Here is a 216,776-nt window from a genome sequence, read left to right on the forward strand (position 1 = left end):
TATTTCTAATCAATTCCAGTTCACCGATACTAAGAAACAATTTCAGATAGTTAAGAGTTTTAGCTGCCTTAGATTCGCACGTAATCACATTTATGTTCTCATAGAGGCCTACATCTTTGATTGTACGTGATTGAATAATGGGAGATTCAATCTTGTATTGAAAAATATCATAGAGGATTGTCATAAGGCCTGCATAGCTGCCGTCGTAAGTTATGTAATTCATCAGAACAGAGTTAGTTGATAATTGAAGTACTTTGAATACTTTGAATTTGATTCTAAAAGAATGTTTTGTTTTAGTTTAAATGGGTCAATATCATTTGAATAGTGTATTTTGGAATTGCAACTGATGAAATATTTTGCTCGATTTAATGCAATCCCGAACGACTGCAAGTGTTGCCAGTTCAATTGACGATGTCTTCTGCCTTCTACAATTTTATGGACAGATTTTAACCCCACTCCTGGGATCCTTTTCAATAGTTCTTTTGGTGCCTTGTTAATGTCTATAGGAAACTGAGACATATTTCTAAGTGCCCAAGAAAGTTTTGGATCAATGTCCATATCCAGGTTTAAAGAATTTTCATTTACAATTTCGCTCACCTCAAATCCATAAAATCTAATTAGCCAATCTGCTTGATATAATCTATTTTCCCTCATCATAGGAACTTGAGTTCCTAATGATGGTAACCGATCATCATCTGTTACTGGAACGTAACCTGAATAATAGACACGTTTCATATTGTATTTCTTATAGAAAAAATTTGCAGAGTACATTATATCCCTATCACTTTCGCCAGTTGCTCCAATAATCATTTGTGTACTTTGACCGGCAGGAGCGTATGCAGGAATTCTGCGAGACTTCTCTTTCTCATGTTTGTATTCTTGAATAGCGTTGTTAACTGCCTTCATGGGTTGTATAAAATCCTTATGATTTTTCTCAGGTGCCAAGAGCTTAAGTCCTTCTTTAGTTGGAATTTCTATATTAACTGATAATCTATCTGCATATAGTCCAGCCTCGTGCATAAGTTCATCACTAGCCCCTGGTATGGATTTAAGGTGAATATATCCATTGAAATTTTCTTCTAGTCTAAGTTTCTTAGCTACACGAATTAATCTTTCCATAGTAGTGTCTGGACTCTTGAAAATTCCTGAGCTAAGAAATAATCCTTCTATATAGTTTCTTCGGTAGAAGTTAATAGTCAGATCAACGACTTCTTGAACTGAAAATGCTGCACGCTTTATATCATTTGATCTTCTAGTAACACAGTAGGCACAATCAAAAATGCATACATTAGTTAATAGAATCTTTAGAAGAGAGACACAGCGTCCATCTTGCGTATAACTGTGACAGATACCCATTCCATCTGAATTCCCCAGTCCATTATTCTTATTTTTTCGTCTGCTACCACTACTGCTACAACTCACGTCATACTTTGCAGCATCAGCTAATATTTCTAATTTCTCTTTGACTCTATCAAAATTCATTTCAACTATTTTTGTAAAATCGGCTTGTTTGTAGGGTGTTATCGGGAAAAGTTATTTTTTTATACCCGTTACCATTTCCCATGCGTTTTTCTTTAAGGCTAATCTGTTTTTCTAAACGCTGCAAGGTTTGAGGATTTTCTTCAGCGTAACGTGGGTCTTGCATGTAATGACATTTTTCCATTTTGAGAACTTCAATGGAACAGAAGTCAAATTCTTCAACAACCTTTCCATAAATTTTATAAACGCTCGGTCCTCTAAAGGTGATTTTTGAGGCTATTTGAGGAAACATGACAGTGTCAAAAAACTCTCCTTTTAAATCGAGAAATGTTCCAAATTGCATGCGTTTCCCGTTCTTAGTGTGCGTAGTTTTGATATTTACGGAATAGCCATAAATCAATATATTTTTGCCTACTAGTGTTACAATATCCTCTCTCGTTAGCTGATTTTTAAGCTGCTCTGACAACAGATTGAAATGAGAGCTAAGTGGAAATCCCAGTACTTCAAATTGCTCGAATGCAAGCTCTAAATCTGAGCTTTTCAAGCTTGGTATTTTATTTAAGTCAAATGTTTGATGAAAAAGTTTTTTTTGGAGAGTAGGCTTCATCAACTTATCCAATTTTAAATGTGCTTGCCAAAGAAGTTCGTATCGATCTAGCCCAGTAAACCTGAATGCATTGATTCTAGTCAGTATTGAGATTTGTTCAATCCCTACAAAAACTCTATTGAGAAAATTATCTAAATCTTCAAATAGGCCATTTCTTTCACGCTCAGTGACGATCTGGATCATTGTTTTTTTTTCTAATTGTTTGAGATAGCTAAAACCCAGGTAGATCGTTTTTCCTTTTATAATATTTTTGATGTCACTACTATTAATACAAGGTGGTTCTATGTGCGCGCCACACATCTTGGCTTCGTGAACATAAAGCTCTGGCTTATAAAACCCGCCGCCGTTATTTAGAGTGGCTGTCATGTACTCCAGTGGGAAATAACATTTCAAGTAGAGGCTCTGGTAACTTTCTACGGCGTAGGATGCAGAGTGACCTTTCGCGAAAGCGTAACCGGCAAAACTTTTAATTTGATTCCAGATTTCTTTTGCTTGGTCAGGATCGCGGCCGTGTTTCTCACAATTCCTGAAATAGTTGCGTTCTACTTGCTTAAACTCTTTACGAGAGCGGTATTTGCCACTCATACCACGTCTCAAGATATCAGCCTCTGCGAGAGAAAGTTTAGCATAAATATGAGCGACTTTAATAACGTCTTCTTGATACACCATGATGCCATAGGTGTCAGGCATTATCTTATTCATTATGGGATGAGCCTCTTTGCGTTTCTCTGGAAACCGGGTGCGTAGAATAAATTCCCGCATCATACCGCTCTGAGCCACACCTGGACGGATCACGGAGCTCGCAGCTACTAAACCGAGATAGTCATTTGTCGCGAGCTTACTGAGTAGCATGCGCATAGCAGGTGACTCTATGTAAAAGCAACCTATGCATTTTGCCTGCGCGATCATGTTATTAATATTAGGATCTTGCATAATTTTTTTTACATCTTTTCTCAAATCCATGACTTCAGCTCCCGGTTGATTATACTTGATTATCTCAAGTGTGTCCCTAATCTTTCCCAATCCTCGCTGGGCAAGGATATCAAACTTATGTATACCTGCATCTTCTGCAATATGCATGTCAAACTGGACGGTAGGGTAGCCTTTGGGCGGTAATGTGGTGGCACTATAATAGTGTATGGGCTTTTCTGTAATGAGAATCCCTCCAGCATGGATGCTTACATAGTTGGGCATATCATGCAATTCAGATCCATATTTGAGCACTAGGTCATGTATCTCATCGCCGGTTTTGCCTTGGGGAGGCATGGATGTGAGTTTATCTATGTCTGATTTAGGAAGTCCAAAAACTTTCCCTAATTCTCTCACGACCGCCCGAAACTGAAACGTGTTATAGGTCCCGAGCAACGCCACATTTTCAAATTCATCAAAAATAAATCGAGTGATATCTTCGCGATCGTCCCATGAAAAATCTATGTCAAAATCTGGGGGGCTGGTACGATAATCGTTGATGAAACGCTCAAAATAAAGATCTAATTCAATAGGGTCAACATCTGTTATTTCAAGCAAGTAGGCTATGATACTATTTGCCCCACTACCTCTACCTACATAGAAATATCCCTGCTGTCGGGCATATTGACAAATACGCCAGTTGATCAAAAAATAACCTACAAACTCCTTTTTGATTACTGTACTGATTTCTTTTTCTACCCGTACCCTTATTTCTTCATTTTCACAGCCGTAACGTTTTTCAATTCCCTGCTCTACAAGCTCTCTGAGTTTGTGTATATCTGCATCATAATTAAATTTTTCAGTTCTGTGATAAGTTTTTTGATTTGCATTTAAGTTTTTAGATTCAAAATTGAAGTCTATACTACAACGCCTGAGCAGGTTCTCAGTGTTGGTCAGTATATGTTCATATCCTTCAAAAATTGCTCTGATATGATGTGGCGATCTCATGATCTCTTCTGGTGAACCTTGCTGCTCTACAGGCAATTGGCTCAGTAGGATGTTGAGATCTATGCAGCGCAGTAGTCTGTGCTTGTTAAAGTCTCTTTTGTTTCTAAAAGTTACCGTTTCTAGTAATATATGCTTGTCTTTAAGATCATGATAGCTACTGAAGGGCAGTTTTCTTAAGCTTGAATGTGATATTCCTATGTATTCGCTTTCGCGAAAGCGAGATAACTTCAGTTTCTCAACTTGTTTCAATGGATATATAAAATACACACTGTCTAGATCAGGTGCATGTTCTGGTAGATCAATCTTATTTTCAAGGTGCTTAGAAAGAAACCTGTTTAGATTTAAATAACCTTCATTATTTCTAGCTATACCTACATATAATTGCTGATGTTCATTTCTGAAATCAATGCCTATAACAGGTTTTTCACGCTCGTTGTGTAAGAGTCGCACAAAATTGAGAGCGGCACTCGTACTATTAATATCAGTCAAGACAATCGTATTGAGTTCATGCTGCCTCGCGAGTTCTATGAGATCTTCTTCAGAAAAAGTGCCATAACGCAGAGAAAAATAGGTGTGGTTGTTCAGGTACATAACTACTGTTTTCTGTGAGCGAGTACTACGGGTGGTAACCCGTTGAATGGATTGATCATTCTACCTATGGTACGAGCCTCCATGCCAGAGGCCTTAATTACTGTGCGATCACCGTATTTTTCTCTGATGTTATCTAGTGCGTTGTAGAGATTTATAGCTGTTTCATTATCGTCGAAAAGATTGATTTGATAATGACCGCTTACCAAATGTGAGAATCTAATCCCTATGAGCCTTACCAGCAGTCTACGATTATAGAGCCTCTTGAAAAGTTCAAGAATTTTAGGTATCAAAATATGATCTGCACTACAAAAAGGAATTCGCAATTGCTTAGAGTACGTATTAAAGTCTGAGTATTTAATTCTAACGGTAATGCAGGCTGTTAACTTGTTTCCCCTACGTAATTGATATGCTAGATTTTCGGTCATGGCTATGAGGATAGATTTCAGCTTACCCACGTCTATAGTGTCTTTGTCAAAGGTGCGTTCAGTACTTATAGACTTACGCTCATTAAAAGCTATAACTGGCCTGGGATCGATTCCTTGAGCCCTACGCCAGATTAGGCTACCGTTTTTTCCCAGCACACTGACCATCATATTTTCCTCAAACTCTTGGATAGTCCGTATTTTTTTTATTCCCAGATGCCTAAGAGTTTGATAGGTTTTATCACCTACTTGAGGGATTTTTTTAATTGACAATGGTGCCATAAAGCTTTTTTCTTTACCAAAATCAATCATCTTTTGATTGTTGGGTTTAGCTTCTCCAGTGGCGATTTTAGAAACAATTTTTGTCGCGGATAGTCCAAATGATATAGGCAGACCTGTTTCTTTCAAGATCCGCTCACGCATTTCTGTGGCAAATTTGTAGCAGCCATAAAAACGATCCATCCCTGTAAGATCTGCATAGAATTCATCGATACTAGATTTTTCAAATAATGGAGTTTCTTCTTTAATGATCTCAGTTACCAGGTCTGAATGTTTTGAGTAGATTCCAGCATTCCCTTTTATACAGATGGCTTCAGGGCATAACTGTCTCGCCATCTTCATGGACATACCGCTATGCACTCCGTATTTTCTAGTTTCATAGCTGCAAGCCGCAACCACACCGCGATCACTCAGTCCCCCTACTAATAAAGGCTTGTCCTTGAGGCGTGAATCTATTTTGCGCTCAACAGATACATAGAATGTGTCAAGGTCCAAATGGATGATACTTCTTTTAAGCATTTGGATTTTCAATTTTTAGGAAATAGGGTGGTCAAAAAACCTCACAATCATAGAGTGTGAGGTCAGTTTTTGCAGAACAACTATTAACAGAAGCCCTCGCATTAAATCATAGACTATCTAATCGTCGATATTTCTAATTACTAAATCATAAATGGTTGGCTCTATATGGTCTACAAAGTCCTCTTTCTCGGAGTCGGTTGCAAAAAGTATTTGATTTTGCGTAATTAACTCATTGAGCGTATGATAGATCCTCTGGACAAGGTCTTCAGTATCTGCAACTTTCTCTTTCCATGACATTTTAATGTCAAAGCTCGTTAAATTTTGAATCTTGTGCTTCTTCCGTTTTACCATGATTTCTTGGACTCTTAAAGCTAATTGCTCTTTAACTTTTTCAATATTCATAGGTTCCATCGTTTAGAATAATACAAATTGATCACCTTCTACCAGTCGCTCTGCTTTGATGCTATATATATTATCTTCTTCATATTTAACTTGATCATAAAAGGTACGGCCATGTTCTTTGTAAACGCTCTGACCTATAGGTTTCAGTAAAGTAATACCTGTGGCGTCAGGTGATTTAATTTTTTTTGAAATTGGATAAGCATTGAAATATTTGGGATCAAAAGGCTTCATAATTTGGTTGAGTTTCGATTTTGGTAAATCAGTGTTCAACCATTCTTCTTCTTGAATTTTTGTTAGGGCTAACGGTGACCTGTGATGACCTATCCTTTGCATTAAGCGGTTTGCAGCTGTTGTGACTATGGCAACCGTATGATGTATTTTACCTGTAAGTGGATTTTCCCAAGTATCGTAAATTCCAGCAAGTGCAAAGGGTTGTGATTTACCTGTAGGGTACACCAGGAAAGGTTTATTGAGTTTTTCATACTTAGACCCTTCAATAAATGCATCCACTATAACCAGACAGCGTTGTGATTTAATTGCTTTTCTGAACATTGGTTTTTGATGTATTTCTTGAGGGCCTATATAATGTGGATCATTATCTAAGTTATTTGAGCCTTCAGCACGAGCATTAATTATATACGTTTGCTTATGAGCCCAGGAAGGGGTGAAGCCCAAAGTGAAATTTTGTATGTGATTAGGGTGTTCACAAGTAATTACTGGGACTTTGTTCCCAGCACTAATATTTACATTTTCAAAAGGCTGATCAATGTAAGATGCATTGAACCTTTTCTCTACAATGCGGTGATTTGATAATAAAGTTGCTCTTCCACACATAATCTTATAATTTGGAAATATTCCTATATCGGACTTAAATTTAGGATTCAAATATATGGAAATAATCCATTAATACGGAAATAATCCAATGTTAAAGTTGGATTATTTCCTAAACTCACTATATTTGTGTCATGGCAACAGAATTGACTACCGAAGCAAAGCGATTTAAACAGATTAGAGAAGAACTATCAAAAACTCAGACTGAGTTTGCAAAGCTTCTCGATGCTGGAAGTACCACTGCAGATATTGAGCGTGGTAAAAAAAAGATAACCGGTAAAATTGTCTCTGAGCTTCTGAGACAATTTAATGTCAACCCTCTTTGGTTATATGGAACTAGTTACAACAAATATTTAGAAACTGGGCGTTCCACCTCACCGCAAGTAATCACTATGGATACTAGTGATAGAGAAAATATGATCATGGTACCCATTAAAGCCAGTGCGGGATATGCCAGCAATATACAAGATACAGATTGGTATAATGAACTGCCCACGTTTTCTATCCCATTGCCTCAGTATAAAGAGGGAAGTTATAGGGCGTTTCAAGTAAAAGGGGATAGTATGTTGCCTGTATTACAGCCAGATGAGTGGGTCATGGGAAAGTCTGTTGAAAGTTTAAGACTAGCCACAGATAACCGAATTCACGTGGTTGTAACAAATGATAGTATATTAGTTAAGAAAATGCGTAAATCTGACTCGGCAAGATCTGTAAATCTTATTTCACTCAACAGAGAATACCCTGTCATAGAGCAGCCAGTCGGAGAAATTAAAGAATTATGGGAAGTGAACTCTAAGCTAAGTTTTGACTTAGATGTTCATGAGGGTGAAGAAGTATTAATGTCATTGAAGCAGGGGCTGGACAGACTACGTGAAGAAATTGCAAGTATCAAAGAAGGAGGCTCATAAAGCCTCCTTCTTTCTAAAATTACTTGATAGTTAGTCTGGATCTTCTTCTGTAGGGTTAGTGTCGTAACCTTCTTCATCTGTACCATCACTAACATCAGATTTCAACTGTTCTACTTCAACTTCTTTTTCCTCTCTACAACTCATTAAAGCAGGAGAAGCTACAAAAAGCGCGAGAGCTAGGTAAAGTATTCTATTCATGTTATATTGTTTCGAATTAGGTGATCTTATTGTTGAATTCGAAATTTAACCAAATTAAATTATTGATTATCTTAGCTAGATCTTAAATAACTAAGATCATCTGCATTTAAAATAATTTCTAAATCTAATTTAAGTCTAGTTTTTTTTGTTTCTCTCCCTGAAAGCAAGATTGAATCAACTTTCCTCTAGGCATAAATTATTTCTGGGCTTTTCTCTGTCTAGATTTCGTTAAAATGTAAGATATTTAAGATGAACTTCGTAGATTTACTTCCTTGTGATAAAATTGCTTATGTCCATTACTACACCTTTTTTAAGCTTTAGATCAATACGTTATAAAGGATTTCTTTCTTGGCTCTTTTTTTTGTTGATATACTATTCAGAGTCTTCTACTAATCTTACACTGAACTTGTTTAGTGATTTTAATGAACTCGATAACGTTTCTCCAAGGCTATTGGAATCATTGCAAACTGACACCGACGGCGATGGGGTGGTTGACTCTGTCGACATCGACGATGACGGCGACGGCATCCTTGACGTTGACGAGGACTCGTGCAGCGGCGCGTTGTCGGGAACCGGTAGCCTGAACTACGCCTTTTTTGACCAGCGTCCCTCGGGCAACAGCGTGGACAACATCCCTGCGTCCGGTTCGGCCCTGGCCACAGGCACGGTATCGAGCTTCAACGTGGCTAACCTCCAGTCATCGATCACCCCAGCCGACGGCAACACCTATTCGATCCGCTACAGCGGCGTGATCGAGATAGCCTTTGGCGGGAGCTATACCTTCTTCGTGAACAGCGACGACGGCTCGAAGCTGTTTGTCGACGGCACGGAGGTGGTGGACAACGACGGCCGCCACCCCCCACGTGAGGAGTCGGGATCGATCACTCTTATGGCGGGTACGTATTCCCTTGAGGTCCTCTATTTTGACGACACCGGTGGTCAGATCCTCGAGGTGGAGTATTCCAGTTCCTCGATATCGCGGCGCTCCCTTCCCTTCTCGGTATTGGGTACGGGAACGGATTCTACCTGCGACGGTGACGGCGACGGTCTCGTGGACCGCCTTGACCTGGATTCGGACAATGACGGGATACCGGACAACGTCGAGGCCCAGGCGACTGTGGGCTACGTAGCCCCAAGCGGTCTGGATGACGACGGCGATGGTCTTGACAATGCCTACGACGCGACGCCCAACGGGAGCAGTGACGGTTCCGGCAGCCTTGGCCTGACTCCGTTGAACACGGACGGCTCCGGCGAGGCTGACTACCGCGACCTCGACTCCGACGGCGACGGCCTCTTTGACATAGGGGAGTCCGGCCTGGGCCTTGTGGACGGCAACGCCGACGGGCGCACGGACGGCGTGGTGGGTGCCAACGGCCTTGACGCCGCCGTGGACACCTCGGACGACTACCTGGATCCCAACGGCATCGTGGACGTTCCCTCCGATGACCTAACGGACTCCGACCTTGACGCGCTCTCTGGAGGGGACGTGGACTACAGGGACTCCGTTGACAGCGCGGTGGTCCTGGAGGCGGTGGATGATTCCTTGACGGTTCCCCAGGGCGCCGACAGTACCGAGGCAATCAACGTATTGGACAACGATACCATAAACGGTTCTCCGGCGGACATCGCCCTTGTGGACCTGACTCAGCTTGGCACGGGCGATCCCGGCATCACCCTTGACGTTTCTACGGGAGCCCTGAGCGTGTCCCCCTCGGTCGCGGCCGGGAGCTATGTCCTGAGCTACAGGATCTGCCAGTCGGGTTCGGCCACGAACTGCGATGATGCCATCGTATCGGTGACCGTGGAGGAAGACACCGACGGCGATGGGGTGGTTGACTCTGTCGACATCGACGATGACGGCGACGGCATCCTTGACGTTGACGAGGACTCGTGCAGCGGCGCGTTGTCGGGAACCGGTAGCCTGAACTACGCCTTTTTTGACCAGCGTCCCTCGGGCAACAGCGTGGACAACATCCCTGCGTCCGGTTCGGCCCTGGCCACAGGCACGGTATCGAGCTTCAACGTGGCTAACCTCCAGTCATCGATCACCCCAGCCGACGGCAACACCTATTCGATCCGCTACAGCGGCGTGATCGAGATAGCCTTTGGCGGGAGCTATACCTTCTTCGTGAACAGCGACGACGGCTCGAAGCTGTTTGTCGACGGCACGGAGGTGGTGGACAACGACGGCCGCCACCCCCCACGTGAGGAGTCGGGATCGATCACTCTTATGGCGGGTACGTATTCCCTTGAGGTCCTCTATTTTGACGACACCGGTGGTCAGATCCTCGAGGTGGAGTATTCCAGTTCCTCGATATCGCGGCGCTCCCTTCCCTTCTCGGTATTGGGTACGGGAACGGATTCTACCTGCGACGGTGACGGCGACGGTCTCGTGGACCGCCTTGACCTGGATTCGGACAATGACGGGATACCGGACAACGTCGAGGCCCAGGCGACTGTGGGCTACGTAGCCCCAAGCGGTCTGGATGACGACGGCGATGGTCTTGACAATGCCTACGACGCGACGCCCAACGGGAGCAGTGACGGTTCCGGCAGCCTTGGCCTGACTCCGTTGAACACGGACGGCTCCGGCGAGGCTGACTACCGCGACCTCGACTCCGACGGCGACGGCCTCTTTGACATAGGGGAGTCCGGCCTGGGCCTTGTGGACGGCAACGCCGACGGGCGCACGGACGGCGTGGTGGGTGCCAACGGCCTTGACGCCGCCGTGGACACCTCGGACGACTACCTGGATCCCAACGGCATCGTGGACGTTCCCTCCGATGACCTAACGGACTCCGACCTTGACGCGCTCTCTGGAGGGGACGTGGACTACAGGGACTCCGTTGACAGCGCGGTGGTCCTGGAGGCGGTGGATGATTCCTTGACGGTTCCCCAGGGCGCCGACAGTACCGAGGCAATCAACGTATTGGACAACGATACCATAAACGGTTCTCCGGCGGACATCGCCCTTGTGGACCTGACTCAGCTTGGCACGGGCGATCCCGGCATCACCCTTGACGTTTCTACGGGAGCCCTGAGCGTGTCCCCCTCGGTCGCGGCCGGGAGCTATGTCCTGAGCTACAGGATCTGCCAGTCGGGTTCGGCCACGAACTGCGATGATGCCATCGTATCGGTGACCGTGGAGGAAGACACCGACGGCGATGGGGTGGTTGACTCTGTCGACATCGACGATGACGGCGACGGCATCCTTGACGTTGACGAGGACTCGTGCAGCGGCGCGTTGTCGGGAACCGGTAGCCTGAACTACGCCTTTTTTGACCAGCGTCCCTCGGGCAACAGCGTGGACAACATCCCTGCGTCCGGTTCGGCCCTGGCCACAGGCACGGTATCGAGCTTCAACGTGGCTAACCTCCAGTCATCGATCACCCCAGCCGACGGCAACACCTATTCGATCCGCTACAGCGGCGTGATCGAGATAGCCTTTGGCGGGAGCTATACCTTCTTCGTGAACAGCGACGACGGCTCGAAGCTGTTTGTCGACGGCACGGAGGTGGTGGACAACGACGGCCGCCACCCCCCACGTGAGGAGTCGGGATCGATCACTCTTATGGCGGGTACGTATTCCCTTGAGGTCCTCTATTTTGACGACACCGGTGGTCAGATCCTCGAGGTGGAGTATTCCAGTTCCTCGATATCGCGGCGCTCCCTTCCCTTCTCGGTATTGGGTACGGGAACGGATTCTACCTGCGACGGTGACGGCGACGGTCTCGTGGACCGCCTTGACCTGGATTCGGACAATGACGGGATACCGGACAACGTCGAGGCCCAGGCGACTGTGGGCTACGTAGCCCCAAGCGGTCTGGATGACGACGGCGATGGTCTTGACAATGCCTACGACGCGACGCCCAACGGGAGCAGTGACGGTTCCGGCAGCCTTGGCCTGACTCCGTTGAACACGGACGGCTCCGGCGAGGCTGACTACCGCGACCTCGACTCCGACGGCGACGGCCTCTTTGACATAGGGGAGTCCGGCCTGGGCCTTGTGGACGGCAACGCCGACGGGCGCACGGACGGCGTGGTGGGTGCCAACGGCCTTGACGCCGCCGTGGACACCTCGGACGACTACCTGGATCCCAACGGCATCGTGGACGTTCCCTCCGATGACCTAACGGACTCCGACCTTGACGCGCTCTCTGGAGGGGACGTGGACTACAGGGATGTCAATAATGATCAAGATACGGACGGTGATGGTGTAGCAGATCGACTTGACGTAGATGATGATAATGACGGTATACTTGATGCCACTGAAGAACAATGTGAATCCTCAACAGCACTTGTTAGCGCAATTAGTGACTCTAATATTCAGAGTGGTCAGGGAGGAGTTGTGCAAATCAATGATGGAATTGTAAGTGCAAATTCTGGAGTAGCTATGAATAATGTTTCGCATTACTTTGTAATAGATTTGGGCTCTACATTAAGTCCTGGATCTATCATCAGGTTTGATTGGTGGACAAATAATGGAGCTAATAGACAACATACAATTACTGAAGTTTCCTCATCTTCAGGTTCAGCTTCTGGATCAAATCCATTAATTGTAAACTATCCTAATTCAAGCGATCAAAACTTTTACGAATACAGTCTAGCCGGTTTTTCACGGTACATACTGGTTGATATGACAAGAAGATCAGCTGGTAGAGTAGAAATATTAGAAGCTACAATAACAAGCATTTGCAATTCAGACTCTGATGGTGATGGTATAGTGAACAGTCTTGACCTGGACTCAGACAACGACGGCATACCGGACAACATTGAATCACAATCTACAGTGGGGTATATTGCCCCAAGCGGTCTAGATGATGATGGAGATGGTCTTGACAATGCCTACGATGCAACTCCTAATGGAAATGCTAATGGTGATGGAAGTATTGGTATAACTCCAGAGAATACGGACGGCACGGACCTTCCTGACTATCTGGATACCGACTCCGACAACGATGGTCTTTTTGACATAGACGAGAGCGGAGACGGTCTGACGGATTCAAATGGCGATGGCCGCACGGACGGAGTAGTAGGCAACAACGGTCTTGAAGATACCGTGGATGATCCTGTGGCCGGTGATGGCTATGACGATCCAAGCGGTAAGTATGACGACACCCAGACGGACAACTTCACCGATACCGATGGAGATGTTCTTGCGGGAGGTGACGTGGACTATAGGGATGTTCTTGACTTTGATGTGGACATGCCTACACAGACCGTACTGGAGAACAATGCGTTCACTTCCGTGGCTCCCACCCTGACCAACTCACCCGGCGGCACGATTACCTATAGCCTGGGTGGTGTTGACGCAGCGGACTTCACGATCGACCCTGTAACGGGAGTAGTGAGCATGGTGGCGCGGGACTTCGAGAACCCGGTTGATGACAATACCAACAACTTCTACAACCTCACGATCATTGCGACCTCGAGCGTGGGCCCGGTTGCCACGGATGACTTCACGGTAATCGTTAACAACGAATGCGAGGATATAGACGTGGTACAGAACAAGTTGAGGGCAACGGATCCGATAGGCGTTGCCTCCAGCAGTGACAACGCGGTGCTACAGGTCGAGGTTACCGATGCCAGTGGAGCTCCGAGATCAGGCGTTCAGGTGAGCATAAGCCTCGAGAGCGGCAGCGCGAGCTTCGTGACGGCCAGCACGGGAACCACAGATGCCAGTGGATTGTTCAGTGCGACGGTATCGAGCACGGTCGTGGGCACGCCTACCTTCTCCGCGAGGTATGCCGCTACCACCGGAGCACCAGATACCGATGTGGAACTGGGCAACCCGACACCGGTGAGGTTCCTATCCAGCATCGACGACAGGGAAGCCTGTGGAGAGGTAGGAATAGCCGTGAGCATGCCACACCCATCATCGGTACTTGAGGTATTCAGTGAGGACAAGGGAGTGCTCATACCTAGCGTGGCCCTGTTGAGCTGTTCGGATACCAGTACGATCCCTAATCCAGCGACTTCACTGCTTGTCTACAACACAAACGCGAGTCCTTCTTTAGGTGTAGGTTTTGTGTTCTTCGATGGTGCAGAGTGGAGGAGTATCTGTCTGGAACGTGATCAGTTGAGGCAGTAGATTTCAAATTTCGGTCTCGCTTTCGCGGAAGCGGGACCCAACAAAACATAGAACCGGGCATGGACCCAAAACGAATCTTGAGAATGGATTACCAAAACAAAAGAAACCCAAATAGTTCCAAAACCGGCAACCAGTCGTCATTTGGACTCATGTTGTCCCTTTTGCTGCTACCGCTCTCGCTCATGGCGCAGTTCAGCGTCGACAGCTACGGCGACCAGGGCGTGAACGAGAACGTTGCCTACACCAGCCCGGCGGCAAGCATCACGGGCACACCGGTGGGCACGGTTACCTACAGCCTTTCCGGTCCTGATGCGTCCCTATTCACGATCAACTCCTCAAACGGAGTGGTGAGCATGGTGGAGCGCGACTACGAGTCGCCCCTGGATACTGATGGGAACAACCTCTACAGCGTGACGGTGGTGGGTACGGACTCTGACACCAACACGTCGGAGCGCGAGCTGGACGTGGTGGTCTTTAACGACTGCAGTGCGAGCGACACCCCACAGATGTTCAAGCTGTCCGCTCCGGACTCGCTTGGGGATACGATGGGCGACACGGCAACGCTGCGCATAAGCCTGATAGGAAGTGGCGGCGTCCCACAGGATGGAGTCGCGGTGATGTTTGTGAAGACCAGTGGGCCTGCCAGCATCACGAGTCCGAGCGGCACGACCAATGCCTCGGGTATCTACGAGAGTACGGTAACCTCGGCAAGTGCGGGCGTATCGGAGTTCACGGCCATGTACGACACTACAGGGAACGGTACGCCAGATACGACGGTGACCCTGGGATCGCCCACCGCGATACAGTTCACGACCGATGTGTCCAGCTTCAATACGGGTGGCCACGTTGGAATAGGTACGGAGACTCCAGACAGTTCAACGGTGCTTGAAGTTGCCGGTACGGATAAAGGGGTATTGATCCCCAGGGTGGCGCTTACCGGTACGGCGGATACGGCCACGATAACCAATCCCGCGGTATCACTGTTGGTATACAACACGGCAGCCGTTGGTGGCCTGGAGGTCGGTTTCGTGTTCTGGGATGGTAGCGAGTGGAAGAGCGTCTGTGCGCGATAGGAGATCAAAGACCTAGAATTGAGCAACGTAAGAACGTTGGTAAACTATAATCAATTAAACCATAAGTGGTCGCTCCTGAAAGGGAAGGATCGTAAAAGATAGAAGCAAGAGATGAGAAAAAACAGGTTGATATTAGCGATGGCATCCTTATGCATGGCAGTAGGCCTTGCAGATACCGGGCTGGATAGGGGCAGGCCCGATCTGGAGCAGTCCCGTTTTGAGGCCGTGGATGCGGTGGGAGATATGCTGGGCGATGGTGGCCAGGTGGGACTTACCCTAAGGGATACTGAAGGCCAGCTTATGCCGGGAGTATCGGTACGCCTGACGGTGGAGAGTGGGGAGGCAACCCTTGCAACGGTGAATGGAAAGACCGATGGATCGGGAAGGTTTGAGAGCTTTCTCTTCAGCAGGGTACAGACCGTGGCCGTGGTACGTGCGGAAGTGGATACGGACGGAGATGGAGTGGTGGACCGAGCGCTCGCGCAAAGATCCACGGTTGCATTTATAGACAGCCTTGCGCTCAATACGGGCGTGGGCATCAACATCGATACCCCTGACGATAGTGCGGTACTCCACGTGAACTCCAGCAACAGGGGCGTGATGATCCCAAGGGTGGCACTACAGGGCTGTTCAGATCGCGTGACGATCCTGGATCCCGCAACTTCCCTGCTGGTATTCAACACAAATGCCTCCGACTCACTCAAGGTAGGCTACGCCTACTTCAATGGTACGGACTGGGTGAACTTCTTGTTTGACTGAGTCCTGAAACTGACTACATAGATAAAAAGCGATCCAGTTGGATCGCTTTTTTTATCAAAAAGAGCCGCTTTAAAGCGGCTCTCAATTGAATTCAGGTGCTTAGTTATCATCACCTATTTCATCTATTTCTTCATCTATTTCCTCGTTGACCTCTTCATCAACTGCTTTACCTGCTCTTTCAAGGATTCCTTCGGTTTCCTCAGCAGCTTCTTCTGTTTCAATTTCAACCTCTTTGATAACGGTTTCAGTTTCTTTTTCAGTCTCACGACAAGATGTAAATCCAGCGGCTGATAAAAAGATTGCAAAAAATGTGTAAAATACTTGTTTCATGTCAATTGATTTGTGTGATCAAATCTAGATATTCTCCCATACCAGTTGCTCAAAATATTTCATAAAAAAAGCCGCTCAGAGCGGCATTTCTTAAATTTAGAATGGTAATGACTACATGTCGTCGTCCATTCCATCAGTTTCTTCTTCTACTTCATTTTCTATGTCCTCAGCACCTTCTTCAAGGTCATTTTCTATTTCTTCAGCTCCTTGTTCCATGGCATCACCCATTTCTTCCATCTCATTTTCCATATCTTCTCCTACTTCCTCCATGTCGTTTTCCATCTCGTTCATTTCAGTCTCGACTTCTTTTTCTGTAGTCTCACGACAAGATGTGAATACGGCAGTTGCAGAAAATAAAAGGGCTAGTGTTAGTACTACTTTTTTCATAATAAAGATTGTTGTTTAATTCACCAAAACTATAAAGATTTCAGCAAAATCTTACCAAGAAATTGCAAATTTAGTTTATGCTTTCGCGAAAGCGATATAGATTTAAGCAAAATATTTAAAGAATGAGCTTCTATAAGCTATATAATTTTTTGCGGGATCTCAATAATAACAATAATAAGGAATGGATGGATCAACATAGGCAACGCTATCATGAAGTCCGTGACTGGTACATCGACTGGTTGAATGAACTCGACAAGGCACTTGCAGAAATTGATCCGGATTACACACCTACAGAAGGCCGTAAAGCAATCAACAGGATTAATAACAACTTACTTTATCATCCTAACAAGCCTATTTATAAAGATCACTTTGGCGCAGGTTTGGATTTGGGTGAAAATGGTAAACAAGGAGATTTTTATATTCACTTAGGGCTGGAGGAGTCTTTCCTTGCTGGAGGTTTTTATCATCCTAAAAAGCAGATTTTGAACTCTATCAGGGATGCGATCGACTATGATGGAGAACGATACAAAGCAATAATCAATAGAGAGTCATTTAACGGGAAATTTGAAATCATCGACGATGGCGACTCGTTGAAAACAGCTCCCAAAGGCTTTTCTCAAGATCACAGACACATCGATTTACTTAGACAGAAAACTTTTGCAGTGCGACATGATGTGACACAAAAAGAGGTGACTACTGGGGATTTTCTTGAAAAATGTATTGATATCTACAAGGAAATGAAGCCTTTCAGAGATTATTTGAATAGGACTGTAACGGTCTAAGAAAATTATTTCTTTTCATAAACCCTAAGCTCAGCGCCCATTCCGTAATTGTTATGACCAGACCTGACGAGTTTACTTAAAGCGTTGTAATCAAAGTCAAAAAGCTGCCACTTTTTATTGTTGAGGAAAATTCTCCTAACCCAAGTTTTCTTGCCATCGATTTCATCAGTAAAGGGTAGAAGTGGCCGGTAGGTTGTGGAAACTTTAGTGTATCCCGTTCTGGTCTTGATCTCTCTGTACTTTTTTGCGTTTATTAGATCGCCACTGGGTTTAGCATAACCTAAAACCTGAATAGAAGCAAAGACTCCAGAACTGGGGACTACGATTTTTAAATCTGTAAGATCCAGTTCATAGATTTTCTCACTTTCCTCAGTTATTAGGAACGTTTTGCTAGGGTACAACGACTCAAATGATGGGCTGCCATCTTGCTCTACATCATAGAACTGAACCCTGAAAATACTGGAAAATTTGCGCATTTTGTTTTTGGAACGCTGACTTTTCTCTAAAAGAATAGGTATGTAGAGCTTGCTAATCATGGTAGGTTGCCCCTCATGACGTTCAATCTTTGTTGCAATCTCACTTTCCACAGTAGGTAACCAGCAATCTTCATACTCTTCGTGAACTATAGGTTTAATTTTTTCTATATCATAGTCTCCTAATAGCTCTGCACTTACCACAACTGTTTCCAACTTACTTGCTGCAGGAACCAAATTAACAACATCTAAAAGATCGGGAATTGGAATGGTGAGCGTTTCATAACCAATGCTAGAAACAAACAAAGTGTCTACCCGAGGATATAATTTTTTACTGAATCTAAATATACCATTGGCGTCTGCAAAAGTTCCCATTCCATCTCCAAAACTTACAGTTGCAAACGGAACCGGTTTCTTGCTGTAGGTGTCTTGTACCTGAATATCTTGTGACGTGCCTATAGTTACTGAAAGTAATAGGCTAAGAAGAAATAATGTTCTCATTGATTCCTTTTAGGTATTTGATGATTTGCCTGGTCGCGCCCGTATTGCTGTTTATCCAGTGACCAGAAATCATGCCTGTTTTTTCTCTGAAGCGATCATCTGAAAGTAGCTTATCAGTAATTTCAGAAAACTCATCTTTATTTTTTACTGAAAATAAACCTCCCAAATCTTCAAGTTTTGCAGCTTCTGGATATTTCTCATAGTTTTTCCCGATGATTACAGGTATTCCAAAGGTTGCGGCTTCTAAAATATTGTGTAATCCAGTAGTTCCCATACCACCGCCCACATAGGCAATGTCTGCATAGCTATAGGCTTTGGTTAGTAAACCTATGGTGTTAATTATTAGAATGTTGCTTGTGAATGAGTTGTTAGGAGACTCCTGATTAATTTCACTCCATAAGTGCACGTCTCGATTCAATGATTTTTTAAGCGTATTGATTTTTTGTTCATGTACCTCGTGAGGTGCAATAATCACCTTAAGGTTTTCCTGATCTTTTTTCTGAAGAATGTAGTTCTTAATGACCGCAATATCTTCAGGCCAACTGCTGCCTACGACCAGACACTTTGAGTCGACCGTAAAAGCTTCCAACAATTCAACTCTGTTATCTCTCTCTATGAGTTGACTGGCGCGGTCAAATCGAGTATCACCGCTTACGCTGGCATTAGAGAATCCTAGATTTTTCAAGTTGTGCAGCGAGCTCTCATTCTGCAGGAAGAAATGATCAAATGCTTTCAGCGATTTCAACATCCAGCGACCATACCATTTATGAAAAGTCATACTCTCTCTAAAGACTCCGCTCACTAAGATAGTCCTGCAATCACGTTTTTTTAGTCCGTTCAGGTAATTAGGCCAGAACTCATATTTGACCATTATCGCGATAGATGGTTCAACGATATCGAGAAATTTACGAGAATTGTCAAAAGTGTCTATGGGTAAATAACACACCACGTCAGCAAGCGTTGTATCCTTTTTATTTTCATAGCCAGAAGGCGAGAAGAATGTAAGTACAACTTGATAGTCTTGTTGATTCAGTTGCTCAAGAACAGGAACGACCTGTTCATATTCTCCTAGACTCGCAACATGTACCCAAATTTTTGGAATCGTACTCTTTATATTTTGATCTAGAATATCCCAGGTTCGCTCACGACCTTGAGCGCCTAGTTTTACTTTTTTATTGAAAAATCCAGCGACGGGTAAACATGCTTTTACCACGGTGGATAATGTATCGTATAATGTTTTCAAATGCAGTGTTTCTACTTACAGACTTATGCTCAAGGTAGCATATTCTAGTACTTTTATTCCTTATTTTTACCATAAAACAGGCTTATCGCCTCATTTATTCAATAAAAGGATGCGCAAGATACAAATGGTAGACCTACAAGGTCAGTTTGAAGAAATAAAGGATCAGGTTAATGACGGTCTGCAAAAGGTGATTGAGTCGGCTGCTTTTATTAATGGCCCAGAAGTACATGCTTTTCAGAAGGAGCTTGAGGAGTATCTTGGCGTCAAACACGTCATCCCATGCGCAAATGGGACAGATGCCCTTCAAATCGCGATGATGGGATTGGGCTTAAAACCCGGTGACGAAGTCATCACTGCCGATTTTACGTTTGCCGCAACGGTTGAAGTTATTGCGCTTCTTGGGCTCACGCCCGTTTTAGTTGATGTAAACCCATACAATTTCAACATAGATATTGATGCCGTGGAAAGAGCCATTACGCCCAAAACAAAGGCTATTGTTCCCGTTCATTTATTTGGTCAAACCGCAGCTATGGATGAAATCATGGCGCTTGCGAGAAAGCATGATCTCTACGTAATTGAAGATAACGCTCAGGGAATAGGTTCTAATTATTTACACTCTAATGGAACGAAATCTAAAACGGGTACCATCGGTAACGTTGGAACGACATCATTTTTTCCATCAAAGAATCTAGGCTGTTACGGTGATGGTGGAGCAATTTTTACAAACGATGACGATCTAGCGCATATCATAAGAGGAATCGTGAACCATGGTATGTATGAGCGCTACCATCACGATGTGGTAGGTGTAAACTCCAGGCTGGATTCCATGCAAGCTACAGTTTTGAGAGCAAAATTACCTCATCTCGATACATATAATAATGCACGTAGAGCTGCCGCAAGAAAATACACGCAGGCATTTGCTGCAGAAGAAAAGATCATCACACCACTGGTTTGTGATAACTGCGATTGCCACGTGTTTCATCAGTACACCTTGGTTCTTAAAGATGTGGATCGCGACGGGTTGGTCAAGCACTTACAAAGTAAGGATATTCCTTGCGGAGTCTATTATCCCATCCCTTTACACAAGCAAAAAGCCTATCAAGACGATCGCTACAACGAGGCTGATTTCCCTGTGACGAACCAGCTTGTCAAGGAATGCATATCACTTCCCATGCACACAGAGCTTGATGATGAGCAGATAGCTTATATCACAGACGCGGTGAAGGAATTTATTCATAGGTAACTTTGGCAATGTAGTTGCTGTTTCAAAAAAGTGAGGTGTAAAAAAGTTTTCGTTGTTCTATTTATTCTCGCTTTCGCGAAAGCGTTACAAGCACAGTCCACTCGTCCACAATGTTATTTAGTGAACGCAAAGAGCGGGCTCAAACTCAGGGCAGAAGCCAGCCTCGAGGGACGCTTGATTGAAACCTTGCCCTATGGGGCTCAAGTCATAATCATTCCTGCTGAAAAAGGGGTTAGAGGCTCCGTTCTGGATAACGGATCACGAGTCGAAGGAAGCTGGGTAAAAGTCAAAACCTTATTTCACGATTACAATGCGTCATCAGGAAATGAGGGGTTTGTGTTTGATTATTATCTCTCTAAGCATCTAGACGATTTGCCTGCTGAAAGTCTGCATAATTTTACAGACATTTACTCTTTTGAGGAGCAAACTGAGCTGGATATTCCTAGTGTTAATGCACGTGATGAATTGTACAAGCTAGGAACAAATTGCAATGTAAGGTATGAATACAATCCAGCTGCAAAAAGAGCCTTGGCAGACATCATCCAGTTCAAGACAGTTGATTACTCTGATTACAAAGAAAGGGTTTTACTAAATCCCTATAAACTGGATCAATCATTTGTTCCAAAGAGATTTCCCGTAAAAGATTCTATGGCTGCTCGTGAAGGATTTACGCAATATTACCTCCCTATAAATAAAGGTCGTGACAGTGTTTTAGTTAAAGATGATACGGGCGAGTGGGGCTCAGTCACTGAGTATCTAGGTTACATCAAAGAGTTAGACGCATATTTCGCGACGGGATTTGCCGAGGATCAAGAAATCATAAAAATTGATCAGAAAACGGGCGAGCGCTCACTTTTTGCAAATGGTAATTTCAGCATTTCTCCTGAAGGTACTTTTTTAGTAAGTGCCTACAGCGAGATATTTGACCAGCTCACTGCGTTTAGAGTAAGCTTTTTAGATGATAAGAAGAAGGGTTTTGAAATTAAATTTACCAGCTGGTTTCCAGTGGGAGCGTTGGAATGGATTAGCGAGCGAGAGTTCTTGATGCCTGTTCTTCCCATGGATAGGCGGAATGAAAATCCTGATCAATCGGAACCTATTTATCTACTCGGTCAGATTAAAATTTGAGCAACTCAAAATTTATTCAAGCCAGAGTCCATACTTTGAACTATCTTTTCAATCAAATTTTTTCTCATGAGATCGTTTCTTTTATCATTTTTTGCGCTGTTCACATTTCTAAATTCAGTAGCTCAGGAACAAATCGTTTATATCCATGCGGGTCATTTATTAGATACTGAAAAAGGAGAGTGGCTGGAAGAAGTTACGATAAGTGTACAAAATGGATTAATCGTAGATGTCGAGAAAGGCTATATCAAGGCTCCACGATTTGCAGAAGTCTACGACTTAAAGGATCAATGGGTGATGCCTGGGTTTACTGATATGCATGTGCACATGGAAACCGAGTATAATCCACACGCTTATGTTCAAAAGTACGTAGATGACCCAGCCGATGTGGCCTATGATTCCGTAAAATATGCAGAAATCACATTATTATCTGGATTTACGACTGTCCGGGATTTGGGAGGTAGTGGTATCAATATTTCCTTGCGTGATGCGATCAACAAAGGTAAAATTCCTGGCCCACGCATTTTTACCGCAGGGAAATCCATTGCCACTACAGGAGGTCACGCAGATCCCACTAATGGAAGCAATCAAAAACTCATGGGCGATCCAGGTCCCAGAGAAGGCGTTGCAAACAGCCCTGATGAAGCTCGTGCTGCCGTAAGACACCGCTACAAAAATGGAGCAGACTGTATAAAAATTACCGCAACCGGCGGTGTGTTGAGCGTTGCTAAAAATGGGAGTAATCCTCAATTTACAATAGAGGAAATTCAAGCAATCACAGAAACCGCAGCAGACTATGGTTTTCATGTGGCAGCCCACGCTCATGGTGATGAGGGAATGAGAAGAGCAGTCTTGGGAGGAGTAAAAACCATTGAGCATGGAACTTATATGAGCGAGGAAACCATGGATTTAATGAAGGAAAATAACTGTTACCTCGTTCCAACGATCACTGCTAGTAAAGAAGTAGCCGAAAAAGCCGAAGTAGATGGTTTTTATCCGGAACTCGTGGTGCCTAAGGCTAAAGCAGTAGGTCCACAGATTCAAGGTACATTTGCCAGAGCCTATAAAAGAGGTGTTCCTATCGTTTTTGGAACAGATGCTGGGGTTTTTGCTCATGGCAAGAATGCTAAGGAATTTGGCTATATGACCGAAGCTGGAATGCCAGCCATGGAAGCATTACAAAGCGCCACGATAATTCCCGCGTTAATATTGCAATTAGAAGATAAAATAGGTCAAGTCAAAAAAGGATTCTATGCAGATATCATTGCAGTATCTCAAAATCCCGAGAAAAATATAGCAACGTTAGAGGCTGTAGAGTTTGTGATGAAAGATGGTAAAGTATACAAGAAGTAATCAGGCTACTGCGGGACTGTCTGAGTATTTTTTCTTGTAAATTATTGCTGCACTCGTATAGCCACCTTCGGTACCATCTACAAAATGAATATGATTATCTCCTCGATCTTGAACGTAACAGCTCATGACTGAAGCATAAGTGGCGTGAAGCCCATATTTAATTTTACCTTCTTTCTCTAAAAGATCAAGGTAATTTGTAAGCATCTCGATTTGACTAGCGCCTCCTTCCATGACCGTATTGAGCGAACCGTCTATCATGATTGTGTCTGATAGCTGACTTACTTTGTTAAGATAAGCCCTACCTTCTGCAAAGAATTTAAAATAAAACTTACCGAAATAGGTGATCAAAAAGTGCTTGAGTAGGTAGCTCATTTTATTTTTTCCTATTCTCGCCACCATTTCTTCCCTGATCTTAGCCAGTGTTGCATTCAATTTCAGTTTTGTGGTTGAGATGGGTTGTCGCTGATTGAATGTTCCAAAAGTCAGATCGATCATGTCCAGAATATCGGCATAGATTTGTGAGTGAAGACTTTCATCCTCACAACTTACAATTAAGCAAACCACTTTATTTTTATCCTTTTTAGGCGATATTTTATCCCATCTGCATTCCATACCCTCTAAATCAATTATTGATGAAGTCACCTCATTTGATTTGGTAGGATTGTAATTATGCTTGATTAAATATTCAGCATGTTGAAGACCATTACCTAAAATTAAAGGGATAATCAGATACTTGTTGATTCTCACCTTGGCAATTTTGATTTCGTATCCAGATTTATAGATATCGCTCACTAAAACAAAACCCGTGCGTAAGGTGAGTTGTAGGTTTTTTTCAACGTGGTGACTGAAGGATACAAGAGCCTCCTTAACTTGAGATTCCCTTTCAGCAGGTATTAAAAAAATAGCACCGTCTCCTCCAAAAAAATAAGGAATCTCAAAAGCCTTTAACTCAGCTTTCAGTGTATTCATTACTGTAACTACACTGCCTGTGGCTGCAAGATTTACCTTCTGGTGATTTCCAGAATTAACGGCCTTTGTACTATCTAGCACATCTGTCACGACTACCACCCAGTTCTCAGGTACTTTTAAAAATGCACTTGAATTCCTTATCAGTTTATGAATAGGAGTATGCTGTACCTTAAGGTTGCTATAAAATGTGAGGTTAGAAGCCATTACCCTTAAAATATGGTAAAAGTATCATGGTACCATTCTATGAAATCTCAATTAACAGAAGATTAATCGGGCTTGAGATCTATGAATTTATTGATTTTAAAATGGTCGCAACTAGTTTGGGTTTTTTGCTTTCGCGAAAGCGGAACATATCAAATACTAAATGAACGCTGTTAGATTACCGATCAGAAATGGTGTGAGAGTAAATTCCGAGAATAAAAAAAGCCTTTCCGAGGAGAAAGGCTTTGAATTTTAATGTGAATCTATTTAAGCTAAAGCATTCACGTGCTTTGCGAGCTTTGACTTCAGGTTTGATGCTTTGTTATCGTGAATAACATTAGTTTTCGCAAGCTTGTCAATCATTGAAGAAACTTCTACTAAAAGCTTTTCAGCAGCAGACTTGTCTTCAGTCTCTTTCAATTTCTTAATCGCATTACGAGTAGTTTTGTGCTGGTGCTTATTTCTAAGTCTAGCAGTCTCGTTTCTACGTATTCTTTTTAAAGCACTTTTGTGATTTGCCATATCTAAAAATCTGGTTTTAAAAACCTAAAATATTGTAGCCCGTAGGGGAATCGAACCCCTCTTACCAGGATGAAAACCTGGCGTCCTAGCCGATAGACGAACGGGCCAAGATGTTTTGCCTTTCAAAGCGGTTGCAAAAATACAAGCATTTTTGAAACTGCCAACTATTTTTTTAAAAAAATCAATAAGCTTTTGCAAATAAAACTCTCTGGTTTGATTCAGAGCCAGTTAGAATGCAATTTCCTTTTTCTTTTTTTACGTTCAGTGGTATACATCTGATAGTAGCCTTTGTGAGCTCTTTAATTCTATTCTCAGTTTCAGGTGTTCCATCCCAGTGTGCTGATATGAAGCCGCCCTTATTTTTGAGTACATTCTTGAATTCGTCAAAGGAGTCAACCTCAGTGATGTGTTCATCTCTAAAATTGCGAGCTTTTTCAAACAGCGCCATCTGAATTTCTTTCAACAGGTCGGGAATCAAGTTTGAGATTTCATCCATGCTTACTACCTCCTTAGTTAAAGTGTCTCGTCTTGCTAGCTCTACGGTATTATTTGCTATATCACGAGCTCCGATGGCAATTCTTAATGGAACACCTTGCAACTCGTGTTGGGCAAATTTTGCTCCAGGTCTCAAGGTGTCACGATCGTCATACCTTACACTGACCCCACGATTTCTAAGGGATTTTTCTATTTCCTGGACTTTAACACTTACTTCCTCTAGCTGATCTAGTCCTTTGTAAATCGGGACGATGACAACCTGTATTGGTGCTAGATTAGGAGGGAGGACAAGCCCGCGATCATCACTGTGAGTCATTATTAGTGCTCCCATGAGTCGGGTTGATACTCCCCATGAAGTAGCCCATACGTATTCTTGTTTTCCTTCTTTAGTAGTATACTTTACATCAAAAGCTTCAGCGAAGTTCTGACCCAAAAAATGACTGGTGCCTGCTTGTAGGGCCTTGCCATCTTGCATAAGTGCTTCGATACAGTATGTTTCTACCGCGCCCGCAAATCGCTCGCTCTCTGACTTTACACCTTGAATAACTGGAATTGCCATAAAGTTTTCGGCAAAATCTGCATAAACTTCATTCATTTGGACGGCTTCTTGAATAGCTTCCTGTTCGGTGGCGTGTGCCGTATGTCCTTCTTGCCATAAAAACTCTGCGGTTCTCAAGAATAGACGGGTTCTCATTTCCCATCGCACCACATTTGCCCATTGATTAACTAAAATTGGAAGATCTCGATAAGATTGAATCCAACCCTTATAAGTGTTCCAAATAATGGCTTCACTGGTAGGTCTAACGACAAGTTCTTCCTCAAGTTTGGCCTCTGGGTCTACTCTTAGTTTGCCAGCATTATCTGGATCATTTTGCAATCTGTAATGGGTGACGACAGCACACTCCTTGGCAAAGCCTTCAGCATTTTTTTCTTCAGCTTCAAAAAGGCTTTTAGGAACAAATAAAGGGAAGTAGGCGTTTTGGTGACCTGTTTCTTTGAACATTCGGTCTAGTTCAGCTTGCATTTTTTCCCAAATGGCATAACCATAAGGTTTTATAACCATGCAGCCTCTCACAGCGCTGTTTTCAGCAAGATCTGCTTGTACAACAAGTTCATTGTACCATTTTGAATAGTCGTCCTTTCTACTGGTTAAGTGTTTTGCCATGGGCTTTGGCACAAATGTTGTGCTTAATTTAGAGTTCTGTTAAATGCTTTATTAGCACGGCAAAACTACTTATTTTTATACAAAGCACTTGAAAATACACGTCATGAATAACTCAAATATCCACTTAAGCAAATTCAATTTAGTATACCTAGTTATACTCTCATTATTGGTGGCATCTTGTGGATCGTATCAATCCACGAGTTACGATGATGGTATATATGGATCTGAGCCAGTAAATGATACTAACAATCAAACGAACTATGATCAAAGTGCTTCTAGAATTTCAAATAGCGCTGGATATTACGAATCCCTTTTTGCAGAGGGAGCTGAATCCTACGGAAACAACTTTGGTCAAGACAGTATTTTCACTGATGTAGAATCTTACTCAGGTACAAGTTATGTAGAGTCTGAACCTGAATATACTGACTCTTATGGTGGAGGAACCGCTGCTTGGGGCGAAAATCCATCAAGAATTAATATAAATTATTATAATAACGGTTTTGGTTGGGGACCTGGCTGGGGTTGGGCTAATGCTGGAGGTGGTTATAGTTGGGGTTGGCGTCCCGGAATCGGTTGGGGGACTCGTTTAGGAGCGCCTTATGGATTAGGCTGGGGAGGCTGGGGTGCTGCCTGGAGTCTCGGAAGTGTCGGCTGGTATAATTGGGGCTGGGGTCCTGGTTGGGCAGGATATGGATGGAATGCTGGCTTTGGCTGGAATTATGGCTGGGGTTGGAATAACGGTTGGGGCTGGAATAATTTTGGCTATCATCCCTATTATAGAAATAATCTAGCTTTCAATAATGGATATAGGGTAACTCGTTCTAATAGACTTGGTGTATCTCGTAGTTCAGCACTTTCATCTAGAAGATATTCATCATTATCAAGATCACGAGCCGCTACAAGAGCTAGTGAAGCTCGGAATACTAGAAGATCAAATTCTGTAAGGAGCAGGTCTTATAACAGCAGAAGGTCTACCATTAATAACAGAAGTTCAAATTCAAGAGTTCGTTCAAGTTATCCACGCTCATCAAGAAGATCTAGCGGTGTACGCAGTTCTTCAAGTAGATCTCGTAGTAGTGGAGTACGCTCTTCCAGCAGTAGAAGTTCAAGGAGTAGTGGAGTACGTTCAAGTTCGAGCAGGAGTAGTAGAAGTTCCGGGACAAGATCTTCAAGTAGAAGTAGTCGATCGTCTGGTCGAAGAGGTTAATCAATAAATTATATGAAAAAGATAATTTTAGGCTGCACATTTATTTGCTGCAGCCTTTTTCTTAACGCGCAATCTGTTTCAGAAGGATTGCTTTATGGGATGGATCAAATGGATGGTACAGCCCGCTATCGTAGTTTAGGTGGTGCCTTTGGGGCACTGGGAGGTGATCTTACTGCAATGGGAGTAAACCCAGCAGGTTCAACCGTATTTGCTAATAATTATGGTGCGTTTTCCTTAGCATTTGATTATAATAAAAATGACGCTCTATACGCAGGCTCTCTAGCAACTAATAATAATCTGGATTTAAGCCTGAATCAGGCGGGTTTTGTTTTTGTTTTTGAAAACCCGAGTGCACCGGTCAATAAATTTTCTATTGGGTTCAATTATGATTCTACCAGAAATTTTGATAACGAGGTTCTTGTACGAGGTAATACGCAGAACTCGGTATCCGGTTACTTTCTTGAAAATGCAAATGGTTTCCCACTTGAAGACCTCGCTTTAATAAGAGGTGATTTTGTCGACGATCGATTTATTGCTTTGGGAGAAACTGCAGGTTTTGGATTTCCCGCACAAGTTGGTTTTCTAGGATTAAATTCTGAAGTCATTGAAGCTGTAGATCCTAATGATTTGGGAAGTGTAGACTATCTCTCTAATACAGGAACCGGAACATTTGCTCAAGATTTTAGAGTTGCAGATAGTGGTTATCGTGGAAAATTCACCGTTAATGGAGGTCTAGAGTTAGACAATTGGTTAAGTCTAGGTATGAATCTTAATTTTCATTTCCTAGATAGAGAGCGTTTAACGAGAGTCTTTGAATCTAATAATAACGCTGATGCTTTAATATCTGAGGTAACATATGTGGATTCAGTCGTTAGTGAAGGAGCAGGGTTTTCTTTAAATTTAGGGGTTTTTGCAAAAATGACTCAAGGGCTTAGGTTAGGAGCTGCTTATGAGTCTCCTACTTGGTTCACCATTGAAGATAGTCAGTCTTTGCGAATCTCGACTTTTGGGGCAGGTCAGGAGGTTGTTGTCGACCCTAGAGTTTTAACATTATACCCTGCGTACAACCTAAGGACTCCTGGAAGTTGGATGGGTTCTGTCGCTTATGTTTTTGGCAAAAAGGGCTTGTTGAGTGCCGATGTTCAATCAAAAAATTACGGGAATATGATGTTTGAAGATGACGGAAACTTTCTTTTCTTGAGTAACAATAATTTTATTGACCAAAACCTTCAAAACGCTTTGACCTACAGAGTAGGTGGTGAGTACCGTATAAAAAACTGGTCTTTGAGAGGTGGTTTTGTTAAATCAGAATCTCCTTATGAGAACAAGCAGATTATGGGAGATATGACTGGCTACAGTGCCGGATTGGGCTATTCTTGGGGTAGGTTTATTCTTGATGCGGCCTGGGCGACTCAGGAGCGCGATTATGCTGAGCGCTTTTTAGATTCTGATTTTACGGAAAATGCGATGATCACTAACAGATTCACTAATGTGATATTTACTTTAGGATTTAATTTTTAGCACGTAACTTATTTGATGTATTCCGCTTTCGCGAAAGCGTTAATAACTTTTGCATCTAACCGCTCTTAATGCCAAGGGCGGTTTTCTTTTCTAGAAAATTCACTTTACTTCTTCTTGCGCCGGTTGAAATTCTTATCGCCTCTGGTTTTGGGTTTCTTATATTTTTTAGCGATTTCTCTACGGTAACTTCCTCCCTGGTTGGTTTTTTGGTTCTTAGCCTTTTTCTCATGAAAAGCCGCTCCTCGTTCTTCCTCAACCTTTTTATGTGGATTGTTGCTCTCCCGTTTAGCGGGTTTTTCCTCAGGAATGAGATCATGGTTGATCTCGACCGCATCAGGAAAATCTAGTATAGGTATTTTGAACTCCATCAAAGATTCGATGGCCGTTTTGTATTCCTCTTCTTTACTGGTAAAAAGTAAGATGGCCTTACCTTTTTTATCGGCGCGACCGGTTCTTCCTATTCTGTGAATATAGTTCTCAGGATAACTCGGTGTGTTTACGTTGATCACATGGGTTATATTTTCCAGATCTAGGCCGCGAGCCATCACATCGGTACTGATGATGATTCTGGAACGACCCTCATTAAAGGATTCAATGGAGCGCAATCGATAATTTTGTGTTTTATTGGAGTGGATCACCACGGTTTCTTTTTGCAGATCGCTGGGAAGTGCTTCAAACAGTCGATCTACATTGCGTTTACTGTCTACAAAAACCAGAACTTTTTTAAACTCCTCTTTATCTTCCACTAAATGAGCAATCAGATTTGCTTTAGTATAGAAATTTGAGACTGAATAAGAAACCTGTTCTATATTCTCAAGCCGCTCTCCAGAAACCGCAACTGATATTTGTTGAGGATCCTTAAAATACGATTTAATGAAAGCTTCAATCTGATCCGTCATCGTTGCAGAGATCATGATATTCTGCCTCTTTCTAGGAAGGTGGTCAAAAATATTATTCAGCTGAAACCGGAATCCCAGATCCAGCATAACGTCCACCTCATCAATCACAACTTTTTTACACTTCTTCATGCTCACCGATTGATGGACGATGAGGTCATAAAGTCTTCCAGGTGTAGCAACTAGAACATCCACACCTTCAGCAACTGCTTTTTTCTGCGTATTGATATTAGTGCCTCCGTAAATTCCTAGGGTTTTTACATTGAGATATTTTGCGTAAGCGTTTACATTATCAACTACCTGAACTACAAGTTCCCGAGTAGGGACCAGCACGAGAATTCTGGGATCAGTAGGTTCTGAATAGGCAAGTCCTTGCAGTAAGGGCAACATGTAACCTAGCGTTTTACCGGTACCCGTTTGTGCAATTCCCATCATATCGCGACCAGAAGAAATAGCTGGATAAGCTTTCTCTTGAATAGGAGTAAGTTGTTCAAAACCTAGCTCCTCAATGGCATCGGATAATTGAATCTTGAGCTGGAGGGAAGAGAATTCTTTCATGATTTGAATATTGCCGCAAAGATACGCGCATCAGAGTTGGGCGACTTCAAAAGAATATTGCCAAGTATTTCACTTAAATTGCCACAAAAAATTAGGTTTATGTCACTGCCACGTTTTTTAATGGGCGATAATGTCCACTATCCAGAAGATATCTTTGTCATCCATACAGAATATCCACGATTCATCATCAATTTAAAAGATGACAATATCGAGTTTCTGGAAGATCTAGAAGATGAAGATGCCGAAAATCTAGAAGAGGAAACCACAAACCTTATCGAAGAGGCCAGCCGATTCTATGACGAGCAAATGAAACTCTACGAGGAATAATGGAGGAGTTGATTCAGTGGGACTGGAGCGCTACCCTTTATCTCAATGACTGGGGAAATGACCTGATCGATTCCTTCTTCAATTTCATCACACACAAGCTCTCTGCTCTGCCGCTGTACTTCATCCTATTGTTTGCACTTTACAGGAAACTGGACCGGCGATCTTTTATAATTTCCTTGTTTGCAGTGGCGCTGCTAATCACTCTAAGCGATCAAGTAGCCAATTTTTTTAAGGATAATGTGGAGCGACTAAGGCCATTCCGCGAGCCAGATTTCATGAACCAAATCTCAAAAGTGGGTCGCAGTGCAGGTACTTACGGCTTTTACAGCGGTCATGCCAGCAACGCCGTGGCTCTGGCGGCATTTATTACTTTGATTCTCTGGCGGCATTATAAAAAACTGGTCGGCTTTACAATTATCTGGGCGCTACTTGTGGCGTACAGCCGCGTTTATCTAGGCGTTCACTATCTGGGCGATGTGTTGATGGGTGTGTTTATGGGAACTTTCTGGGGTGTTGTTGTGTATTATGTTTTCGCTTTCGCGAAAGCGAGATTCAGAAAACAACCTTCTTCTCCTTAATCGAGCATTTAGTCGATCATATAAATAAAGATTTCATCCTTGAATATCTAAGAGTTGCTGAGCAGCCTCAAAGGGAGTCAGCTTTTTGAGGATTACCTGCTTCTCGATTTCGATCATTTTTGAGATAACTGCGGCATTGCTATAAAATCGAGATTTTAAAGTGTCTTCAATGGTTTGATGCAGCCAGTATAATTCCTGCTGTTCCCTGCGTTTATCAAAACTTCCGTTGTTGTGTGAGTGTTGTTTGAAGTTTATGATTACGTTGAGAATATTGACCACACCTTTATCGTTGAGCCCACTGCACTTAAGAACTTGTGTAGTATAGCCGTGATCTTTTGCTGGCATGAGGTGTAACGCGTTTTTAAACTCTCTTACCGCATGTTTTGCGGCCGTGGCATTTTCTCCGTCGGCTTTGTTGATGGCGATCATATCTGCCATTTCCATGATACCGCGCTTGATGCCCTGAAGGTCATCGCCAGCACCGGCAAGCTTGAGCAATAGAAAAAAATCGGTCATGCTGTGAACTGCGGTCTCACTTTGACCTACACCTACAGTCTCCACAATGATAAAATCATAACCAGCTGCTTCGCATAAAATGATAGCTTCTCTGGTTTTGCGTGCAACACCGCCTAATGTCTTTCCCGCAGGGCTGGGACGTATGTAGGCTCGATCGCTGCGTACCAGTTCTTCCATGCGGGTTTTGTCTCCCAAAATACTCCCTTTAGATCTATTGCTCGACGGGTCTATCGCAAGTACTGCCAGTTTTTTTCCTTGCTCGACGATTTTTTTACCCAGCGTTTCTATGAAAGTAGATTTTCCGACTCCAGGAACTCCTGTAATCCCTAACCTGAAGGATTTTCCCGAGTGGGGTAGAGCCTGTTGAAGTATCGCTTTCGCGAAAGCGGAATCCTTCACCGCCTGACTCTCCACCATAGTTATGGCTTGACTTAGGGCACTCAACGAGCCAGCACGCAATTGCTGAAACAGTTGATCGGCATCAAGTTCTTTTTTATAACGTTTACTGAAAGGATTGATATGCGGATTTGCCGCCATTGCACATAGTTCAGTCTACGAAGTTAGTTGTTTTCTTTTTGAATGCGTTCCCAATTCAGTTCATCGCGTAGGTAAAGATTTTTAAGCGGCTGTATTGCCCAAAGAAGTTCTTGTGGCGACGCGGTTCCATAATCCTCTATGGTTTTGACTAGCTTTCCTGCCTGATAGAATCTGAGGGTAATGGTCTGCTGGTCAGTGCCTCCATCTTCATACCTGTCTTGATATTTGAGTATGGGTTGCTGCTCAAATTTTGAGAACACATAATCGACCAGTGGAAAAGAAGCCTGTGAGACGTATTTACCTTTGAGAGGCGTGTAGGCTTTCCCTTCAAAATTGATGTCACCTTTCTGAGAGATTGAAATGGAAAAGTTGGGACAAGTACCGAAACATCTAGAGGCGTCTAATTCTATACGGTCAAAATTTTCATAATTTTCAATGATTTGACGCTCATACCTTGTGGAATCGCCGCGTTTAACTAAGATAACAGAATCATCATTTTGTACGTCGAGAACTCCTTTCAGATAATATTTTTTTGTAATGGGGTTGTAAATCTCTAGTGAATCTCCACTTAAACGATAATCAGTTAAATGTCCATAGTATTTTAAACTTCTTCCACCACTACTATCGCTTACCACCTCTTGAAATCCTGTGTAGTTGTCATAACGATCATTGATGATTTGGAAACCGTTATATCTAAACGCTTGTGGCATTTGAGGGATCATTTCGGAATTGTCTTGTCTGGTATTGACATTTTTTACATCAGCGCCATGTTTTTCCAACCATTTACCTTGGAGGTCGATCGTTTGATCTGTTGAGGTCGATGCGCAACTCGCACACAAAATAACGATCGCAAGTATCTGTAAATACTTCATCTTTTCAATTTTTTGAAGTATAAAGAGTTTTACAGCTATAGCAAAATTGATTCTGTTAGTAGTACGTTAAATCCTACAATCTAAATCTGAAGAGTTATCTCTGAATAGCTTCGCCAATTTTGATTCCAAGAAAAGCCATAGGTATATAAGCGAGAACCAAATCTGCCACGGTAAACCAAAGCGGTCCAGGAATCATATAGTTCACCATAATGCCTCCCAGTAAAAAAAACGCGCCTACGATCCACGCAAATAGATTTTTACTTGTGGCTGCGATAAGGTAGGCCACCGTTGCACCTACCAATGTTCCCAAAGCGTGGGCAAGAAAAGGGAAAATAAAATGCTCGTCGCCCAGTGTTGCGCTGATTTCAGCATAAGCTTCCATATCTTGAGGGTTGACGCCATCGGGTAGGGGAATCAGCATCGGTCCTATGGTGACTAAACTCATATTTACCGCGCTACCGGCGAGCCAACCCACCACGAGCGCAGCAATGTTCCTAAAAATTTTCATGGTTCATTAATTGAACCGAAAAGGTAAGCTTTTTTCAAGAATGAAATCAGCAATCCATCTCCTTGCAGGGGTCATGCCCCCAATTCTTGAGACTGTATCTCCAGTCACTTTCTTTGATATCGCTATCGGGTTTCTGGGCTTTATGGCGGTTCACGTAGCCTACAACTTTTTGCATGTGGTCGTAATTCGTATCTGTAAGTTCGTCCTTCTTTTTGCGTTTGATCTTGATGATCTTTTTGGCGCTTTTGCGGCCTTTTGATTCGCCATCGCCGCTGTCCACACCTACTTCCTTTAACTTATCAGTCTCTAGCCAGTCTTCAATCTCGCTGGGAGTCATGTTTACCGCATCATAAAATTCATCGTAGATCTCATCTTTTGAATTGTCGATCATCTTTTTGTTTTCAAGATAGGCTATGACGCAAAACGCTGAGGTTATGGAGATGTTAAGTGGGAAATTTTTAGAAATAAGAGATTAGAAAAAAGATGAAAGAGGCCAAAGTGTTGTCATTCCGAAAGCGAGGGTAGGGGCTATCTAGAATTCCATGATTAACCAATGCCATTGATATGTAAATTAAAATATTCTCCGGTATCAATATTTACTTCCATTTGCCAGTAGCACCAACCTCCATCAGATACTTCTATAAAATAGTCCTTCCAGCTTAACTCGTGCTCAGTACCAGTTTCATTATCAACAACTATTATTGGCTTTGTTTCGCCAAGCAAGTCACAGAATGCATTAATAAAAATTACTCGTTGACCTTTATGATCAGTGTAAGGGATATATTGAAAATAAAAATAGCTTTCGATATTTGTGCGAGCTGTCTCGTTGAGACGATTAAACTTTCCATCTACTATAGCTTTTTGAATGGTTTTCCTAACTGATTTTATACCTTCTTTATTAGGCTTCCAAGTTAAATACCCTGATTCACTATTGAGATAGCTATTGAAATCTGAATCTAGCCAGATAGTTTCATGACTTGTTAGAAACGTCTCTTCAGAACCTTGAATAACTCCTTTTTCGTTTTGATTGCCACAGCTTAAAATGGTAAACAAGATCAGGAAGAGAAAAAGTCTGCGCATCCCTAAAAATAAAAATTCCAGCCCAGACATCTGCTGAACTGGAATATTTTAAAATTTTGACCTCGCTTTCGCGCGGTCGCTGAGCGGAGTCGAAGTGAAAGCGAACTATTTATCCAAAACCCATTCTCCCTTCTGTATCAGTGGAATGGCTTGTTTGTACTTAGTAGTCTTGGTCTCGCCAGTCATCACGTTTTTAATAGTGACCTTATCGTTACGGCCTATTTTAGGCTGATCGCGAGTGATGGTTTCAGTAACCGCTGGACGTTGCTGTTGCTGGCGGCTGGCTCCTGCACCAACTGCTCTGGCTTGAGCGGCCTGCTCATCGCTGTTGAGAACTTCCTCTTTTTGAGTGCTGGTTTTTTCTGCTTTGCGCTGTCTTGCCTCACTGATTGCATTAGCATCGCGAGTAGGTAAATCACCTTTAAACATAAAGCCAATGACATCTTTATTCACCTTATCGATCATTTCTTTAAAAAGCTCAAACGCCTCAAATTTGTAGATCAATAAAGGATCCTTTTGCTCGTGAACCGCAAGTTGCACACTTTGTTTCAACTCGTCCATCTTACGCAAGTGCGTTTTCCACGCATCGTCTATAATGGCAAGTGTGATGTTCTTTTCAAAATCAGTCACTAGAGTGCGACCTTCTGACTCATATGCATCTTTAAGGTCGGTAGCAACATTTAGTGTTTTGACACCATCAGTAAATGGAACGGCGATACGCTCAAACTTGCGTTCATCGTTTTCAACGACATTTTTGATTACTGGGAAAACTTCCTCAGCGGTGCGCTCCATCTTCTCTTTATAATGCTGGTAAGCAGCTTTATACAGCGTATCTGTAATTTGCTTGTCACTTTGCTTGCCAAACTCCTCCTCAGTCACTGGACTGCTCATGGAGAAGTAGCGTATGATTTCAAACTCAAAGTTTTTATAATCGGCAGCTTGTTTGTTACTTTCTGTAATGACTTCAGCAATGTCGTAGATCATGTTTGCAATATCTACTGCAAGACGGTCTCCAAATAACGCATTGTAACGACGCTTGTAAATCACTTCACGCTGCGCGTTCATCACATCATCATATTCCAGCAGTCGCTTACGCACACCAAAAGCATTTTCTTCCACTTTTTTCTGTGCACGCTCGATGGATTTTGAAATCATGCTGTGCTGGATCACTTCGCCTTCTTTCATTCCCAGGCGGTCCATGGTTTTTGCCATGCGCTCAGATCCAAACAATCGCATCAAGTTATCCTCAAGAGATACATAGAATTGCGAACTTCCTGGATCTCCCTGACGACCGGAACGACCTCTTAACTGACGGTCTACACGACGGGAATCGTGACGCTCCGTACCGATGATGGCAAGACCACCTGCAGCTTTCACTTCGTCACTTAATTTAATATCTGTACCACGACCAGCCATGTTTGTGGCAATGGTGATCTGGCTTGGATTACCAGCTTCAGCGACGATTTCTGCCTCGCGCTTGTGTTGTTTTGCGTTCAATACGTTATGCTCAATTCCAGCTCTCTGTAGTGTACGACTCAACAACTCAGAAATATCAACCGATGTCGTACCAATCAATACTGGTCTTCCCTGCTCGCGCAGCTTAGTGACTTCTTGTATTACCGCTCCGTATTTCTCACGCTTGGTTTTATAAACTTTATCCTGACGATCGTCACGAGCGATAGGTTTATTAGTAGGTATTTCTACCACGTCCAGCTTGTAGATTTCCCAGAACTCACCAGCCTCAGTCACCGCTGTACCCGTCATACCCGCAAGCTTCTTATACATACGGAAGTAATTCTGAAGGGTAATCGTTGCAAAAGTCTGCGTAGCGTCTTGAATCTTAACGTTCTCCTTAGCCTCGATCGCCTGGTGTAAACCATCGCTGTAACGACGGCCTTCCATGATACGACCCGTCTGCTCATCTACGATCATTACTTGTTCTTCCTTGACGATACCTTTTGGGGTACGTTTATCATGAGCCATCACCACATACTCAGTATCCTTCTCAAATAAGGTATAGGCTTTAAGCAGTTGGTTGAGGGTATGAATACGCTCTGACTTTATAGAGAACTCTCTAAAAAGTTCCTCTTTTTTCTCAGCTTCTTCTTCCTTAGAAAGACCCGCCGACTCGATGCGGCCTATTTCCAAACCTACTTCAGGCATCACGAAAAATTCTGGATCATCCTTCCCAGAAAGAAATTCAATTCCTTTATCAGTCAGTTCTACCTGATTGTTCTTTTCATCAATCACAAAATACAATCCCGCGTCTACCTTAGGCATTTCACGGTTGTTGTCTTGCATGTAGAAATTCTCCGTCTTTTGAAGCAAGGTCTTGATACCTTCTTCACTCAAGAACTTGATCAACGCCTTGTTCTTAGGAAGACCACGATACACTTGAAGGAGCAATCTTCCTCCTTCTTTGGTATCTCCCTCGCTTATTAACTTTTTAGCTTGTGCTAAAACTTGAGTCAGTTCCTTGCGCTGAACACCTACTATATTTTCCACTGGTTGCTTGAGCGTGTCAAACTCTTGACGGTCACCTTCTGGAACTGGTCCAGAAATGATCAGTGGGGTACGAGCATCATCAATTAAAACCGAATCGGTTTCATCAATAATCGCGTAATTGTGTTTGCGTTGAACAAGATCTTTGGTGGCGTGAGCCATATTATCACGCAAATAGTCAAAACCAAATTCATTATTGGTTCCATAAGTAATATCGGCTAGATAAGCTTTGCGACGTGCTTCACTATTTGGTTTATGATAATCGATACAGTCTATTGAGAGTCCGTGAAATTCAAACAGCGGTCCTATCCATGCGCTATCCCTTTTAGCAAGATAGTCGTTTACGGTAACTACGTGAACTCCATTTCCAGTCAATGCATTTAAGTAAACAGGCAGTGTCGCCACGAGCGTTTTACCTTCACCAGTTTGCATCTCGGCAATTTTGCCTTGGTGCAATGCCGTACCACCTATTAACTGAACATCATAGTGTATCATGTCCCAAGTGATGGGTTTACCAGCGGCATCCCATGAATTAGACCAGATGGCATCGTCACCATCCAAGCTTACATAATCTTTTTCGGCTGAGAGCTCACGATCTCGCGGAGTCGCAGTAACGCGCAGTTCTGTGTTGTGGAAGAATCTTTTTGCGGTTTCTTTTACGACTGCAAATGCCTCAGGTAGGATCTCGTCCAGTACCTTTTCTGCTTGCTCGTATGCTGTATCTTCCAGAGCGTCGATCTGGTTGTAGATTTCTTCACGCTGGTCTATGTCTTCCTCTTTGTCTGCCTGTTCTTTTAAGTCGGAGATGTTTTTGAGGGTTTCCGCTTTCGCGAAAGCGATCTTATCTTTAAACTCTACTGTCTTATTACGCAACTCGTCTATAGAAAGCTTCTCCATTTGAGGCTCCACGGCAAGAACCTGATCAACGAAAGGGCGTAACTCCTTAACGTCCTTCTGGGATTTATCCCCTACAAAAATTTTTAAAACGGAATCTAATAGTCCCATATAATATGTGGTTTGAAGCCTTCAAATATAAAGGCTGTAAATATCAATGTTTAACGCTGCGCAAAAGTACATGAATCATGCCGACTCACGGAATCTATAACAACTGACAAATGCGCATAAAAAAAGCCTCTCAAGGAGACTTTTTGTTTATGATCACGATGGATCGTTAGTACTCGTCCTCGTTCCAGAGGTAATCATCATCAGTAGGATAATCTGGCCAGATTTCTTGAATTGATTCATACAAATCACCCTCGTCCTCGATGGCTTGTAGATTTTCTACAACCTCAAGAGGAGCTCCAGTACGAATGGCATAATCAATCAGCTCATCTTTTTCTGCTGGCCACGGTGCGTCGCTTAAGTACGATGCTAACTCCAGGGTCCAATACATAGTATAACTCGTTTAGAATTTTTGCAAAAATAATCTTATGATGTTACTGTGCAAGTGAATTTAATTTTTTTGTCAAAAATAAATTTATGAGTCTCAACTTATTGTAATACAACTGACTACACGGACCTGTTAATGGGTGAATAAGCCTAATTCTCCTTACTTGGTATCCATTTGATCTCCTCTGCACCTAGATTATGTGACATTTTACGCCCGAGCATAAAGAGGTAATCAGACAATCTATTTAGATATTTTAAAACCATCTCATCTATGGAGGTATGTTCATTTAATTCTGATGCGAGTCGTTCTGCACGCCTGCAAACCGTCCGGGTAATGTGACAAAATGACACAGATTGATGACCTCCTGGAAGTATGAAGTGGGTCATTTGAGGCAAGTCAGCTTCCATTTTATCCATTTCTTGCTCGAGATAGGTAATGTCCTCTTCTTTGATGCGCGGAATATTAAGTCTCTGTTTCCCGTTTTTGAGCATTTCCTTTTCTGGAGGAGTAGCGAGAATAGCTCCTATGGTAAAAAGTCGATCTTGGATAGAGATAATAGTTGACTTTACGTGTGCATCCACAGGTTGATCTCTCAATAAGCCCATCCAGCTATTGAGTTCATCTACGGTTCCGTAGCTGTCTATGCGTAAGTTATGCTTTGGTACGCGAGTGCCACCATATAGAGCGGTGGTTCCCTTATCTCCAGTTTTTGTGTATATCTTCATGTTGCGTTTTGATCCAAAGATAGGGGATGAGCCTTTTATTTGAGGAGGATGGCATCATCTCAAAATTGTAATGCTTAAGACTAGTGATGCTTTGAATTCAGTTAATATTTATAATTTTACTTGCTGAGGGTATTGACGTTTCGATAGTTTGTGGATAATTCTTTTACGATAACCTCGCCTGCGAATTCTACGCTTATCAGTATTACGCTTGTTGAGCCCGATAAAGAACAACACCCCTACAAATAGTGCTGCCAAGGAAAACCATAACCCCATATCTACATTTTGTCAATAGTTCGATTTAATTTCTGTGTCAATATACTATTTTACTAAAAGTAATGTCGTCAGGGTAAATCAAAAAACGAGTCGTATCCCTACAACTCGTTTTTGAAAAAAGTATGGGAAAGTTTAAAACTTCAAATCTACTTCCACATCAAAATTATCGTGAATCAGATTATCGCCCAGGCTTTTAAAAAAGCTTTTTGAGCCATATTTTACATTGTATTTGCTGCGATCAATGGTAAGCGTTGTGGTTGCACCATTCTCACTCACTTCTAAAGGAAAGCTTACGGGATGCTTAATTCCCTTAACCGTAAGATCTGCTGATACTTGATAGTGCTGGCCTTGAGATTGAACATCAGTTATTTTTAAATGAGCGATGGGATGTTGCTCAACGCTAAAGAAATCATCACTTTTTAAATGCCCCTCAAGCTTTGCCTGCATATCACCAGTAAGGTCAGTTACCGCTATGGTATTCATGTCAATTTCAAATTTACCTCCCACTAATTGATCATTATCAAATTGAAGCTCGCCATTTCTTAGGTGAATAGTTCCTTCATGAGATCCACCTATCTTTCTTCCTGTCCATTTACTGATGCTGGAAGTAGGGTCAATTGATTTTGAGAAGTTACTTTTTAAAGATTCCATAATTTAATTGTTTAAACGTTAATTGTGTATACAAGTAATTGTAAATTTTTTTAGATTTTATTTAAAAGTTCAATTAGCAAATTCAGATCCTCATCTGATGTTTCTTTGAGGATATCAGCCTCAGACGCTTCCACTTTTTTATCGATTTTTGAAAGTAGATCTAATCCATCTTGGGTGATCGTAAGCTCGATCTGTCGTCTATCAGTAGGACATTGAATTCTCTTTACCAAATCCTTAGTTACCAACTTGTCAATAACCCTGGTAGTATTAGAATTGTTGTGGATCATGTCCTTACTTACATCCTGAAGGCTTGCTGCTTCTCCTTTTCTGCCTCGTAAAATACGGAGTACATTAAACTGCTGTATAGTTAATTTTTCTTGTTTCAAGGTCATTGAAACGGCTTCTGTAAACTCAGTACCTTTCTTTACTACGGTTGTGATTAATTTTCTATTAAGTGATGCTCGATCCATTAAAAACAATAACAATAATTGTGGGTACAAACTTATTTGTTTTTCGATTAATGATCTACAACAGACTGTTAAACTTAGAAACACTAATATTGTAATTCAAATCCCTTTGAAATTGAGTTATGAAAAAATTGATTTTTATTTTTGTGATATTATGCACTTCTCTGACTTACGCTCAAAATAATAATGCTTTTGGATTAAGAGCAGGTTTGGGCTATGGTTCTACAGGAGATCTATCTACTGATCTTGAAAATATTGAAGATCCAGATGGTAACGTGGGTTATCAATTTGGGTTCTTTGCAAAATTTGATTTAGGTCCCGTATACCTTAGACCAGAATTGCTTTATTCTCGACTTTTCTCAGATTATAGTGAAGGTAGATTTGATCTGGAACAGATCAACGCGCCCGTGTTAATAGGAGTAAATGTGGTAGGCCCATTGAACCTTTTTGCGGGTCCATCGTTAAATTATACCCTAGATACAGAATTTGAAGAAAATGTAAGGGCTGGGAATAGATTTGATTTTGAGGATATTGAAGATCGATTTACCGTGGGGGTGCAATTTGGTGCTAGTGTTTATTTCAATAACCTAGAAGTAGGTTTACGTTATGATAGAGCCTTGAATGAGAATGAAGCTAGATTTGTTGGGAACAATGGACTCGGTGAGAGGCGTATCGATTCTAGAACAGAACAATTTATTCTAGCACTCAGTTTACAACTTTAAGAATTACTTTCTACGAGATGTTTAGGCAGGTTGTTTCCTGCCTTTTTTATTGCATGAAATTTCCTTTTCGGACAGATTTTAAATCCAAAGCATTAACAGCATTCCCTTCTAAACCTATTACATTTTTAGAAACAAACCGTATGCTTTCATCATAATAAAGTGGTACAACTGGTGCCTGATCAATTAGTATGCTGTCCATTTTACGGTAGAGTTGTTTGCGCTGCTCAGGATCAGCGACCCGCTGGCTATTTAAATATAAACTATCAAAAGTCTTATTTTCAAAAAAGGTGTAGTTACTACCACTTGGAGTGTGATTTTCTGAATAAAAAAGAGCGAGATAATTCTCTGCATCAGGGTAGTCTGCGATCCAGCTACTTCTGAAGGATTCTAATTTTCCGGTCTTGCGCATCTGCCTTAATGTAGATGGTGGGAGTACTTCGACTTCCACAATCAATCCTATTTTCTGCAGTTCCTGCTGTATGAATTCGCAAATATCGAGATAATTCGCACCGGTGCTGATCTTAACAGTAACTTGATCGACGTTGTTCTCAGCTTTATAGGCGTCCACTAGAGACTGGGCTTCCTTTTGATCGTAAATAAAACCTGATGCATTGCCTCCGGCAGGTAATCCCAATGGAATAAATCCAGAAGTCGCCGGTCGACCTATATTATTTTTCAAATAACGGATCATCTTATGACGATCAAATCCCAAGTTGATCGCTCGTCTTATTCTTATATCTTGAAGAGGCCCTTCGTTTTTCAGGTTCAGTCCGAGATATTCCGTATTCAGGAAAGGTTGTTTTACAAGATTGACTTGTGATTTATACTTTGGTTTGAGCGTTCCATTACTCATTAGCAATTCATCCTTGTAACTAGGGTCTAGTGCGTTGATAAAATCAAGATTACCTTGAACAAATTCCAGAAACTCACTTTGTTTGTCTGGCTTAAATGTAATGGCAACGGCTTCTAGATAAGGAAGATGGTTCCCCTCAGAATCTTCCTCGTGATAATGAGGATTTTTACGGAGTACCATTTTTACATTTTCTTCCCAGCGTTTCAGGTAAAATGGCCCTGTACCGATGGGATTGCTTCTGAATGCGTGCTCTTTATCTTCGACAACCTCTTTAGGTATGACTGAACAGTATTTCATGGTCAATATTCCTAAAAAGGCTGGATTAGGTTGTTTCAGTTTAATTTGAAGCGTGTGTTCATCTATGGCTGTCATCTCTTCAACTGCTGCCATGGTCCAGGCTCCGGGCGAAGCAACTTCTGGATCGGTTAATCTGGAGAGTGAATATTTGAAGTCCTCAGCATTTACGGTCCGCATATTTGACCTTCCATAATTTCCATCAAGAATTCCATCATCACGAGGTTCTACAAATAAGAGCTCGGTATTATGAAAATGAATATTTCGCTTTAAGCGAAAAGTATAAAGCGTACCGTCTTCACTGATGTCCCAAGACCCTGCGAGATCCGGAACCACGTTGAGATCTTTATCTAATCGCACCAATCCATTATAAAGCTGGTTGCAGACCCAAATGTTGCGCTGATCCTTTGCAAAAGCGGGATCCAGAGTCGTCACATTGGCATGCTCATTATATCTGAAAACGGTAGCAGGATCTATAGCTTCTGAGTCTGACTGACAGCTTTCTAAACCCAAAAAAAGCGTACAAAGCAGTAAGAGTAAAATCGCCAGATTTCCCTTTTTATTCATAAAACAAACCTATTTGATTTCGCACCTCGTCCAGTTGAGCATGTAGCGCTAAACTATCATCCCAACTCACTTTATCACTCTGTACTTTTCCTTGATGGATACAATCTCTAACTTCTTCAATCTCATGATAGTAACCCTCGCCCTGGTGAGGTACGTTCATTTCTTGAGCTTCACCGTGATTATCTGTTAAAGTAAGACGGGAGCAATGATGAAATGGTTCATGCATCTTGAGGATTCCATCTGTACCTTGAATAATGGCCTCAACGGTTGCTTTATGCTCAAAGCTACTGTAGAGCGTTCCACTGGCGTCACCATATTTGTAAATCATGTTGACTCTGCGGTCAACTCCGTTTACTATTTCTGCTTTAGCAAATATTTGATCAGGTTTCCCTAAAAGCAAATTGCATAGATACATGGGATACAGACCTATGTCTAGTAAAGAGCCGCCTCCTAAGTTCTTTTGTGTCAATCTTCCTTCACTTTGAGGATTTACATAGAAACCGAAATCTGCTTTCACATGTTTTACTTTTCCTATCGCACCTTTATTGATTAATTCAAGCGCTTTTTTCACGCCGGGAATAAATCGGGTCCAGAGCCCCTCCATCAAGAATAGATTTTTCTCGCGAGCCAGACTGATCATTTCTTGAACTTGCTTACTGTTCATGCCCATGGGTTTTTCACAGATCACCGCTTTCCCAGCCTCTAAACATTGTATGGTAAGTGAGTGATGAAATACATGTGGTGTAGCAATATAGATCACATCCACCTCCTCATTTTTCATGCAATCCTCATAACTATCGTGGTGGTGTTTTACGTTGTACGCTTTCGCGAAAGCGGAACTTTTATCCAGCGATCTCGACCCTACTGCTCTCAACTCCACACCATCAACCATGGCAAGGTCGTGCGCAAATTTGTGTGCTATTTTACCTAATCCTATTATACCAAATCGTACCATCAATTTTTTAAAAAAATTAAAGGTACTGGAATTGAGTTGTTGTTTCAGGAAATGCATGGTCGAATGTAAGTTTTAAAGAGCTCGTGACAATTCAGTAATAGAAATCCACAACTCAGTAGATTGTAGTTTACGCGGTTAGAGTCGCGCTGCATATTTGTATCAACAAAAACAAACAAAACTTTATATCATGAAAACTTTATTTACAACTATTATCGCTCTTATCATCGCAACACTAACTTTTGCTCAAGATGGCAATACCATAACCGTTCAAGTCCTTAATGCAACGAGTGATGAGGGAACTATCGAGTACGGCATCTATGACCAAGACACCTTTATGAAAGCGGCTCCAGTATTCTCAGCCTCTGTCGAAATTAAAGACGGTAAGGCAGTCGCCGTTTTTGAGAACGTACCAGAAGGAGATTATGCAATTATGGCTTTACACGATTTAAACGGCAATGGTAGAATAGACTTTGAGACTAACGGTATGCCCAAAGAAGCTTATGGAATGAGCAACAATCCCATGAGTTACGGTCCTCCTACCTGGGCAGATGCTAAAATTACGATAGATAAAGATCAAGAAATTTCTATCAGATTGTAACTGGATAGAGGTATTTAGATTCATAACCGTCAGGGAAAACTTGGCGGTTTTTTGTGTGTTAATTATATATCAAGTGCATACCCACAAGTAGATGACCGCTTTACTTTAGTGCCATGAAGATATTACTGACAGGAGCAACAGGATTAGTGGGGTCTAAACTCGTTGAGTTACTCATAAGTGAAGGGCATGAGCTTCATTATCTTACTACAAGAGAAAGTGCCATAGAAAACGAATTAAAATACAAGGGTTTTTTATGGAATGTTCAAGAAATGACCATCGATCACAAATGCCTGAAAGGTGTCGATACGATCATTCACTTAGCTGGCGAGACTGTTTTCCAGCGCTGGACGGAGGATGCAAAAAAACGTATCATGGATAGCCGTGTGGACAGTACACAACTTTTGCTCAACCTTCTACAAGAAAACGAGCATCAAGTGGAACAGGTGATTACTGCCAGTGCCATAGGTATCTATCCTGATCAGCAAGATGGAGCAGCCATGCGCGAGAACGAGGTGCCTCCCACGGCAGATAATTATCTTGCCGATGTCTGTATAGCATGGGAGAGTATGGGAATGCAGTTTGCAGAGATGGGACTGCGACACGCCATAGTACGTATAGGTATCGTTTTGGCAAAAGACGGTGGAGCTCTGGAGCAAATGGCTAAGCCAGTTAAACTATATGCCGGAGCAGGCTTTGGCAATGGTAAAATGTGGCAAAGCTGGATTGCGATTGATGATTTGGCTGGTATTTTCAAACATATTGCTGAAGAAGAACTTGAAGGTGTTTTTAATGGAGTGGCACCGCATCCTGTACGCAATAGGCCCATGATTGAATCAATAGGTAAAAAACTGGACAAACCTGTTGTTTTACCTAATGTGCCCAAATTTGTGATGAAGCTTATGCTTGGTGAGATGGCAGCAATAGTATTGAGTAGCCAGCATGTGAGTAGTACAAAAATTGAAGAAACTGGATTTGTTTTTGAACTTCCCAATTTGGAACAGGCTCTTGAGAGGTATCTCTAATTTAAAGAGGAGATAACCTTTTAATTAGATCTCAAAATTATCTATATTTAAATATTGACTTACCATAGATGATTATTGCATACCCTAAATCAGATAAAACCTCCTTCAGCCCTCAGCAACTTGAAGTTCGTATAAATGGCCAAAGAAAAGGCGCCTTACAAAGAGGTAGAAATCAAATTTCCAGAAAATAAAACCATTACACTAAAATCGGGTATGCTGTGCAAGTTAGAAATTAAAGGCATGGCTGGAAATCGTTATGAGGTAGAGGGAAACTGGTATTTCAGAAATAGTAGCTTTTTAACCTCAGCGCTAGTTGTGATTTATATAATCACCATGAATTTAATCCTGATGAGGTTTGACTCTCAGGGTATCTGGAAATATGTGATAACAATTATTATCAGCCTGTTGTTTTTTGTGAGTATTTTCAATTTTTTTTCAAAGCTGTGCAAATTCGAGTTGGTTGAAATGAATTGAGCCACCATAATGGCTAGACTTCTATTATTTTTTCCCATCTAATATATATCTGACTCCACACCCTTCACGAGCTATGCTGCTTTGCCTTCTAGAGTTTTTCTATTGATTGTTCTGTTTCCGTCTTTTGAAGAGCTTTTTCTTTAAATGCAGACGATTTTATTTAAATATAGCGTAATTCAATTAGTTAGTGGAGAGCCTCTATATTTCTTGCCTCATGGTTGTCATCGCCTCAGCACCATGAATAATGTAGGAAATTTCATAAATTATAAATCCGCTATTATATTTGCTTACAGTATTCTCAAAAAATAAGCGAGAATAACACAAATACATCACCATTTGTATTAATTGACTGAAAATATGGGAGCGAGATTTGTCAAAAATTCTAACGTCCAAATCCTAACTGTAAAATCCCTGCCGGTGAGGGAAGTCCTCAAAAATATTGCTGAACAACTAGGCGGGACTGTTCAAGAAGACTGTGAGATTTTTTCTTATACCATTCCAAATGAGTATGGCTCAGGAAACATCATGGGAGCAAATTTTCCTCAGGGTCTCGGCTGGATACAGTATATGTGTAAGTTCAAAAGAGATACCACTATAAACTTTACCGTAGATGAGATTCACCCTCTCAAAATGATCTACAACTTAGGTGACTCTGTACTGCATACCTTTGCTGATAGTGAAGAAAAACACGACATGCAACGGTATGAAAATCTAATTGTAGCGAGCAGTAATTTCAATGGTCATGTCCTCAAATTCCAGGCAAATCAACAAATCAAGCTCAACAGCGTTGAGATAAGTCGCAGTCTTTTCAATAAGTACTGGTCTTGTAATTTAAGTGACCTAGATTCTAAATTATTGAAGGCAATTCTAGATATTGAAGCAAGTGAAGAGCACTTGATGAAAGGACCCTATAGCTTGAGAGTCGCGCAAGTTTTTAGAACTATTGAAAGTTTTGACTACGGCAGTTTTATAAAAAAAATGTTCCTAGCGTCTAAAAGTTTTGAGATCGTCGCACAACAATTACTTGACTTTTCAACGGAGAGCTCGGGCCTCTCTAGCGAAGAAACAGAGTCTCTTGAGACGCTGAGGGAGATTGAGCATTTATTGGAAAACAATCTAAGCAGTTATGTGACAGTAAAAGCACTGGCTCAAAAACTCAACATCACAGAAAACAAACTGCAAAAAATTTTTAAGGACAATACGGGCTCTACAGGAAACGAGTACATCAAAAACAAGCGCATGGGAGCGATAACAGATCTTGTTGAAAATAGTGACCTTTCCATTTCAGAAATTGCTAAACTGGTGGGCATAGACAGTACGAGTTATCTAAGCAAAATTTTTAAGGAGCAATACGGTATAAGTCCCAAAGAATACCGAGATCAGATGAAAAAGGCCAGAGCTTAACTTTCAGGTGATGATGGATTGAATCTCGCTTTCGCGAAAGCGAACTACAAAAAAATCATCCCGTCATAGAGTCTTAATTCTACCCATTCAAAAGATCATTCTTTTTAAAGTCGATCCCTTTTCTAATCAGGAATGCGTGGTAAGAACTAGGTATATCATGAGTACATTTAGGTAAAATCAAAGTGATCAAAATACGATCTATGTGAGAGATAAGTCCCATGAAAATGGCCAGCTGGAAAGGGAAACCGGCATAATTAAAGCCTATTGATGATGTAATAGCTATTAGCAAGGAAATTCCCCACAACTTAGATAAGAAGGCATGAGTACAGGTTTCTCTTTTAAACTTGATAAAACTGATGAGGTAACATACAATTTCCATCGCGAGGATTGCATAAATAGGAATAGCATTTTCTGCTATCAATTTAGGGTATAAAAACCATGTCGCAAACCCTATCGATAGCCAAAAAACCATATCTACTTGACTATCCATTCTCCTTAATCGAGCTGAGCTGATATTTTGTTTACGAGCAATTATACCGTCCAAAATATCTGAGACCAGCCCCATATACATCAGGCTGAGAATGATTTGAGTGTGATACTCCACTTTGTAATAGGCTAGGGCTAAAATCACAGGAGCGCATAACAGTCTGAATAAGATAAGTAGTTGAGGTACTCGTAGCATGATTTTTAATTTAGAAATTAGTTCCATAGGATATGGTCAGGCTCAAGGCTTGATTTCCTATAGTGCTTATAAACGGCTTGAAAAGATTGTACGGCGTGTAGAGATAGTTGATTTCTACTCCTATAAAATTGTATTAGAGAAGACGGGTTTTAAAACCTATACCTGCTTTAAAAAATGGAGTCGCCGTACCGTAGTAATGATCATTTGAATCATCACAATTATCTGCGCTTTCTTTTTTACGGTCTGTTTCAAGAACACTCAACCCAGTTCCCGCCCGCAGTTCAAAAAGACTGTTTGGACTCAAGATATAAACGCGATTGAGAGTAGCGCCAAAGTTTAAACTTAATGAATTGATTCTACCGCTTATTACTCCTTCTTCTCCGTCAATTAAAACTGTCTTGCGAGATTGTGGGATGAAAAACATCAACTGTGGATCTAGTCTGAATTTATCCGTAAGTTCTATCCCACCGATCAGGCCGAAGCTAGGACTAGGGTCGATAGTCTCTGCAAACTTTCCTAAGGGTATGTACAGCCCAGTTTCTAATCTTAGGTTGGGACCTAGTTTTGTGATTTCTGGAATGGTATGCTGACCAGAAACTAAATACCCGAGAAATAGCGTGAATAAAGTTGTGATTCTCATCGGGTAAGTTTTAAGTCATAGGTAGAACCTATACGATTATAACCTAGGGTAGAAGAATAGTCTCTCCACCCACTAAAAAGAATTATGAGAAATCCACCACCGACAATTTCTGCGTCTTCCACAAAAAGCTGATTGTCTATGGTCAAACCTATTCTAACTTTACTGTGCTCCAGGCTACCTAGAATATATGGAAGTTCAAAAACATGAACTTCATGTTTCTTGAAATGAAAAGTACCGTTCTTTTTAAGCTTTCCTGCGATGGATTTAGTGAAGAGAATACTATCGTTCTCTATCAGTGAACAGTTTATTGATTTCTCATCTATATCAAAAATTTTGAAGCTATATCGTGCCGTGCTATCAATCTGAACATTCTTAAAGTTGAATGCAGAATGGAGTCTTTGGTAGGGTTTCTCGTTTTTTGAAAATATGACGATGCTGTCCTTATAATACCTACGATTAGGTATGATCTCATATATTCCCTCGAGTTTTTTCAGGTCATTCTGTTCCAGTTTTTGATGGTATTTTTTATTACGCTTGCGCGAGTAGCTTGCACAGCTATTCAATAAAAAAAGAAGGCTTGCGAGTATTAAAAGTTGTTTCATGTTATTCTGATTTGACACCTCAAAGAAATCACGAAAAACACAAATTAAATACTTGAATTACGCTGAAAATTAAATAGTTTTTGCGAAATTCACAAAATGAATAATATCTTATTTGCTAAAATTGCTCAGCGACTACCACAAAATCAATCGTTGAATGAGACCATTGCAAATACTCTAAATGTCAGTTATGATGCTGCCCACCGTCGAACTAGCGGTAAAAGCAAACTTTCACTGGAGGAGGCGGTAAGGTTGGCGGAGGCTTTTAATCTTTCTCTGGATGAACTCAAGAATTGTGGTCAGGAGCTTGTTGCCGTTCAGAAGACAGCGATGATCACCACGGCAAAGGATTTGGAGCATTATTTCCAGCAGTCAGCTGAATCTGTGAAGAAACTCGCACAACAGAAAGATTGCAGGTTGTATTACTCGGCTAAGGATATTCCCATTTTCTATTTGCTGGATGGGCGGGAGCTGACCCGATTTAAAATTTATGTATGGCTGAAATTGCTGGCAAACGATTGGGACGCGGTCCATTTTGAGAATTTCAATCTGCCCCTCGACACTTTCAAGGCCGCTGTAAAACTGGGAGAAGTGTATCGAGATATTCCTAAAACGGAAATCTGGGGCACGACTACCTTTAACAGTACCCTCAAACAAATCCATTTTTATTTTGAGGCAGGCCAGCTGAATTCTGAAACAGCGTTGGCCATTTGTGGCGAACTTTCAGAATTACTCGATCAACTTAAATCAAACGCTCGAGCAGACAATAAAGACTTTTCTATTTACCACAACGAACTTCTATTAATGAACAATACGGTCTTTATAGAAAGTGCAAATCGTAACGCGTTCTACGTCCCATTCACTTTCCTATCCTACTTCCTAGCCACCGATGAGTTGACTTGCCGTCAAGCACAAATATCTATTAACAAGCAGCTTTCCAAATCTGTGTCATTGAATACTGCTGGTGACAGGGTGAGAAATCAGTTTTTTGACAAAATAAAAAAGCGCATCCTGGCACTGGAGAGTTTGATCAGAGCTCAAGATACGCTTGATTTTGAGTGAGAAGTTGATAAACTAATTCTTGCTTATAAAATTAAGAACGGTTTATTCTTTAGCTTGAACTATTTCTTCTTCTTCTTTTAGCTTTACATTTTTCCGATTATCGTTAGACTTTCGGTCGATAAGTTTATTATAAGGATCTACACCGGCTTCAACTGGTTCTTCATCAACTATAATCCTAAAATTATTTTCTATATCTGATATTTTAAACTTGCGCAAACTGAGCACCTTATTTTCTCCCGTCTCCTCATCTTCTTTTCCAAAAACCCCCACTTCGATATAATCAGCTAGAGGTAATGAGACTAACGTATCTTTTTTCTGCACCAGCAACAGGCTATCCCCAGCTTCTCCGGCGTAGCGTTTTTTGCCCTTACTATCCGTTCGGTACTTACGTACAATAGCTTCAAGAGAGACGGAATACTTTCCATCGTCGATTTTTTGATAGGTTGCATTCTCAACGCTATTATCGTAAAGCGTGATCGTTTCAAACATATCTTTTATTAGATATTGAAGCGAGTCTGGAGTTGCCGCTCTCAGATCCTCAACAAATTCTATTGAAGTTGGATAAGGTGCCCCTTTGAACTGATATTTCTCCGCAAACCGTTTCGCAACGCCATTAAAAACATTCTCACCTATGTAATCACTCATTGCATATAAAACAACAGAGCCTTTTCTGTAATGTATGTAAGGCTGATTCTCATTGTACATGAGTGGATTCTCTTTGATACGTTCATTACTGCGACCAGAAAGATATTGATCAAGAGCATCTTTTAAAAAGACACGCATCTGGTTTTTTCCATATACTTTTTCAAGAACCTTGAGAGAACTGTACTCAGACATGCTTTCAGAAAGCAACGTAGCCCCCTTTGCATTTGCTCCTATAACTTGATGCGCCCACCACTGGTGTGCCAATTCGTGTGCGGTGATGGCGAGTGAATAGTCTACAGCTTCATCATCCTCATCGTCGACATCAGCTATGAATCCAACTCCCTCGCTAAAGGGGATCGTATTTGCAAATGCCTGGGCGAAACTTCCAAAATCCTTAGGGAACTCAATAATGCGAGCCTGCCTGTGCTGGTAGGGGGTATAATTAGTTCCATAATAATCCAGTCCCTCCCTTAAACCTATCATCATGCGATCCAGATTATAGGTGTGGTCGGGATGGTGGTAGATCTCTAGGTTAACCCCATTATGCACTTCTTTCTTCACATCGTAGCGGCCACTCATGAAAGAGTAAAAATTGAGCATCTTACTGTCCATTTTATAGTGGAAATATTTACGGCCGTCTTCTTCCCATTCTCTGATAAGGTATCCCGGCGCGATAGCGATCTGGTCCAGGCTGGTACTCATGGTAGCCTCAAAGTCTATCCAGTCACTGGAGCCGCCTATGTAATTATCATCCCGTACACCCACTGCCAGTGGGCTCGGCATTCGATCCTTTTGGGGTAGGTCATACTTGTCTCGTAGTTTAGGGTCTCTAATTTCAAAAGCATCACTGTAACCTATAGATGGGAAAATAGAATTGTTTAAGAATGTCCCATTTTGATTTACTGGAGAGTTGTTATCCAGAAATTTATTAGGCTTGTTGTGCATGTCAAATTCAAAAATGAGGGTGTCGCCGGGCATCATAGCTTGCTCAAAAGCATACATGCGATAATCGTAGTCCTCATTTTCATAAACCACCTCACTATCTCGATCCATCGTAATCTCGATAGGGTAATTGTTAAGGTTTACATGCAACGTATCTATCGCAACATCAGTCAGGTTGACCATCGTGTAGGTCGCGCCAGCTTTAAAATTACGCTCATCTGTGAAAAGATCCATATAGGTTTTTACAGCGACTATGCGCGGTTGAGGCGCATCGGCAAATCGTCCCAGCTCACGTTCTGCATTTACACGTAGTTCCTCGCGTTCCTTGCCGGTAAGGCGCTCATTATCTACATTGTTGATCTTCCAGATGAATCCACCTAGAGAAAGGAACAGTACCAGACAAGTGCCAGCTGTAATGAGTGGGGTTGGTGTTGTTCTCGCTTTCGCGAAAGCGAAACGTTCCATAACACCTTTCCCCATTCCTCGACGATAAAAAGCCAGTGCGATACAAAGCAACACGATACCGAAGAGGATCCAATAAACCCTATAGGTGTAATAAGCTGTGAGCGCAGCACCGTATCCATCAAAGTCTGAGGCACTGGGCTCGATAATGGAGTTAAAATCATAGATCGCTTGGGTCACGCCTATAGCACCAGTCAGTAAAGGGACGGCGATACCTATGATTAGTAGCACGGCCAGTCCTAGCCATTTATTCTTGATTAGAGTATGAATTAACAGTGCCATAAAGATCCACGGTACGTATTTCCAAGTGTTGACAAGGTATCCCTGAAAGAGGTAAAGATCAATCTGGTAATCGTAAAAAGAGCTGATGGTCTGGAATCCGATCCCACAACAGATAAGCAGTGTTTGCATCACAGCAACCATGATAATTAACGCGAACAATTTTGAGATGAGAAACACCCAGTTTTTGGTAGGCGTAACGTCTACAATTTGATGGATGTGAGCGGCTCGAGCTCGATCCATCAGAAAGCCGGAATATAAAAAAATGAGTAGGTAGGTAAACAAGAGTATGTAAACGGAACCCTGCGCACTCATCATAACCCAGGTTTTAGGTAAGATAGCAGTACCGAAAATTAATCCCGAGTTAAACATGATTACCAGCGTCAACACCATAGACAAAAAGCCAATGATGATGAATGGCCATCCCAGAATTATATAGCGTACATCACTTTTAGTTAGGGTCCATAGAGCACTGAGCTGTCCTCGTAAGGAAAAATCTGTTTTAACCTTAGGTAGCACCACGCTCTGTATCCCACTGAAGTTCTCTTTGAATAGGCTTTTTGATTTTTTCTTCTTGAATAGGCTTATTGCGTTTTGAGCGAAATTGAAACGCCATATGACTAACGCAAGAATAAGGATTGAGATCGTGCCCCAAACCACGCGATTCCATAATACCATACCGCTGAACGGCAGCATGCGCTCATTTTGTTCTGCTGGTGTCCAGTACTCAATACTCTCTGAAATTGCGATGTTACCTAAGGGGTCTGCTAGAGATAGCCAGAAAGGATCATCTACCTGATCTGCATAAGAGGTCGTCACCAGTTGAATAATGATCAAAGTAAGCACCGTCATAAAGCCGATATTCATGTTGCGTGTAAATACGGTTATCGCAAACACGATCGCACTGTAAAAAATCAGATTGGGAACCGTGATTAGTACAAAGGGCTGTAAGTAATTCCACAACTTGAATGGACCAAAAAGTTCCGGGTTGTGGCCTGGTAGGTACCCACCTATGAGTAAACCCAAAATGAGCGCTAGAATCATTAAAATGTTTACGCTGAGTCCAGCGGTAAATTTGGCTAGCAGGTACTCAGTTTTTTTAATTGGGTATGAGTAAAGGACATTGTGCATGTTGTTTTTAAAATCCCTATGAATAGTTGATCCAGTAAAAGTTGGTATCATGAGATAGCAAAACAACGCAAGCTGTGCTATACGTCCAGAAATGGTATAGGCGCTATTGAGGTAAGAATTACTAGTGACGGTTACGTTATTGCTGTCAAAAACGCCTGCGGCTACTGCCATAACCAATCCCCCAAGTAAAAAGAAAATACTTAAAAAAACGTAGAAAATGGGTTTCTTGAGCCAAGTCTTGAACTCATGAGAAAATATAGTTGTGAACATGTATTAGGCGATTTGTAGGTTTTCTACTGGCTCATTTCGGTTAAGCGTGGTAAAGTAAACGTCCTCAAGCGTTGCAGGCGTAGGTTGAAAGCCTGAGCCGGGAATCTCATCTCCATAAACGCGCACGATGAGGTTGTTATCCTCATTATAGCTGGAGGAAATCACATCGTATTGGGACTGAATGTCCTCGGCTTGCTCGCGACTAACGGTTATAGACCATACCTTGTTCTCTAGGATCTTGACCATTTGTTTTGGGGTACTCTGCGATAGAATCTTACCACCATTTAAGATCGCCATGTCTGTACAAAGTTCCTTTACATCGTCTACGATGTGGGTGGAGAAAATCACGATATGGTTAGTCCCTATTTCCCTGAGAACGTTGAGAAAACGGTGGCGTTCTGCGGGATCAAGACCAGCGGTAGGTTCATCCACGATGATCAGTTTAGGGTTGTTCAAGAGTAATTGAGCAATGCCAAATCGTTGTTTCATCCCTCCAGAATAACCGGCTACGTGTTTGTTGCGCACCTCGCTCAAATTTGTCACTTCAAGTGCCTTGTCCACGATGGCATTACGGTCAGATTTTTTGCTGATCCCTTTGAGGCTGGCAAAATAATGCAAGAGGTCGTGTGCACTCATTTTAGGATATACCCCAAACTCTTGCGGTAAATATCCCAAGGTCTTACGGAATTCAATCTTATCATTAAGCACATCGATATCGTTGAAATGAATGCTCCCTGAATCTGGAGCTTGTAAGGTGGCAATGGTTCTCATAAGTGAGGATTTTCCGGCACCGTTAGGTCCTAGCAGTCCAAACATTCCTGCTTTTATATCAATGGTAACATCGTCCAAGGCTTTTACACCGTTAGGGTAGGTCTTGGACACGTTGTTGAGGCTTAAGATCATGATTGTATTGTATTTTGAGTGTTAGTGATTAATAAGACTGAAATGTTACAGATTCTTATAGATTTGTGAAATAGGTTAATTTACCATCGTGCTCGTTGTCCTTTTTTATTTTCTTACTTGCATTCTTTTGTCTTACGGACATGGGCTTTTGTGGAAGCGATTACTCCAAGTGCAGCGCATTGAATTTACCTTGATTTGTTTCTTGGGTTTGTTTGGGATTCAAGTGGTTTCCACGGTCTGGAGTTTTTTCTATGACTTGTCCCTGGTGTGGAGTATTTTTCTAATTCTCACAGCGCTTTCTGGTTATACTATCAGACTTGTAAATGGCTCGAGTGAAACATTTTTCTTAAGTCAATACTTAGCTTTCTCAAAAACCATCTTTTCTACCATTCCAATAGTGATATTCGCTTTGGTAGGTTTGAGTATTGCCTATGTGAGTTCTGGAGCTCCTTATTTTATAGATAATGACAGTTACTATATTCAGACGATAAAGTGGCTGGATGAGTACGGTCTGGTGAAAGGCTTATCTAATTTACATCCCTTTCTATCTCAGCAAAGCGGGTTTCACATTCTGCAATCTGCGCTTAATTTTGATTACTTCTATAGCAGGTTTAACGATCTGTCGGGAGTTTACTTACTGTTGGGATTTCTTTGGAGTTTGAGCGGTTCTAGAGATTGGAATCCGTCTGAAGTATATCGCAAAAGTTTTGCGGTGCTTTTCGGTTTGGGATATTTGTTTGCCTCTGCGCCTAGTCCAGATCTGCCAGTTTTTGTGCTGACTTACATCGTGATTTATTATTTCTTGAGATTGTACGATAAGTATGATCGTCACCTATGGTCCTTGCTGACGTGTCTCATTCTCCAAGTGATTTTATTCAAGGTAATCGCTGCGTTGTTGATTTTATTACCTGTGATACTCATCGCAAGATCTAAATTTTGGAAAAGCAAATCGGTTGTAGTAGCGATTTCCTTAGGATTACTTTTTGCGATTTTTTACATCGCAAAATCCTATGTAGTTTCCGGTCTACCTCTGTATCCGCTTACTGCGTGGTCACCACTAGAACCTGATTGGCAATGGCCGCAAGAATTGGCAGACTTGTACACAAAACTTACCGAGAGCCAGAGCTATGGTGTCTATTATAAAAACTTATCAGATCTAAGCTTCTGGGGTAAATTTCAATTATGGGTCAATCATGCAGGAATGGAAGGTTGGTTCAACAAACTGACGCTTTTCTGCTTGATTTTACAGGTTCTCGCTCTATTTCTGCCACGCATTCCTGGAAAAATAAAATGGATACTTAGCATTTGTCTATTGCAAAGTGCGATTCTATTTTTAACGGCGCCACAATTCCGGTTTTTTGCTGGAATTTTAATTCCGAGTACGTTGCTCGGTATTATTCATTGTGTAAAGCCCCATAGATGGGTAGTAGTTTCAACAGTTTCTACAGCGATTATCGCTGGATTTGTATTTGCGGTTTTAGGTACTCTGAGAAACCCATTTACGGATAATGCATTGATGAGAAATGATACAGTAGAAACTAGCCACTTTGTTTCTCCCTTACCAAATGCTCGTAAAGAAGTGGATGGAGTGTTACGCTTTCGCGATCCCGATAGCTATCGGGACGGACTAAAACACCACCATGCAGAAAATGAAGATTTTATCTTTGCCACCTACGACCTCCCGTTACCAGCCGCTCAAACAGAACTCCTAGACTGGATCGAAAATGAATATAATATCAAGGTCGTTCAAAGATCAGAGGATTTGAAAGATGGTTTTAAGGTTATTTATATAAATAGGTAACTAAATGTTGCTGTCGATTGGGTTTTCCTCATCTTCAAATCCCATTCGGGCTTTGAGAGCCTCAGCCCTCGAGAATTGGCTGGTGAGTCCTGAGGTTCTCAAAGGGCGGGTCTAAATAATCTATCACAGATCATCGACATACTCAAAACCCTGCTCGCCTTTGCGTAGTTGCACTTTGTCAAAAAATTGATGGATGTTCTTTTTATCGGCTTTGACTTTCACAAAATAATTGTCTTTATAAACGCTGTATTCTTGAGCGCGACCCTTGTAAATGGTGAGTTTGTAGAATGGAATGGGCAATGCATAGGTTTCCAAAAGAGAACGGAATCGCACGATGATTCCCTTTTCTCTAATCTCAATGTTGCAGGTGTTCGCATTTATGTCCAGAACCATCAAATTGTGGATATGAATGCTGGAGGCGGTAATGTACAGTTTAGGCGATCCAGAACCCTTGAGTTTCCAGCGCTCCCGTAAAGTCAACTGATTGCCTACGAGCTCTTTGATCTCACGATCAATTTTACGGTCGTTATAGGAAACATTGTAAAGCATACCCTAAAATTAATGTTTAAGTAGGTTTGTTGCTCATTTACTTTCATAAGGTGGGGTTAATATATTCAAATGCAGAATTGTGAACAAAGAGATTCTATGTTTCAACTTCCCAGCTCCAAAACGTAGAATTTAAGTTGCCAGTTTTCCTAATCTACTATTCTGAATTCGTATTCTGAATTCTTAATTGGTAACTATCTTTGCCGATTAAATTTTTAGTCATGGAATTGTTGCAGCAACTGGAGAAAGAAACGATCAAAGCCGTAAAAAAAATCTATGATGTGGAGCTTCCAAATGTGGAGATTTCGCAAACCAGAAAAGATCAAAATGGCGATTACACGATCATGGTTTTTCCCATGCTGCGTCATATCAAGGGCAATCCAGCGGCAATAGGTCAAGCGATAGGAGAGGAGATTCAAAACACAACAAATTTGCTATCTAGCATTGAAGTGATAAAAGGTTTTCTCAATGTAACGATCAGTCATCAAACGATTCTCAGTGATTTCGACACTATTCTGGATGATGCATCTTATGGTTTCAAGGCTGTAGACGCTGATCAGGCTGGAGTAATGGTGGAATACAGTTCGCCGAACACTAACAAACCCCTTCACCTAGGTCATGTACGTAACAATCTCCTAGGCTATAGTGTCGCTCAAATTATTGAAGCTACTGGTCGCGAGGTCAATAAAACGCAGATCATCAACGATCGTGGAATTCATATTTGCAAATCCATGGTGGCTTGGCAGAAATTTGGCGAAGGTGCCTCTCCAGAGTCTGCGGGTAAAAAGGGCGATAAGTTGGTAGGTGACTATTACGTAAAGTTCGATCAAGAGTACAAGAAACAAATCAACGAGTTAGTTCAAAATGGAACCGAGAAAAGCGTAGCGGAAAAACAAGCTCCGATTTTTGTTGAAGCTCAAGAAACACTCAGAAAATGGGAGCAAAACGACCCAGAAACCGTTGGGCTCTGGAAAAAAATGAATGGATGGGTGTACGAAGGCTTTGATGTGACTTATAAAAACCTAGGAGTCGATTTTGACAGTCTTTATTATGAAAGCGACACGTATTTGCTTGGTAAACACATCATTGCTGATGGGCTAGACAGAGGTGTTTTTGAGAAAGATCCTGATGGCTCGGTTTGGATAGATCTTACTGATGAAGGACTTGATCGCAAGCTTGTTTTACGTAGCGATGGGACTGCAGTTTACATGACTCAAGACATTGGGACAGCAATACAACGAGTGAAGGATCACCACATTGATTCTATGGTTTATACTGTAGGGAATGAACAAGATTATCACTTTAAAGTATTGTTTCTGATTCTCAAGAAACTGGGCTACGAATGGGCAGAAAACCTATACCACCTAAGTTATGGTATGGTTGAGTTGCCTTCTGGAAAAATGAAATCCCGAGAAGGAACTGTGGTAGATGCAGATGATTTGATGGAAGAAATGACCGAGACCGCTAAAAAGATTGCGCAAGAGCAAGGTAAGTTAGATGGTCTCGATGATGATGAGAAAGAACGACTTTACAAAATGATTGGATTGGGTGCTTTGAAGTACTTTATGCTTAAAGTAGACCCCAAGAAGAACATGATGTTCAACCCAGAAGAATCGGTCGATTTTCAAGGGAATACTGGGCCGTTTATTCAATACACCCACGCGAGGATCAAATCCATTCTCAAAAAATCTGGTTTTGATGATGGGAGTCTAAACGCCAGCACAGAAATTGAAATTACTGATAAGGATACATCTGTGATCAAGCAACTTCAAGCTTTTCCAGAAGTGGTTCAAAATGCCGCCGATAAATACAGTCCGGCGCTGATTGCCAATTACGTTTACGACCTCGTGAAAGAATTCAACAGTTTCTACCAGAATGTTCCTAAGATTGTAGAAGAAGAAAACTCAGATTTGAAAAAATTCAGGTTGCTCCTTTGCTACAAAACGGCTGAAGTGGTGAAATCGGCTTGTGGCCTGCTGGGTATTGAGGTGCCGGAGCAGATGTAGAATTATTTTCTGGTAATTGATATTTTTGGATTCTGCTTTGTATGTAAAACAGCGAGTATTATTATTTTGTTTTCAAATTTTTTATGCTGATAGTAAATAGCATAGGGAAATCTTTCGGTTAATCGCAACCTGACCTTTCTGTAACGTTTTTGAAAAAGCAACGGATTTTCAGAAATCAGATCCATCTGGAGGTTGATTTCTTGTAAAAAATCCAATTTTTAGAGCTTCATTGATTTTTCCATACCAATCCAACGCTTCCTGAATATCTTCAAAAGCTTCTGGAAGTAATTTAACTTTTAGCCTCAAGCAAATTTAGTTTTCACCTCTTCCCAATCTAATAGTTGCGTCGATCCGCCATTCAATTTTGACAAACGTTCATCCAAAATAGCTTTATGTTCTACGCTTACGGAAAAAGTTTGATAAACTGCAGAGTGTTCGCTTAAGATATTTTCAATTTTGCCTAAAACTTTTTCATCCTTTATAGACTTGAGTTGATTGATTAATCGCGTTCTCCGTTCTTCTAGATTCATGTCATCAATTTACAAATTTTCTTGCTCACCCAGATGAATCATCGCAAAAACTGCGTAGTTGATCATGTCTTGATAATTGGCATCAAGGCCTTCAGAAACTAATGTTTTACCATCGTTATCTTCAATTTGCTTCACACGCAGCAGCTTTTGAAGAATTAGGTCGGTAAGCGAACTCACGCGCATTTCTCTCCAGGCCTCGCCATAATCATGATTTTTGTCGAGCATGAGTTGCTTGGTATTGGCAACTTCGAGATCATAATGATCTAGGGCAACTTCAAGATTCATGTCAGGTTGATCTACAACACCATGCTGCAATTGGATCAAAGCCATGATGCTGTAATTGATAATTCCTATGAACTCACTTTCTTGTCCTTCATCCACTCGAGTTTCTGACAGCGTTTGTAAACTACGTATACGTTGCGCCTTTATAAAGATTTGATCAGTAAGTGATGGTAGTCTCAAAATGCGCCAGGCACTTCCGTAATCTTTCATTTTTTTGAAAAATAGCTCACGACAGCGAGCGATCACAGCGTCATATTGCTCTACGGTATTGGACATGTGCGGTCTAATTTTGCGTAAATTTCGGTTTTCTTGATCAAATACACCGCATGATGAGCTCGCTTAATATTAACGGTAAACTTCTGGATCTGCAAATCCCTGTCGTGATGGGAATTATTAATTGTACCCCAGACTCCTTTTATGATGGAGGAGCAACCTTGACGGTGGACCATGCTTTGCGTCAAACAGAAAAAATGATCCATGAAGGAGCAAAAATTATTGATGTAGGCGGTTATAGCAGTAGACCCGACGGGCAGGATATTTCGGTAGAGGAAGAAAAAAGTCGCGTTCTTCCCGTTATTGAAGCCATTGCAAAACGGTTTGAAGTAGGGCTGAGTTGTGATAGCTTTCGCGAAAGCGTAATAACACAAGCCCTATCCCACGGTGCAAACATCGTGAATGACATAAGCGCTGGTAAACTGGACGAGGAGATGCTGGAAACGGTGGGAAGCGCTCAAGTACCTTATATCATGATGCACATGAGGGGAACGCCTCAGACCATGAAATCTTTGACCAATTATGAAAATCTCATCACCGATATCAATCTGTACTTCTCTAAACGTATCGCGGCCGCTCGGTCTCATGGAATCAATGATATTGTGATCGATGCTGGTTTTGGGTTTGCAAAAACGGTAGAACAAAATTATGAATTACTCAAAAAAATGAATCTGCTTAAAGCTCATGACGTTCCCATTCTCGCAGGCTTGTCCAGAAAATCCATGATATATAAGACGCTTGGGATTGAGGCAAAAGATGCGCTGAATGGAACCACCGCGCTTCATATGGTGGCACTTCAAAAGGGTGCTTCTATATTAAGAGTTCATGATGTGAAAGAAGCGGTGGAGACCATTCAGCTTTTTCAGGCTCTTCAAAAATATGCCTAAATGCCAATGTAGTGGCCAGTATTTCTTAGAAATACGGCATTGTTTTTAAGTTTATTTTTAGATTTGAATTTACCCTATGGAGCTTCCCTCGTTTAGAATTTATGATCTGATTGATATTGTACTGTTTGCGGTGCTGATCTACTATTTATATCGATTGGTAAAGGGAACTGCGGCAATCAATATCTTTATAGGGATCGTGATCATCTATTTGTTTTATGAGGTGACACTTTTCCTTGAAATGGAAATGCTTTCTAAAGCTTTGGGAACTTTTACGGGAGCTGGAGTATTTGCCCTAATCGTAGTTTTTCAACAAGAGATACGCCGATTTCTCCTCATGCTGGGATCCACTAATTTTACGTCTCGCAGAAAGCTGCTTAACCAACTCAAGTTTTTTAAAAACGAAAGTGAAACGGACGACAAAGTAGTAGACGAAATAGTCAAAGCCTGCAAAAAAATGAGCGCCACTAAAACGGGTGCTCTTATAGGAATCAAACGTGATAATTCGCTGGATTTTGTAAAAAGTACGGGAGATGCGATGGATATTAAAGTCAATGCTCCCATCATTCAGAGTATTTTTTATAAAAACAGTACACTGCACGACGGTGCTCTGATCATAGAAGGAGATAGGATTACTGCCACAAGAGTGATTTTACCGGTCTCAGAAAATCGTGAAATTCCCCAGCGTTTTGGGTTGCGCCACAGGGCAGCTGTAGGTCTTACAGAACGCAGCGGCGCCATTGCCGTGATCGTGAGTGAGGAAACCGGACAGATATCTCTGGTTCACGACGGTGCTTTTGAAGGCTACACAGACACTGAACAACTTGCTACCAAAATCAAAAAACTGCTGGAATAATGGAAAGGGAATGCAAGAATTGTGGTCAAGTCCTGTATGCTCAGCATGATTTTTGTTTTCGTTGTGGTGCAAAATGGATTGAGAAGCGCATCACTATGAAGAATGTCGCACACGACTTCAGCGATATGTATCTGGGACTCGACACTAAGTTTGTCCATACCTTTTTTGACCTTTTCCGTAAACCCGAAATGGTAATTAATGGATATATCCATGGTCGCCGTACCTATTATATGGACGCCATCCGATATACTTTGCTGGCAATTTTTGTTTCAGGTATCAATGTTTTTGTGATGAAAAATTCGGGTGCGCTGGATAGTTTGATGAATGATCTTTATTCTGGTGAGATTTATAGAGAGATTTATTCAGAAAAGCAATTGGAATTTCAAAAAAGTTTCCAAAGCAAATTTATGGACTATCAGGGATTCTTTATTCTGTTGACAATTCCGTTATTGGCTCTTGCTGCACGGATCACTTTTTGGGGAAAGAAATACTATAATTATACGGAGCAGGTGGTGTTCTATTTGTACACCTATGCCCACATGACCATTGCAACAACACCCATTACCATTTTTTTACTGTATGTCAACGTGGAATTATTTCTTTGGTGGAGCACATTGGTATTCCCTGCGCAACTCTTATTTAACGCCCTTTGCTATAAGCGATGTTTTAATCTAAGTTTAGGCGCGACAGTCCTGAAAACACTTGTGGGTCTAATGGTTTTTACAATTCTACTAGTTTTAATTGCTCTAATAACTTTACTTGTGATTGCGCTGGTAACGATTATAGCGATAAAGTATTTTAACGTAGATCCAGAGGTGGTCAAACAAAGTTTTGGTGCAGGCTAAGCCACCTCCTGCTGTGCAAATTGCACCTCGTACAGGTTGCGGTAGTAGCCATTCTCCTTTTCAAGCAACTCAGAGTGGTTGCCCATTTCCACGATCTGACCGGCATCCATCACGATGATCTTATCGGCTTTTTTGATAGTAGCTAGGCGGTGTGCGATGATGATGGAGGTTCTTCCTTTAGTAATGATTTCTGTCGCTTCTTGAATCAGTTGCTCGCTGTGCGCATCTATGGAGCTGGTCGCCTCATCGAGAATCAGAATACTTGGATTTGAAACGTAAGCTCGCAAGAAGGCAATAAGCTGGCGCTGTCCAGAGCTGAGCATCACACCACGCTCTTTTACATTATAGTCGTATCCGTTTGGCAGGCTGGAGATAAAATCATGAACTCCTATTTTTTTTGCTGCTATAATTACATCTTCTTTTGAGATGGTTTCATCTTGAAGTGTGATGTTGTTAAGAATAGTATCTGCAAAGAGGAAAACATCTTGTAGCACCACCGCTATTTGTGATCGTAGGGAGTGAAGTTGGTACGCTTTCGCGGAAGCGGAATCAATCAAAATATCTCCACCGTTAATCTCATAAAACCTAGAAAGAAGATTGATAATAGTCGATTTTCCAGCACCGGTCGCACCCACAATCGCAACAGTTTCTCCCGCATTTACTTTGAAGCTAAGGTTTTTTAAGACCAATTCATCCTCAACGTAGCCGAAGTCAACATTCTTAAACTCAATCTCACCCTTAAGATCAGCTGCGATTTTTTCTCCTTGATCTTCAATTTGGGAATCGGTATCGAGAATGGTGAACACACGATTAGCGGCAACCATACCCATTTGAAGCGTATTGAATTTATCGGCGATCTGGCGCAGTGGTCTGAAAAGCTTCTGAGACAAATCGATAAACATGACTATCGTTCCTATTTCCACCATGCTGACCTCAGCACCTATATTCATGATCACACCTATGTACACGATGAGACCTATGGTGATACTGGACGCCATTTCAGCAATGGGGAAGAAGATGGAGTTGTACCAGACCGTTTTAACCCAAGCGTTGCGGTGCTTGTCATTAATTTCTTTGAAGCGCTGGTACTCTATCTTCTCCCGATTGAAAATTTGCACGATTTTCATGCCCGTGACACGCTCTTGTACAAAGCTGTTAAGGTTAGAAACCTGATTGCGCACATCTTCAAAAGCTTTTTTCATAGCCTTCTGGAACACTCGGGTCGCATACAAAATAAACGGCATCACGATGAGAGCGATAAGCGTCAATCTCCAGCTGTTGAAAGCCATGAAGCCCAGCACCACTATCATTTTAAGCAGGTCAGAAATGATCACAAATAATCCTTGTGAAAAAATACTTGCGATTGTTTCTATGTCACTTACAGCACGCGTGACCAATTTCCCCACCGCACTCTTGTCAAAATACTTCATCTTGAAGCCTAGCATGTGGTCAAAAAGCTTCAATCGCAGATCACGGATTACTTGTTGCCCGAGCCAGTTGGCATAATAGATAAAGCTCAATTGAAGCAGCACATCTGCGATCAAAACAGCGACCATAAGCCCGATTACCGTCATGAAACCCTGAAACTCTCGCGGTATTATATGGTCATCGATCGCCACCTTAATCAAATAAGGCATTCCTATCGCGACAACTGCGGTAAGGATCGCGCTAAGTGCCACGAAATAGAAAGTCCCTCGATACGGTTTAGTAAAGGAGATTAACCTCTTAAATAGGCGGGTGTCAAATGCATTTCCCGTGGTAGATGCCATACTAGCGATTGATATCTTTGAGTATTTGCTTTAATTCTTCTGGTCGTTGCGTTCCCACAACATATTCTTTGGTCTTGCTTTTATGGGAAACCTTAAAGTGCAGTCCTTTGCTACCTCTGGTATTATAAACAGTTCCGTATCCCGTCCAAATTCTGATACCCCACCCACCTACAAAACCGTAATCGATGACTTCTGGATCTTTCAAGTCCTCCCAGAACCATTTCTTGGTCAAGAATGGAACGTAATTGATTTTGATAAAGTCTTGAGTGATTTCAGTTTTTAAAACCAGTGCAAACATAAGTACGCTTATCGCTACTGGTAAAAGGCTTAGCAGAAGTTTAATAGGAAGTTCTAAAGTTGCTCCGTCCTCCTGAACAAGCCAGATCCCAATCAGGCACAAAACCATTAGTAAGGCTGTTCCCCACGTCACCCAAGGTGAAAAACGCTGCTTTTCTTGAAATAGAACTTTCATGAATGTAAAGGTACGCGATCGGGATATACTATTTTGGTCAGGTAAAGTCCTTGACCTGGAGCGCTGGGACCTGCTTGATTACGGTCTTGAGATTTTATGATGTGGTCTAAATCCTCCACCATTTTCTTACCGTAACCTATTTCTAAAAGCGTTCCCATGACTGCTCGTACCATATTCCGCAAGAACCGATCTGCAGTGATATGGAAAATAACGTGATGATCATCTATTTGGAACCGAGCTTCTGTAACTGTGCAGTTGTACGTTTTTACCTGTGTTTTGCTTCGGGAGAAGCATTTGAAGTTTTTAGTGCCCAATAATTGGTCAGCCGCTTCTTGCATTAATCCAAAATCGGGTTTGCGGTAAAGAATGTAGCTGTTTTTATTGAAGAATGGATCAGGCCTTAGATGTATGTGGTATTCATAAGATCGGGAAATTGCATCAAAACGAGCGTGATCTTCACTTCCTACTTCATAAAGATTAAAAACACTTATGTCTTCTGGCAGCCACCGGTTCAGGCGGTACACGATGTTCTCGATTTGAGCTGGTTTTTCAAGGTCAAAGTGGGCAAACATTTGCTTAGCGTGTACGCCAGTATCCGTGCGACCTGCTCCTGTTGTCAGTACGGGCTGCTTTAGAAGCAACTTTAATCCTTCTTCCAATCTTTCTTGTACGGTAATGGCATCGGGCTGTTTTTGCCAGCCATGGTAGTTTGTGCCATCATAAGCAAATTCGATGAAATAGCGTCTAGAAGAACTCATGCCGCAAAGATAGGAATGCCTAGGTCAGAAGCTTTTGTCTCAACGCGACAGATTCACGATCGATTCTTTTTAAATCTAAACTTAAATCTAAACTCAAACTCAATTTTAATAAGCTAGAAAAGTATCACCGGAGAAAATTGTAAAATGCGAGAAATTACAAAAACTAGTTACTCCCAAGCTCACCAACTAACCCTCCAGCTTTCTATTACGCATCCCATCCAGCAGGTGGATCGTACGTGTTCCGTAGGCAGCATTAGATTCAGAGTGTGTCGCTTGAATTATGGTGACACCCTCATTTTGATTTAGATTCTTGAACAGCTCCATGATTTCGTTGCTCTGTTGCGAGTTGAGGTTTCCAGTAGGTTCATCGGCGAGGATGAGTTTGGCTCTTGCAACGAGAGCTCGAGCGACTCCCACAAGCTGCTGCTGGCCTCCGCTGAGTTGATTTGGAAAAAGATCTTTTTTACCTACGATGTTAAACCGGTCCAGGATGTCAGCAACACGGGCTTTGCGCTCACTGCTCTTGACGTTTTTATAGAGTAGGGGCGTCTCGATGTTTTCATAAACCGTGAGCTCATCGATCAGGTGATAAGCCTGAAATACAAAACCTATGTGTTCTTTATAGAGTCTGGACAACTGCTTTTCCTTGAGCTTGTGCACTGGTTCTCCTAGAAACTCATAACTTCCTTCCTGGAACCCATCCAGCATCCCGATAACGTTCAGCAAAGTAGATTTTCCCGATCCCGATGGTCCCATGATGGAAATGAACTCCCCTTCTTTCACCCTTAAATTCAGATCATTGAGTAAAAAGATGCGGTTGCCACCTTGTTTGACCCACTTGTAAATGTTTTTCAGTTCAATCATTTGATAGTTTCTTAATCGTTATGAATTTCAGTTATTTATTGTTTGTTGTCCATTTTAGTTGTCAAGTCGATATTGATTTGATTTCGAGATTAATAACTCGTTCTCGACTACCGCTCAAATTGACACTTGCTTAATTTTTATTGCGCTTTCAGACTTGGACAAGCTCAGTATAAACTTCTTTTCGTTTCCGCTTTCGCGAAAGCGAACTCATAAAAATCTTCACCGCTACGATCGTCCTTCAACTTTTGTCTTACTGCTGTTCACTGAGCGGCGTCTGAGGTCAGCGATCTTTCCATTTTTTCATTCCGTTTTTAAACTTTCCACCGGATTTCTCATTGCGGTTGAAACGGTTTTAATACTCATTACCGCGAGAGCAATTACGGTCATTGCGGCGATGCTGCCCAAGAAAATCCAAATACTGATGTCCGTACGGAATACAAAATCGTTGAGATAATCCTGAATGAAATAGTATGCGATGGGTGCGGCGATTAAGAAGGCGATTAAAATCAGAATGACAAAATCTCTACACAACAATAAATTGATCTGCGCCACGGTGGCGCCCAGAACCTTACGTACTCCTATCTCTTTGCGACGTCGCTCGGTGGTATGTACCACGAGCCCGAGTAATCCAAGACAACTGATCAAAATAGACAGTCCTGTTGCCCAGTTGAGCAATTTAGACAGGCGCTGGTCTTCACGGTAAAATCGTTCAATGCTCTCGTCTAGAAAGCCTACACTAACATCGCTATCAGGAAAAATAGAGAGATATGTGCTTTCTATCCGATCAATGATGTCGGAAATATCTGAATTTGCCGCAGTTTTAAGGTGCACTGTGCTGAAGTATCCCCAGCCGCTGCGCGATAGGTCTCCCGTAAAAGCAAGTGGCATAATTTCATTTTTGGCAGAGGCCTGATGAAAATCTTTCATCACTCCTACAACGGTAATCTTTTTGTCATCATAAGTCACTTGCTGATTGATAATTTCCTCAGGTGAGTTGAAGCCTAGAATCTTTGTAGCTTTTTCATTAAGGACAAATTCAGCGATGGTATCATTGAGCGGTACTCTACCGGCCAGTAAGTCAATATTGTACAATTCAAGATATTCTGTATCGCCGTACTGCATGCGCACCTCAGTTTTGTATTCCTGACCGTCGTGATTGATTTTCATCAAGTTCACATGGGTACTCATACTCGCTGGAGGCATGCTACCCAGACTGGTCATCTCAACACCTGATATTTTGCTCAATTCAATCTGAAGTGCGGCTTTTTTGCTAAAATCTTTCTCGCCCCACGGCATCTGTACAAATAGGCGGTTTTCTTTTTCAAAACCCATATCCTGATTTAATACAAAATGTATCTGTCGACCCACAAGAAGGGAACCGATGATGAATACCTGAGCTACACCAAATTGAAAAACCGTCAGTCCTTTACGTATAGTTGGATTGCCACTTGTAGATGAATATTCTCCTTTGAGAACTTTACTGGGTTTAAAACTTGACAAAACAAGGGACGGATAAAACCCTGCGGCAAATGTGACCACTAGAAGCAACACTAATATCCCCATCAGAACAACAGGTTTTAATAAAAGACCTAGACTAATAGCATCTACAATATAATCAGAGAATATCTGGATCAACCAATAGGATAAGCCTACGGATAACGCTATGGAGAGCAAGGTGAGTAAGAAAGTCTCGCCTAGAAACTGTCTTATGAGTTGGCCTCTTGAACTACCCAGTGTTTTACGTACCCCTATCTCGCGCGCTCTTTGGGTTGCACTGGCGGTGTTTAGATTGATAAAATTTACGACGCCCAGCAAAAGAAGGAAAAGCGCAACGAAACCTAATGAGGTAAGAACTGTTTTGTTGGCTTGGTTCCGGCTGTAATCATAAATACCATATTTAGTATTGAAATGAATGTCAGATAACGGTTGGAGCTTATACCATGACTTCATACCGAATTCTATGGACTCTTCATCCCATTGTGATTCAGCGAGGGTTGCCAATCTTTTGTTGATCGAAGCAACATCTGCATCAGGTCGCAATTGCACATAAAGTTGTGAACTGGAATTAATGCTGTCAAATCCTTGCTCGCTCATGCCTTTAAGGTCACTCTGGCTCACCGTTTCATAGGCAATGAATTCTGTAAAAACCAGATCAGAATTGTTCTCAAAATCAGCTACAATGCCAGAAACATTAGCTTGAAATTCTGTGTAGTCCAGAGTTTGCCCTATTATCTCTTCAGGTGATAAATTAGGGAAATAGTAGGCTGCCTTTTGCTGGGTGAGAACCACATTGTTCGGAGTGCTGAGCGCTGTTTCTGGATTACCGGCAAGCCATTCATAGTCAAAAATTGAGAAATAGCTACTTTCTGCAAAAATGACCCTATCGTTGATCTTGCTGGTTTTTTGAGTGCTGAGTGCGGTGATTTTTGCAGGGTTATAAAGAATAAAGTGCGCTTTTTTCTCCACTTCGGGATATTCTGCGAGCATGGTTTCACCCAGTGGAATAGGAGTTCCCGGGTTACCGAAAGCATCATCACCAAATTCTAAATCGCTTACCGCCCTATAAATGTGCTCACCATTTTTATGAAAACGATCAAATGTAAAATCGTGATACACCATCATGCCTATTACCAACGAGGCACTAAGGCCTATGGAAAGGCTTATAATATTGATTACTGAAAAGAATTTCTGCTTCCAGAGGCTTCTCCAAGCTATTTTAAGGTAGTTTTTAAGCATGATGTTGATGTTATTGCCTCAAAGATTACTTGATCTATGCCAGTTTTACAAATCAGTGAATTTCAGTATTTTGTAACAGATTTATAGAAATGAAGTGTCCGATTTTGATACAGCTATGTGCGATTTTGGGAAAGTGGGTAAGAAGTACGCTTTCGCGAAAGCGTAAATAATTCAATCACTTGAAAACTGAAACAAATGAACAAAGAGATGAGAATCAGAAATCAAAACTATCGCGCAAACACCTCTGCCATCGAGACTTTAAGGTCGGGAAATAATTTACCTGAAACGAGGTCGGGACTGTTTCGTTTCTCAAAAAGCCCAAAGCGCTCATAAATATCGTTTTCTAGCGCGTAGATTTCAATGTAGAATAATTCTGGTTGAACCAACCAATATTCCTTTACACCATTTTCCTGATATAGATTAAACTTCTCATTGTAATCCTTCTTTGAAGTTGACTCTGAGAGAATTTCGATAATGAGATCGGGTGCGCCTTTGCAACCCGCATCGTCAAGTTTGCTAGGGTCGCAAACGAGGCAGATGTCTGGTTGAACAACCGTGTCTATTTCTTGATCTTTCTGGCCTTTGTTTTTAACTAAACGTACATCAAAAGGGGAATGGTACACCTCGCAAGAATGATTTTCAAAGTGACTGTAAAACTTTGAACTAAGAACAGTTTCAGCTTTTTGATGCCATCGCTTGGGTGCCGGACTCATTTTATGAATCCAGCCTTTGATCAATTCCACCCGCTCGCTAAACTCCCACGTCAGATAATCTGCATAGGTGTAGCGTTTTTTAAGATCAAGTGAAGAAAAATCGGTTACTGGCTTCATACCCTACTAGTCTTTCCCAAAGTTAGCTATTTTTCACAACAATGGCTCAGATTCATATACGCTTTCGCGAAAGCGAGAAAAATACATAGACTATCAAATTCATATTCCTACGATTAGCTTTCGTCATAGGTCATCAAGCAAAGGGGTCATACCTCGCTGCTTTGCTCACTCTTCAAACTCTTGATTAGATTTGCCACCGCTGCATGCACCGTTTTAAAACTTATGGTTAATAATGCGATCTATAGAGCAGTAAAACCACCGGTAGCAAAAATGTGCCAGTGTAACTCTGTGCGGTACGGATAATACTGTAACCAATTATAAGTCAAGTAATAAGCAACGGGAAATGCAATAAGAAAAGCGATGCCTACCAGCTTTACAAAATCTAGGGACAGCAGCACGGTCACTCTTGCAACACTTGCACCTACAACTTTGCGTATGCAGATCTCTTTGCGGCGTTGAGCAACCATAAGCAGGGAACTTTTTGGCCATGTAGAAAATGTTAGAAAAATCGAAGTCTACGAATTGAGCTTAGATGAAAAGTTGGAAAAAAGCTATGGCCCTCAATGACTTTAATATAACTGTTATTCTCTAAACAATTCAATATATTCTAGCAATCGTCCTCAGTTCCAGTTGAATTTATACTGACCACTCACCGATTTCATTTCAGTAATGATCACTAACTCGCTATTTTCTAAATCTTTAAAATCCAGTTTGATTTGTTGCAGGCCGTCTAATTTGCTATAAGTTCTAGTCCACAATTCTTGATCATTTGAGATGATTTTAAGGGTAAGTGTACCTTTAAAAATTTCAGCAGATCCCTCAAAAGAAAAAGATTTATCCTCATTTAAAACTATCGTTCTTTGAAGGTTGCCATTGGATTTTTCAAGTCCATTTTGATCACGTTTTGCGGCAATTCTTTCTGTGAGGATTGCTGAACAATTCCATACACATATGCAGGAAGACTACAAATCAGTCCTATATAAATGATGATTAGACTTTTCATATCTTCTGTTTTTTGACGCCTGGAGTGGCGAGATATTCTTAGTATTCTGAGGTTAAATTGTCTTGCTCTTTTTGTGATGGTTACGCTTTCCCTCGGTCGCCATAGGATTGCTGACGGCGCAGCGCGAAAGCGGAATTATCAAAATCCAAAATGCTACGATAGTCTCTTATCCTTTGTCTTATTGCGAAGCGGTCTTTCATCTTTTACTCCGTTTTCAAACTCTTCACAGGATTAGCCACTGCAGCTTTGATAGCTTGAAAACTCACAGTGATCAAGGTCAAAATCAGAGCTCCGATTCCAGCTAGTAGGAACACGTCCACACTTATATCTGTACGGTAACTGAAGCGCTCGATCCAACCGTTCATAAAGTAGTAGGCGAGTGGCGCCGCTATGAGTATACTGATGCATACGAGCAGCAGGAAGTCTTTGGAAAGTAGCAACCACAGGTTTGCAACGCTAGCGCCTAATACTTTGCGTACTCCTATCTCTTTAGTACGCTGCTCTGCCACAAATGATGCGAGGCCGAATAACCCTAAACAACTTATGATGATAGCGAGAATGGTAAATAATTTTGATAATCCAGCAACTCGTTCCTCGTTTTCAAATTTTCTAGCAAAATTCTCGTCTATAAAATCGTACTGGAAGGGTACGTTGGGGAAATGTTCCTTAAATACTTTTTCAACTATAGCGAGGTTTTCCGCTACAGAATTTTCTGGGTTCAAGCGCATTTGATAGTACGCAGAATTATCATACTTGTCAAAAGGGTAGATGTGTTGTTTTACAGGTTCGTACGGAGATTGTATAATGGCATCTCTCACCACTCCTATTATTTTTAAAGGTGGTTCAGGATCATCGCTCGCGTTATCTATGAGTAGTTTTCCTATTGGATCTTGAATTTGCATGTACTTTACGGCAGTTTCATTAAGGATGACTGCATTAGAATCCGTGGCAAAATTTCTGCTGAAATCCCTACCTTCAATGATCTCCATCCCCATGGTTTCTATGTAATCCCATGAAACATGCGTCATGGCAAAATCTTCTTGAAATCCTTCTGGTTTTCCATCCCATTTATATCCAGCGGTGTTAGACCATACCTCTGTAACCGGACTCAGGGAACTGGCAAAGGCTGTAACCGCTCCACAATTCATGAATTGCGTTCTACTGAAATCATATTTTCCGTTGAAGTCATGACTGAAGATGGGTACTTGTATGAGGCCTGCTTTATCATATCCCATCGGTCGGTTCTTTGAGTATTCAATTTGACTTAATACAATCAGGGTTCCTATGATCAAGGTAATTGAAACCGTAAACTGGGTCACCACAAGTATCTTGCGAGGTAATGCCGCATAACGCCCAGATTTAAAAGTTCCTTTCAAAACTTTTACTGGAGTGAATGATGATAGGTATAGCGATGGGTAACTACCTGCCAGGAGTGCGGTAACTAAAATGAATACTAAGGAAAATATCCAGAACCAGCCATTCAAATAGGGAAAAGAAATATTCTTATTGGCCATCTCATTGAAGTAGCTCAATGAAACTATAACGATAACAATGGCTAGAAAATAAGCTAACAAAACTACTAGAAACGACTCGCTCAAAAACTGTTTGATGAGTTGGGATCGAGTGGAACCTATGGATTTGCGAATACCCACTTCCAGAGATCTTTTTTCTGATCGCGCGGTACTTAAATTCATGAAGTTAATGCATGCCAGTATTAATACAAATATTCCTATGATGCCAAATAGCCAAACATTCTCGATACGCCCGCCAGCTTTTTTACCATCTATGTACTCACCGTATAGATGCCACTCTTCCATGGGGTTGATGTGTAGGGTAGGGTTGTGATCATTATCTGGTTGTGCGTTCTTTTTTGTGTCGGCGATTGCGGCGTCTGCCTGTGACATGGTGACGCCTTCCTTGAGCAGAACAAACATTTGAAATGAGTTGTTGTCCCAGTTATCTGCATTGGTTCTAATCCATTCTCTGGAAGAAGTGTAATATTCCCAGGGCATTAAATAGTGCATAGTGGAAAAAGAACCGTGTTGAGGTGGATTTTTATAAACTGCCGTAACTTTGAGGGATTCCCCTCTGTCTATACTGACCAGCTGACCTATAGGATCTTCTTTCCCAAATAAGGCTTCGGCAGACTGCTCAGAAATCATTAAGCTCTTTGGATCACAAAGGCCTCGCTCAACCCCCTTTATAACCTCTATATCCAGCACTTCTAAGATTTCCTTGCTCATAAAGAAACCGTTGAGAGAGAAGCTCTCGCCACCGTGATTGAAGAATTGGGCACTTTCCCAGCTAGACATTACTACATGCTCAAAAATATCAGAGTGTTTCTCCTTAACCTCAAACTCAAGCGGTAGTGGAATCGCTTGACCGGTACTTATTTGTCCATTAAAAGTCTGGCTTTGCCATACTTGGGCAATTCTAGCTTTGTTAGTGTATGCATTGTTAAATGTGAACTCGTCATTAATCCAAAGACCTATCATGATCGTGACGGCCATTCCTAGTGCGAGTCCTAGAATGTTTATGGCAGAGTAAATCTTACTTTTAATCAGATTCCTCCAGGCTATTTTGAAATTGTTTTTTAGCATTTGGTTTGTTTTAGTTTCGCTTTCGCGAAAGCGTAATTATTAAGATCTACACCGATACGATGGTCTTTACTCCTTTATCTTTAAGCGAAGCGATTATTCATCTTCTATTCCGTTTTCAAGCTTTTGATGGGATTTGCAACTGCTGCTTTTATGGCCTGGAAGCTCACCGTGAGCAGGGCTATAGCAAGTGCTGAAAAAGCAGCCAAGAAAAATACGAGCGGATTGATCTCAATGCGGTAGGCAAAATCCTGCAGCCAATTTTCCATAACGAGATAGCCGACTGGGATGGCGATTACCACTGCAATCCCTATGAGTTTCAAGAAGTCTTGTGACAGCAATTTCACGATATTTGTAACGCTGGAGCCTAGTACTTTGCGTACACCTATTTCTTTGCGACGCTGCTCTGCCGTGTAGGCCGATAGTCCAAAAAGCCCCAAACACGATATGAAAATTGCCAGTACAGCAAAGATTTGTGATAGCTGACCGATCAGGTTCTCACTTCTGAAACGTGCCTCAAACTCATCGTCCACAAATCGATATTCAAGAGGGTAGCCTTCATTATGTTTATCCAAAACCTTTTCAATCTCTGTGATGACGCTGTGGGTATCAATGCCTTCAGCAGGTTTTAGGTAGAGGTAGTTAGCGCCTTCTTTCTGGTGATAAAACAGCACGGGATCACTATCTGTATACATGTCGCCATATTGATAATTTGCTACGACTCCTTTTACGGTAAGTTGCATATCGCCCCAGGTTACAATAGAGCCTATGATATCTTCCTTTTTCATGAGATCAGCAAAGGATTTTGAGATAAGGATACTGGTTGAATCTTTAGCCACGTCAGTTGAGAAACCTCGACCTTCCAGAATATCTAAACCAGTAGTTTTAAAATAATCTTTTGTGATTGTATGGAAGGAAACGAGAATATCTTCATCTTCTGGCTTGCCGTCCCATTCTAGTCCAGAAGTGTTGTTCCCTTCAGAAAGCGCTTGCGAATTGCTAAGACCCGCACTAGAAATTACACCAGCCGATTTCAAGTCTTGCTCGATCAATTCGAAATTTTCAATGATTTGATCCGTATAAGGGATTTCGACCAGATTGTCTTTATCGATTCCCAAATCCCTGTTTTTAACATGCTGTACCTGTTGATATACCAGTATCGTACTGATGATAAAAACGATGGATACTGAAAATTGAGCAACCACAAGTCCCTTGCGTATGAACGTAGCGCCTCCACTTGATTTAAAGGCACCTTTTAAAACGGATACAGGTTTGAACGAAGACAGATAAAATGCTGGGTAAAGTCCCGCTAGCAAACCACATAACAAAATTATAGAGGTCAAACTTATGATATGCAAAGGATCCATAAGTCTAAGCGAGACTCGAGCGTTGAGCATAGCGTTAAATTCCGGAATGATCAAGAGTAAAAGCCCCACGCTCAAGACTCCGGCTAGAAACGCAGTGACCAGCGACTCTGATAAAAATTGAAAAATCAACTGATTCTTACTTGAGCCAAGCGCCTTGCGCATGCCTACTTCATTTGCCCTCTTCTCGCTGCGAGCAGTTGCGATATTCATAAAATTGATACAGGCAATGATGAGTATGATCAAGGCAATTGCGGCAAACAACCTTATAAATTCTATTTGCCCACCTACAATTTCACCATTTTTAAACGTATTCCTCAGATGCCAGTCTTCTGCAGAAAATAGTATGGCTTCTGTACTTGGATCGTTGGTTTTTGTAGGTAAAACGGCTTTTACCTTTTCATTTGTTGCGGTGTAATCAGCGCTGGGCTTAAGTTTTACAAAAGCATCTGTGAAATTGCTGTCGTAGCCTTGAGTCCACTCCTTGCCATCTGTAAAATTCTCGAAGGGTATAAATGAATCGAAAGTGTAAGTAGAGGACTCAGGTATATTTTTAATGACTCCCGTCACTTGATAGCTCTCGGTTTTGTTAATGAGTAAGGTCTGGTTTAATGGATCTTGATTTTGAAAAAGTCTAACTGCAAGGTCTTGAGTCAAAACAATGCTCTTTTTGTTTTGAAACGTACGCTCCGCATTTCCAGCAATGAATTCAAGACTGAAGATGTCAAAAATATCTTCATCAGCATAGGCGCTATTGCCATTAAGAGCTGTTTCTCCTGCGGTTAGTAACAGATCTGTATTGCGCATTCTTCCGGATTTTGCCACTTCTGGAATTTCGTCCTTCAGCACTTGTGCGAGAGGTCCCGGAGTCGCTTGATTAAAAGTGCGCCACTCTCCGTCATATTTTTGATTTGTAGGTATTGAATAGACAAGGTGTTTATCTTCAATATGCTGATCGTAGCTCAGCTCACCTTCAATCCATAGAAAAATCAATCCAGCACAAGTGATTCCTATAGCGAGTCCTGCAATATTTAATAAAGAGTATCCCTTGTTTTTCCAAAGGTTTCTCAAAGCGATTTTGAAATAGTTTTTTAGCATTTTTAAGTTCGTTTGCTATTTGTTTTTGTTACGCTTTCGCGAAAGCGGAAACCTTCTACGGCATTATCATAAATTCAATAAAGCAATGTGCTATCCAGAGAATGAAAGGGACCATGGGAATATTATTTTGATTGATGGGAAGCCGCTATACCGCTGCCGTTGCTTTTGCTTTATATTCTGAAAGCACATTTTCAGTCACTTTCTGACCGTCCAGCATCCTAATGATGCGGTGGCTGTACTTGGCATCGTGTTCACTATGTGTTACCATAACTATAGTTGTTCCAGCGGCATTGAGTTCAGTAAGCAGATCCATGACCTCGTTACCGTTACTGCTGTCCAGATTACCCGTAGGTTCATCGGCAAGGATGAGCTTGGGATTATTGATTACAGCTCTAGCGACGGCCACACGCTGCTGCTGACCACCTGATAGCTGTTGCGGGAAATGATTGCGACGGTGCATGATCTGCATTTTTTCAAGTACCTCATCTACGCGTTTTTTGCGCTCTGATGTCTTCACATTTGTGTAGATCAACGGTAACTCAACGTTTTCAAAAACGGTCAGCTCATCGATTAGGTTGAAACTCTGAAAAACGAATCCAATATTGTGCTTGCGCAACTGGGAACGTTTACGCTCGTTATAACCGCTCACCTCGGTGCCGTTGAAGATAAAGCTCCCGCCGTCTGGATCATCCAGCAATCCTAGGATATTGAGTAAGGTAGATTTTCCACAACCAGATGGTCCCATAATCGCGACAAATTCTCCTTCATTTACGTGAAAGGATAGTTTATTGAGAGCTACGGTGCGTACTTCTTCTGTAGCATAATATTTTTCAAGGTCTATAATCTTTATCATTTTTCTGCTGATTAGATGATTATTAAAGGAATTTTAAATGCCTTTGTGGATTAAAACTTGGGTGATTTAAATCTTTTCGTATGCGTGGTGATCTCTCTGGCAAAGGCCTTTGATCTCCATGATTTTTGTAGTCTAAGTGGTGCATCTATTATTTTCATAGCAGTGTTTTTTAAATTGTTGATGATCAGTTTTATATTAGCTCACAGCTCACAGCTCACAGCTCATAGCTCTTCATCAATTCAGTACAAGTTCTTCTACATCACCGTAGCTATCATAGCTATTTGTGATGACACGATCGCCAGGCTGTAATCCTTCAAGAACTTCATAGTATTTAGTATTCTGGCTTCCCAGTTTTATGGGTACTTTGTATGCCCGATCACCATCTTGGCTCACTTTGAAAATCCAGTTTCCGCCTGTTTCTTGGAAAAAACCACCTTTTGATACGAGAAGCGCTTCTTTCTCTTGGCTCAAAGCCAGTCTTATTTGCAGGCTTTGTCCTCTTCTTATCTCTTCTGGTGTGGCGTTTACAAAAGTCATATCCACCTGAAAGCGTCCATTGTTCACCTGGCTGTACACCTTTTTGATCTCCAGTTCATAGGTTTTTGAATCCATGTCAAAAGTTCCACGCTGACCTGCGTAGATGCGGGAGATGTAATGCTCGTCTATATCCACACGCACTTTAAATCCATCGAGAACATCTATTTGTCCCAGACGAGCTCCCTTATTTATGGATTGCCCGATTTCTGCATCTAGCGAGGTGAGCTGACCATCTACCGGAGCACGTACTACAAGATCTGCCACTTTCCTACGCATTAGTTCAAGTGCATTTTGTGTGCGGGCGTAGGAACTCTGTGCTTGATTGTTCTCAATCTGAACGGCAAGTGAATCTTGTGCAAGGATCTGTTTAGAAAGTTCCATACGTTCTTTCTGGTAGTTGTAATTGTTCTCAGACTGAATGAATACCTGTTTAGCAATAACGCCTTTTTCATACAGTCTTTTATTAAGGTCGTACACGCGCTTAGCTTCGATAAGACTGTTTTCAACATCAGTATTTTGGTTCAGGCGGTTGATGGTATTTTGACGCGCTTGATTCTGGGAGATCTGCATTTGTGTCAAGAGATTGTACACCGACGTTTCTTGATTGACTAGGCTTAATTCTAAGTCGGTGTTTGACAATCTCATAATGGGTTCACCTTTTTTCATCATGGCGCCATCTTCGACAAATTTTTCCTCAACACGACCACCTTCAAGTGCATCTAGATAAATGGTGTTTTTAGGCAGGACTACGCCGTTCACAGGTATGTTTTCCTGAAAAACACCTAGTGTTACCTCATTTATGGACAACCTTTCTTTTTCAACGTTTAATTTTGATGCTCCCGTGGTAGAAAGTAAAACAAAAACGATCAGGGCAATAATTGCCACACCACCTGCGATCATTAGTATCTTCCGTAAGTTGAATCTTTTCTTTTCTAAGGGTATATCCATGATTATCACATTCTCGTCCAAGTGATCTTGATAAACGTGCCAAAACTATTTCCTGTTGATATTCAGTTATTTGTATTAGGGATTAACAGATTTGAGTGTACGGTTTTGATACAGTTGTGTACGTTTTTGTAAAAGGGTTTGAAGATGTTACGCTTTCGCGAAAGCGGAAAATTGACAGAGAACCTCCTGAATTATGAGAGACCGTTTATTTTTACAGGATAATTCTTCAAGAAATTCAATTGTAACTTTTGACATGCTTCTAAAATCTGCCAACATTCTTGTAGTAGATGACGATGAAGACGTGCTTACGGCACTCCGTCTATTACTAAAGTCTCGCACGGCCAAAGTTGTGACTAGTAAAAATCCTAATACGATAGATCAACTTATGCGAGAGACCTCGTTTGACATCGTAATTCTAGACATGAATTTCAACGCAATGGTGAATACTGGTAATGAAGGTGTCTACTGGTTAAATCACATCCGTAAAAAGAAAAAAGACTTAGATATTGTCCTTATCACTGCTTATGCAGATATCGATCTTGCCATCAAATCTCTTAAAATGGGCGCTTCTGATTTTATGGTCAAACCATGGAGCAACAACAAGATGATTGAAACTTTGGGTGAACTACTCGACAAGCGCGAGAACAAAAATAAGCAGCCTGAAAATGTATCAGATCAGATTGTAGGGAGCAGCGAGATCATGCAAGACGTGTTTGTTAAGCTACGCAAAGTAGCGCCTACAGATGCCAATGTTCTGATTTTGGGCGAGAACGGTACTGGTAAGGAACTGGTCGCTCAAGCGATCCATAATAATTCGCTACGTAAGGACAAACCCTTTGTAAAAGTGGATGTGGGAGCACTGACCGAATCTCTTTTTGAAAGCGAACTTTTTGGGTATAAAAAAGGTGCTTTCACAGATGCTCGTGAAGATCGGCAGGGTAGATTTGAAGCTGCTCATGGCGGAACTCTTTTTCTTGATGAAATAGGTAACATTACCTTGAGGCAACAAGCCAGGCTGCTTAGTGTTCTTCAAAATAGAGCTGTTATCCCGTTGGGATCAAATACACCTGTTGCCGTAGATATACGTTTGATTTGCGCGACAAACCTAAGTCTTATGGAACTGAGTGATGAAAGCAGGTTTAGAAAAGATCTTATTTACCGCATCAATACGCTAGACATAGTTGTGCCTCCTTTACGACAACGCGGCGATGATATTCTAGAACTGGCTCGCTATTTTACAGATCAGTACGCTTCTAAGTATACTAAGGGGGATTTGTCTTTTTCGGCCGATTTTGAGCGGAAGCTTCAAAAACATTCTTTTCCCGGTAATGTGCGAGAGCTGCAATATGCCATGGAGAAAGCCGTCATCATGGGTGAAGGAAACATCCTTACTGCAGCAGATCTTTCTTTTTCAAATATCGAGGTAGCGTCACCTGCTCAGAAGCAAGAACACGTGAGTACTAACCTTGAAGATGTTGAAAAACAAACGATCGTTCATGTAATTGATAAAAATAATGGTAACATTACTAAATCAGCCAAAGAGCTGGGGTTGACCAGAACCGCCCTTTACCGCAGACTCCAGAAATATGACCTTTAAAAGTTATGTCTTGCCACTAAGTCTGCGTATAAGTGTACTGCTAGGGACACTTATGATTCTGGCTTTTGGAATCGTTCAGGTAAAATATTATCTGATTATACTAGGCTCAACTTGCTCACTCATTGCAGTTTATTACCTCTACAGCTATGTAAAAAAACGCTTTCTAGAAGTAAGCGATTATTTTGAATCTATCAAATACCGTGACTTCTCCCGATGGTTTGTAGAGAGTAAAGGTCCTAAAGATATGCGTGAACTGCATGCTGGTTTTAATTTGATCAATAAGACAATCAAATCCATAAATAGTGAGCGTCAGGCACAACTTGTATACCTCCAGAAAATCCTTGAAATGGTGGATGTAGGTATAGTCGCTTACGATCTGGAAAAAGGCAACGTATTATGGATTAATGATAGCCTGCTCGAGACTTTGAATTTTCCGCATTTTAAGAATATTGATTTTGTAGAGGACCGCAGGCCAGAACTTTTTGAGGTATTGTTTGATCAACGCCATACAGGGGCATCTCCTGTTAATTTGCCTCTATCTCAAGATAGTCAGAAAGTGTTGATACTTGAAACCATATTTGAAGTAGAGCAAAGTAGTTTCAGGTTAGTTGTGGTACAAAATATTGAAAATACCCTTAATAAAAATGAAGACGACTCCTGGAAAAAACTATTGAGTGTGATGACCCATGAAATCATGAATAGTATCGCACCTATCACTTCGCTGGCAGAAACCCTCGAGTTAGGCTTAAGGGAGAATTTTGAAAATTCAGGAGGAGGTAAACTGCAAACAGAGGATATTCTCAGCGGCGTTTCAAGTATCAAAAAACGGAGTGAGGGTCTTATGAAATTTGCTAAGACCTACCGCAGTTTAAATAATGTAAATCAAATAAATACTTCAGTAATTTATGTTGAAGAATTTATGGATAGCGTGCAGGGGTTGATGATGACTACTATACCTGAGAAAGTTGAGATCAGTTTTAATATTTTGGATCGCAAGATGCAGCTCGACATTGATAGTTATTTGATAGAACAAGTACTAATCAATCTCATAATCAACGCTGTTGAAGCTACAGAGGGTATGGTAAGACGAGTTGTTGAAATCAAGACATTCAAGAACATGAGAGGCAGACCGGTGATTGCTGTAATCGACAATGGTCCAGGGATTTCTGATGAAATTAAGGAGAATATATTTGTGCCTTTTTTCAGCACAAAAAAACGTGGGAGTGGGGTAGGACTCAGCTTAAGCAAACAAATCATGACTCTTCATAAAGGGCGTATACGCTTATTTTCTAAAGAATCAGGTGGTACTCAAGCCGAGCTTATTTTTAATGAGTGACTTAAACTCCTACAGCTTCCAGTTCTTTAAGGATAGACAAGAACTGAGTTTTTCTATTTCTGCTTAGAGGCAAGACTTCGTTATCCAGTTCCACTGCTGTACTGCTATATTTTTGGATTTTATCCATATTCACAATATATGACTTATGGATACGCTGGAATTTATCGCTAGGAAGCGACTGCTCAAAAGCCTTCATGGTCGATAAAACAACAAGGGTTTCATGATTAGTTATCAATTTCACATAATCACCCAGCGCTTGAATATATCTTAGTTCGTTAAGGTAAACTTTTCTGCTTTTCAAGTTGCTTTTGACAAAGATGAAATCACCCGGATCTTCCTTGGGGAGTTCGTTAAATCGTTTCTTAAGTATAGCCTTTTCAGCGGCATATAAAAAACGCTCTTTCTTGATAGGAAGTTTCAGGTAATCTAAGGCATTATATTCAAAAGCCTTAAAAGCATCATCAGTATTGAATGAGGTAAAGATGATTGAAGCACCGCTGTCTAAGTAGTTAACGAGTTCAAAGCCATTCATTTTTTCCATCTCGATGGCTACAATAAGAAGATCAATTTTGGTGTCCTGAAGTTCTTCTTTAGCTTGAACAGGATTTTTGTAGTCCTGAATGAAATTAAGATTAGGATGAGCATTGATTAAGTTAACAAGCATGGATCTGCACTCATCGAGAGGTTCCACTACGTAACAATTAAGTAAAGTTGATGGCATATACATCGTTTTTTGGTTTTTAGTTTGTTATATAGGGGGTTACAAATAAACTAAAATTTTTAAAACTCTTAATGAACATGATCTCTTCTTGCGATCAATTTGTAGACTAATATACGTAATTATCGATAAACGGGTTTTTTACGTGTTAGAATTTTTGAATAATCCATTTTTTTAGGAGTTTCTACGTGTTCTGGAAGTTTTCGCTTTCGCGAAAGCGAGATTACAGTAATTTTAATTCTGTCGCAGAAGTAATTACCAGTAAAAGTTGTACTTTTGCAGCCGTTTAAATTATAATTATGAATCAATACGAAACTGTTTTCATTTTGAATCCCGTTTTATCTGATGAGCAGGTAAAGGAAACAGTAAAGAAGTTTGAGGATTTCCTTACTGGTAATGGAGCCAAAATGGTAGCCAAAGAAGATTGGGGGCTTAAAAAACTTGCCTACACAATCGAAAACAAAAAAAGTGGTTTCTACCACCTTTTTCAATTTGAAGCCCCAGGCTCTATAATCGGAGACTATGAGGTTGAATTCCGTCGTGACGAGCGCGTGATGCGATACCTTACTGTAAAGCTTGACAAGTACGCTATCGAGTGGGCAGAAAAGAGAAGAAATAGAATGTCTAAAAAATCTAAAGCTTAATCCATGGCAACTTTACAACAACAAGCAAAGGGTAAGAAAGACGGTGACATACGTTACTTGTCTCCCCTCAAGATCGAGACTCAAGAGAGAAAGAAGTACTGCCGTTTCAAGAGAAGTGGTATTAAGTACATAGATTACAAAGATCCAGATTTCCTCATGGGATTGGTAAATGAGCAAGGTAAACTATTGCCTAGACGCCTTACCGGTACATCATTAAAATACCAGAGAAAAGTGGCTGTGGCTGTAAAACGTGCCCGTCATATTGCACTTATGCCTTACGTAGGTGATCTACTTAAATAAAAACGCTACAGAATTATGGAACTTATATTAAAGAAAGATGTAGAAAACCTAGGTTTTACTGATGATGTAGTAACAGTAAAGCCAGGCTATGGACGTAACTACCTTATCCCACAAGGTTATGCGGTGATGGCCACAAAAGGTGCTAAAAAACAACTTGAGGAAACTTTGAAGCAACGCGCTCACAAAGAAGCTTCAAACATTAAAGCTGCTCAATCACAAGCTGACAAAGTAAAAGAACTGGATATCAAAATACCTGCTAAAACAGGAGATGCTGATAAACTTTTTGGTTCTGTTACAACGGCTGATGTTTCTGATGCACTTGCAAAAGAAGGAGTTGAGGTAGATAAGAAATTTATCACCGTTGCTGGTGGTAACGTTAAGAGACTGGGCCAGTATGAGGCTACAGTTCGTTTCCATAGAGAAGTAACTTCTGTATTCAACTTTGAGGTTGTTGACGCAGGAAACTAATTCATTATAAATTATCAAAAGCCGTTTCATCACAAGTGAAGCGGCTTTTTTTGTACCTATCATTGCAATATGAAATACAGGAGACTTACTAAGGAACAGCTGGAAGAGATGCATCCAGAATTCATCAATTTTCTCGCGACTCAATCCATCACGGCTCAGGAATGGGATGATATCAAAGCTAATAAGCCTGAGGTAGCAGAAGAAGAAATAGATGTTTTCTCTGATCTAGTTTGGGAAGGTGTACTTTCTAAGGCTGAGTATCTAGAGCATATCTCGTCTAGTACGATGAATCTCTTCAAACTAGGAGAGAAGGAAATGGAGCTCATCTCCATTATGGTGGGTGATGAACTTATAGATATTACAACAGCGCAAGGCTACAAATGGCTTCAAAACAATCTACTGGATGACACCGTTAAAATCTTTACGGCTCAAAAAGAATACGGCGAAGACCCTAATGCCGACAAATTCAAACTCATCGAGACGGGAGCTGTAATCACTAAGGGTGAGCTCTACCGCTACTTTGATGATTTAATGGAGTTGGGAAAAGAAAATCTAGATTAGATTTTCTTTATTTAATAGAAACCATTGAAGGCCTATAATTGTAATTGAATTATTGAAAAAGCCTTGAGGGAGTTTTTCTAGAGCCCGCTTTCGCGAAAGCGGAACTAATTTAATATCCTCTTTCTCGCTAGCCGCACCTCCACCATTATTGACCTTATCGCCTGTTTCCACCTGAGCGAAAAATAGATGAATAACCTCGGAAGACATGCCAGGTGAAGGAAAGTAGGTAGAAATCTTTTCTAGATTATCAATCTTGTATCCTATCTCTTCAAGAACTTCCCTTTGCGCAGCATCTTGAGCCGTTTCTCCATCATCAATGGCTCCCGCGGGCAATTCTAAAATAAACGGTACATTTCTTCTAGAACTGGGATAACGGAACTGTTCCGTAAACAGGAATTGATCTGTGTCCCTCTCGTAAATGAGAATTGCTACAGAATCACCACGATCTAAGGCGAGTCGTGTGGCCTGGATTTTTCCTTCATTCCTGTAGGTGTCATGTTCAACCTCGGCTTCAAAAACTTTCAGGAATTTGTCCAGAACAATCTTCTCGCTTTTGACCTTATAATCCATGCAGGCTTTTCTTTTTTAAAAGAGATTGCCCACCTCTTCTCTGATGTAGCTCAAAGCCGTGGAACTGGGCGCTCTATGATCCATAACTTCATTAAGCACTGCAGAGCGTAGACCGTCAGCGGTATTTGACTTCTCTTTCATGGCAACCTGCCTTATAATTTTAATGGTTGTGTTTTTAGCAGATCTTATCACATTCCACGCTTCTTCACTTATATAGATTTGCTGAGCGATATTGTGTTCAAACTCCTGTTCTATGGAGGCGATAATTACCTGCTCGTAACCTGCTTTGTCCATTTCACCTGGCTTGATGCGAACCACGAGGTTCTCTGGCTTGATGCGCTCTAAAAAAAGCGTCATGCGCTCATAAGCTTGCATGCGTGAGGGTAAGGTTTTGGCCTGTGACTCTCTGACCGTGAGAAAACGTCTCCGTTTTTCCTCATTTTGCATAAATGAGCTGAAGAAATAATAGGCCAGTAAACCTACGATTAGAGCGGGCAAGACTGTGGTAAATGCTTGTAAAATGGTTTGATCCATGGATTAATTTAAATCTGTAAATGTAATAAGCGTTTGCAATACCTTAATCAAGGTGCTTGTAATATCTAATCCAGTCCACCATCATTTTCTGTGGAAAAGGCGTAGAGTCGTCTGGTTCTCCAGCCCATAAGCCACCCACTGCGATATTGAGCAAAATGAAATGCTCATGGTGAAATTCTAGATATTTCTCGCCTGTAATATCCTTCTCGCGATACAGTTTTCCGTCTACGAGCCACTTGAATGATTTCTCAGTCCATTCCAGCTCAAAGACATGATAATCGTCCGCAAAAATGCCAGTCTCAAGCTCGTAGCTTATTGAACCCATAGCTTCATGCTGTCCACTTTCATTAGCATAGTGAATATTTGCCTCGACTACCGCATTATCTTTTGAACCATACAGCTCTAAAATATCGATCTCGCCACAAAACGGCCAGGGTGTGTCGCCTCCATTCTCATCTATATTATTGCCCAGCGTCCAGAATGCGGGCCAGATTCCATTGCCTTTAGGTAATTTGATCCGAGCTGAGATTTTGCCGTACTTAAAAGTTTGTTTGTGGGCGGTATTCAGGCGGGCAGAGGTGTAGTTGCCTTGCTCGTGAAGATCCCCCTTGTGCTTTGCAACTATGACGAGCTTGCCATTCTCCACATACGCATTTTCTTCATCATTTGTGTAGCGTTGCCATTCTTCGTTAAAACGCCCGGCGGGCTCTACTTGTCGGTTCCAGATTTTTGGATCGAGCTGCTCACCTTCAAAATTTTCTTCCCAAATGAGTTCCCACTCGTTATTCGCTTCTGTCATAATTTCTTTTTCTTGACTGTCTTTATTTAGTGGTTCACGAGGTGCTTGTTTTTCCTTGCATGAAAAGATGATCAAAAGTAAGGCAAGAAGATAACGAGAAGGTCTTTTGAATAATTTCATCTGGTAACTGATTAAGTGGTAGAAAGATAGTTGATTATTTCGCTTTCGCGAAAGCGGAATCACATCCAAAATCAAACACTACCTATAAACGCGGCGCATAAATCTGTCTTTTATCAATAAACTTTAAGCCTTTTATTATATTGCCTAACCAAATCACAGTTCATGAAATTTGCATTGATCAGAGAAAGAAAAAATCCGCCAGATCGTAGGGTGGTCTTCAGTCCAGCACAGCTTGCTGCACTTAACTTGAAATATCGCGATCAAGCAAAATTTGTCGTGGAATCTTCGCCCATCCGCATTTTTACTGATGAGCAATATCGAGACGCTGGGGTAGAAGTCGTTGATGATGTGAGCGATGCAGATGTGTTGTTGGGTGTGAAAGAAGTGCCTAAAGAGGATCTGATTCTCCATAAAAAATATTTCTTCTTCTCACACACGATCAAAAAGCAGCCTTACAATCGCGATCTTTTAAGGGAAATTCTCAAGAAAAATATTGAACTCTATGATCATGAGACCATTGTAGCAGAAACTGGAGGGCGACTTATAGGTTTTGGTAGATATGCTGGGATTGTGGGAGCATACAATGGATTCAGGGCGCTGGGTCTGCGAGATGGTATTTTTGACCTACCCAAGGTAGAGTCCTTACCAGATTATGAAGCCTTGAAAAACGAACTTAGAGCGATTAAAACCAGCTTACCAAAAATCAACATTGCCATCACCGGTTCTGGGAAAGTGACGGGAGGAATTAGAGAGATTCTGGAAACATTGGGTGTTCATGAGGTCTTGCCTAAGGCCTATTTGCAACTCGGCCATTTTGAAAATAGACAAACCGTTTTCACGCAGCTGGATGTTCACGATTACTATATCAGAAAAGACGGTCTCAAGCCTACAAAAACGGAGTGCTATAACAACCCGGAATTGCTCAAAAGTGACTTTATGAAATTTGCCACCGTGACGGATATGTTGATCACGGGTCACTTTTACGATCATAAGGCTCCTTACTTATTTACCCGAGAAGATGCGAAGCGTCCAGAGTTCAAAATAAATGTGGTGGCAGATGTGAGTTGTGATATAGACGGTCCGGTTGCTAGCACGATACGACCCAGCACCATCGCAGATCCTATCTACGGTTACGATCCCAGAACAGAAAAAGAAACCGATTATAAAGATAGCGGAGCGATTACCGTAATGGCTGTAGATAATTTGCCTTGCGAGTTGCCTAAAGATGCCAGTGAAGGTTTTGGTGAGATGTTCCAGGAAAGTGTTTTACCTGCGTTCTTCAATGATGATGAAGACGGCATATTAGATCGTGCCCAAATGACAACATCTAGTGGTACGCTTACTGAGCGTTTCTCTTATCTGGAGGATTTTGTAAAAGAGTACCGTACAAAGTTTTAATCACTTTAACAGACTCAGTTGGTCTCACGAGCTAGTTTAGCTGATTAGATTCTACTCTTATGAAGGCACGTTACATATCCCACACACTCCACTTCAAGCAACCATCGGGAACTTCTCGTGGTGTTTTGAAAACCAAGGACACCTTTTTCATCATTATTGAACATGAGGAAAACTGGGGAGTAGGAGAGGTGAACCTGTTCAGAGGACTTTCTTATGATGACCGTGAGGGTTTTGAAGAGAAATTGAAATGGACCTGTGAAAACATAGGCAAAAAACCCGCTGAAATGATGGAGGAGCTCAAGGAATGGCCTTCCATACTTTTTGGTTATGAGATGGCGGTTAAATCCTATCAGAGCAGCACGCCATTTGAACTTTTTCCTTCTCTTTTTACTCAGGGACAAGGTGCGATCAACATCAATGGGCTTGTTTGGATGGGAGATCAAGACTTTATGCAGCGGCAGATTGAGGAAAAACTAAAGCAAGGTTTTGATTGTATAAAGCTTAAGATAGGCGCGATAGACTTTGGTAAAGAATTGGAATTGTTGAAGTCGGTACGGTCTCGCTTTCCCTCGGCCGCCGAAGACTCGCCGAAGGCACGGCGCGAAAGCGAGATTACCTTAAGAGTAGATGCTAACGGAGCCTTTTCTCCTGATGAAGCGGCAGAAAAGCTTGAAAAACTTTCTCAATTTGACATTCATAGCATTGAGCAGCCCATCAAACAAAATCAATGGGAAGCTATGGCTCAAGTCTGTGAGATTTCCGCGGTAGACGTGGCTCTCGATGAGGAACTGATAGGGATTACAGATCGCGAGGAGAAAATTAAGTGTTTAGAAACTATAAAACCACAATACATCATCTTAAAACCTGCGCTCGTGGGAGGATTTCAATCTACGAGAGAGTGGATAGACCTTGCAGAGGCGCGCAACATAGGCTGGTGGATCACGAGTGCTCTGGAGTCTAATGTAGGCCTCAATGCCATCGCACAATTCACATATACTTTAGGAACTACGATGCCACAAGGGTTGGGAACTGGTGGACTTTTTACCAATAATATAGAGTGTCCTCTTGAGATCAAAAATGGAAAATTGATCTGTAACGCAAACCGCAAGTGGGACACTAACCTTTTCAAAGATTAAATATGTACATAGAGCAAGGATATAAAGGGAATTTAGGAGCGTGGAACTTTTTGATCATTCCAGGGTTGTTTAGTGCATTTATGCTGGTCAATTATGTGATGACCATGAGCATGATCGAGCAGGGCGTGAGTGTGGAGGATACCATGCAGCAACTCATTGATCAAATAGGAAAATTACCAACGCTTGTTCTTAACCTTTCCATCTTTGTGATCGGAATCATAGGGATCTTCATTTGGGCTTTACTGATCAACCAGCAAAGTTTCAGAGGGATTACTACCTCTCGCAAAAAAGTAGACTGGAAACGTGTTTTCTTCATGTTTTTCTTCTGGGGGATTCTATCGGCTGGGCTCATTTTATTATCGGTTTATCTAGCACCAGAAAATTTTGAATATAATCTCGATTGGTCCAGGTTTTTACCGTTATTGGCGGTGGTCTTGATCATGCTGCCATTGCAAACCAGTTTTGAGGAATACCTTTTCCGCTCGCAAATGATGCAGGGCTTGGGTATTTTGACAAAGACAAGATGGATTCCTTTTATTGTGAGCTCCGTTTTGTTTGGATTAATGCATGCCGCAAATCCTGAAGTGGAGAAATTAGGAATGGGCGTAATGGTTTTTTACATAGGAACTGGATTTTTACTTGGAGCAATGACTTTGCTCGATGAAGGTCTTGAACTCGCGCTTGGATTTCATGCAGCAAATAACATCGTTGCGGCTCTAATGGTCACTTCAACCTGGACGGCTTTACAGACAGACAGTATTTATCTAGACGTTTCTGAGCCTACGGGAATGGGAATTTCTGACTTTGCATCTGTATTGATAGGCTACCCGATTATTTTGATTATTCTAGGTAGAATCTATAAATGGAAAAACTGGAGCGAGAAATTGTTTGGTAGAGTGTTATCAAAAGAAGAATTCTTAGCTTTAGACCACCAAGAACAGCCTCTTCAAAATCAATCTTTATGATACCTAAAGTCCACCCACGTTTTAAACTTAACGGTCGATCTCTTGATCATGAGGGCCTCATGACTGTGGCTTATAGCTACGTAAAGGAAGGAGAAGACTGGGAAAAGGAGATAGGAGACTTTTTATTGAACTGGCTGGACGATTTTGAGGTGCTTACGGTTTACAGCAGCGGTTCTACGGGAACTCCCAAAATCAATAAGCTGCAAAAAGAGCACATGATCAATAGTGCCAAAGCGACAAACACATGGTTCAATCTCCCAGAGGAATGTGATGCCTTGTGCTGTTTGCCGTTGTCTTTTATCGCTGGTAAGATGATGATGGTGCGTGCCTTGACTTTAGGATGGCAGCTGGATGTGGTAAAGCCGAGCGCATCACCTTTTAAAACACTTAGAAAGCGTTATGATTTTACGGCACTGACTAATTATCAGGTATTGAATTCGCTTGACGATATTCACAAAAGTGTCAAAATCATCATAGGAGGTGGGCCGGTTGCTAAAAATCTACCCGAACTTCTTAAGAACAAGCATACCAAGGCATACCACACTTATGGCATGACAGAGACGAGCAGTCACATTGCCATCCGTAAGATTCACCCGGTTTATGAAGAAGCTTACTGCACGCTTACTGAAGATATTACCGTTAAGCAAGACGATCGCGGTTGCCTTGTAGTGCATGCTCCCTTTTTACTGTCAAATGATATTGTGACTAACGACATCGTGGAACTAACAGGTGAAAGAAATTTCAAAATTCTGGGTAGGATAGACCGAGTGATTAATAGCGGCGGAGTGAAAATTTACCCAGAAATCGTTGAAGAAAAGCTTTCTGAACTAATTACCAGTCGGTTTTTTGTTACAGGGACGCCTTCTGATGAACTGGGTCAGGAAGTTGTTCTCGTAGTTGAGGGGGAGGAACGAGATTTGCCTGAATTCAAAAATTTTGGAAAATATGAAATGCCTAAGAAAGTCTATTTCCTGAAAGAGTTCAAAGAAACCCACACTGGAAAAGTAGATAGAAAAGCAAGTCTTGAAGCGCTGCTTGCTATGAGATAGATAGCTTGATTTAGTTGACGCTTTCGCGAAAGCGTAACTAAAACAAATCTATTCTTGAGGATCCAACCTTTTAGCGATTACGGTAGTTACCTGATCAAGCATTCTGTACACGTTGTCAAAACCAGCCTTGCCACCATAGTATGGATCGGGAACGTCGAGCCCCTCACCAGGAAACATCTCGTCCATAATTTTCTTGACTTTAGATTTTTGCTCATCGGTTTGAGCGATCTCGAGCAAATTGTTGTAGTTAGAACCATCCATCGCATAGATGATGTCAAAGTCTTCAAAATCCTGAGCGGTTACCCAACGACTCCTTTGCGCAGATATGTCTATATTGTGTTTCTGAGCTACTTTAATTGATCTTTTGTCAGGAGCTTCTCCTTTATGACCGCCACTGGTACCGGCACTGTCAATTTTGAACTTGGTAAAGTTTACCTTGTGCTTTAGCAAACCTTCTGCAAGCGGCGACCGGCAAATGTTCCCCAAACAGACCATTAAGATATTTGTGGTGTCTTTGCTCATCCCATCAATTTTTCACGGATGTCCTCAACGTATTTGTTGAACTGCTTGTCTGTACTTGCCAAGTTGTTCACAGTCTTACAAGCATGCAATACTGTGGCGTGATCTCTTTTACCTATCTGTGATCCTATGCTGGCAAGTGACGCCTTTGTCATTTGCTTAGAGAAATACATGGCAAGCTGGCGGGCCTGAACGATATGTCTTTTTCTAGTTTTGGACTGCAGGGTTTCCACATCCATAGAGAAGTAATCGCTGACCGTTTTTTGAATCTGTTCGATCGAGATTTCTTTTTTGGTATTCTTTACGTAGTTCTCAACAATCTTTTTTGCTAGATCTAGATCGATCTCCTTACGATTGAATGACGAGTGAGCAATGAGGGAGATGATTGCTCCTTCCAGTTCACGGATGTTGGATTTAATATTTTCGGCAACGTAATTCACGATTTTTTCTTCCATCTCTACACCATCTCTGTAAAGCTTGTTCTTGATGATGGACACACGTGTTTCAAAATCGGGCTGATTGAGTTCTGCACTCAATCCCCATTTAAAACGAGAGAGTAAACGCTGCTCAATGTCTTGCATGTCAACCGGTTTCTTGTCACTTGTGAGAATGACTTGGCGTCCATTTTGATGCAAGTGGTTGAAGATGTGGAAGAACGCATCTTGAGTACTTGCTTTTCCAGCAAATAACTGAATATCGTCTACTATAAGAACGTCTACAATCTGATAGAAGTGGATAAAATCATTTCTTGTATTTTTTCTAACCGACTCTATATATTGCTGAGTGAACTTTTCAGAACTTATGTAGAGGACTGTTTTGTCCGGATAATTTTCTTTGATGCCTACCCCAATGGCGTGGGCTAAATGTGTCTTACCTAAACCTACACCTCCAAAAATCAACAATGGATTGAACGAAGTCCCTCCAGGCTTGTTAGCAACCGCCATTCCTGCACTACGTGCTAGACGGTTTGAATCTCCTTCAAGGAAACTATCAAAATTATAGGTAGGGTTGAGCTGCGACTCGATTTTTACATTGCGTATACCCGGGATGATAAACGGATTCTTGAGTTCTGGACTTTTACTTTTTACTGGAGCATCTACTGACTGTGAGCTTTTGATCGCTCGATTGCTACTAGGGATTTTTTCTGTGAAAGGCTCCATGCCTTTAAGCTTGTTCTCAACCTTTATAGCATAGATCAATTTAGCTCCCTCGCCTAGTTCTCTGGTAAGGGCAGTTTTGAGTAATTTGATATAGTGCTCTTCAAGCCACTCATAGAAGAATCTACTGGGAACTTGAATACTTAATGCGGTATCGGTTAACTTTACTGGTTTTATGGGTAAAAACCAAGTTTTATATGCTTGAGGATTAATGTTATCTTGTATAAATGAGAGGCAATTCTCCCACACCGATGCCGCCGTCGTTGCCATGTAAAGTAGATTATTTGTCAGTTTATTGGTTAAAAAGTGAACTCTTAAGCAATTGTTAAATTGCGTTCTTTAGCCGAGGACAAATATGTGTATAAAAAACCTTAAAAAAAACACTTTTTTAGGTTGATTTTTATCTAAAAAAGTTGCATTGAAATATCTTTTTTCTAAACCTAATTTTTGACTCTTAATTATGCGAGAAAGCACTGTTAAAATCTCTACCCGATATTGTGAAACAGATCAAATGGGTATAATACACCATGCTAATTACTTGATTTACATGGAACAAGGTCGGGTGGCATGGCTGGATCAATTAGGGTTCTCTTATAAGGCTATGGAGGAGCAGGGCGTGCTTTTACCTGTGTATCATATAGATATAAAGTATAGAAGAAGTGCGCAGTTTGGAGATGAGTTAACAGTTAAAACACGGCTTCGTAAAATCCCCACTACTAAGGTTGAATTTGATTACGAAATCAAAAATTCAAAAGGTGAAATTTGCACAACGGCTTATCTAATTTTGGTTTTTACTAATGCTGAATCTTTTAAACCCATGCGTCCCTTAAATGACTTTTTGGAAAAGTGTAAGGAACTTTTTTAAACACCACTTCCTTTTTATGCTTCCCAAATTATTTGATAAGATAATCGACGAATGGAAATCCAGTTACAGAAATAGATTTCACCCTAATAAATATGTCGCACTTTCCACGATCGATCTAAATGGTTTTCCCAGATCGCGTACCGTTGCAGTGCGAGAAGTCCATGATAATCTAGATGTTATCATATTCACAGATGCTCGATCAGCCAAGGTGGATCAACTCAACAAGACTCCTAAAGCATGCATACTCGCTTGTAACCATAAAAAGTTAGAACAATTGAGATGGGATGGCGAGCTTTCTGTAATTCAAGATGAAAAAGAAGTCAAGAGATTGTTTCAAAAGGTAGGGCAGAAGTCTCTAAAGGATCACACTACTGTAAGTGCTCCAGGATCTGCCATCAAAAATCCTGATGAAGTAGAGTACTTGTCACGTAAAGAATCCTATTTTATGGCACTACGTTTTAAATCAAAACGCCTTGAGTACCTTAAGTTGAAATGCCCTAATCATCTTAGGGCTCTTTTTACCTGAAACGAAGATTGGAAAGGTACATGGCTTACGCCTCAAATATTTTCTTTTGCTATGATGGGATGCCAGCTGTTGAGGAGTTCAATATGTTCCTGAACCTTGGATTGTGGTACGGAAATCACCATCTCACATGATGCGGTGAGGTTTTGTTTTTTGATAAGAAGCCCATTTTCATCAATCCATCGCATGATTTGGCTCATTTGTGGATACTCAAACTGAACAATGATATCTTCCGTAATTACTTTAGTGATGATTTCGGCTTTATCGAGAGCAAGAGCTGCGCTTGTTTTGTAGGCATTGATAAGACCGCTCACTCCTAATTTAGTTCCTCCAAAAATTCTACTGACTACTACAGCGACATCACTTAGTTCATAACTCTGGATCTGACCATATATAGTAGCCCCAGCACTGTTTCTGGGCTCGCCGTCGTCGTTTATCCTATAATTGTCATCACCAGATCCTATTTTCCAGGCATAGCAATGGTGACCAGCTTTGGGATGCTTCTTATTTAGTTCACTCAGAATCTCGTTCATATCTTCCGGATCAGAAAGTGGGAATGCGGTGGCATAAAACTTACTACCCTTGTCTTTAAAAAGAATCTCTTCAGTATTCTTCTCTAGTGTTTTATAAGAATCGGTCAATTAAAGTTTGATTATGTTTGCTTTAAATAGCAACAGAGTTTCAATTTGCTAAAATATAAATAACTCCTTATGAAAAAAGTTTTCGTTCTCATATTAGGCTTGGTTCTCATTTTTACATCATGCAGTGATGATGATTCTGATGGCAGTAGTGATCAGTTTGACCCATCTTTAATTATCGGTACGTGGAATCTTGAGGATACCGATATAGACGGGACTACGTCTACCACCATTCAAAATCAACCTGTTCAATTTACCGCTAATACCGAGCTCATGAGTGCAGATTTCACATTAACATTCGACTCGAATGGGGATTATGACGCTCAAGGTCAATCGTCTTACCGAGTCACTACCGCTTTGTTCCCTGAGCAGATTATAGACTCTGATATTCAAAGCGCTACGGGAACCTATACGATCAATGATCGTGAAATCATTTTTACCGGTGATTCTTTCATAGGTGTTTTTGGTGATCAAGTACCTAATTTGGATGGCTTAGAGTTAACGATCAATACGCTCACGGACACCAGATTGATTTTAGATGTTGAGGGGACGGTACAACAACAACTATTTGGTACCGAAGCTGATGTAGATGTAGATGGTTTTATCGAGTTTTCAAAAAGCTAGTTAATTTTTTACGCTTTCGCGAAAGCGATAACAACAATAGCAGCAATCGCTAAACCTACACCTATGTAATTTCTCAGGCTCATGCGTTCTCTAAACAAAACAATCCCGAGAACCGAAGTTAGTAAAACGGTTCCCACGTGATTGATAGGCCAAACGACGCTACTCGCCATAGCTGTCTTAAGTGCCATGATAATGAAGAAAATCGAGAAATAATTAGGTATTCCTAGTACGACTCCTGCAATAACAGATTTACTTTTGATATAACGACCTTTAGAGGCCTCAAAAATCAAAATACCGATTCCTATAATAAAAGCGCTCAAAAAGCAAACTGCACTGAATAGAGGCTCTTTCCCATCAGAAACATAAGTCGTTTCAGCATATTTGATGATGGTGTCTATAGCGCCGCTTCCAGCAAAAAGGAGCAATGGCAAGATCAATAAGCTTTTATTTAATTTAGTGTTTTCTCTCTTCTTGAGTGAAGATAGCACAACGGATATCAGCGCCACGATTATTCCTATCGCCTTGATCCATCCCAGTGATTCTTCATAAAGCCAGATCCCTGCAATCACAGGAATGACAAGGGACATCTTGCTGGCTACAGCTGCGACTGATAAACCGCTTTTTTGACTGGTGAGCGCCATTACGTTGAAAATTGTAATGAATAAGATGCCCAAGCTAATAGAAAAAGGCAACCAGCCCGCATTCAGGATTTCGTCAAATAAAAAGTCTCCTCTATAGGCGATAATTCCGGTAATAAACGCCACTAAATAATTGAATACGATGGCGTGGAGACGATTGACATTAAATACTGCAAAATATTTGAAGATTACGTACAGCAGGCTGGACGTCGCTATACTCAACCCGAGCCAGATCATGATTTTCTATAAATTTTTAAAACATCATTCTCGATGATTTCTCTTGTGTGTAGTAGAAACTTCCCACTAAGTTTTGGCGTTTGAACGCCCTCATGGAATAAAACCTCTGTCCCCATAAACTGATAAGCCTCGTCCCACATTCCCTTATCGATAAACTCTTGAATCGTTTTTACACCTCCCTCAATAATAACCGACTGAATACCATTCTGAAATAAATCTGATAGAATTCCATCTACTTCTCTTGTTTTGCGATTGAGAATAAGAGTTTGTGCCTCATTACTGAATACCGCGCTGTCTTTTGATAAATTTTCCAAAGAATCTAGTACAACACGGGTGGGATGAAAACCTTTCCAAGATCTGCAGGTAAGCGACGGATTGTCGTCTATCACCGTTTTTGCTCCTACCAGAATCGCCTGTTCCTGAGCCCTAAGTTTATGCGCTCGTTGCTTACTGTAAGAATTAGTAATCCAGACAGGGGATCTATCGAGCTTTTTTAAAGGTGCGATGTATCCATCGCTCGTTTCGGCCCATTTGAGAATGACATACGGCCTTCGTTTGCGATGATAAGTAAAGAATCTTCTGTTAAGCTCTTTACACTCATTTGATAGAACTCCTATAATGCATTTAATTCCTGCAGACTCTAGCAATTTAACGCCGCGACCTGCAACCTTGTCGTGCGGGTCCAGCGTGCCTATTACCACTTTCTTAAATCCTTTTTTAATAATCATGCTGGCGCAAGGAGGCGTCTTCCCAGTATGTGAGCAAGGTTCCAGATTGACGTAGATTGTGGCATCTGAGAAATCGCTATGACCTTTGTTCTCTGCATTGAGAACAGCATTCACTTCGGCATGGGGTTGCCCTGATTGATAATGCCAGCCTTCTCCTATTATTTTATTTTCAGAATTGAATATAACGCTTCCTACAAGAGGGTTGGGATACGTAGTGCCCAGACCATTTTTTGCAAGTTCTAGGCACCGCTGCATGTATTTTTCATGATGCTGCATCAGGCAAATTTAGAATGAAGCAGTTGAATTAGACTTACAATGATCTTAATTTCAAACTTCTATTGATATAAAAATTATGTAATTTGACCTCATGCGCGAGGACTTTATTCATTACCTGTGGAAGTTCAAAAAACTGAACGGTCTAGAATTGTTGACCACGACTGGAAAACGCATTGTGATTAAATCGCTGGGTCAGCATAACCACCATTCAGGACCTGATTTTTTTAATGGTCGCTTGAGTATAGATGGTCAGGAATGGGCAGGGAATATAGAAATGCATTTGAAGGCGAGCGACTGGTTTCTTCACGGTCACGATGATGATCCAGCCTATAATAATGTGATCCTGCACGTGGTCTGGACACATGACGCAGATATTGCTACGCGCGACGGGCTTAAAATTCCTGTTCTAGAAGTCTCCAGATACGTCGATCCTGATTTGTTGAAATCCTACCAAAATCTATTCAAGGTAAAGCAGCAACAATTTATCAATTGCGAAAATAGTATTCCTCAAATTAATCCGTTTAAAATTTCTCAGTGGAAAGAGAAGCTTTTTATTGAACGATTGGAGCAAAAATCGCTACGCATATCAAAGTTGCTAGAGAGAAACACTGGCGACTGGGAGGCAACTTTTTTGCAGTTGCTTGCACGTAGTTTTGGCACAAAGGTTAATGCTGATGCTTTTGAGCAGACTGCGCGCAGCATGGCACCATCGGTCGTGCGCAAACTTGCAAAGGATGCGTTTCAGCTTGAATCTACCTTGCTTGGGCAGGCTGGTTTGCTAGAAAAAGATACTGAAGATCAATACATGGTGGATTGTAGGAGAGAGTACGCTTTCGCGAAAGCGAAACACTCCTTAAAACCCATCGACACGGCCATGAAATTCTTCAGGATTCGGCCGGTAAATTATCCTACGATCAGACTCTCCCAACTCGCAAGGTTATATCATTTTAACCCTTTACTATTTGGTGAGGTGTTGCTCTGTAAGAATCTTGATGAGCTTTACGATTTGTTCAATGTTAAAGCAAGCTCTTACTGGGATGATCATCACGTTTTTGGCAAGCAGTCAAAGAATCGGGAGAAATATTTGTCCAGAGATTTTGTGGATCTTCTCATTATCAACTGTGTCGTACCGATAAAGTTTGCTTATGCGCAGTATGAGGGTAAGGATAATGTTGAAGACCTCATGGAGTTACTCTCAGTGCTCAAACCAGAGAACAATACCATAGTAGAAGGATTCATGCGCTTGATTACTGTGGATAACGCCGTGGACAGTCAGGCTGTTCTACAATTGAAGCCTAATTACTGTGACGTGAATAAGTGTCTCTCTTGTGATATAGGAGTTGGTCTATTACGAGGCTAGAAGTATATTTGATTAATAAACCACACGGTAAAATGAGTATTGTAACAAATTTGCGCCATTATATGGAGAAGTATGGCTTCTACGTCTCTACCCGTCTGGCAGATCGTATGGGAATCAAGGCTCGCAACGTGCGCATTACTTTTATTTACTTTACGTTTGCCACATTAGGGGCTGGATTTGCCATTTATCTGATAATAGCGTTTTGGCTGAAGTTAAAAGATTTGATCTACGTAAAGCGCAGTTCTGTTTTTGACCTATAAGATTGTCTTGTGAGTAGAAAGATCAAAATTGCAGCTCTACTGGTGCTAACAGTGTTGATTACCGGTGTGGTAGGATTCAGGATTACGATGGATCTATCATGGGTCGATGCACTCTACATGACGGTGATAACGGTAACTACTGTAGGGTATCGTGAAATTAACGATCCCACTCCAGAAGCTAAGATTTTTACAATACTCCTCATCTCGATAAGTGTAGTGATAGTGGGTTATGCAGTCTCAGTGATCACAGAATTTTTGCTTTCAAAAAATAACGCCGAAGAAATAAGACGGAAGCGCTCTGAAAAACATCTTAAGAATATGAAGAACCACATCATTGTCTGCGGTTATGGACGTAATGGAAAACAAGCTGTTCAAAAACTGCTGGATTACAAAAAAGATTTTATCATCGTAGAACAAGATCAACAAGTGATTGACGATTGTGGGCTGGATCAGGTGAATTTCATCAGAGGGAACGCAAATGAAGACGAGGTACTCATTAAAGCGGGCATAGAAAAATCTTCAACCCTTATCACAGCTCTACCTGAAGATGCTGATAATCTTTTTATAGTTCTGAGTGCTCGACAGCTCAATAAGGATTTAAAAATCATATCACGCGCCACGGAAGATACCTCATATAAAAAATTAAAACTTGCAGGAGCTGATAATGTAATCCTACCCGATACCATAGGAGGTCAGCACATGGCGTCGTTGATTGTTAGCCCAGATTTGATTGAATTTTGGGATCAATTGTCATACGGTGGGAGTGAAGGTGTGAATTTAGAGCAAGTGAGTTTTGAGCAAATGTTTGATGAGCAGCGAGAGTGTTCCATTCTTGATCTTAACATGCGTCAAAAAACAGGTTGCACCATCATAGGTTACAAATCTCCAGATGGAGAATATATCGTGAATCCAGACCCTTCCCAAAAACTTACTCAAGGATCTAAAATCATCGTTGTAGGAAATACTGATCAGATACAGCAGTTACAGCGTGCATACCGTATTAACACTGAGGTAACATAAACGTTAACAAAACTTTCAAAAGGCATTTTTTTGTTGCATATTGCCAATTCAAAATTTTAGATTCATAATGAAGAAGATATTTCTATTAAGTTGTTTTGCACTTTTATCTGCAGTTGGCTTGGCTCAAGAGCTTGACCTTGAAGCAGTTGTGTCAAATCCTTCAAATGAAATAAATGATGGTGTTGTTGAGGTAAAGGTTTCTGGCGGACAAGCACCTTATACCTATAAGTGGTCTAACCAAGCAACTTCTTTAAAATCCGCTAAAGCAGAAGAATTAACGGAAGGAATCGATTATACCGTTATTGTTACTGATTCACAAGGTGAATCTGCTACAGGTGTTTATAGGGTCGGTGCTGAAAGTATCCCAGAAATATTCAATGGTACAGCGGTACCTGCCGTTCAGGGTCTAGGGAGTATTTTGTTTTGGGACCCGTTTTCGGCCATAGGGATTTATGATCCAGTAATCTATGCAGAACAAAAGAATATACCCGTTCCAGGATGGGAAGCAGGTACTGAAGATAAATACACGCTGCAAAAATGGCTTGTAGCCGATGGGAAAAAAGTAACTAAAGGTCAACCTATCGCTGTAATTACTACTAACGGCTCTAATGAAACGACCATCGAGTCACTAGCTAAGGGAACGTTGATCCACAATACTGCTGAGGGAGAAGTCATCTATGACGGTAAAGATACCGCTGACTTAATTGAGCGCGGTGCCCACTTTCTTGCAAGTGTAGAATATGATGAAAAAATTCCTATCGTTCACCCTAATGGAGATCCTGTAACTAAGCCGATCTTTTTTATTGTAGTGTGGCTCGTTCTGGGAGCTACGTTCTTTACTATTAGAATGGGCTTCATCAATCTAAGAGGATTTAAACACAGTTTTGATCTTGCTCGCGGAAAGTTTGATGATCCTAATGCTCCTGGTCAAGTAACGCATTTTCAAGCTTTGGCTACTGCTGTTTCAGGAACCGTAGGTTTAGGAAATATTGCGGGTGTCGCCGTAGCAATATCGGTAGGTGGTGCCGGAGCGACATTCTGGATGATTATTGCTGGTCTTTTAGGTATGTCGTCAAAGTTTGTAGAGTGTACGCTTGGGGTTAAGTATCGTAAGATATTACCTGATGGGCGCGTTTTCGGTGGGCCTATGAACTATTTGAGAGATGGACTTTCTGCTCAAGGAAAAGGAAACTTAGGTAAAGCGCTTGCTGTATTGTTTGCCATTCTCGCGGTAGGAGCATCCTTCGGTGGAGGAAATATGTTCCAGGCTAATCAATCTTTTGAGCAGTTAGAATCACAATTCCCAGTGCTCGCTGGTCAAGGTGTCTGGTTTGGTGTCATCACGGCAGTGTTAGTAGGTGTAGTTATCATCGGTGGAATTCAAAGTATTGCCAAGGTTACAGGTAAGGTCGTACCCATCATGGCCGGAACATATATTGTTGCCGCTCTAGTAGTTATTATTATCAACATAGAAAATGTAGGACCGGCACTAGAAGCTATATACGACGGAGCTTTCAGTCCATCTGCCTTAAAAGGTGGTGTGATAGGAGTTTTAATAACAGGATTTAGAAGGGCAGCCTTCTCAAATGAGGCGGGTGTAGGTTCTGCCGCAATCGCACACAGTGCTGCAAAAACAAACCATCCGGTTTCTGAAGGTTTTGTGGCGCTATTAGAGCCGTTCATCGACACGGTAGTGGTTTGCACACTTACAGCCTTAGTATTGATTTTTACAGGAATGCATGAAGTTCAAGGTATGGGTGGCGCAGAGCTTACCAGTACGGCTTTCGGTAGCGTGATTTCTTGGTTCCCGTATGTTCTCGCCATTGCCGTATTCCTTTTTGCATTTTCAACCATGATCAGTTGGTCTTACTACGGTATGCGTGCATGGACTTACTTATTCGGTAAAAGCAAAAAGTCTGAGTTGATCTATAAATTGATTTTCTTAGTGTTTGTAGTGGTAGGAGCTAGTGTAAGTCTAGGAGCAGTTCTAGATTTCTCAGATATGATGATACTAGCCATGTCGTTCCCTAACATAATTGGATTATTGTTGATGTCTGGTGAGGTGCGCAGAGATTTGAGAGAGTACATGCGCAAGCTCAGAGCTGGAGAACTTGGTCTGAAAAAAGCTGCATAATTAATCATGAATTTGTTTAAGTCCCTCTTTGCTTTCGATACCCGTCAGCGCAGAGGGATTTTTATTTTAATTCTACTTTTAGTAATCGTTTTAGCGGTAAGATTTTATTTTGAAAAAGATCACGATGAAACTCCTCTGGAATACTCTGTTAATGAGAAATATCAGCAAAAAATTGATTCCATTAAAAGGAGTCATGCTGCAAAAAGAGATACCATTTATCCTTTTAATCCTAATTACATCACAGACTATCGCGGGTATAAACTGGGATTGAGTCTAGAAGAGCTGGATCGATTGTCTCGCTTTCGCGAAAGCGGAAAATTCATCAACAGTCCCGCCCAGTTCCAGCAAGTGACACAGGTAAGCGATCAATGGCTGGACAGCATCTCGCCTTATTTTAAGTTCCCTGCTTGGGTAAACAACAGGAATCGCAATAAGTATAAAACTGGAAACCCGAGCAAACCCTCAAAACCTCAGGACCTGAACAAAGCCACTGCTGATCAACTTAAAGAAGTCTATGGAATAGGTCCCGCACTTTCCAAGAGAATCATTGAAGAAAGATCACGACTGGGCGGGTTTATTGATATAAAACAAATGCGTACTATATATGGCCTAACCGATTCCACCACAACCAGGATCATGGAGAAATTCTACATTTCAAAGAATTCAAATGTGAAGTTGATCGCTCTAAATCAGGCTACTAAAGACGAGCTGTTAAGCATTCCCTATTTTAACGACTATCTGGTTAATGAATTAATCAAGCAACGCACGTTGAGAGATGGTTTTAACTCATGGGATGAAGTGATGCTGACTTCCCGATTTCCAGAGGAAAAATTGCCTTTAATTCAGCTATATTTGACGCTTGATTAAAATTACGAAATCGTTATATGTATTCAAAATATTTTACCGAAGAGCACAACGTGTTCAGAGAGAGTTTTAGAGAGTTTTTAAACAAAGAAGTTGTTCCGCACGTAGACCGTTGGGAAGAAACCGGTCAGATAGACCGTGAGATTTTCCGAAAGATGGGGGAGATGGGCTACTTTGCTCTTTACTATCCTGAGGCATATGGTGGTCTTGATCTAGACTTTTTCTATACGGTTATATTTCTTGAAGAAATGCAACGTATCAACTCAGGTGGATTTGCAGCAGCGATGTGGGTGCAGGCATTTCTAGGTGCACAACATTTACTAAAAGAAGGAGACGAGCGTATCAAGCAAGAGTACCTTGTCCCTACGTTAACTGGTGAAAAGATAGGTTGTCTTGCCATTACCGAACCTTTTGGCGGTAGTGATGTTGCGGGAATGCGCACCACGGCGGTAAAAGAAGGTGACCATTATATTATCAATGGTTCAAAGACCTTTATTACAAACGGTGTTTATTCTGATTATCTAGTAGTTGCTGCAAAAACAAATCCTGAAGCTAAAGGGCGAGGAATTTCCATCTTTGTAATGGATCGTGATACCCCAGGTATCAGCGCTACAAAACTGAACAAACTGGGCTGGAGAGCTAGCGACACCGGTGAGATAGGTTTTGACAATGTGAAGATACCTGCTGAGAACCTTATGGGTAAAGAGGGAAAAGGGTTCCCTTATATCATGCAGCACTTTGCGCTGGAACGTCTAATCATGGGAATCAACGCACACGCTCGAGCAGAATATGCCATCGAGTATACTATTGAATATATGAAGGAGCGTACGGCTTTTGGCCAATCGCTTAACAAGTTCCAGGCATTACGTCACAACCTTTCTGACATGTTGAGTGAGGTAGAGATGGCAAAATGTTTCAATTACGCAATTTCAGAGGAACTGGATAAAGGCTTATATCCTGTAAAGGAGGCCAGCATGTCAAAATTGCTTTCCACAAAAATTGCTGATGAAGTAATTTACAAGTGCCTACAATATTTAGGTGGATACGGCTATATAGAAGAATATCCGCTTGCACGTATGTGGCGAGACAGTCGTCTAGGTCCTATAGGTGGTGGAACCAGCGAGATCATGCGTGAGATAATCGCAAAGATGACGCTGGATGGTAAGGATTACAAGCCTGTGGCGGGTTGATTTGAAAATTCCGCTTTCGCGAAAGCGGTAAAATCATTTGTAGGTTTGAAATAAAGAACTATCTTTGCCGTCCCAAAGAGAGGAGGTGATGACACTATGTTAATTATACCAGTAAAGGACGGAGAAAATATCGATAGAGCTCTAAAGCGTTTCAAAAGAAAATTTGATCGTACGGGCAAAATGCGTGAGTTGCGTAGCAGACAGCAGTTTACCAAACCGTCTGTAGCAAAGAGAGCTCAAAAAATCAAAGCTCAGTACGTCCAGCAACTACGTGACGCAGAGAACATCTAAGTAGTCACTAGTCTTTAAATTATTTTGCGCTATCGTGTAAATGTTTACATTTACCTGATAGCGCTTTTTTTATGTATCTAATTGAATTCATAGACTATCTCTCTTTAGAGAGGAACTATTCAAAACATACGGTTGCTGCTTATAAAAGCGATCTCGTACAATTTTTTGAATTTTTAGATATAGAAGAGGTTGAGAGCCCTATTCTTGTAAATTACAGTATTGTTCGTGGCTGGGTCGCTACACTGCTAGAGGAGGAGCTTTCTAAACGGTCAGCCAATAGAAAAATAGCATCAATAAAGGCTTACTATAAATTTCTATTGAGTCAGGAATTAATTGAAGTGAATCCACTTTCTTCTCATAGGGGTCTCAAAGAAGATCGTCAAGTGGAAGTTCCTTTTTCAGAAGAAGAGGTCCGTACCCTTCTGGATGCTGAAGTAAATAAAGATGATTTTGAAGCTTTACGTGACCGGATCATTATTGAGTTGTTGTATGTAACTGGCATGCGTAGATCTGAGATCATCAACCTCAAAGTCCAGGATGTAGATTTTACTGGTAGAGTGATCAAGATTTTGGGAAAGCGTAACAAGGAGCGTAGAATACCGCTTTTAGGAAACGTTGCTGAGCATTTAAAACAATATCTAGAGTTAAGATCAATGGTAACCCAATCTGATATTCCAGAAATGTTGGTCACTGACAAAGGGCTCAAAATGTATCCAAATTTTGTTTATCGTAAGATAAAGTCTTACTTTAGATCAATATCTCTTAAAGTAAAGGTCAGTCCACACATATTGCGTCACAGTTTTGCGACGCATTTATTGAACAATGGAGCTGATCTTATTTCTGTAAAAGAATTACTGGGACATAGTAGTCTTTCATCTACACAAGTTTATACCCACATGGGAATGCAGGGTTTAAAAGAGGTTTATGGCAAGGCACATCCCAGGGCAAATAAATAATAACTAAAACTAACGACTATGAAGGTAAACACGCAAGCAGTAAATTTTGATGCAGACATTAAACTCATCAATTTTGTTGAAAATCGTTTAGCCAAGCTGGAGCTGTTCTACAGTAAGATCATCAGTGCAGATGTGTATATGAAGGTGCAAAAAACATCAGCGCCTGAAAATAAGATCACTGAGATAAGATTATTTGTCCCAGGAGATGATATGGTAGTTAAAAAGATCTGTAAGAAATTTGAGCAATGCGTTGACGAGTGTGCCTCTTCTTTAGAAAGGCAACTGAAGAAAAGAAAAGAAAAACAAGCTGCCCGTTAATTTTTTTTCCATTTTTGCTTTGTCAATAAAAAAATAGGCTTACATTTGCAGTCCGTTAGAAATAGCGGACTTTTTTATGCCTTTAAAAAGCGTGTAAAAAGTACTTAAAAGCCGATATAGCTCAGCTGGCTAGAGCAGCTGATTTGTAATCAGCAGGTCGTGGGTTCGAGTCCCTCTATCGGCTCAAGTTTTTTGAAATTTTTATTTCATTGGGGAGATACTCAAGCGGTCAACGAGGACGGACTGTAACTCCGTTGGGCAACCTTCGCAGGTTCGAATCCTGCTCTCCCCACTTTTAACCTTTCTGTCTTAATTAGATGGATAAACTCGCGGGAGTAGCTCAGTTGGTAGAGCGTCAGCCTTCCAAGCTGAATGTCGCCGGTTCGAACCCGGTCTCCCGCTCAAGAAGAGCTTGCGAGATCATCTTGCTTACGCTCAAAGCTTATGACGGGTGCGCTTTCGCGAAAGCGTGCTTAACAAAGGCCGGTGTAGCTCAGGGGTAGAGCGTTTCCTTGGTAAGGAAGAGGTCACGAGTTCAAATCTCGTCATTGGCTCTTATTTGAAATTAACGGTCTCTTGCGAGGCCATTACTAGTATAAGCTGATTTGGTTTAGTGCCCTTGTCAGCCTTTTAAATTGAAACACTAATATAAACTAAGATTTAAGTTATGGCTAAAGAAACGTATGATCGTTCGAAACCCCACCTTAATGTAGGTACTATTGGTCACGTAGACCACGGTAAGACTACCCTAACAGCTGCAATTACAAAGGTACTTGCTGATAAGGGGTATTCTGAAGCTTCTGCGTTTGACCAAATCGACAACGCTCCTGAAGAAAAAGAGCGTGGTATTACAATTAACTCTTCACACGTAGAGTATCAAACTGAAAATAGACACTACGCACACGTAGACTGTCCAGGTCACGCCGATTATGTAAAGAACATGGTTACTGGTGCTGCTCAAATGGATGGTGCGATTCTTGTTGTTGCTGCGACTGATGGTCCTATGCCACAGACTCGTGAGCACATTCTTCTAGGTCGTCAGGTAGGTATCCCACGTATCGTTGTTTTCTTGAACAAAGTTGATATGGTGGATGATGAGGAGCTGCTTGAGCTAGTTGATATGGAGGTTCGTGATCTATTGAATTTCTATGAGTATGATGGGGACAATGGTCCGGTAATTTCTGGTTCTGCTCTAGGTGCTCTTAATGGCGAAGAGAAATGGGTGAATACTGTTATGGAATTGATGGATGCTGTTGATTCTTGGATTGAGGAGCCTGTGCGTGATATGGATAAGCCTTTCTTGATGCCTATCGAGGATGTATTCTCTATTACTGGTCGTGGTACGGTAGCAACTGGTCGTATCGAAACTGGTGTAGCAAATACTGGAGATCCAGTTGAGATCATCGGTATGGGTGCTGAGAAGCTAACTTCTACAATTACTGGTATTGAGATGTTCCGTCAAATCCTTGATAGAGGTGAGGCTGGTGATAACGCTGGTATTCTTCTAAGAGGTATTGAGAAAACTCAGATCTCTCGTGGTATGGTAATCACTAAGCCAGGATCTGTTACTCCACACGCTAAATTTAAGGCTGAGGTTTATATCCTTAAGAAAGAAGAAGGTGGTCGTCACACTCCTTTCCACAACAACTATCGTCCACAGTTCTACGTTCGTACAACTGACGTAACTGGTAATATTTCTCTACCAGATGGTGTTGAAATGGTAATGCCAGGTGATAACTTGACGATTAACGTTGATTTGATTCAGCCTATCGCGATGAACATCGGTCTGCGTTTTGCTATCCGTGAAGGTGGTAGAACAGTAGGTGCTGGTCAGGTTACTGAGATCTTAGACTAATTACAGTCCATTGAATATTTAAGTATCCCGTCTTTTTAAGATGGGGTACTTTCACTTTATAAGGGCAGATTAAATTTTGTCCTTTGTTGCGGGTTTAGCTCAGTTGGTAGAGCACTGGTCTCCAAAACCAGGTGTCGTGAGTTCGAGTCTCGCAACCCGTGCAAATAGGTGCTTAAGTGCATTTCCTTTAAGTGGGTCGCAACCACATAATATTAAGTCCATGGGATTAGCAACATACATAAAAGAATCATATAACGAGCTTACAAATCATGTAACCTGGCCTACTTGGTCAGAGGCTCAAAAGCTAACTGTAACGGTGGCTGTTTTCTCCTTAGTTTTTGCTCTTATAATAGCAGGTATAGATTATGTTTTCAAAAATGCTATTGAAAACTATTTCTTCTGGATCAAAAACTCCTAATTTGTAGCTATGAGTGAAGAGAAAGATGTGATGAAATGGTATGTCGTAAGATCTGTCAGTGGTCAAGAAAATAAGATTAAGGAATATATTGAATCCGAAATCGCGCACCACAATCTTAATGATTACCTGAAACAAATTCTGGTTCCTACTGAAAAGGTCATACAAATCAGAAATGGTAAAAAATATAATAAGGAGAAGGTTTATTTTCCTGGTTATATTATGATTCAGGCTCGTTTAGAAGGTGAGGTTCCTCACGTTATTAAAAGTGTCAATGGAGTTATAGGTTTCTTAGGTGAAACAAAAGGAGGTGATCCAGTGCCATTGAGACGTTCTGAGGTAAATAGAATGTTAGGTAAGGTAGATGAGTTGTCTGAGCAAATTGACAATATCGCAATTCCTTTTAAGACTGGAGAGACAATCAAGGTTGTGGATGGACCTTTCAATGGTTTTAACGGGACTATTGAAAACGTAAATGAAGAAAAGAGAAAGCTTGAGGTTATGGTGAAGATCTTTGGACGTAAGACTCCATTAGAGCTTAGCTATATGCAAGTAGAAAAAGTATAAATGTTACAATTTATAGGTTTTATCGAGGCTTCCACTTGGGTAAAATCACTAATTGAAATAATTTAAAAATGGCTAAAGAAGTATCGAAAGTTGTCAAGCTTCAAGTACGTGGTGGGGCCGCAAATCCCTCTCCACCGGTTGGTCCTGCGTTAGGTGCCGCTGGTGTGAACATCATGGAGTTTTGTAAGCAATTCAACGCTAGAACTCAAGACAAACAAGGAAAGGTTCTTCCTGTAGCTATCACTGTTTATAAGGATAAGTCTTTTGATTTTGTTATCAAGACTCCTCCTGCTGCGGTTCAAATTCTTGAAGCAGCTAAACTTAAAGGTGGTAGTGGTGAACCTAATAGAAAAAAAGTAGGATCTATCACATGGGATCAGGTAAAGGCAATCGCTGAGGATAAAATGCCTGATCTTAATGCTTTTACTGTAGAGAGCGCTATGAGAATGGTTGCTGGAACAGCTAGATCTATGGGTATTAACGTAAAAGGTGGCAACGCCCCTTCTTAATTCTGAAATCATGGCAAAATTGACAAAGAATCAAAAGGCGGTAAGCGGAAAGATTGATAACAATCAAACTTATTCTGTAGCAGAAGCCTCTAAATTAGTAAAAGAAGTTACTACTACTAAGTTTGACGCTTCAGTTGACTTAGCAGTACGATTGAACGTTGATCCTAGAAAGGCAAATCAGATGGTACGTGGAGTAGTGACGCTTCCCCACGGTACAGGTAAAGATGTTAAAGTACTTGCTCTTGTAACGCCAGACAAGGAGGAAGAAGCAAAAGAAGCTGGTGCTGATTATGTAGGTCTGCAAGAATATCTTGATAAGATTAAAGGAGGTTGGACTGATGTTGATGTAATCATTACCATGCCAGCCGTTATGGGTAAGTTGGGACCTCTAGGTCGTATCTTAGGTCCTCGTGGTCTTATGCCTAACCCTAAAACGGGTACGGTGACGATGGATGTTGCTAAAGCTGTACAAGATGTAAAGGCCGGTAAAATTGACTTTAAAGTTGACAAGACAGGTATTGTGCATGCTGCAATCGGAAAAGCTTCTTTTGACGCAGAGAAGATTGCTGGTAACGCCAGAGAGTTGATTAATACATTGGTGAAATTAAAACCTACTGCTGCTAAAGGCGTGTATATCAAAAGTATTTACATGTCTAGTACGATGAGTCCTAGTATAGAAGTGGACACTAAACGTTTTGCAGACGATTAAAATCTAGATCATGACAAGAGAAGAAAAAGCACATGTTATTGAAGGATTGACTGCAACGCTAGGTGAGAATAACACCATCTATCTAACAGATATATCTGGATTAAACGCACAGGAGACATCAAATCTACGTAGAGCTTGTTTTAAAGCAAACGTTACGATGTCAGTAGTAAAGAACACATTGCTTTCAAAAGCAATGGAAGCTTCTGATAAAGATTTCGGAGAATTACCTACTCTATTGAAAGGTAACACCTCAATCATGTTATCTGAAGTTGCAAATGCCCCTGCTAAGGTCATAGAAACTTTCAGAAAGAAATCTGAAAAGCCTATTCTTAAAGGAGCTTATATAGAGGAAGCTGTTTATGTGGGTGATGATAAGATCGCTACCTTGAGCAGTATCAAGTCTAAGGAAGAAATGATCGGTGAGATCATTACTCTTCTCCAAAGTCCAGCTAAGAATGTTGTTTCTGCACTTCAATCTGGTGGTGGAAAACTTGCTGGAATCCTTAAAACGTTATCTGAAAGGTAACACTGAATTAGTACGCACTCAATTATTTATAAATTAAAACGATAGTAAAATGGCAGATTTAAAAGATTTCGCTGAGCAGTTAGTTAACTTGACTGTAAAAGAAGTAAACGAATTAGCAGATATTCTTAAAGAAGAATATGGAATTGAGCCAGCTGCAGCTGCAGTTGCAATGGCTGGACCTGCTGCCGGAGGTGGTGGTGACGCTGCTGAGGAGCAAACTGAATTTGATGTAATCCTTAAAGCAGCAGGTGGTGCTAAACTTGCTGTAGTTAAGCTTGTAAAAGAACTTACAGGAGCAGGATTGAAAGACGCTAAAGGTTTAGTTGATGATGCACCATCTACAATCAAAGAAGGTGTTTCTAAAGACGAAGCAGAAGCTCTTAAAGCTCAGCTAGAAGAAGCTGGTGCTGAGGTTGAGTTGAAGTAATTACTTCACTCCCTGACAATATCGGTTTAGACCTGATGAGGTGGCTCTCAGGTCTAGACCATTTTGCGTATAAAGATGAGACGTCGTCTTCAACGCTTTTTTAATAACTAATACCGTGCATTGATGCTAGCAACAAACACAGAGAGAATTAATTTTTCAACGGTAAATTCTAAACCAGAATATCCGGATCTATTGGATATTCAAATTAAATCCTTTCAGGATTTTTTCCAGCTTGAGACCAAGTCGGATAAAAGAGAAGTTGAAGGTCTCTATAATACCTTTATGGAGAACTTCCCAATTACTGATACGCGCAATCAGTTTGTACTGGAATTTCTTGATTACTTCGTAGACCCTCCACGTTACTCAATCCAAGAATGTATCGAGAGAGGTCTTACTTATAGCGTGCCACTAAAGTCACGTTTAAAATTATACTGCACTGATCCAGAACATGAGGATTTTGAGACTATAGTGCAGGATGTTTATTTGGGGACTATTCCCTATATGACTCCGTCAGGTACTTTTGTGATAAATGGAGCTGAACGAGTAGTCGTTTCACAGTTGCACCGATCTCCTGGTGTATTCTTCGGTCAGTCATTTCACGCAAATGGTACTAAGTTGTATTCTGCTCGAGTGATCCCTTTCAAAGGATCTTGGATAGAATTTGCTACTGACATCAATAGTGTAATGTATGCTTACATTGACCGTAAGAAAAAGTTACCTGTTACCACGCTTTTCCGCGCTATCGGATTTGAGAGAGACAAGGACATTCTTGGAATCTTTGACCTTGCTGAAGAGGTTAAAGCTACCAAAACAGGTTTAAAGAAATATTTAGGTCGCAAGCTTGCCGCTCGTGTTCTTAGAACGTGGCACGAGGATTTCGTTGATGAAGATACAGGTGAAGTAGTTTCTATCGAGCGTAATGAGATCATCCTTGATAGAGATACAGTTCTTGAAAAAGAACACATTGACGAAATCATGGAAGCTCAGGCTAAGACTATTCTTCTTCACAAAGAAGATAATATGTCAGCGGACTATGCGATCATCCACAATACATTACAGAAAGACCCTACCAATTCTGAAAAGGAAGCGGTAGAACATATCTATAGACAATTACGTAACGCTGAGCCGCCAGATGAGGAAACTGCTCGCGGTATCATCGACAAGTTATTTTTCTCTGATCAGAGATACAACTTAGGAGAGGTAGGTCGTTACAGAATGAATAAAAAGCTTGGTCTTGATATCGAAATGGAGAAGCAAGTGCTTACCAAGGAAGATATCATTACTATTATTAAGCACTTGATCATGTTGATCAACTCAAAAGCTGAGATTGATGACATCGATCACTTATCAAACCGTCGTGTACGTACGGTAGGTGAGCAATTAAGTTCACAATTTGGCGTAGGTCTAGCGAGAATGGCTAGAACTATACGTGAGCGTATGAACGTTAGAGATAATGAGGTTTTTACACCTATCGATCTTATTAATGCTAAGACGCTTTCTTCTGTGATTAACTCTTTCTTCGGAACTAATCAGTTATCGCAGTTCATGGATCAAACTAACCCTCTTGCTGAGATCACGCATAAGCGTAGATTATCTGCACTTGGACCAGGTGGTCTTTCTCGTGAAAGAGCAGGTTTTGAGGTTCGTGACGTTCACTATACACACTACGGTCGTTTATGTCCTATTGAAACGCCTGAAGGTCCTAACATTGGTTTGATCTCTTCATTAGCCGTTTTCGCGAAAGTGAACAGCATGGGATTCATCGAGACACCTTATAGAGAGGTGAAAGATGGGGTTATAGACATAGATAGTGATCCAGTCTATCTAAGTGCTGAAGAAGAAGAAGGAATGCATATTGCTCAAGCTAACTTGCCTCTTGAGGACGGTAAAATTGCAGATGATAAGGTAATTGCTCGTATGGAAGGTGACTTCCCGGTAATCGACCCATCTGAAGTTAAATATGCCGATGTTGCTCCTAATCAGATCGCCTCTATTTCTGCTTCTTTGATTCCTTTCCTAGAGCATGATGATGCAAACCGTGCCCTGATGGGATCAAACATGATGCGTCAGGCGGTACCATTATTGAGAGTAGATGCACCTATCGTAGGAACTGGTCTAGAAAGACAAGTCGCTAGTGATTCTCGTGTATTAATTAATGCTGAAGGTGACGGTGAAGTTACTTATGTAGATGCTCAAAAAGTGGTTATTAAATACGATCGTTCTGAGAGAGAGCGTGCTATTAGTTTTGATGATGAAGAGACGACTTACAACCTGATCAAGTTCCGTAAGACTAATCAAGGGACAAGTATTACGTTGAAGCCTATCGTAACTAAAGGAGACCGAGTTAAGAAAGGTCAGGTACTTTGTCAAGGTTATGCAACTGAGGCTGGAGAACTTGCTTTAGGTCGCAATATGAAAGTGGCGTTCATGCCATGGAAAGGTTACAACTTTGAGGATGCGATCGTGATCTCTGAAAAAGTGGTACGTGAAGATATCTTTACGTCGATCCACGTAGATGAGTACTCACTTGAAGTACGTGACACTAAATTAGGTAACGAAGAACTTACTGCTGATATTCCTAACGTAAGTGAAGAAGCAACAGCAAACCTTGATGAGCACGGTATGATACGTATCGGTGCAGAGGTAAAGCCTGGAGATATTTTGATAGGTAAGATTACCCCTAAAGGAGAGTCTGATCCTACTCCAGAAGAAAAGCTTCTTAGAGCCATATTTGGTGATAAAGCAGGTGATGTCAAAGATGCTTCACTTAAGGCATCTCCATCGCTACGTGGTGTCGTGATTGACAAGAAATTGTTCTCACGTGCTGTAAAGGACAAAAAGAAAAGAGCTCAGGACAAAGAAGATATCGCACGACTTGAAGCGCAGTACCAGTCTAAATTTGATGGGTTGCGTGATCGTCTAGTTGAAAAACTCTTTGAAATTGTAAGCGGTAAAACTTCACAAGGTGTCTTTAACGACCTAGGTGAAGAAGTTCTTCCTAAAGGGAAGAAGTACACGCTTAAGATGTTGAACTCTGTAGATGATTATACCCACCTGATTTCTGGGACTTGGACTACAAGTAAAGAAATCAATGAGATGGTTGCAGATCTTCTGCACAACTATAAGATTAAAGAAAACGATCTTCAAGGTTCTTTGAGACGTGAGAAGTTCACCATCTCTGTAGGAGATGAGCTTCCTGCTGGTATCATCAAACTTGCTAAGGTTTACATCGCTAAGAAGCGTAAACTTAAAGTAGGAGATAAGATGGCAGGACGTCACGGTAACAAAGGTATCGTAGCACGTATTGTACGTCAGGAGGACATGCCATTCTTGGAAGATGGAACTCCGGTTGATATCGTCTTGAACCCACTTGGGGTACCTTCTCGTATGAACATTGGTCAGATTTATGAAACCGTGCTGGGATGGGCAGGTCAGAAACTCGGTAAGAATTTCGCGACACCTATCTTCGACGGTGCTACGTTAGATCAGATCAATAGCTATACAGACGAAGCGGGTATTCCACGATTCGGTCACACTTATCTATATGATGGTGGTACTGGTGAACAGTTTGATCAACCTGCAACAGTAGGTGTGATCTACATGTTGAAACTAGGTCACATGGTAGATGATAAGATGCACGCACGTTCTATAGGTCCTTACTCTCTGATCACGCAACAGCCACTGGGTGGTAAAGCTCAGTTTGGAGGTCAGCGATTTGGAGAGATGGAGGTATGGGCACTTGAGGCTTATGGAGCTTCAAGCACCTTGCGCGAGATCTTGACGGTAAAATCTGATGATGTGGTAGGTAGAGCAAAAACTTACGAGTCTATCGTAAAAGGCGAGCCTATGCCAGAACCTGGGTTACCAGAGTCGTTTAACGTATTGATGCACGAGTTGAAAGGTCTAGGACTGGATTTAAGACTTGAGGATTAATCATTTTAATGGTGGTTGTGGGGTTCTCGCTTTCGCGAAAGCGGGATCTCTCAAAATCATCTCACTTTAACAAAAATTAGTACCATAATTATGGCTAGACATAGAGACAACCAAGTGCAGAAGAAATTCAATCAGATTTCAATAGGTCTTGCATCTCCAGAGTCGATTCTTGCGGAATCACGTGGAGAGGTTTTAAAGCCTGAGACTATTAATTACCGTACGCACAAACCTGAAAGGGACGGTCTTTTTTGTGAGCGCATCTTCGGTCCTGTAAAGGATTATGAGTGTGCCTGTGGAAAGTATAAGCGCATCCGTTACAAAGGTATCGTTTGTGACCGTTGTGGTGTAGAGGTAACAGAAAAGAAGGTGCGTCGTGATCGTATAGGTCACATCAACCTTGTAGTGCCAGTTGCGCACATCTGGTATTTCAGAAGCCTTCCTAACAAGATAGGTTATCTACTAGGACTTCCTTCAAAGAAACTGGATATGATCATCTACTACGAGCGATATGTAGTGATCCAGCCTGGTATTGCAAAAAATGCCGAGGGTGATCCAGTTCAGGAAATGGATTTCTTGACTGAAGAGGAGTATCTAGATATTTTGGACAGTCTTCCACAGGAAAATATGTATTTGGAAGATAATGATCCTAACAAATTCATCGCTAAGATGGGTGCAGAATGTCTTATCGAGATCCTGCAGCGCATCGATTTAGAATCGCTTTCTTATGACTTACGTCACAAGGCAAATAATGAGACTTCTAAACAAAGAAAGACAGAGGCTCTTAAAAGACTTCAGGTTGTAGAAGCTCTGAAAGAATCTAATGAGCGTCGCGAGAATAAGCCAGAGTGGATGATCATGAAAGTGATACCAGTTATCCCACCTGAGCTTAGACCTCTGGTTCCACTTGACGGTGGTCGTTTTGCAACTTCTGACTTAAATGACCTTTACCGTCGTGTGATCATCAGAAACAATCGTTTGAAGCGATTGATGGAGATCAAGGCGCCTGAGGTAATCTTGCGTAACGAGAAGCGTATGCTTCAAGAATCTGTGGATTCACTTCTTGACAACACAAGAAAATCAAGCGCGGTAAAAACTGACTCTAACCGTCCATTGAAGTCACTTTCTGACTCATTGAAAGGTAAGCAGGGACGTTTCCGTCAGAACTTGCTTGGTAAGCGTGTTGACTATTCAGCCCGTTCTGTAATCGTCGTAGGTCCCGAGCTTAAATTGTATGAGTGTGGTCTTCCTAAAGACATGGCTGCTGAACTTTACAAGCCGTTCATCATCCGTAAGTTGATCGAGCGCGGTATTGTTAAGACAGTAAAGTCGGCTAAGAAGATCATCGACAAGAAGGAACCTGTAGTTTGGGATATTCTTGAAAATGTATTAAAAGGACACCCGGTTCTGTTGAACCGTGCTCCTACGCTTCACCGTTTAGGTATACAGGCATTCCAGCCTAAACTGATAGAAGGTAAGGCGATACAACTTCACCCACTTGTTTGTACAGCATTTAACGCAGACTTTGATGGTGACCAGATGGCGGTACACCTGCCACTTGGACCAGAGGCAATTCTTGAAGCACAGCTATTGATGCTGGCTTCTCACAATATCTTGAACCCTGCAAATGGTAGCCCTATCGCGGTACCATCTCAGGACATGGTATTAGGTCTTTATTATATGACCAAATTGCGTAGAACTGATGAAAAGCACACTGTAAAAGGTGAAGACTTGACATTCTATGGTCCGGAAGAATTGATCATTGCATTTAATGAGAAACGTGTAGATATTAATGCGCCTGTTAAGTGTAGGATCGAACTTCTTCAAGAAGATGGAACTTACAAAAAAGAGCTTATCGAGACTACTGCAGGTCGCGTAATCTTTAACGAGAAAGTTCCTAATGAAGCTGGTTATATCAACGAAGTATTGACTAAGAAAGCACTACGTGATATCATCGGTGATATTTTAAAGGTAACTGATGTGCCTCGTACAGCAGCTTTCCTTGACGAGATCAAAGATCTTGGTTATGGATTTGCATTCCGTGGTGGACTGTCATTCTCTCTTGGAGATATTATGATTCCGGAGGAGAAGCAGGCCATGATCGATGAGGCAAATACTAAAGTAGATGCTATCCGTAACAACTACGGGATGGGTCTTATCACTCAGAACGAGCGTTATAATCAGGTGATTGATGTTTGGACTGCGACTAATGCGCAGCTTACAGAGCTTTCCATGAAAAATATCAGAGAGGATCAGCAAGGATTCAACTCGGTGTACATGATGCTTGACTCTGGAGCTCGTGGATCTAAGGAGCAGATTCGTCAGCTTACCGGTATGCGTGGATTGATGGCTAAGCCTAAAAAATCCAACTCTGGTGGAGGCGAGATTATTGAAAACCCTATTCTTTCTAACTTTAAGGAAGGTCTTTCCATCCTTGAATACTTTATCTCGACACACGGTGCTCGTAAAGGTCTTGCAGATACCGCTCTTAAAACGGCAGATGCAGGTTACTTGACACGTCGTTTACATGATGTGGCACAAGATGTAATCGTGAGTGTGAAAGATTGTGAAACTTTAAGAGGTATTGAAGTTTCTGCATTGAAGAAGAATGAAGAGGTAATGGAAAAACTAGGATCTCGCGTCCTAGGTCGTACAGCTCTTCATGATGTTATAGATCCAGCAACTCAAGATGTAATTGTTGCTGCAGGTGAGTTGATCACTGATAAGATTGCTGATGCTATTGATGCTTCTGATCTTGAAACTGTTGAAGTACGTTCTCCATTAACTTGTGAGGCTCCTAAAGGAATTTGTGAAAAATGTTATGGTCGCAACCTAGCGACTAACAGACCGGTAATGAGAGGTGAGGCTGTAGGTGTAATCGCTGCACAGTCCATCGGTGAGCCTGGTACACAGCTTACATTGAGAACATTCCACGTAGGAGGTGTTGCTGGTAACGTTTCAGAAGAAAATACCATCGTTGCTAAGAATGAAGGTATTCTTGAAATCGAGGATCTTAAAACCGTAACTGGTGAGAACAGTGAAGGTCAGCAAGTAGAGGTAGTAATCTCACGTACGGCTGAATCTAAATTGATGCACCCAAAAACGGGAATCTTGTTGAACAGTAACAACATTCCTTATGGTTCTGAGCTTTACGCTAAGCCTGGTGCTAAGATTGCTAAGGGTGACCTAATTGCTAAATGGGATCCATTTAACGGTGTAATCATATCTGAATTTGCAGGTAAGATCAAGTTTGAGAATATCATTCAGGGTACTACATTCCAAGTAGAGACTGATGAACAAACTGGATATGAAGAGAAAGTAATTTCTGATTCTCGTGATAAGAAATTGATACCTACGCTTCACATTGTTGATAGCAAAGGAGAAACATTGATTTCTTACAACTTACCAGTAGGTGCACACCTTATGGTTAATGATGATGATAAGATTAAAGTAGGTAAGGTGCTTGTGAAGATTCCACGTAAGTCTGCCAAGGCGGGTGATATTACAGGAGGTCTTCCACGTGTGACAGAGCTCTTTGAGGCACGTAACCCATCAAATCCAGCTGTTGTGACTGAAATAGATGGTGTAGTTTCCTTCGGTAAGATCAAGCGAGGTAATCGTGAGATCATCATCACCTCTAAAACTGATGAGACTAAGAAATACCTAGTGAAACTCTCTAATCAAATTCTTGTACAAGAAAATGATTATGTAAGAGCAGGTATGCCACTATCTGATGGTTCCATTACTCCGAAAGATATTCTTGCTATCAAAGGGCCGAGTGCTGTACAACAGTACTTAGTAAATGAGGTACAGGAAGTTTATCGTCTACAAGGTGTGAAGATCAACGACAAGCACTTTGAGGTAGTTGTGAGACAGATGATGCGTAAAGTACGTATCGTTGATCCAGGAGATGGAGTATTCTTAGAAAACCAGATGGTTCACAAAGAAGATTTCATCCTTGAAAACGATCGCCTATACGGAATGAAAGTAGTAGAAAACGCAGGTGATTCTGATAACTTGAAAGAAGGACAGATTGTTTCTCCACGTGAGTTGAGAGATGAGAACTCCATCTTGAGAAGAGAAGACAAAACTCTTGTAGAAGCAAGAGATGTGATGCCAGCAACGGCAGAGCCAGTTCTTCAAGGTATCACTCGTGCATCGCTACAGACTAAATCATTTATTAGTGCAGCATCGTTCCAGGAAACAACTAAGGTTCTTAATGAGGCAGCTGTAAGTGGTAAAGTAGATACGCTAGAAGGTCTTAAGGAAAATGTGATCGTAGGTCACAGAATCCCTGCAGGTACTGGTATGCGCAGCTATAATAACATCATCGTAGGTTCAAAAGAAGAGTTTGAGCGTTTGATGCAGGCTAAAGATGAACCACAAGTAAATTATAACTAGTAATGGCAAACAATAATCCAGATCAAAACAAGATCAACATAGAGGTTGATGAAAAAACGGCAGAGGGACAATACAGCAACCTAGCTATTATCAACCATTCAGTTTCGGAATTTGTTGTTGATTTTGTGAACATCATGCCTGGAAATCCCAAGTCAAAGGTGAAGTCCAGAATAATTCTGACTCCGCAACACGCTAAGCGACTTGCTAAAGCATTGAGCGATAACGTGAGGAAGTTTGAGAATGCTCATGGTGAGATCAAGGATTATGATCAACCGCCCATTCCTTTAAATTTTGGCCCTACGGGTCAAGCATAAAACAAAACCCGGCTCGTGAGAGTCGGGTTTTTTGTTTAGTGCTATCTGTCACTCTGAACCCGACGATGGGAGGGATTCAGAATCTCTAACTATAAGTCTCGATACATTTATCTCCCTACGTCCCAATCAAGTAGATGCTGAATCGCGTTCCACTTGTCCAGCATGACAGATAGATAGTAAGTTTTGTTTAGATGAACGCATCTCCAGGTCTTATAACGCGAAAAAGTTTGAGGGCTGAGGCACTCGATGCTCATTATTGTTAGGGAGGAAAATTCAAATCGTTCTCGGCTGCGCTCGACCTAACAACTAATTTAAATGTAATATTCCCTATTTTCCCAATATGAAAAAGGTGTGGTGTGTATTGGTTTATCTCGCTTTCGCGAAAGCGTTACTAGCACAGCAAGATCTTCAATACACACATTATAGGTACAATCCGACCCTGATCAATCCAGCCTACGCGGGATCAAGGGAAGCGGCAACAATCACGGGAATGTACCGAGCGCAATGGGTAGGGCTGGACGGTGCGCCGGTCACTCAGGTTCTCACAGCGCACTCACCGGTGGGAGAAAGTGGAGTAGGACTGGGGCTGAGCTTATTTCAAGATCAGATAGGACCCGCCAGAGAAACTTTTGTGGGAGTAGATGGAAGTTATGCTTTGGATTTTGAGAATGGAAACAAGCTTTACTTCGGACTAAAAGCTGGATTTCAATTATTAGATGTAGACTTCAATCGAGCCAATATTTTTGACCGGACTGATCCGGAATTGTTGCAAAATGTCGATAATGAATTCGCTCCCATAGTAGGAGTAGGGCTTTTTTATCAGAGTGATCGATGGTATGCCGGCCTGAGCACACCAAATATGTTTCAAAATGAACATTTCGACGAAGACTCAGATCTAAACGACCGCTTTATTGCTCGAGAATCCATTCACTTTTATGCAACCGGTGGCTATGTTTTTGACATCAATAATGCGATCGAATTGATGCCGGCAACGATCTTAAAATACGTTGAGGAAGCTCCGCTACAAATAGACCTCACGTCAAACGTGCGATTCTATGAGCGCTTTACGCTGGGCGTTGCCTACCGGTGGGATGCTGCGGTGAGTGGATTGGCTGCGTTTCAAATCAACAATAACTTTCTGGTAGGTTTTGCGTATGATCGTGAAGTGACTGATCTGGGCAATACGCAGTTCAATAGCGGTAGTTATGAAGTGTTTTTACGTTATGAGATTTTTAGTAACCCGAGGGTGATGAACTCGCCGAGGTTTTTTTGAATCGAAAAGTCGGTAAATTGTATGTATCCTTGTCTTAACAGAATCATTTTGTAAGAAATATATTACTTGGATAAATTTAAATTTAACATATTTTTCAAAAATATGTTTTCTAGGTAGTTTTGTTCCTCAAATTTAAGTCATGAGAAAAAGAGTCAATCGACCATCGAAATCATTACAAAAAGGGGCGATATTCCGTTCAGAACTTCCTGGAGTGTCAGGTGATCACGTCTGTTTTTTGTTACAAGATGTTGAAGATACCTCAATTGTAGATTGCTTACCTGTTTGCAACTTGACGAGTAATCCAGGTAATCAATTCGATTTTGTGTTGGAAGTGAGTATGTTTCACCTACCAGATAGGTGGTTCGATGTTAAAAAGAGAGCATCTTATGTAGTAAGTAATCTAAATGATTGTATAAATGAGTGGGTACTAAAAAGAGTAAATATTTTGGGCAATCTAGTTCAATACCAGCCAACTCTTTGGAGTTATATTTGCTATAGTATAAGGAATAACCACATTTCTGATAAATTTAATTCAATTTGCGATTGTTAATAAGCAAATTTATTGATGATGTAAGTAGATTCATTAGAAAGTAATTCTACCAGCTGTTACTTTTGCTTGTTACAGGAAGATTTATTGTGTTTCCTTTATGATTTAATTTTTTCTAATTTATTTGCCGCTGGCGCCGAGTTGCACTCGGTGACCACGCAACCTTGATAATCCTACCTTAAAGTAAACAATTTAGTCACTATCCTCCCCATCTTACCACCTAAATCAACCGCCAGTATCTCCTTCTCCTCAACAACATCCAATTCGAATGGCGGCTCAGTAAGAACCACACCGCTATTCCTCTTCAATCGCGTTCCTTGACCTGAGATGATGTCTAGATTCGGGACGAATTCACCATTAGGTAAATGTTCAGTCAGTATAAGATACTTGTAGGTTTTGAGTTTAGCTACAATGGCTGAGATCTCAGCATTCGATAAATGCTGCAGGACTTGGCGTAAGAATACGCAATCGGCTGGGGGAAGGGGAACTGTTGCGATATCGAGGCACTTAAATTGTAACTTGGGGTGGTGAAAGTTGGATCTGTTATGATTAATCAAATCTTGAACAATATCAACCGCTGTATAACTGAAAACCTGATCAAGAAAATGTCTGCCCACATTGAAATCGCCGCAACCCAAATCGCAAACGGACAATTTGTTTTCAAAAGAATTCAAAAATTCTTTAACCACTTGGATATACGGCGCAATTATTTCATGATCGTGAGAACCTTCTCCAGAATAGAATGCGTCACCGTTCTTACCCCATAGACCTAATTTATAGATCTGGTCCATTGCGGCTTTGGTGGGCCATGGTTTTTTGGTTTTCATGATCTTACATTGAAAAGTTGAAGTTAATTTTACAAGTCGGTTCGAACAGATTAAATTAAATTTGAATAAACGACTCTCCCATGAAAATTTCAAAAATCAGAAAAAAACTTCGTGATTATGTAGAAATAGGGGATGAAGAATTTTTGAATGTATTGATGGAAACAGCTAGCGTTTACATTGAACAAAAAAAGCTGGATCAATCTATAGCTGAGGGAGAACAGGATATCGCAAAGGGTAATTTACACTCCCAGTCTGAGGTTCAGAAAATGATTGAAGCTTGGACAGAAAATTAAAACCCGTCAAGTGGACTTCTAGGTCACTCAAGGATTTGAAAAGTATCACGGAGTTTTATATTGAATTATATAGCTCTTCAAAGACTAGGGAGATCATCACTAATATTAGGAAAAGCACCGAGGTTTTAGAGCGTGAAAATCCTGAAAGTTCCGAGATTGGCTCAGTCGATACTGCTTTTAATCATCCAAAATTTGAATATCGCAAATTGACCAACCATTACTGTAAAATCACCTATCGAATAGGTAAAGATGACATATATATAGTGCGTGTTTTTGACCTTAGGCAAAACCCTAAAAAGAATTTGTAACTAGTTTTACCCTAGGCCTTCCTCTCAGACAAGCGCTCAAACTCACTCACAAAATGAAATTTGATACCGGGATATTTCTGCTGGGTCATTTGGAGTGAAAAAGCCGAGTCGGCAAAAAAGACCAGTTGGCCTCTTTTGTCCTTAGCAAGAAATTTTGCCTTGACGCGTTTGAAATCGTTGAATTCTTCACTTTCCCAGTCCGCTGTATCCACCCAGCAGGCTTTGTGAACATTCAAGTTTTCGTAAGAACATTTTGCCGAGTATTCATGCTCTAGTCTGTACTGGATTACCTCAAACTGCAGCGCACCTACAGTTCCTATAACCTTACGGCCATTGAGTTCCAGCGTAAACAACTGTGCGACTCCCTCATCCATCAGCTGGTCGATACCCTTGGCGAGCTGCTTGGATTTCATCGGGTCAGCATTGTTGATGTATCTAAAGTGCTCTGGAGAGAAGGATGGAATTCCTTTGTAATGCAATTCTTCTCCAGAGGTAAGTGTATCGCCTATTTTGAAATTACCGGTATCGTGAAGTCCCACGATGTCACCAGGATAGGAAACATCAACAATTTCTTTTTTCTCAGCAAAAAAGGCGTTGGGGCTGGAGAACTTCAGGTTTTTACCTAAGCGAACATGCTTGTAGGCCGTATTACGCTCAAATTTCCCGCTCACGATCTTAACGAATGCCAATCGATCACGGTGTTTAGGATCCATATTTGCATGGATCTTAAAAACAAAACCGCTGAAATCGTCTTCAAGAGGTTTTACTTCACGCTCTTCGGCATTTTTGGGACGTGGTGGTGGAGCTATTTCAATAAAGCCGTCGAGTAATTCTTTAACTCCAAAATTGTGCAATGCACTCCCGAAAAATACCGGTTGTAGATTCCCAGCTAGATATTCCTCTCTGTCAAAGTCTGGATAAATTCCCTGCACCAGTTCAAGTTCTTCTCTCAACTGATCTGCCGATGTATCGCCTAAAAGCTGATTTAATTTAGGATCGCTTAAATCTGAGATTTTAACCGTGTTATGAATATCTTTTGAGGTTTCGCCAGTGAAAAGATTAACATTCTTCTGGTGAAGGTTGTAAATTCCTTTCAAATCATAACCCATTCCTATGGGGAAGCTTAGTGGAGTAACGTGCAAACCTAGCTTTTGCTCAATCTCATCCAGCAGATCAAAAGCATCTTTACCCTCACGATCCATTTTGTTAATGAATACAATCATGGGAATCTGTCGCATACGACACACTTCAACCAGCTTTTCTGTTTGCTCCTCCACACCTTTTGCCACATCTACAACGACTATCACGCTGTCCACGGCAGTAAGCGTCCTAAAAGTATCTTCAGCAAAGTCCTTGTGGCCCGGTGTATCGAGAATATTGATTTTTGTGCCATCATACTCAAACGCAAGTACTGAAGTAGCTACAGAAATTCCTCTCTGTCGCTCAATCTCCATAAAGTCACTCGCCGCACCTTTCTTTATCTTGTTGGACTTTACCGCACCCGCCTCTTGAATAGCGCCTCCGTAAAGAAGTAACTTCTCTGTAAGTGTGGTTTTACCAGCGTCTGGGTGAGAAACAATACCAAAGGTTCTACGTCGCGCGACTTCGTCTTTAAACTTCATGTGATCAATGTAAAGGGCTGCAAAAATACGAGGTTAGTTCATGTGCATCAATGATTTTAAGGGGTCTTTTATTTACTGCGATAACAGCGAGAAAAATTCAAAATAGACCTGTGATTTTTGATGAATCCGCAGTTGAAATCAAGCTACAGGGCTTTCTGGTAATAAGTTTGTTATTTTAATCTCTCATAAGCTCCCAAAATTGCAGCAACAATTATATTCGTAGCTTACTTAAAACAGAAGTCGCATTATGGTAACGCTTAAAGATTTAGCCACTACGCTAGGTGTTTCAGTTTCTACGGTGTCTAAAGCGCTGAAAGACAGTCCGGAAATTAGTGAGGAAACCATAAAGCGGGTAAAGAATATTGCTAAAGAACTCAATTACAGACCCAACACACTAGCCCTAAGCCTCAAAAATCGCAAAACGATGACTATAGGGGTTTTGATACCAGACATATTAAACAAATTTTTCTCAAAAATTCTTTATGGCCTTGAACTGGAGGCTCAAAAATCGGGTTATCAGATCATCACTTGTTTAACAAATGAATCACTTGAACGGGAGAAAAAAGCGCTGGATCTACTCTCAAATGGTAGCGTTGATGGTTTTATACTATCATGCGCCAGAGAAACTCAAACTGAAAACAGCATCGACCATTTTAAAAATATTATAGACCAGGGGACACCCATCGTTATGTTTGACCGTGTGGCAAATGATGTAGATTGTGATAAGGTCATTATGGATGATTATAAAGCCGCTTACCAAGCTACTAAAAAACTGATTAGTGAAGGGCGTGAGAACATTGTGCTTTTTGACCGATTAGAGGGTTTGAGTGTAGGTAAACTACGCATTTTGGGCTATCGTAAAGCGATTGAACAGTCTACTGAGTATCAAAGTCAGCCTAAAATCCATAGCACTACAGATGATCAAGGATCAACTACAGAATATCTTACAAAAATGCTTAAAGATGACCCCAGCATAGATGGTTTGCTCTGTATAGACAATATTGCAGGTGTTAAGGCAGTAGGTGCTGCTCAGCGATTAGGCAAGAATATTCCTCAAGATCTTTCTGTAATCGGTTTTGCATCAGACGATATTTATGACTTGTGTTATCCTAAGCTTACCACGGTAGCCCAGCGCGCCAGCCAGATTGGCCAGCAGTCCGTAAAAATGCTCATCGATAGGATTGAAAATAATAACGAAGTCAAACATTCTACCACGGCTACGGTGAACTTCGGGCTGGATTTGAGGGGAACAACTTTGTAGGTTTGTAAACACGAAATTTTGTGAATTGAATTCAATTGTGAGCTACATAGTTTTATTTTCTTAGCTCTTAGCTCTTAGCTCTTGGCTCTTGGCTCTTGGCTCTTGGCTCTTGGCTCTTGGCTTACGGCACAAATTTCTATATTTAGTAACTTATTCAAATTTACTGACGAGGTAATGATGATTGTTCCGCTTTCGCGAAAGCGTAATACCATTCAACAACACAGATTAAAAAGAACCCCAGGCAGTACATCACGAGATCCCATAAAGAGAAACTTGTCCCCAGAACAACAAGTGCAAATTTATATTGATCTAGGTTTAACCGATAAACCAACTCGAAAAACTGAGCAATTTCTACACAGAAGCTTATAAACAATGCCAGCGATGCAACTGGTAATGGCTTCCCATTACTCACTCCCATTATAAATGTGTAAACTAAAATCGTAGCAAGTACATCGCCTAAAAAGGGTCTGATTACAGCATCATTTACATATAACGCGATTACCACTTCAGTTACAAATATCACTAGTGTGGCTACTAAATAGTAGTATCTAGGAAATCTCTTAGACATGGAAGAATTTTTTAGAGAGGTAAAGAGATGCAAGATAGATCCCGCTGAGTCCCAGCATCGCAAGCCATATACGTTTGTTGATGTAGTTGTATTGAAACAAATCAAGTATGTCGTAAAGCAAGCCTCGAGGATTAAAAACTACATCCCATGAATTCCAGCGGAGCACTCGACCCAGATAAACACCTATAGCGTTTAATATGGAGCAGCTTATGAAAAATAATAACTGGGTGACTATCGTCTTGTCTGGGAACAGGGTTTTATAAATAAGAAGAACGCTCGCGCTGCCTAGGATAAGCGCACTTAAGCTAAAACTTGATAATATCAATGCGTCAAAATAGAATTGAAAGGCAGTCACGTATCGCAAATGAATAAAATCTGTGATGATATAAAAGGAGTTAGGCAAAAACAATAGCCATAGACAACTTGCTCCATAAACTACAGCAGACTTAATATGTGTAGACCATCTAGGGTTGTTTTGAGATTTGAAACGGTTAATCCAAAACGCTATATAAAAGGGTATGCCAGCTAGAAAAAGATTCCAGACTAAAAATGAATACCGTAACGATTCCATTAACATTATTCTGAAAAACAACATCGTGAGTGATAAAGTAATAAGGCAGATTAACAGCTTATTAGATTTTGATATTTTCATGATTTAATCGAGTAAAGAAATAAGATATATAGCGAAAAGGGGAAATGACAGTAGATAGAAACACAAAAGCCACTCGCTAATGTTCTCTGGTTCAACGATACAGCTGAAAATTACAATTGCAGCTAGTAAGACATTTACCACAATGCAGATCAGCCCAAAAAGCAGAGCAATGTAGAAAAAAACATCTGCTGCGAGGCGCATTCCTATGATCAGAATAACCGAGCCTGAGATCAGTAAAAGTAGATTTGCAATGCAGACTCTTGTTATTTTAGAAAGATGGGAGGGAAGGCTATTGATCATCTTTATTATTCTGAGCGTTAATACTAGCAGCCACACCATTGTACTCTTGCCAATTGCGATCTTGGTATTCAGCCAAATCAAATTCAGAAATATATCTAGACCTTCTAAATTCATTCACCTCTGGTAGAAGATCGTATTGCTGGAGCTCTGCAGCATTTTGAGGCAATAGGTTAGAAAACTGATGATAATCTATAAACTCATTTTCAATATTGTACTTGGTAACTACAGAAGACCAATTGATAAAGGAGAACAAAAGAAGACTCGTGAAACCAATGGTCGCATTGCGCCGCAACAAATACACAAAATTGAGTTTACGACTGATCTTAAGATAGGTAGTAAATAACCCGATAACGCATAGGCTCAGATACATTAAGACTCCTATTCTCTTAAGGCTCAATCCATACTGGTCTATGTAAATATAGGTCTTGAACAATACAGAAAGGGTAAGTAGTACATTCAGACCTATCCATAAATAACTGAGGTTTTTAAGTGTCGTATTTTTTTCTACAAAATTCAAATCACCTCTGAAGAAAATTAAAATCAAAACTATGGCAAGAACGATACTGGCAATGCTTGCGTAAACACCTGCGTGCACAGCATCAGAAAGTACTGAGGCTGGATACTCCTGAATATTTGAAACAAATACAAATTCTGATATCAGAAATACCACAAGTAATACATTTAGCGCAATTAGAGAAACCGTTCCCGTTTGAATCTCGTTTTTGATGCTACTAAGCCTATTTGAAATAGAGGTAGATGGTTTCAAACTATTTTCTGTGCTGAGATCTTTCTCCACCCACTCCTTGATGGTTGCCGTGCGTGAGATATTTGCCGTGATCCATGACCCAAGTATAGCCGTAAAAAACCATAGATAGTCGATTACTCCTAGATCAATAGCATCAACCCAATTACTAAAAATAGGATTGATCTGATAGTAAACAAAGATGAATATGACCGATAGCCCTAAAGGAATCAAACTGATCCTGGCAAGTTGTGAGTAGTCTCGATTTTCTCCAGATTCCTGTGGTGTTTTCTCATCTGGATAGAAAACCCCATGAAAGGAACCGAAAACCGTGGTATAAACCCCATTAAAAAAAGCGAGATAACTGCTTACCTGAGATTGCGCTACGCATCCTATGAATAAAAATGAACTGAAGAAATAAAAGGCGACAGCCATATTGGATCCATGTAAAGTTACCGCTGCAGCAGATAACAGCATACCTATTCCAGACCACAATATGGACCACTTCTCTTGAATACGTTTGACGTTTTGGAATAAAATCAGAATAAAGAAGATGGAGAGTAGAAGACAGTTAAGACCCAGACGTTGGTCATAAAATAAAGTGGCAAATGAAATGCCTCCGATTATTGCGATGATTTTAGTTTTCATAATTCAGATTTAAAAGTTTATGGGTGAATATTTGATTTTGAATACGTAAGGAGTCCATAGGCTCTTGAAGGAGTTCTAAGTAATTCAAGTGATGAATAGGCCGGCTTCTCTGACCCAGATACTGGCAGTCCATCAAGTAGCGGAATTTATCTGGATATAGGAGCAATCCTGCAGCCATCGCACTATAAAGTGGAAAACTGCGCTTGCCATTTCCATGAAGCCAAAACTGCATACCTATTTCTTCAAGGGAGGAGGTATTGTATCCGGTTAAAACGTGAAATGCATCATGAGTTTCAGCATGGTCTTGTAATTCTAGATCATGCTTTAATAAGAAACAACCTATGTGGAAACCTAATGAGTCTGTAGAATGATCAAGCAAATCACTGGATCTAAGCTTCCAGCTAGAGCGTAAATGAAAGGGTTTATAAACTGTACTGACAATGTGAAACCCTATTTGAATCAAACAATGCCTTACATAATTTAAAGTACTTTGTATTTCAAAGTAAATGAATAAATTTTTTTGACTCATGTCAGTCATTTTTAGAAATGATTTTTTCAAGGGCAGTAATATGTTCTTGAAAGGCGTTTTTTCCTTCATCTGTTGCGATGTACTTAGTATTTGGTTTCCGGTTGATGAAAGTTTTTTCCACTCTAATGAAATTTTCTTTTTCCAAAGCTTTTGAATGACTGGCTAAGTTCCCGTCAGTCACATCAAGCAGTTCCTTGAGCGATTTAAAATCGGCATGATCGTTCACCACGAGTATGGACATGATGCCCAATCTTATGCGATGGTCAAAAGCTTTATTTAATTTACTGATTAAGCTCATGTAAGATTATACTGATTTTGAATTCCAATTCCGATAGCCATCGGAAAGAAGTTCCAAATTGAAAAATTCACCTTTAAATTTTATAGGCACAATAAAAATCAAGAATTTTTAACTCCTATCATACTTATAATGCATAACTGCGCCATAGATAATGTGACATAAACCAAAACCTGCTGTCCAAAAATACAGACCGTAGCCTATGAACTGTGTGTTGATCAGGCCAAGGATGGCGCATGAAATTCCTAAATATTTTACCGTTCCCAGCGTGTACGGCGCCGCCTGAATACAAGCTAGGCCATAAAAAACCAGCATGGCTGGAGCTACAAGACCTATAAGCTCATATTGAAAAAGAGTAAGAGTAAACAACCCGCCTATGGACAAATGGATAATAAAATTCTTAATTAAACGAATGGATTGAGCGTTCCAAATACGTTGTTTAAGACGTGCTGCCTTTGATCGAGTCAATATAAACGCAGTTACAATAGACAATCCTAAAACTGCCCCAGCAACGAGTAAAATCTGAAGGGACGTGTTTTGTTCAAAAGGAGTTCTCAATAATCGTTCAAATGTACCGTAGCTTCTATCATAAGAGGCATTTTGTAATATAAAATAGCCGGCGATTCCGCCCAGCAGAGCATATGTCCCTGCCAGTACGCCACTCATGCCAGATAGAGAGATGAATCGGGTAGACTTGCTCATCAGATCTCTTATTTCTTGAATGTCTTGAAGATACTTTTGATTATCCATATTAAAGTACTTTGAAATACAAAGTAAATGTATTCGCTTTATTTTGACAAGGATTATTTTGATTATTTCGCTTTCGCGAAAGCGAGCTCTGCAAACCCATCACAACAAATCAAGTTCCCTTGCGTGTAAATACCAGGTATAAATAATAGTTTTTGAAAAACAGGTATTTTTTGTAAGACTCTTCTGTATCGTGTCATTCATCTTTGTACTGGACTTGTGAAAGAGGCTACAGCATTTATTTGATGTGCTGTACCATTTGTGGAGAGGTGTTTCTGGGGGATTGAACCACCACAATTGCTACTTTTGATCAGGTTTGAAAACCTCAAGTTGCTGAGATACATCTTGGGGTTTTTCATTTTTTTTCAAATCGCGTAATTTTAATTTTTTCTCATGGCTAACTCAAACCAAACTACCGTTAATTTTCAAACAATCTCACAATGGAACAATGAGCGTGGGTCTAAGACCTCACTCAAAAACATTTTGCAAAATGCAGGCAATCATTTTCAGTTTTCCTTTGGCGATGAATCTGTTGCTCAGGTTCATGTGTATTTGAGCTACGATTCAGATAGTCAAGACTTGAGTTTTCAGGTGATCCTAGCCGAACAGGATACTAAGGAGAATACTCAAGCAGTAGCAATTGCAAGTGCTGGTCAAGCTAAACAGCAATTACCTAAACCAGCAAATGAAGTAGGCAGTAATCCTCATTTTATAGATTATGCGACCGCATCGCAAAGAGTCGATGACTACATGAATGATGCTAAGCGTAACAAGTGGATTGATAACTTGTTTGATAATAATCTAGATGTGGTTCAAGCTTTTGTGGTAGATGCGACTGATTTTGAGCCAGGAGATGTTTATGACTGCTATTTAGGACTTAAAGACGCTAATAACTCCCAAGAAATTGATTTAATCATATACAATACCTCTGATTCTGTTCTTGTGGGTGTCAGGGATATGACGCGTCCTATACCTCCCTATAAACCTATAGGAGGTTTGAGTAGAGATAAATTTGGAGCACTGGATAACATTTAATATTCTTTCTTGATACTGGAATACCTAGCTGTTTATATCATACCTATTACACTCGTAATAGGTGTGTTCATGGGTATATCAAATTTCAGAAATAGGGCTGGATATACTATTGTTCTATATTTGGGTCTATGCCTTTTGATAGATATTGCCTCTAGGGTAGTGGGTCAGCTGCAGATTAACAATCTGATTTTATTTTCGTTTCTGAGCTTTTTTGAGATATTGATATTCTCTTATCTGTACTGGAGCAAATTGAAAAAATCTAGATGGCTGCAAATACTCACTGTGCTGGGGCTGACTTATCTCGTATATGAAGGGCTTACTCTTGATCAGTCCGATACTATCAATTATCAAACATATGCCAGAAATGTAAGTTCCCTGATTATAGTCTTGTTAGTTCTCAAATATATCTTCAGTGAACTTAAGGCTGGATCTACTCTTAAGGGTGAAACCTTGCACTTCATACTCTTATCTTATTATTCTCTAGAATTTATGCTTTTGATACCTTTCAACTTTTTGATCAATTCTAGTGTTACGGCAATAATGTATATATGGGACGCTAGGATTTTACTTAATTTTATCTTCTACGCTTACCTTACATTTTACCTATGGAGCAATGGAAAGACCCGGATATAATATTGTTATGGATCCTATTGGGACTAGGATTTTTGACGATGTTGCTGGTCTTTATAATAGTCTTAACCCGTCTGATCATACGCAATGCGGTAGCTGCAAAGACTAAAGAAAATCAATTAAAATTGGCTAATCAGCAACAACTCATACAAGCATCCATCACTGCCCAAGAAAAGGAGCGAGGGCGACTGGCCGCTGACATACATGATGGTCTCATCAGCAAGCTGAATGGCCTTAAGTTACAAGCTGAGATTCAATACGCAGACACCGCCGTAGGTATAGTAGAGGGTCTTGACAGGTGCATAATGACAGCTAGACGCATCTCTCACGATTTGAGCCCACCATTGATAGAACATTCTTCCATGGAAGACGTGATTGAAGAAGTAATAGAGCCTTATCGATCTTCCCTAGCGATTACTACGAGAATAGGAATGTTGAAAAACATTGACTACTCCTCAGAAAAGAAGATTCAAGTGATGAGAATCATGGAGGAAGTAACGATGAATGTTCACAAACATGCAAATGCGTCAGAGCTTTATGTGCGATGGAGAGGCAATCCTACACACAGTCTACTTTATGTAAAGGATGATGGTGATGGCTTTGCAATGGATGAATCAAAAACTGGATTGGGTCTTCAAAATCTGGAATCAAGAACTCAATTTCTGAACGGCCTGATTAAGATACATAGTACCCTTAATCATGGAACATCGATCCTTTTATGTTTTCCAAACAATTAACTATGAATAATCTGACCATAAAACTAGGAATTGTAGATGATGAGACACTTATAGTTTCATTGCTGTCATCATATTTTGAAAAGCTGAATGATTTCAATGTTGTCCTCACGGCAGAGAGTGGTGAGCACCTGCTATCTCAACTAGAATCAGGACAAGAAAAGCCTGAAATTCTCTTGCTTGACATCAATATGGGAGGAATGAGTGGCATAGAGACTCTCAATCACTTGAGAAAAAAATATGATGACATACAGGTTATAGTGATGTCTTCCCATTATAAAAAGAATTTCACGGGATTCATGTTAAAAAACGGAGTGGCGGCCTTCATCCCCAAAGGTATTTCCCCACAAGCCCTTTCAGATATCATAAGGCATGTAAAAAACCACGATTACTATTTTTTGCCGGAACAAATGGAGGTCGTGCGCAAACAAATTTCAAGTAGATCACCTGAACCTATTCTAGATACAAAGAAAAGCTTGAGTGAACGTGAGATTGACGTATTACAACTCATCTGCCAGCAAAAAACCTCACAAGAGATATCTGAAAAACTGCATGTCACAAAGAGTACCGTAGAGGGACATAAACGCAGCATATTTGCTAAAACCAATACTAAGAACATTGCCGGGCTGGTGATCTTTGCGGTTCAGAATGAAATAGTTGATATCAACAACCTCAACGTAGAATTTTGAACTTTCTCCCTAGAAAATATGTTTTTGATGTTTGGTGAGTTGGTAAATTTCTCGCTTTCGCGAAAGCAGAATAGTTCAAAGCTGTATCGTAAACTTTAAGGTTTTAATGTTAAGGGAAATACATCTTGAAATGGCTGTAAAGGTTTAGTCAAAAAGATTATGTCAACACTTATTTTCAATATAATTATATCTCCATAATCCTATTATTTCCAATAGATTACTATGTGTAAAGCGTTGATCCTAAATTTACTTTGACACCGGCAATTGAAGTAGGATATTAGCTAGTTATAAATACCTGTTTTTAAAAAACAGGTATTTTTTTTTGGTCTTCTAGCTGAGATTAACTCTAGTTTTAACCATGCAATTAAATGATGTACAACAAAGTCCTTCTTCGTAATCCAACCAATATGTTGAGGGGCTTTTTTTGTCATCATCAAATGTTTATACGTTCTAGATTCCAAATATTGAACTTTAATCAAAGTACGGCAGTCCTGTAATTACCAGTAAAGCTCAAGTCGACCAAAGAGTAAAGCTAACTACTAATCTATATACTATGTACACTTTAAACCTAACAAACAACTTTCCTGATACGATTACGATGTCGGGCAATGGAAGTATCAACAGCGGCGATTCAGGTTCAGTTGAAAAGCTAGGCAATTTATCAATTACAATTCCTGGGGTGGGAGAGGCTCGACTTTTTGATATGGGAGAGAAAAAACTTCCAGGTTATAGTTTTCCAAAAGAAACTTGGGGGTATTGCTTCGTTATCAAACCATTGAGACTTATTACCGCTATGAGGGTGGTGGAGAATTGACGTTGGTAATTGATCAATTTGGCTCCATAACCGTGAGCACAACAAATGGCAGTATGATAAATGTGAGCTTGCCTGAATTAACCATAGCAACATCAGATGGCTAAAAGTTTAGACATAGGCCTTATGATGCCTTATTCCTCTATTTATCCCATGGGGAAATTATTCAAAAATGGCTTGATTGAGATTTTGGATCACCATAAAGATGAAATAGACTATACGCTTCACCAAGAGTTTGTGGGACCTGCATCAATTGAGGAGGTGAATAAGGCAGATGATAAGCATGCATCGTACAACGATGTGGATATTGTCTCGGGAATCGTGAATTCGCGTACCGTTGCTGAAGCCTCAGCGTCGTTCAAAAAAGGCACCCAATATCATTTCGCAAATTTAGGCGAGCATTTATATGATCAAAAAAGGCTACCTGACCATGTAGCTATTGAAAGCCGTTCCATTTGGAAGGAGGTTTATGCGCTAACTAACTATGCTTACAACAGTATCTCTAAAAATGGAGCATATGCAGCATCCTTCTATGACACGGGATATGCCTATGCGCAAATGGTGGATGTTGCTCTTAAGGATAATGGGAAAAAGGATTTTCTGCCTGTCTTAGTGTCTCAAATCCCACCACCTGGACAGCCTTCAAATGTAGAAGAGGTTGTTGATCGTATTGAACGACTCATGCCTGATTGGATTTTTGCTGCTTTTTGTGGTAGTGAAGCAACTAGGTTTTTGAAAGCTTTCTACAAAAAGGGATTGCACAAAAAAATCAAGCTTTTAGGTCTCTCTTTCTTTTCTGAGAAGCTTCTCGAGCTGGACACAGATGAGGTTGCGGTTTTAAGTGTATTAGAAACTACCGAAGACTCACTCGATATCTCGGAATATAACAAAAACCACTTTTATAATCTGGGTAGAAATTCGGCAAGAAGTATTTTATTGCAAAATGGAATAGAAAGTCAAAACCAGAAAACTGGAATCGGTAAGTCCATATTCTCCTGTAAAATGAAAGATGCTGGTGGCCTTTATCTGGAAAAAGTGCAATCAGCTAAGCAAATCAAAATGAATAACAAGCACATTCAAGAAATTTTGAAACAGCCTGCTTCAGTCTGGCAAAATCCTTACATGTGCATCTAAAATTTTTCTTATTAACTAAATCTAAAAAATATTATTATGAATGATTTTCTTGGTCAAATTATTATGTTCGGTGGCAATTTTGCCATCAGGGATTACGCCATTTGCGGCGGTCAGTTGATGTCCATCAGTTCTAACAGCGCTTTATTTTCGCTTTTGGGCACCACCTTTGGAGGTGATGGTCGTACAACCTTCGGTCTACCTGATTTAAGAGGGCGTTCACCTATCGGTGTAGGTCATGGCCCTGGACTTCAAAATTATGTTTGGGGTGAAAGAGGTGGTCTTGAATATGTTACGTTGAATCAATTGGAAATGCCCATTCACACGCATCAAGTTTTCGGTTCAGGCTCTCAAAGTTCTAACTTAGAGCTAAGCACAGATGATGGGATACGCGATGTTCCAGTTGCAGGCGATGTTCCGGCAGTTGGTAATTACCCTGGAAGTTTAGGCCCTGAAAAAACAAAGAATTTTGGTCCAGCGACTAATGTTGTTGCCGGACAAGCCTTACCTGGGTTCAATCCTTCTAGTGTGCAGTTAGGTACAAGCGGTGGCAGTCAGAGTCATGAGAACCGTTCACCTTTCCTAGCGATTTACTTCTTGATTGCTTTAACAGGAGTTTATCCATCACGTAACTAAAAGTTTATTCAACAATGCGTTTAAGCCCTACTTAAGTTCAAATAGGGCTAATTGCTTATATTTATTACTCTATAATAAAAGCTTTTATTTTAGTTACCTAATCCCGCTTTCGCGAAAGCGGAATGTATAGGATACCGTCCTAATTTAACATATCGTTATCCATCGAAATATTCTTCAATGATTAAACAAAACAATATTTGAAAGTGTTAAAAAATTACTATGAAACAATTAATTACTTTTATTTCGGTAATAAGCATGCTTTTTGTAAGCGTAGATGCAAATTCACAAACCGTCTTTGACCTGAGTCCTGAAACAACTACCGATAATACGCCCACAAATGTTCAAGAAACGGTAGACGGCATTACCATGACAGTAAGTGCTATAACTACAAGTGGCCCTAATACTTTATTTATAGCATCGGCTCCATCTGGTTTTGGGACAGTTGGATTGGCAGTCCATAGCTCGGCTTCTCAGGCAAGTAGAGAGACGATAGTCAGTTTTAGTTCATCGGTAGATGTTGCTTCTATAAATGTAGCTTCGGGTGCATTAGGTAGTAGAACTTGGACTTTTACTCCTACTGGTGGCAGTAATTCTGCGGTGACAGAAACTAGAGCCTTTGACGGGAATCATCTAATCTCATTGAACTTTACAGGAATTACCGCGATCACAATTACTTCAAGTAGAGCTGGAGTTGATGCGGAACAGATTGGAGTTGATAAAGTGACCCTAGCGGCCCCTACCTGCAACCTGTCTGCCAGCATAACTTCACTGACCAATGTAAATTGTAATGGTGACAGCACAGGATCACTGACCGTAACGGCTTCCAGCGGCACGGCAAACTATAATTATTCATGGACTAGAAATGGCTCAAGTTATACTTCGGTTTCTGGTAGCTCTTCTAACTCAAATACAATTTCAAACCTTCCAGCAGGAGTCTATGAGGTTACTGTTGAAGACAGCAATGGATGCACAGATACAACAAGTGCTACGATAACACAGCCTACTGCCCTTTCTGCGACCATTACTTCCCAGTTCAACGTAACCTGCAACGGAGGCAATGACGGTAGGATTACCATTTCACCCAGCGGAGGTACAAGTCCCTATTCTTATGAATGGAATGATAGTCAGACTACGGCAACCGCTTCAGGCCTCGCAGCAGGCGTTTATTCTGTTACGGTAACTGATGCGCTAGGCTGTCAAACAACTGCAAATAATATTACTGTGACCGAACCTATGGCCTTGTCAGCTACAGCAAGCGGAACTAATCCTACGACACCAGGTGGCATAGATGGTACGGTAACTGCGTCTGTGACAGGAGGGACAGGGCCCTTTACCTATTTGTGGAACATAGGTGCCACCACCGAAACAATTACCGGACTGGCTGCCGGCACCTACACAGTGACCGTAAGAGACAGGAATAATTGCCTCGCAGCAGATTCCAGCGTGACATTGACTGATCCCAAAGAATTTTCAATCAACGACTCTTCAATAGCTGAAGGGAATTCAGGAACAAGTCCAATTACTTTTACGGTTAGTCTGAGCAGTCCAGCACCAGCTGGAGGAGCAACCGTAGATTATGCCACCAGCGATGATACTGCAACATCAGGATCTGATTATGTGCCTAGCAGTGGTACATTGAGCTTTTCAGTTGGAGAGACATCTAAAACTATTGATGTAAGCGCACTGGGAGATCTACGAGTTGAAGCAGATGAAACTTTCAATCTCACATTGAGTAATCCTACTGGGACAAACGTGAATATAGGTGATGCAACAGGAACAGGTACGATCACGAACAATGACTCCGCCACGGTAACCATCGCAGATGTCAATGTGAACGAGGGATCAAGGACGGCTACGGTGCGTCTGGTATTGAACAACGCCGTACAGGGCGGCCTCAGTGTAGGTGTAAGCACCTCAGATGCCACGGCAACCGCTGGCCAGGACTATACCGCCGTAACCAGTGCTTCAGAGACCTTTGCGGGAACCGCTGGAGAAGAGGAGACCCTTACCGTCTCGATAACAAACGATGCGATCGTCGAGAATGATGAAACCATAAGTGTCGCCATGAGCAACCTGGTGCCCACCAACTCCGGTATCGACCCTGCAAACATCAATATTACGGATACGGCAACCATTACCGTATTTGACAATGACACGGCCACGGTGACCATTGCAGACGTGAGCGGCAACGAGGATGATGGTGCCATTACCGTTACGGTAACGGTCGACAATGCGGTTGATGGTGGTTTCGACGTGAATGTCAATACTGCTGACGGTACGACCACCACAGCAAACAACGATTATTTTGCCGTGGTAAATCAAACCTTGAACTTTGCCGGCACTGCAGGAGAGAGCGAGACCTTTACCATTACCCCCATTGCAGATAGCAACATTGAGCAGAACGAGACCCTTACGGTAAGCATGTCAAGCCTGGTTCCGGTTACCGTATCCAGTTCTGACATCAACATCACCGATACAGCCACGGTGACCATTCTCAACGATGATTTCGTTAACGGCCTCCAAGTAGCTGCAATGGATACGGTCTACCTGATCGATTTTGACAACACGGTAGCTGGAGTAAACAATGGAGAATTTGAGGGCGGCGGCCTGAGTCCTAGTCCTGCATCTGGACAGCTGGACAGCAACGGTCTCAGGATTGAGGGTCTATCCGATGGGGATACCAGTTTTGGTGGCAGCCATGCCTCTGGAGACTTCACCCGAGGCGGCTCTACAGGTGGCGTCTCAACCGGTGGGCTCTATGCCTTTGACGTTTCCAACGGAGGAACTTCAGACATAGCACTTGGCGTACAGCCAGTTGGTAGCGACTTCACTCCGGGAGCGATCATACTGAAATTTGAGAACCGTACGGGAAGCACGATCACCGACCTGAACATCGCCTACGAGGTGTTGGTAAGAAACAATGAGGCGCGAGGAAACTCCATCACCTTTGAGACCGGTAGCGACTTCAACAACACCACGGCAGTAAACGGACTGGACTATGAGACTCCAGCCGCGACGGACGGAATCTTCAACACGAGCTGGAGACGAAGCCTCTTCCAGACCAATGTGAGCGTCAGCATCGCAGATGGTGCGGAGTACTACCTGAAGTGGAACAGCGACGATGCTACCGGAAGTGGTAACAGAGACGAGTTTGCGATCGATGACATCCAGATCGTTGCCAACTCGAACACTACCGCACCTGTAGTAACTGGAGACTTTGAAGACCTCTTCATCGATGGGACCTATTCCCTGCAGAACACGGTAAACGTGGAGGGAAGGTTGAACGTATCAGGCGGAAGCCTTGTGACCAACGACAACCTCACCATGAAGAGCATCAATTACTCGGGAACGATCAGGACGGCAATACTTGATCCGGTACTCAATGGCGGTAGCATCAACGGAAACGTGACCGTGGAGCAGTTCTACCCGGCAAACAGGGCGTTTAGGTTTGTGAATAGTCCAGTTTTAAATATAAGCTCAACAATTTTTGACAACTGGCAGGAGGGAGGCAGCAATACACCAGGTTTTGGAACACAGATTACTGGTGGGACCGCCAGTGATGGCTTTGACCAGAGTACCAGTAACAACCCCTCGGCATTTTTATATGATCCCACCGGGACCAGTGGTACTACGGGCTGGATAGCGATGGGAAGTACCCCCTCAGGTACATTTGTCCCCAACCAGACCCCTTTGCTGAGCTCGTTTGGGTTCAGGCTCTTGATACGTGGCGATCGTACGGTATCCCTGACCGACCAGAATGCACCGGCTACTTCAACGGTGCTCAGGTCCACCGGTTCACTCGTGACCGGAGACTATACGGTAGATGGAGATATGTTCTCCAGCCAGATAGCCTTCGGCGCCGACGGTAGCTTCTATCTGGCTCCAAACCCGTATCAGGCTCAAGTGGATCTTGCACAGGCACTCAATGGGACAAATAGTGAAGACATCAACCAGGGAACCTACTGGTTCTACCAGCCAGCCACACAAAACTATGTGGCCTACGACCTTGTTACGGGAGGAGTGCAGAATGGCGTGAGTCAATTTATCCAGCCGGGCCAGGCATTCTTCGTGCAGACTGACGAGGCGAGCGGTAGCACCGCAGGTTATGCTCCCAGTTTCACCTATACGGAGTTCATGAAAAGTACTGACGTCACCGCAACGGCGACCTATAGTCAGCCTGCGGGATCGTACACCATCAGAATGTTCACTCCAGAAACCATGGGTGGAGCCATCGCGACGGATATGGTCAGAGGTTTTATCAATCCAGGGTTCGCCAACGGCATCGACACGGGTGACGCGCTCAAGATCACCGGTGAGAGCGAGCAACTGGGAATCCTGAGCAACGGGACGCTGCTGAGCAACGAGCGCAGGGAGGCATTCATGGACGGTGAGGTCGTACCGCTACAGATCAGCCAGATGGATAACGGTAGCTATAGTTTTGAGCTGAACTTCCAGTTGCCAGATCACGAGGTGTATCTTGTGGACAATCACCTAAACACGAGGGTGCTGATCGATCAGAGCCAGATAACGAATTATTCTTTTGATGTGGACTTAAGCGATGCAGGTAGCTTTGCAGCCGATCGATTCCAGCTGGAGTTTGAAACGGTGACCTTGAGTAGTGGAGATCTCGCTTTCGCGAAAGCGGTACAGCTCTACCCAAATCCCGTGACTGGGGATGTGTTGAATATCTCAGGCCTACAGGCCGGAGATGTGGAACTCACCATCACAAACATGCTGGGACAACGCGTGACTCAATTGAAAAAATCTACAACAAATGGATCTGTTGAGGTTCTGGGGAACGATGCATTTGATGCGGGAGTTTACTTAATCACCATAGTGCAAAATGGACAAAGCACGACTAAGCGTTTTATCATCAAATAATCTATTTTGATACTATCTTTAAACCGTGGTTTGATTTAAGCCACGGTTTTTTTATGCATGAAGCGTTACAGTACATAGAAGATCTTCCAGAACCGTTTGTTCAAGTTGCAAGAGAACTACACCTGATGATCATGGAACGTTCTGATTCCATGAAATTAGAATTCAAATGGAGTCTTCCATTTTACAAACTCGATGGCAAGATGTTCTGTTTTATTAATTTCAGGAAGGATTATCTCGATCTAGGATTAATGAATGGTATTCATTTAGAAGACAGTTTTGGCAAGCTGGTGGATGGCGAAAATAGAAAGCGTTTACGCTCGTTGAGATTTACGGATCTTGAAGATATCGCAAACAATCGTACAGAATTTTATCTGGAACAAGCAACAGGATTTCAATCATAAAAAAACCGCTGGTGAAATACCAGCGGTCTATTATTATGTTACACTTTGATTAACTTGTAATTACAACGCCATCAACAGTTTCTTTTCTGTTTTTTGCATCTTTACATACAACGCTGCTATTCTTGGTACGCATGACATTTAGGTTTTCAACTTTCAATTCACCTAAGTCTACAGAACTATTGTCAGAAGTTTGTACTACTAGATCATTTTGAAACTTAAAGCGGCTCAAAGAAACTTCTGTATCTCCCTTCACGGCAAGAGCAGAAACTCTATTTGTATAAATACGGATTCTCAAGTCTTCAAATTTTTTATCATTTAATTGTTTGATGATAAGTGCGCCGTTCTTCACATCGACATTAAGATTTGTGAGCTGATTTTCCGGAAGATTCATCATTACCTGGCTTTTCGGTGAGTAAATGACTTCCACTTGAGCATCAGTATCGATCATGATACGGTGAAAATCCTCTACTTCTTGAACGGATTGCGCTTTCGCGAAAGCGACAATTAAAAGGGCGAATACTAAAACTACATTTTTCATATCTGTTTGTTTTTTAGAAAGGTTATTTATCTAAAAGACGGTTTAGAAATGAGAATGTTACCTGCGTTAACTTTGTTTAACCTTCAGATAAAGCTATGGTAATAAATATTAATCAAAATAATAGGCGAGAACTACTGATATCAAAAGCTCAACGCGATTTGTTAATATTTACTTAAAACCAGTCACCGTTTTTCTTATAGCGGTTAATCGACCAAGAAGTCCCTCGAGAAGAGACAAATCAAGCATGTTAGCGCCATCACTCTTGGCATTTTTAGGATCAAAGTGGGTTTCTATGAACAACCCATCCACATTGTTTACAATACCGGCACGGGCAATGGTTTCGATCATCTCAGGTCTTCCTCCCGTTACACCACTGCTTTGGTTAGGCTGTTGCAGACTGTGAGTAACATCCAGCACAGTGGGAGCAAATTTTCTCATGGTGGGAATACCTCTGAAATCGACAATCATATCTTGATACCCAAACATAGTTCCACGATCTGTGATCATGGCCATGTCGTTTCCAGCATCAGTGACTTTTGTTACGGCATGTTGCATGGATTCAGGCGACATAAATTGTCCCTTTTTCAAATTTACCGTTTTACCAGTTTCAGCGGCTGCCACGACTAAATCTGTTTGACGCACAAGGAAAGCCGGGATCTGCAAAATATCCACATATTCTGCCGCCATGGCAGCATCACTCACCTCGTGAATATCAGTAACCGTAGGAATATCAAAAGTCTCAGAAACCTTTCTCAATATTTTAAGTGCTTTCTCATCACCTATTCCTGTAAAGCTATCGAGTCTACTTCTATTGGCTTTTTTGAAGCTACCTTTAAATACGTAAGGGATTTTGAAAGCATCCGTAATTGCGACTACCTTTTCTGCGATGCGTAGAGCCATTTCTTCACCTTCAATGGCACAGGGCCCTGAGAGTAGGAAGAAATTATTTGAATCGGTGTGCTTGAGTTTATTGATCTTTTTGAGATCCATAATTTTGGTATTTGGTGAAAAGTAGATGGTTGATTTTTGAATTAATAGTTTTAAGCCTTGTGGGTTACCTCTCCGTCCCACTGACTGAATCCTGTCTGGAGGTTGTAAGTGTTTTTAAAACCCATTTGCTCCATGATTTGACATGCCTGAGAGCTTCTACTCCCTGCACGACAATAAACATAGTAATTCCCTTCTTTGTCCAGCTTATTAACTCCGTCCATGAATTCTTGCGGTTTGTGGATGTCCAGGTGCAGAGCGTTTCCGATCATACCTTCTGCTACTTCTTCATCTGTGCGCACATCGATGATCTGCGCATTTTCATCTGCTGCAAGGGCTTGTTGGAACTCGTAATTATTTAAATCTTTCATGTTTATTCTTTTATTATGTCAATCTGCGAGAGCTCTGCTTTTTTAATAGCTCCAAAGCCCCCCAGGACATTTTGTAAATTTTTAATTCCATTTGCTTTTAAAATACTGGCATAAATCACTGATCGATAGCCTCCAGCGCAATGGATGCTAAATGTTTTTTCAGGATCATACTTCTGTATATCCACATGAATATTGCTCAGCGGGAAGTGATGTACATTCTCCAGGTGAGCGTTTTTAAATTCACCTGGTTTTCTTACATCTGCGGCATATTTGATGGCTCCGTTTTCAAGGCCATCCACAAATTCTTGAGCGGTGATATCTTCAATTGTTTCCAGCTCGTAACCTGCATTCTTCCAAGCTTCTATACCCCCTTTTAAGTATCCTTGAGCGTTGTCATAACCTACGCGAGCTAATCGCGTAACAGCCTCTTCTTCACGACCGTCAGGAACAACTAGTATGATTTTCTGATCTATATTTTCTATGAGTGCACCTACCCAAGGAGCAAACTGGCCATCCAGTCCTATAAACCAAGAGCCAGGTATACTACCTGCGGTATATTCTTGAGGCGACCGTACGTCCAAAACTAAAAAGTCAGCATCATCTGCAAGTGCCTTGAATGATTTTGCGTTAATTGGGGAGGTTCCTCGCGAGATGATCTCATCGATACTGGAATTTACTCCCTTGTTCATCCACACGTTTTTAGGAAAATAGGCGGGTGGGGGAGCGATGCCGGTCGTTACTTCTTTGATGAAATCTTCCTTGGACAGATCAGTCGCCAGTGCGTAATTAGTTTTCTTTTGATTTCCCAACGTGTCGCTGGTCTCACTGCTCATATTTTTACCACATGCACTTCCCGCTCCATGCGCTGGGTAAATGGTGATATCATCGGGTAGCGGCATAACAATATTACGCAGTGAGTCATATAAATGCCCTGCTAGATCTTCTTTGCTTAAGTCAGATTTTACAGCGAGGTCGGGCCGGCCGACATCGCCAATAAAAAGAGTATCTCCAGTAAATAACGCTTCTTCCTTGCCATCTTCGTTTCTTAATAGATAGCAAGACGATTCCATGGTATGACCTGGAGTGTGTAGTAATTGCAAAGTGATATTGCCTAGATTGAAAGTTTGAAGGTGTTCCGCTTTCGCGAAAGCGTAACTAGTCACAGCCTCTGGTCCGATAACTATAGTAGCGCCAGTTTTATCTGCTAGATCAACGTGGCCTGAGACAAAATCTGCATGGAAATGGGTTAGAAAAATATATTTGAACTTCACGCCATCTTCATTTGCGCGATCGATGTATGGCTGCACTTCACGCAATGGGTCTATGATAGCTGCCTCACCTTCTGAGGCTATGTAATAGGTTCCCTGTGCAAGACATTTAGTGTAATACTGCTCTAGGATCATGCTTAAATTTTAAACAAAAATAAGCAATCAAGAAGTCTCGATTGCTTATAAGCATTAATGCGTTATGATGGGGAAAATTTATTTCTTGATACTACAACCTATGGCTACGGTGGTTTTGGTTTTGATTTCTTCACCAGCAAGTAAAGCATCTACGGCTTCTTCTACAAAGTGGTTTTTTACCTTATCAGAATTTTTATAATTATCATCAATTGCGCCGATGTATTTGACGATATGGTCAGCCTCTTTTTTTTCTAGTAGAAAAACGTGTGGTGTTTTTGTGGCTCCATATTTAGGATACACCACTTGACCTTTATCAAATAAGTAAGGGAATGTGAAACCTTTCTCCTTTGCCCTTATTTTCATGTTCTCAAAACTATCCTCTGGATAAGCCTGTGGATTATTAGGGTTAATAGCTATTACGGGAAATCCCTGACTTGCATATTTTTTGTCCAGGTTGTTGATGCGATCTTCATAAGCAACGCTATACGGACAGTGGTTAGTGGTAAAGATTACGATGAAGCCTTTGGCATCTGGGTAGTCTGATAAAGACACATATTCATCATCAACGTTCTGAAGTCTGAAATTTGCAGCTTTGTCACCAATTGAATAGCCAAAGTCTGATTCAACCTCTGGATCTGAGGATTCTAATACCTCGTTAACTTTCGGTGGGGCTTGCTTTTCACTTTGATCATCAGAATATTCTCTATCCTGTTTAGGGTCATCAGCATAAAAATTTTCTCGGTCTTCGCCAAATTCTATGGAGCCTGTAGCAAATACAATTATAAGTGCTACTATTACCACTCCAGTAAGTATTTTAAGGGTCTTCATAAGAAGGATTGTATTTCTTTTTCTAATTCATTTTCAGTAAAAGTGCGGTTATAAAACCTACTCTTACTATTATTCTTTATTAAAGTAACGGGAATGGCACCATCCCAATGCGGATCTACCATAGGAATCCACTCAGATGAGTAGGGGTCGTCCAATAGTAAAACCGTGGCGGTAATCTCATTCTCCCTTAAAAATGGATTCACCTTTTTATCAATTAAGTCTGCGTCGTCTAATGAAATGAGCGTCATATCTAATTCATCATCATACTTTTTACTCATTTCTTCAAAAGCTGGTAATTCTTCTACGCAAGGCGCACACCATGTAGCCCAAAAGTTAATTACCTGGACTTTTTCACTTTCCTTTTTGAGAACTTTTTTGAATTCATCTCTATCGATTTTTTGAGCCTGTGCTATAGTTAATTGCTTCTCGCAAGAGATTAAGCTCAAAATCAAGAAAAGAAAAAACATTTTTTTCATGAGATTAAAAATACACCGTGATTGAAGAATTATGATGTGTTTTAACTATGATTAGCTATAATCAAGGTTCTGTAACAAAATAATTGTAAGAATTCTTAAAAAAATTATGTAAGATTAGGAGAATTTTACTTCATTCTCTCTTTGATACGCTCGACGATTTCAAGAGCTGCTGGACAGATGTGGGTGTTTTTTACAGAAAGATTCCCTATCTGATACAATTTACGTCTGTCAGTATGTGGGTATTCACGGCAGGCTTTGGGCCGTACCTCATAAATAGAACAATAGTTATCAGAACCTAGAAAGTGACAAGGAGTGGACTGCAAAATGTAATCACCTTCTTCATCTACCTTGAGGTATTGATCAACAAAATCGGCTGGTCGCATTTTAAAATGCTTTGCAATGCGATTGATGTCGTTATCAGTAAATAAGGGTCCAGTAGTTTTACAGCAATTAGCACATTCTAAACAGTCGATTTCATCAAAAACCGAATCGTGCTCTTCTCGTGCTATAAGATCAAGATCTTTAGGCTTCTTTTTTTTGAGGCGCTTAAAAAAGGCTCGGTTTTCAGATTCCTTCTGCCGAGCCTTGTTTTCAAGATTTTCTAATAGAGACACTTTAAACTATTCTGATTCTCTGTGACGTTCTCTCGCCAATAAAGTATTCTTTAGTAACATGGCAATCGTCATAGGACCTACGCCACCTGGAACTGGAGTGATAAAACTTGCTTTTTCTTTCACCGCCTCAAAATCTACGTCACCCGTAATATAATAGCCTCGTTCTCTAGTCTCATCGGGAACACGGGTGATACCCACATCTATAATGACCGCATCGTCTTTGACCATTTCAGCTTTCAAGAAACCAGGGACTCCCAGCGCGGTGATGATGATATCTGCCTGTGAGGTGATTTGAGTGATGTTTTTGGTATGGCTGTGGGTTAAGGTTACCGTAGAATTCCCGGGAAAGCCTTTACGTCCCATTAAGATACTCATGGGTCGCCCTACAATATGAGACCTACCGATAACCACAGTGTGTTTTCCTTTAGTTTCAACATTGTAACGCTCCAGCAGTTCCAGAATCCCAAATGGCGTTGCAGGAATAAACGTACTCATGTCCAGTGCCATCCTACCAAAATTAGTAGGGTGGAAGCCATCCACATCCTTATCCGGATTCACCGCCATCAGGATTTTTTGTGTATCGATTTGTTTGGGTAGTGGTAGTTGAACGATAAAACCATCTATATCAGGATTCTCGTTCAATTTTTTGATCTCTCGAAGCAATTCGGTCTCGCTGGTAGTGTTAGGCATGCGCACCATAGTACTTTCAAAACCCACTTGTTCACACGCGCGAACCTTAGAACCTACATAAGTAAGACTCGCACCATCATTTCCCACTATAACTGCGGCTAGATGCGGTACTTTCTCACCTTTATTTTTCATTTCCTGAACGATCTCCGTAATCTCGTTCTTGATGTCGTTACTGGTTATTTTACCGTCGAGAATTATCATGAGTTTGCATTTTGCAGTTGCAGTAGGCAGTATACTTATTTAGCCCCAAACTTTTCAGGGTTTTGAATCATAAAGTTAATCAGCTTACCTATTTCTATACTTTTATTTTCGAGATCTTTTTCTAAATCTTTTGAAATGTATCCACAAGCTTGAGCAAAACTAAGCCATGTTTGCGTTTCAGAATTCTCAGCATCTGAATCTACGAGGCTAGATATGTAGCTCTTTGTATAACGGCGTCTCCTGTATGCTTCCGTAATATTTGCGCATACAGATCTCGACGATCTTCTTATTTTGTCAGTTAGCGAGTAGATTTCTTCTCTAGGAAAGTTTTTTGAAACTTCAAAAATTTCCATAGCTAGACCAAAAGCCTTTTGGTATGCAAGAAGTGTCTTAAAACTCAAAATGTTTTATTGAAATATTTTTTTACCCCTACTGCAAACTGCTACCGCCTACTGCAACTATTCAAACTATTTCATACGACTCATCGCCTGCATCATCGCCTTTCCTTTACCGCCTTGCATCATCTTCATCATCTTGCTCATCTGGTCAAATTGCTTTAGTAGCTGATTCACTTCAGTAACAGTGGTTCCGCTACCTTTTGCGATACGTTTTTTACGAGAGCCGTTGATGACTTCAGGGTTGGTGCGTTCTTTTGGAGTCATGGAGTGGATAATGGACTCGATACCTTTGAAAGCATCATCGTCGATATCTACATTTTTAAGCATTTTACCAGCACCAGGGATCATACCCATCAAGTCCTTCATGCTACCCATTTTCTTGATCTGCTGAATCTGAGAAAGAAAGTCATCAAAACCAAACTGATTCTTTGCAATCTTCTTGCTCAGTTTGCGAGCTTCTTCTTCGTCGTATTGTTCCTGGGCGCGCTCCACGAGGGAAACCACGTCACCCATTCCCAGAATACGATCAGCCATACGTTCTGGATAGAAAACGTCCAGCGCGTCCATTTTCTCACCCGTTCCTATAAATTTGATAGGTTTATCCACCACAGATTTGATGGATAGTGCTGCACCACCGCGAGTATCACCATCAAGTTTTGTAAGGACTACTCCGTCAAAGTCAAGGCGGTCGTTAAAAGCCTTGGCTGTGTTCACAGCGTCCTGACCCGTCATGGAATCAACTACGAAAAGAGTCTCCTGTGGTTGCACCGCTGCGTGAACATTAGCAATCTCGGTCATCATTTGCTCATCTACAGCAAGTCGACCGGCCGTATCTATGATTACTGCGTTGAATCCGTTTTGTTTTGCGTGGGCTATCGCCGCTTGAGAGATCTTTACCGGATCTTTTTCATCGCGGTTTGAGAAAACTTCTACACCTACACTTTCACCCACCACGTGCAACTGGTCGATCGCCGCAGGTCTGTAGATATCACAGGCTACGAGAAGGGGTTGCTTACTCTTTTTAGTTTTTAGAAACTTAGCGAGTTTCCCAGAAAATGTTGTCTTACCAGAACCTTGAAGACCAGACATCAAGATCACGGTAGGATTACCACTCAAATTCAGTCCCACAGCATCTCCACCCATTAGTTCGGTGAGCTCGTCCTTAACGATTTTGGTGAGCAGCTGTCCAGGTTTTAAGGTAGTAAGTACTCCTTGACCCAGCGCTTTTTCTTTCGCCTTGGCAGTAAAAGATTTAGCAATTTTATAGTTGACGTCGGCATCTACGAGCGCGCGTCTTATTTCTTTTAAGGTATCGGCTACGTTGACTTCTGTAATGCTTCCGTGTCCTTTGAGCACGTGCATCGCCTTGTCCAGCTTGTCCGTAAGATTATCAAACATTTGGGTACTTTTTTCGTAATGGGCAAAGGTAAATAAACAGCCCTTTAACCTCAAGGTTTTAAGGGAGTAGTTCTGTTGAATAGTGATTGTGGGGATTACGCTTTCGCGAAAGCGTAAAAATCAAAAATCCTTTCTACTATTTTGAAGTTTATAAACTAAAAACGGAAACCGAAGTTTACGCCAAACCGTGGCTCTACCACACCAAGTCCTCCCCAAGGATCTTCAGGCTCATCACCCAAGGCACGGAAAAGCTCACCAGTTACGCTCAAGGAAAATTTATCAGCAAACAGCCATTTGTGACCGAGACCGAATCCAGCTAGAAATCCGCCGATATCATAGGAATAGCCTTCATCATAATATTGATCATCAAAGCCATAATATTCATCTTCCACAGTGACCTCACCGGTCCTGATTTTCAAAGCAGGGTAGAAGTAGAAACCGTAATGCTGTTTTTTGCTGGAAAAATAAATATTGTAGGCTGCGCGCAGGCTCACAGCGTTGCTCTCATCCAGGTAGCCAGCGTCATAGTACCCGTAGGTGTCAAAACCCGTTACAGCAATATGTAAAGATTGATTGCTAGGAAAAAGCCGCTCGTAGCTCACGTTGAAAGAACCCGCGACCACGAGGTCTAGAAGGTTTGAGGTGATCTCGTTTTTCTTCTCGATAACCGAGTCTGTCGCATCATGATTTTGTGCGGAAGCAAGTACTCCTAAGGCTAGGAATAGGACTAGAACTTTAGATTTCATAGTTGATTGTTTTATCCAAATGTAATACAAGTTTCAACAGATTACGCAAATTATTTTCAGGTGAAAATCATCTAAATAATAGAGGGTGTTCAACACCATCATCAATTGAATATCGCATTATATCTTTACCTGCATGAAAAATGCTACTCTTTTCTTATTACTGATTTTATCAATTGCGTGTAAGGATGCGCGAGAAGAAACTCCTAAAACTGCCGATTTGCTCATAAAAAACGCCACGATTTACACGGTAGACGAGGCATTTTCCAGAGCGCAATCTATGGTAGTAACTGACGGTAAGATCGTCGCGATAGGTTCCAATGAAGAAATCGCAGAAATGGGATATGAAGTAGAAGAGGAGCTGGATTATAAAAACCAATATATCTATCCGGGTCTAATTGATGCTCATTGTCACTTTTACGGTTTAGGACAGCAATTACAACGTGTAGACCTGATGGGAACCAAAAGCTTTGAAGAGGTTTTGGACAAGGTGGTGAAATTTCAAAAAGAGAAGAACAAACCCTTCATCATAGGTCGTGGTTGGGATCAAAACGATTGGGAAAATAAAATCTTCCCAACTAAAAAAGAGCTGGACAGCCTTTTTCCAGAAACTCCGGTTGCGCTCACTCGCATCGACGGTCATGCCATGCTGGTAAATCAGGCAGCTCTAGACCTAGCAGGGATTACAGCCGAGACGAAAGCTGAGGGCGGTGAGATCACTCTTGAAAATGGTGTGCCTTCAGGTATTCTTGTAGATAACCCCATGGAGCTGGTAGAAAAAACCTTCCCAGCAAAAACCCGTGAGGAAACGATTAATTCACTGCTACAGGCTCAGAAAATTAATCTTGCTTATGGACTCACTACGGTAGATGACGCAGGTTTGTACCGAGAAACCATTGAAATCATAGACAGCTTGCATCAATCTGGTGATTTAAAAATCAAGATGTATGCGATGATCAGCAACTCTCCTGAAAATCTAGATTATTATTTGACAAACGGAATCGTAAAAACAGATCGTTTAAATGTGCGATCCGTGAAGTTTTATGCTGATGGAGCGTTGGGAAGTCGTGGTGCGGCAATGAAAGAACCCTACAGCGATCAACACAATCACTACGGTGCACTATTGAGTTCTATCGAAGATTTTCAAGCCACCGCTGAGCGCATCGCAGCTACCGATTTTCAGATGAATACCCACGCGATAGGAGATAGTGCTAATTATGTGGTTTTGGACAGTTACAAAAAGATTTTAAAGGGTATGGAAGATCGCCGCTGGAGAGTGGAGCATGCCCAGATCGTGAGCATGGATGACTTCGATTATTTCAACAAGAATAATATCATTCCGTCTGTACAGCCTACACATGCGACCAGCGACATGTATTGGGCAGAAGATCGGGTAGGAGCTGAGCGACTTAAAGGTGCTTATGCTTATAAAACGCTTTTGAAAAAATCGGGTATTGTAGCTCTGGGAACCGATTACCCTGTAGAGCAGGTGAATCCTTTTTTAACTTTTTACGCTGCAGTCGCAAGAAAAGATACCAGCGGTTTCCCAGACAATGGCTACCTGTCAGACGAAGCATTGACAAGAGAAGAAGCACTACGAGGCATGACCATCTGGGCGGCTTTCTCCAATTTTGAAGAAAAAGAGAAAGGAAGCCTCGAAGTAGGCAAGGCAGCAGATTTTATGGTGATGGATATTGACTTAATGCAAGTGGATATCTCAAAAGTCCCACAGCTTGAGGTGAATGAGACTTTTATCAATGGGGAGCGGGTGTATAGGAAATAATTCGGATTTTCTCTCACGATATTTTTAGTAGTCGAGGGTCAGGTTGAATTAGCTGGACAGCATAGTTTACAACTTGTAACGCACAGAAAAATGCGGAAATTGAATAAAGTTACTGAGAAATGGGCCAATTGTGAAGTCATCTTCACGCTCAAAGTTTCTAGAAGCTGAATGATAGGTTGCAAAATCCTTGAACAGCAAGGACACAGCAAATGATTCACTTGCTCTAACCCTCAAGCCAATATCCATGTATGACTTCCAATAGTCGACGGTCTGGTTATCGCTCGCAATTGCACTGTTTGAGGTCTGGTAAATATTATAGTTTGCTCCTATCTCGATATAGGGTCTCAAACCATAGATGTTGAATTTCTCATATTGCGCATGCCCGCCTACCTTATACAGGTTGCGATGAACAACTTCGTTATTTTGTTCAGCAATTTTAAATCTCTCATATCCAAAACCTACGTGAGGGCCTACAACTAATTTTGAGTTGTTGATTGGAAAGTTGACCTTAGGAATGATTTGAAACCTAAAATAATCCTCAGGTTGAAATTCTTCTGGCAGCACTACATCTTGAGAAATGATAGCTAAATCCTCATTGTAGAAACTGAGACCTGCTACAACCTCAAGATAATTGTTATGGGATTGAGCGCTCACTAAATGCATTCCGACAAAACAAATCAATAGAACAAAAAATTTTCTCACTGTTACGATTTTAAGAAATGTAATCCTAAGGCAATAAAATAGGTCCCAATACATCCATCCAGAGGACAAATCCTACTATTCCGCCTACTAAACCACTCACAATAAAAGTGAATCTCTTTGGAGATGGTACAACCTTAAAAATTACATAAAGGCTTAAAGTTAAACCGATCATTCCTAATAGTACAGAAAAAGTCCCATCCCATAAACCAAGTTCTGTAGAGATCAGTTCCTCATCTCCACCGAACCATTCGCCATTTGGTGAAATTAATTCTCTCGTAGTAGACATCACTAAATTAAAAACTTCACGTAACCAGAACAGCGATAGAAAAACGCCCAGCCAATCCACTAATTTAAAACCTTGCATTGCTCGCAGCTTTCTTCTAAAGAACAAAATGAGTAATCCGCATATGCCAGTAAGCATGGTCTGTGCAGGTCCACCCATGGTAATGTATAAACCATCGTTTGAATTATCACTCCAATACCACTCGTACAAAATGTCATGATGCTCTTGATGCAACTTTCTGACATTTTCAGGCAAATCCAGATATGGTGTATCGGGATATTTATTGAAAAGTGAGTCTAAAGCGATATAGCTAGGATCATCTTTATATCCAGGAGGATTAAAGCTGACCATTCCATAATGCAGCTGGGTCTCGTAACCATATACCTTTGCTATCAAAATATGTCCATACTCATGCGATACGGTTCCTATAGCGGTAAACAGAACAAAACCTAGCGTGAGGAGAAAAAAGAGTTGAGGTTGGAATTTAAATCTCATGCTTTTTATTTTCAACAGATCTTTAAATGAGCGGTAGTGTGTTCATAAAGGTTTTATATGAACGTAAAAACTTATTTTTCAAACCAGTCAAGGAGTTCTTGTAGTGTAAAAAGGGCAATGTACAAATCCATAACCTTCTGTATAAAAAAAGCATGATCGTTGTGTTCATGCTTAAATTTACAAATAATCATAGAGTATCTGGAAGGTCACTCATCGTGAGCCTGATCCTCATGACCTAGTTTCCAGTCCAGGTACTTATGTAGATCAGTATCGATCCAGCCAGTGACTATGGTAAGAAAAGTCATATCATCCAAATAGCCTAAACCTGGTATAAAATCTGGAATAAGATCAAAGGGGCTTACCACATAAATAAATGTAGCTGCAATTGCAGAAATGGTAAACCATGGCACTTGCCTGTATACGCCAGCTCGATAGTCTTTTACCATCATGACCATGATCTCATAGAGTTTTGTGTAGCGTTTTAAGGTCTTTATGCCTCTAAAGAGACGAGATAGCTTTGATTCTTGTTTCATGACGCGATCCACGTCTTCTACGGTGGTGTTTTGCGTAGCTTCCATCGCATAATCCTCATCGGGATTTAAAAATTCTTTCCAACTCATTTTGCAAATATTTGTTTGAAATCCCGAAACGATTTAAACTCGAGTGCGTTTCCGCTAGGATCTTTGAAAAACATCGTAGCTTGCTCTCCAGTCTGACCTTCAAAACGGGTATAGGGCTCGATGATGAACTCAACGCCTTTGGATTGTATCGCTTTCGCGAAAGCGTGAAAATCTTCCCACTCCAGTACTACACCAAAATGCGGCACCGGCACAGACTTGCCATCCACGCCATTGTAATCTGGTTCAGGAGTATTTTCTGCAACATGTATGACCAGCTGGTGACCAAAAAAGTCAAAGTCCACCCAGTGGTCAGAACTGCGCCCTTCCTTCAAACCCAGCGTGTCGCGATAAAAGTCGCGAGTAGTCGTGATTTCCTTTACGGGAATGGCAAGATGGAAGGGCGTCAATTTCATATTTGCGTATTATATAACATTATCCACGATCCCGTAGGTGAGAGCCTCTTCAGCATCCATCCAGTAGTCACGATTGAAGTCTTTCATCACTTTTTCAAACGGCTGACCGCAATTCTTTTCGTACAATCTAGCAAGAATTTCACGGGTCTTGACGATTTCCTGAGCTGATATCTCAATGTCAGTCGATACTCCGCGAGCACCGCCACTAGGCTGGTGAATCATCACACGACCGTGTTTCTGTATATGTCTGTGTCCCTTCTCACCTCCAGAAAGTAGGAGCGAACCCATAGAAGCTGCAAGACCGCTACACACGGTGCTTACTGGACTGGCAATTTCTTGCATGGTGTCATAGATACTAAAACCAGCCGTCACATAACCTCCAGGACTGTTGATTACAAAAGTGATCTTTTCATTACTCAAGGAATCGAGGTATAGCAGGCGATCCACACAATGTCTTGCAGTTTTATCATCCACCATTCCCCATATAAAGAGCTTGCGCTGCTCTATGAAGCTTTCGTCTATTTTATCTTGTAATTTAAAGGTCTTGCTCATTCAATAATATTTGAGGATAAAAATAAGAAATAGCCTTTAGTTCGGTCTTGCTGTTTTCTTAAATTAAGACGGTTATTTAATTGGTAAAATTGACCTTCAATAGTGCGGGTCAGAGTAAATCCTTCGGGACAGGTCCATAGTTCATGATTTCAGTCTATTGACTATGGGCTACCTGATTTGACTTCGGCTTTCAATCGTTCATTATTTTCATGTTCATGAACACCGTATTCAGCTTTATAAATTTTGACAAGTAATAAAAACGAACTCACTAACAGGGGGCCAAAAACAAGCCCTATGAACCCAAACAACGGCACCCCCACTAGAACTCCAAACAACGTAATCAGCGGGTGTATATCGGCAAGTTTGCGTTGTACCACCAGCCTAAATACATTATCAGTGGCACCCACGACCGCAGTACCGTAAATCAACATCCCTATTGCGTTCCCGGTTTCTCCTTGAGACAACAAAATCAAACACACGGGAACTATTCCCAGCGCCGTTCCCACAAAAGGAATCATGCTACCTATAGTGGTAATTACAAACCAAAACAACGGATTCTCCACCCCAAATATGTAGTAACCTGCCAGCGCAATCACACCCTGAAGAACCGCTACCAATGGAATACCTATGGCGTTTGACTTAACCAGTTCGAGACTCTTTGTTCCTAAGGTTTCTATATTGTCTCGCTTTAGCGGCAAATATTCCAGAGCCGCTTTCTGCCACGTTTTTCTAAAGACTAGTAAGTAGTAGAGTATAAACAGCATCAAGCCTATGGCAATAAATACGGTGAGACCACTGCTGACAAGATCCTTTAAGGAGCTGGACACAACACCGCCTATTTTACTGAAATCGATTTGTGAAGAAAGGTCATATCCAACATAATCTTCTATACTATTTACTTGACTTTTGATCTGGCTCTCGATAGCATCACGATTATTCATCAATGATTTAACTCGAGAAGTGAACAGCAAGCCTATTCCTATTATAGGTGCTAAAATTGTGATGGAAGAGATTAGTATGAGTAGACCCGCCGCAATGGAAGGTCGCCAATTCATTTCTTCTAATTTTTTCTGAAATCGTGCGAGTAAAACGTAAAGTGTTATCGCTCCAAGGATGCCACCTAGGTAGGGCACCATCTCTTTGGCAATTACAAAAAAGAATAAAATAATGATCAGCAGGGTAAAAAGCTGCCTGATTATGCTTGATGGAATTGTTTTTCTCATCAGTTGTTCCTCAAGGCTTGTATAAGTTCCTCTTTATCCATTTTAGATCTGCCCTCGATGCCTATTTCCTTGGCTTGCTCATAAAGTTCCTCCTTGGTGCGTTCTTCATATTTGGAAGCCTTGCCGCCTTTCTTTCCTGAATTATCACTATTGGCTATGCGAGCCGCCTTTTCCTTACTATAACCTTGATCTCGCAAAGCCTCATATTGATCTTCATTCATGATACTGGGTCTGCCCATAATTTTTATTTTCAAAATACTCCTTTTGAAAATTATTGAGCGTTAAGAATGTAAGAAAATTAACATGAATTGAATCGATTTGATCGTTGTGGGCTATTTATAGTACGCTTTCGCGAAAGCGTAACAAATACTAACCTGATAGAAAATTCCGGCTTATGATCTTTCCAAAAACTCTATCACCCTATCCACAACCTCTGGAGTGTGTAGACTGTGACCGCCAGTAGGAGAAACAAATGACTCGGCGTGGGGCATTTTTTCCTTGATCTGATAAAAAGCCTCAATAGGTACGACCTGATCATCTGGATTATGAACCAAGAGCGTAGGGACTTTAATCTTTGAAGCAAAATCAGCCGAATTGAATTCTTCGATCTTAAAATCGTAGGTCTCTTTAAGCAAATCATTTAGGGAACCGTAGACTCGCTGATTGAATCCCGTCATTTTTTGATAGCTCCTCATAATTACCTCAAGAGAGTTGGGGCCGCCTAATAGTACTAGCTTCTTTAAGAACTCATGCTGCGCTGTAGCTTCTTGATAAATGGTTGCCATAGCGCCTACACTGTGCGCCATCACAATGGGAGGCTCATAAAGTTCCATGACCTGGGTAATGACCTTGCTATACTTAACTGCTGTGAAGTACTTCCCGTCACTGGCTCCGTGTGCAGGTGCGTCGATCGCAATAAGGTTGAAGTTCTTTTTCTTGAGCGGCTCGATCAAGTGTTTCCATCGCCATGCATTTGATTCCCAGCCGTGAAGCAAAAGAATAAATGGGCCATTGCCTTCCCAATGGTAAAGCTTGATCAAACCATCTTCAAAGGCAATGCGTTGCTGGCGAGCCTGAGATAAATAAGCCTCCTGATCTGGGTTCAAGCGTCCTTTTCTAGGATAACTGAAAACCTGAAGGGCTTTATCTGCTGCCTTAGAGCTGGAAAATAAATGGGTCAGGTTAAAATACGAACCGTATAACCTGGGTATCAATTTTTGAAGAAATTGCTTCATTTGACAAGCTTACCAAGCTACAAAAACTCGCTCAGGCTGAGTATTGTCAGGAATCATGGTTTTTTCAATAGTCTCGGTCATGTCGTATTTGACCTCGCTGGGCAAATCTTCTTTGCTGATCGCAAAATAAAAATTCTGACCGTCTACCCAGATAATAGCATCTTCAATCATGTTATCGATACCACTTACTTTATAAGCTTTAGAAATCTCAGCAAAAGTGGAGTTGATGGAAATACCTTCAGCAGTAATGTAACGATCGTCTCTTACGATGATGTTCTCAATAGTTGCTGTACTGTCCAGTGCCATGCTAGGCGTAAGGGTCAACAAGTGTTTACCGCCTTTTTCAAAGATCTCTATTTCACTCGCACCAGTACCAAATTCATCTCCTTTAACAGGATTCACAATACTGTCGTTTGCGTATAAACTATCTAGTTGGTATACCTGAGTTTCTTTGGTGATATAACCTATTTTATCCTTGTTCCACTCAAACGGATTCTGCTCTTCTTTTGAACAACTTGCAAATGCAACAACAGCGATAAATAGTACAGCTAATTTTTTCATGACTTCAATTATGGTACAAAACTACAATTGCAAAAGTGATTGTAAAGTAAAAGGAATGAAAAAGTGTCTAGGACTATTAACTTGCAAAGATCGACAACCGACTGGATGACGACTGATAATTGACCATTTTTCTGTCAAACTATGCAAGCGGAGTGACTCCCGTACAGCTGTCAGGACAGCATCTCATTGTTTGGGGGTTTCAGACTCAAGTTAAATCGAGATCAAAAAATGATGAGACTATATATCTTGTTTTTTAAACCTCTCTTCTTAGATATAAATACTGCTCTCGATCTGATTGTGAAATCACGTCTCTTAAATATCGAGGGTCGCTAACTTTAAACTTTTTGAAGTTAGTACGACCCTCTCTAAGCGTAATGTGATTAGGTCCAGAATTTTTATCCAACTCTTTTAAATCCTGTCCGTCATCTTCCCAAAAACAGACAGGACATATTTCAAATCCAGCCATTTCTGCAATCGTAAAATAATCGCAGCAAGGACATTGGTTATAGTTTTTGTCGGGATTAAGTTCCATAGTGTTCTGTTAATCCGAAGTTTAGAATTAGTCGGTTGTCAGTCTTCAACAAATCTTTCGTTACCTATTTCAATGCCTTCCCTAAAATTCCCATTATGCCACGTATAAATGACGCACTGGTCAAAACTTTGATCAATGGATGTTGTCTCGTGCTGGTTCTAGTGCTTCTGGCTCGAGACTTAGTAGCTTCTTTTTTACTTTTTGCCTTAATTTCTTCCTCGTGAGCTAGCTCGATTTTTTCTTGAAGCATTTCTTCGGCACTATGACGATTGATGTCTTCATTGTATTTATAGAGCAGCTGCGATTGATCAAGTATGTTTTTGAGCTCTGACTTAGTGAGCACATCCATTCTACTTTCAGGTGCGCGTAAAAGTGTTGCGGCAAGAGCACTAGGCCTTCCTTTCTCGTCAAGAGCGCTAATAAAAGCTTCTCCTATCCCAAGCGAAGTCAGAACTTCAGCAGTATCATAATATTCAGAAATAGGATAATTCTCAGCGGTAAGCTTGATCGCTCTACGATCTTTAGCGGTAAAAGCTCTTAAAGCGTGCTGTATTTTTAGACCCAGTTGACTCAAAACCGCATCTGGAATATCGGTGGGATTTTGAGTGACAAAATAGATTCCGACACCTTTAGAACGTATCAGTTTGACGATGCTTTCTATTTGCTCCAGTAAAACTTTACTAGCGTTGTCAAAAATCAAGTGTGCTTCGTCAATAAAAAGGACGAGTTCCGGTTTGTCACTGTCGCCTTGCTCAGGAAAAGTGCTGTAGATTTCTGCCAGCAACGAGAGCATAAAAGTAGAAAACAGCTTGGGACGGTGCTGGATATCGGTCAGTCTTAAAATGTTGACATAACCATCGCCATTGCCATCTTTGCGCAGCAAATCTGCCACATCAAAACTGCGTTCACCAAAAAACTTATCGGCTCCCTGTTGTTCCAGTGCGATGAGTTTGCGCATAATAGCTCCAGTAGAAGCGGTGGAAATGCGACCGTATTCGCTCTGAAATTCTTCTTTTCCTTCTTCGGTAGCATATCTCAAGATTTTCTTCAGATCGGCTAGGTCCAGAAGAGGTAATTTATTGTCGTCGCAATATTTGAAAACCACAGCGATGATCCCTGCTTGGGTTTCGGTCACATCCAGAATACGAGACAATAAAACAGGGCCGAATTCACTCACGGTTGCCCGCATTCTAATACCCGCATCTTTTGAGATAGTCATGAGCTCAACGGGAGATGATCTTTTCTTGAATGGAATGCCTATTTGGGCATGACGTTCATCAATCTTTACATGCCCCTCGCTCGCCGCCGCGATACCTGAAAGATCACCTTTAATATCCATAAGCAGAGAAGGGACACCATGTTGCGACAGTTGCTCTGCAATGATCTGCAGGGTTTTGGTTTTTCCCGTTCCCGTGGCACCAGCGATAAGTCCGTGCCGGTTCATGGTTTTGAGGGGGATTTTGACCAAAGCATCTGTTACGGCAGTTCCATCCAGCATGGCGGCTCCCATGGTAATACTGGCGCCTTTGGGCTGGTAGGCGGTGGTAATGTGATTGAAAAAGTCTTGTTTCTGGCTCATAAAATGACATTATCGCGTAAAAATAGAGTTTTACACGGATAATAAGTAGGTAAATATGTGGTGTGTTGCGGTAAGCTTATCTTTGCACCATGCTTGAAAAAGAGATCAAAACAGCCGTAGATCGTGGGGATATGTTACCGCTCATGGAAGAGTTCTACACCATACAAGGAGAAGGTTATCATACCGGGCGAGCGGCCTATTTTATAAGAGTGGGAGGTTGCGACGTGGGTTGCCACTGGTGTGATGTAAAGGAGAGCTGGGATCCAGCTAAGCACCCACCTACAGAGACGAGTAAAATTGTTGAAAACGCTGCCAAATACAGCAAAACCATCGTCGTTACAGGTGGCGAGCCGCTCACTTGGGATATGAATCCGTTGACGAGTCAGCTCAAGGCAAAAGACTTGCAGGTTCACATTGAAACCAGCGGAGCTTATCCACTTACGGGAACTTGGGACTGGATTTGTCTAAGTCCCAAAAAAGTAAAAATGCCACTTCCCGAAGCTTATGAGGCGGCACACGAGCTTAAAGTGATTGTATATAACCGTCATGATCTCGCTTTCGCGAAAGCGGAATCCCAAAAAGTAAATCCAGACTGCAAATTATTTCTTCAACCAGAATGGTCTGTACGTGAAAAGATAATACCACTCATCACCGATTTTGTGATGCAAAATCCTGAATGGCAAGTCTCTTTGCAAACACATAAATACTTAAATATTCCGTAAGTGTTGAGCAGAGGTTTTTATGATAACTAGTCCGCCAGTTCAATAGGCACTTGGGCGATTACGTCGTCCCAACCCATAAAAAGCACCATTTCATCAGCCATTTCGGCAAAACTGATGGAGAATGATTCAATGGTGGAGGGAGGGGGAAGCGTATCAATCTCAGTCTCAAGGACATTTTTAGAAGCGTCGTACTTTGTTCCCCACTGCGTGGTTTGTGAATTGAGTATAAAAGTCCAGCCATCTTTCTTAGGAATGGTATAGATGCTATAGGCACCCGCCGGAACTTTTTGCTCGGCGATGATCACGTCTCGATAAAAAGCAATCTCGGTAGCTTCATTTGCTCCGGTACGCCATACTTCTCCAAAGGGGACCAATTCTCCAAAAATCACCCGATCCTTTTTTGAAGGGCGGCTGTAAATTACTCTCGCGATGGCGTTATTGTCATCATCGCGTGCCATGACGACATCAAGTGGGCTGGCGTCAAGATTTGCAAATAAAGTTGCGTCTTGAGCGTTGATTTGGGTTAAAGTAATTATAACAAGGGCAATAGAATTAATCCATTTCATAAGTGCAGATTTTATTTAAAAATAACGAGCTGTTAGAGCATATGTGTATTAATAATCTGTTAATAACTTAAATCGTGCCAAACCTTTGTACGCCCTATAAACATGAGGGTTTTAGTATATTTGTTTAATACGCATTTAGAGTAAAATATCATAGGTTTTTATGAGCGAAGAAAATAAGAAAAACTACGGTGCAGATTCGATTCAGGCACTGGAGGGAATGGAGCATGTGCGCATGCGTCCGTCCATGTATATTGGAGATGTAGGGGTACGTGGTTTACACCATCTAGTTTATGAGGTGGTAGATAACTCTATTGATGAGGCTCTTGCAGGTCACTGTGACCACATCAAAGTGATGATCAATGAAGGAGATAGCATTACTGTAGAGGATAACGGTCGAGGAATTCCTGTCGATATTCACAAGAAAGAAGGCGTGAGCGCTCTTGAGGTTGTGATGACTAAAATAGGTGCCGGTGGGAAATTTGATAAAGATTCTTATAAAGTGTCTGGTGGTCTTCACGGTGTAGGTGTGAGCTGTGTAAATGCCTTGTCAGACCATCTCAAAGCGACTGTTTTCAGAGAAGGTAAGGTCTATGAACAGGAATATGAGCGCGGTAAGACGTTGTATCCTGTAAAACAAGTAGGTGAGACAGATCGTAGAGGAACTGTGGTCACATTTCATCCCGACCCAACTATATTTCAACAGGTTTCCCAATATAATTACGACACGCTAGCCAATCGATTAAGAGAGCTTGCTTTCCTAAATAAAGGAATTAAGATTGAATTGATTGACGAGCGCAGAAAAGATGAAGAAGGCAACTTTATTCATGACGTTTTTCAATCTGAGGAAGGATTGAAAGAATTTATACGCTTTCTCGATGACACGCGTCAACCCATCATTGAAGATGTGATCTCCATGGAGGGTGAAAAGAATGATATACCTGTGGAAGTGGCGATGATCTACAATGATAGTTTTGGAGAAAATCTACACTCTTACGTAAATAATATTAATACGCACGAGGGAGGTACGCACCTAGCAGGTTTCCGTCGTGGGTTGACTACTACACTTAAAAAGTATGCCGATAATTCTGGTATGCTGGACAAGCTAAAGTTTGATATTGCTGGTGACGACTTTAGAGAAGGTCTTACAGCGATTGTTTCGGTAAAAGTGGCTGAACCTCAATTTGAAGGGCAGACTAAAACCAAATTAGGTAACCGAGAGGTGACCAGTGCGGTAAGTCAAGCGGTATCTCAAATGCTTGAAGATTATCTGGAAGAACATCCTAACGATGCCAAAACCATCGTGCAAAAAGTGATCTTAGCAGCTCAAGCACGTCACGCAGCTCGCAAGGCACGAGAAATGGTGCAGCGTAAGACCGTTATGAGCGGTGGAGGACTACCCGGTAAATTAAGTGATTGCTCTGAAACAGATCCTACGAGATGTGAAGTGTTTCTAGTTGAGGGAGATTCTGCAGGTGGAACGGCAAAACAAGGCCGTGACCGTGAGTTTCAAGCGATACTGCCGTTAAGAGGTAAGATTCTTAACGTTGAGAAAGCTATGCAACACAAGGTTTTTGAAAACGAAGAGATCCGCAACATTTATACGGCTCTGGGTGTTACCATAGGAACTGAAGAAGATTCCAAGGCATTGAACCTTGAAAAACTGCGCTACCACAAAATTGTAATCATGTGTGATGCAGATATCGATGGTTCTCATATCGCGACCTTGATTCTTACTTTCTTCTTTCGTTATATGAAGGAACTAGTAGAAAATGGTTACGTTTATATCGCAACACCGCCATTGTATCTAGTTAAGAAAGGAGCTAAAAAGCGTTATGCGTGGTCTGATAAAGAGCGCGATGAGATTGCGGAGGGTTTTGGAGGTGGAGCAAGCATCCAGCGATACAAAGGTCTCGGAGAGATGAATGCAGATCAATTGTGGGATACCACCATGAATCCAGAGTTCAGAACGTTACGTCAAGTAGGAATCGATAACCTCGCAGAAGCTGATCGTATTTTCAGTATGTTGATGGGAGATGAGGTACCTCCACGACGAGAGTTCATAGAGAAAAATGCGATCTATGCTAACATAGATGCTTGATCATATTTATCAGTAAATTTAAGCCGCAACAAAATTTTTGTTGCGGCTTTCTTATTTAAAACCTTTTAAATGAAAAGATTTATTCCTCTATACTTAGTGCTGACATTGTCTTATGCCTTAAATGCACAGAACAATATATCTGAGATTTTGGCTGCTGGTTTAGTAGCTGCCCAAGAGTATTCAGACTCTTACACTACTCCTGCAGGAGAATCCTTTGTCACAAATCTTTCAACAGGTTGGTATGATGACGCAAAATCCTTAAACAAATGGCAATTTGAGCTATCACTCAAAGGGCAGGCCACATTCTCTCCTGATGATCAACGGAATTTTGTTTTAGATCCACAGCGATATGCGCAGATTATCCAAGATGAATATGACAGTTCAGGAAATCCACCTGCACGGATTGAGGTTTCATTTGCAGATGGGTCCACGAACCCAAGAAATATAGCTACCGCATTGGGAGTCAATAATCCGTCTGAGTTCTTGATAATAAGAGCAGTGGATCAGACAACTGGATTATTAATTGAAGACACTCCTATCGAATTGGGACAAGGTCTTGAGAATGAAAATGTAGATTTTATACCTACCGTTTTTTTACAAGCCGGTCTAGGATTAGGTGGTGGACTTGAAATTAAAGCTCGATTTGTTCCAAAAATTCAAGTTGACGAAGCAAAAACATCGCTCTACGGTGGTGCCGTACAGTGGGAGATCACAAAGCTCTTTGAAGATGAATCAGGGAACTCTGCGTTCCCACTAAGGCTGGCAGCGTTGGGTGGTTTGACCAAGGTAGATGCTGAATACGATTTTAGAGATGGCGTGATGGTTGATGGAGTCAATCAAACTATAGAAGTACAGTCTACTAGTTTCACATTTGCAGCGATAACCAGTACGCGATGGAATGTTTTTAATCTGTTTGCTGGGGTGAATTACGTAACGGGCAGTACAGAAAGTGATTTATTAGGCACCTACACGGTAAGCAGTGAATCAATTCTTTTTCCTGGGAGTGCCACTTTTGAAGATCCTTTAAGCGTACGAGCAGATGTGGATATGATTATGACTACCGTAGGTGCTAAGCTTAATTTAGGACCAGCTTCCTTAGTGACCAGTTATACGTTTTCTGAATACAGTACGGCAAATGCAGGACTAGCATTTAGATTCTAGTTTGAAATGCGGGTGGGGCTTGTTTTGATCCCGCTTTCGCGAAAGCGTGAGCATTAAAAGTTGAATCACAATCATTAAATAGATTTTTGAATCAAACTTTGCTCATTGCATCTTAACTTTTAGCAAAGGTTTACTATGGTTTAGACGTTTAAGGATTATTTTTGAAAGCAATAATTTCAAACGTAAAAATTAGAATACATGAAAGTTACAGTAGTAGGTGCAGGTGCCGTAGGTGCCAGCTGTGCAGAATACATCGCGATCAAAGACTTTGCTAGCGAGGTAGTTTTATTAGACATTAAAGAAGGATTTGCCGAGGGTAAAGCCATGGACTTGATGCAAACTGCTTCTCTCAATGGTTTTGACACAAAAATCACTGGAGTTACAAACGATTATTCAAAAACTGCTGATAGTCACATCGCTGTTATAACATCAGGTATTCCACGTAAGCCAGGAATGACTCGTGAGGAACTTATCGGAATCAACGCTGGTATCGTGAAGTCGGTTTCGGAGAGTCTGGTAAAGGAATCGCCTAATGTGATTTTAATCGTAGTATCTAACCCAATGGATACGATGACTTACCTGGCTCACCAAGTTACTGGCTTGCCAAAAAACAGAATCATAGGTATGGGTGGTGCTTTAGACAGTGCCCGTTTCAAATACAGACTTGCCGAAGCCCTTGAAGCTCCTATCTCAGACGTAGATGGAATGGTGATAGGTGGACATTCTGACAAAGGAATGGTGCCACTTACAAGATTGGCAACCCGTAATTCCGTTCCTGCAAGTGAATTCTTGAGTGATGACCGTTTAGAGCAAGTACTTCAAGACACCAAAGTAGGTGGAGCAACACTTACCAAATTATTGGGTACTAGCGCATGGTACGCACCAGGAGCAGCAGTTTCTGGACTTGTTCAAGCTATCGCATGTGACCAAAAGAAAATTTTCCCATGTAGTGCGTTACTTGACGGTGAATACGGTTTGAGCGACCTGTGTATAGGTGTGCCAGTCGTTCTTGGAAAAGACGGTATCGAGAAAATCGTAGAGATCAATCTTAACGATAAGGAAAAAGCAGCGCTTCAAGAAAGTGCTGAAGGTGTTAAGAAAACTAATGAGTTGATTTAATCAGCATCAGAATTGAGAATATTAAAAAAGCCGTCGCGAGACGGCTTTTTTATTTGGGTTAATTTGAAGAGTTAGTCAGCTTTTTGAATATATTCTTCTACTTTTTCCACCATTTCTTTATTGCCACAAAAGAAGGGTACGCGTTCATGCAGTTCAGAAGGCTTAAGATTCATGATACGCTCATAGCCATTACTGGCAGCACCACCAGCTTGTTCTGCTATAAATGCCATAGGATTACATTCATAAAGCAAGCGTAGTTTACCATTATTTGCAACCGAACTTTTGGGATACATATAAATACCACCTTTGATGATATTTCTATGTATGTCACTCACTAGACTTCCTATATAACGACTGGTGTAAGGTCGATCTTCTTCCTCCTTCTGGCAATATTTGATGTAATCCTTCACACCTTGTGGGAAGTGGTTGTAATTTCCTTCATTCACACTATAAATGCGTCCCGTTTCGGGAAAGGTCATGTTAGGATGCGAGAGATAATATGTTCCCAGCGCTGGATTCAATGTAAAGCCATTCACGCCGTGACCGGTGGTATAAACCAGCATGGTTGAGGTTCCATAAATAATGTAGCCGGCTGCCACTTGCATATTACCGGGTTGTAAAAAATCTTCCATCTGAACGGGCGTTCCCACGGGAGTAACACGCCTATAAATGGAGAAAATAGTACCTACAGATACATTGACATCGATATTAGAACTACCGTCAAGTGGATCGATAAGGACCACATATTTATTTTTATTATCACATCGCTGACCCTCGATAATGATATAATCATCATTTTCCTCACTCGCGATACCACAAACGATCTCCCGATTGGTTAAGGTTTTGATGAACGTGTTATTAGCAAAAACATCAAGTTTTTGCTGGTCTTCACCCTGAGTATTTACATTTCCAGCACTCCCAGTAATATCTACAAGACCAGCCTTGTTGACCTCGTGGTTCACCATTTTGGCAGCTAGTCTAATGGAATTGATCAGGCGAGAGAGTTCACCGCTACTGTATTGAAATTCTGCTTGATTCTCGATGATGAATTCACCGAGTGTTTGATTTTTGGTAGCCATAGTGTCTGTTGATAATGCAAATATGCTATATAAATGACACTTTCTACAACGTTGTAGTGGGTAAATTTCAATGCAATGTTCATTTGTTGAGAATCTGTGGTTATCACTTAATAATCCTCAAAATTTACTTCTTAACTTGCCGTTTTTATCAAATAGCTCTGGATTTGAGCGGGAGTTTGTTAGTAATCAAAATATACAATAGGGTATTATGTCTTTATTGAAAAATTTATTTTCTCGCTTTCGCGCGGTCGCTGAGCGTAGTCGAAGTGAAAGTGAGAACTCCACAAAAATCCTTGATGAAGATGATACCATGAAAAAATTTTTAATTGTAGGCTTAGGAAACATAGGTCCTAAGTATGCCGAAACTCGTCATAATATAGGCTTCAAGATTGTAGATGAGATCGCATCAATGAAGGAGGCGGCATTTGAAACCAAAAAGCTGGGGGATATTGTGGCAATTAAGCATAAAGGGAAAAGTGTATTACTTCTCAAGCCTAGTACTTACATGAATCTGAGCGGAAAAGCAATAAAATACTATATGCAGCAAGAAGGCATTGCCATCGATCAGATCTTGGTAATTACTGATGATCTTAATTTACCTTTTGGGACGTTGCGCATGAAGGGAAAAGGAACTGATGGTGGTCATAATGGTTTGAAAGACACTCAAATAACGCTTAATACACCAAAATACCCGCGTTTGAGATTTGGGATTTCAGATGACTTCAGCAAAGGTCGTCAAGTAAATTATGTGCTGGGAGAGTGGAGCGATGAAGAGCGCAAGTCTCTTCCAGAACGACTGGATACTGCTGCAAAAATGGCTTTGACCTTCACCCACGCCGGTCTTGCAAATACCATGAATGAATATAACGGGAAGTAAGATTTCCCTAAACAAGACCAGCTATTTCTTATAGATAATCATTTACTTTGTTGCAGGAAAAGCAAATCGATTGAATACTTTCAATAATATAAAAGATTACAGACCCAGCAAAGGAGCTGTAGTTACCATAGGTACTTTTGATGGTTTACATCAAGGCCATCAGAAGATTCTGGACCGTGTACTTGCACGGTCAGAAGGTGATGGACTTACCAGCCTGGTGCTTACTTTTTTTCCGCATCCCAGGATGGTGTTGCAGCCTGATCATGATCTTAAATTGATCAATACTATTGAAGAACGTAAACAATTACTTGCTGAGTACGGTATTGAAAACATCGTAATTCATCCGTTTTCCAAGGAATTCTCTAGAACTACAGCTCAAGAATATGTAGAGGAGATCTTGGTAAAGAAATTCAATGCCAAGGTTGTTGTCATAGGATATGATCATAGGTTTGGGAGGAATCGCTCTGCCAGTATTAAGGAGCTAAGAGAATATGCTCAAGAATTCAATTTTGAGATTGTTGAGATTACTAAGGAAGAAGTAGAAGAAGTTGCTGTAAGCAGCACCAAAATACGCAACGCTTTGAACGAGGGCGATGTAGAAACTGCCACCCGCTACTTGAACCGACCCTTCAGTATACGTGGAACCATTGAGAAAGGAAAGCAGCTGGGAAGAACGATCAATTATCCTACAGCCAACTTAAAAATTGAGGAAAAATATAAAATCATTCCAGCAAACGGCGTTTATGTCACCAGTTCAATTATAAATGGTTGCAAGGTCTACGGTATGACTAACGTAGGTGTCAACCCCACAGTTACTGACGAGGGGATCAGAAAGATTGAAACCTATTACTTGGATTTTGATCAAGACCTTTACGATTCAGAAATGGAACTGTTTTTCCATCACCGATTAAGAAATGAGGCTCGATTCAAAGATCTGGAACTTTTGAAAAAAGCGATGCTAAAAGACGAAAATGACACACGCGACTACATCCAGCAAATGGGATAGATTGCTGTTTACTCAGGTAGATAATTCTGCACTGGTATTGTTCAGGATAATCTATGGTTTGCTGCTCGCAGCAGAGGCTTTTGGGTCCATTGCGCTAGGTGCTGTAGATCGACTTTTTATCGAGCCACAATTCACTTTCACGTTTATAGGATTTGACTTTCTGCAGCCTTTGCCTGGTTTTGGAATGTACACTTTGTACAGTTTGATGGGAATAGCTGGTCTTATGATCATGGTGGGCTGGAAGTATAGAACAGCGATCATTTTTTATTCCATAGCTTGGGCTTATGTCTATCTACTGCAAAAATCCAGCTACAACAACCACTGCTACCTGATCATGCTGCTCAACTTCTTGATGGTGTATCTGCCAGCGCACCGGTCGGCGTCGATAGATGCGTGGCGCAATCCAGAGATACGCAAAGAATTTATGTCGCGCTGGATCTACTTTTTTATCATAGGTTTTCTATTCATTATTTATTCTTATGCCAGCGTTGCTAAGTTTTATCCTGACTGGCTGGACGGCTCGTTTCCTAAATACTTGATGTCCACCAGAGGAAAGAATTTTGATATTCTGCAAAATGAATGGGCGCACATTTCCATATTGTATTTTGGGTTATTTTTTGACTTATTGATTATTCCCTTTCTATTATGGAAACGCACCCGATGGATAGCGGTGGTGGCCTCTTTATTCTTTCACTTGTTTAACAGTGTGGTTTTTCAGATCGGTATATTTCCATACCTCGCATTGTCATTTTTATTGTTTTTCTTCACGACAGAAACCATTCACAAAAGATTGATCTGGAAGAAGACCTATTACAAGGCCCGCGAGATTATTGTCCCCAAAAGCAAGAACATTATTATTTTCTGCTCCACTGGATTTTTGCTCGTCATGCTGTTATTACCCTTGAGACACTGGATCATAGAAGATGATGTGCTATGGACAGAAGAAGGTCACCGCTTGAGTTGGCGCATGATGTTGCGCAGTCGTAGTGGCAGAACAACTTATTATGTGGTGGATAAGGCCACCCAAGAACGTACGAGAATTAAGTTAAGCGATTATCTTACCGAGAAACAAAGCCGATCGGCTCAGAGCAAGCCTGATTTTATCTGGCAATTTGCTCAAAAGCTTGAAGAAATCTACGCTGCAAAAGGTCAGGATATTGAGGTCTACGTGAAAAGCCGAGTCTCTATTAATGGAAGACGCTACAGTCCATTTATCGATCCCGAGGTAGACCTTGCTGCCGAAGAATGGGATCATTTCAAGCACCACGACTGGATTCTTCCCTCTCCACTCTATGTTGAGGAAGAGTCGGTGCTATCCATGCAATGAAAGATTTTACAAGAGCTTCGAGAACCTCGTACCTTATAAATTATCTTTTATCTAATTTTCCTTATTAGCATTCGGACTTCGAGAGCCTCAGACCTCGCGTTGAACTTCTTATTTCTGATCTCTTATTTCTGATCTGTTATTTTCCGAGTTCGGGCTTCGAGAACCGCAGCCCTCGCAGTATCTCACCAATCTCTAATTTGTAATTTCTCACTATCTCTAAAGCATTCTTTCAATTTGCCATGGCAGCATTGGCATATCGTTGCTGATATTCCTAATTTTACCCACTTATTCTAGAACAGACTCCATGTTACAAATTGCCGAGATACGTGAGCATAAAGACGCTTTCGCGAAAGCGTTACAAAAAAGAAACATAGACGCCAAATTAATGCTGGAAAGTGCCATAACCATTGATGAGAAACGTCGTGGTTTGCAGGCAGAACTTGATGAAACCCTTGCCCAAAGCAACAAGATTTCAAAGCAGATAGGCGAGTTGTTCAAATCTGGGAAACCTCAAGAAGCTAACGAGCTGAAGGCCCAAACCGGCGAGTTGAAGGAGCGTTCAAAGGTTTTGAGCGAGGAACTCAACAAAGCAGTAGAAGAATTACAGGTGGTTCTTTATAACATTCCCAATATTCCTCAAGAATCAGTCCCTGCTGGGAATAGCGATGAGGATAATGAGGTGGTTTCTGAACACGGCGAGGTGCCTGAGCTCCATGCGGGCGCACAACCTCATTGGGAGCTGGTCAAAAAATACGACATCATCGATTTTGAATTGGGGAACAAGATAACCGGAGCTGGCTTTCCCGTCTACAAAAATAAGGGAGCGCGATTGCAACGTGCGTTGATCAATTATTTTCTAGATAAAAACACCGAAGCAGGTTACCAAGAAATGCAGGTGCCTCATTTAGTGAATGAAGCAAGTGGTTATGGTACGGGTCAGCTTCCAGATAAAGAAGGGCAAATGTATCATGTAGGGAATGAAGATCTCTATTTAATCCCAACGGCTGAGGTGCCTATAACAAATTTATACAGAGGAGACTTGTTAGAAGAGGCAGATCTACCTATTGCAATGACGGGTTACACACCTTGTTTCAGACGTGAGGCTGGAAGTTATGGGAGCGATGTGCGAGGCTTGAATAGATTGCACCAGTTTGATAAAGTAGAAATTTTGCGCATCGAGCATCCCGATAAAAGTGATGGAGCGCTAGATGCCATGGTGGTGCATGTGAAAGGGATTCTAGATGAATTAAAGCTGCCCTATAGAATCTTGAGATTATGCGGCGGTGATTTAGGATTTACATCTACATTAACTTATGATTTTGAAATCTACAGCACGGCACAACAAAAATGGCTAGAAGTGAGTAGCGTGTCCAATTTTAAAACCTTTCAGGCTAACAGACTTAAACTAAGATTCAGAAATGGAAAAAAGGGCACGGAACTCGCGCATACGCTTAACGGTAGTGCCTTAGCTTTGCCACGTATCCTCGCTGGAATTTTAGAGAATTATCAGCGTGAGGACGGTATTGAAATCCCTGAAGTTTTAAGGCCCTATTGTGGTTTTGACAAGATTTCTTGATCACTCTCACAAGTTATTAATTATTTCCATTACCTCTTTTCTGATTTCAGGGAAGAGGTTTTTGATTTTACGTATTAAGATCCGTAGAAAATCTTCCTCTCAATTAAACTATCTTTCCGTTTATCAGTCTTAGTTAATGTATGTCGTCCATCGCAGAGCAAGATCTTCTTGATAAATTGCGTGATCCTGATCAATTTGAGTCGGGATTTTCCTTGCTGGTAAAAAAATACAGCGAGCAGATGTACTGGCAAATCAGGAAGATTGTAATAACCCACGAAGATGCAGATGATGTCCTGCAACAAGTATTCATCAAAGTTTTCAAGGGCTTCAAAAACTTTAAGGGTGACAGTAAGTTAAGCACCTGGCTTTACCGTATCTGCTATAATGAAAGCATGACGCATCTCAAGAAGAAGTCGCGACAGCTACAACTTTCTGACGGCGAGATGTTGCAGCGACTCACGGAGAATCTAGAGGCAGACGTCTATTTCACTGGAGATAAAATTCAAATTGAACTTCAGAAAGCACTCGCTCAGCTTCCAGATCGACAGCGTGAGGTTTTTAACATGAGATATTTTGACGATCTTAAGTTTCAAGAAATTGCGGAGATTCTAAATCTCACTGAGGGTGCAGTAAAAAGTAGCTATCACCACGCAGCAAACAAAGTCAAAGAATTTATAACCAGCGATTAAACCTTTTGAACAAACTACAGTCATAATAGTATGTCAACCAGAGATAAGCATAATAAGATAGGTTTTGAAACGCCAGAGGGTTATTTTGATCGCCTTGCAGATCGCATGATTAAAAAATCATGGAAGGCGGCTGATCAGATAGACTCTGCTGGATTTCAAGTGCCTGATGGTTATTTTGAGAAGCTGAACGATCGAGTGATGCAAAATGTTCAGTCGAGCGGTTTGGATCAGGACAAACTTCCAGCAGAAAAAGACGCTAAAGTCGTTCAACTGATTACGATCGATCATAGTAGATCTTCAGAACAATCTGAGAAAGTCGGGAAGAAGTCGATTGGAAATTTATTATATGAATACGCCTTACCTATTATAGGTACTGCAGCCGCCATAGTGGCCCTAATTACAATAAATGGGGGAGAAGGCTCTCCACAAGATGCTAGCCTAGATTCCGATGCACTTTCAACTTATGTCTACAACCTTGATGATTATCTAGATCCAGAAACTGTCGATATTTTATATGATGATGCGATCGTTCTGGACGATATAGACGCAAGTTTGGATATAGATGATGCGGCCTTGATGGATTATCTAGTTAGTGAAATGGACATGAATCAAATACTTTCAGAATGAAAACATATTTTTTTAAATCAGTCATATTCTTTTGCTTTTTAAGCTCAGTTTCATTCATGTTCTCTCAAAATCCTAAGCTTATTAAACAAGTGGAGCGTGATGTGAAAGAAATTCATGAAAAGATAAAAACTTTACATGTAGCTCACATTACTGCGGAGCTGGAACTCACAGAGAGTGAAGCACAGGAATTCTGGCCGGTTTATAACAAGATGCGAGAAGAAGACCGGCAGATTGATCATGAGAAACGTGACCTCATGAGAGAAATAGATCGTAATTATAGTTCCATGACTAATGCGCAGGCTAAGTCATACCTAGAGAAATATAAAGCGCTGGAACGACGAGAAGCTGCTGCTGAATTCTCAGAATATCATGAACGCATCATCGATATAGTAGGAATAAAGCGTTTCTTTAAGCTTAAGAAGGCCGATTATGATTTCAGGCGTAAAATGTTGAGAAAATTCAAGAGCAAACGGGATAAAAGAACCGGCTTTATCAACGACCGAATCCAAGAGCATAAGCTCGAAGCTCAAAAGCGCCGTGATCTCTTGATGGAAAAGCGAGATAGTCTCAAGGTAGTTCGGGAGAGCTAACTCAAAAACCGATTTCTGAAGGGGCAGTCCTAATTATCTTTTAGCGCTCAGAAGGTCAAATTTTCCATCTTCTTTTTATTTTTGATCTTAAAATGATAACGGTTATGCGCATATTTTTGATTTCAGTATTTTGTTTGAGTCTCTTCTCATGCAATCAGCAGGAGGCTGAGAAGAAAGAAGATGTAGTCTTGGATAAAGTGGCATCTAGTGATACATATGAGAAGTATGTAGCTGCTTATAACGATTATAAATCTTGTAAGGAAGAGCGCCCACAGCTCACTCAAGATTACATGGATAAGAAGATCACGGCAGAGGAGTTCCGTGAGCGATTAAAAGTAAATGGCAAAGCTTGCAACATCAAGCGTGACATCTACAATCGATACTACCGTTTGCTTCAGGCCGAGTTTGATAAAGAGGCCGAAGCTTATAAAATCAACGAGGAGTAAATTAATCCAAGAACGATTTTAATTCTTTTGTGCTGTTGATGTTCTCACCATTATAAACGAGCCTCCAGCCCATAGATTTTGATAGGACATAAATATTGCTCAGTTCAGACAATAGTCGGTTCTGGGCATTATTCATTTCTGGATCAGCGAGTACTTCCATTCTGATTTTTTCTGTTATTCCCTTTTTTACCTTATTGTAATCCTGAGCGCTGAATTTATTAAGCGGATAATCCTTCACATCGTAGAATCTGATATCTGGATTGATACTTATTTCAGGTGGTGGTAATTGCGTAAGGTGGATCGTTTTGTTCTCGGGATCCAATTCGTATTTGAGTTGCCTGAGGTCGTAAGAAATCTGCGCTTTTGCCTCTGATATGATGAGTGCTCTTTTTGGCACGCCAAAGACATCCCAGTAATCCCACCCAAACTGTCTGGTATTTTCATAAGAAAAAACTTTAGCGTACTGAATCTCGGTCACAACAAGTTTGCTTGTGTGCTCGATTTGCTTTTGTAACAGACTCGTTTGTTCTATCAGGCGACCCTCATCCTGTCGACTTTTTAACCAGCTGGAGACACCATAAAATGCTACTGCGACTAATACGACAAACAGTATAAACTTCAGCTTTCTACTCATAATAAGGACAGGTTTGGGTATTTCTCCAGCAAATCTCTTCTCGCGACTTCTACGTTTTCTCTGTGCAGATCAGGATTTTTAGGCCGGTGGGCCGCAAGTCTTTGATATTTTTCTACGACGTTCATCGTGTCGTAGTTGTTTTTGTTGATTCCGCTTTCGCGAAAGCATAACCACACATAATCCGTGCCCGTTTCATTTAAATGGATCATATCTGGTTTGTAGAAACGGTAGTCCCGCAGCTCGTCCATAACAATCTCATAGGCAGGAAAATATTGCAGACCTTGATCAACTTGATGCTGAATGGCATCATGCAAGCGTGATTTGCTACGCATATTCTCAACATGTCCATCTTTGAGGTGTCGCACTGGTGAAAGTGTGATACAAATCGTGCAGTCTGGATTGAGTTTCTCAACCTGTTCTACAATAGATTCAAGATGCAAATTGATCTGATTTGCCGTGAGCAACTGTTTGCTGAAGGCTGACTGGGGCTGTTTGTGGCAATTGGCCACAAACATATCCCGATCTAAATGTCTGTAAACCCAAGCAGTGCCCAGTGTGATGAAAATATGACTTGAGTTTTTGATCCTTTCACGCATCAACGGTAATGCCTTATTCAGATTACTGACGGTTTCTTCTTCATTGGAACCATTGAGATCACTATGCGCAAAATAGCTGAAGGTGCTTTCAACGTCTTCCTCAGTAAACTTCTCATCATTGACACTTCGTTCTAACAAAGTTGCCAGACTCGCTGGATTGAAAATGATCCCAAACGGATTAATCAGTGTGTCAAAACCGTAGTACTGCAATTTCTTACCAATGTTTTCAGCAAAACAGCTTCCTAAACACAAAATTTTAGACTCATAATCTATTTGTGGCACAAGCGGCTGGATGGGTACTATGGTAGAGAGTTTCATATTGCAGTAATCAACTCAAATATAGAACACATGCAATAAGAGCTGTGTTGGAATTAGATTAAAAAACTAGATTGAATTATGCACTCAAGAAAACAATTAAAACGTAAAAGAAAAAAATGGTAAGCAAAATAGTCAGAATCCAAGTCAGAAGCGTACGCCTTTTTTCAGCAGAGACTTCTTTACGGAACGATTTACGAAATGCTTCAACTTCTTCTGGACTGTGCTTTTTACGTTTTTTGGAAATAACAAATTTGTTTTTAAACAACAGTCCATGGCGCTTGTCCGCAAAGATATTTTTCTTGCGTGCTGCCATGTCCACGAGTCGTTGCCTTACAAATTGGTCCCTATTCATACTTTATGAGTACAAAGAATTACTGATTTGTTACAAGTTATTGTATTTCCAGCATCACGAGCGTTCAAACCTTTTTTGCTTTTCAGCAAGCTGCCAAACATCTTTTGGCACATTCCTCTCGCTCCGCTCGTCGGATGTGAGGTCTAAAGGGAAAAGCTTGCCTTCGCGGGTTAGTTTTTCAATTCGAGGTTCGAAGCCTCTCCCTTCGTTGAAGGGAGACCGGTCGCTTATAAGGTCGACGAAGTCGGCTTGGCGACCAGAGGGTTTTACGGTTGATCCGGAAGTAATCGGAACACCCTATTATCTTATGAATTTATTACTCAGCTTTCACCACAACCGTTTTAGCAATACGATCATGAAGACTGCGGTGCATGGGATCCATATTCATAAAAAGAACTTCGGCCAATAGGATGAAAAATAAGGCGTTAGATATATATCCCACACCAGCATAGGCGTCAAGAAATTCAGTCTGAAAATCAGCATATCCTTCAGTGTCAAGAAGTATCGGATCATGAAAAGCTGCGTAGTAAAAAAATACGCTCAGTAAAAATTGCGAAATTCTAAAGATGTGCCTCAGCCATGCTTGAGCCGCATTTATAGAATTACCATCATAATCAACCACCTTTAAATTGATCAACATCTTACCGAGCGTAGCTCCAAAGAAAGTCTCCATTAATGGTTTGTAAGATAGAGCGATAATATTTGAAATGAGATAAACAGAGAAGTCGCGATGAAACGATAGATTGATAAAAGACACCGCGGTGAGGAATAGCCCCACAATGATATTATCAATTAAGAACGATTTCCATCTACTGCTAAATCCTTGATAATGCAGTTCTTTGAGTTCCATAAAATCTTAAACGATATAACCACGAGCCGCATCAAGAGCCGCAGTAATTCCAGACGGATTTTTACCTCCAGCAGTAGCAAAATGCGGAGCGCCACCGCCACCACCTTGAATGAACTTGCCCAGCTCTCTTACTATTTGACCGGCATTGAGATCTTTTTCTTTGACAAGATTCTTGCTTAGAATGACGCTTAGTGTCGCTTTTCCATCATTTTCTGCACCTAGAATCATGAATAGGTTTTCCATTTCACGATCTATTTCAAATGCGAGATCCTTGATGCTTTTAGGATCAAGATCAATTTTTTGAGCGATGAAATTGATGCCATTAATATTCTGAGCTGAGTTGACCAATTCAGATTTGAAGCTCTTGGCTTTCTCTCTTTTTAAGGATTCAATCTCTTTTTTAAGCGCACTGTTTTCTTCCATCATTTGTTGGATGGATTCTTCTGAAGATTTGTTGGGAGCATTAAGCAGTTTTTTGATATCCTCCAGGCGTTTTGATTGTTCTGTGAAGAAATCTTTTACCGCATCGCTGGTTATAGCTTCTATCCTGCGTATTCCAGATGCTACTGCGGTTTCATTTGTGATTTTAAAATGCCAAATGTCGCTGGTGTTTGCTACATGCGTACCACCGCACAATTCATGACTTCGACCAAATTTGATCGTACGCACCACATCCCCATACTTTTCACCAAAAAGCGCTATGGCACCATCCTTCACCGCATTTTCATACGTATTGCTTCTATTTTCCTCAAGCGGAATCTGTTCCTGAATACGTGCATTAACAAAATTTTCCACTTCCTTGAGCTCTGAATCTGACACTTTTGAGAAATGAGAGAAATCAAATCTCAAATAACCGCTGCGTACCATGGAACCTTTTTGTTCAACGTGAGTTCCCAATACCGCTCGTAAACCTTGGTGGAGCAGGTGAGTGGCAGTGTGATTTGCCGAGGTTTTGGCGCGATAGCCTTTATCCACAATCAGCTTATGGAAACCTTCTATCTGCTTGGGAAGGTTTTTAGTAATGTGGAGGTTCTCACCATTTTCCTTTTTCGTGTCAACGATATATACCGTATCACCATCGGGACTTTCTAAATAGCCTTTATCGCCTGTCTGACCACCACTTTCTCCATAAAACGGCGTCATATTGAAAACCAGCTGATATTGATCTCCGTCCTTTTGAGTTTGAACTTTACGATACTTGGTAATCTTCACTTCTGCTTCTAGCTGATCATAGCCTATGAATTCTTGTGTTTCATCTTCTTGAACAATGGTCCAGTCGCTAGTTTCCTGAGAGCTGGCCCTGCGAGAAGTGTCCTGTTGTTTTTTAAGAGCTTTGTTGAAGCCCTCTTCATCCATTTTGAAACCTTGCTCACTCAAGATGAGTCGAGTCAACTCCTTTGGAAAACCATACGTATCATTGAGTTCAAAGGCTTTTGCACCATCTAGGATGTCTTTCTTTTTACTCTTCAGCTGGTCGATCATTCTGTCTAGAAGCGTCAATCCATTTTCCAGCGTTTTGAGAAAAGAGCTTTCCTCTTCTTTGATAACGTTTGTAATCAAGTTTTTCTGGCTTTTCAATTCTGGAAATGCTGTTCCCATTTGAGACGCAAGCGTTTCAACTAATTGATAGATAAATGGTTCTTTTTTATCAAGATACGTGAAACCATAACGAACAGCTCTCCTCAAAATCATTCGGATGACATAGCCGGCACCGTTATTTGACGGTAACTGGCCATCTGCAATACTGAAGGACACCGCTCGCACGTGATCTGCGATTACGCGTATCGCCACATCAGTTTCTGTTGTCTTTCCGTATTTGGTCTGAGTGATGGTTTCGATTTCTCTGATGAGCGGTTTAAAAACATCAGTATCATAGTTTGAGGTCACGCCTTGTAAAACCATGGCAAGACGCTCAAATCCCATTCCCGTATCCACATGTTGTTGCGGGAGGTTTTTCAAGCTGCCGTCTGCCATACGGTTGAACTGCATAAAAACCAGATTCCAGATCTCAACTACCTGTGGATGGTCTTGATTTACGAGACTGGCTCCGGGAGTCAGTGCTTTTTCTTTAGCACTCCTTATGTCTACGTGAATTTCAGAACACGGTCCACACGGGCCTTGCGCTCCCATTTCCCAGAAATTATCTTTTTTTGATCCGTTGAGAATCCGATCTTCTGCAATATGTTGCTTCCAAAAGTCATAAGCCTCTGTATCCCGATCTAGACCATCCTGCTCGTCTCCTTCAAAGATGGTCACGTAGATGATATCCTTATCAATTTTATAGACTTCTGTGAGTAATTCCCAGGCCCAAGCGATCGCTTCCTTTTTGAAATAATCGCCAAAACTCCAATTCCCAAGCATCTCAAAAAGCGTGTGGTGATAGGTATCTACGCCCACTTCCTCAAGGTCGTTGTGCTTACCGCTTACGCGCAGACATTTCTGACTATCTGCAATTCTCGCATTTTTGGGAGTGCTGTTGCCTAGAAAATATTCCTTAAACGGATTCATCCCGGCATTGACAAACATGAGGGTAGGGTCGTTTTTCAGGACAAGTGGTGCGCTGGGTACGATCTCATGTTTTTTGCTTTCAAAAAAATCAAGAAATTGCTGGCGTATCTGCTGGGACTTCATAAAAAGAGGGTTTTTCCTATTTTCTTACTTTTGCTTTTTGTCTGGAGTTGATGTGGTGGTTCCGCTTTCGCGAAAGCGAGATAATAAAAATCTCCATTACACCGTTTACAACTCCCGTAAAACGGGCAAAAATAGTACTTTATAACGTATGTCTAAGGTTAAGTATTACTACGATTCTGAAACGCTTTCCTACCGAAGGGTAGAGCGGCGCAAGCGGTATTATTTCTTTAAGACGCTGTTATTCATGGTCTCCTCTGCCGCGGTGGGAATAGCCTGTTATTTTTTTGCCGATCAGTTTTATGATTCCCCACAGTACAAACGTGCGGTCAATCAGAATGCGTATCTAGAAAATCAGTTGGAAAACGCTCAAAAAGAAATCGATCAACTCGCTGCCGTCATTGTAGACGTGGAGCAGCGCGACAATACGATCTATCGCATCTACTTTGATGCCAACCCCATAAGCGATGAGCAGCGTAATGCTGGTTTTGGAGGGGTGAACAGATACCGAGAGTTTGAAGGATACGATAGTTCTAAGAAGGTCATTACATTACGTAAATCTCTGGATAAACTAAAGAAACGAGTCGCGATTCAATCTAAATCGCTGGATGAGATTGCCGCTTTAGCTGAAACCAAAGAAGAATTACTCGCGAGTATACCAGCTATTCAACCTGTTAGAAATCAGGATTTGACAAGGATGGCAAGTGGCTATGGTTACCGAACGGATCCTTTTAATAAAACCAGAAAATTCCACTACGGAATGGACTTCACGGCTCCGCGTGGTACTCCAGTATTTGCAACTGGAGATGGCGTTGTGACACGAGCAGATGCCAATAGCTCTGGTTATGGAAATCACATACGTATCGATCATGGATTTGGTTATGTATCGTTGTATGCCCATTTGAGACGTAGAAAGCCCTACAATGTAAGGAAAGGTCAGCGAGTAAAACGTGGCGATATCATTGGATACGTGGGAAGTACGGGAAGATCACAAGCACCTCATCTACATTATGAAGTTTTCAAAGATGGTGAGCGTATTAATCCTATAAATTTCTATTACGGTAATTTATCGCCCGAAGAATTTAATGAGTTACTCAAAAAATCCCAACAAGAAAATATCTCCCTAGACTAATGCATGTAGACCTACCAGAAAAACTGTATTATTCCATGGGGGAAGTCACTAAGGCGTTCAAAGTAAATGCATCATTGATACGCTTTTGGGAAAAGGAATTTGATGTTCTTCAACCCAAGAAAAACACTAGGGGAAACAGGAAGTTTAGAAAAGAAGATATCAAAAATATCCAGACAATCTATCATCTTACCAAAGAGAAGGGCTTCACCCTGGAAGGGGCTAAAGAATACATGAAATCGCACAAGAATGAGCTGGATACCTTTGATATCATTGAAAAGCTAGAATTTGTAAAGGCAGAATTACTCAAGATCAAGAAAAACCTTTAAGTAAGGATTTGATCTGAATGTTAATTTCTACATTTTGTGCTCAAGTCTACAGTTAGAGTATATTTGCGATTCAATTGAACACACTTGGCCACCTCTATACATTTTGAGATCTCAGAACGTAAGATATTCTTGCGCATTATAGATGTGTTTGTCGTACTTGCAGGTCTTCATTGCACGGGTCTTCTTTTTAATTTTGATTATTTTCTTATCAACGAGCAACACTGGCTGTGGTCATTGATCTTGGCATTTTACCTTCTATTGTTCGCTACCATCTTTGAGTTATATAACTTGAATAGAGCGAGTAGGATTAATGCTACCTTACGATCTATTTTTTCAACAACGGCCATGACCTCTCTGGTGTATCTTCTTACACCTTTCTTTACACCTCAATTACCACAGAATAGGCTACAAATATTATACTTTACCATTACGATAGCCATTGCATTAATTATCTGGAGAGCGCTTTACATTAAGCTATTTGCAAGTTCTAGGTTTAATAAGAATATTCTTTTAGTCGGTAACAGAGTAGAGGCAGAACGTATGACTGCTAGCTTGAAGCAGGTTGATCCACACTTTAATGTTATAGGTTTTATTAATACAGATCTTAAAGTTCGGATTCCAAATGAAAAAGGGCTAAGAGAGTTACATCCTAAAATGGCTCAAAGAATCCTTGTTCGCAATGGGATAAAAGAAATCATCGTAGGAGCTGATACTGACGACTTCAATAAAGATCTGTACGACTGGCTCCTCAGCTGCATGGAAAAGGGTTACCACGTTCGTGACTATATCATGGTTTATGAGGATATGACTGATAGTGTACCCTTAGAGGTCATTGGTCGCGATTTCTACCGTCACTTTCCTTTCTCACGTAGTAATCAAAATCAACTATATCGACTCTATCATCGTGTCTTTGATATTATCGCGTCACTCATAGGACTCACAATCGGTCTTGTATTCCTACCCTTGATATTGATAGGTAATTTAATAGGTAATAGAGGGCCATTATTTTATTTTCAAGAACGTCTCGGTAAGAACAGAAAGCCTTTCAAAATTATTAAGTATCGCAGCATGGTCACTAATGCTGAGGCACAAGGTGCACAGTTTGCCCAAAAAAATGATGCTCGGATTACAGCTTTCGGTAAGTTTCTAAGAAAATCACGGCTCGATGAGTTCCCTCAATTCATCAACATTCTTAAAGGAGAAATGAGTATCATAGGACCTCGTCCTGAGCGTCCCATGTTCACGCAACAACTCGCTGAAAAAATCCCTTATTACGAGACCAGAACCATGGTAAAACCTGGACTTACAGGCTGGGCTCAAGTAAGAGGTAAGTACGGTGAAACAGACGACGATCACCGTGAAAAACTGCGTTATGACCTTTATTATATCAAAAAGCGAAGTGTCTCCCTAGATCTCAGGATCATTGTTAAAACGCTGAGCACTATTGTCTTTTTCAAAGGACAGTAGTTGAGAGTTAGATTTTAAATCTCAAGTTCCAATCTCGATAGCCATCGGGACTAAATTCCAAAAGATCAAATTATTATTTCCTATCCGTAAGGGAGTTAGATGTTGTTATGCATATCGCCCATAGCACATAGCGCCCAGCGCTCAGTTCACTTCCGCTTCATAGTGCCGCGTTTGAACACGCTAAATAGAAAGGTGAAGATGGCTATAAACCCAGCAATACGCACGATATAATCGCCGTGCTTAGTGTAAAAAGTTGTTTCGTCGTTTAATAATACCGAGCCGTTGAGTGTTCCTTTTTTCTCGTAGCCTAACTGTTGCTTGATCTCGCCACGATGGTCAATGATCGCGCTGATTCCGGTATTGGCACTTCTAGCAACATAGCGTCTATTTTCTACAGCCCGGAGTCGTGCCAGACTCAAATGTTGTTTGTGCCCTTGAGTATTTCCCCACCAGCCGTCGTTTGTAATGATGGCGAGCATGTTTGCGCCATTGTTCACATAATCGGTGACATATTCCCCATAAACACTTTCATAGCAAATAATGGGAGCTGCGGCGATGGAATCTTGAATTTTAAAAATAGAACGCTCCTTCTGCGTAGTTTTAGTAGCTACCGTACCGCCCATATCCAGCATCACGTCACCCAATATGGGTTCAAGAATGGATTTATAGGGAAAGTTCTCTACGCCTACCACAAGTTTCGATTTGTGATAGAGTTCAACCGGCTGATTTTGTGTGACCAGCATTGCGCTGTTGTACACATCATAAAATGTTGTGCCGTCAGGAGCAGTATTGCTTTGAGAGGTTTTCCTAGCGGAATCGTAAAAAATATCAAACAAAGAAACTCCACCTATAAATCCAGCTTTGCCGTGGTCATTGACCAAGGTTTTTAGCTTGATGACGGCATTATCGCGTTCCACTTGAGAAATTCTAAGATCTTCTGCTAGAACAGTTTCTGGAGCGATAATCGCGTCCGTATCGGGTTGCAGTCCGGATTTGATGAGCGTGATCAGAGAATCCGTTATCGCTGCGTTTTCAGTTTCAAACTTCTCTGAGTATGGATCAACATTAGGCTGTATGATCAATACATTAGCTACTGATTTTGAGGAAAGGTTATTTTCTTTAGGTTTTATTATAAAGGAAGTAACTATAGGGATCAGAACGATCCCAATTGCTAGTATAAGCCCGATGTTTTTCTTAGTAAAATTCTCTTTCCCGCTTTCGCGAAAGCGTAACCACCATAAAAAAACAGCAATATTCACCAGCCAAACCCACAAAGAGCCACCAAATGTTCCTGTAAACTCATACCACTGGATCCAGTCTACGTATTCACTGAATCCATTGCCTAAATTGAGCCAAGGCCAAGAAAAATCCCAGTGCAAGTGTAGGTACTCAAATAAAATCCACAGACTGGCAAGAAAGGAAAGTGCCGCGCCTTGAGTAGTTCTTCTTGCGACAAGATGATAAAACAGAAACACCAGCGACATGAGCAATGCGTTTACTAAAACGGCAAAAAACATCCCAAATGGCGTTGAAAAATACAACCATGAAGTGGTCGCAAAATTCCAAATAACAAAACTGAGATAGGCGAGCAGCCATACTTTTCTGCCAGGTTTCTTTGAATCGCCTAGTCTTATATTTCTTTCCACGAGAAGAAGTGGGACAAACGCAACAAATAGTAAACCTGCAAAGCCATAAGTGGGCCACGCCAGCCATAAAAGCAAACCGCTCGCGACAGAAAGGAGGAGATTTTTCAAACGAATTCTTTGAAGGGCTAAATTAAGGGTATCAGAACGTTTGCCCTAATTTCAGCATTTGGTTTATCTTGAAAAGACAGAAAGATCTACATTCAGCGAAAACACATTTGAATACAGCGCCTCGCTGCTGTCGCCTATGTCCGTAAGTGCATAATCCACGGCAATGCCCTTGTATTTGAAGCCTACCCCTATATTGGGCTGCATGGTGAGGCTCTCGCTACCATCTAGCTGATCGATGTTTTGGAAATTCCCCACACCAGCTCTCACAAATACCAGATCTAGAAATCCATATTGCAATCCCACCGCCGGCGTCGCACTAAAAGAGCTGCTCGAGATCACATCGTTAGTCTGTATAAAACGCATGTTGAGGTCGACTTCTGCCGTGAGGACATGATCGTAACGTATGGTAAACGTGCGCGCAATCCCTGCTTGCAGCTTGGGCAGAGTGATTTCTGTCGTTTCTGGTAGTTCTTGATTTTGACCTTCTACCGCGCCGCTTATAGTTGCATACTCGTCATCATCGATCGTCCATGAATTATAGGTGGTCGTAATATCACGCGCCATAAAACCGATCTCGTAACCACCTCTACGGAACTGCAATCCCGCATCAAAACCAAATCCCCATGATGAAGCAAAATCTCCTATCACCCTCCGGATCACCTTGACATTCCCTCCATAAGAGAAACCGTCCAGTTTTGCGCGACGGGCATATGAAAAGGCAAAGGCCCAATCTGCATTTGAGAACGTAGAGATGCGATCGTAGTTGATGTTACCCTGATCGTCTATTAGTTGGGTAGTATTGAGAATATCATCTACTGAAAACCGGATCACTGAAATCCCAAAAGCACTATCGTCATCGATGGGTTTTGCGTAGCTGCCGTAATTATATTGAGCGATATTGGCAAAATAACTGGCGTGCATGAGCGAGACTTCCTGTTGTTCCAGTTGCATGAGTCCAGCGGGATTCCAGTAGGTGCTGTTTGCATTGCCACTGCTCGCAACTACCGCATTGCTCATACCCAGCGCCGCAGCGTCGACTCCTATGTTTAGGAATTCGTTTGAGTAGGCTCTTGAGGTTTGCGCTTTTCCTCCTAGGCTTATTCCGATAAACAGGACTAAAAGTAGGTACGCTTTCGCGAAAGCGGAATCATAACAGCTATTGTGCAAGCTCTGGCGGACAGGCGCAATCGCGAGACCCACAACAATAAAAAGAAACGACAAATATTTTTTCAATACGCTACGCAATGCAGATGCAAAGATCATGGTTTACGAGATAATAACAGCGTAAATGGCGACATATTGTACGGTGGCGCGGGCGAGCGTAGTATTTTTCTGCATATTTGTAGGATGAAGAAATGGATCCCTAATCTCATCACGCTGCTCAATCTTTTGATGGGTTGCGTTGCAGCGCTCTACGCTTTTAATCAAGATTTGCTTACTGCTGGCTTTTTTGTGGGACTGGGCATTTTCTTTGACTTCTTTGATGGTCTTGCTGCCCGATTGCTAAAAGTATCCAGTGACCTGGGAACGCAACTCGATTCACTGGCCGATATGGTGACCAGTGGCCTAGTGCCTGGAATTGCGATGTATGTCATGATCTATAACTCGGTAGGTCTGGATGCTTATGATGACCAATTTCGCACGATTACAGAGGTGGATAAGCAATGGCTGTGGCATCACTTGCTTCCGTTTTTTGGATTTATAATCACTCTAGGAAGTTGTTACCGACTGGCTAAGTTCAACATCGACACCCGCCAGACCGATTCATTTATAGGCCTGCCCACACCCGCCAATGCAACTTTGATCATCTCCATAGGCGTATTGTTCCAGCAAGGCATGCTGGGCGACTTGGAGTCTATCGTCGGTAATGTTTACTTTCTGATTGGTTTATGTATACTCAGTTGTTATTTGCTGAATGCAGAGTTACCTCTTTTTGCGCTCAAGTTCAAGAGTTTTGGCTGGAAAGGCAACGAGGTACGTTGGATCTTTTTGCTTTCATGCTTGTTGATGCTTATTTTCTTAAAACTGATTGCTATTCCATTGATTATCGTGTTGTATGTGTTGATGAGTGTGGGGTGAATGTATTGAGAAGAAGTTGAGCGTCTTTAATGAGCGATTCATGATAGAAAGAGTTTTTTCAATACAAATAGGAATTTGTTCTACAACGATAAAATTGATAATGATATTGATCTTGTTGGCGTTCTCCATCTGTTCTTGTAGGAATAACATTAAAAACCATTTGAATAGATCGGAATTAGAACTTTACACAACTAAAGAACTTCTTCCATTTGATAATGGAATTCCTATAATACAAGTTGGAAATTTTGAAGATCGTGACTCGCTATTCAAGTCAAGGGCTAAATTTGATACCATAAATAATCAAATCATTTATGCTGGAGCTTTTCAGTCCAATTTTCGTGACTTAGAAAAGGTTCCAATTCTAAATGACAGTGATATTCTAGGTTTCGATTTCGAAAGTAATGAATTGTTGGTCTCTAGTGCATCAATTCATAAGCTGAATGGATTAGATATACATGGACTATGGAAAAAACAGTTTGTCTTAACAGCTAACAAGGAAAAAATCTTGTCTGGCTATTTATGCGATTCAATGGGAGCTTGCTTAGTGAATGATAATTATATCTATACTTTTCAAAGTAGACGAGTTATGTCAAATGATACTGTGCGATTGAGAGTAGACTCTGTTTCAACGCAAGATTATCGTAAAGATTATTCAAAAAACAGTAAGTTCTTTAACGCCTTTAAAGAAAGATAATACTCTATGCTTGCTCCACGTCGCGCGCGTCTTTGACGCGAGTGGTTAGTCTGGAGCGTTTGCAACGCGTCTTTAAAGCATCAGTACGGTTTTAATAATTTACTAATTTTAGACTATGTCAGAAAGGTACAAAGTTCGAGATCAAGAAGAAAATTACTTCATTACTTTGACTATTTTACAATGGATTGATTTATTTACAAGAGATCGTTATGTACATATAGTTGAAGAATCTCTTAACTATTGTATTGAAGAGAAAGGTCTAGTGGTTTTCGCATATGTTATTATGCCAAGTCATATCCACATGATTGTAGGCTCTAAGGGTATGCTATTAAATGATATCGTGAGAGACTTCAAAAAACATACTAGCAAAACTTTTATCGAAGCGATTAGTGAAGCTGGAGAAAGCAGAACCCAATGGCTGCTCAACACATTCTCTTTTCATGCCCAAAGGTCCAGGCGGCATTCTAAGTATAGAGTTTGGAAAGATGGTTTTCACCCTAAAATAATGGATCGAATGGAAAAGCTGGAAGCAACGTTCAACTATATTCATTACAATCCTGTTGCTGCAGGTTATGTTAGAAACGAACAAGACTGGATACATAGTAGTGCTAGTGCTTATATGGATGATGGTTCATGTCCAATTAATTTAACAAAATGGTATTAATATTGAGCATTGCAAATGCGCAGCTTGGTTACACGCGTTGCAAACGCGCGCTACATCAGAGAATGATCCTAATTGTCATTCTATACAAATCGATAATCGATTCATTTCAAATGATGAATCTTTTGCTGAGCACGGCGTGTGTTTTGTTGATTTTGTAACAGAAAATGAAGTCCAGAGCGAAATGGTTATTAAGTCTGAAAGGGAAATACTGGCAAGGCTTTAGTTTTATTGAAATTTCAGTTTCCCATGCTGGCACCAAGTTGCACTCGGTGACCCAAAAAGTGCAAATAATCGTTAACTCAATTCAAATCTCACTCAAAAATCTTCTTCTTCCTCAATTCAAAATTCTGACCTAAATACACTCTACGTACTACTTCGTCTTCGGCGAGTTCCTCGGGTTGTCCCTGTCTCAAGATGTTCCCTTCAAACATAAGGTAGGTGCGGTCGGTGATGGCTAGTGTTTCTTGAACGTTGTGGTCAGTGATCAAGATTCCAATGTTTTTCTTAGTGAGTTGTGCTACGATACGCTGAATATCTTCTACCGCCACGGGATCGACACCCGCAAAAGGTTCGTCGAGAAGAATGAATGTAGGATCAGTCGCTAATGCGCGAGCGATTTCAGTACGGCGGCGTTCTCCACCGCTCAATAGATCTCCATTTCTATTGCGGCGGTCTGTTAAACTAAATTCTTCCAGCAATTGCTCACAGCGCTCTTTTTGTTCTTTTTTTGGAAGATCGGTAAGTTGTAAAACTCCTAAGATATTTTCCTCGACGGTCAGTTTTCTGAAAATAGAAGCTTCTTGTGCAAGATACCCTATACCGTTTTGCGCACGTTTGTACATGGGGTACTTGGTGATTTTTTTGCCTTCCAACCATACATCACCATCTGTAGGCTTGATGAGACCTACCATCATATAAAACGTGGTGGTTTTTCCAGCACCGTTAGGTCCCAGCAATCCCACGATCTCACCTTGATGAACTTCAAGTGAAACGCCTTTTACCACCGGTCTTCCTTTATAGGACTTTTTGAGCTCTTCGGCCCTTAGCTTCTTTTTCTGCATGAGACAAAGTTAGGTTTTAGCAATAACAAATTCACAATATCCTACTTTTGAAGATTGTAAAGAATTGACAAATCATGAGCAATACTGCCATTGAAAGCTTGCGGGAAGCGTTAAAAGTTTCTCCAGATAACATACCCCTGAGATTACACCTTGCCAAAACCCTGCAACAACACCAACTGCTGGAAGAGGCGCAGGAAGAATATGAAATAGTTCTCCAGTACAATCAGAGCCTAGAAGCGCGACAGGGTCTTGCCATCATTGCGTATAAACTTACCAATTACTCAAAAGCCATCGTGATTCTTGAAAATCTGCTCGATGAAGGAAATAACGATCTAGACACCCATTTATTCTACACGCGATCCCTCTTAAAAAGCGGTGACGATGCACAGGCGATGGAAGCTTATAAGACTTTGTTGGAACATCATCCGGATTTTAGCGAGAAAGAGCTGGACGAGAAATTTAGAATGGCCGCGCCAGATGGTAATGCAGACTTTCTCTTTGACGATGATGATGAGGAGTACTTTGATGACTATGAGGAAACCGATGTCTTTATTGAGAAACCCGAGATGGATTTCTCACACGTAGGTGGAATGGATGAGGTCAAGAAAGAGATTGATCTCAAGATTGTCCAGCCGTTACTTCATCCAGAAATCTACAAAGCCTACGGTAAGAAGATAGGTGGTGGCATCTTGCTTTACGGCCCGCCGGGCTGTGGAAAAACCTACATCGCTCGAGCAACAGCTGGGCAGATCAATGCAAAATTTATCTCAGTCTCTCTAAATGACATACTCGATATGTGGATCGGGAGTTCTGAGAAAAATCTGCACCATATTTTTGAGACTGCTCGCGACAACACGCCTTGTGTTCTTTTTATCGACGAGATTGATGCTCTGGGAGCCAGCCGCAGCGATATGAAACAGAGTGCGGGAAAGAATATCATCAATCAGTTTTTGCAAGAGCTGGACGGCATCAATCAGAACAATGAAGGTTTGTTGATTCTGGGTGCGACTAATATGCCATGGCATCTCGATACCGCATTCAGAAGACCGGGAAGATTTGACCGCATCTTATTTGTCCCACCGCCCGATACAGCCGCTAGAGAAGCTATTTTTGATCTGAAACTCAAAGAAAAACCTACCGACGCTATCGACAGTAAGCAACTGGCCAAAAAATCCCCTGAATACTCAGGAGCAGATATTGAGGCAGCTATCGACATAGCCGTGGAGTCAAAACTTGAAGAAGCGATCAACTCAGGCGTGCCGCAATCGCTTAAAACAAAAGATATTCTCAAAGCGATTAAGAAACACAAGCCCAGCACCAAGGAGTGGTTTGTCACAGCAAAGAACTTCGCGCTTTATGCTAATGAATCTGGACTTTACGACAACATTTTGGAGTATTTGAAAATCAAGAAATAAAAATCATAAATTCCCAAGATGTCTTCAATTGATGTGTTTTACGATCGAGCGTTGTTGCTTTACCAGCAAGATAGGTACGAGCAATCCTTAGAGCATTTGGGTCAAGCCTTGAGTCAAGATCCCAATAGTATTGCTTGCCTGCACCTCATGGCAGAAGTCCAACTCGCCATGGACCGACCCAAGGATGCTAATCAGTCCATCGACAGCGCGATAGGACTTGCACCTGATATCGATGTGTTGTATAGCACTAAGGCTAAAATCATGATCGATGTGAATCGTTATGACGAGGCAGAATCCTTGTTAAAACAAGCGATTGAACTCAATCCCGCAAATCCCTATAATATCTCGTTGCTGGCTCAGATCTCGCTTTCGCGAAAGCGGTATAAAGAAGCAGAAGAACTCTCTGATCGAGCACTTGCCCTGGATCCCGAAAATCTGCTTGCGCTTAATACCAAAAGTACGGCTCAGCTTAAACAAAACAAGAGACAAGAGGCGGAGGAAACCATGCGTGGGGCGCTGGGGGAGAACCCTGAGAATTCATACACCCACGCGACTTACGGCTGGAACAGGCTGGAGAGTGGGGATCACAAAACGGCTTTGTCGCATTTTAGAGAGGCGTTGCGCTACAATCCTAACAATGAGTATGCGCAGGCGGGAATGATGCAAGCTTTGCAGGCGCGGTATTTTGTCTATCGCTGGTTTTTGAGGTATCAATTCTGGATCGGGAATATGGCGGCAAAATACCAATGGGGATTCATCATAGGTTTTTACTTGCTGACCCGAGTGATCGATTGGGTGTCGCAGCATGTCCCTTTTTTAGAACCCATTTTGACTCCGTTGGTGATTTTAATGGGACTCGTTGCTTTGAGTACTTGGCTCATAGGGCCGGTTTCTCAATTGCTCTTCAGGTTCAATCCTTTTGCTGAACATTTACTGTCGCCCGAGGAAAAGCGTTCGGTTTGGTTTACGGGTGTCTTGTTGCTGTTGATGGTAATGAGTTTTGTAGCCTTTTTTGTGACGGCCTCCTATTTATTTATAGCTATTGCTGGTTATTGCTTGATATTGATCATCCCATGGAGTCATTTTTACCTCCCGACCAAGCCAAAATATATGATGCCCTTAGCGAGTTTTTTGATGACGGCTGTGGCGATTCTGGCCATTTATGAAACGATTCAGAGCAGGGAATTGCTTAATACTTTTGCTACCTCGTTTTTAATTGCGTTTGTAGGTTTTCAGTTTCTGGTTAATGCGGTGATGATAAAGCGGGATAATATTTAAGCGGAGTTGACAGTTGCTGATTAGTAAGACGATTATCCATAGAAAACTTAGATATGTTCGGATTATTCAAAAAGAAAAGTCAGTTGGAGAAGTTACAGGCTCAATATGCAAAGGTAATGGCTGACTATCATAGACTTTCAACAACTGATCGTACCGCAAGTGATGCGGCCTATGCAAAAGCAGAAAAGCTAGGCAACGAGATTGACGCCCTAGCAGCTGCTAAGTAGTTTATTTCTCGTCTTTACGCTCCTGCTTTTTGCGCTCCACCGCGTCTCTAAACCTGCGTCTGGATCTGTTCTTCAGACTGGTGTTTCTGCTTTTGTTCCAGAATATGAAAAATACAAATGCAGCGATGACACCACCTATGTAAAGCCAGTCCCAAGTTACTGATTCCATATCTAGTAAGTTGCTGCCATTTCAGGTTTATTGCGCGTGTCACTTTCTATAATCCCATCTCGCAGTCTTATCACACGGTGGGCATGTTCTGCGATGTCCTCTTCGTGCGTTACCAGAATCACGGTATTTCCAGCCGCATGAATTTTATCAAATAGCGCCATAATTTCAACGCCTGTTTTTGAGTCTAGGTTACCCGTAGGTTCGTCGGCGAGAATGATGGATGGTTCATTTACAAGGGCTCGACCTACCGCTACACGTTGCCGCTGACCACCTGAGAGCTGGTTGGGCTGGTGGTCCATACGGTCTTCCAGTCCCACGCTCTTTAAAACTTCAGAAGCTCTAGCTACGCGATCTTTTTTGGATTTTCCAGCATAGACCATCGGTAGAGCCACATTATCCAAAGCAGTCGTTCTCGGCAATAGGTTGAAAGTCTGAAATACAAAACCTATTTCTTTATTACGTATTTCGGCAAGTTCATCGTCGCTCAAACTGGAGACATCGATACCGTTCAATTTGTAGCTACCTGAAGTAGGAGTATCCAGACAACCCAATAAGTTCATGAAGGTAGATTTACCACTCCCTGATGGTCCCATGAATGCTACGTAGTCCCCTTTTTTAATGTCCAAGTCGATGCCCTTGAGCACCTTTACCGTTTCCTGACCTAGTTTAAAATTACGCACGATATTGCGTACCTCGATGACATTCTCCTGATTCATGGCACTAATTTAAGGATAAGTTGATTGTAGGACGAGCGATGCACTCATAAGTTACACCAGTACATGAAATAACTGCTGGCGTTGCTCTTTCCTAAAAAACAAAAATCCTAGATCATAAATATCAATTGCCGCCGTGACGCGATCGTGTTTAGTTAATTTGCGCCAAGCAACATACATGTCACGCGACCAGTAAATATCATCTAGAATAACAACGGTGTCGAGATGGGTGTAGGGTAGGAGTTTATTGAAGTATTTGAGCGTTGCATCGCCATCATGATGCCCATCCATATAAATCAAATCGTATGTGCCGTGAGGTTTGCTTTTAAGTTTAACATCTAAAAAATTACTGAAAGTACCTTGAATGATATCAACGTTATTAATGCTGTGCGACAACAAATTGTTCCTAGTGAAATCAGCAACTTCTTTTGAAGCCTCGACGCTGCTGACTTGAACTACCTCGTTAGCTAGTGAAAATGCATGTGTTGCCATCCCCAGACTCGTACCCAATTCCAGAACGCGCTTGACTTCAAAGTTACGCGCCACTCGGTAGAGGAGTTTAGACATTTTTGCGCTGGAACTGTTGTGCTGCAAGATTTTCCGTACCTCTCGATCGTTGGATTTAAATACCCTACTTCCCGCACCGTGATCTTCAATGTGGAGAAGGGTGTTGTTGTTTTTTACGCTTTCGCGAAAGCGGGACATCAACTCATAATCTTCATAGTATGTGCTGTCTCTCAGGCATTTTTTCTCAAATTGGAATACAAAAGGAGAGTGGATTCCATGCAAATGGAACGATTTAAAAAGGTGCTGAACGTATTTTGAAGCCTGAAAAATCACGACTTTTAAACGCCTATGGTTTCACTAAGTTCCAACCACTCCATCTCAACCTCTTCAAGCGACTCCTTCACTTTTTCCAGCTTGACGGAGTTCTCTGTCATTTGCTGCGTGCTGATCTCTGGATCGAGAAAACTCTTCTGAAGTGCATCCTTTTCCTCTTCCAGCTTCTTCATCTTGTTCTCTAGTCGGGAGAGTTGCTTCTGCTGATCTCGAGTGGGACCGGTAGCGGTTTTTTGTGAAATAGATTTTGGCGGCTCAAATTCTTTTTTTGCAGGAATTGATTTCTCATCTTTCTCAAGAGAAATATCGGTGGAGCCTACGTAAGCCCTGAAATCGCTGTAATTGCCAGGGAAATCTGTAATGGTACCCGAAGTGTTGAATATAAACAGGTGGTCCACGATTTTATCCATAAAGTACCGGTCGTGGCTCACAACGATGATACAGCCTGGGAAATCCATCAAAAAATTCTCCAGCACATTGAGTGTGGGAATATCTAGATCATTAGTAGGCTCATCGAGTATCAGGAAATTAGGATTCTGGATGAGTATGGTACATAGATAAAGTCGTTTGCGCTCGCCACCGCTCAATTTCTCTACATAATCGTGTTTCTTTTTGTTGTCGAAGAGAAAACGCTCTAGAAGCTGGCTGGCACTTATGATCTTTCCTTTGTTTAAAGGAATGTATTCTCCAGAAGCCTTGATCACATCAATGACTTTCTGTCCTGGCTGAATATCAATTCCCTGCTGGGTATAATACCCTATGCTTACGGTTTCACCTACGACTACTTTACCATTATCAGGCGGCAGGTTGCCAGTCAGTAGATTCAGAAATGTGGATTTTCCAGTCCCGTTCTTACCTATAATTCCTACTCGTTCTCCCCTTAAAAAATTATAGGAGAAGTTCTCGAAGAGCTTTTTAACACCAAAGGACTTACTGATCTTGTGCAGCTCTACGACCTTTGTGCCTAAACGCTCCATGTTGATTTCCAGCTCAACCTTGTGATCTTTGCGGCGGTTCATGGCTGCCTCCTTAATTTGATAAAAATCGTCTATACGGGATTTGGATTTAGTGGTTCGCGCTTTAGGTTGTCTGCGCATCCATGAAAGCTCCTTTTTGTAAAGTTGTTGGGCTTTCTCTTGAGTTGTCTGTTCAAGGAGCAAGCGTTCCTCTTTTTTCTCTACGTAGTAAGAGTAATTTCCTTTATAGCTGTATAGATTCCCGTTGTCCAACTCAATAATTTCATTACAGACCCGATCTAGGAAGTAGCGATCGTGCGTTACCATAAGAATGGTGTAATCTTCTTGCTTGAAATAGCTTTCCAGCCACTCGATCATTTCAAGGTCTAGGTGGTTAGTAGGCTCATCCATGATGAGCAACTGAGGATCAGATAGCAGTGCGATTGCCATTGCGACTCTTTTCTTTTGACCACCGCTTAGTTTTTTGATTTTTACGCTGAGGTCATCAATCCTAAGTTTGGAAAGTATTTGTTTGTATTTGGTCTCAAAATCCCATGCGTTTGCAGCATCCATTTTATCTAAGGCTGCTTGAAGCGCTTCTGAATCATCTGGATTTTTGATCGCCTTCTCGTACTCATTAATAAGAAGAAGTGTGGGGATATCGCTTTCCAGAATAGCTTGTTCAACAGTTAATTCTGGACCTAGATCTGGTTCTTGACTCAAATAAGCCATGCGCAGATCATTACGGTAGCTCACCTTACCGTCGTCGGGTTGTTCTTTTCCAGTTATTATGTGCAATAAAGAAGTCTTCCCAGAACCATTTTTAGCCACAAAACCGATTTTCTGGCCTTGATTGATTCCGAGGGATATATTTTGAAAAAGATATTTTTCTCCGAAACTGCGCGAGACGTTTTCGACGGTGAGGTAGTTCATGCTTTATTTCTAAGTTACAAAAATAGGACATGCCGCAAGCTTTCCACGTTAATAGCATTGTCAAAACTTAATGAAACTAATTCCTTAAAGCACAGGACAGAATGTTTAGTTTTGCACAAATTTTAGAATATGATCTCTGATTTCAAGCCTTTGGTACTAGAAACAGCCATAAAAGCTGGAGCAGAAATAATGGCTATCTACGATAAGAACGAGCCTATTATAGATAAAAAAGCAGATGATTCGCCACTCACTCAAGCTGATTTAAATTCCAATGCGGTAATTGTACAGGCTTTAGAGCAAACGGCAATTCCAGTAATCAGTGAAGAGATCAAAAACTCTGATTATAAAGCCAGAAAGGACTGGTCTAAGTGTTGGATCGTAGATCCTATGGATGGTACTAAGGAGTTTGTTAATAGAAACGGAGAGTTTACCGTGAACATCGCTCTCCTAGAAAACGGTGTATTGACCATGGGAGTGATTTATGCTCCAGTCCTTGAAGTTCTTTATTTCACAGGGGAAGGAATGAATCAAGCTTATAAATGCAAAGTTGATCACAAAAACCCTTTTGATTATCAAGACATAAGAAGTCGCTCCGAAAAGTTAGTGCCCAAAAAAGATGAGAATCGTTTAAAGGTGGTTGCCAGTAAGTCACATCTTAATCAAGAAACCAAAGATTATATAGCAGAGCTTTCTCAAAATGACAAGCGTGAGCTAGAAACAGTGTCTGTGGGGAGCTCGCTTAAGTTTTGTCTTGTTGCAGAAGGTACTGCAGAAGTGTACTCTAGGTTTGGTCCAACCATGGAGTGGGACACAGCAGCTGGGCAAGCGATTTGTGAAGCAGCAGGACTGAAAGTTGTTTCCCATGAAAAAAATCTACCTTTGCGCTACAATAAGGAGGATTTATACAATCCGTTTTTCATCGTTCACTAATTATGGGAGTAGCAAGAAAGAGGCATATTGCCAAAACCATAACTTGGCGCATTATCGCCAGTGTTACCACATTTTTATTAGCCTATTTCTTTTTCAATGAAGATCCTGATGCTATTTCAAAAGCTTCAGGGGTTGCGATAGCAGAATCTCTGATAAAAATGTTACTGTATTATTATCATGAGCGATTTTGGTACAAATCAAATTTTGGTTTAGATAAAGAAGATAGAGATTCGGTAAATGATTAATAAAGAAAATCTTCACGCAACAGATTATTCTGAGCAAGAACAGCTTCGGGCCGTTTTAAAAAATCAAAAACCTATAGTGTTTTGGTTTACCGGCTTCTCTGGATCTGGGAAGTCGACTATTGCAAAAGCTGCTGAAAGCAAGCTGCAATCACAAGGTTATCACACGTTTGTATTGGATGGTGATAATGTTAGGATGGGACTTAATAAAGGACTGGGTTTTGATCAGGAAGGGCGTCGGGAAAACTTAAGAAGAGTTGCTGAGGTTGCTAAACTGATGACAGAAGCGGGACTTGTCGTTTTGGCTACATTTGTATCTCCCATGATTGAGCAGAGAAATATGGTGAAGGAAATTGTAGGAGCGTCTCGCTTTCGCGAAATTTTCATTAATACGCCACTTGAGGAATGTGAAAGTAGGGATGTCAAGGGTTTGTATAAAAAAGCAAGAGCAGGAGAAATACCTAATTTTACTGGAATAGGTTCTGAATATCAAGCGCCTTCTAATCCCGAAATTGAAATAAAGACCAAAGATCAGACTGTGGAAGAATCAGTCGATGAATTAATCGAAAAATTAATACCATTGATAAGTAATGGATAAGTACTATTTAGATTATTTAAGCGAGCTTGAAGCCGAGGCGATTTACGTGATACGTGAAGTCTGGGCTCAATTTAATAAACCTGTTATTTTATTTAGCGGAGGTAAGGATAGCATCCTTGTTACTCATTTGGCTAAAAAAGCATTCTACCCTGCTAAGATACCATTTGCCTTAATGCACGTGGACACAGGGCATAACTTCCCTGAAACAATAGCATTTAGAGATGAAATCGCTAAAAAACTTGAGGTAGAACTAATTGTTGCAAAGGTTCAAGACAGTATTGATAAAGGTCGTGTAGCTGAGGAGAAAGGTAAAAATGCGACACGTAATGCCCTACAAATTACTACTCTGCTGGATGCCATTGAAGAACATAAGATCGATTGTGCATTAGGAGGTGCACGACGTGATGAGGAAAAAGCAAGAGCTAAAGAAAGATTTTTTTCTCACAGGGATGATTTTGGTCAGTGGGATCCAAAAAATCAAAGACCTGAGTTGTGGAACTTGTTAAATGGTAATCACTTTGAGGGGGAGCATTTCAGAGCTTTTCCTATTAGTAACTGGACTGAACTCGATGTGTGGAACTACATATGTCGTGAGAATATTGAAATACCTAGCCTATATCTAGCCCATGAACGTAAAATGGTCTGGCGTAACGATACTTGGTTGCCGTACTCTGAATACCTGCAAGACGTTAATGATGAGGATATAGTGACTAAACGAGTTCGTTTTAGAACTTTAGGAGATATTACTATTACTGGTGCGATAGAATCTGATTGTGATACTACGGAGAAAATCGCTATGGAGGTCGCGTCTATGAAAATGACTGAGCGTGGTAATAGAAGTGATGACAAGCGTTCAGAAAGTGCAATGGAGGATAGAAAAAAACAAGGTTACTTTTAAGAGATAAAAATGAATTTAGATAAAAACCAGTTACTTAGATTCACCACAGCTGGAAGTGTTGATGATGGAAAAAGTACCTTGATAGGTCGATTGCTTTACGATTCAAAATCCATTTTTGAGGATCAAATTGATTCCATCAAGAATACTAGCTCTCAGAAGGGTCTGGATGATATAGATCTCGCATTATTCACTGATGGATTAAGGGATGAGCGTGAGCAAGGTATCACTATAGACGTTGCTTATAGATACTTCACAACGCCTAAACGAAAGTTTATAATAGCGGATACTCCTGGACATATTCAGTACACGAGAAATATGGTTACCGGAGCGTCAACTGCAAATGCCGCCTTAATATTGATCGATGCTAGGCACGGTGTGATTGAGCAGACTAAGAGGCACGCTTTTATTGCGAGCTTGTTGAATATCCCGCACATCATTGTGTGTATTAATAAAATGGATTTAGTAAGCTTTCGCGAAAGCGTGTATGATCAAATTGTTGCAGATTTCAATGATTTTGCTTCAAAAATGCTAACCCGAGACGTGAAGTTTATCCCTATGAGTGCCTTGATGGGTGACAATGTGGTAAACAGATCAGAAAATATGCCTTGGTATCAAGCCGCACCTTTACTTTACACATTGGAGCATCTGCATATAAGCAGTGATGTCAATAAGATAGATGTACGTTTTCCTATTCAAACTGTGATAAGACCGCAACGTGAAGGTTTTGTGGATTACAGGGGTTATGCAGGCCGTTTAGCAAGCGGTGTGTTACGAGTTGGAGATGAGGTGACTGCCTTGCCTTCAGGATTTAATAGTAAGGTTAAATCCATTAATTCAGGTACGGAGGAGGTGACTGAAGCTTTTGCTCCTATGTCAATTGCTGTTACACTTGAAGACGATATAGACATAAGTCGCGGTGGGATGATTGTGCGCAGCAATAATAAACCTGAAGTGCTCCAGCAGTTTGATGTCATGATATGCTGGTTAAACGAGAAGAAATCTCAGATTAGGAAGAAGTACAAAGTGTTGCACGCTAATAATGAGCAACAAGCCATGATCTCTAATTGTGTCTATAAAATCGACATTGAGACCTTGAAGCGTGATAGTGAAGCAACTGACTTTACGATGAATGAGATAGGTCGAGTGACTATTAAAACGAGTAAATCCATGCTCATTGATGGCTATAGGGAAAACCGCACTACAGGTAGCTTGATTCTCATAGATCCAGACACCAATGAGACGGTCGCAGCAGGAATGATTGTTTAAAAGAAGAGTTCAGTTTTTAAGCTATATTTGCGAGCTTATTTTGATCATGCAAAAGTTAATTGTTTTCTTATTACTAGCGCTTTTAATGGGGTCTTGCATTCCAACTAAGCGAATTACTTACCTTCAGAGTGACGGCAATTCTGAAAACGATTCGTTAATTACGATTGAAAAAGTGCAAAGCCCTTACCGTTTACAAATAGGTGATGTACTCTCCATTCAAATACAGGCACCCTATGACCAAGATCTTATTGCAGATTTTACAAAAAAAACTGCAGGTGGTGGTGGTGGTGCGCAGCAAGTACTCCAGGGGGGACTTTATTTTACTGGTTATATCATAGACAGAAGAGGGTATATTGAAATGCCACAATTGGGTGAAATTTTAGCAGTTGGCGAGACTGAAGAAATTTTACGTGACCGAATCAAAAATTTGTTGTACCAAAAAGGTGGCTTTAAAAAATCCTCCGATTTATTCGTAAGTGTTAAGCTTGAAGGCTTAAGGTATACAATGGTAGGTGAGGTTAATTCACCAGGTCAAAATACCATTCTAAGAGATCGTGTTAGTATTGTAGAAGCAGTAGCTGACGCAGGCGGTGTGCCTATAACAGGTGATCTCAAGAATGTGAGAATTATACGTCAATATGAGGGTGGAATAAAGGTTCATGCTATTGATCTGACTACCATAAACGCAATGAACTCTCCCTATTATTTTTTGAAGCCGAATGATGTTTTAGTTTTTAACCCTTTGCCACAGAAAACTTTAGGAACTGGTACTAATGGCCTACAGTCGTTCACCACTATTATTTCTGTTTTGACTACACTGATCACAACCTACTTATTGATCGATAATTTGACAAGTAATTAAATGAGCGAGGAAGAACAAGTAAATTCTCTATCGGGAATTTTTGATGTCAGACAATTTTTATCAAAAATCCTGAAATATTGGTGGTTGTATTTGATAACTTTTGCGATCAGTCTTTCATATGCTTATTATAAGAACCAATTTATTCAGACATTTTATGAAGTTGACGCACTCATTAGCATTAAAGATAATTCAAACCCTTATTCTGCCAGTAATACCAGTTTAACTTTCAATTGGGGAGGGGTTACTGATAAGGTGACGACTGCTATTACACAGTTTAAGTCCAGAACGCATACAGAACGAGTAGTCGATGATCTGCAGTTCTTTGTAAACTATATTAAAGAAGGAGAATATTATAATTTAGATGCTTATAAAAAAACGCCATTTCAGGTGGTCGTTGATACTTCCAAATCTCAAATTATAGGTAAGAGTTTTACTATTCAAGTCATTGATGAGTACCGGTTCCGAATGACCGCTGAATTTGATTCATCGATCGCCCCAGCTTTTGATTTTAACACTAAAAAGAAAAGTAGAGTTAACACGCCTAAGGGTATGTGGTCTCGTGAGTATTTATTTGGTGAATCTCTGGAAAATTCTTTTCTCAACATAACCGTTAATAAGGTAACTGATAATTTTAGAAAAGGTGAATGGAAATTTAATCTGGAAAATTATTGGAAGGTAGTCAATAAATATAAAAAAATTCAAATTGAGCAAACCCCTCAGGGCTCGTCTATTTTAACCCTTTCCCTTACGGGTACTAATAAGGATAGGCTAATCGATTACATCAATAGAAGTTCTGTTGTCTTAGAAAAAGCTGAGTTAGAACGGAAAAACACCTATGCTACAAGTACTATTGAATATATAGATAGTGTTATGAACGCTAGAATATTGCCTCTAACACAAATTAAAAAAGAACGAGAAGAGTTCTTAAACCAACAAGGTGCCATCAATATCCCTTCAGAAATTTCTAGCCTAAACGCTGAGCTCACCAAAAGAGAGATTGAGAAACAACAATTGGAAAAACAACTTTCTTATTATGATAATTTGCAGGCTTATTTGATCACTAATAACTATGATCAGATTCAGGCACCTACCGTTGTAGGAATAAATGAAGGTAGTATTGTAAATTTTGTTTCCAGATTAATTCAGCTAGCGGAAAGAAGAAAAAGACGATTGGAGTTTCTGGAGCCCGATAATGACAATCCAGAATTCAAAAAGATAAAGCGCGATATAGATGCAGTCAAAGAGTTGATTTTAAGTAATATTACTAGCTCTAAAAAGTTATTGCTTGATGACTTAGACTTTTCTAGAGAACAAATTAGGGAAGCGGAAAGGGAGTTAAGCAGATTGCCAAAGGAACAGCAAGAGTTATTGCGAATTACAAAGGAGTATGATCTTGCTCAAGCTGAATTCAAGGATTTGCAGGCGAGAAAGGCGAACGCCGAGATCGTAAAAGCTGCAAATGTGTCAGATATTTTTATAATTGATAAAGCTAAGGACACCAATCAATCAGGAAGATCAAAAGATAGCAATATAAATTATTTATTAGCGCTTCTGGTTGGATTGGCAATACCCTCAGTAATTGCTTTTGTGTCTACTATTTTTGATAATTACATTTATACCCCTAAACAGATTGAAAAGCTTACTTCAATACCTCTGATAGGTGTCGTGGGTAAAAAGAAGCATGCTTCAAATTTGGTTGTTTTCGATAAGCCAAAGTCGGCTGTTGCAGAAGCTTTTAGGGGGATAAGATCTAGTTTGTACTTCCTTTTTGATCCAGAAGTTGAGTCGGATTGTAGAACTATTATGGTTACGAGTAGCGTTAGTGGTGAGGGTAAAACCTTTTCAAGCATCAATATGGCTACTGTTTTCGCCTTAAGCGGGAAGAAAACTTGTCTGATAGGTCTTGATTTGAGGAAACCTAAGATTTTTGATGATTTTGACATTAACAACGAAATAGGCGTTTCAAATTATCTGGTCAAAAATGCTACGTTAGATCAGATCATTACTGATACAAAAATTCTAAACCTTGATATAATTTTATCCGGGCCGGTACCTCCAAATCCTAGTGAATTACTTCTTTCAAAGAGGACTGAAAATATGATTAAAGAACTAAAAAAACGTTATGATTATATTATTCTTGATACTCCGCCACTTGGTCTTGTAGCAGATTCACTGGAAATAGCAAAATACGCAGATGCCACCTTATATGTTATTAGACAGAAGTACACCAAAAAGGCAATGTTGGACGTAATCAATGAACGTTATTCACGAAAAGAGATCGAACGTGTAAGTTTAGTTTTCAACTATTTCAAAGAGAAAGCAGGTTATGGCTATGGCTATGGCTATGGCTACGGCTATGGTTATGGTTATGGAGTTTATAACAATGGTTATCACGAAAATGATAAAATTTTTTCTATAAAATACACCATCAAAAAGCTATTGAAAAGGTTTATCAAAATATGATTTACTATTTGAATTTCACTTATTATTAAGACTAATCTTTTGATTACTCCAACCTCTAACTTGAACCTATTTAATTATACTAATTCAAATGAAAGAACAAGTCTATCAGAAGGAGGTCAACCGCAATATTCCAAGGCTGATAACTGATTGTATTAAAGATCTGAATAGTTCCCGATTCTTGGCATACCAGCTTGCTAAAAGAGACATCTCTGCGCAATACCGACAGAGTTATCTTGGACTAGTGTGGGCATTTTTAACCCCTATAGCCACCGCGGCTATATGGATCTTATTGAATAACACTGGTACTGTGAATGTAACTGATACTGGTATACCCTATCCAGCTTTTGCGTTCATTGGTACTCTACTCTGGTCTATTATCGTTGATTCTATAAATGCACCCCTCCAAAACACCAATAGTTCAAGATCTATTTTAACAAAAATAAATTTCCCAAAAGAAGGCATAATTTTATCGGGAGTTTTTAAACTGTGGTTCAATACGCTGGTTAAAATAGTCATTATGGTTGCGTTTATATTAATTTTTGAAATAGATTTAGGCTTGGGATTATTGTTATTCCCAGTAGCAATTCTGGCAGGGACGATTATTGGTACAACAATAGGATTGTTCATAACCCCTATAGGAATGTTGTATAAAGATGTAGGTCGATTGATAACATTTGGACTGCGATTCTTGATGTTTGCTACTCCAGTTGTTTATGCAGTGCCGCAACAAAGTGGTTTATTAAAAACCATAATGGAATTGAATCCGCTTACTCCTATTATTTCTACTGGTAGGAATTTAGCCGTCGGATTGCCGCTTGATTATTTATTATATTTTATAATTCTTTTGATTGTTAGTATTCCATTGTTTTTAATTGGTTTGATATTTTACCGTATTTCCATTCCGATTTTTGTAGAACGACTAAGTTCTTAATTATGATTAAGGTTAAAAGTCATATGAGTGTAATTGAAAAAAACAATCCTACTGATGAAGATGTTCTCGTAGAAGTCTCAGGCTTATCCAAAAAATTCTGTAAGGATTTAAAGACGAGTTTGTGGTACGGAATAATGGATTTATTCGCAGGGTATTCTGGTAATAAGAAGAATCGTGAATTAAGGTCCAAGGAATTTTGGGCGGTTAAAGATATCAATTTTACACTTAGACGAGGGGAATGTATAGGCCTGATAGGTCATAATGGAGCTGGTAAATCAACGCTTCTCAAAATTCTCAACGGCCTTATCAATCCTGATGAGGGTAGGGTCATTATGAGAGGTAAAGTAAGTGCTCTTATAGAACTTGGAGCAGGTTTCAATCCTATCTTAACAGGTCGTGAGAATATTTATAATAATGGAGCTGTGCTAGGCTTTTCAAGAAGTGAAATTGAGCGAAAGCTCCAAAAAATTATCGAATTCTCAGAGTTGGAGGAATTTTTAGATATGCCTGTTCAGAATTATTCGAGCGGCATGAAGGTACGACTAGGCTTTGCTGTTGCTGCTCAGATGGAGCCTGATGTATTAATAATTGATGAGGTGCTGGCTGTAGGGGATCTAGGTTTCAAATTAAAATGCTTTAAAATTATAGATGAGATTTTGCCTAAAACTGCAATCATATTTGTTTCACACAGTATGCCTCACATCTCAAGAATTTGCAATCAAATTATTTTACTAGATAGAGGAAAGACAAAGTTTCAAGGTGAGGATACCGCTAAAGCGATTGATTTATATTATGCGAAATTTTCTGAGAATGATTCTAATGTTATTTTTGACGATGGCTCTACTGAAATTAAGAAACTACAAATCTTAGACAAACCTATTTTAGATAATTTGCCTCAGGTAAATTGGGGTGATAATATCGATATTTCTTTATATGTCAATACGAAATTTAAAACGCTCCCTAAAGCTTACATAACGATATTTGATAAAGAACAGCGACCGGTGGCAGCTCTTGTTCAATCTGAAAATATAATTGAGATTAATAGTAATGAACTTATATTTAAGTTCCACATTGAGAAAATACAGCTTTCTAAGGGGCTTTATAATATTAATGTGGCTTTTTTCAACCCTTTAAATAATGCTCCTATTATTAGAGTTAATTCCGTTTTAGCTTTTCAAGTACTATATTTTCAAGACACGTGGCCCCCTATGCTTCTTGACGCCGAAATGGCTTTTGAAGAAGTGTGAAGCTGAATTTTAAGCCTAAATTATTATAAATTAAATATTTTAGATGTTTTTAAAATTTAAACAAAAATTTTTTAAGAGACGGGTTTTTAAAAATGCATCAGCTAAAAATTTCTATTTCATTGTCAGTACTGGCAGGACTGGTACTAACTTTATGGAAGCTTTTATAAATAAAGCTTCTCACGACGTATTTTGTGTTCATGAACCTCATCCTGATTTGTTCAACTTATCGATAGAAAAATATCGAGAAAAAAAATCTTCTAATTATATTTATGAGAAACTTCAAGAATCTCGTTACGAGGTCTTACACAGTTTTTTGAACAGTAGGAAATCGATTTATATCGAGAGCAATCCATTCGCAGCTTTCTTGGTTGATAATCTTAAAGAAACGTTTAAAAATGCTAAATTTATTTTTATCTATCGAGATATAGATACCTACTTGCTTTCAGCTTTAAATAAATCTCCGCTAGGAAACAATGTTAATAACTTTTATGCTAAAGATGATGGCCGCAAGAGACTTTCGCCTATTGATTTTGATAATAATGAACTTGCTAAGGTGTGGTCGGATTTATCTCGTGCACAAAAGATCACATGGTATTGGACTAAATGTAATACATATTTAAGGAATTATGCCAAAGATAATTCAGGTCATGTTTTAGAGTTAAAGTTTGAAGATTTATTTTCCCTCGAAAATAAAAAGAAACACACTTCTTTTTCTAAGCTTTTTTCATATCTCAATATTGAATTAGAATCTAAACATTTGAATGAGTTACTAAAGAATTCTTTTGATAAAAGGAATAGCACTGAAGAAAAGTTTTATAAATCGTTGACTGAATTAAGTCAGCACGAAACGGAATGGATACAGTCTCAATCCGCTAATCTGAGCAGAGAGCTTCATGACAAGGTCTCTCTAAATGACCTAGGATGAAAATTGGAATTATAGGAGGAGGATTAATCGGTTTAGCGCTTGGAAGATTAATTTCAGCTAAGGGTGTGAAAGTAATTGTTTTTGATAAGGATAATATTGCAAGCCATCAATCCGGAAACAATAGTGGTGTGCTGCATTGCGGCTTGCATTATAAACCTGGATCACTCAAGGCAAGATTAGCTGTACAGGGTATAAGAGAGATGACCAACTACTGTATAAAAAATTCTATTACCCACGAATCTTGTGGAAAAATTGTGGTTGCGAATTCTCAACAAGAGATTGATAGGCTCAAAACATTAGCCGGCAGGGGAAAATTAAATGGGTTAAAAGGGCTAAAGTATTTAAATCAAAAAGAACTCAAAGAGCGAGAGCCGCATGTATGCGCAGCTGCTGCATTACTAGTTCCCGAGGAAGGTATTGTTGACTTCAAACAAGTTGCCACTAGTTTGAAAAAAGATATTCAAAATCAAGATGGATTTGTCAAAGAAAACTGCAAGGTAGTCTCATCTAAAATTAATCCTCAGGGAAAAACAATGCTAACTACCGCTTGTGGTGAATATGAGTTTGATTTAATATTCAATTGTGCAGGCTTGTACTCTGATAAGATATTTGCCGATTTCTCTTCAACAAAACCAGACTTGAAGGTTGTACCTTTTAGAGGCGAATACTGGAGTTTAAAGCCTGAATTCTCACATCTCGTAAAACACTTGATCTACCCTACACCTAATCCTGCATTCCCTTTCTTGGGAGTTCACTTCACTAGAATGACTTCAGGGGTCAGAGAAGTAGGTCCCAACGCGGTTCTAGCGCTTAAGCGAGAGGGTTACACGAATAAAGATTTCAATTTAAGTGAAGCTCTAGAAAGTGTAACCTATCCTGGTTTTATTAAATTTTTGACAAAAAACTTCAGATTCAGTTTGGAGGAGTTCATTAGTTCGCTCACTATTGAGGGATTTGTGAAAAAATCTAAAAAACTCATTCCAGATATCGACGCTAGTATGCTGGATCAAAAAACTGCTGGAGTGAGGGCTCAGTCAATGTCACGTTCAGGAAAGTTACATATGGATTTTGAAGTTAAGAGGTTCAACAATCAGGTTCATGTGCTGAATGCCCCATCACCAGGAGCGACCGCTTCATTAGCAATTGCAAGGTATATTGTTGAAGAGTATACTACACTGTGAATATGCATGAACCGTCCATTGTAGAAGACTATATAGTAACCCGTTGTGCTAGTAGTTCCATGCATGCCTGATCCTATTTATTGGTCTGTTGTTTTCCCTATTGAACATCTGCAGCATGGCAACTGCGGCCAGTTTGCTTGAGACCCTTGTCAGGAAGCCCTTGAAGCTCTTTGCCAGGTTGATCTTGATGGAGAACTGGGAGCATAACTGTGAAAACCTTGTCTCTATAAACTTACGGTTCTTTCTCCTCTCGGGCGAGAATGCGCTTTTGACCAGCTGGTTTTTCCTGGGTGGGGTGAGAAGTTCTATACCGTAGCTTGTGAACAGATCTGCCTGGAGCTCCCTGGATATATAGCCTCGATCGCCGATGATCTGCCTCTCCTCGCTACCGTCGTACTGCCTTTCCTTCAGGAACTTTATGTCGTGTACGTTTGCTGGGGTCACTGCCATGTCATGGAAGATGCCCTGCGTACTCATGAGCAGGTGGAGCTTGTATCCAATGTAGTAGAGGCGGTCAACCGCCGAGTAGCCCTTTCTCGGAGCCGTGCCCAGATCTTCCATACAGATCTTCATGCGGTGCTCCCTGGCGTTGTGCACGATGGGACAGGGCATCGAGTCCACCAGAAGGGCAGATCTGCCATCATCCATACGGTCGCCCAAGAGTCCCGCGGACTCCTTGAAGCGTGGCTCGAGCGAGCGCCTGCGCCGGTTGAACCTGGTGCGGTCGACCAGCATGGGAAAGTCCTCGCGAAAGTGCTTCTTTATCTCGGCAAACAATAGGTTCTCGCTGGGGATCGAGGCCGCCTCTCCGGTAATGGCGAGTGCCATGACCTCCAGGTCATTCATTTTCGTGTTGACCGGTCGCTTGATGAAGTTTCCGTCCACCGTGACGGTTTGGTAGAGATCAATGAGGTAGGAAAGGTGTTTTTTGTACATTGCAGGTAGATCGTGCATGGTATCAGAATTACAGATTAGGAACCATTAATATACTGAATATCAACAAAATGCACGGTCTTTTTTTAATCTGTTTTTTAATTTTAACTAGCACAACGGGTTATATAGTATTATATCTTAATGACTGGTCAGCGATAACTTCAAAATCCAAAGCATTGCGTGTTGATAACGATACACATATATTTGCGAGCAACGTATTCTAAAGAGGGATAGTGTTTTTTTGCATTGACTTAGTGTTGGAATAAGTTGTATAATCTAGAAAAATTAAAATTGTAGTGAACATACTTAATCTAATAGGACGAAACAAAAAACTGTTTGAGAAGGATGTACAGGCCTACTCAGACAAGATCAAAAGTCTTGTTGAAAGTTCAAAATTCCTTGTTCTAGGTGGAGCAGGTTCGATAGGTCAGGCAGTTACTAAAGAGATATTTAAACGCAACCCTCTGAAGCTTCATGTGGTGGATATTTCTGAAAATAATCTTGTTGAATTGGTTAGGGACTTAAGGAGTTCCCATGGATATATTGATGGTGATTTCAGGACATTTGCTATAGATATAGGTTCTTTGGAGTATCATGTATACTTTGAGAATGAGGGTGATTTTGACTATGTTCTGAATTTATCGGCTTTGAAACATGTGCGCAGTGAGAAAGATCCTTATACTTTGATGCGCATGATTGAAACTAACATCTTCAATACTGAGAAAACAATTGATCAAGCGGTAAGCCTTGGTGCCCAAAAATATTTTTGCGTTTCCACTGACAAGGCCGCAAATCCCGTGAATCTAATGGGCGCATCTAAACGCATCATGGAAATGTTTTTGATGCAGAGGAGCCAGCAAATCCAGATTTCCACAGCTCGATTTGCAAATGTAGCATTCTCTGATGGTTCATTGCTGCACGGGTTTAATCAGCGTATCGCTAAAAAACAACCTATAGTAGCGCCACGAGACGTTAAAAGATATTTTGTAACTTCACAGGAGTCTGGAGAATTGTGTCTCATGTCTTGCCTATTTGGAGAAAATGGAGACATCTATTTTCCTAAACTCAGTGAAAACCTGCATTTGATCTCATTTGCTGAAATCGCAAAGAAATATTTAATAGTGATGGGTTATGCACCTTTTGAATGCAGTTCTGAAGATGAGGCGCGGGAACTCATTGGAACGCTTCCGGAACAAGGAAAGTGGCCGTGCCTATTTACGCTCAGCGACACCACGGGAGAGAAAGATTTTGAAGAATTTTATACTGATGCTGAGGTGCTGGACCTTAATACCTATTCAGATCTCGGAGTAATTAAGAATAATCTTGATGTTGAGAAAGAAAAGCTAGAAAAGTTCAAAAATAGAATTGAACATTTCAAAGAAAAGAAGTCATGGACAAAAAAAGACCTTATAGAACTATTTAACCAAATGTTGCCTGAACTTGATCATCAAGAGAAAGGGAAATTTTTAGACTCAAAAATGTAATGAATGAGGTAGTAAGATTTATAAGGGAGGTACACAAACAGAAAGATGGATTTATCCCCTTACATGCTCCTGTTTTTGAAGGTAATGAGAAACAGTACCTTCTGGATTGCATAGATTCTACTTTTGTCTCTTCGGTAGGAGAATATGTCACAAGATTTGAGGAGCAATTAGCACTCTATACATCGGTTAAAAAAGCAGTTTCTGTGGTGAATGGTACAGCTGCTTTGCAAGTAGGAATGAGAATAGTAGGCGTCGAAAAAAGTACCGAAGTTATAACGCAAGCATTAACTTTTATAGCGACAGCAAATGCCATATCTTATTTAGGAGCAGAGCCTATATTTCTAGACGTAGATGTAGATACCATGGGATTATCCCCTAAGGCTGTTGGAAGTTTTTTGGAAGAACATGCAGAATTAAGAGAAGAAGCTTGCTACAATAAAACAACGGGAAAAAGAATCAGCGCTTGTGTTCCTATGCATACTTTTGGTTTTCCGGTACACCTTGATGAATTGTTTAAGATATGTGCTAAATGGAATATACCCATTGTAGAAGATGCTGCTGAGTCATTAGGTAGTTTTTATAAGGGACAGCATACGGGTTCATATGGTAAGGTAGGTGCCTTTTCATTTAATGGGAATAAAATTGTGACCAGTGGTGGGGGCGGTGCTTTAGTGAGCAACGATGAAGCTTTAATGGTTCGTGCCAAACACCTAACTACCACAGCAAAAGTACCGCACTCGTGGGAATATGTGCACGATGAAGTAGGCTATAACTATAGAATGCCAAACCTTAATGCGGCACTAGCTTGCGCGCAATTAGAACGCTTAGATGCTTATCTGGCAAATAAGCGCAAACTGGCCCGAGAATACCAAGCATTTTTTGCCGAGCAGTCTATAAAATTTAGAACAGAAACGCCCAATACCAAAGCCAATTATTGGCTAATGTGTGTAGAACTAGAAGATAAAGCCGAACGTGATGCCTTTTTAAAAACAACCAATGATGCCGGCGTAATGACGCGCCCCATTTGGCAATTGATGCATCGCTTGCCCATGTTTGCAAACTGCATGACTGACGGTCTTAAAAACTCAGAGTTTTTTGAAGATAGAATTGTTAATGTACCAAGTAGTTTTAGAGTTTGATCGAGAAAAACCCCATATTGTTAGTTGGTGGTGGGGGCATTGTGCCTCTGTTATTGATGTAATTGAATCACAAGGGGCATACCAGATTATTGGTATTGTTGACAAAGAGGAATTTAAAGGTCAACAGCTTTTAGGATATAATTACATAGGAGAAGATAAAGACTTACCTGATTTAATATCAAAGTTTAAAAATGTTGTTATCACCTTAGGTATGATCAAGAGCAACACCTTAAGGGTGAAATTATTTAATTTAACTAAAAGTTTAGGAGCAAATTTTCCTGTAATAAAATCCCCCAGCGCCCATGTTTCAAGGTATTCAAAAATTTCACCAGGAACTGTGGTGATGCATCATGCTATAGTTAACTCACATAGCAAAATTGGCGAGAATTGTATAATCAATACAAAAGCATTGATAGAACATGATTGTATAATTGGGAATCACTGTCATATGTCTACCGCCGCAACCGTAAATGGCTCTTGCACTATTGGGGATAACGTAATGATAGGAAGTAATTCTGTTTTGTTAAATGGTGTCAAGGTTATAAGTAACACGATAATAGGTGCCGGCGGTGTAGTGGTTAAAAATGTTGATGTGGCTGGAACATTAGTTGGTAACCCAGCTAAAACTCTATAAAAATGCAAGGTAATATATCAAAAATTTCCATTGACTCAAATGCTTCTTTACTGGAGGCAATTAAACAGATGGATGTCTTGGATGGCAAGTTGCTCATGGTTACTGACAATGAGAACGACTATGTTTCCATCATTAGTATAGGCGATATTCAGCGGTACCTTATCACGCATCAAAATATTGAGGCTAAAGTTACTGATGCATTACGTCAAAACGTACGTGTCGCTTCAATCGACGATTCACCCGAACAGATCAAGAATATCATGCTCGAATTTAGAACGGAGTTTATGCCTGTGCTGGATGAAAAAGGTGATTTAGACCGTGTTATTTTCTGGAAAGACATTTTTGAAGAAAAGCAAACCTTTAATAAGGAAAAAATCAATGTACCTGTAGTTATTATGGCGGGAGGCAAAGGGACACGTTTGAAGCCTATAACAAATATCATCCCTAAACCATTGGTACCTGTTGGTGAAAGACCAATAGTTCAAATAATTATGGATCAGTTTTCTGAAATGGGCACAGAAAATTTTTATATGTCTGTCAACTATAAAGCAGATATGATCCAACAATATTTTGATAAAATAGAGAAACCCTACGCTGTTAATTATTTTGAGGAGGACAAGCCTTTGGGAACTGCTGGAAGCTTATCTCTGATAAAAAATCAAATTACGGAAACCTTTTTTGTAAGTAATTGTGATATTTTAATTGATCAAGATTATGAAGAAGTGTACAAATGGCATAAGAAGAACAAAAACGAGATCACGTCAATAGCGGCTATCAAGAATTATCATATACCCTACGGAACTCTTGAAATAGGTAGAGATGGATTGCTGGAAAATATGAAGGAAAAGCCTGACCTGACTTTTTTTGTGAACGCTGGAGTTTATATAGTAGAGCCACATTTATTGCATGATATTCCCAATAATGAATTTTATCACATCACTTATCTTATGGAAAAAGTCAAGCAGCGTGGTGGTAGAGTGGGTGTGTTTCCTGTAAGTGAAGGAAGCTGGATGGATATTGGTAACTGGGTTGAATACAATAAAACTCAAGAAATGTTTAAAAAGCGCTTTTCATGAGAATTCTCTATGTAGGACACTGCAATGACCTATATATTGGGTATTTGAATAGAATAGTCAAGAGTAATATTCGTGAAGCCATAACAGGTGTTGTAGATTTAAACTATTCTGGACCTAAGGAGGAGCTGTACGCGAGAAAAAAGAATTATGATTACTCTTTTTCGCTCAAGCGAAAACATAAAAAGTCAATTTCATCTCCATCTATAAAGGGGTTACTACAATTGCCGAATCGATTTCTAGTCTCAAACATTTTAAGAGCTCGGTTCAAAGCCATTGTGAAAGAAATAGAGAAGCGTCAAAATCAGCAAGTGATTAGCGCTAGTTATTCTAATATAATTAGAGAATTCAGGCCAACTCACATTCATGTGCACTACCTAGATAAGAACCGTTTGAAATGGGTCGATTTTGCTCCAGAGGACTGTAAGATAATATTATCGTTTTGGGGCTCTGACTTGATGACCGTTCCTCGTGGTGTGGGAGAGTATAACGTGCAATATCATGCTTTGAGAAAGGCAAATGTTATAACAACTCAAACACTAGACTTAAGAACTATACTGCTGAGTAAATATGGTCAGGATCTACAGCCAAGAATTCAGACGCAAACGTTTGACCCATTATTAAACAATAGAGAGATTATATCTCAATTGTCAACTGGGGAAAGTCGCAAAAAGTTCAAGCTAAAATATAATATTGATCCAGAGAAACGCTGTATTCAAGTAGGCTACAGCGCTGCTGCTGGTCAAAATCACATAGCCATTCTTGAGCAAATCAATCAACTACCCGCGGTTCATAAAAATACTATAGCTATTTTAATTCCCTTAAGCTATAATAACACGAATGACTATGTATCACTATTGTTGAAAAGAATAGCTACTTATGACTTTCAGATCATTCCTGTTTTAGAATTTCTTCCAGTCGAAGATATGCTTCAAATTGTTTCTGGATGCGATATTTTTATCTCAATGCGTCAAAATGATGCTCTCAATGCCGCTATGTTGGAATCACTCTATGCTGAAAACCTAGTTATTACCGGAGCATGGTTGCCTTATGGTATTTATAGACGTAACTCGATAGGATTTACAGCAGTTGACCGATATGAGGATTTGAAAGGTGAATTGTTGAAAATATTATCTAATTTCGCGAAAGCGAAAAATGTTACAATAAAAAACAGGCAAAAGCTAGCAAAGCTGTTTGATTCAGAGCAAATTGCGAGCAACTGGTTAAATGTCTATACTTGAAAAAAATGAAAGAAATAACTGTTGCTATAATAGGCTGTGGCCGAATTGCCCAGCGCCACGCTCAACACATTAATAATACAGAAGGGCTAAATCTAGTAGCTGTTTGCGATATTGACGAAAATAAAGCAAAAGAACTAGGAGCGGAATATTCAGTACCTCACATAAAAAACGCCGGTGATTTATTCAAAATCGAGGATATTGATGTCGTAGCGATTTGCACGCCTAATGGACATCACGCTGAGCATTCAATAAGTGCTTTAAAGGCAGGTAAACATGTTCTTTGTGAGAAACCTATGGCTATTTCAGTCCACGATTGTGGCGAAATGATCAAAACAGCTGAAAAGTATAACAAGCGCCTATTTGTTATCAAACAAAATAGGTTTAACCCACCTGTTGCGGCAGTCAAGAAGGCTATTGAAGAAATAAACTAGGTAAAAAGGGTTCCACCATCTAATTCTTTAGTACCCTTCCAGCTATTATGATAGTAATTTTCATTACGGTTCCAGAAACAAGATAACTGGACGCTATTGATTTTACCTAGTTTATTTTCTTCAATAGCCTTCTTGACTGCCGCAACAGGTGGGTTAAACCTATTTTGTTTGATAACAAATAGGCGCTTGTTATACTTTTCAGCTGTTTTGATCATTTCGCCACAATCGTGGACTGAAATAGCCATAGGTTTCTCACAAAGAACATGTTTACCTGCCTTTAAAGCACTTATTGAATGCTCAGCGTGATGTCCATTAGGCGTGCAAATCGCTACGACATCAATATCCTCGATTTTGAATAAATCACCGGCGTTTTTTATGTGAGGTACTGAATATTCCGCTCCTAGTTCTTTTGCTTTATTTTCGTCAATATCGCAAACAGCTACTAGATTTAGCCCTTCTGTATTATTAATGTGTTGAGCGTGGCGCTGGGCAATTCGGCCACAGCCTATTATAGCAACAGTTATTTCTTTCATTTTTTTCAAGTATAGACATTTAACCAGTTGCTCGCAATTTGCTCTGAATCAAACAGCTTTGCTAGCTTTTGCCTGTTTTTTATTGTAACATTTTTCGCTTTCGCGAAATTAGATAATATTTTCAACAATTCACCTTTCAAATCCTCATATCGGTCAACTGCTGTAAATCCTATCGAGTTACGTCTATAAATACCATAAGGCAACCATGCTCCGGTAATAACTAGGTTTTCAGCATAGAGTGATTCCAACATAGCGGCATTGAGAGCATCATTTTGACGCATTGAGATAAAAATATCGCATCCAGAAACAATTTGAAGCATATCTTCGACTGGAAGAAATTCTAAAACAGGAATGATCTGAAAGTCATAAGTAGCTATTCTTTTCAACAATAGTGATACATAGTCATTCGTGTTATTATAGCTTAAGGGAATTAAAATAGCTATAGTATTTTTATGAACCGCGGGTAGTTGATTGATTTGCTCAAGAATGGCTATGTGATTTTGACCAGCAGCAGCGCTGTAGCCTACTTGAATACAGCGTTTCTCTGGATCAATATTATATTTTAGCTTGAACTTTTTGCGACTTTCCCCAGTTGACAATTGAGATATAATCTCTCTATTGTTTAATAATGGGTCAAACGTTTGCGTCTGAATTCTTGGCTGTAGATCCTGACCATATTTACTCAGCAGTATAGTTCTTAAGTCTAGTGTTTGAGTTGTTATAACATTTGCCTTTCTCAAAGCATGATATTGCACGTTATACTCTCCCACACCACGAGGAACGGTCATCAAGTCAGAGCCCCAAAACGATAATATTATCTTACAGTCCTCTGGAGCAAAATCGACCCATTTCAAACGGTTCTTATCTAGGTAGTGCACATGAATGTGAGTTGGCCTGAATTCTCTAATTATATTAGAATAACTAGCGCTAATCACTTGCTGATTTTGACGCTTCTCTATTTCTTTCACAATGGCTTTGAACCGAGCTCTTAAAATGTTTGAGACTAGAAATCGATTCGGCAATTGTAGTAACCCCTTTATAGATGGAGATGAAATTGACTTTTTATGTTTTCGCTTGAGCGAAAAAGAGTAATCATAATTCTTTTTTCTCGCGTACAGCTCCTCCTTAGGTCCAGAATAGTTTAAATCTACAACACCTGTTATGGCTTCACGAATATTACTCTTGACTATTCTATTCAAATACCCAATATATAGGTCATTGCAGTGTCCTACATAGAGAATTCTCATGAAAAGCGCTTTTTAAACATTTCTTGAGTTTTATTGTATTCAACCCAGTTACCAATATCCATCCAGCTTCCTTCACTTACAGGAAACACACCCACTCTACCACCACGCTGCTTGACTTTTTCCATAAGATAAGTGATGTGATAAAATTCATTATTGGGAATATCATGCAATAAATGTGGCTCTACTATATAAACTCCAGCGTTCACAAAAAAAGTCAGGTCAGGCTTTTCCTTCATATTTTCCAGCAATCCATCTCTACCTATTTCAAGAGTTCCGTAGGGTATATGATAATTCTTGATAGCCGCTATTGACGTGATCTCGTTTTTGTTCTTCTTATGCCATTTGTACACTTCTTCATAATCTTGATCAATTAAAATATCACAATTACTTACAAAAAAGGTTTCCGTAATTTGATTTTTTATCAGAGATAAGCTTCCAGCAGTTCCCAAAGGCTTGTCCTCCTCAAAATAATTAACAGCGTAGGGTTTCTCTATTTTATCAAAATATTGTTGGATCATATCTGCTTTATAGTTGACAGACATATAAAAATTTTCTGTGCCCATTTCAGAAAACTGATCCATAATTATTTGAACTATTGGTCTTTCACCAACAGGTACCAATGGTTTAGGGATGATATTTGTTATAGGCTTCAAACGTGTCCCTTTGCCTCCCGCCATAATAACTACAGGTACATTGATTTTTTCCTTATTAAAGGTTTGCTTTTCTTCAAAAATGTCTTTCCAGAAAATAACACGGTCTAAATCACCTTTTTCATCCAGCACAGGCATAAACTCCGTTCTAAATTCGAGCATGATATTCTTGATCTGTTCGGGTGAATCGTCGATTGAAGCGACACGTACGTTTTGACGTAATGCATCAGTAACTTTAGCCTCAATATTTTGATGCGTGATAAGGTACCGCTGAATATCGCCTATACTAATGATGGAAACATAGTCGTTCTCATTGTCAGTAACCATGAGCAACTTGCCATCCAAGACATCCATCTGTTTAATTGCCTCCAGTAAAGAAGCATTTGAGTCAATGGAAATTTTTGATATATTACCTTGCATTTTTATAGAGTTTTAGCTG

Annotated in this window: 213 protein-coding genes and 6 tRNA genes (1 of these 219 only partly in view); 111 read left to right on the top strand and 108 right to left on the bottom strand. The window is 41.0% G+C overall.

All coding sequences use genetic code 11. The annotated features are described in order from the left end of the window. From BST97_RS14480 to BST97_RS14505, 6 genes are all read right to left on the bottom strand, one after another. Positions 1 to 223: the beginning of a TIGR03915 family putative DNA repair protein gene (locus BST97_RS14480; RefSeq protein WP_085767906.1), read on the bottom strand. It extends 521 nt beyond the left edge of the window; the window shows 223 of its 744 coding nt (coding positions 1-223); its start codon is at positions 221 to 223; the stop codon falls past the left edge of the window. Further along, positions 223 to 1,482, bottom strand: coding sequence for a putative DNA modification/repair radical SAM protein (locus BST97_RS14485; protein WP_085767907.1), 1,260 nt, complete (start codon positions 1,480 to 1,482; stop codon positions 223 to 225). Before BST97_RS14485 ends, BST97_RS14480 begins: the two co-directional genes overlap by 1 nt. 1 nt (position 1,483) lies before the next feature. After that, on the bottom strand, positions 1,484 to 4,594 hold the full coding sequence (locus BST97_RS14490; RefSeq protein ID WP_085767908.1) for a DNA polymerase III subunit alpha: 3,111 nt from the start codon (positions 4,592 to 4,594) through the stop codon (positions 1,484 to 1,486). Between the two features lie 2 nt (positions 4,595 to 4,596). After that, positions 4,597 to 5,814, bottom strand: coding sequence for a DNA polymerase IV (gene dinB, locus BST97_RS14495; RefSeq protein ID WP_085767909.1), 1,218 nt, complete (start codon positions 5,812 to 5,814; stop codon positions 4,597 to 4,599). Between the two features lie 117 nt (positions 5,815 to 5,931). After that, positions 5,932 to 6,216: a hypothetical protein gene (locus BST97_RS14500; protein ID WP_157111689.1), complete on the bottom strand. Its 285-nt coding sequence runs from the start codon at positions 6,214 to 6,216 to the stop codon at positions 5,932 to 5,934. A gap of 12 nt (positions 6,217 to 6,228) precedes the next feature. After that, positions 6,229 to 7,050 carry an SOS response-associated peptidase gene (locus tag BST97_RS14505; protein ID WP_085767911.1) on the bottom strand — a complete coding sequence of 274 codons (822 nt, stop codon included), beginning with the start codon at positions 7,048 to 7,050 and terminating at the stop codon, positions 6,229 to 6,231. A gap of 131 nt (positions 7,051 to 7,181) precedes the next feature. Here BST97_RS14505 and BST97_RS14510 point away from each other — a divergent pair, with 131 nt between their 5' ends. Continuing rightward, complete coding sequence (locus BST97_RS14510; RefSeq protein ID WP_085767912.1) at positions 7,182 to 7,955, top strand: LexA family transcriptional regulator; 774 nt, start codon at positions 7,182 to 7,184, stop codon at positions 7,953 to 7,955. A 30-nt stretch (positions 7,956 to 7,985) separates the two neighbouring features. On the opposite strand, the gene BST97_RS15895 is transcribed toward BST97_RS14510, so the two are convergent. Next, positions 7,986 to 8,153, bottom strand: a complete 168-nt coding sequence (locus tag BST97_RS15895; RefSeq protein WP_157111691.1) for a hypothetical protein — start codon at positions 8,151 to 8,153, stop codon at positions 7,986 to 7,988. A 289-nt stretch (positions 8,154 to 8,442) separates the two neighbouring features. Between BST97_RS15895 and BST97_RS14515 the strand changes: the two genes are divergently transcribed. The 3 genes from BST97_RS14515 (at position 8,443) to BST97_RS14525 (ending at position 16,076) form a co-directional block, all read left to right on the top strand. Next, complete coding sequence (locus BST97_RS14515; protein ID WP_085767913.1) at positions 8,443 to 14,244, top strand: PA14 domain-containing protein; 5,802 nt, start codon at positions 8,443 to 8,445, stop codon at positions 14,242 to 14,244. Between the two features lie 83 nt (positions 14,245 to 14,327). Further along, complete coding sequence (locus BST97_RS14520) at positions 14,328 to 15,317, top strand: Ig-like domain-containing protein (RefSeq protein ID WP_085767914.1); 990 nt, start codon at positions 14,328 to 14,330, stop codon at positions 15,315 to 15,317. A gap of 357 nt (positions 15,318 to 15,674) precedes the next feature. Further along, positions 15,675 to 16,076, top strand: a complete 402-nt coding sequence (locus tag BST97_RS14525) for a hypothetical protein (protein ID WP_157111693.1) — start codon at positions 15,675 to 15,677, stop codon at positions 16,074 to 16,076. 99 nt (positions 16,077 to 16,175) lie between these two features. Here the strand turns inward: BST97_RS14525 and BST97_RS14530 are convergent, their stop codons facing one another. Together BST97_RS14530 and BST97_RS14535 are read right to left on the bottom strand one after the other, a co-directional pair. Then, entirely contained in the window at positions 16,176 to 16,406 is a 231-nt protein-coding gene (locus BST97_RS14530) for a hypothetical protein (protein WP_085767916.1), read from the bottom strand. 111 nt (positions 16,407 to 16,517) lie between these two features. Then, positions 16,518 to 16,793 carry a hypothetical protein gene (locus BST97_RS14535; RefSeq protein WP_085767917.1) on the bottom strand — a complete coding sequence of 92 codons (276 nt, stop codon included), beginning with the start codon at positions 16,791 to 16,793 and terminating at the stop codon, positions 16,518 to 16,520. 122 nt (positions 16,794 to 16,915) lie between these two features. On the opposite strand from BST97_RS14535, the gene BST97_RS14540 reads away from it, so the two are divergent. Continuing rightward, positions 16,916 to 17,575 carry a DUF2461 domain-containing protein gene (locus tag BST97_RS14540; RefSeq protein WP_085767918.1) on the top strand — a complete coding sequence of 220 codons (660 nt, stop codon included), beginning with the start codon at positions 16,916 to 16,918 and terminating at the stop codon, positions 17,573 to 17,575. A 5-nt stretch (positions 17,576 to 17,580) separates the two neighbouring features. Here BST97_RS14540 and BST97_RS14545 read toward each other — a convergent pair whose 3' ends face one another. Both BST97_RS14545 and BST97_RS14550 read right to left on the bottom strand, forming a co-directional pair. Then, positions 17,581 to 18,549 (bottom strand): peptidase associated/transthyretin-like domain-containing protein, encoded by a 969-nt coding sequence (locus tag BST97_RS14545; RefSeq protein WP_085767919.1) that lies wholly within the window; start codon positions 18,547 to 18,549, stop codon positions 17,581 to 17,583. Further along, positions 18,527 to 19,792, bottom strand: coding sequence for a 3-deoxy-D-manno-octulosonic acid transferase (locus BST97_RS14550; protein WP_085767920.1), 1,266 nt, complete (start codon positions 19,790 to 19,792; stop codon positions 18,527 to 18,529). The genes BST97_RS14545 and BST97_RS14550 overlap by 23 nt, the downstream gene beginning before the upstream one ends. 109 nt (positions 19,793 to 19,901) lie before the next feature. Between BST97_RS14550 and BST97_RS14555 the strand changes: the two genes are divergently transcribed. The 3 genes from BST97_RS14555 (at position 19,902) to BST97_RS14565 (ending at position 23,513) form a co-directional block, all read left to right on the top strand. Further along, positions 19,902 to 21,035: a DegT/DnrJ/EryC1/StrS family aminotransferase gene (locus BST97_RS14555; protein WP_085768274.1), complete on the top strand. Its 1,134-nt coding sequence runs from the start codon at positions 19,902 to 19,904 to the stop codon at positions 21,033 to 21,035. A 30-nt stretch (positions 21,036 to 21,065) separates the two neighbouring features. After that, positions 21,066 to 22,163: an SH3 domain-containing protein gene (locus tag BST97_RS14560; protein WP_085767921.1), complete on the top strand. Its 1,098-nt coding sequence runs from the start codon at positions 21,066 to 21,068 to the stop codon at positions 22,161 to 22,163. A 66-nt stretch (positions 22,164 to 22,229) separates the two neighbouring features. After that, positions 22,230 to 23,513, top strand: a complete 1,284-nt coding sequence (locus BST97_RS14565; RefSeq protein ID WP_085767922.1) for a metal-dependent hydrolase family protein — start codon at positions 22,230 to 22,232, stop codon at positions 23,511 to 23,513. Here BST97_RS14565 and BST97_RS14570 read toward each other — a convergent pair whose 3' ends face one another. The 4 genes from BST97_RS14570 to proS form a co-directional block, all read right to left on the bottom strand. After that, complete coding sequence (locus tag BST97_RS14570; RefSeq protein WP_085767923.1) at positions 23,514 to 24,686, bottom strand: DUF3095 family protein; 1,173 nt, start codon at positions 24,684 to 24,686, stop codon at positions 23,514 to 23,516. 264 nt (positions 24,687 to 24,950) lie between these two features. Further along, positions 24,951 to 25,205 carry a 30S ribosomal protein S20 gene (rpsT, locus tag BST97_RS14575; protein WP_085767924.1) on the bottom strand — a complete coding sequence of 85 codons (255 nt, stop codon included), beginning with the start codon at positions 25,203 to 25,205 and terminating at the stop codon, positions 24,951 to 24,953. 35 nt (positions 25,206 to 25,240) lie between these two features. Beyond that, positions 25,241 to 25,312 (bottom strand) — tRNA-Glu (locus BST97_RS14580). 74 nt (positions 25,313 to 25,386) lie between these two features. After that, entirely contained in the window at positions 25,387 to 26,865 is a 1,479-nt protein-coding gene (proS, locus tag BST97_RS14585; protein WP_085767925.1) for a proline--tRNA ligase, read from the bottom strand. A gap of 103 nt (positions 26,866 to 26,968) precedes the next feature. Between proS and BST97_RS14590 the strand changes: the two genes are divergently transcribed. Further along, positions 26,969 to 28,072: a hypothetical protein gene (locus BST97_RS14590; protein ID WP_085767926.1), complete on the top strand. Its 1,104-nt coding sequence runs from the start codon at positions 26,969 to 26,971 to the stop codon at positions 28,070 to 28,072. 12 nt (positions 28,073 to 28,084) lie between these two features. Then, positions 28,085 to 29,593: an OmpP1/FadL family transporter gene (locus BST97_RS14595; protein ID WP_085767927.1), complete on the top strand. Its 1,509-nt coding sequence runs from the start codon at positions 28,085 to 28,087 to the stop codon at positions 29,591 to 29,593. Between the two features lie 104 nt (positions 29,594 to 29,697). Here the strand turns inward: BST97_RS14595 and BST97_RS14600 are convergent, their stop codons facing one another. Continuing rightward, complete coding sequence (locus BST97_RS14600; protein WP_085767928.1) at positions 29,698 to 31,047, bottom strand: DEAD/DEAH box helicase; 1,350 nt, start codon at positions 31,045 to 31,047, stop codon at positions 29,698 to 29,700. A gap of 99 nt (positions 31,048 to 31,146) precedes the next feature. Here BST97_RS14600 and BST97_RS14605 point away from each other — a divergent pair, with 99 nt between their 5' ends. Then, the gene (locus BST97_RS14605; protein ID WP_085768275.1) at positions 31,147 to 31,374 is read left to right on the top strand and encodes a hypothetical protein; all 228 of its coding nucleotides are present in this window, start codon (positions 31,147 to 31,149) and stop codon (positions 31,372 to 31,374) included. After that, the gene (locus BST97_RS14610; protein WP_085767929.1) at positions 31,374 to 31,952 is read left to right on the top strand and encodes a phosphatase PAP2 family protein; all 579 of its coding nucleotides are present in this window, start codon (positions 31,374 to 31,376) and stop codon (positions 31,950 to 31,952) included. Before BST97_RS14605 ends, BST97_RS14610 begins: the two co-directional genes overlap by 1 nt. A gap of 33 nt (positions 31,953 to 31,985) precedes the next feature. On the opposite strand, the gene meaB is transcribed toward BST97_RS14610, so the two are convergent. From meaB to BST97_RS14660, 10 genes are all read right to left on the bottom strand, one after another. Then, positions 31,986 to 33,005 (bottom strand): methylmalonyl Co-A mutase-associated GTPase MeaB, encoded by a 1,020-nt coding sequence (gene meaB, locus BST97_RS14615; RefSeq protein ID WP_085767930.1) that lies wholly within the window; start codon positions 33,003 to 33,005, stop codon positions 31,986 to 31,988. A 23-nt stretch (positions 33,006 to 33,028) separates the two neighbouring features. Further along, positions 33,029 to 33,877 (bottom strand): DUF6438 domain-containing protein, encoded by an 849-nt coding sequence (locus BST97_RS14620; RefSeq protein WP_085767931.1) that lies wholly within the window; start codon positions 33,875 to 33,877, stop codon positions 33,029 to 33,031. A 94-nt stretch (positions 33,878 to 33,971) separates the two neighbouring features. After that, positions 33,972 to 34,385 carry a hypothetical protein gene (locus tag BST97_RS14625; protein WP_085767932.1) on the bottom strand — a complete coding sequence of 138 codons (414 nt, stop codon included), beginning with the start codon at positions 34,383 to 34,385 and terminating at the stop codon, positions 33,972 to 33,974. A 46-nt stretch (positions 34,386 to 34,431) separates the two neighbouring features. Further along, positions 34,432 to 34,776, bottom strand: coding sequence for a DUF3140 domain-containing protein (locus BST97_RS14630; protein WP_085767933.1), 345 nt, complete (start codon positions 34,774 to 34,776; stop codon positions 34,432 to 34,434). Between the two features lie 155 nt (positions 34,777 to 34,931). Then, positions 34,932 to 35,495 carry a hypothetical protein gene (locus tag BST97_RS14635; RefSeq protein ID WP_085767934.1) on the bottom strand — a complete coding sequence of 188 codons (564 nt, stop codon included), beginning with the start codon at positions 35,493 to 35,495 and terminating at the stop codon, positions 34,932 to 34,934. 75 nt (positions 35,496 to 35,570) lie between these two features. Beyond that, positions 35,571 to 38,972: a preprotein translocase subunit SecA gene (gene secA, locus BST97_RS14640; protein ID WP_085767935.1), complete on the bottom strand. Its 3,402-nt coding sequence runs from the start codon at positions 38,970 to 38,972 to the stop codon at positions 35,571 to 35,573. 166 nt (positions 38,973 to 39,138) lie between these two features. After that, positions 39,139 to 39,360, bottom strand: coding sequence for a DUF2795 domain-containing protein (locus tag BST97_RS14645; protein WP_015360681.1), 222 nt, complete (start codon positions 39,358 to 39,360; stop codon positions 39,139 to 39,141). A 146-nt stretch (positions 39,361 to 39,506) separates the two neighbouring features. Continuing rightward, the gene (locus BST97_RS14650; protein ID WP_085767936.1) at positions 39,507 to 40,082 is read right to left on the bottom strand and encodes a cob(I)yrinic acid a,c-diamide adenosyltransferase; all 576 of its coding nucleotides are present in this window, start codon (positions 40,080 to 40,082) and stop codon (positions 39,507 to 39,509) included. Positions 40,083 to 40,487: 405 nt separating this feature from the next. Continuing rightward, positions 40,488 to 41,006, bottom strand: a complete 519-nt coding sequence (locus tag BST97_RS14655; protein WP_085767937.1) for a YceI family protein — start codon at positions 41,004 to 41,006, stop codon at positions 40,488 to 40,490. Positions 41,007 to 41,056: 50 nt separating this feature from the next. Further along, positions 41,057 to 41,506 (bottom strand): MarR family winged helix-turn-helix transcriptional regulator, encoded by a 450-nt coding sequence (locus BST97_RS14660; RefSeq protein ID WP_245833591.1) that lies wholly within the window; start codon positions 41,504 to 41,506, stop codon positions 41,057 to 41,059. An 89-nt stretch (positions 41,507 to 41,595) separates the two neighbouring features. On the opposite strand from BST97_RS14660, the gene BST97_RS14665 reads away from it, so the two are divergent. Continuing rightward, entirely contained in the window at positions 41,596 to 42,195 is a 600-nt protein-coding gene (locus BST97_RS14665; RefSeq protein ID WP_085767939.1) for a porin family protein, read from the top strand. Between the two features lie 46 nt (positions 42,196 to 42,241). Here the strand turns inward: BST97_RS14665 and BST97_RS14670 are convergent, their stop codons facing one another. Then, on the bottom strand, positions 42,242 to 43,909 hold the full coding sequence (locus BST97_RS14670; RefSeq protein WP_085767940.1) for an ABC transporter substrate-binding protein: 1,668 nt from the start codon (positions 43,907 to 43,909) through the stop codon (positions 42,242 to 42,244). After that, complete coding sequence (locus BST97_RS14675) at positions 43,902 to 44,921, bottom strand: Gfo/Idh/MocA family protein (RefSeq protein WP_085767941.1); 1,020 nt, start codon at positions 44,919 to 44,921, stop codon at positions 43,902 to 43,904. Before BST97_RS14675 ends, BST97_RS14670 begins: the two co-directional genes overlap by 8 nt. A 130-nt stretch (positions 44,922 to 45,051) precedes the next feature. Between BST97_RS14675 and BST97_RS14680 the strand changes: the two genes are divergently transcribed. The 4 genes from BST97_RS14680 (at position 45,052) to BST97_RS14695 (ending at position 48,362) form a co-directional block, all read left to right on the top strand. Next, positions 45,052 to 45,462 carry a DUF2141 domain-containing protein gene (locus BST97_RS14680; protein WP_085767942.1) on the top strand — a complete coding sequence of 137 codons (411 nt, stop codon included), beginning with the start codon at positions 45,052 to 45,054 and terminating at the stop codon, positions 45,460 to 45,462. 113 nt (positions 45,463 to 45,575) lie between these two features. Continuing rightward, entirely contained in the window at positions 45,576 to 46,484 is a 909-nt protein-coding gene (locus tag BST97_RS14685) for a TIGR01777 family oxidoreductase (protein ID WP_085767943.1), read from the top strand. Positions 46,485 to 46,619: 135 nt separating this feature from the next. Then, positions 46,620 to 46,958, top strand: a complete 339-nt coding sequence (locus BST97_RS14690; RefSeq protein WP_085767944.1) for a hypothetical protein — start codon at positions 46,620 to 46,622, stop codon at positions 46,956 to 46,958. A 357-nt stretch (positions 46,959 to 47,315) separates the two neighbouring features. Next, complete coding sequence (locus BST97_RS14695; RefSeq protein WP_085767945.1) at positions 47,316 to 48,362, top strand: helix-turn-helix domain-containing protein; 1,047 nt, start codon at positions 47,316 to 47,318, stop codon at positions 48,360 to 48,362. A 79-nt stretch (positions 48,363 to 48,441) separates the two neighbouring features. Here the strand turns inward: BST97_RS14695 and BST97_RS14700 are convergent, their stop codons facing one another. From BST97_RS14700 to BST97_RS14710, 3 genes are all read right to left on the bottom strand, one after another. Further along, the gene (locus BST97_RS14700; protein WP_085768276.1) at positions 48,442 to 49,044 is read right to left on the bottom strand and encodes a CDP-alcohol phosphatidyltransferase family protein; all 603 of its coding nucleotides are present in this window, start codon (positions 49,042 to 49,044) and stop codon (positions 48,442 to 48,444) included. 133 nt (positions 49,045 to 49,177) lie between these two features. Next, on the bottom strand, positions 49,178 to 49,684 hold the full coding sequence (locus tag BST97_RS14705; protein WP_085767946.1) for a hypothetical protein: 507 nt from the start codon (positions 49,682 to 49,684) through the stop codon (positions 49,178 to 49,180). Next, positions 49,681 to 50,286 carry a hypothetical protein gene (locus tag BST97_RS14710; protein ID WP_085767947.1) on the bottom strand — a complete coding sequence of 202 codons (606 nt, stop codon included), beginning with the start codon at positions 50,284 to 50,286 and terminating at the stop codon, positions 49,681 to 49,683. The genes BST97_RS14705 and BST97_RS14710 overlap by 4 nt, the downstream gene beginning before the upstream one ends. A gap of 96 nt (positions 50,287 to 50,382) precedes the next feature. Between BST97_RS14710 and BST97_RS14715 the strand changes: the two genes are divergently transcribed. Then, positions 50,383 to 51,345, top strand: coding sequence for a helix-turn-helix domain-containing protein (locus BST97_RS14715; RefSeq protein WP_085767948.1), 963 nt, complete (start codon positions 50,383 to 50,385; stop codon positions 51,343 to 51,345). Between the two features lie 42 nt (positions 51,346 to 51,387). On the opposite strand, the gene BST97_RS14720 is transcribed toward BST97_RS14715, so the two are convergent. After that, positions 51,388 to 55,074 carry a M1 family aminopeptidase gene (locus BST97_RS14720; protein WP_085767949.1) on the bottom strand — a complete coding sequence of 1,229 codons (3,687 nt, stop codon included), beginning with the start codon at positions 55,072 to 55,074 and terminating at the stop codon, positions 51,388 to 51,390. Between the two features lie 3 nt (positions 55,075 to 55,077). Further along, positions 55,078 to 55,977, bottom strand: a complete 900-nt coding sequence (locus tag BST97_RS14725) for an ABC transporter ATP-binding protein (RefSeq protein WP_085767950.1) — start codon at positions 55,975 to 55,977, stop codon at positions 55,078 to 55,080. A gap of 88 nt (positions 55,978 to 56,065) precedes the next feature. On the opposite strand from BST97_RS14725, the gene BST97_RS14730 reads away from it, so the two are divergent. Further along, the gene (locus tag BST97_RS14730) at positions 56,066 to 57,778 is read left to right on the top strand and encodes an LIC_10190 family membrane protein (protein ID WP_407668578.1); all 1,713 of its coding nucleotides are present in this window, start codon (positions 56,066 to 56,068) and stop codon (positions 57,776 to 57,778) included. 123 nt (positions 57,779 to 57,901) lie between these two features. Here the strand turns inward: BST97_RS14730 and BST97_RS14735 are convergent, their stop codons facing one another. Further along, positions 57,902 to 58,327, bottom strand: coding sequence for a hypothetical protein (locus BST97_RS14735; protein WP_085767952.1), 426 nt, complete (start codon positions 58,325 to 58,327; stop codon positions 57,902 to 57,904). Between the two features lie 218 nt (positions 58,328 to 58,545). Between BST97_RS14735 and argS the strand changes: the two genes are divergently transcribed. Beyond that, the gene (gene argS / locus BST97_RS14740; protein WP_085767953.1) at positions 58,546 to 60,330 is read left to right on the top strand and encodes an arginine--tRNA ligase; all 1,785 of its coding nucleotides are present in this window, start codon (positions 58,546 to 58,548) and stop codon (positions 60,328 to 60,330) included. A gap of 2 nt (positions 60,331 to 60,332) precedes the next feature. Here argS and BST97_RS16195 read toward each other — a convergent pair whose 3' ends face one another. From BST97_RS16195 to BST97_RS14755, 4 genes are read right to left on the bottom strand one after another with little or no spacing between them, the layout of a single operon-like run. Further along, positions 60,333 to 60,515 (bottom strand): type II toxin-antitoxin system RelE/ParE family toxin, encoded by a 183-nt coding sequence (locus BST97_RS16195; protein WP_245833593.1) that lies wholly within the window; start codon positions 60,513 to 60,515, stop codon positions 60,333 to 60,335. Then, positions 60,499 to 60,636, bottom strand: coding sequence for a hypothetical protein (locus BST97_RS16200; protein WP_245833594.1), 138 nt, complete (start codon positions 60,634 to 60,636; stop codon positions 60,499 to 60,501). Before BST97_RS16200 ends, BST97_RS16195 begins: the two co-directional genes overlap by 17 nt. Next, the gene (locus BST97_RS14750; protein WP_085767954.1) at positions 60,633 to 60,860 is read right to left on the bottom strand and encodes an addiction module protein; all 228 of its coding nucleotides are present in this window, start codon (positions 60,858 to 60,860) and stop codon (positions 60,633 to 60,635) included. The genes BST97_RS16200 and BST97_RS14750 overlap by 4 nt, the downstream gene beginning before the upstream one ends. A gap of 9 nt (positions 60,861 to 60,869) precedes the next feature. Further along, positions 60,870 to 61,418 carry a DUF1599 domain-containing protein gene (locus BST97_RS14755; RefSeq protein WP_085767955.1) on the bottom strand — a complete coding sequence of 183 codons (549 nt, stop codon included), beginning with the start codon at positions 61,416 to 61,418 and terminating at the stop codon, positions 60,870 to 60,872. Between the two features lie 53 nt (positions 61,419 to 61,471). Here BST97_RS14755 and folP point away from each other — a divergent pair, with 53 nt between their 5' ends. The 3 genes from folP to BST97_RS14770 all read left to right on the top strand — a co-directional run bounded on the left by folP (position 61,472) and on the right by BST97_RS14770 (position 64,000). Further along, positions 61,472 to 62,302: a dihydropteroate synthase gene (gene folP / locus BST97_RS14760; protein ID WP_085768277.1), complete on the top strand. Its 831-nt coding sequence runs from the start codon at positions 61,472 to 61,474 to the stop codon at positions 62,300 to 62,302. 76 nt (positions 62,303 to 62,378) lie between these two features. Then, the gene (gene cdaA / locus BST97_RS14765) at positions 62,379 to 63,155 is read left to right on the top strand and encodes a diadenylate cyclase CdaA (RefSeq protein ID WP_085767956.1); all 777 of its coding nucleotides are present in this window, start codon (positions 62,379 to 62,381) and stop codon (positions 63,153 to 63,155) included. 95 nt (positions 63,156 to 63,250) lie between these two features. Continuing rightward, entirely contained in the window at positions 63,251 to 64,000 is a 750-nt protein-coding gene (locus BST97_RS14770) for a DUF3667 domain-containing protein (protein WP_245833596.1), read from the top strand. Here BST97_RS14770 and BST97_RS14775 read toward each other — a convergent pair. The 13 genes from BST97_RS14775 to BST97_RS14825 form a co-directional block, all read right to left on the bottom strand. Next, the gene (locus BST97_RS14775) at positions 63,997 to 65,769 is read right to left on the bottom strand and encodes an ABC transporter ATP-binding protein (protein WP_085767958.1); all 1,773 of its coding nucleotides are present in this window, start codon (positions 65,767 to 65,769) and stop codon (positions 63,997 to 63,999) included. The two genes, BST97_RS14770 and BST97_RS14775, sit on opposite strands and share 4 nt — an antisense overlap. Position 65,770: 1 nt before the next feature. Continuing rightward, complete coding sequence (locus BST97_RS14780) at positions 65,771 to 66,241, bottom strand: hypothetical protein (protein WP_085767959.1); 471 nt, start codon at positions 66,239 to 66,241, stop codon at positions 65,771 to 65,773. Beyond that, positions 66,238 to 66,999: a tRNA pseudouridine(38-40) synthase TruA gene (gene truA / locus BST97_RS14785; protein ID WP_085767960.1), complete on the bottom strand. Its 762-nt coding sequence runs from the start codon at positions 66,997 to 66,999 to the stop codon at positions 66,238 to 66,240. Before truA ends, BST97_RS14780 begins: the two co-directional genes overlap by 4 nt. A 186-nt stretch (positions 67,000 to 67,185) precedes the next feature. Beyond that, positions 67,186 to 67,863: an ABC transporter ATP-binding protein gene (locus BST97_RS14790; protein ID WP_085767961.1), complete on the bottom strand. Its 678-nt coding sequence runs from the start codon at positions 67,861 to 67,863 to the stop codon at positions 67,186 to 67,188. Positions 67,864 to 68,163: 300 nt separating this feature from the next. Beyond that, positions 68,164 to 70,599, bottom strand: a complete 2,436-nt coding sequence (locus BST97_RS14795) for an ABC transporter permease (RefSeq protein WP_085767962.1) — start codon at positions 70,597 to 70,599, stop codon at positions 68,164 to 68,166. 227 nt (positions 70,600 to 70,826) lie between these two features. Then, positions 70,827 to 71,429 carry a Uma2 family endonuclease gene (locus BST97_RS14800; protein WP_085767963.1) on the bottom strand — a complete coding sequence of 201 codons (603 nt, stop codon included), beginning with the start codon at positions 71,427 to 71,429 and terminating at the stop codon, positions 70,827 to 70,829. Positions 71,430 to 71,668: 239 nt separating this feature from the next. Next, entirely contained in the window at positions 71,669 to 71,896 is a 228-nt protein-coding gene (locus BST97_RS14805; protein WP_085767964.1) for an ABC transporter permease, read from the bottom strand. 153 nt (positions 71,897 to 72,049) lie between these two features. Further along, positions 72,050 to 72,187 carry a hypothetical protein gene (locus BST97_RS15900; RefSeq protein ID WP_157111697.1) on the bottom strand — a complete coding sequence of 46 codons (138 nt, stop codon included), beginning with the start codon at positions 72,185 to 72,187 and terminating at the stop codon, positions 72,050 to 72,052. A gap of 92 nt (positions 72,188 to 72,279) precedes the next feature. Then, positions 72,280 to 72,432 (bottom strand): hypothetical protein, encoded by a 153-nt coding sequence (locus BST97_RS15905; RefSeq protein WP_157111699.1) that lies wholly within the window; start codon positions 72,430 to 72,432, stop codon positions 72,280 to 72,282. Positions 72,433 to 72,635: 203 nt separating this feature from the next. Further along, positions 72,636 to 75,032, bottom strand: coding sequence for an ABC transporter permease (locus BST97_RS14810; RefSeq protein WP_085767965.1), 2,397 nt, complete (start codon positions 75,030 to 75,032; stop codon positions 72,636 to 72,638). Between the two features lie 104 nt (positions 75,033 to 75,136). Continuing rightward, a complete protein-coding gene (locus BST97_RS14815) occupies positions 75,137 to 77,491 on the bottom strand; it encodes an ABC transporter permease (protein WP_085767966.1) in 2,355 nt (784 codons plus the stop codon). A gap of 145 nt (positions 77,492 to 77,636) precedes the next feature. Beyond that, positions 77,637 to 78,344, bottom strand: a complete 708-nt coding sequence (locus BST97_RS14820; protein ID WP_085767967.1) for an ABC transporter ATP-binding protein — start codon at positions 78,342 to 78,344, stop codon at positions 77,637 to 77,639. Positions 78,345 to 78,578: 234 nt separating this feature from the next. After that, entirely contained in the window at positions 78,579 to 79,829 is a 1,251-nt protein-coding gene (locus BST97_RS14825; protein WP_085767968.1) for an efflux RND transporter periplasmic adaptor subunit, read from the bottom strand. Between the two features lie 253 nt (positions 79,830 to 80,082). Between BST97_RS14825 and BST97_RS14830 the strand changes: the two genes are divergently transcribed. Together BST97_RS14830 and BST97_RS14835 are read left to right on the top strand one after the other, a co-directional pair. Beyond that, the gene (locus tag BST97_RS14830; RefSeq protein WP_085768278.1) at positions 80,083 to 81,426 is read left to right on the top strand and encodes a sigma-54-dependent transcriptional regulator; all 1,344 of its coding nucleotides are present in this window, start codon (positions 80,083 to 80,085) and stop codon (positions 81,424 to 81,426) included. Next, positions 81,416 to 82,762 (top strand): sensor histidine kinase, encoded by a 1,347-nt coding sequence (locus tag BST97_RS14835; protein WP_085767969.1) that lies wholly within the window; start codon positions 81,416 to 81,418, stop codon positions 82,760 to 82,762. Before BST97_RS14830 ends, BST97_RS14835 begins: the two co-directional genes overlap by 11 nt. A gap of 1 nt (position 82,763) precedes the next feature. On the opposite strand, the gene BST97_RS14840 is transcribed toward BST97_RS14835, so the two are convergent. Next, the gene (locus tag BST97_RS14840; protein ID WP_085768279.1) at positions 82,764 to 83,483 is read right to left on the bottom strand and encodes a LytR/AlgR family response regulator transcription factor; all 720 of its coding nucleotides are present in this window, start codon (positions 83,481 to 83,483) and stop codon (positions 82,764 to 82,766) included. Positions 83,484 to 83,779: 296 nt separating this feature from the next. Between BST97_RS14840 and rpsF the strand changes: the two genes are divergently transcribed. The 4 genes from rpsF to BST97_RS14860 all read left to right on the top strand — a co-directional run bounded on the left by rpsF (position 83,780) and on the right by BST97_RS14860 (position 85,453). Then, positions 83,780 to 84,124 (top strand): 30S ribosomal protein S6, encoded by a 345-nt coding sequence (gene rpsF / locus BST97_RS14845; RefSeq protein ID WP_085767970.1) that lies wholly within the window; start codon positions 83,780 to 83,782, stop codon positions 84,122 to 84,124. A gap of 3 nt (positions 84,125 to 84,127) precedes the next feature. Further along, positions 84,128 to 84,424 (top strand): 30S ribosomal protein S18, encoded by a 297-nt coding sequence (rpsR, locus tag BST97_RS14850; protein ID WP_085767971.1) that lies wholly within the window; start codon positions 84,128 to 84,130, stop codon positions 84,422 to 84,424. A gap of 15 nt (positions 84,425 to 84,439) precedes the next feature. After that, complete coding sequence (gene rplI, locus BST97_RS14855) at positions 84,440 to 84,892, top strand: 50S ribosomal protein L9 (RefSeq protein ID WP_085767972.1); 453 nt, start codon at positions 84,440 to 84,442, stop codon at positions 84,890 to 84,892. Positions 84,893 to 84,961: 69 nt separating this feature from the next. Then, positions 84,962 to 85,453: a DUF6495 family protein gene (locus BST97_RS14860; protein WP_085767973.1), complete on the top strand. Its 492-nt coding sequence runs from the start codon at positions 84,962 to 84,964 to the stop codon at positions 85,451 to 85,453. Here the strand turns inward: BST97_RS14860 and BST97_RS14865 are convergent. The 3 genes from BST97_RS14865 to BST97_RS14875 are packed head-to-tail and all read right to left on the bottom strand — an operon-like array spanning position 85,445 to position 87,476. Continuing rightward, entirely contained in the window at positions 85,445 to 86,023 is a 579-nt protein-coding gene (locus tag BST97_RS14865) for an NUDIX domain-containing protein (protein ID WP_085767974.1), read from the bottom strand. The genes BST97_RS14860 and BST97_RS14865 overlap by 9 nt on opposite strands. 15 nt (positions 86,024 to 86,038) lie before the next feature. Continuing rightward, positions 86,039 to 86,557, bottom strand: a complete 519-nt coding sequence (locus tag BST97_RS14870) for a DUF7935 family protein (RefSeq protein WP_085767975.1) — start codon at positions 86,555 to 86,557, stop codon at positions 86,039 to 86,041. A 43-nt stretch (positions 86,558 to 86,600) separates the two neighbouring features. After that, positions 86,601 to 87,476, bottom strand: a complete 876-nt coding sequence (locus BST97_RS14875) for a glycoside hydrolase family 16 protein (RefSeq protein ID WP_157111701.1) — start codon at positions 87,474 to 87,476, stop codon at positions 86,601 to 86,603. 162 nt (positions 87,477 to 87,638) lie between these two features. On the opposite strand from BST97_RS14875, the gene BST97_RS14880 reads away from it, so the two are divergent. From BST97_RS14880 to BST97_RS14895, 4 genes are read left to right on the top strand one after another with little or no spacing between them, the layout of a single operon-like run. Further along, positions 87,639 to 88,874, top strand: coding sequence for an NAD(P)-dependent oxidoreductase (locus tag BST97_RS14880; protein ID WP_085767977.1), 1,236 nt, complete (start codon positions 87,639 to 87,641; stop codon positions 88,872 to 88,874). A 59-nt stretch (positions 88,875 to 88,933) separates the two neighbouring features. Continuing rightward, positions 88,934 to 90,010 carry an o-succinylbenzoate synthase gene (locus tag BST97_RS14885; RefSeq protein ID WP_085767978.1) on the top strand — a complete coding sequence of 359 codons (1,077 nt, stop codon included), beginning with the start codon at positions 88,934 to 88,936 and terminating at the stop codon, positions 90,008 to 90,010. Positions 90,011 to 90,012: 2 nt separating this feature from the next. After that, the gene (locus BST97_RS14890) at positions 90,013 to 90,975 is read left to right on the top strand and encodes a CPBP family intramembrane glutamic endopeptidase (RefSeq protein ID WP_085767979.1); all 963 of its coding nucleotides are present in this window, start codon (positions 90,013 to 90,015) and stop codon (positions 90,973 to 90,975) included. Further along, positions 90,972 to 92,024 carry an AMP-binding protein gene (locus BST97_RS14895; RefSeq protein WP_085767980.1) on the top strand — a complete coding sequence of 351 codons (1,053 nt, stop codon included), beginning with the start codon at positions 90,972 to 90,974 and terminating at the stop codon, positions 92,022 to 92,024. Before BST97_RS14890 ends, BST97_RS14895 begins: the two co-directional genes overlap by 4 nt. A gap of 48 nt (positions 92,025 to 92,072) precedes the next feature. Here the strand turns inward: BST97_RS14895 and BST97_RS14900 are convergent, their stop codons facing one another. Next, complete coding sequence (locus BST97_RS14900; protein WP_245833599.1) at positions 92,073 to 92,546, bottom strand: low molecular weight protein-tyrosine-phosphatase; 474 nt, start codon at positions 92,544 to 92,546, stop codon at positions 92,073 to 92,075. Next, a complete protein-coding gene (gene dnaA / locus BST97_RS14905) occupies positions 92,543 to 93,970 on the bottom strand; it encodes a chromosomal replication initiator protein DnaA (RefSeq protein ID WP_085767981.1) in 1,428 nt (475 codons plus the stop codon). The genes BST97_RS14900 and dnaA overlap by 4 nt, the downstream gene beginning before the upstream one ends. A gap of 190 nt (positions 93,971 to 94,160) precedes the next feature. On the opposite strand from dnaA, the gene BST97_RS14910 reads away from it, so the two are divergent. Both BST97_RS14910 and BST97_RS14915 read left to right on the top strand, forming a co-directional pair. Further along, a complete protein-coding gene (locus BST97_RS14910) occupies positions 94,161 to 94,565 on the top strand; it encodes an acyl-CoA thioesterase (protein ID WP_085767982.1) in 405 nt (134 codons plus the stop codon). Positions 94,566 to 94,581: 16 nt separating this feature from the next. Further along, positions 94,582 to 95,091 carry a pyridoxamine 5'-phosphate oxidase family protein gene (locus tag BST97_RS14915; protein ID WP_169711572.1) on the top strand — a complete coding sequence of 170 codons (510 nt, stop codon included), beginning with the start codon at positions 94,582 to 94,584 and terminating at the stop codon, positions 95,089 to 95,091. Between the two features lie 32 nt (positions 95,092 to 95,123). Here the strand turns inward: BST97_RS14915 and BST97_RS14920 are convergent, their stop codons facing one another. Continuing rightward, positions 95,124 to 95,729 (bottom strand): IMPACT family protein, encoded by a 606-nt coding sequence (locus tag BST97_RS14920; RefSeq protein WP_085767984.1) that lies wholly within the window; start codon positions 95,727 to 95,729, stop codon positions 95,124 to 95,126. 69 nt (positions 95,730 to 95,798) lie between these two features. On the opposite strand from BST97_RS14920, the gene BST97_RS14925 reads away from it, so the two are divergent. Further along, complete coding sequence (locus BST97_RS14925) at positions 95,799 to 96,350, top strand: hypothetical protein (protein WP_085767985.1); 552 nt, start codon at positions 95,799 to 95,801, stop codon at positions 96,348 to 96,350. 8 nt (positions 96,351 to 96,358) lie between these two features. Here the strand turns inward: BST97_RS14925 and BST97_RS14930 are convergent, their stop codons facing one another. Both BST97_RS14930 and ribD read right to left on the bottom strand, forming a co-directional pair. After that, the gene (locus BST97_RS14930) at positions 96,359 to 97,225 is read right to left on the bottom strand and encodes a hypothetical protein (protein WP_085767986.1); all 867 of its coding nucleotides are present in this window, start codon (positions 97,223 to 97,225) and stop codon (positions 96,359 to 96,361) included. Then, entirely contained in the window at positions 97,222 to 98,229 is a 1,008-nt protein-coding gene (gene ribD / locus BST97_RS14935) for a bifunctional diaminohydroxyphosphoribosylaminopyrimidine deaminase/5-amino-6-(5-phosphoribosylamino)uracil reductase RibD (RefSeq protein ID WP_085767987.1), read from the bottom strand. The genes BST97_RS14930 and ribD overlap by 4 nt, the downstream gene beginning before the upstream one ends. 91 nt (positions 98,230 to 98,320) lie before the next feature. On the opposite strand from ribD, the gene BST97_RS14940 reads away from it, so the two are divergent. The 25 genes from BST97_RS14940 (at position 98,321) to BST97_RS15060 (ending at position 121,548) form a co-directional block, all read left to right on the top strand. After that, the gene (locus BST97_RS14940; RefSeq protein WP_085767988.1) at positions 98,321 to 99,589 is read left to right on the top strand and encodes a DUF2851 family protein; all 1,269 of its coding nucleotides are present in this window, start codon (positions 98,321 to 98,323) and stop codon (positions 99,587 to 99,589) included. 32 nt (positions 99,590 to 99,621) lie between these two features. Further along, positions 99,622 to 99,849 (top strand): PspC family transcriptional regulator, encoded by a 228-nt coding sequence (locus BST97_RS14945; protein ID WP_085767989.1) that lies wholly within the window; start codon positions 99,622 to 99,624, stop codon positions 99,847 to 99,849. Positions 99,850 to 99,858: 9 nt separating this feature from the next. Beyond that, positions 99,859 to 100,869, top strand: a complete 1,011-nt coding sequence (locus tag BST97_RS14950) for a potassium channel family protein (protein ID WP_157111703.1) — start codon at positions 99,859 to 99,861, stop codon at positions 100,867 to 100,869. Positions 100,870 to 100,936: 67 nt separating this feature from the next. After that, positions 100,937 to 103,003 carry an amino acid carrier protein gene (locus tag BST97_RS14955; RefSeq protein ID WP_085767990.1) on the top strand — a complete coding sequence of 689 codons (2,067 nt, stop codon included), beginning with the start codon at positions 100,937 to 100,939 and terminating at the stop codon, positions 103,001 to 103,003. A gap of 6 nt (positions 103,004 to 103,009) precedes the next feature. Further along, positions 103,010 to 103,870: a helix-hairpin-helix domain-containing protein gene (locus BST97_RS14960; RefSeq protein WP_085767991.1), complete on the top strand. Its 861-nt coding sequence runs from the start codon at positions 103,010 to 103,012 to the stop codon at positions 103,868 to 103,870. 17 nt (positions 103,871 to 103,887) lie between these two features. Continuing rightward, a complete protein-coding gene (locus BST97_RS14965) occupies positions 103,888 to 105,057 on the top strand; it encodes an acyl-CoA dehydrogenase family protein (protein ID WP_085767992.1) in 1,170 nt (389 codons plus the stop codon). Positions 105,058 to 105,153: 96 nt separating this feature from the next. After that, positions 105,154 to 105,348, top strand: coding sequence for a 30S ribosomal protein S21 (gene rpsU / locus BST97_RS14970; protein WP_085767993.1), 195 nt, complete (start codon positions 105,154 to 105,156; stop codon positions 105,346 to 105,348). Positions 105,349 to 105,419: 71 nt separating this feature from the next. Beyond that, complete coding sequence (locus tag BST97_RS14975; protein WP_085767994.1) at positions 105,420 to 106,304, top strand: tyrosine-type recombinase/integrase; 885 nt, start codon at positions 105,420 to 105,422, stop codon at positions 106,302 to 106,304. 18 nt (positions 106,305 to 106,322) lie between these two features. Next, positions 106,323 to 106,622 (top strand): ribosome hibernation-promoting factor, HPF/YfiA family, encoded by a 300-nt coding sequence (gene hpf / locus BST97_RS14980; RefSeq protein ID WP_085767995.1) that lies wholly within the window; start codon positions 106,323 to 106,325, stop codon positions 106,620 to 106,622. Between the two features lie 110 nt (positions 106,623 to 106,732). Further along, a tRNA-Thr gene (locus BST97_RS14985) sits at positions 106,733 to 106,806 on the top strand. 27 nt (positions 106,807 to 106,833) lie between these two features. Then, positions 106,834 to 106,914, top strand: a tRNA-Tyr gene (locus BST97_RS14990). Positions 106,915 to 106,951: 37 nt separating this feature from the next. Next, positions 106,952 to 107,024: transfer RNA gene (locus BST97_RS14995), tRNA-Gly, on the top strand. Positions 107,025 to 107,104: 80 nt separating this feature from the next. Next, positions 107,105 to 107,176, top strand: a tRNA-Thr gene (locus BST97_RS15000). Between the two features lie 113 nt (positions 107,177 to 107,289). Further along, positions 107,290 to 108,477 (top strand): elongation factor Tu, encoded by a 1,188-nt coding sequence (gene tuf / locus BST97_RS15005; RefSeq protein ID WP_085767996.1) that lies wholly within the window; start codon positions 107,290 to 107,292, stop codon positions 108,475 to 108,477. Positions 108,478 to 108,565: 88 nt separating this feature from the next. Beyond that, positions 108,566 to 108,638 (top strand) — tRNA-Trp (locus tag BST97_RS15010). Positions 108,639 to 108,697: 59 nt separating this feature from the next. After that, positions 108,698 to 108,895 carry a preprotein translocase subunit SecE gene (secE, locus tag BST97_RS15015; protein ID WP_085767997.1) on the top strand — a complete coding sequence of 66 codons (198 nt, stop codon included), beginning with the start codon at positions 108,698 to 108,700 and terminating at the stop codon, positions 108,893 to 108,895. A 9-nt stretch (positions 108,896 to 108,904) separates the two neighbouring features. Further along, the gene (gene nusG / locus BST97_RS15020; RefSeq protein WP_085767998.1) at positions 108,905 to 109,459 is read left to right on the top strand and encodes a transcription termination/antitermination protein NusG; all 555 of its coding nucleotides are present in this window, start codon (positions 108,905 to 108,907) and stop codon (positions 109,457 to 109,459) included. 68 nt (positions 109,460 to 109,527) lie between these two features. Next, positions 109,528 to 109,968 carry a 50S ribosomal protein L11 gene (gene rplK / locus BST97_RS15025; RefSeq protein ID WP_085767999.1) on the top strand — a complete coding sequence of 147 codons (441 nt, stop codon included), beginning with the start codon at positions 109,528 to 109,530 and terminating at the stop codon, positions 109,966 to 109,968. A gap of 10 nt (positions 109,969 to 109,978) precedes the next feature. Continuing rightward, positions 109,979 to 110,677, top strand: coding sequence for a 50S ribosomal protein L1 (gene rplA, locus BST97_RS15030; RefSeq protein ID WP_085768000.1), 699 nt, complete (start codon positions 109,979 to 109,981; stop codon positions 110,675 to 110,677). A gap of 10 nt (positions 110,678 to 110,687) precedes the next feature. Next, positions 110,688 to 111,203: a 50S ribosomal protein L10 gene (rplJ, locus tag BST97_RS15035; protein WP_085768001.1), complete on the top strand. Its 516-nt coding sequence runs from the start codon at positions 110,688 to 110,690 to the stop codon at positions 111,201 to 111,203. Between the two features lie 49 nt (positions 111,204 to 111,252). Then, positions 111,253 to 111,630 (top strand): 50S ribosomal protein L7/L12, encoded by a 378-nt coding sequence (rplL, locus tag BST97_RS15040; RefSeq protein ID WP_085768002.1) that lies wholly within the window; start codon positions 111,253 to 111,255, stop codon positions 111,628 to 111,630. Positions 111,631 to 111,753: 123 nt separating this feature from the next. Beyond that, complete coding sequence (gene rpoB, locus BST97_RS15045; RefSeq protein WP_085768003.1) at positions 111,754 to 115,563, top strand: DNA-directed RNA polymerase subunit beta; 3,810 nt, start codon at positions 111,754 to 111,756, stop codon at positions 115,561 to 115,563. A gap of 90 nt (positions 115,564 to 115,653) precedes the next feature. Continuing rightward, complete coding sequence (rpoC, locus tag BST97_RS15050; protein ID WP_085768004.1) at positions 115,654 to 119,961, top strand: DNA-directed RNA polymerase subunit beta'; 4,308 nt, start codon at positions 115,654 to 115,656, stop codon at positions 119,959 to 119,961. Between the two features lie 2 nt (positions 119,962 to 119,963). Beyond that, a complete protein-coding gene (locus BST97_RS15055) occupies positions 119,964 to 120,275 on the top strand; it encodes a DUF3467 domain-containing protein (protein ID WP_085768005.1) in 312 nt (103 codons plus the stop codon). Positions 120,276 to 120,615: 340 nt separating this feature from the next. Then, positions 120,616 to 121,548 carry a PorP/SprF family type IX secretion system membrane protein gene (locus tag BST97_RS15060; RefSeq protein WP_085768006.1) on the top strand — a complete coding sequence of 311 codons (933 nt, stop codon included), beginning with the start codon at positions 120,616 to 120,618 and terminating at the stop codon, positions 121,546 to 121,548. 720 nt (positions 121,549 to 122,268) lie between these two features. Here the strand turns inward: BST97_RS15060 and BST97_RS15070 are convergent. Further along, a complete protein-coding gene (locus BST97_RS15070; RefSeq protein WP_085768008.1) occupies positions 122,269 to 122,922 on the bottom strand; it encodes a class I SAM-dependent methyltransferase in 654 nt (217 codons plus the stop codon). 80 nt (positions 122,923 to 123,002) lie between these two features. Here BST97_RS15070 and BST97_RS15075 point away from each other — a divergent pair, with 80 nt between their 5' ends. Continuing rightward, positions 123,003 to 123,215 carry a hypothetical protein gene (locus BST97_RS15075; RefSeq protein ID WP_085768009.1) on the top strand — a complete coding sequence of 71 codons (213 nt, stop codon included), beginning with the start codon at positions 123,003 to 123,005 and terminating at the stop codon, positions 123,213 to 123,215. Further along, positions 123,200 to 123,523 (top strand): type II toxin-antitoxin system RelE/ParE family toxin, encoded by a 324-nt coding sequence (locus BST97_RS15080; RefSeq protein ID WP_085768010.1) that lies wholly within the window; start codon positions 123,200 to 123,202, stop codon positions 123,521 to 123,523. The genes BST97_RS15075 and BST97_RS15080 overlap by 16 nt, the downstream gene beginning before the upstream one ends. A gap of 11 nt (positions 123,524 to 123,534) precedes the next feature. Here the strand turns inward: BST97_RS15080 and BST97_RS15085 are convergent, their stop codons facing one another. Then, complete coding sequence (locus tag BST97_RS15085; RefSeq protein WP_085768011.1) at positions 123,535 to 125,145, bottom strand: peptide chain release factor 3; 1,611 nt, start codon at positions 125,143 to 125,145, stop codon at positions 123,535 to 123,537. A gap of 247 nt (positions 125,146 to 125,392) precedes the next feature. On the opposite strand from BST97_RS15085, the gene BST97_RS15090 reads away from it, so the two are divergent. Then, positions 125,393 to 126,406, top strand: coding sequence for a LacI family DNA-binding transcriptional regulator (locus BST97_RS15090; protein WP_085768012.1), 1,014 nt, complete (start codon positions 125,393 to 125,395; stop codon positions 126,404 to 126,406). A gap of 160 nt (positions 126,407 to 126,566) precedes the next feature. Here BST97_RS15090 and BST97_RS15095 read toward each other — a convergent pair whose 3' ends face one another. From BST97_RS15095 to BST97_RS15120, 6 genes are all read right to left on the bottom strand, one after another. Further along, a complete protein-coding gene (locus tag BST97_RS15095) occupies positions 126,567 to 126,974 on the bottom strand; it encodes a ribosomal maturation YjgA family protein (protein ID WP_085768013.1) in 408 nt (135 codons plus the stop codon). After that, entirely contained in the window at positions 126,967 to 127,545 is a 579-nt protein-coding gene (locus BST97_RS15100; protein WP_169711573.1) for a DUF1361 domain-containing protein, read from the bottom strand. Before BST97_RS15100 ends, BST97_RS15095 begins: the two co-directional genes overlap by 8 nt. 370 nt (positions 127,546 to 127,915) lie before the next feature. Further along, positions 127,916 to 129,316: a DUF4153 domain-containing protein gene (locus BST97_RS15105; protein ID WP_085768015.1), complete on the bottom strand. Its 1,401-nt coding sequence runs from the start codon at positions 129,314 to 129,316 to the stop codon at positions 127,916 to 127,918. Beyond that, positions 129,306 to 129,845 carry a hypothetical protein gene (locus BST97_RS15110; RefSeq protein ID WP_157111705.1) on the bottom strand — a complete coding sequence of 180 codons (540 nt, stop codon included), beginning with the start codon at positions 129,843 to 129,845 and terminating at the stop codon, positions 129,306 to 129,308. Before BST97_RS15110 ends, BST97_RS15105 begins: the two co-directional genes overlap by 11 nt. A gap of 1 nt (position 129,846) precedes the next feature. Continuing rightward, on the bottom strand, positions 129,847 to 130,143 hold the full coding sequence (locus tag BST97_RS15115; RefSeq protein WP_085768017.1) for a winged helix-turn-helix domain-containing protein: 297 nt from the start codon (positions 130,141 to 130,143) through the stop codon (positions 129,847 to 129,849). Between the two features lie 108 nt (positions 130,144 to 130,251). After that, positions 130,252 to 130,890: a hypothetical protein gene (locus tag BST97_RS15120; protein WP_085768018.1), complete on the bottom strand. Its 639-nt coding sequence runs from the start codon at positions 130,888 to 130,890 to the stop codon at positions 130,252 to 130,254. 390 nt (positions 130,891 to 131,280) lie between these two features. Here BST97_RS15120 and BST97_RS15125 point away from each other — a divergent pair, with 390 nt between their 5' ends. The 8 genes from BST97_RS15125 to BST97_RS15165 all read left to right on the top strand — a co-directional run bounded on the left by BST97_RS15125 (position 131,281) and on the right by BST97_RS15165 (position 141,835). Then, on the top strand, positions 131,281 to 131,922 hold the full coding sequence (locus BST97_RS15125) for a hypothetical protein (protein ID WP_085768019.1): 642 nt from the start codon (positions 131,281 to 131,283) through the stop codon (positions 131,920 to 131,922). Positions 131,923 to 132,527: 605 nt separating this feature from the next. Further along, positions 132,528 to 133,289, top strand: a complete 762-nt coding sequence (locus BST97_RS15135) for a sensor histidine kinase (protein ID WP_157111707.1) — start codon at positions 132,528 to 132,530, stop codon at positions 133,287 to 133,289. 2 nt (positions 133,290 to 133,291) lie between these two features. Further along, positions 133,292 to 133,975, top strand: a complete 684-nt coding sequence (locus tag BST97_RS15140) for a response regulator transcription factor (protein ID WP_085768022.1) — start codon at positions 133,292 to 133,294, stop codon at positions 133,973 to 133,975. Positions 133,976 to 134,528: 553 nt separating this feature from the next. Continuing rightward, complete coding sequence (locus BST97_RS15145) at positions 134,529 to 134,789, top strand: hypothetical protein (RefSeq protein ID WP_157111709.1); 261 nt, start codon at positions 134,529 to 134,531, stop codon at positions 134,787 to 134,789. 96 nt (positions 134,790 to 134,885) lie between these two features. Beyond that, positions 134,886 to 135,920 carry an ABC transporter substrate-binding protein gene (locus BST97_RS15150; protein WP_085768024.1) on the top strand — a complete coding sequence of 345 codons (1,035 nt, stop codon included), beginning with the start codon at positions 134,886 to 134,888 and terminating at the stop codon, positions 135,918 to 135,920. 36 nt (positions 135,921 to 135,956) lie between these two features. Further along, positions 135,957 to 136,553: a phage tail protein gene (locus BST97_RS15155; protein ID WP_085768025.1), complete on the top strand. Its 597-nt coding sequence runs from the start codon at positions 135,957 to 135,959 to the stop codon at positions 136,551 to 136,553. Between the two features lie 219 nt (positions 136,554 to 136,772). Further along, complete coding sequence (locus BST97_RS15160; RefSeq protein WP_085768026.1) at positions 136,773 to 141,434, top strand: Calx-beta domain-containing protein; 4,662 nt, start codon at positions 136,773 to 136,775, stop codon at positions 141,432 to 141,434. A gap of 53 nt (positions 141,435 to 141,487) precedes the next feature. Continuing rightward, positions 141,488 to 141,835, top strand: a complete 348-nt coding sequence (locus BST97_RS15165) for a DUF1801 domain-containing protein (RefSeq protein ID WP_085768027.1) — start codon at positions 141,488 to 141,490, stop codon at positions 141,833 to 141,835. A 49-nt stretch (positions 141,836 to 141,884) separates the two neighbouring features. Here BST97_RS15165 and BST97_RS15170 read toward each other — a convergent pair whose 3' ends face one another. The 11 genes from BST97_RS15170 to BST97_RS15220 all read right to left on the bottom strand — a co-directional run bounded on the left by BST97_RS15170 (position 141,885) and on the right by BST97_RS15220 (position 150,485). After that, positions 141,885 to 142,373: a GIN domain-containing protein gene (locus BST97_RS15170; RefSeq protein WP_085768028.1), complete on the bottom strand. Its 489-nt coding sequence runs from the start codon at positions 142,371 to 142,373 to the stop codon at positions 141,885 to 141,887. Positions 142,374 to 142,541: 168 nt separating this feature from the next. Beyond that, on the bottom strand, positions 142,542 to 143,363 hold the full coding sequence (kdsA, locus tag BST97_RS15175; protein ID WP_085768029.1) for a 3-deoxy-8-phosphooctulonate synthase: 822 nt from the start codon (positions 143,361 to 143,363) through the stop codon (positions 142,542 to 142,544). Between the two features lie 50 nt (positions 143,364 to 143,413). Then, complete coding sequence (locus BST97_RS15180; RefSeq protein WP_085768030.1) at positions 143,414 to 143,731, bottom strand: rhodanese-like domain-containing protein; 318 nt, start codon at positions 143,729 to 143,731, stop codon at positions 143,414 to 143,416. Between the two features lie 2 nt (positions 143,732 to 143,733). After that, positions 143,734 to 145,134, bottom strand: coding sequence for an MBL fold metallo-hydrolase (locus BST97_RS15185; protein ID WP_085768031.1), 1,401 nt, complete (start codon positions 145,132 to 145,134; stop codon positions 143,734 to 143,736). Between the two features lie 78 nt (positions 145,135 to 145,212). Then, the gene (locus BST97_RS15190) at positions 145,213 to 145,962 is read right to left on the bottom strand and encodes a thioredoxin family protein (protein WP_085768032.1); all 750 of its coding nucleotides are present in this window, start codon (positions 145,960 to 145,962) and stop codon (positions 145,213 to 145,215) included. After that, positions 145,959 to 146,438 carry a TlpA disulfide reductase family protein gene (locus BST97_RS15195; protein ID WP_245833602.1) on the bottom strand — a complete coding sequence of 160 codons (480 nt, stop codon included), beginning with the start codon at positions 146,436 to 146,438 and terminating at the stop codon, positions 145,959 to 145,961. The genes BST97_RS15190 and BST97_RS15195 overlap by 4 nt, the downstream gene beginning before the upstream one ends. 125 nt (positions 146,439 to 146,563) lie before the next feature. After that, a complete protein-coding gene (locus BST97_RS15200; protein WP_085768033.1) occupies positions 146,564 to 147,052 on the bottom strand; it encodes a YkgJ family cysteine cluster protein in 489 nt (162 codons plus the stop codon). A gap of 6 nt (positions 147,053 to 147,058) precedes the next feature. Next, positions 147,059 to 147,943, bottom strand: coding sequence for a bifunctional 5,10-methylenetetrahydrofolate dehydrogenase/5,10-methenyltetrahydrofolate cyclohydrolase (locus BST97_RS15205; RefSeq protein WP_085768034.1), 885 nt, complete (start codon positions 147,941 to 147,943; stop codon positions 147,059 to 147,061). Positions 147,944 to 147,978: 35 nt separating this feature from the next. Next, on the bottom strand, positions 147,979 to 148,344 hold the full coding sequence (locus BST97_RS15210; RefSeq protein ID WP_085768035.1) for a four helix bundle protein: 366 nt from the start codon (positions 148,342 to 148,344) through the stop codon (positions 147,979 to 147,981). 66 nt (positions 148,345 to 148,410) lie between these two features. After that, positions 148,411 to 149,739, bottom strand: a complete 1,329-nt coding sequence (gene ffh / locus BST97_RS15215) for a signal recognition particle protein (RefSeq protein WP_085768036.1) — start codon at positions 149,737 to 149,739, stop codon at positions 148,411 to 148,413. A 155-nt stretch (positions 149,740 to 149,894) separates the two neighbouring features. Further along, the gene (locus tag BST97_RS15220) at positions 149,895 to 150,485 is read right to left on the bottom strand and encodes a hypothetical protein (protein WP_085768037.1); all 591 of its coding nucleotides are present in this window, start codon (positions 150,483 to 150,485) and stop codon (positions 149,895 to 149,897) included. Positions 150,486 to 150,618: 133 nt separating this feature from the next. Here BST97_RS15220 and BST97_RS15225 point away from each other — a divergent pair, with 133 nt between their 5' ends. Continuing rightward, the gene (locus BST97_RS15225; protein ID WP_085768038.1) at positions 150,619 to 152,265 is read left to right on the top strand and encodes an amidohydrolase; all 1,647 of its coding nucleotides are present in this window, start codon (positions 150,619 to 150,621) and stop codon (positions 152,263 to 152,265) included. 66 nt (positions 152,266 to 152,331) lie between these two features. On the opposite strand, the gene BST97_RS15230 is transcribed toward BST97_RS15225, so the two are convergent. The 11 genes from BST97_RS15230 to BST97_RS15280 all read right to left on the bottom strand — a co-directional run bounded on the left by BST97_RS15230 (position 152,332) and on the right by BST97_RS15280 (position 160,460). Continuing rightward, entirely contained in the window at positions 152,332 to 152,967 is a 636-nt protein-coding gene (locus tag BST97_RS15230) for a hypothetical protein (RefSeq protein WP_157111711.1), read from the bottom strand. A gap of 25 nt (positions 152,968 to 152,992) precedes the next feature. Beyond that, positions 152,993 to 153,745, bottom strand: a complete 753-nt coding sequence (locus BST97_RS15235; RefSeq protein ID WP_085768040.1) for a hypothetical protein — start codon at positions 153,743 to 153,745, stop codon at positions 152,993 to 152,995. Between the two features lie 206 nt (positions 153,746 to 153,951). Next, on the bottom strand, positions 153,952 to 154,365 hold the full coding sequence (locus BST97_RS15240; protein WP_085768041.1) for a YkvA family protein: 414 nt from the start codon (positions 154,363 to 154,365) through the stop codon (positions 153,952 to 153,954). Continuing rightward, positions 154,362 to 154,778, bottom strand: a complete 417-nt coding sequence (locus BST97_RS15245) for a VOC family protein (protein WP_085768042.1) — start codon at positions 154,776 to 154,778, stop codon at positions 154,362 to 154,364. Before BST97_RS15245 ends, BST97_RS15240 begins: the two co-directional genes overlap by 4 nt. A gap of 9 nt (positions 154,779 to 154,787) precedes the next feature. Then, complete coding sequence (locus BST97_RS15250) at positions 154,788 to 155,330, bottom strand: ClpP family protease (RefSeq protein WP_085768043.1); 543 nt, start codon at positions 155,328 to 155,330, stop codon at positions 154,788 to 154,790. A 161-nt stretch (positions 155,331 to 155,491) separates the two neighbouring features. After that, positions 155,492 to 156,553 carry an AI-2E family transporter gene (locus BST97_RS15255; protein ID WP_085768044.1) on the bottom strand — a complete coding sequence of 354 codons (1,062 nt, stop codon included), beginning with the start codon at positions 156,551 to 156,553 and terminating at the stop codon, positions 155,492 to 155,494. Then, entirely contained in the window at positions 156,553 to 156,792 is a 240-nt protein-coding gene (locus BST97_RS15260; RefSeq protein WP_085768045.1) for a DUF7218 family protein, read from the bottom strand. Before BST97_RS15260 ends, BST97_RS15255 begins: the two co-directional genes overlap by 1 nt. A 153-nt stretch (positions 156,793 to 156,945) precedes the next feature. Next, positions 156,946 to 157,788 (bottom strand): alpha/beta fold hydrolase, encoded by an 843-nt coding sequence (locus BST97_RS15265; protein ID WP_085768046.1) that lies wholly within the window; start codon positions 157,786 to 157,788, stop codon positions 156,946 to 156,948. 9 nt (positions 157,789 to 157,797) lie between these two features. Beyond that, positions 157,798 to 158,349 (bottom strand): hypothetical protein, encoded by a 552-nt coding sequence (locus BST97_RS15270; protein WP_085768047.1) that lies wholly within the window; start codon positions 158,347 to 158,349, stop codon positions 157,798 to 157,800. Positions 158,350 to 158,602: 253 nt separating this feature from the next. Next, a complete protein-coding gene (locus tag BST97_RS15275) occupies positions 158,603 to 158,881 on the bottom strand; it encodes a CPCC family cysteine-rich protein (protein ID WP_085768048.1) in 279 nt (92 codons plus the stop codon). A 64-nt stretch (positions 158,882 to 158,945) separates the two neighbouring features. Further along, on the bottom strand, positions 158,946 to 160,460 hold the full coding sequence (locus BST97_RS15280; protein WP_085768049.1) for a helicase HerA-like domain-containing protein: 1,515 nt from the start codon (positions 160,458 to 160,460) through the stop codon (positions 158,946 to 158,948). An 89-nt stretch (positions 160,461 to 160,549) separates the two neighbouring features. On the opposite strand from BST97_RS15280, the gene BST97_RS15285 reads away from it, so the two are divergent. Then, positions 160,550 to 161,182 carry a 7-carboxy-7-deazaguanine synthase QueE gene (locus BST97_RS15285; RefSeq protein WP_085768050.1) on the top strand — a complete coding sequence of 211 codons (633 nt, stop codon included), beginning with the start codon at positions 160,550 to 160,552 and terminating at the stop codon, positions 161,180 to 161,182. A 26-nt stretch (positions 161,183 to 161,208) separates the two neighbouring features. On the opposite strand, the gene BST97_RS15290 is transcribed toward BST97_RS15285, so the two are convergent. Beyond that, positions 161,209 to 161,748 (bottom strand): DUF2911 domain-containing protein, encoded by a 540-nt coding sequence (locus BST97_RS15290; protein ID WP_085768051.1) that lies wholly within the window; start codon positions 161,746 to 161,748, stop codon positions 161,209 to 161,211. Between the two features lie 160 nt (positions 161,749 to 161,908). Here BST97_RS15290 and gyrB point away from each other — a divergent pair, with 160 nt between their 5' ends. The 3 genes from gyrB to mdh all read left to right on the top strand — a co-directional run bounded on the left by gyrB (position 161,909) and on the right by mdh (position 166,126). Continuing rightward, entirely contained in the window at positions 161,909 to 163,846 is a 1,938-nt protein-coding gene (gene gyrB, locus BST97_RS15295) for a DNA topoisomerase (ATP-hydrolyzing) subunit B (RefSeq protein ID WP_085768052.1), read from the top strand. Between the two features lie 69 nt (positions 163,847 to 163,915). Continuing rightward, the gene (locus BST97_RS15300; protein WP_085768053.1) at positions 163,916 to 165,007 is read left to right on the top strand and encodes a DUF6588 family protein; all 1,092 of its coding nucleotides are present in this window, start codon (positions 163,916 to 163,918) and stop codon (positions 165,005 to 165,007) included. Positions 165,008 to 165,205: 198 nt separating this feature from the next. Next, positions 165,206 to 166,126, top strand: coding sequence for a malate dehydrogenase (gene mdh, locus BST97_RS15305; RefSeq protein WP_085768054.1), 921 nt, complete (start codon positions 165,206 to 165,208; stop codon positions 166,124 to 166,126). A 71-nt stretch (positions 166,127 to 166,197) separates the two neighbouring features. On the opposite strand, the gene fbp is transcribed toward mdh, so the two are convergent. After that, positions 166,198 to 167,205 carry a class 1 fructose-bisphosphatase gene (gene fbp, locus BST97_RS15310; RefSeq protein WP_085768055.1) on the bottom strand — a complete coding sequence of 336 codons (1,008 nt, stop codon included), beginning with the start codon at positions 167,203 to 167,205 and terminating at the stop codon, positions 166,198 to 166,200. Positions 167,206 to 167,410: 205 nt separating this feature from the next. On the opposite strand from fbp, the gene pth reads away from it, so the two are divergent. The 8 genes from pth (at position 167,411) to BST97_RS15350 (ending at position 174,343) form a co-directional block, all read left to right on the top strand. After that, positions 167,411 to 168,082 (top strand): aminoacyl-tRNA hydrolase, encoded by a 672-nt coding sequence (gene pth, locus BST97_RS15315; protein ID WP_407668585.1) that lies wholly within the window; start codon positions 167,411 to 167,413, stop codon positions 168,080 to 168,082. A 70-nt stretch (positions 168,083 to 168,152) separates the two neighbouring features. Further along, positions 168,153 to 169,088 carry a bifunctional riboflavin kinase/FAD synthetase gene (locus BST97_RS15320; protein WP_085768057.1) on the top strand — a complete coding sequence of 312 codons (936 nt, stop codon included), beginning with the start codon at positions 168,153 to 168,155 and terminating at the stop codon, positions 169,086 to 169,088. Then, positions 169,054 to 170,415 (top strand): HTTM domain-containing protein, encoded by a 1,362-nt coding sequence (locus tag BST97_RS15325; protein ID WP_085768058.1) that lies wholly within the window; start codon positions 169,054 to 169,056, stop codon positions 170,413 to 170,415. Before BST97_RS15320 ends, BST97_RS15325 begins: the two co-directional genes overlap by 35 nt. 304 nt (positions 170,416 to 170,719) lie before the next feature. Further along, entirely contained in the window at positions 170,720 to 171,991 is a 1,272-nt protein-coding gene (gene serS, locus BST97_RS15330) for a serine--tRNA ligase (protein WP_085768059.1), read from the top strand. A gap of 140 nt (positions 171,992 to 172,131) precedes the next feature. Further along, positions 172,132 to 172,680 carry an RNA polymerase sigma factor gene (locus BST97_RS15335; protein WP_085768060.1) on the top strand — a complete coding sequence of 183 codons (549 nt, stop codon included), beginning with the start codon at positions 172,132 to 172,134 and terminating at the stop codon, positions 172,678 to 172,680. Positions 172,681 to 172,710: 30 nt separating this feature from the next. Further along, on the top strand, positions 172,711 to 173,307 hold the full coding sequence (locus BST97_RS15340) for a hypothetical protein (protein WP_085768061.1): 597 nt from the start codon (positions 172,711 to 172,713) through the stop codon (positions 173,305 to 173,307). Beyond that, complete coding sequence (locus BST97_RS15345; RefSeq protein ID WP_157111713.1) at positions 173,304 to 173,897, top strand: hypothetical protein; 594 nt, start codon at positions 173,304 to 173,306, stop codon at positions 173,895 to 173,897. The genes BST97_RS15340 and BST97_RS15345 overlap by 4 nt, the downstream gene beginning before the upstream one ends. Positions 173,898 to 174,001: 104 nt before the next feature. Then, the gene (locus tag BST97_RS15350; RefSeq protein WP_085768282.1) at positions 174,002 to 174,343 is read left to right on the top strand and encodes a hypothetical protein; all 342 of its coding nucleotides are present in this window, start codon (positions 174,002 to 174,004) and stop codon (positions 174,341 to 174,343) included. 1 nt (position 174,344) lies between these two features. Here the strand turns inward: BST97_RS15350 and BST97_RS15355 are convergent, their stop codons facing one another. The 5 genes from BST97_RS15355 to alaS form a co-directional block, all read right to left on the bottom strand. Then, a complete protein-coding gene (locus tag BST97_RS15355) occupies positions 174,345 to 174,977 on the bottom strand; it encodes a DUF4230 domain-containing protein (RefSeq protein WP_085768063.1) in 633 nt (210 codons plus the stop codon). Further along, complete coding sequence (locus BST97_RS15360; RefSeq protein WP_085768064.1) at positions 174,974 to 175,891, bottom strand: GSCFA domain-containing protein; 918 nt, start codon at positions 175,889 to 175,891, stop codon at positions 174,974 to 174,976. Before BST97_RS15360 ends, BST97_RS15355 begins: the two co-directional genes overlap by 4 nt. A 76-nt stretch (positions 175,892 to 175,967) precedes the next feature. After that, positions 175,968 to 176,243, bottom strand: a complete 276-nt coding sequence (locus BST97_RS15365; RefSeq protein WP_157111715.1) for a hypothetical protein — start codon at positions 176,241 to 176,243, stop codon at positions 175,968 to 175,970. Positions 176,244 to 176,559: 316 nt separating this feature from the next. Next, positions 176,560 to 177,093: an RDD family protein gene (locus tag BST97_RS15370; protein WP_085768066.1), complete on the bottom strand. Its 534-nt coding sequence runs from the start codon at positions 177,091 to 177,093 to the stop codon at positions 176,560 to 176,562. Between the two features lie 6 nt (positions 177,094 to 177,099). Continuing rightward, the gene (alaS, locus tag BST97_RS15375; RefSeq protein ID WP_085768067.1) at positions 177,100 to 179,724 is read right to left on the bottom strand and encodes an alanine--tRNA ligase; all 2,625 of its coding nucleotides are present in this window, start codon (positions 179,722 to 179,724) and stop codon (positions 177,100 to 177,102) included. A 148-nt stretch (positions 179,725 to 179,872) separates the two neighbouring features. Between alaS and BST97_RS15380 the strand changes: the two genes are divergently transcribed. From BST97_RS15380 to BST97_RS15390, 3 genes are all read left to right on the top strand, one after another. Next, positions 179,873 to 180,853 (top strand): peptidoglycan DD-metalloendopeptidase family protein, encoded by a 981-nt coding sequence (locus BST97_RS15380; RefSeq protein ID WP_085768068.1) that lies wholly within the window; start codon positions 179,873 to 179,875, stop codon positions 180,851 to 180,853. Then, positions 180,853 to 181,179: a MerR family transcriptional regulator gene (locus tag BST97_RS15385; protein ID WP_085768069.1), complete on the top strand. Its 327-nt coding sequence runs from the start codon at positions 180,853 to 180,855 to the stop codon at positions 181,177 to 181,179. The genes BST97_RS15380 and BST97_RS15385 overlap by 1 nt, the downstream gene beginning before the upstream one ends. A gap of 84 nt (positions 181,180 to 181,263) precedes the next feature. Then, positions 181,264 to 182,646 (top strand): sugar transferase, encoded by a 1,383-nt coding sequence (locus BST97_RS15390; RefSeq protein WP_245833604.1) that lies wholly within the window; start codon positions 181,264 to 181,266, stop codon positions 182,644 to 182,646. Between the two features lie 146 nt (positions 182,647 to 182,792). Here the strand turns inward: BST97_RS15390 and lnt are convergent, their stop codons facing one another. Continuing rightward, positions 182,793 to 184,400: an apolipoprotein N-acyltransferase gene (lnt, locus tag BST97_RS15395; RefSeq protein WP_169711574.1), complete on the bottom strand. Its 1,608-nt coding sequence runs from the start codon at positions 184,398 to 184,400 to the stop codon at positions 182,793 to 182,795. Positions 184,401 to 184,463: 63 nt separating this feature from the next. Continuing rightward, on the bottom strand, positions 184,464 to 185,663 hold the full coding sequence (locus BST97_RS15400) for a putative type IX sorting system protein PorV2 (RefSeq protein WP_157111717.1): 1,200 nt from the start codon (positions 185,661 to 185,663) through the stop codon (positions 184,464 to 184,466). Between the two features lie 84 nt (positions 185,664 to 185,747). Here BST97_RS15400 and BST97_RS15405 point away from each other — a divergent pair, with 84 nt between their 5' ends. The 3 genes from BST97_RS15405 to BST97_RS15415 all read left to right on the top strand — a co-directional run bounded on the left by BST97_RS15405 (position 185,748) and on the right by BST97_RS15415 (position 187,837). Beyond that, positions 185,748 to 186,479, top strand: a complete 732-nt coding sequence (locus tag BST97_RS15405; RefSeq protein WP_085768071.1) for a CDP-alcohol phosphatidyltransferase family protein — start codon at positions 185,748 to 185,750, stop codon at positions 186,477 to 186,479. A 160-nt stretch (positions 186,480 to 186,639) separates the two neighbouring features. Continuing rightward, a complete protein-coding gene (locus BST97_RS15410; protein WP_085768072.1) occupies positions 186,640 to 187,173 on the top strand; it encodes a hypothetical protein in 534 nt (177 codons plus the stop codon). A 115-nt stretch (positions 187,174 to 187,288) separates the two neighbouring features. After that, complete coding sequence (locus BST97_RS15415) at positions 187,289 to 187,837, top strand: REP-associated tyrosine transposase (protein ID WP_085768073.1); 549 nt, start codon at positions 187,289 to 187,291, stop codon at positions 187,835 to 187,837. A 311-nt stretch (positions 187,838 to 188,148) separates the two neighbouring features. On the opposite strand, the gene lptB is transcribed toward BST97_RS15415, so the two are convergent. Then, on the bottom strand, positions 188,149 to 188,898 hold the full coding sequence (gene lptB, locus BST97_RS15425) for an LPS export ABC transporter ATP-binding protein (protein ID WP_085768075.1): 750 nt from the start codon (positions 188,896 to 188,898) through the stop codon (positions 188,149 to 188,151). 74 nt (positions 188,899 to 188,972) lie between these two features. Between lptB and BST97_RS15430 the strand changes: the two genes are divergently transcribed. From BST97_RS15430 to BST97_RS15910, 3 genes are read left to right on the top strand one after another with little or no spacing between them, the layout of a single operon-like run. Beyond that, entirely contained in the window at positions 188,973 to 190,313 is a 1,341-nt protein-coding gene (locus BST97_RS15430) for an ATP-binding protein (RefSeq protein WP_085768076.1), read from the top strand. 18 nt (positions 190,314 to 190,331) lie between these two features. Beyond that, a complete protein-coding gene (locus BST97_RS15435) occupies positions 190,332 to 191,591 on the top strand; it encodes a tetratricopeptide repeat protein (protein ID WP_085768077.1) in 1,260 nt (419 codons plus the stop codon). 53 nt (positions 191,592 to 191,644) lie between these two features. Further along, on the top strand, positions 191,645 to 191,818 hold the full coding sequence (locus BST97_RS15910; protein WP_157111719.1) for a Lacal_2735 family protein: 174 nt from the start codon (positions 191,645 to 191,647) through the stop codon (positions 191,816 to 191,818). 1 nt (position 191,819) lies between these two features. Here BST97_RS15910 and BST97_RS15915 read toward each other — a convergent pair whose 3' ends face one another. The 4 genes from BST97_RS15915 to BST97_RS15450 are packed head-to-tail and all read right to left on the bottom strand — an operon-like array spanning position 191,820 to position 195,429. Beyond that, positions 191,820 to 191,987 carry a hypothetical protein gene (locus tag BST97_RS15915; protein WP_157111721.1) on the bottom strand — a complete coding sequence of 56 codons (168 nt, stop codon included), beginning with the start codon at positions 191,985 to 191,987 and terminating at the stop codon, positions 191,820 to 191,822. A 2-nt stretch (positions 191,988 to 191,989) separates the two neighbouring features. Next, positions 191,990 to 192,703, bottom strand: a complete 714-nt coding sequence (locus BST97_RS15440; protein ID WP_085768078.1) for an ABC transporter ATP-binding protein — start codon at positions 192,701 to 192,703, stop codon at positions 191,990 to 191,992. Between the two features lie 51 nt (positions 192,704 to 192,754). Beyond that, entirely contained in the window at positions 192,755 to 193,489 is a 735-nt protein-coding gene (locus BST97_RS15445; protein ID WP_245833606.1) for an O-methyltransferase, read from the bottom strand. Between the two features lie 56 nt (positions 193,490 to 193,545). Further along, a complete protein-coding gene (locus BST97_RS15450) occupies positions 193,546 to 195,429 on the bottom strand; it encodes an ABC-F family ATP-binding cassette domain-containing protein (RefSeq protein ID WP_085768080.1) in 1,884 nt (627 codons plus the stop codon). Positions 195,430 to 195,558: 129 nt separating this feature from the next. Here BST97_RS15450 and cysQ point away from each other — a divergent pair, with 129 nt between their 5' ends. From cysQ to lhgO, 11 genes are all read left to right on the top strand, one after another. Beyond that, positions 195,559 to 196,359: a 3'(2'),5'-bisphosphate nucleotidase CysQ gene (gene cysQ / locus BST97_RS15455; RefSeq protein ID WP_085768081.1), complete on the top strand. Its 801-nt coding sequence runs from the start codon at positions 195,559 to 195,561 to the stop codon at positions 196,357 to 196,359. Positions 196,360 to 196,361: 2 nt separating this feature from the next. After that, positions 196,362 to 196,604, top strand: a complete 243-nt coding sequence (locus BST97_RS15460; protein ID WP_085768082.1) for a DUF2061 domain-containing protein — start codon at positions 196,362 to 196,364, stop codon at positions 196,602 to 196,604. Next, positions 196,597 to 197,199 carry an adenylyl-sulfate kinase gene (gene cysC / locus BST97_RS15465; protein WP_085768083.1) on the top strand — a complete coding sequence of 201 codons (603 nt, stop codon included), beginning with the start codon at positions 196,597 to 196,599 and terminating at the stop codon, positions 197,197 to 197,199. The genes BST97_RS15460 and cysC overlap by 8 nt, the downstream gene beginning before the upstream one ends. Then, positions 197,192 to 198,097 carry a sulfate adenylyltransferase subunit CysD gene (gene cysD / locus BST97_RS15470; RefSeq protein WP_085768084.1) on the top strand — a complete coding sequence of 302 codons (906 nt, stop codon included), beginning with the start codon at positions 197,192 to 197,194 and terminating at the stop codon, positions 198,095 to 198,097. Before cysC ends, cysD begins: the two co-directional genes overlap by 8 nt. A 9-nt stretch (positions 198,098 to 198,106) precedes the next feature. Beyond that, on the top strand, positions 198,107 to 199,363 hold the full coding sequence (locus BST97_RS15475; RefSeq protein WP_085768085.1) for a sulfate adenylyltransferase subunit 1: 1,257 nt from the start codon (positions 198,107 to 198,109) through the stop codon (positions 199,361 to 199,363). A gap of 46 nt (positions 199,364 to 199,409) precedes the next feature. After that, positions 199,410 to 200,225, top strand: a complete 816-nt coding sequence (locus BST97_RS15480) for a polysaccharide biosynthesis/export family protein (RefSeq protein WP_085768086.1) — start codon at positions 199,410 to 199,412, stop codon at positions 200,223 to 200,225. Then, a complete protein-coding gene (locus tag BST97_RS15485; RefSeq protein WP_085768087.1) occupies positions 200,226 to 202,688 on the top strand; it encodes a polysaccharide biosynthesis tyrosine autokinase in 2,463 nt (820 codons plus the stop codon). Between the two features lie 88 nt (positions 202,689 to 202,776). Then, positions 202,777 to 203,619 (top strand): ABC transporter permease, encoded by an 843-nt coding sequence (locus BST97_RS15490; protein ID WP_085768088.1) that lies wholly within the window; start codon positions 202,777 to 202,779, stop codon positions 203,617 to 203,619. A gap of 2 nt (positions 203,620 to 203,621) precedes the next feature. After that, on the top strand, positions 203,622 to 204,866 hold the full coding sequence (locus tag BST97_RS15495; RefSeq protein ID WP_245833608.1) for an ABC transporter ATP-binding protein: 1,245 nt from the start codon (positions 203,622 to 203,624) through the stop codon (positions 204,864 to 204,866). A gap of 43 nt (positions 204,867 to 204,909) precedes the next feature. Continuing rightward, positions 204,910 to 205,791: a sulfotransferase gene (locus BST97_RS15500; RefSeq protein ID WP_085765315.1), complete on the top strand. Its 882-nt coding sequence runs from the start codon at positions 204,910 to 204,912 to the stop codon at positions 205,789 to 205,791. After that, a complete protein-coding gene (gene lhgO, locus BST97_RS15505) occupies positions 205,788 to 206,972 on the top strand; it encodes an L-2-hydroxyglutarate oxidase (RefSeq protein WP_085765316.1) in 1,185 nt (394 codons plus the stop codon). Before BST97_RS15500 ends, lhgO begins: the two co-directional genes overlap by 4 nt. Before the next feature lie 48 nt (positions 206,973 to 207,020). Here lhgO and BST97_RS15510 read toward each other — a convergent pair whose 3' ends face one another. Further along, a complete protein-coding gene (locus BST97_RS15510) occupies positions 207,021 to 207,926 on the bottom strand; it encodes an IS982 family transposase (RefSeq protein WP_085765317.1) in 906 nt (301 codons plus the stop codon). Positions 207,927 to 208,201: 275 nt separating this feature from the next. Between BST97_RS15510 and BST97_RS15515 the strand changes: the two genes are divergently transcribed. The 6 genes from BST97_RS15515 to BST97_RS15540 are packed head-to-tail and all read left to right on the top strand — an operon-like array spanning position 208,202 to position 213,907. Continuing rightward, the gene (locus tag BST97_RS15515; RefSeq protein WP_085765318.1) at positions 208,202 to 209,389 is read left to right on the top strand and encodes a UDP-N-acetylglucosamine 4,6-dehydratase; all 1,188 of its coding nucleotides are present in this window, start codon (positions 208,202 to 208,204) and stop codon (positions 209,387 to 209,389) included. Next, positions 209,389 to 210,528 carry a LegC family aminotransferase gene (locus BST97_RS15520; protein ID WP_085765319.1) on the top strand — a complete coding sequence of 380 codons (1,140 nt, stop codon included), beginning with the start codon at positions 209,389 to 209,391 and terminating at the stop codon, positions 210,526 to 210,528. Before BST97_RS15515 ends, BST97_RS15520 begins: the two co-directional genes overlap by 1 nt. Further along, entirely contained in the window at positions 210,485 to 211,162 is a 678-nt protein-coding gene (locus BST97_RS15525; RefSeq protein WP_211277441.1) for an acetyltransferase, read from the top strand. Before BST97_RS15520 ends, BST97_RS15525 begins: the two co-directional genes overlap by 44 nt. A gap of 2 nt (positions 211,163 to 211,164) precedes the next feature. Further along, positions 211,165 to 212,238, top strand: coding sequence for a nucleotidyltransferase family protein (locus tag BST97_RS15530; RefSeq protein ID WP_085765320.1), 1,074 nt, complete (start codon positions 211,165 to 211,167; stop codon positions 212,236 to 212,238). Beyond that, positions 212,235 to 213,476, top strand: a complete 1,242-nt coding sequence (locus BST97_RS15535) for a glycosyltransferase (RefSeq protein WP_085765321.1) — start codon at positions 212,235 to 212,237, stop codon at positions 213,474 to 213,476. The genes BST97_RS15530 and BST97_RS15535 overlap by 4 nt, the downstream gene beginning before the upstream one ends. 5 nt (positions 213,477 to 213,481) lie before the next feature. Next, entirely contained in the window at positions 213,482 to 213,907 is a 426-nt protein-coding gene (locus tag BST97_RS15540) for a Gfo/Idh/MocA family protein (RefSeq protein WP_085768287.1), read from the top strand. Here the strand turns inward: BST97_RS15540 and BST97_RS15545 are convergent. The 3 genes from BST97_RS15545 to BST97_RS15555 are packed head-to-tail and all read right to left on the bottom strand — an operon-like array spanning position 213,904 to position 216,757. Further along, entirely contained in the window at positions 213,904 to 214,440 is a 537-nt protein-coding gene (locus BST97_RS15545) for a Gfo/Idh/MocA family protein (protein ID WP_085768286.1), read from the bottom strand. The genes BST97_RS15540 and BST97_RS15545 overlap by 4 nt on opposite strands. Positions 214,441 to 214,445: 5 nt before the next feature. After that, positions 214,446 to 215,687, bottom strand: coding sequence for a glycosyltransferase (locus BST97_RS15550; RefSeq protein WP_085765321.1), 1,242 nt, complete (start codon positions 215,685 to 215,687; stop codon positions 214,446 to 214,448). Beyond that, entirely contained in the window at positions 215,684 to 216,757 is a 1,074-nt protein-coding gene (locus BST97_RS15555; protein WP_085765320.1) for a nucleotidyltransferase family protein, read from the bottom strand. Before BST97_RS15555 ends, BST97_RS15550 begins: the two co-directional genes overlap by 4 nt. Positions 216,758 to 216,776: the final 19 nt, after the last annotated feature.

Source organism: Nonlabens spongiae (genome assembly GCF_002117125.1).
Lineage (GTDB): Bacteria > Bacteroidota > Bacteroidia > Flavobacteriales > Flavobacteriaceae > Nonlabens > Nonlabens spongiae.

Excerpts from the sequence above, each read along its gene's own strand:
- BST97_RS14555 (WP_085768274.1), top strand. The coding sequence starts at position 19,902 with ATGCGCAAGATACAAATGGTAGACCTACAAGGTCAGTTTGAAGAAATA.
- BST97_RS14755 (WP_085767955.1), bottom strand. The coding sequence starts at position 61,418 with ATGTCCAATACCGTAGAGCAATATGACGCTGTGATCGCTCGCTGTCGT.
- BST97_RS15915 (WP_157111721.1), bottom strand. The coding sequence starts at position 191,987 with ATGGAATCAGTAACTTGGGACTGGCTTTACATAGGTGGTGTCATCGCT.
- BST97_RS14865 (WP_085767974.1), bottom strand. The coding sequence starts at position 86,023 with ATGGATTATAAGGTCAAAAGCGAGAAGATTGTTCTGGACAAATTCCTG.
- BST97_RS14655 (WP_085767937.1), bottom strand. The coding sequence starts at position 41,006 with ATGGAATCTTTAAAAAGTAACTTCTCAAAATCAATTGACCCTACTTCC.
- BST97_RS14530 (WP_085767916.1), bottom strand. The coding sequence starts at position 16,406 with ATGAAACAAGTATTTTACACATTTTTTGCAATCTTTTTATCAGCCGCT.
- BST97_RS15275 (WP_085768048.1), bottom strand. The coding sequence starts at position 158,881 with ATGGAACTTAATCCCGACAAAAACTATAACCAATGTCCTTGCTGCGAT.
- BST97_RS14620 (WP_085767931.1), bottom strand. The coding sequence starts at position 33,877 with ATGAAGTATTTACAGATACTTGCGATCGTTATTTTGTGTGCGAGTTGC.
- BST97_RS16195 (WP_245833593.1), bottom strand. The coding sequence starts at position 60,515 with ATGGATCTGATTTCTGAAAATCCGTTGCTTTTTCAAAAACGTTACAGA.
- rplL (WP_085768002.1), top strand. The coding sequence starts at position 111,253 with ATGGCAGATTTAAAAGATTTCGCTGAGCAGTTAGTTAACTTGACTGTA.
- BST97_RS14895 (WP_085767980.1), top strand. The coding sequence starts at position 90,972 with ATGATACCTAAAGTCCACCCACGTTTTAAACTTAACGGTCGATCTCTT.
- BST97_RS14505 (WP_085767911.1), bottom strand. The coding sequence starts at position 7,050 with ATGTGTGGAAGAGCAACTTTATTATCAAATCACCGCATTGTAGAGAAA.
- BST97_RS15510 (WP_085765317.1), bottom strand. The coding sequence starts at position 207,926 with ATGCACGATCTACCTGCAATGTACAAAAAACACCTTTCCTACCTCATT.
- BST97_RS14735 (WP_085767952.1), bottom strand. The coding sequence starts at position 58,327 with ATGCTTTACAATGTTTCCTATAACGACCGTAAAATTGATCGTGAGATC.
- rpsR (WP_085767971.1), top strand. The coding sequence starts at position 84,128 with ATGGCAACTTTACAACAACAAGCAAAGGGTAAGAAAGACGGTGACATA.
- mdh (WP_085768054.1), top strand. The coding sequence starts at position 165,206 with ATGAAAGTTACAGTAGTAGGTGCAGGTGCCGTAGGTGCCAGCTGTGCA.
- cysC (WP_085768083.1), top strand. The coding sequence starts at position 196,597 with ATGATTAATAAAGAAAATCTTCACGCAACAGATTATTCTGAGCAAGAA.
- BST97_RS15480 (WP_085768086.1), top strand. The coding sequence starts at position 199,410 with ATGCAAAAGTTAATTGTTTTCTTATTACTAGCGCTTTTAATGGGGTCT.
- BST97_RS14840 (WP_085768279.1), bottom strand. The coding sequence starts at position 83,483 with ATGCCATCAACTTTACTTAATTGTTACGTAGTGGAACCTCTCGATGAG.
- BST97_RS14570 (WP_085767923.1), bottom strand. The coding sequence starts at position 24,686 with ATGGCTTCTAACCTCACATTTTATAGCAACCTTAAGGTACAGCATACT.
- lptB (WP_085768075.1), bottom strand. The coding sequence starts at position 188,898 with ATGCAGAAAAAGAAGCTAAGGGCCGAAGAGCTCAAAAAGTCCTATAAA.
- BST97_RS14705 (WP_085767946.1), bottom strand. The coding sequence starts at position 49,684 with ATGAGAATCACAACTTTATTCACGCTATTTCTCGGGTATTTAGTTTCT.
- BST97_RS15115 (WP_085768017.1), bottom strand. The coding sequence starts at position 130,143 with ATGAGCTTAATCAGTAAATTAAATAAAGCTTTTGACCATCGCATAAGA.
- BST97_RS15240 (WP_085768041.1), bottom strand. The coding sequence starts at position 154,365 with ATGAGTTGGAAAGAATTTTTAAATCCCGATGAGGATTATGCGATGGAA.
- BST97_RS14710 (WP_085767947.1), bottom strand. The coding sequence starts at position 50,286 with ATGAAACAACTTTTAATACTCGCAAGCCTTCTTTTTTTATTGAATAGC.
- fbp (WP_085768055.1), bottom strand. The coding sequence starts at position 167,205 with ATGGCTACCAAAAATCAAACACTCGGTGAATTCATCATCGAGAATCAA.
- BST97_RS15475 (WP_085768085.1), top strand. The coding sequence starts at position 198,107 with ATGAATTTAGATAAAAACCAGTTACTTAGATTCACCACAGCTGGAAGT.
- BST97_RS15285 (WP_085768050.1), top strand. The coding sequence starts at position 160,550 with ATGCTTGAAAAAGAGATCAAAACAGCCGTAGATCGTGGGGATATGTTA.
- gyrB (WP_085768052.1), top strand. The coding sequence starts at position 161,909 with ATGAGCGAAGAAAATAAGAAAAACTACGGTGCAGATTCGATTCAGGCA.
- BST97_RS14810 (WP_085767965.1), bottom strand. The coding sequence starts at position 75,032 with ATGCTAAAAAACAATTTCAAAATAGCCTGGAGGAATCTGATTAAAAGT.
- BST97_RS14775 (WP_085767958.1), bottom strand. The coding sequence starts at position 65,769 with ATGGCATCTACCACGGGAAATGCATTTGACACCCGCCTATTTAAGAGG.
- ribD (WP_085767987.1), bottom strand. The coding sequence starts at position 98,229 with ATGCAGCATCATGAAAAATACATGCAGCGGTGCCTAGAACTTGCAAAA.
- BST97_RS15160 (WP_085768026.1), top strand. The coding sequence starts at position 136,773 with ATGAAACAATTAATTACTTTTATTTCGGTAATAAGCATGCTTTTTGTA.
- BST97_RS15105 (WP_085768015.1), bottom strand. The coding sequence starts at position 129,316 with ATGAAAACTAAAATCATCGCAATAATCGGAGGCATTTCATTTGCCACT.
- BST97_RS15100 (WP_169711573.1), bottom strand. The coding sequence starts at position 127,545 with ATGGAATCGTTACGGTATTCATTTTTAGTCTGGAATCTTTTTCTAGCT.
- BST97_RS15530 (WP_085765320.1), top strand. The coding sequence starts at position 211,165 with ATGCAAGGTAATATATCAAAAATTTCCATTGACTCAAATGCTTCTTTA.
- BST97_RS15905 (WP_157111699.1), bottom strand. The coding sequence starts at position 72,432 with ATGAAAAGTCTAATCATCATTTATATAGGACTGATTTGTAGTCTTCCT.
- rpoC (WP_085768004.1), top strand. The coding sequence starts at position 115,654 with ATGGCTAGACATAGAGACAACCAAGTGCAGAAGAAATTCAATCAGATT.
- secE (WP_085767997.1), top strand. The coding sequence starts at position 108,698 with ATGGGATTAGCAACATACATAAAAGAATCATATAACGAGCTTACAAAT.
- BST97_RS15145 (WP_157111709.1), top strand. The coding sequence starts at position 134,529 with ATGTACACTTTAAACCTAACAAACAACTTTCCTGATACGATTACGATG.
- BST97_RS15485 (WP_085768087.1), top strand. The coding sequence starts at position 200,226 with ATGAGCGAGGAAGAACAAGTAAATTCTCTATCGGGAATTTTTGATGTC.
- folP (WP_085768277.1), top strand. The coding sequence starts at position 61,472 with ATGAGCTCGCTTAATATTAACGGTAAACTTCTGGATCTGCAAATCCCT.
- dnaA (WP_085767981.1), bottom strand. The coding sequence starts at position 93,970 with ATGGCAACGACGGCGGCATCGGTGTGGGAGAATTGCCTCTCATTTATA.
- BST97_RS14650 (WP_085767936.1), bottom strand. The coding sequence starts at position 40,082 with ATGAAGATATACACAAAAACTGGAGATAAGGGAACCACCGCTCTATAT.
- BST97_RS15150 (WP_085768024.1), top strand. The coding sequence starts at position 134,886 with ATGGCTAAAAGTTTAGACATAGGCCTTATGATGCCTTATTCCTCTATT.
- BST97_RS15535 (WP_085765321.1), top strand. The coding sequence starts at position 212,235 with ATGAGAATTCTCTATGTAGGACACTGCAATGACCTATATATTGGGTAT.
- BST97_RS14715 (WP_085767948.1), top strand. The coding sequence starts at position 50,383 with ATGAATAATATCTTATTTGCTAAAATTGCTCAGCGACTACCACAAAAT.
- argS (WP_085767953.1), top strand. The coding sequence starts at position 58,546 with ATGGAATTGTTGCAGCAACTGGAGAAAGAAACGATCAAAGCCGTAAAA.
- rpsT (WP_085767924.1), bottom strand. The coding sequence starts at position 25,205 with ATGGCAAATCACAAAAGTGCTTTAAAAAGAATACGTAGAAACGAGACT.
- BST97_RS14680 (WP_085767942.1), top strand. The coding sequence starts at position 45,052 with ATGAAAACTTTATTTACAACTATTATCGCTCTTATCATCGCAACACTA.
- BST97_RS14815 (WP_085767966.1), bottom strand. The coding sequence starts at position 77,491 with ATGCTAAAAAACTATTTCAAAATCGCTTTGAGAAACCTTTGGAAAAAC.
- kdsA (WP_085768029.1), bottom strand. The coding sequence starts at position 143,363 with ATGGATCTCAAAAAGATCAATAAACTCAAGCACACCGATTCAAATAAT.
- BST97_RS14800 (WP_085767963.1), bottom strand. The coding sequence starts at position 71,429 with ATGAAGCCAGTAACCGATTTTTCTTCACTTGATCTTAAAAAACGCTAC.
- BST97_RS14860 (WP_085767973.1), top strand. The coding sequence starts at position 84,962 with ATGAAATACAGGAGACTTACTAAGGAACAGCTGGAAGAGATGCATCCA.
- BST97_RS14635 (WP_085767934.1), bottom strand. The coding sequence starts at position 35,495 with ATGTCTGGGCTGGAATTTTTATTTTTAGGGATGCGCAGACTTTTTCTC.
- BST97_RS15075 (WP_085768009.1), top strand. The coding sequence starts at position 123,003 with ATGAAAATTTCAAAAATCAGAAAAAAACTTCGTGATTATGTAGAAATA.
- BST97_RS15095 (WP_085768013.1), bottom strand. The coding sequence starts at position 126,974 with ATGTCTAAGAGATTTCCTAGATACTACTATTTAGTAGCCACACTAGTG.
- BST97_RS15190 (WP_085768032.1), bottom strand. The coding sequence starts at position 145,962 with ATGAAGACCCTTAAAATACTTACTGGAGTGGTAATAGTAGCACTTATA.
- lhgO (WP_085765316.1), top strand. The coding sequence starts at position 205,788 with ATGAAAATTGGAATTATAGGAGGAGGATTAATCGGTTTAGCGCTTGGA.
- cysQ (WP_085768081.1), top strand. The coding sequence starts at position 195,559 with ATGATCTCTGATTTCAAGCCTTTGGTACTAGAAACAGCCATAAAAGCT.
- BST97_RS15895 (WP_157111691.1), bottom strand. The coding sequence starts at position 8,153 with ATGAATAGAATACTTTACCTAGCTCTCGCGCTTTTTGTAGCTTCTCCT.
- BST97_RS14795 (WP_085767962.1), bottom strand. The coding sequence starts at position 70,599 with ATGCTTAAAAACTACCTTAAAATAGCTTGGAGAAGCCTCTGGAAGCAG.
- BST97_RS14625 (WP_085767932.1), bottom strand. The coding sequence starts at position 34,385 with ATGAAAATTTTTAGGAACATTGCTGCGCTCGTGGTGGGTTGGCTCGCC.
- BST97_RS15255 (WP_085768044.1), bottom strand. The coding sequence starts at position 156,553 with ATGAGAAAAACAATTCCATCAAGCATAATCAGGCAGCTTTTTACCCTG.
- BST97_RS14485 (WP_085767907.1), bottom strand. The coding sequence starts at position 1,482 with ATGAATTTTGATAGAGTCAAAGAGAAATTAGAAATATTAGCTGATGCT.
- BST97_RS14835 (WP_085767969.1), top strand. The coding sequence starts at position 81,416 with ATGACCTTTAAAAGTTATGTCTTGCCACTAAGTCTGCGTATAAGTGTA.
- meaB (WP_085767930.1), bottom strand. The coding sequence starts at position 33,005 with ATGGCGGCAAATCCGCATATCAATCCTTTCAGTAAACGTTATAAAAAA.
- BST97_RS15125 (WP_085768019.1), top strand. The coding sequence starts at position 131,281 with ATGGCTAACTCAAACCAAACTACCGTTAATTTTCAAACAATCTCACAA.
- BST97_RS15225 (WP_085768038.1), top strand. The coding sequence starts at position 150,619 with ATGAAAAATGCTACTCTTTTCTTATTACTGATTTTATCAATTGCGTGT.
- BST97_RS15435 (WP_085768077.1), top strand. The coding sequence starts at position 190,332 with ATGTCTTCAATTGATGTGTTTTACGATCGAGCGTTGTTGCTTTACCAG.
- BST97_RS15540 (WP_085768287.1), top strand. The coding sequence starts at position 213,482 with ATGAAAGAAATAACTGTTGCTATAATAGGCTGTGGCCGAATTGCCCAG.
- BST97_RS14975 (WP_085767994.1), top strand. The coding sequence starts at position 105,420 with ATGTATCTAATTGAATTCATAGACTATCTCTCTTTAGAGAGGAACTAT.
- BST97_RS15430 (WP_085768076.1), top strand. The coding sequence starts at position 188,973 with ATGAGCAATACTGCCATTGAAAGCTTGCGGGAAGCGTTAAAAGTTTCT.
- nusG (WP_085767998.1), top strand. The coding sequence starts at position 108,905 with ATGAGTGAAGAGAAAGATGTGATGAAATGGTATGTCGTAAGATCTGTC.
- BST97_RS14630 (WP_085767933.1), bottom strand. The coding sequence starts at position 34,776 with ATGATCGACAATTCAAAAGATGAGATCTACGATGAATTTTATGATGCG.
- BST97_RS15140 (WP_085768022.1), top strand. The coding sequence starts at position 133,292 with ATGAATAATCTGACCATAAAACTAGGAATTGTAGATGATGAGACACTT.
- BST97_RS14960 (WP_085767991.1), top strand. The coding sequence starts at position 103,010 with ATGAATTTGTTTAAGTCCCTCTTTGCTTTCGATACCCGTCAGCGCAGA.
- BST97_RS14490 (WP_085767908.1), bottom strand. The coding sequence starts at position 4,594 with ATGTACCTGAACAACCACACCTATTTTTCTCTGCGTTATGGCACTTTT.
- BST97_RS15245 (WP_085768042.1), bottom strand. The coding sequence starts at position 154,778 with ATGAAATTGACGCCCTTCCATCTTGCCATTCCCGTAAAGGAAATCACG.
- BST97_RS15340 (WP_085768061.1), top strand. The coding sequence starts at position 172,711 with ATGTCAACCAGAGATAAGCATAATAAGATAGGTTTTGAAACGCCAGAG.
- BST97_RS14885 (WP_085767978.1), top strand. The coding sequence starts at position 88,934 with ATGAAGGCACGTTACATATCCCACACACTCCACTTCAAGCAACCATCG.
- BST97_RS14965 (WP_085767992.1), top strand. The coding sequence starts at position 103,888 with ATGTATTCAAAATATTTTACCGAAGAGCACAACGTGTTCAGAGAGAGT.
- BST97_RS15300 (WP_085768053.1), top strand. The coding sequence starts at position 163,916 with ATGAAAAGATTTATTCCTCTATACTTAGTGCTGACATTGTCTTATGCC.
- BST97_RS15155 (WP_085768025.1), top strand. The coding sequence starts at position 135,957 with ATGAATGATTTTCTTGGTCAAATTATTATGTTCGGTGGCAATTTTGCC.
- cdaA (WP_085767956.1), top strand. The coding sequence starts at position 62,379 with ATGGAGCTTCCCTCGTTTAGAATTTATGATCTGATTGATATTGTACTG.
- BST97_RS14770 (WP_245833596.1), top strand. The coding sequence starts at position 63,251 with ATGAAGAATGTCGCACACGACTTCAGCGATATGTATCTGGGACTCGAC.
- BST97_RS14535 (WP_085767917.1), bottom strand. The coding sequence starts at position 16,793 with ATGAAAAAAGTAGTACTAACACTAGCCCTTTTATTTTCTGCAACTGCC.
- BST97_RS15220 (WP_085768037.1), bottom strand. The coding sequence starts at position 150,485 with ATGAAATCTAAAGTTCTAGTCCTATTCCTAGCCTTAGGAGTACTTGCT.
- tuf (WP_085767996.1), top strand. The coding sequence starts at position 107,290 with ATGGCTAAAGAAACGTATGATCGTTCGAAACCCCACCTTAATGTAGGT.
- BST97_RS15235 (WP_085768040.1), bottom strand. The coding sequence starts at position 153,745 with ATGAGATTTAAATTCCAACCTCAACTCTTTTTTCTCCTCACGCTAGGT.
- BST97_RS14890 (WP_085767979.1), top strand. The coding sequence starts at position 90,013 with ATGTACATAGAGCAAGGATATAAAGGGAATTTAGGAGCGTGGAACTTT.
- BST97_RS14875 (WP_157111701.1), bottom strand. The coding sequence starts at position 87,476 with ATGAAATTATTCAAAAGACCTTCTCGTTATCTTCTTGCCTTACTTTTG.
- BST97_RS15495 (WP_245833608.1), top strand. The coding sequence starts at position 203,622 with ATGATTAAGGTTAAAAGTCATATGAGTGTAATTGAAAAAAACAATCCT.
- BST97_RS15325 (WP_085768058.1), top strand. The coding sequence starts at position 169,054 with ATGACACACGCGACTACATCCAGCAAATGGGATAGATTGCTGTTTACT.
- BST97_RS14780 (WP_085767959.1), bottom strand. The coding sequence starts at position 66,241 with ATGAAAGTTCTATTTCAAGAAAAGCAGCGTTTTTCACCTTGGGTGACG.
- BST97_RS15400 (WP_157111717.1), bottom strand. The coding sequence starts at position 185,663 with ATGATCTTTGCATCTGCATTGCGTAGCGTATTGAAAAAATATTTGTCG.
- BST97_RS15260 (WP_085768045.1), bottom strand. The coding sequence starts at position 156,792 with ATGGGCAGACCCAGTATCATGAATGAAGATCAATATGAGGCTTTGCGA.
- rplA (WP_085768000.1), top strand. The coding sequence starts at position 109,979 with ATGGCAAAATTGACAAAGAATCAAAAGGCGGTAAGCGGAAAGATTGAT.
- BST97_RS15450 (WP_085768080.1), bottom strand. The coding sequence starts at position 195,429 with ATGAACTACCTCACCGTCGAAAACGTCTCGCGCAGTTTCGGAGAAAAA.
- rpsF (WP_085767970.1), top strand. The coding sequence starts at position 83,780 with ATGAATCAATACGAAACTGTTTTCATTTTGAATCCCGTTTTATCTGAT.
- BST97_RS14595 (WP_085767927.1), top strand. The coding sequence starts at position 28,085 with ATGAAAAAGATAATTTTAGGCTGCACATTTATTTGCTGCAGCCTTTTT.
- BST97_RS14700 (WP_085768276.1), bottom strand. The coding sequence starts at position 49,044 with ATGCTACGAGTACCTCAACTACTTATCTTATTCAGACTGTTATGCGCT.
- BST97_RS15290 (WP_085768051.1), bottom strand. The coding sequence starts at position 161,748 with ATGAAATGGATTAATTCTATTGCCCTTGTTATAATTACTTTAACCCAA.
- rplK (WP_085767999.1), top strand. The coding sequence starts at position 109,528 with ATGGCTAAAGAAGTATCGAAAGTTGTCAAGCTTCAAGTACGTGGTGGG.
- rpoB (WP_085768003.1), top strand. The coding sequence starts at position 111,754 with ATGCTAGCAACAAACACAGAGAGAATTAATTTTTCAACGGTAAATTCT.
- BST97_RS15270 (WP_085768047.1), bottom strand. The coding sequence starts at position 158,349 with ATGAAAAAATTAGCTGTACTATTTATCGCTGTTGTTGCATTTGCAAGT.
- BST97_RS14805 (WP_085767964.1), bottom strand. The coding sequence starts at position 71,896 with ATGGTTGCTCAACGCCGCAAAGAGATCTGCATACGCAAAGTTGTAGGT.
- serS (WP_085768059.1), top strand. The coding sequence starts at position 170,720 with ATGTTACAAATTGCCGAGATACGTGAGCATAAAGACGCTTTCGCGAAA.
- rplJ (WP_085768001.1), top strand. The coding sequence starts at position 110,688 with ATGACAAGAGAAGAAAAAGCACATGTTATTGAAGGATTGACTGCAACG.
- BST97_RS15545 (WP_085768286.1), bottom strand. The coding sequence starts at position 214,440 with ATGAAAGAAATAACTGTTGCTATAATAGGCTGTGGCCGAATTGCCCAG.
- BST97_RS15365 (WP_157111715.1), bottom strand. The coding sequence starts at position 176,243 with ATGAATAGGGACCAATTTGTAAGGCAACGACTCGTGGACATGGCAGCA.
- hpf (WP_085767995.1), top strand. The coding sequence starts at position 106,323 with ATGAAGGTAAACACGCAAGCAGTAAATTTTGATGCAGACATTAAACTC.
- BST97_RS15120 (WP_085768018.1), bottom strand. The coding sequence starts at position 130,890 with ATGGATAATCAAAAGTATCTTCAAGACATTCAAGAAATAAGAGATCTG.
- BST97_RS15355 (WP_085768063.1), bottom strand. The coding sequence starts at position 174,977 with ATGAGTAGAAAGCTGAAGTTTATACTGTTTGTCGTATTAGTCGCAGTA.
- BST97_RS15360 (WP_085768064.1), bottom strand. The coding sequence starts at position 175,891 with ATGAAACTCTCTACCATAGTACCCATCCAGCCGCTTGTGCCACAAATA.
- ffh (WP_085768036.1), bottom strand. The coding sequence starts at position 149,739 with ATGTTTGATAATCTTACGGACAAGCTGGACAAGGCGATGCACGTGCTC.
- BST97_RS15910 (WP_157111719.1), top strand. The coding sequence starts at position 191,645 with ATGTTCGGATTATTCAAAAAGAAAAGTCAGTTGGAGAAGTTACAGGCT.
- BST97_RS14880 (WP_085767977.1), top strand. The coding sequence starts at position 87,639 with ATGAAATTTGCATTGATCAGAGAAAGAAAAAATCCGCCAGATCGTAGG.
- BST97_RS14825 (WP_085767968.1), bottom strand. The coding sequence starts at position 79,829 with ATGGATATACCCTTAGAAAAGAAAAGATTCAACTTACGGAAGATACTA.
- BST97_RS14940 (WP_085767988.1), top strand. The coding sequence starts at position 98,321 with ATGCGCGAGGACTTTATTCATTACCTGTGGAAGTTCAAAAAACTGAAC.
- dinB (WP_085767909.1), bottom strand. The coding sequence starts at position 5,814 with ATGCTTAAAAGAAGTATCATCCATTTGGACCTTGACACATTCTATGTA.
- BST97_RS14610 (WP_085767929.1), top strand. The coding sequence starts at position 31,374 with ATGGAGGAGTTGATTCAGTGGGACTGGAGCGCTACCCTTTATCTCAAT.
- secA (WP_085767935.1), bottom strand. The coding sequence starts at position 38,972 with ATGGGACTATTAGATTCCGTTTTAAAAATTTTTGTAGGGGATAAATCC.
- BST97_RS15520 (WP_085765319.1), top strand. The coding sequence starts at position 209,389 with ATGAATGAGGTAGTAAGATTTATAAGGGAGGTACACAAACAGAAAGAT.
- BST97_RS14600 (WP_085767928.1), bottom strand. The coding sequence starts at position 31,047 with ATGAAAGAATTCTCTTCCCTCCAGCTCAAGATTCAATTATCCGATGCC.
- BST97_RS14945 (WP_085767989.1), top strand. The coding sequence starts at position 99,622 with ATGAGTATTGTAACAAATTTGCGCCATTATATGGAGAAGTATGGCTTC.
- BST97_RS14695 (WP_085767945.1), top strand. The coding sequence starts at position 47,316 with ATGGGAGCGAGATTTGTCAAAAATTCTAACGTCCAAATCCTAACTGTA.
- BST97_RS14725 (WP_085767950.1), bottom strand. The coding sequence starts at position 55,977 with ATGATCTTAAGCCTCAACAACGTGTCCAAGACCTACCCTAACGGTGTA.
- BST97_RS14870 (WP_085767975.1), bottom strand. The coding sequence starts at position 86,557 with ATGGATCAAACCATTTTACAAGCATTTACCACAGTCTTGCCCGCTCTA.
- BST97_RS15550 (WP_085765321.1), bottom strand. The coding sequence starts at position 215,687 with ATGAGAATTCTCTATGTAGGACACTGCAATGACCTATATATTGGGTAT.
- BST97_RS15555 (WP_085765320.1), bottom strand. The coding sequence starts at position 216,757 with ATGCAAGGTAATATATCAAAAATTTCCATTGACTCAAATGCTTCTTTA.
- BST97_RS14520 (WP_085767914.1), top strand. The coding sequence starts at position 14,328 with ATGGATTACCAAAACAAAAGAAACCCAAATAGTTCCAAAACCGGCAAC.
- BST97_RS14515 (WP_085767913.1), top strand. The coding sequence starts at position 8,443 with ATGTCCATTACTACACCTTTTTTAAGCTTTAGATCAATACGTTATAAA.
- BST97_RS14670 (WP_085767940.1), bottom strand. The coding sequence starts at position 43,909 with ATGAATAAAAAGGGAAATCTGGCGATTTTACTCTTACTGCTTTGTACG.
- BST97_RS15380 (WP_085768068.1), top strand. The coding sequence starts at position 179,873 with ATGTCTAAGGTTAAGTATTACTACGATTCTGAAACGCTTTCCTACCGA.
- BST97_RS15135 (WP_157111707.1), top strand. The coding sequence starts at position 132,528 with ATGGAGCAATGGAAAGACCCGGATATAATATTGTTATGGATCCTATTG.
- BST97_RS14790 (WP_085767961.1), bottom strand. The coding sequence starts at position 67,863 with ATGATTGAACTGAAAAACATTTACAAGTGGGTCAAACAAGGTGGCAAC.
- BST97_RS14925 (WP_085767985.1), top strand. The coding sequence starts at position 95,799 with ATGAAAAAAGTTTTCGTTCTCATATTAGGCTTGGTTCTCATTTTTACA.
- BST97_RS15385 (WP_085768069.1), top strand. The coding sequence starts at position 180,853 with ATGCATGTAGACCTACCAGAAAAACTGTATTATTCCATGGGGGAAGTC.
- BST97_RS14565 (WP_085767922.1), top strand. The coding sequence starts at position 22,230 with ATGAGATCGTTTCTTTTATCATTTTTTGCGCTGTTCACATTTCTAAAT.
- BST97_RS14645 (WP_015360681.1), bottom strand. The coding sequence starts at position 39,360 with ATGTATTGGACCCTGGAGTTAGCATCGTACTTAAGCGACGCACCGTGG.
- proS (WP_085767925.1), bottom strand. The coding sequence starts at position 26,865 with ATGGCAAAACACTTAACCAGTAGAAAGGACGACTATTCAAAATGGTAC.
- BST97_RS14830 (WP_085768278.1), top strand. The coding sequence starts at position 80,083 with ATGCTTCTAAAATCTGCCAACATTCTTGTAGTAGATGACGATGAAGAC.
- BST97_RS14720 (WP_085767949.1), bottom strand. The coding sequence starts at position 55,074 with ATGTTCACAACTATATTTTCTCATGAGTTCAAGACTTGGCTCAAGAAA.
- BST97_RS14930 (WP_085767986.1), bottom strand. The coding sequence starts at position 97,225 with ATGATCTGGCTCGGGTTGAGTATAGCGACGTCCAGCCTGCTGTACGTA.
- cysD (WP_085768084.1), top strand. The coding sequence starts at position 197,192 with ATGGATAAGTACTATTTAGATTATTTAAGCGAGCTTGAAGCCGAGGCG.
- BST97_RS14750 (WP_085767954.1), bottom strand. The coding sequence starts at position 60,860 with ATGAATCTAGAAGAACGGAGAACGCGATTAATCAATCAACTCAAGTCT.
- BST97_RS15185 (WP_085768031.1), bottom strand. The coding sequence starts at position 145,134 with ATGATCCTAGAGCAGTATTACACTAAATGTCTTGCACAGGGAACCTAT.
- BST97_RS14690 (WP_085767944.1), top strand. The coding sequence starts at position 46,620 with ATGGCCAAAGAAAAGGCGCCTTACAAAGAGGTAGAAATCAAATTTCCA.
- rpsU (WP_085767993.1), top strand. The coding sequence starts at position 105,154 with ATGTTAATTATACCAGTAAAGGACGGAGAAAATATCGATAGAGCTCTA.
- BST97_RS15090 (WP_085768012.1), top strand. The coding sequence starts at position 125,393 with ATGGTAACGCTTAAAGATTTAGCCACTACGCTAGGTGTTTCAGTTTCT.
- BST97_RS14820 (WP_085767967.1), bottom strand. The coding sequence starts at position 78,344 with ATGATAAAGATTATAGACCTTGAAAAATATTATGCTACAGAAGAAGTA.
- BST97_RS15180 (WP_085768030.1), bottom strand. The coding sequence starts at position 143,731 with ATGAAAGATTTAAATAATTACGAGTTCCAACAAGCCCTTGCAGCAGAT.
- BST97_RS15415 (WP_085768073.1), top strand. The coding sequence starts at position 187,289 with ATGTCAGAAAGGTACAAAGTTCGAGATCAAGAAGAAAATTACTTCATT.
- BST97_RS15350 (WP_085768282.1), top strand. The coding sequence starts at position 174,002 with ATGCGCATATTTTTGATTTCAGTATTTTGTTTGAGTCTCTTCTCATGC.
- BST97_RS15335 (WP_085768060.1), top strand. The coding sequence starts at position 172,132 with ATGTCGTCCATCGCAGAGCAAGATCTTCTTGATAAATTGCGTGATCCT.
- BST97_RS15205 (WP_085768034.1), bottom strand. The coding sequence starts at position 147,943 with ATGATAATTCTCGACGGTAAAATAACCAGTAACGACATCAAGAACGAG.
- BST97_RS15110 (WP_157111705.1), bottom strand. The coding sequence starts at position 129,845 with ATGAGTCAAAAAAATTTATTCATTTACTTTGAAATACAAAGTACTTTA.
- BST97_RS15460 (WP_085768082.1), top strand. The coding sequence starts at position 196,362 with ATGGGAGTAGCAAGAAAGAGGCATATTGCCAAAACCATAACTTGGCGC.
- BST97_RS14500 (WP_157111689.1), bottom strand. The coding sequence starts at position 6,216 with ATGAATATTGAAAAAGTTAAAGAGCAATTAGCTTTAAGAGTCCAAGAA.
- BST97_RS14540 (WP_085767918.1), top strand. The coding sequence starts at position 16,916 with ATGAGCTTCTATAAGCTATATAATTTTTTGCGGGATCTCAATAATAAC.
- rplI (WP_085767972.1), top strand. The coding sequence starts at position 84,440 with ATGGAACTTATATTAAAGAAAGATGTAGAAAACCTAGGTTTTACTGAT.
- BST97_RS15265 (WP_085768046.1), bottom strand. The coding sequence starts at position 157,788 with ATGAAGCAATTTCTTCAAAAATTGATACCCAGGTTATACGGTTCGTAT.
- BST97_RS15055 (WP_085768005.1), top strand. The coding sequence starts at position 119,964 with ATGGCAAACAATAATCCAGATCAAAACAAGATCAACATAGAGGTTGAT.
- alaS (WP_085768067.1), bottom strand. The coding sequence starts at position 179,724 with ATGAAGTCCCAGCAGATACGCCAGCAATTTCTTGATTTTTTTGAAAGC.
- BST97_RS14910 (WP_085767982.1), top strand. The coding sequence starts at position 94,161 with ATGCGAGAAAGCACTGTTAAAATCTCTACCCGATATTGTGAAACAGAT.
- BST97_RS14915 (WP_169711572.1), top strand. The coding sequence starts at position 94,582 with ATGCTTCCCAAATTATTTGATAAGATAATCGACGAATGGAAATCCAGT.
- BST97_RS15070 (WP_085768008.1), bottom strand. The coding sequence starts at position 122,922 with ATGAAAACCAAAAAACCATGGCCCACCAAAGCCGCAATGGACCAGATC.
- BST97_RS15250 (WP_085768043.1), bottom strand. The coding sequence starts at position 155,330 with ATGAGCAAGACCTTTAAATTACAAGATAAAATAGACGAAAGCTTCATA.
- truA (WP_085767960.1), bottom strand. The coding sequence starts at position 66,999 with ATGAGTTCTTCTAGACGCTATTTCATCGAATTTGCTTATGATGGCACA.
- BST97_RS15085 (WP_085768011.1), bottom strand. The coding sequence starts at position 125,145 with ATGAAGTTTAAAGACGAAGTCGCGCGACGTAGAACCTTTGGTATTGTT.
- BST97_RS14955 (WP_085767990.1), top strand. The coding sequence starts at position 100,937 with ATGAAGAAGATATTTCTATTAAGTTGTTTTGCACTTTTATCTGCAGTT.
- BST97_RS15405 (WP_085768071.1), top strand. The coding sequence starts at position 185,748 with ATGAAGAAATGGATCCCTAATCTCATCACGCTGCTCAATCTTTTGATG.
- BST97_RS15490 (WP_085768088.1), top strand. The coding sequence starts at position 202,777 with ATGAAAGAACAAGTCTATCAGAAGGAGGTCAACCGCAATATTCCAAGG.
- BST97_RS15280 (WP_085768049.1), bottom strand. The coding sequence starts at position 160,460 with ATGAGCCAGAAACAAGACTTTTTCAATCACATTACCACCGCCTACCAG.
- BST97_RS14675 (WP_085767941.1), bottom strand. The coding sequence starts at position 44,921 with ATGCATTTCCTGAAACAACAACTCAATTCCAGTACCTTTAATTTTTTT.
- BST97_RS14510 (WP_085767912.1), top strand. The coding sequence starts at position 7,182 with ATGGCAACAGAATTGACTACCGAAGCAAAGCGATTTAAACAGATTAGA.
- BST97_RS15195 (WP_245833602.1), bottom strand. The coding sequence starts at position 146,438 with ATGAAAAAAATGTTTTTTCTTTTCTTGATTTTGAGCTTAATCTCTTGC.
- BST97_RS15370 (WP_085768066.1), bottom strand. The coding sequence starts at position 177,093 with ATGGAACTCAAAGAACTGCATTATCAAGGATTTAGCAGTAGATGGAAA.
- BST97_RS14665 (WP_085767939.1), top strand. The coding sequence starts at position 41,596 with ATGAAAAAATTGATTTTTATTTTTGTGATATTATGCACTTCTCTGACT.
- BST97_RS14605 (WP_085768275.1), top strand. The coding sequence starts at position 31,147 with ATGTCACTGCCACGTTTTTTAATGGGCGATAATGTCCACTATCCAGAA.
- BST97_RS14590 (WP_085767926.1), top strand. The coding sequence starts at position 26,969 with ATGAATAACTCAAATATCCACTTAAGCAAATTCAATTTAGTATACCTA.
- BST97_RS15440 (WP_085768078.1), bottom strand. The coding sequence starts at position 192,703 with ATGAATCAGGAGAATGTCATCGAGGTACGCAATATCGTGCGTAATTTT.
- BST97_RS15170 (WP_085768028.1), bottom strand. The coding sequence starts at position 142,373 with ATGAAAAATGTAGTTTTAGTATTCGCCCTTTTAATTGTCGCTTTCGCG.
- BST97_RS14545 (WP_085767919.1), bottom strand. The coding sequence starts at position 18,549 with ATGAGAACATTATTTCTTCTTAGCCTATTACTTTCAGTAACTATAGGC.
- BST97_RS15060 (WP_085768006.1), top strand. The coding sequence starts at position 120,616 with ATGAAAAAGGTGTGGTGTGTATTGGTTTATCTCGCTTTCGCGAAAGCG.
- BST97_RS15165 (WP_085768027.1), top strand. The coding sequence starts at position 141,488 with ATGCATGAAGCGTTACAGTACATAGAAGATCTTCCAGAACCGTTTGTT.
- BST97_RS14900 (WP_245833599.1), bottom strand. The coding sequence starts at position 92,546 with ATGAGCAAAGACACCACAAATATCTTAATGGTCTGTTTGGGGAACATT.
- BST97_RS14685 (WP_085767943.1), top strand. The coding sequence starts at position 45,576 with ATGAAGATATTACTGACAGGAGCAACAGGATTAGTGGGGTCTAAACTC.
- BST97_RS15345 (WP_157111713.1), top strand. The coding sequence starts at position 173,304 with ATGAAAACATATTTTTTTAAATCAGTCATATTCTTTTGCTTTTTAAGC.
- BST97_RS15500 (WP_085765315.1), top strand. The coding sequence starts at position 204,910 with ATGTTTTTAAAATTTAAACAAAAATTTTTTAAGAGACGGGTTTTTAAA.